Annotated in this window: 214 protein-coding genes, 2 pseudogenes and 2 riboswitches (2 of these 218 only partly in view); of the genes and pseudogenes, 118 read left to right on the plus strand and 98 right to left on the minus strand. The window is 62.2% G+C overall.

Annotated elements, in window-relative coordinates:
- A protein-coding gene (locus P3G66_RS09215; RefSeq protein WP_065351873.1) for a PucR family transcriptional regulator crosses the window boundary here: on the minus strand, positions 1-841 show its 5' portion. It extends 677 nt beyond the left edge of the window; the window shows 841 of its 1,518 coding nt (coding positions 1-841); the start codon lies at positions 839-841; the stop codon falls past the left edge of the window.
- Between the two features lie 128 nt (positions 842-969).
- Between P3G66_RS09215 and gabT the strand changes: the two genes are divergently transcribed.
- Positions 970-2,334 (plus strand): 4-aminobutyrate--2-oxoglutarate transaminase, encoded by a 1,365-nt coding sequence (gene gabT, locus P3G66_RS09220; protein WP_007727077.1) that lies wholly within the window; start codon positions 970-972, stop codon positions 2,332-2,334.
- A 1-nt stretch (position 2,335) separates the two neighbouring features.
- Entirely contained in the window at positions 2,336-3,781 is a 1,446-nt protein-coding gene (locus P3G66_RS09225; protein ID WP_042922728.1) for an NAD-dependent succinate-semialdehyde dehydrogenase, read from the plus strand.
- Positions 3,782-3,833: 52 nt separating this feature from the next.
- Here the strand turns inward: P3G66_RS09225 and dszD are convergent, their stop codons facing one another.
- From dszD to P3G66_RS09240, 3 genes are all read right to left on the minus strand, one after another.
- The gene (gene dszD / locus P3G66_RS09230) at positions 3,834-4,412 is read right to left on the minus strand and encodes an NADH:FMN oxidoreductase DszD (RefSeq protein ID WP_003941189.1); all 579 of its coding nucleotides are present in this window, start codon (positions 4,410-4,412) and stop codon (positions 3,834-3,836) included.
- A gap of 208 nt (positions 4,413-4,620) precedes the next feature.
- Positions 4,621-5,094, minus strand: a complete 474-nt coding sequence (locus P3G66_RS09235; protein ID WP_065351875.1) for a YbaK/EbsC family protein — start codon at positions 5,092-5,094, stop codon at positions 4,621-4,623.
- A 15-nt stretch (positions 5,095-5,109) separates the two neighbouring features.
- A complete protein-coding gene (locus P3G66_RS09240) occupies positions 5,110-6,213 on the minus strand; it encodes a membrane protein (protein ID WP_003941129.1) in 1,104 nt (367 codons plus the stop codon).
- A 126-nt stretch (positions 6,214-6,339) separates the two neighbouring features.
- Here P3G66_RS09240 and P3G66_RS09245 point away from each other — a divergent pair, with 126 nt between their 5' ends.
- From P3G66_RS09245 to P3G66_RS09255, 3 genes are all read left to right on the plus strand, one after another.
- Positions 6,340-6,924, plus strand: a complete 585-nt coding sequence (locus P3G66_RS09245) for a TetR/AcrR family transcriptional regulator (RefSeq protein WP_037129354.1) — start codon at positions 6,340-6,342, stop codon at positions 6,922-6,924.
- Between the two features lie 45 nt (positions 6,925-6,969).
- Positions 6,970-7,143, plus strand: a riboswitch (M-box (ykoK) riboswitch).
- A 347-nt stretch (positions 7,144-7,490) separates the two neighbouring features.
- Complete coding sequence (gene mgtA / locus P3G66_RS09250; protein WP_276116421.1) at positions 7,491-10,184, plus strand: magnesium-translocating P-type ATPase; 2,694 nt, start codon at positions 7,491-7,493, stop codon at positions 10,182-10,184.
- A 9-nt stretch (positions 10,185-10,193) separates the two neighbouring features.
- Positions 10,194-10,898 carry an MgtC/SapB family protein gene (locus P3G66_RS09255; RefSeq protein ID WP_058039275.1) on the plus strand — a complete coding sequence of 235 codons (705 nt, stop codon included), beginning with the start codon at positions 10,194-10,196 and terminating at the stop codon, positions 10,896-10,898.
- A gap of 84 nt (positions 10,899-10,982) precedes the next feature.
- Here P3G66_RS09255 and P3G66_RS09260 read toward each other — a convergent pair whose 3' ends face one another.
- Positions 10,983-11,993, minus strand: coding sequence for an NADP-dependent oxidoreductase (locus P3G66_RS09260; RefSeq protein WP_276116422.1), 1,011 nt, complete (start codon positions 11,991-11,993; stop codon positions 10,983-10,985).
- 173 nt (positions 11,994-12,166) lie between these two features.
- Between P3G66_RS09260 and P3G66_RS09265 the strand changes: the two genes are divergently transcribed.
- Entirely contained in the window at positions 12,167-13,729 is a 1,563-nt protein-coding gene (locus P3G66_RS09265; RefSeq protein WP_276116423.1) for an MFS transporter, read from the plus strand.
- Between the two features lie 75 nt (positions 13,730-13,804).
- Here P3G66_RS09265 and P3G66_RS09270 read toward each other — a convergent pair whose 3' ends face one another.
- Together P3G66_RS09270 and P3G66_RS09275 are read right to left on the minus strand one after the other, a co-directional pair.
- Entirely contained in the window at positions 13,805-14,593 is a 789-nt protein-coding gene (locus P3G66_RS09270; RefSeq protein WP_276116424.1) for an SDR family NAD(P)-dependent oxidoreductase, read from the minus strand.
- An 88-nt stretch (positions 14,594-14,681) separates the two neighbouring features.
- Entirely contained in the window at positions 14,682-15,716 is a 1,035-nt protein-coding gene (locus P3G66_RS09275) for an extracellular solute-binding protein (RefSeq protein WP_276116425.1), read from the minus strand.
- 199 nt (positions 15,717-15,915) lie between these two features.
- On the opposite strand from P3G66_RS09275, the gene P3G66_RS09280 reads away from it, so the two are divergent.
- The 6 genes from P3G66_RS09280 (at position 15,916) to P3G66_RS09305 (ending at position 23,054) form a co-directional block, all read left to right on the plus strand.
- The gene (locus P3G66_RS09280) at positions 15,916-17,238 is read left to right on the plus strand and encodes an FAD-binding protein (RefSeq protein WP_276116426.1); all 1,323 of its coding nucleotides are present in this window, start codon (positions 15,916-15,918) and stop codon (positions 17,236-17,238) included.
- Between the two features lie 279 nt (positions 17,239-17,517).
- A complete protein-coding gene (locus P3G66_RS09285; protein WP_276116427.1) occupies positions 17,518-18,552 on the plus strand; it encodes a substrate-binding domain-containing protein in 1,035 nt (344 codons plus the stop codon).
- 77 nt (positions 18,553-18,629) lie between these two features.
- On the plus strand, positions 18,630-19,391 hold the full coding sequence (locus P3G66_RS09290) for an SDR family oxidoreductase (RefSeq protein WP_276116428.1): 762 nt from the start codon (positions 18,630-18,632) through the stop codon (positions 19,389-19,391).
- A gap of 2 nt (positions 19,392-19,393) precedes the next feature.
- Positions 19,394-20,557, plus strand: a complete 1,164-nt coding sequence (locus P3G66_RS09295) for an ABC transporter ATP-binding protein (RefSeq protein WP_276116429.1) — start codon at positions 19,394-19,396, stop codon at positions 20,555-20,557.
- A complete protein-coding gene (locus tag P3G66_RS09300) occupies positions 20,557-22,269 on the plus strand; it encodes an iron ABC transporter permease (RefSeq protein WP_276116430.1) in 1,713 nt (570 codons plus the stop codon). The genes P3G66_RS09295 and P3G66_RS09300 overlap by 1 nt, the downstream gene beginning before the upstream one ends.
- A 20-nt stretch (positions 22,270-22,289) precedes the next feature.
- Complete coding sequence (locus tag P3G66_RS09305; protein ID WP_276116431.1) at positions 22,290-23,054, plus strand: SDR family oxidoreductase; 765 nt, start codon at positions 22,290-22,292, stop codon at positions 23,052-23,054.
- 27 nt (positions 23,055-23,081) lie between these two features.
- Here the strand turns inward: P3G66_RS09305 and P3G66_RS09310 are convergent, their stop codons facing one another.
- The 14 genes from P3G66_RS09310 to P3G66_RS09375 all read right to left on the minus strand — a co-directional run bounded on the left by P3G66_RS09310 (position 23,082) and on the right by P3G66_RS09375 (position 36,404).
- Complete coding sequence (locus P3G66_RS09310) at positions 23,082-24,098, minus strand: MBL fold metallo-hydrolase (protein WP_276116432.1); 1,017 nt, start codon at positions 24,096-24,098, stop codon at positions 23,082-23,084.
- Positions 24,095-24,430, minus strand: a complete 336-nt coding sequence (locus tag P3G66_RS09315; protein ID WP_276116433.1) for an EthD family reductase — start codon at positions 24,428-24,430, stop codon at positions 24,095-24,097. Before P3G66_RS09315 ends, P3G66_RS09310 begins: the two co-directional genes overlap by 4 nt.
- 72 nt (positions 24,431-24,502) lie before the next feature.
- Positions 24,503-25,126: a TetR/AcrR family transcriptional regulator gene (locus P3G66_RS09320; protein WP_276116434.1), complete on the minus strand. Its 624-nt coding sequence runs from the start codon at positions 25,124-25,126 to the stop codon at positions 24,503-24,505.
- Between the two features lie 27 nt (positions 25,127-25,153).
- Complete coding sequence (locus P3G66_RS09325; protein WP_276116436.1) at positions 25,154-26,683, minus strand: class I adenylate-forming enzyme family protein; 1,530 nt, start codon at positions 26,681-26,683, stop codon at positions 25,154-25,156.
- 46 nt (positions 26,684-26,729) lie between these two features.
- Positions 26,730-27,791 carry an NAD(P)-dependent alcohol dehydrogenase gene (locus tag P3G66_RS09330; RefSeq protein WP_276116437.1) on the minus strand — a complete coding sequence of 354 codons (1,062 nt, stop codon included), beginning with the start codon at positions 27,789-27,791 and terminating at the stop codon, positions 26,730-26,732.
- Positions 27,791-28,579, minus strand: a complete 789-nt coding sequence (locus P3G66_RS09335) for an SDR family oxidoreductase (protein WP_276116438.1) — start codon at positions 28,577-28,579, stop codon at positions 27,791-27,793. Before P3G66_RS09335 ends, P3G66_RS09330 begins: the two co-directional genes overlap by 1 nt.
- Positions 28,580-28,611: 32 nt before the next feature.
- Entirely contained in the window at positions 28,612-29,370 is a 759-nt protein-coding gene (locus P3G66_RS09340; RefSeq protein WP_276116439.1) for a glucose 1-dehydrogenase, read from the minus strand.
- A complete protein-coding gene (locus tag P3G66_RS09345; protein WP_276116440.1) occupies positions 29,367-30,569 on the minus strand; it encodes an acyl-CoA dehydrogenase family protein in 1,203 nt (400 codons plus the stop codon). The genes P3G66_RS09340 and P3G66_RS09345 overlap by 4 nt, the downstream gene beginning before the upstream one ends.
- 55 nt (positions 30,570-30,624) lie before the next feature.
- Positions 30,625-31,587, minus strand: a complete 963-nt coding sequence (locus tag P3G66_RS09350) for a phosphotransferase family protein (RefSeq protein ID WP_276116600.1) — start codon at positions 31,585-31,587, stop codon at positions 30,625-30,627.
- Positions 31,581-32,789, minus strand: a complete 1,209-nt coding sequence (locus P3G66_RS09355; RefSeq protein ID WP_276116441.1) for an acyl-CoA dehydrogenase family protein — start codon at positions 32,787-32,789, stop codon at positions 31,581-31,583. Before P3G66_RS09355 ends, P3G66_RS09350 begins: the two co-directional genes overlap by 7 nt.
- Positions 32,790-32,817: 28 nt before the next feature.
- Positions 32,818-33,969 carry a thiolase family protein gene (locus P3G66_RS09360; protein ID WP_276116442.1) on the minus strand — a complete coding sequence of 384 codons (1,152 nt, stop codon included), beginning with the start codon at positions 33,967-33,969 and terminating at the stop codon, positions 32,818-32,820.
- Entirely contained in the window at positions 33,966-34,343 is a 378-nt protein-coding gene (locus P3G66_RS09365; protein ID WP_276116443.1) for an OB-fold domain-containing protein, read from the minus strand. Before P3G66_RS09365 ends, P3G66_RS09360 begins: the two co-directional genes overlap by 4 nt.
- Before the next feature lie 32 nt (positions 34,344-34,375).
- Positions 34,376-35,164 (minus strand): enoyl-CoA hydratase/isomerase family protein, encoded by a 789-nt coding sequence (locus P3G66_RS09370; protein ID WP_031331690.1) that lies wholly within the window; start codon positions 35,162-35,164, stop codon positions 34,376-34,378.
- 100 nt (positions 35,165-35,264) lie between these two features.
- Complete coding sequence (locus tag P3G66_RS09375) at positions 35,265-36,404, minus strand: acyl-CoA dehydrogenase family protein (RefSeq protein ID WP_276116444.1); 1,140 nt, start codon at positions 36,402-36,404, stop codon at positions 35,265-35,267.
- 95 nt (positions 36,405-36,499) lie between these two features.
- Between P3G66_RS09375 and P3G66_RS09380 the strand changes: the two genes are divergently transcribed.
- The 4 genes from P3G66_RS09380 to P3G66_RS09395 all read left to right on the plus strand — a co-directional run bounded on the left by P3G66_RS09380 (position 36,500) and on the right by P3G66_RS09395 (position 40,870).
- On the plus strand, positions 36,500-36,880 hold the full coding sequence (locus P3G66_RS09380; RefSeq protein ID WP_276116445.1) for a nuclear transport factor 2 family protein: 381 nt from the start codon (positions 36,500-36,502) through the stop codon (positions 36,878-36,880).
- Positions 36,880-37,254: a hypothetical protein gene (locus P3G66_RS09385; protein ID WP_276116446.1), complete on the plus strand. Its 375-nt coding sequence runs from the start codon at positions 36,880-36,882 to the stop codon at positions 37,252-37,254. The genes P3G66_RS09380 and P3G66_RS09385 overlap by 1 nt, the downstream gene beginning before the upstream one ends.
- A 171-nt stretch (positions 37,255-37,425) precedes the next feature.
- A complete protein-coding gene (locus P3G66_RS09390) occupies positions 37,426-38,637 on the plus strand; it encodes an acetyl-CoA C-acetyltransferase (RefSeq protein WP_276116447.1) in 1,212 nt (403 codons plus the stop codon).
- Positions 38,638-38,692: 55 nt separating this feature from the next.
- Positions 38,693-40,870 (plus strand): 3-hydroxyacyl-CoA dehydrogenase NAD-binding domain-containing protein, encoded by a 2,178-nt coding sequence (locus P3G66_RS09395; protein ID WP_276116448.1) that lies wholly within the window; start codon positions 38,693-38,695, stop codon positions 40,868-40,870.
- Positions 40,871-40,925: 55 nt separating this feature from the next.
- On the opposite strand, the gene P3G66_RS09400 is transcribed toward P3G66_RS09395, so the two are convergent.
- On the minus strand, positions 40,926-41,966 hold the full coding sequence (locus P3G66_RS09400) for an extracellular solute-binding protein (protein WP_276116449.1): 1,041 nt from the start codon (positions 41,964-41,966) through the stop codon (positions 40,926-40,928).
- Positions 41,967-42,243: 277 nt separating this feature from the next.
- Between P3G66_RS09400 and P3G66_RS09405 the strand changes: the two genes are divergently transcribed.
- Entirely contained in the window at positions 42,244-44,178 is a 1,935-nt protein-coding gene (locus tag P3G66_RS09405) for an FAD-dependent oxidoreductase (protein WP_276116450.1), read from the plus strand.
- Positions 44,179-44,272: 94 nt separating this feature from the next.
- Here the strand turns inward: P3G66_RS09405 and P3G66_RS09410 are convergent, their stop codons facing one another.
- The 5 genes from P3G66_RS09410 to P3G66_RS09430 all read right to left on the minus strand — a co-directional run bounded on the left by P3G66_RS09410 (position 44,273) and on the right by P3G66_RS09430 (position 48,655).
- A complete protein-coding gene (locus P3G66_RS09410) occupies positions 44,273-45,637 on the minus strand; it encodes a lipase family protein (RefSeq protein ID WP_276116451.1) in 1,365 nt (454 codons plus the stop codon).
- A 64-nt stretch (positions 45,638-45,701) separates the two neighbouring features.
- Positions 45,702-46,151 (minus strand): GNAT family N-acetyltransferase, encoded by a 450-nt coding sequence (locus P3G66_RS09415; RefSeq protein WP_083197624.1) that lies wholly within the window; start codon positions 46,149-46,151, stop codon positions 45,702-45,704.
- A gap of 18 nt (positions 46,152-46,169) precedes the next feature.
- Positions 46,170-46,646 (minus strand): GNAT family N-acetyltransferase, encoded by a 477-nt coding sequence (locus tag P3G66_RS09420; RefSeq protein ID WP_042922718.1) that lies wholly within the window; start codon positions 46,644-46,646, stop codon positions 46,170-46,172.
- A gap of 174 nt (positions 46,647-46,820) precedes the next feature.
- Entirely contained in the window at positions 46,821-47,942 is a 1,122-nt protein-coding gene (locus P3G66_RS09425) for a DUF475 domain-containing protein (protein WP_046377871.1), read from the minus strand.
- 137 nt (positions 47,943-48,079) lie between these two features.
- Positions 48,080-48,655, minus strand: a complete 576-nt coding sequence (locus P3G66_RS09430; RefSeq protein ID WP_003941199.1) for a TerD family protein — start codon at positions 48,653-48,655, stop codon at positions 48,080-48,082.
- Positions 48,656-48,898: 243 nt separating this feature from the next.
- On the opposite strand from P3G66_RS09430, the gene P3G66_RS09435 reads away from it, so the two are divergent.
- From P3G66_RS09435 to P3G66_RS09475, 9 genes are all read left to right on the plus strand, one after another.
- Positions 48,899-50,044: a hypothetical protein gene (locus P3G66_RS09435; RefSeq protein WP_007727045.1), complete on the plus strand. Its 1,146-nt coding sequence runs from the start codon at positions 48,899-48,901 to the stop codon at positions 50,042-50,044.
- Between the two features lie 92 nt (positions 50,045-50,136).
- The gene (locus P3G66_RS09440) at positions 50,137-51,294 is read left to right on the plus strand and encodes an HpcH/HpaI aldolase/citrate lyase family protein (protein ID WP_037129307.1); all 1,158 of its coding nucleotides are present in this window, start codon (positions 50,137-50,139) and stop codon (positions 51,292-51,294) included.
- Positions 51,291-52,580 carry a phosphoribosyltransferase family protein gene (locus tag P3G66_RS09445; protein ID WP_276116452.1) on the plus strand — a complete coding sequence of 430 codons (1,290 nt, stop codon included), beginning with the start codon at positions 51,291-51,293 and terminating at the stop codon, positions 52,578-52,580. Before P3G66_RS09440 ends, P3G66_RS09445 begins: the two co-directional genes overlap by 4 nt.
- Positions 52,577-53,686, plus strand: a complete 1,110-nt coding sequence (locus P3G66_RS09450; protein WP_276116453.1) for a cysteine protease StiP family protein — start codon at positions 52,577-52,579, stop codon at positions 53,684-53,686. Before P3G66_RS09445 ends, P3G66_RS09450 begins: the two co-directional genes overlap by 4 nt.
- Positions 53,683-54,540 carry a haloacid dehalogenase gene (locus P3G66_RS09455; RefSeq protein ID WP_042922713.1) on the plus strand — a complete coding sequence of 286 codons (858 nt, stop codon included), beginning with the start codon at positions 53,683-53,685 and terminating at the stop codon, positions 54,538-54,540. Before P3G66_RS09450 ends, P3G66_RS09455 begins: the two co-directional genes overlap by 4 nt.
- A 27-nt stretch (positions 54,541-54,567) precedes the next feature.
- On the plus strand, positions 54,568-55,977 hold the full coding sequence (locus P3G66_RS09460; RefSeq protein WP_054187881.1) for a TerD family protein: 1,410 nt from the start codon (positions 54,568-54,570) through the stop codon (positions 55,975-55,977).
- Positions 55,978-56,135: 158 nt separating this feature from the next.
- A complete protein-coding gene (locus tag P3G66_RS09465; protein WP_276116454.1) occupies positions 56,136-57,029 on the plus strand; it encodes an SGNH/GDSL hydrolase family protein in 894 nt (297 codons plus the stop codon).
- Positions 57,030-57,069: 40 nt separating this feature from the next.
- The gene (locus P3G66_RS09470; protein ID WP_054781900.1) at positions 57,070-58,626 is read left to right on the plus strand and encodes a TerD family protein; all 1,557 of its coding nucleotides are present in this window, start codon (positions 57,070-57,072) and stop codon (positions 58,624-58,626) included.
- Positions 58,627-58,710: 84 nt separating this feature from the next.
- On the plus strand, positions 58,711-59,166 hold the full coding sequence (locus tag P3G66_RS09475; RefSeq protein WP_003941110.1) for a TerB family tellurite resistance protein: 456 nt from the start codon (positions 58,711-58,713) through the stop codon (positions 59,164-59,166).
- A 56-nt stretch (positions 59,167-59,222) separates the two neighbouring features.
- Here P3G66_RS09475 and P3G66_RS09480 read toward each other — a convergent pair whose 3' ends face one another.
- Positions 59,223-59,744, minus strand: coding sequence for a 2-oxo-4-hydroxy-4-carboxy-5-ureidoimidazoline decarboxylase (locus tag P3G66_RS09480; protein ID WP_054781899.1), 522 nt, complete (start codon positions 59,742-59,744; stop codon positions 59,223-59,225).
- Between the two features lie 476 nt (positions 59,745-60,220).
- Here P3G66_RS09480 and P3G66_RS09485 point away from each other — a divergent pair, with 476 nt between their 5' ends.
- Positions 60,221-60,706 (plus strand): hypothetical protein, encoded by a 486-nt coding sequence (locus P3G66_RS09485; protein ID WP_231782895.1) that lies wholly within the window; start codon positions 60,221-60,223, stop codon positions 60,704-60,706.
- Positions 60,707-61,647: 941 nt separating this feature from the next.
- On the opposite strand, the gene P3G66_RS09490 is transcribed toward P3G66_RS09485, so the two are convergent.
- The 5 genes from P3G66_RS09490 to P3G66_RS09510 form a co-directional block, all read right to left on the minus strand.
- A complete protein-coding gene (locus P3G66_RS09490; RefSeq protein WP_276116455.1) occupies positions 61,648-63,441 on the minus strand; it encodes an alpha/beta fold hydrolase in 1,794 nt (597 codons plus the stop codon).
- Positions 63,438-64,037, minus strand: a complete 600-nt coding sequence (locus P3G66_RS09495) for a TetR/AcrR family transcriptional regulator (RefSeq protein ID WP_039972767.1) — start codon at positions 64,035-64,037, stop codon at positions 63,438-63,440. The genes P3G66_RS09490 and P3G66_RS09495 overlap by 4 nt, the downstream gene beginning before the upstream one ends.
- Before the next feature lie 142 nt (positions 64,038-64,179).
- Positions 64,180-64,602, minus strand: coding sequence for a hypothetical protein (locus P3G66_RS09500; protein ID WP_228232423.1), 423 nt, complete (start codon positions 64,600-64,602; stop codon positions 64,180-64,182).
- Between the two features lie 434 nt (positions 64,603-65,036).
- Complete coding sequence (locus P3G66_RS09505; protein ID WP_276116456.1) at positions 65,037-67,016, minus strand: amino acid permease; 1,980 nt, start codon at positions 67,014-67,016, stop codon at positions 65,037-65,039.
- Positions 67,017-67,020: 4 nt separating this feature from the next.
- Complete coding sequence (locus P3G66_RS09510; protein ID WP_276116457.1) at positions 67,021-67,839, minus strand: polysaccharide deacetylase family protein; 819 nt, start codon at positions 67,837-67,839, stop codon at positions 67,021-67,023.
- A 122-nt stretch (positions 67,840-67,961) separates the two neighbouring features.
- Between P3G66_RS09510 and P3G66_RS09515 the strand changes: the two genes are divergently transcribed.
- The 3 genes from P3G66_RS09515 to P3G66_RS09525 all read left to right on the plus strand — a co-directional run bounded on the left by P3G66_RS09515 (position 67,962) and on the right by P3G66_RS09525 (position 70,708).
- Positions 67,962-69,491 carry an LCP family protein gene (locus tag P3G66_RS09515; RefSeq protein ID WP_276116458.1) on the plus strand — a complete coding sequence of 510 codons (1,530 nt, stop codon included), beginning with the start codon at positions 67,962-67,964 and terminating at the stop codon, positions 69,489-69,491.
- Positions 69,492-69,624: 133 nt separating this feature from the next.
- Positions 69,625-69,831, plus strand: coding sequence for a hypothetical protein (locus P3G66_RS09520; protein ID WP_124568973.1), 207 nt, complete (start codon positions 69,625-69,627; stop codon positions 69,829-69,831).
- 46 nt (positions 69,832-69,877) lie between these two features.
- Positions 69,878-70,708, plus strand: coding sequence for a crotonase/enoyl-CoA hydratase family protein (locus P3G66_RS09525; protein ID WP_003941098.1), 831 nt, complete (start codon positions 69,878-69,880; stop codon positions 70,706-70,708).
- Between the two features lie 87 nt (positions 70,709-70,795).
- On the opposite strand, the gene P3G66_RS09530 is transcribed toward P3G66_RS09525, so the two are convergent.
- Complete coding sequence (locus tag P3G66_RS09530; protein ID WP_003941181.1) at positions 70,796-71,287, minus strand: inorganic diphosphatase; 492 nt, start codon at positions 71,285-71,287, stop codon at positions 70,796-70,798.
- Positions 71,288-71,390: 103 nt separating this feature from the next.
- Between P3G66_RS09530 and dacB the strand changes: the two genes are divergently transcribed.
- From dacB to P3G66_RS09570, 8 genes are all read left to right on the plus strand, one after another.
- Positions 71,391-72,800, plus strand: a complete 1,410-nt coding sequence (gene dacB / locus P3G66_RS09535; protein ID WP_064111396.1) for a D-alanyl-D-alanine carboxypeptidase/D-alanyl-D-alanine-endopeptidase — start codon at positions 71,391-71,393, stop codon at positions 72,798-72,800.
- Positions 72,800-73,873, plus strand: coding sequence for a zinc-dependent metalloprotease (locus P3G66_RS09540; protein WP_019746776.1), 1,074 nt, complete (start codon positions 72,800-72,802; stop codon positions 73,871-73,873). Before dacB ends, P3G66_RS09540 begins: the two co-directional genes overlap by 1 nt.
- Entirely contained in the window at positions 73,874-74,851 is a 978-nt protein-coding gene (gene tilS, locus P3G66_RS09545; protein WP_276116459.1) for a tRNA lysidine(34) synthetase TilS, read from the plus strand.
- 3 nt (positions 74,852-74,854) lie between these two features.
- Complete coding sequence (gene hpt, locus P3G66_RS09550) at positions 74,855-75,409, plus strand: hypoxanthine phosphoribosyltransferase (protein ID WP_003941159.1); 555 nt, start codon at positions 74,855-74,857, stop codon at positions 75,407-75,409.
- A 99-nt stretch (positions 75,410-75,508) separates the two neighbouring features.
- Positions 75,509-75,886: a PH domain-containing protein gene (locus tag P3G66_RS09555; RefSeq protein WP_030534814.1), complete on the plus strand. Its 378-nt coding sequence runs from the start codon at positions 75,509-75,511 to the stop codon at positions 75,884-75,886.
- Positions 75,887-75,975: 89 nt separating this feature from the next.
- A complete protein-coding gene (locus P3G66_RS09560) occupies positions 75,976-78,426 on the plus strand; it encodes an AAA family ATPase (RefSeq protein WP_276116460.1) in 2,451 nt (816 codons plus the stop codon).
- Positions 78,423-78,779: a hypothetical protein gene (locus P3G66_RS09565; protein ID WP_230587424.1), complete on the plus strand. Its 357-nt coding sequence runs from the start codon at positions 78,423-78,425 to the stop codon at positions 78,777-78,779. The genes P3G66_RS09560 and P3G66_RS09565 overlap by 4 nt, the downstream gene beginning before the upstream one ends.
- A 91-nt stretch (positions 78,780-78,870) precedes the next feature.
- Complete coding sequence (locus P3G66_RS09570; RefSeq protein ID WP_276116461.1) at positions 78,871-80,172, plus strand: hypothetical protein; 1,302 nt, start codon at positions 78,871-78,873, stop codon at positions 80,170-80,172.
- Between the two features lie 73 nt (positions 80,173-80,245).
- Here the strand turns inward: P3G66_RS09570 and P3G66_RS09575 are convergent.
- Positions 80,246-81,655 (minus strand): annotated as a pseudogene (locus P3G66_RS09575) (acyl-CoA synthetase).
- A 28-nt stretch (positions 81,656-81,683) separates the two neighbouring features.
- The gene (locus P3G66_RS09580; RefSeq protein WP_003945503.1) at positions 81,684-83,024 is read right to left on the minus strand and encodes an SLC13 family permease; all 1,341 of its coding nucleotides are present in this window, start codon (positions 83,022-83,024) and stop codon (positions 81,684-81,686) included.
- 99 nt (positions 83,025-83,123) lie between these two features.
- On the opposite strand from P3G66_RS09580, the gene P3G66_RS09585 reads away from it, so the two are divergent.
- From P3G66_RS09585 to P3G66_RS09650, 14 genes are all read left to right on the plus strand, one after another.
- Complete coding sequence (locus tag P3G66_RS09585) at positions 83,124-83,771, plus strand: GntR family transcriptional regulator (RefSeq protein ID WP_276116462.1); 648 nt, start codon at positions 83,124-83,126, stop codon at positions 83,769-83,771.
- A gap of 267 nt (positions 83,772-84,038) precedes the next feature.
- Positions 84,039-86,606: an ATP-dependent zinc metalloprotease FtsH gene (ftsH, locus tag P3G66_RS09590; RefSeq protein ID WP_007727005.1), complete on the plus strand. Its 2,568-nt coding sequence runs from the start codon at positions 84,039-84,041 to the stop codon at positions 86,604-86,606.
- 59 nt (positions 86,607-86,665) lie between these two features.
- Positions 86,666-87,283, plus strand: a complete 618-nt coding sequence (gene folE, locus P3G66_RS09595) for a GTP cyclohydrolase I FolE (RefSeq protein WP_019746783.1) — start codon at positions 86,666-86,668, stop codon at positions 87,281-87,283.
- Positions 87,284-87,288: 5 nt separating this feature from the next.
- Positions 87,289-88,149 carry a dihydropteroate synthase gene (folP, locus tag P3G66_RS09600; protein WP_020968349.1) on the plus strand — a complete coding sequence of 287 codons (861 nt, stop codon included), beginning with the start codon at positions 87,289-87,291 and terminating at the stop codon, positions 88,147-88,149.
- 1 nt (position 88,150) lies between these two features.
- On the plus strand, positions 88,151-88,516 hold the full coding sequence (gene folB / locus P3G66_RS09605) for a dihydroneopterin aldolase (RefSeq protein WP_003945780.1): 366 nt from the start codon (positions 88,151-88,153) through the stop codon (positions 88,514-88,516).
- A complete protein-coding gene (gene folK / locus P3G66_RS09610; RefSeq protein WP_007727001.1) occupies positions 88,513-89,016 on the plus strand; it encodes a 2-amino-4-hydroxy-6-hydroxymethyldihydropteridine diphosphokinase in 504 nt (167 codons plus the stop codon). The genes folB and folK overlap by 4 nt, the downstream gene beginning before the upstream one ends.
- A 17-nt stretch (positions 89,017-89,033) precedes the next feature.
- Positions 89,034-89,501 carry a DUF3180 domain-containing protein gene (locus P3G66_RS09615; RefSeq protein ID WP_153213529.1) on the plus strand — a complete coding sequence of 156 codons (468 nt, stop codon included), beginning with the start codon at positions 89,034-89,036 and terminating at the stop codon, positions 89,499-89,501.
- Between the two features lie 68 nt (positions 89,502-89,569).
- The gene (locus tag P3G66_RS09620; protein ID WP_193748391.1) at positions 89,570-90,691 is read left to right on the plus strand and encodes a DUF6779 domain-containing protein; all 1,122 of its coding nucleotides are present in this window, start codon (positions 89,570-89,572) and stop codon (positions 90,689-90,691) included.
- Between the two features lie 110 nt (positions 90,692-90,801).
- Positions 90,802-91,743 (plus strand): DUF2520 domain-containing protein, encoded by a 942-nt coding sequence (locus P3G66_RS09625; protein WP_161121419.1) that lies wholly within the window; start codon positions 90,802-90,804, stop codon positions 91,741-91,743.
- Positions 91,736-92,668 carry a pantoate--beta-alanine ligase gene (gene panC / locus P3G66_RS09630; RefSeq protein ID WP_261257228.1) on the plus strand — a complete coding sequence of 311 codons (933 nt, stop codon included), beginning with the start codon at positions 91,736-91,738 and terminating at the stop codon, positions 92,666-92,668. The genes P3G66_RS09625 and panC overlap by 8 nt, the downstream gene beginning before the upstream one ends.
- A gap of 27 nt (positions 92,669-92,695) precedes the next feature.
- Positions 92,696-93,142: an aspartate 1-decarboxylase gene (gene panD / locus P3G66_RS09635; protein WP_003945761.1), complete on the plus strand. Its 447-nt coding sequence runs from the start codon at positions 92,696-92,698 to the stop codon at positions 93,140-93,142.
- 3 nt (positions 93,143-93,145) lie between these two features.
- On the plus strand, positions 93,146-93,961 hold the full coding sequence (locus tag P3G66_RS09640) for a type III pantothenate kinase (RefSeq protein ID WP_007726991.1): 816 nt from the start codon (positions 93,146-93,148) through the stop codon (positions 93,959-93,961).
- 261 nt (positions 93,962-94,222) lie between these two features.
- Complete coding sequence (locus P3G66_RS09645) at positions 94,223-94,741, plus strand: cysteine dioxygenase family protein (RefSeq protein ID WP_058039264.1); 519 nt, start codon at positions 94,223-94,225, stop codon at positions 94,739-94,741.
- Positions 94,738-95,160, plus strand: coding sequence for a rhodanese-like domain-containing protein (locus tag P3G66_RS09650; protein ID WP_003945445.1), 423 nt, complete (start codon positions 94,738-94,740; stop codon positions 95,158-95,160). The genes P3G66_RS09645 and P3G66_RS09650 overlap by 4 nt, the downstream gene beginning before the upstream one ends.
- A gap of 21 nt (positions 95,161-95,181) precedes the next feature.
- On the opposite strand, the gene P3G66_RS09655 is transcribed toward P3G66_RS09650, so the two are convergent.
- Positions 95,182-96,141 (minus strand): AraC family transcriptional regulator, encoded by a 960-nt coding sequence (locus P3G66_RS09655; protein WP_276116463.1) that lies wholly within the window; start codon positions 96,139-96,141, stop codon positions 95,182-95,184.
- A gap of 80 nt (positions 96,142-96,221) precedes the next feature.
- Between P3G66_RS09655 and P3G66_RS09660 the strand changes: the two genes are divergently transcribed.
- Genes P3G66_RS09660 through lysS form a run of 3 tightly spaced genes read left to right on the plus strand, consistent with a single transcriptional unit; the run spans position 96,222 to position 99,078 of the window.
- Positions 96,222-97,055, plus strand: coding sequence for an NAD(P)H-binding protein (locus P3G66_RS09660; RefSeq protein ID WP_276116464.1), 834 nt, complete (start codon positions 96,222-96,224; stop codon positions 97,053-97,055).
- On the plus strand, positions 97,052-97,555 hold the full coding sequence (locus tag P3G66_RS09665) for an anthrone oxygenase family protein (RefSeq protein WP_276116465.1): 504 nt from the start codon (positions 97,052-97,054) through the stop codon (positions 97,553-97,555). The genes P3G66_RS09660 and P3G66_RS09665 overlap by 4 nt, the downstream gene beginning before the upstream one ends.
- A gap of 11 nt (positions 97,556-97,566) precedes the next feature.
- On the plus strand, positions 97,567-99,078 hold the full coding sequence (gene lysS, locus P3G66_RS09670; RefSeq protein WP_003945834.1) for a lysine--tRNA ligase: 1,512 nt from the start codon (positions 97,567-97,569) through the stop codon (positions 99,076-99,078).
- Between the two features lie 110 nt (positions 99,079-99,188).
- On the opposite strand, the gene P3G66_RS09675 is transcribed toward lysS, so the two are convergent.
- The gene (locus P3G66_RS09675) at positions 99,189-99,641 is read right to left on the minus strand and encodes a hypothetical protein (protein ID WP_276116466.1); all 453 of its coding nucleotides are present in this window, start codon (positions 99,639-99,641) and stop codon (positions 99,189-99,191) included.
- Between the two features lie 79 nt (positions 99,642-99,720).
- Here P3G66_RS09675 and P3G66_RS09680 point away from each other — a divergent pair, with 79 nt between their 5' ends.
- The 5 genes from P3G66_RS09680 (at position 99,721) to P3G66_RS09700 (ending at position 105,400) form a co-directional block, all read left to right on the plus strand.
- Positions 99,721-100,059, plus strand: a complete 339-nt coding sequence (locus tag P3G66_RS09680) for an Lsr2 family protein (RefSeq protein WP_042923743.1) — start codon at positions 99,721-99,723, stop codon at positions 100,057-100,059.
- Positions 100,060-100,209: 150 nt separating this feature from the next.
- Positions 100,210-101,106: an alpha/beta fold hydrolase gene (locus tag P3G66_RS09685; RefSeq protein WP_044480521.1), complete on the plus strand. Its 897-nt coding sequence runs from the start codon at positions 100,210-100,212 to the stop codon at positions 101,104-101,106.
- Between the two features lie 38 nt (positions 101,107-101,144).
- Positions 101,145-102,002 (plus strand): alpha/beta fold hydrolase, encoded by an 858-nt coding sequence (locus P3G66_RS09690; RefSeq protein ID WP_276116467.1) that lies wholly within the window; start codon positions 101,145-101,147, stop codon positions 102,000-102,002.
- Between the two features lie 297 nt (positions 102,003-102,299).
- Positions 102,300-104,843 (plus strand): ATP-dependent Clp protease ATP-binding subunit, encoded by a 2,544-nt coding sequence (locus P3G66_RS09695; RefSeq protein ID WP_003945604.1) that lies wholly within the window; start codon positions 102,300-102,302, stop codon positions 104,841-104,843.
- A 77-nt stretch (positions 104,844-104,920) separates the two neighbouring features.
- On the plus strand, positions 104,921-105,400 hold the full coding sequence (locus tag P3G66_RS09700) for a nucleoside deaminase (RefSeq protein ID WP_054825400.1): 480 nt from the start codon (positions 104,921-104,923) through the stop codon (positions 105,398-105,400).
- Positions 105,401-105,457: 57 nt separating this feature from the next.
- Here P3G66_RS09700 and fadD5 read toward each other — a convergent pair whose 3' ends face one another.
- The 3 genes from fadD5 to P3G66_RS09715 form a co-directional block, all read right to left on the minus strand.
- The gene (gene fadD5, locus P3G66_RS09705) at positions 105,458-107,047 is read right to left on the minus strand and encodes a fatty-acid--CoA ligase FadD5 (RefSeq protein ID WP_003945871.1); all 1,590 of its coding nucleotides are present in this window, start codon (positions 107,045-107,047) and stop codon (positions 105,458-105,460) included.
- Positions 107,048-107,142: 95 nt separating this feature from the next.
- The gene (locus P3G66_RS09710; RefSeq protein ID WP_003945899.1) at positions 107,143-107,922 is read right to left on the minus strand and encodes an enoyl-CoA hydratase; all 780 of its coding nucleotides are present in this window, start codon (positions 107,920-107,922) and stop codon (positions 107,143-107,145) included.
- Positions 107,919-108,908 (minus strand): nitronate monooxygenase family protein, encoded by a 990-nt coding sequence (locus P3G66_RS09715; RefSeq protein ID WP_276116468.1) that lies wholly within the window; start codon positions 108,906-108,908, stop codon positions 107,919-107,921. Before P3G66_RS09715 ends, P3G66_RS09710 begins: the two co-directional genes overlap by 4 nt.
- A gap of 339 nt (positions 108,909-109,247) precedes the next feature.
- Between P3G66_RS09715 and P3G66_RS09720 the strand changes: the two genes are divergently transcribed.
- The gene (locus tag P3G66_RS09720) at positions 109,248-110,471 is read left to right on the plus strand and encodes a TetR/AcrR family transcriptional regulator (protein ID WP_276116469.1); all 1,224 of its coding nucleotides are present in this window, start codon (positions 109,248-109,250) and stop codon (positions 110,469-110,471) included.
- 98 nt (positions 110,472-110,569) lie between these two features.
- Entirely contained in the window at positions 110,570-111,004 is a 435-nt protein-coding gene (locus tag P3G66_RS09725) for an OsmC family protein (protein ID WP_003945839.1), read from the plus strand.
- On the opposite strand, the gene P3G66_RS09730 is transcribed toward P3G66_RS09725, so the two are convergent.
- Positions 110,979-111,461, minus strand: coding sequence for a hypothetical protein (locus tag P3G66_RS09730; protein ID WP_276116470.1), 483 nt, complete (start codon positions 111,459-111,461; stop codon positions 110,979-110,981). The genes P3G66_RS09725 and P3G66_RS09730 overlap by 26 nt on opposite strands.
- Entirely contained in the window at positions 111,458-111,973 is a 516-nt protein-coding gene (locus tag P3G66_RS09735) for a DUF4352 domain-containing protein (protein ID WP_276116471.1), read from the minus strand. Before P3G66_RS09735 ends, P3G66_RS09730 begins: the two co-directional genes overlap by 4 nt.
- 24 nt (positions 111,974-111,997) lie before the next feature.
- Between P3G66_RS09735 and P3G66_RS09740 the strand changes: the two genes are divergently transcribed.
- The 3 genes from P3G66_RS09740 (at position 111,998) to P3G66_RS09750 (ending at position 114,776) form a co-directional block, all read left to right on the plus strand.
- A complete protein-coding gene (locus P3G66_RS09740) occupies positions 111,998-113,353 on the plus strand; it encodes a histidine kinase (RefSeq protein ID WP_054781748.1) in 1,356 nt (451 codons plus the stop codon).
- A 48-nt stretch (positions 113,354-113,401) separates the two neighbouring features.
- Entirely contained in the window at positions 113,402-114,055 is a 654-nt protein-coding gene (locus P3G66_RS09745; RefSeq protein WP_064443069.1) for a response regulator transcription factor, read from the plus strand.
- 91 nt (positions 114,056-114,146) lie between these two features.
- Positions 114,147-114,776 (plus strand): DsbA family oxidoreductase, encoded by a 630-nt coding sequence (locus tag P3G66_RS09750; RefSeq protein WP_228232432.1) that lies wholly within the window; start codon positions 114,147-114,149, stop codon positions 114,774-114,776.
- Here P3G66_RS09750 and P3G66_RS09755 read toward each other — a convergent pair.
- Both P3G66_RS09755 and P3G66_RS09760 read right to left on the minus strand, forming a co-directional pair.
- On the minus strand, positions 114,755-116,023 hold the full coding sequence (locus tag P3G66_RS09755; RefSeq protein WP_020968367.1) for a GAF domain-containing protein: 1,269 nt from the start codon (positions 116,021-116,023) through the stop codon (positions 114,755-114,757). The genes P3G66_RS09750 and P3G66_RS09755 overlap by 22 nt on opposite strands.
- A gap of 77 nt (positions 116,024-116,100) precedes the next feature.
- The gene (locus tag P3G66_RS09760; RefSeq protein WP_276116472.1) at positions 116,101-116,880 is read right to left on the minus strand and encodes an acetoin reductase; all 780 of its coding nucleotides are present in this window, start codon (positions 116,878-116,880) and stop codon (positions 116,101-116,103) included.
- A gap of 219 nt (positions 116,881-117,099) precedes the next feature.
- On the opposite strand from P3G66_RS09760, the gene P3G66_RS09765 reads away from it, so the two are divergent.
- On the plus strand, positions 117,100-118,245 hold the full coding sequence (locus P3G66_RS09765) for a hypothetical protein (RefSeq protein ID WP_204856130.1): 1,146 nt from the start codon (positions 117,100-117,102) through the stop codon (positions 118,243-118,245).
- A gap of 140 nt (positions 118,246-118,385) precedes the next feature.
- Positions 118,386-120,221, plus strand: a complete 1,836-nt coding sequence (locus P3G66_RS09770; protein WP_065456169.1) for an NAD(P)/FAD-dependent oxidoreductase — start codon at positions 118,386-118,388, stop codon at positions 120,219-120,221.
- Between the two features lie 58 nt (positions 120,222-120,279).
- Here P3G66_RS09770 and P3G66_RS09775 read toward each other — a convergent pair whose 3' ends face one another.
- The 3 genes from P3G66_RS09775 to mhuD all read right to left on the minus strand — a co-directional run bounded on the left by P3G66_RS09775 (position 120,280) and on the right by mhuD (position 121,801).
- Entirely contained in the window at positions 120,280-121,056 is a 777-nt protein-coding gene (locus P3G66_RS09775; RefSeq protein ID WP_276116473.1) for a CbtA family protein, read from the minus strand.
- Positions 121,047-121,241, minus strand: coding sequence for a CbtB domain-containing protein (locus P3G66_RS09780; RefSeq protein WP_003945915.1), 195 nt, complete (start codon positions 121,239-121,241; stop codon positions 121,047-121,049). Before P3G66_RS09780 ends, P3G66_RS09775 begins: the two co-directional genes overlap by 10 nt.
- A 24-nt stretch (positions 121,242-121,265) precedes the next feature.
- Positions 121,266-121,405, minus strand: a riboswitch (cobalamin riboswitch).
- Positions 121,406-121,492: 87 nt separating this feature from the next.
- Entirely contained in the window at positions 121,493-121,801 is a 309-nt protein-coding gene (gene mhuD, locus P3G66_RS09785) for a mycobilin-forming heme oxygenase MhuD (protein ID WP_003945868.1), read from the minus strand.
- 45 nt (positions 121,802-121,846) lie between these two features.
- Between mhuD and P3G66_RS09790 the strand changes: the two genes are divergently transcribed.
- Positions 121,847-122,584: an alpha/beta hydrolase gene (locus tag P3G66_RS09790; protein WP_276116474.1), complete on the plus strand. Its 738-nt coding sequence runs from the start codon at positions 121,847-121,849 to the stop codon at positions 122,582-122,584.
- Here the strand turns inward: P3G66_RS09790 and P3G66_RS09795 are convergent.
- Together P3G66_RS09795 and P3G66_RS09800 are read right to left on the minus strand one after the other, a co-directional pair.
- Positions 122,569-122,994 carry an HIT domain-containing protein gene (locus tag P3G66_RS09795; protein ID WP_003945905.1) on the minus strand — a complete coding sequence of 142 codons (426 nt, stop codon included), beginning with the start codon at positions 122,992-122,994 and terminating at the stop codon, positions 122,569-122,571. The genes P3G66_RS09790 and P3G66_RS09795 overlap by 16 nt on opposite strands.
- A 39-nt stretch (positions 122,995-123,033) precedes the next feature.
- Positions 123,034-125,721 carry a LuxR C-terminal-related transcriptional regulator gene (locus P3G66_RS09800; RefSeq protein ID WP_276116475.1) on the minus strand — a complete coding sequence of 896 codons (2,688 nt, stop codon included), beginning with the start codon at positions 125,719-125,721 and terminating at the stop codon, positions 123,034-123,036.
- Between the two features lie 227 nt (positions 125,722-125,948).
- Between P3G66_RS09800 and P3G66_RS09805 the strand changes: the two genes are divergently transcribed.
- Both P3G66_RS09805 and P3G66_RS09810 read left to right on the plus strand, forming a co-directional pair.
- Positions 125,949-126,860, plus strand: a complete 912-nt coding sequence (locus tag P3G66_RS09805) for a hypothetical protein (RefSeq protein ID WP_276116476.1) — start codon at positions 125,949-125,951, stop codon at positions 126,858-126,860.
- Between the two features lie 59 nt (positions 126,861-126,919).
- On the plus strand, positions 126,920-127,945 hold the full coding sequence (locus tag P3G66_RS09810) for a hypothetical protein (protein WP_276116477.1): 1,026 nt from the start codon (positions 126,920-126,922) through the stop codon (positions 127,943-127,945).
- Here the strand turns inward: P3G66_RS09810 and P3G66_RS09815 are convergent.
- The 3 genes from P3G66_RS09815 to P3G66_RS09825 form a co-directional block, all read right to left on the minus strand.
- Positions 127,942-128,823: an A/G-specific adenine glycosylase gene (locus tag P3G66_RS09815; protein ID WP_007726916.1), complete on the minus strand. Its 882-nt coding sequence runs from the start codon at positions 128,821-128,823 to the stop codon at positions 127,942-127,944. The two genes, P3G66_RS09810 and P3G66_RS09815, sit on opposite strands and share 4 nt — an antisense overlap.
- A gap of 149 nt (positions 128,824-128,972) precedes the next feature.
- Positions 128,973-130,337 (minus strand): MFS transporter, encoded by a 1,365-nt coding sequence (locus P3G66_RS09820; protein WP_042451923.1) that lies wholly within the window; start codon positions 130,335-130,337, stop codon positions 128,973-128,975.
- Positions 130,338-130,979: 642 nt separating this feature from the next.
- The gene (locus tag P3G66_RS09825) at positions 130,980-131,567 is read right to left on the minus strand and encodes a TetR/AcrR family transcriptional regulator (RefSeq protein ID WP_042451920.1); all 588 of its coding nucleotides are present in this window, start codon (positions 131,565-131,567) and stop codon (positions 130,980-130,982) included.
- A 160-nt stretch (positions 131,568-131,727) separates the two neighbouring features.
- On the opposite strand from P3G66_RS09825, the gene P3G66_RS09830 reads away from it, so the two are divergent.
- The gene (locus P3G66_RS09830; protein WP_064111586.1) at positions 131,728-132,615 is read left to right on the plus strand and encodes a crotonase/enoyl-CoA hydratase family protein; all 888 of its coding nucleotides are present in this window, start codon (positions 131,728-131,730) and stop codon (positions 132,613-132,615) included.
- 42 nt (positions 132,616-132,657) lie between these two features.
- Here the strand turns inward: P3G66_RS09830 and P3G66_RS09835 are convergent, their stop codons facing one another.
- Entirely contained in the window at positions 132,658-133,662 is a 1,005-nt protein-coding gene (locus P3G66_RS09835) for an AraC family transcriptional regulator (protein WP_276116478.1), read from the minus strand.
- Positions 133,663-133,777: 115 nt separating this feature from the next.
- Between P3G66_RS09835 and P3G66_RS09840 the strand changes: the two genes are divergently transcribed.
- The 7 genes and pseudogenes from P3G66_RS09840 to P3G66_RS09870 all read left to right on the plus strand — a co-directional run bounded on the left by P3G66_RS09840 (position 133,778) and on the right by P3G66_RS09870 (position 141,696).
- The gene (locus P3G66_RS09840) at positions 133,778-135,232 is read left to right on the plus strand and encodes an aldehyde dehydrogenase (RefSeq protein ID WP_073512052.1); all 1,455 of its coding nucleotides are present in this window, start codon (positions 133,778-133,780) and stop codon (positions 135,230-135,232) included.
- A 13-nt stretch (positions 135,233-135,245) separates the two neighbouring features.
- Positions 135,246-136,037 (plus strand): maleylpyruvate isomerase N-terminal domain-containing protein, encoded by a 792-nt coding sequence (locus tag P3G66_RS09845; protein ID WP_042451910.1) that lies wholly within the window; start codon positions 135,246-135,248, stop codon positions 136,035-136,037.
- A gap of 40 nt (positions 136,038-136,077) precedes the next feature.
- A complete protein-coding gene (locus tag P3G66_RS09850) occupies positions 136,078-136,914 on the plus strand; it encodes an SDR family oxidoreductase (RefSeq protein ID WP_019749697.1) in 837 nt (278 codons plus the stop codon).
- A gap of 199 nt (positions 136,915-137,113) precedes the next feature.
- Positions 137,114-138,082 (plus strand): NADPH:quinone oxidoreductase family protein, encoded by a 969-nt coding sequence (locus P3G66_RS09855; protein WP_276116479.1) that lies wholly within the window; start codon positions 137,114-137,116, stop codon positions 138,080-138,082.
- A 59-nt stretch (positions 138,083-138,141) separates the two neighbouring features.
- Entirely contained in the window at positions 138,142-139,689 is a 1,548-nt protein-coding gene (locus P3G66_RS09860) for an acyl-CoA synthetase (RefSeq protein WP_162113932.1), read from the plus strand.
- A pseudogene (locus P3G66_RS09865) lies at positions 139,686-140,781 on the plus strand (CaiB/BaiF CoA-transferase family protein). The gene P3G66_RS09860 and the pseudogene P3G66_RS09865 overlap by 4 nt, the downstream one beginning before the upstream one ends.
- A gap of 138 nt (positions 140,782-140,919) precedes the next feature.
- Entirely contained in the window at positions 140,920-141,696 is a 777-nt protein-coding gene (locus P3G66_RS09870) for an enoyl-CoA hydratase (RefSeq protein WP_042451896.1), read from the plus strand.
- Positions 141,697-141,774: 78 nt separating this feature from the next.
- On the opposite strand, the gene P3G66_RS09875 is transcribed toward P3G66_RS09870, so the two are convergent.
- The 5 genes from P3G66_RS09875 to P3G66_RS09895 form a co-directional block, all read right to left on the minus strand.
- Positions 141,775-142,926 (minus strand): acyl-CoA dehydrogenase family protein, encoded by a 1,152-nt coding sequence (locus tag P3G66_RS09875; protein ID WP_042451894.1) that lies wholly within the window; start codon positions 142,924-142,926, stop codon positions 141,775-141,777.
- A gap of 16 nt (positions 142,927-142,942) precedes the next feature.
- Positions 142,943-143,926: a nitronate monooxygenase family protein gene (locus P3G66_RS09880; protein ID WP_276116480.1), complete on the minus strand. Its 984-nt coding sequence runs from the start codon at positions 143,924-143,926 to the stop codon at positions 142,943-142,945.
- A 32-nt stretch (positions 143,927-143,958) separates the two neighbouring features.
- A complete protein-coding gene (locus tag P3G66_RS09885) occupies positions 143,959-145,359 on the minus strand; it encodes a 4-hydroxyphenylacetate 3-hydroxylase N-terminal domain-containing protein (protein ID WP_269616055.1) in 1,401 nt (466 codons plus the stop codon).
- A 127-nt stretch (positions 145,360-145,486) separates the two neighbouring features.
- Entirely contained in the window at positions 145,487-146,926 is a 1,440-nt protein-coding gene (locus P3G66_RS09890; protein ID WP_064111555.1) for an aldehyde dehydrogenase, read from the minus strand.
- 113 nt (positions 146,927-147,039) lie between these two features.
- Entirely contained in the window at positions 147,040-147,975 is a 936-nt protein-coding gene (locus tag P3G66_RS09895; RefSeq protein ID WP_276116482.1) for a helix-turn-helix domain-containing protein, read from the minus strand.
- A 99-nt stretch (positions 147,976-148,074) separates the two neighbouring features.
- Between P3G66_RS09895 and P3G66_RS09900 the strand changes: the two genes are divergently transcribed.
- The 3 genes from P3G66_RS09900 (at position 148,075) to P3G66_RS09910 (ending at position 152,196) form a co-directional block, all read left to right on the plus strand.
- A complete protein-coding gene (locus P3G66_RS09900) occupies positions 148,075-149,787 on the plus strand; it encodes a thiamine pyrophosphate-binding protein (protein WP_276116483.1) in 1,713 nt (570 codons plus the stop codon).
- Positions 149,787-150,566 carry an SDR family oxidoreductase gene (locus P3G66_RS09905; RefSeq protein WP_064443083.1) on the plus strand — a complete coding sequence of 260 codons (780 nt, stop codon included), beginning with the start codon at positions 149,787-149,789 and terminating at the stop codon, positions 150,564-150,566. The genes P3G66_RS09900 and P3G66_RS09905 overlap by 1 nt, the downstream gene beginning before the upstream one ends.
- 91 nt (positions 150,567-150,657) lie before the next feature.
- On the plus strand, positions 150,658-152,196 hold the full coding sequence (locus tag P3G66_RS09910) for a long-chain-fatty-acid--CoA ligase (RefSeq protein ID WP_276116484.1): 1,539 nt from the start codon (positions 150,658-150,660) through the stop codon (positions 152,194-152,196).
- A gap of 3 nt (positions 152,197-152,199) precedes the next feature.
- On the opposite strand, the gene P3G66_RS09915 is transcribed toward P3G66_RS09910, so the two are convergent.
- Genes P3G66_RS09915 through P3G66_RS09960 form a run of 10 tightly spaced genes read right to left on the minus strand, consistent with a single transcriptional unit; the run spans position 152,200 to position 161,681 of the window.
- Positions 152,200-152,841, minus strand: a complete 642-nt coding sequence (locus tag P3G66_RS09915; RefSeq protein ID WP_042451878.1) for a TetR/AcrR family transcriptional regulator — start codon at positions 152,839-152,841, stop codon at positions 152,200-152,202.
- Between the two features lie 58 nt (positions 152,842-152,899).
- Entirely contained in the window at positions 152,900-153,424 is a 525-nt protein-coding gene (locus tag P3G66_RS09920; protein ID WP_158171008.1) for a hypothetical protein, read from the minus strand.
- The gene (locus P3G66_RS09925; protein WP_042923604.1) at positions 153,421-154,659 is read right to left on the minus strand and encodes an MlaD family protein; all 1,239 of its coding nucleotides are present in this window, start codon (positions 154,657-154,659) and stop codon (positions 153,421-153,423) included. Before P3G66_RS09925 ends, P3G66_RS09920 begins: the two co-directional genes overlap by 4 nt.
- The gene (locus tag P3G66_RS09930; protein WP_276116486.1) at positions 154,656-155,729 is read right to left on the minus strand and encodes an MCE family protein; all 1,074 of its coding nucleotides are present in this window, start codon (positions 155,727-155,729) and stop codon (positions 154,656-154,658) included. Before P3G66_RS09930 ends, P3G66_RS09925 begins: the two co-directional genes overlap by 4 nt.
- A complete protein-coding gene (locus tag P3G66_RS09935; RefSeq protein ID WP_276116487.1) occupies positions 155,729-156,808 on the minus strand; it encodes an MCE family protein in 1,080 nt (359 codons plus the stop codon). Before P3G66_RS09935 ends, P3G66_RS09930 begins: the two co-directional genes overlap by 1 nt.
- A complete protein-coding gene (locus P3G66_RS09940; RefSeq protein ID WP_276116488.1) occupies positions 156,805-157,797 on the minus strand; it encodes an MCE family protein in 993 nt (330 codons plus the stop codon). Before P3G66_RS09940 ends, P3G66_RS09935 begins: the two co-directional genes overlap by 4 nt.
- A complete protein-coding gene (locus P3G66_RS09945; protein WP_050656749.1) occupies positions 157,794-158,804 on the minus strand; it encodes an MlaD family protein in 1,011 nt (336 codons plus the stop codon). Before P3G66_RS09945 ends, P3G66_RS09940 begins: the two co-directional genes overlap by 4 nt.
- A complete protein-coding gene (locus tag P3G66_RS09950; RefSeq protein WP_003945917.1) occupies positions 158,801-159,985 on the minus strand; it encodes an MCE family protein in 1,185 nt (394 codons plus the stop codon). The genes P3G66_RS09945 and P3G66_RS09950 overlap by 4 nt, the downstream gene beginning before the upstream one ends.
- Positions 159,982-160,827: an ABC transporter permease gene (locus tag P3G66_RS09955; protein ID WP_003945610.1), complete on the minus strand. Its 846-nt coding sequence runs from the start codon at positions 160,825-160,827 to the stop codon at positions 159,982-159,984. Before P3G66_RS09955 ends, P3G66_RS09950 begins: the two co-directional genes overlap by 4 nt.
- Positions 160,827-161,681, minus strand: a complete 855-nt coding sequence (locus tag P3G66_RS09960) for an ABC transporter permease (RefSeq protein WP_276116489.1) — start codon at positions 161,679-161,681, stop codon at positions 160,827-160,829. Before P3G66_RS09960 ends, P3G66_RS09955 begins: the two co-directional genes overlap by 1 nt.
- Positions 161,682-161,909: 228 nt before the next feature.
- Between P3G66_RS09960 and P3G66_RS09965 the strand changes: the two genes are divergently transcribed.
- Positions 161,910-162,548 carry a carbonic anhydrase gene (locus tag P3G66_RS09965; RefSeq protein ID WP_007726896.1) on the plus strand — a complete coding sequence of 213 codons (639 nt, stop codon included), beginning with the start codon at positions 161,910-161,912 and terminating at the stop codon, positions 162,546-162,548.
- A 97-nt stretch (positions 162,549-162,645) separates the two neighbouring features.
- Positions 162,646-163,389 (plus strand): DUF4232 domain-containing protein, encoded by a 744-nt coding sequence (locus tag P3G66_RS09970; protein WP_003945615.1) that lies wholly within the window; start codon positions 162,646-162,648, stop codon positions 163,387-163,389.
- Positions 163,390-163,414: 25 nt separating this feature from the next.
- On the opposite strand, the gene disA is transcribed toward P3G66_RS09970, so the two are convergent.
- Positions 163,415-164,500, minus strand: coding sequence for a DNA integrity scanning diadenylate cyclase DisA (gene disA / locus P3G66_RS09975; RefSeq protein ID WP_024487741.1), 1,086 nt, complete (start codon positions 164,498-164,500; stop codon positions 163,415-163,417).
- A 96-nt stretch (positions 164,501-164,596) separates the two neighbouring features.
- On the opposite strand from disA, the gene P3G66_RS09980 reads away from it, so the two are divergent.
- Positions 164,597-165,157 (plus strand): PaaI family thioesterase, encoded by a 561-nt coding sequence (locus tag P3G66_RS09980; RefSeq protein WP_003945494.1) that lies wholly within the window; start codon positions 164,597-164,599, stop codon positions 165,155-165,157.
- A gap of 23 nt (positions 165,158-165,180) precedes the next feature.
- Here the strand turns inward: P3G66_RS09980 and radA are convergent, their stop codons facing one another.
- Positions 165,181-166,614 carry a DNA repair protein RadA gene (gene radA, locus P3G66_RS09985; protein WP_276116490.1) on the minus strand — a complete coding sequence of 478 codons (1,434 nt, stop codon included), beginning with the start codon at positions 166,612-166,614 and terminating at the stop codon, positions 165,181-165,183.
- Positions 166,615-166,712: 98 nt separating this feature from the next.
- Positions 166,713-167,348 (minus strand): copper chaperone PCu(A)C, encoded by a 636-nt coding sequence (locus P3G66_RS09990; protein ID WP_003945942.1) that lies wholly within the window; start codon positions 167,346-167,348, stop codon positions 166,713-166,715.
- A 265-nt stretch (positions 167,349-167,613) separates the two neighbouring features.
- Between P3G66_RS09990 and carD the strand changes: the two genes are divergently transcribed.
- From carD to rlmB, 5 genes are read left to right on the plus strand one after another with little or no spacing between them, the layout of a single operon-like run.
- Entirely contained in the window at positions 167,614-168,102 is a 489-nt protein-coding gene (gene carD, locus P3G66_RS09995) for an RNA polymerase-binding transcription factor CarD (RefSeq protein WP_003945666.1), read from the plus strand.
- Positions 168,103-168,124: 22 nt separating this feature from the next.
- Positions 168,125-168,823, plus strand: coding sequence for a 2-C-methyl-D-erythritol 4-phosphate cytidylyltransferase (ispD, locus tag P3G66_RS10000; RefSeq protein WP_003945606.1), 699 nt, complete (start codon positions 168,125-168,127; stop codon positions 168,821-168,823).
- Positions 168,824-169,300, plus strand: coding sequence for a 2-C-methyl-D-erythritol 2,4-cyclodiphosphate synthase (gene ispF / locus P3G66_RS10005; protein ID WP_047269647.1), 477 nt, complete (start codon positions 168,824-168,826; stop codon positions 169,298-169,300).
- 11 nt (positions 169,301-169,311) lie between these two features.
- Positions 169,312-170,706 (plus strand): cysteine--tRNA ligase, encoded by a 1,395-nt coding sequence (gene cysS, locus P3G66_RS10010; protein ID WP_003945830.1) that lies wholly within the window; start codon positions 169,312-169,314, stop codon positions 170,704-170,706.
- Between the two features lie 2 nt (positions 170,707-170,708).
- Complete coding sequence (gene rlmB / locus P3G66_RS10015; RefSeq protein ID WP_003945749.1) at positions 170,709-171,680, plus strand: 23S rRNA (guanosine(2251)-2'-O)-methyltransferase RlmB; 972 nt, start codon at positions 170,709-170,711, stop codon at positions 171,678-171,680.
- A 34-nt stretch (positions 171,681-171,714) separates the two neighbouring features.
- Here the strand turns inward: rlmB and P3G66_RS10020 are convergent, their stop codons facing one another.
- On the minus strand, positions 171,715-173,496 hold the full coding sequence (locus tag P3G66_RS10020) for an ABC transporter ATP-binding protein (RefSeq protein WP_276116491.1): 1,782 nt from the start codon (positions 173,494-173,496) through the stop codon (positions 171,715-171,717).
- Entirely contained in the window at positions 173,493-175,121 is a 1,629-nt protein-coding gene (locus P3G66_RS10025) for an ABC transporter ATP-binding protein (protein WP_276116492.1), read from the minus strand. The genes P3G66_RS10020 and P3G66_RS10025 overlap by 4 nt, the downstream gene beginning before the upstream one ends.
- Positions 175,122-175,321: 200 nt before the next feature.
- Between P3G66_RS10025 and P3G66_RS10030 the strand changes: the two genes are divergently transcribed.
- Positions 175,322-176,311 (plus strand): iron-siderophore ABC transporter substrate-binding protein, encoded by a 990-nt coding sequence (locus P3G66_RS10030; RefSeq protein WP_047269643.1) that lies wholly within the window; start codon positions 175,322-175,324, stop codon positions 176,309-176,311.
- Positions 176,312-176,332: 21 nt separating this feature from the next.
- On the opposite strand, the gene P3G66_RS10035 is transcribed toward P3G66_RS10030, so the two are convergent.
- The gene (locus P3G66_RS10035) at positions 176,333-177,130 is read right to left on the minus strand and encodes an AraC family transcriptional regulator (protein ID WP_031332820.1); all 798 of its coding nucleotides are present in this window, start codon (positions 177,128-177,130) and stop codon (positions 176,333-176,335) included.
- 180 nt (positions 177,131-177,310) lie between these two features.
- Positions 177,311-178,030 (minus strand): hypothetical protein, encoded by a 720-nt coding sequence (locus tag P3G66_RS10040; protein WP_003945935.1) that lies wholly within the window; start codon positions 178,028-178,030, stop codon positions 177,311-177,313.
- A 365-nt stretch (positions 178,031-178,395) separates the two neighbouring features.
- Between P3G66_RS10040 and P3G66_RS10045 the strand changes: the two genes are divergently transcribed.
- Positions 178,396-179,037 carry a hypothetical protein gene (locus P3G66_RS10045; RefSeq protein WP_047269642.1) on the plus strand — a complete coding sequence of 214 codons (642 nt, stop codon included), beginning with the start codon at positions 178,396-178,398 and terminating at the stop codon, positions 179,035-179,037.
- Positions 179,038-179,125: 88 nt separating this feature from the next.
- On the opposite strand, the gene P3G66_RS10050 is transcribed toward P3G66_RS10045, so the two are convergent.
- The 7 genes from P3G66_RS10050 to P3G66_RS10080 form a co-directional block, all read right to left on the minus strand.
- Positions 179,126-179,818 (minus strand): LpqN/LpqT family lipoprotein, encoded by a 693-nt coding sequence (locus P3G66_RS10050; protein ID WP_276116493.1) that lies wholly within the window; start codon positions 179,816-179,818, stop codon positions 179,126-179,128.
- A 77-nt stretch (positions 179,819-179,895) separates the two neighbouring features.
- Positions 179,896-180,768 carry a biotin-dependent carboxyltransferase family protein gene (locus P3G66_RS10055; RefSeq protein ID WP_065456158.1) on the minus strand — a complete coding sequence of 291 codons (873 nt, stop codon included), beginning with the start codon at positions 180,766-180,768 and terminating at the stop codon, positions 179,896-179,898.
- Between the two features lie 57 nt (positions 180,769-180,825).
- Positions 180,826-181,440 carry a 5-oxoprolinase subunit PxpB gene (gene pxpB / locus P3G66_RS10060; protein WP_083197630.1) on the minus strand — a complete coding sequence of 205 codons (615 nt, stop codon included), beginning with the start codon at positions 181,438-181,440 and terminating at the stop codon, positions 180,826-180,828.
- A complete protein-coding gene (locus tag P3G66_RS10065) occupies positions 181,437-182,198 on the minus strand; it encodes a 5-oxoprolinase subunit PxpA (RefSeq protein WP_214924146.1) in 762 nt (253 codons plus the stop codon). The genes pxpB and P3G66_RS10065 overlap by 4 nt, the downstream gene beginning before the upstream one ends.
- A 34-nt stretch (positions 182,199-182,232) precedes the next feature.
- Entirely contained in the window at positions 182,233-183,114 is an 882-nt protein-coding gene (locus P3G66_RS10070; RefSeq protein WP_003945811.1) for a metal ABC transporter permease, read from the minus strand.
- Positions 183,111-183,989 carry a metal ABC transporter ATP-binding protein gene (locus tag P3G66_RS10075; protein ID WP_276116494.1) on the minus strand — a complete coding sequence of 293 codons (879 nt, stop codon included), beginning with the start codon at positions 183,987-183,989 and terminating at the stop codon, positions 183,111-183,113. Before P3G66_RS10075 ends, P3G66_RS10070 begins: the two co-directional genes overlap by 4 nt.
- An 84-nt stretch (positions 183,990-184,073) precedes the next feature.
- Complete coding sequence (locus P3G66_RS10080) at positions 184,074-185,024, minus strand: zinc ABC transporter substrate-binding protein (RefSeq protein WP_276116495.1); 951 nt, start codon at positions 185,022-185,024, stop codon at positions 184,074-184,076.
- A 139-nt stretch (positions 185,025-185,163) separates the two neighbouring features.
- Between P3G66_RS10080 and P3G66_RS10085 the strand changes: the two genes are divergently transcribed.
- Entirely contained in the window at positions 185,164-186,252 is a 1,089-nt protein-coding gene (locus P3G66_RS10085; protein ID WP_007733995.1) for a LacI family DNA-binding transcriptional regulator, read from the plus strand.
- A gap of 3 nt (positions 186,253-186,255) precedes the next feature.
- On the opposite strand, the gene otsB is transcribed toward P3G66_RS10085, so the two are convergent.
- Together otsB and kstR are read right to left on the minus strand one after the other, a co-directional pair.
- Positions 186,256-188,796: a trehalose-phosphatase gene (gene otsB, locus P3G66_RS10090; RefSeq protein ID WP_003945932.1), complete on the minus strand. Its 2,541-nt coding sequence runs from the start codon at positions 188,794-188,796 to the stop codon at positions 186,256-186,258.
- A gap of 87 nt (positions 188,797-188,883) precedes the next feature.
- Positions 188,884-189,522 carry a cholesterol catabolism transcriptional regulator KstR gene (gene kstR, locus P3G66_RS10095; RefSeq protein ID WP_003945752.1) on the minus strand — a complete coding sequence of 213 codons (639 nt, stop codon included), beginning with the start codon at positions 189,520-189,522 and terminating at the stop codon, positions 188,884-188,886.
- Positions 189,523-189,616: 94 nt separating this feature from the next.
- Between kstR and P3G66_RS10100 the strand changes: the two genes are divergently transcribed.
- The 6 genes from P3G66_RS10100 to P3G66_RS10125 all read left to right on the plus strand — a co-directional run bounded on the left by P3G66_RS10100 (position 189,617) and on the right by P3G66_RS10125 (position 196,648).
- Positions 189,617-191,779 carry an acyl-CoA dehydrogenase gene (locus P3G66_RS10100; protein WP_211921429.1) on the plus strand — a complete coding sequence of 721 codons (2,163 nt, stop codon included), beginning with the start codon at positions 189,617-189,619 and terminating at the stop codon, positions 191,777-191,779.
- Positions 191,780-191,862: 83 nt separating this feature from the next.
- Positions 191,863-192,903, plus strand: a complete 1,041-nt coding sequence (locus P3G66_RS10105; RefSeq protein ID WP_050657065.1) for an acyl-CoA dehydrogenase family protein — start codon at positions 191,863-191,865, stop codon at positions 192,901-192,903.
- Positions 192,888-194,039, plus strand: a complete 1,152-nt coding sequence (locus tag P3G66_RS10110; RefSeq protein WP_058227266.1) for an acyl-CoA dehydrogenase family protein — start codon at positions 192,888-192,890, stop codon at positions 194,037-194,039. Before P3G66_RS10105 ends, P3G66_RS10110 begins: the two co-directional genes overlap by 16 nt.
- 7 nt (positions 194,040-194,046) lie before the next feature.
- The gene (locus P3G66_RS10115) at positions 194,047-195,039 is read left to right on the plus strand and encodes a bifunctional MaoC family dehydratase N-terminal/OB-fold nucleic acid binding domain-containing protein (protein ID WP_276116601.1); all 993 of its coding nucleotides are present in this window, start codon (positions 194,047-194,049) and stop codon (positions 195,037-195,039) included.
- 2 nt (positions 195,040-195,041) lie between these two features.
- Positions 195,042-195,482: a MaoC family dehydratase gene (locus tag P3G66_RS10120; RefSeq protein WP_276116496.1), complete on the plus strand. Its 441-nt coding sequence runs from the start codon at positions 195,042-195,044 to the stop codon at positions 195,480-195,482.
- Positions 195,479-196,648 (plus strand): lipid-transfer protein, encoded by a 1,170-nt coding sequence (locus tag P3G66_RS10125; protein WP_003945661.1) that lies wholly within the window; start codon positions 195,479-195,481, stop codon positions 196,646-196,648. Before P3G66_RS10120 ends, P3G66_RS10125 begins: the two co-directional genes overlap by 4 nt.
- Positions 196,649-196,755: 107 nt before the next feature.
- On the opposite strand, the gene P3G66_RS10130 is transcribed toward P3G66_RS10125, so the two are convergent.
- Positions 196,756-198,066, minus strand: a complete 1,311-nt coding sequence (locus tag P3G66_RS10130) for an HNH endonuclease signature motif containing protein (RefSeq protein WP_276116497.1) — start codon at positions 198,064-198,066, stop codon at positions 196,756-196,758.
- An 85-nt stretch (positions 198,067-198,151) separates the two neighbouring features.
- Between P3G66_RS10130 and P3G66_RS10135 the strand changes: the two genes are divergently transcribed.
- From P3G66_RS10135 to P3G66_RS10160, 6 genes are all read left to right on the plus strand, one after another.
- Entirely contained in the window at positions 198,152-198,718 is a 567-nt protein-coding gene (locus P3G66_RS10135) for a GNAT family protein (protein ID WP_276116498.1), read from the plus strand.
- Between the two features lie 31 nt (positions 198,719-198,749).
- Positions 198,750-199,751 carry a helix-turn-helix domain-containing protein gene (locus tag P3G66_RS10140; RefSeq protein WP_276116499.1) on the plus strand — a complete coding sequence of 334 codons (1,002 nt, stop codon included), beginning with the start codon at positions 198,750-198,752 and terminating at the stop codon, positions 199,749-199,751.
- Between the two features lie 134 nt (positions 199,752-199,885).
- Positions 199,886-200,296 carry a VOC family protein gene (locus P3G66_RS10145; RefSeq protein WP_047269632.1) on the plus strand — a complete coding sequence of 137 codons (411 nt, stop codon included), beginning with the start codon at positions 199,886-199,888 and terminating at the stop codon, positions 200,294-200,296.
- Between the two features lie 180 nt (positions 200,297-200,476).
- The gene (locus P3G66_RS10150) at positions 200,477-201,616 is read left to right on the plus strand and encodes a serine hydrolase domain-containing protein (protein WP_276116603.1); all 1,140 of its coding nucleotides are present in this window, start codon (positions 200,477-200,479) and stop codon (positions 201,614-201,616) included.
- A 103-nt stretch (positions 201,617-201,719) separates the two neighbouring features.
- Positions 201,720-202,568, plus strand: coding sequence for a mycofactocin-coupled SDR family oxidoreductase (locus P3G66_RS10155; protein WP_003945658.1), 849 nt, complete (start codon positions 201,720-201,722; stop codon positions 202,566-202,568).
- Complete coding sequence (locus tag P3G66_RS10160; RefSeq protein WP_276116500.1) at positions 202,565-204,025, plus strand: MFS transporter; 1,461 nt, start codon at positions 202,565-202,567, stop codon at positions 204,023-204,025. Before P3G66_RS10155 ends, P3G66_RS10160 begins: the two co-directional genes overlap by 4 nt.
- A 30-nt stretch (positions 204,026-204,055) precedes the next feature.
- On the opposite strand, the gene P3G66_RS10165 is transcribed toward P3G66_RS10160, so the two are convergent.
- Complete coding sequence (locus P3G66_RS10165; RefSeq protein ID WP_276116501.1) at positions 204,056-206,014, minus strand: glycoside hydrolase family 71 protein; 1,959 nt, start codon at positions 206,012-206,014, stop codon at positions 204,056-204,058.
- A 44-nt stretch (positions 206,015-206,058) separates the two neighbouring features.
- Between P3G66_RS10165 and P3G66_RS10170 the strand changes: the two genes are divergently transcribed.
- The 3 genes from P3G66_RS10170 to P3G66_RS10180 are packed head-to-tail and all read left to right on the plus strand — an operon-like array spanning position 206,059 to position 208,472.
- The gene (locus P3G66_RS10170) at positions 206,059-207,015 is read left to right on the plus strand and encodes a daunorubicin resistance protein DrrA family ABC transporter ATP-binding protein (RefSeq protein ID WP_003945489.1); all 957 of its coding nucleotides are present in this window, start codon (positions 206,059-206,061) and stop codon (positions 207,013-207,015) included.
- On the plus strand, positions 207,012-207,812 hold the full coding sequence (locus P3G66_RS10175; RefSeq protein WP_003945537.1) for an ABC transporter permease: 801 nt from the start codon (positions 207,012-207,014) through the stop codon (positions 207,810-207,812). The genes P3G66_RS10170 and P3G66_RS10175 overlap by 4 nt, the downstream gene beginning before the upstream one ends.
- A 30-nt stretch (positions 207,813-207,842) precedes the next feature.
- Entirely contained in the window at positions 207,843-208,472 is a 630-nt protein-coding gene (locus P3G66_RS10180; RefSeq protein WP_276116502.1) for a TetR/AcrR family transcriptional regulator, read from the plus strand.
- Here P3G66_RS10180 and P3G66_RS10185 read toward each other — a convergent pair.
- The gene (locus P3G66_RS10185) at positions 208,463-209,257 is read right to left on the minus strand and encodes a putative protein N(5)-glutamine methyltransferase (RefSeq protein ID WP_276116503.1); all 795 of its coding nucleotides are present in this window, start codon (positions 209,255-209,257) and stop codon (positions 208,463-208,465) included. The two genes, P3G66_RS10180 and P3G66_RS10185, sit on opposite strands and share 10 nt — an antisense overlap.
- 209 nt (positions 209,258-209,466) lie before the next feature.
- Between P3G66_RS10185 and P3G66_RS10190 the strand changes: the two genes are divergently transcribed.
- The gene (locus P3G66_RS10190; RefSeq protein ID WP_047269627.1) at positions 209,467-210,627 is read left to right on the plus strand and encodes a lipase family protein; all 1,161 of its coding nucleotides are present in this window, start codon (positions 209,467-209,469) and stop codon (positions 210,625-210,627) included.
- 10 nt (positions 210,628-210,637) lie between these two features.
- Here the strand turns inward: P3G66_RS10190 and P3G66_RS10195 are convergent, their stop codons facing one another.
- Entirely contained in the window at positions 210,638-211,204 is a 567-nt protein-coding gene (locus P3G66_RS10195; RefSeq protein ID WP_007734055.1) for a TetR family transcriptional regulator, read from the minus strand.
- A 111-nt stretch (positions 211,205-211,315) separates the two neighbouring features.
- Between P3G66_RS10195 and zapE the strand changes: the two genes are divergently transcribed.
- On the plus strand, positions 211,316-212,263 hold the full coding sequence (gene zapE / locus P3G66_RS10200) for a cell division protein ZapE (protein ID WP_054781070.1): 948 nt from the start codon (positions 211,316-211,318) through the stop codon (positions 212,261-212,263).
- 9 nt (positions 212,264-212,272) lie between these two features.
- Here the strand turns inward: zapE and P3G66_RS10205 are convergent, their stop codons facing one another.
- Entirely contained in the window at positions 212,273-213,022 is a 750-nt protein-coding gene (locus P3G66_RS10205) for an AraC family transcriptional regulator (protein WP_276116504.1), read from the minus strand.
- On the opposite strand from P3G66_RS10205, the gene P3G66_RS10210 reads away from it, so the two are divergent.
- Positions 212,997-213,842 carry an ABC transporter ATP-binding protein gene (locus tag P3G66_RS10210; RefSeq protein WP_007734065.1) on the plus strand — a complete coding sequence of 282 codons (846 nt, stop codon included), beginning with the start codon at positions 212,997-212,999 and terminating at the stop codon, positions 213,840-213,842. The genes P3G66_RS10205 and P3G66_RS10210 overlap by 26 nt on opposite strands.
- On the plus strand, positions 213,839-215,146 hold the full coding sequence (locus P3G66_RS10215; RefSeq protein WP_020906135.1) for an FtsX-like permease family protein: 1,308 nt from the start codon (positions 213,839-213,841) through the stop codon (positions 215,144-215,146). The genes P3G66_RS10210 and P3G66_RS10215 overlap by 4 nt, the downstream gene beginning before the upstream one ends.
- Before the next feature lie 18 nt (positions 215,147-215,164).
- On the opposite strand, the gene P3G66_RS10220 is transcribed toward P3G66_RS10215, so the two are convergent.
- The 4 genes from P3G66_RS10220 to P3G66_RS10235 form a co-directional block, all read right to left on the minus strand.
- A complete protein-coding gene (locus P3G66_RS10220; protein ID WP_276116505.1) occupies positions 215,165-216,013 on the minus strand; it encodes a sterol desaturase family protein in 849 nt (282 codons plus the stop codon).
- An 82-nt stretch (positions 216,014-216,095) separates the two neighbouring features.
- On the minus strand, positions 216,096-216,905 hold the full coding sequence (locus P3G66_RS10225; protein ID WP_003945630.1) for a PE-PPE domain-containing protein: 810 nt from the start codon (positions 216,903-216,905) through the stop codon (positions 216,096-216,098).
- A gap of 188 nt (positions 216,906-217,093) precedes the next feature.
- On the minus strand, positions 217,094-218,281 hold the full coding sequence (locus P3G66_RS10230; protein WP_050794088.1) for a serine hydrolase domain-containing protein: 1,188 nt from the start codon (positions 218,279-218,281) through the stop codon (positions 217,094-217,096).
- 133 nt (positions 218,282-218,414) lie between these two features.
- On the minus strand, positions 218,415-218,702 hold the full coding sequence (locus tag P3G66_RS10235) for a MerR family transcriptional regulator (protein WP_003945791.1): 288 nt from the start codon (positions 218,700-218,702) through the stop codon (positions 218,415-218,417).
- Between the two features lie 484 nt (positions 218,703-219,186).
- Between P3G66_RS10235 and P3G66_RS10240 the strand changes: the two genes are divergently transcribed.
- Positions 219,187-219,423 carry a hypothetical protein gene (locus P3G66_RS10240; RefSeq protein WP_276116506.1) on the plus strand — a complete coding sequence of 79 codons (237 nt, stop codon included), beginning with the start codon at positions 219,187-219,189 and terminating at the stop codon, positions 219,421-219,423.
- A gap of 135 nt (positions 219,424-219,558) precedes the next feature.
- Here the strand turns inward: P3G66_RS10240 and P3G66_RS10245 are convergent, their stop codons facing one another.
- The 3 genes from P3G66_RS10245 to kstD all read right to left on the minus strand — a co-directional run bounded on the left by P3G66_RS10245 (position 219,559) and on the right by kstD (position 223,963).
- Complete coding sequence (locus P3G66_RS10245) at positions 219,559-221,322, minus strand: cholesterol oxidase substrate-binding domain-containing protein (RefSeq protein WP_007734073.1); 1,764 nt, start codon at positions 221,320-221,322, stop codon at positions 219,559-219,561.
- Between the two features lie 69 nt (positions 221,323-221,391).
- Positions 221,392-222,249 carry a MaoC/PaaZ C-terminal domain-containing protein gene (locus P3G66_RS10250; RefSeq protein ID WP_003945880.1) on the minus strand — a complete coding sequence of 286 codons (858 nt, stop codon included), beginning with the start codon at positions 222,247-222,249 and terminating at the stop codon, positions 221,392-221,394.
- Positions 222,239-223,963 (minus strand): 3-oxosteroid 1-dehydrogenase, encoded by a 1,725-nt coding sequence (gene kstD, locus P3G66_RS10255; protein ID WP_007734077.1) that lies wholly within the window; start codon positions 223,961-223,963, stop codon positions 222,239-222,241. Before kstD ends, P3G66_RS10250 begins: the two co-directional genes overlap by 11 nt.
- A gap of 115 nt (positions 223,964-224,078) precedes the next feature.
- Here kstD and P3G66_RS10260 point away from each other — a divergent pair, with 115 nt between their 5' ends.
- From P3G66_RS10260 to P3G66_RS10285, 6 genes are read left to right on the plus strand one after another with little or no spacing between them, the layout of a single operon-like run.
- Positions 224,079-225,677 (plus strand): FAD-binding protein, encoded by a 1,599-nt coding sequence (locus P3G66_RS10260; RefSeq protein ID WP_064443102.1) that lies wholly within the window; start codon positions 224,079-224,081, stop codon positions 225,675-225,677.
- A 3-nt stretch (positions 225,678-225,680) separates the two neighbouring features.
- Positions 225,681-226,466 (plus strand): 2-keto-4-pentenoate hydratase, encoded by a 786-nt coding sequence (locus tag P3G66_RS10265; RefSeq protein ID WP_276116507.1) that lies wholly within the window; start codon positions 225,681-225,683, stop codon positions 226,464-226,466.
- 8 nt (positions 226,467-226,474) lie between these two features.
- Complete coding sequence (locus P3G66_RS10270) at positions 226,475-227,377, plus strand: acetaldehyde dehydrogenase (acetylating) (protein WP_047269619.1); 903 nt, start codon at positions 226,475-226,477, stop codon at positions 227,375-227,377.
- Positions 227,374-228,417 (plus strand): 4-hydroxy-2-oxovalerate aldolase, encoded by a 1,044-nt coding sequence (gene dmpG, locus P3G66_RS10275; protein ID WP_007734084.1) that lies wholly within the window; start codon positions 227,374-227,376, stop codon positions 228,415-228,417. The genes P3G66_RS10270 and dmpG overlap by 4 nt, the downstream gene beginning before the upstream one ends.
- A 3-nt stretch (positions 228,418-228,420) precedes the next feature.
- The gene (locus P3G66_RS10280) at positions 228,421-229,173 is read left to right on the plus strand and encodes an SDR family oxidoreductase (RefSeq protein ID WP_276116508.1); all 753 of its coding nucleotides are present in this window, start codon (positions 228,421-228,423) and stop codon (positions 229,171-229,173) included.
- Complete coding sequence (locus P3G66_RS10285; protein WP_276116509.1) at positions 229,170-229,658, plus strand: VOC family protein; 489 nt, start codon at positions 229,170-229,172, stop codon at positions 229,656-229,658. Before P3G66_RS10280 ends, P3G66_RS10285 begins: the two co-directional genes overlap by 4 nt.
- On the opposite strand, the gene P3G66_RS10290 is transcribed toward P3G66_RS10285, so the two are convergent.
- Positions 229,645-230,686 carry the 3' portion of an FAD-dependent monooxygenase gene (locus tag P3G66_RS10290; RefSeq protein WP_276116604.1) on the minus strand. The gene runs 566 nt beyond the window's last position, so only the last 1,042 of its 1,608 coding nucleotides appear in the window; the start codon falls outside the window, past its right edge; its stop codon occupies positions 229,645-229,647. The genes P3G66_RS10285 and P3G66_RS10290 overlap by 14 nt on opposite strands.

Here is a 230,686-nt window from a genome sequence, read left to right on the forward strand (position 1 = left end):
CGTCGAGTAAGAGCCCGAAAGCCATGGCGTTGAGTCGAGTTCGCTCGGCCCGTAGTCGAACCGGTTTCTCGAGTTCGAGAGTGAGCAGCGAGACCGCATGCCCGAGCAACACTCTGTCGATATTGCTCAGGGGCCCGGCGCCCGCCATGGCGAGGTAGCCGTGCCAACTGTCGGTGACGCCGACGGGGGACAGTGTCAGCGTCCGTTCGGGTGTGCTCTGCGAGATCGACGCCGGAGCGTTGGGATCGCGGGTGGTGGCCGCGACCGCGCGAACCTCGGTGATCAACGACTTCTGGTTTGCCGGATGCACCGCGGTGATCCGATCACCGACAAACGCCACCGAAGTTTTTGTGGCCGTGGCTAGTTCACGCACGATCGCCGACACGCCACCGCGCAGTGCAACGCGGGTGATGCGCGTCTGTACTTCTGCCGCGCGGAGTACCGATTCGTATTCCTGCTGGCTCAGACGGGTCATCACCGCGCGCGTGACTGCCGCGAACGGGGTCGTGAACGGCACTTCCAGCAGGGGGAGTCCGCGGCTGCGGGCGGCGGCAATCAGGTCTGTGGGCACACTCTCGTGGGAAAGGCCGGTCCCGAAACCCAGAGCCGATACTTCTGCGGCGGCCAGACGGTCGATGTACTCGCTGTAGTCGGTGGCGTCCGCGCCCACCAGTGCCAGCCCGGTGGTGAGCACCAATTCGCCGCCGGAAAGCCACGGGGTGGGGTCCGTCAGCTCTGTGGCCTGCGCAAACGTGACGGGGTGGGTGGCAGCTGCTCGGTCGGTGAGCAGAGCCAGCGAGAGGTGTTTCTGTCGCAAGAGCCACGAGATCGGAACCGTCACCTGATCAAGGCTAGCTGTCGTTGCCGATATGGAGTAGCCCTGGAGCTCCGGGTATCCATTTCGGCAGTGCTTGCGATGCTTCGCGCGTCGCATACTCGAATGCAATACACAACCGAGAGGGTGGTCACATGAGTGCAATCGAATACCGGCTTCCGCAGGAGCGTCGCATCGTCACGGAGTTCCCGGGCCCGCGCTCGGCTGCGCTCGCCGAACGCCGTAAGAAGGTCGTCGGCGCCGGCGTCGCATCCACCCTCCCGGTCTACGTCGCCGACGCAGACGGCGGAGTCATCGTCGACGTCGACGGCAACTCGCTGATCGACCTCGGTGCCGGTATCGCGGTGACCAGCGTCGGCGCCTCCAACCCGGCCGTCGTGTCCGCAGTTCAGGATCAGGTCGCGCACTTCACCCACACCTGTTTCATGGTCGCTCCGTACGAGGGCTACGTCGAGGTCGCCGAGCGTCTCGCCGAACTCACCCCCGGTGACCACGAGAAGCGTTCCGTGCTGTTCAACTCCGGCGCAGAAGCTGTCGAGAACGCAGTCAAGATCGCCCGTCACGCGACCGGTCGCGACGCAGTCGTCGTCTTCGACCACGCGTACCACGGCCGCACCAACCTCACGATGGCACTGACGTCGAAGTCCATGCCGTACAAGAGCGGCTTCGGTCCGTTCGCCCCCGAGGTCTACCGCGTCCCGATGTCCTACCCGTACCGCGAGGGCCTCAATGTCGACGGCTCCAAGATCACCGGTGAGCAGGCCGCACAGCGCGCCATCACGATGATCGAGAAGCAGGTCGGCGCTGCCAACACGGCCGCCATCCTCATCGAGCCCATTCAGGGTGAGGGTGGATTCATCGTTCCCGCAGAAGGATTCCTCCCGACGCTCGTCGCGTGGGCCAAGGAGAACGGCGTCGTCTTCATCGCCGACGAGGTTCAGGCAGGCTTCGCTCGTACCGGCGCCTGGTTCGCCAGCGATCACGAGGGCATCGTGCCCGACCTGGTCACGCTCGCCAAGGGCATCGCAGGCGGCATGCCGCTCGCCGCTGTCACGGGCCGCGCCGAGCTCATCGACGCCGTCCACCCCGGCGGCCTCGGTGGCACCTACGGCGGTAACCCCGTCGCCTGCGCCGCTGCATTGGCGTCCATCGACCAGATGCGTGAGCTCGACCTCTGTGGCCGCGCACGCACCATCGAGTCGACCGTCGTCGGCCGAATGAACGCACTGGCAAAGGAACTCGACGTCATCGGTGACGTTCGCGGTCGCGGCGCGATGCTCGCCATCGAGCTGGTCAAGCCCGGTGGGCAGGAGCCGGACGCCGACATCACCAAGAAGATCGCCGCCGAATGCCTCGCTGCCGGCGTCGTGATCCTCACCTGCGGTACCTACGGCAACGTCATCCGTCTGCTCCCGCCGCTGGTCATCTCCGAAGAGCTGCTCGACGACGCGTTGACCGTCCTCGAGACCGCTATTCGCACTGCAGCACAGGGGAACTGACATGTCCAACGTCTCGGATCTTCTCGACTCGGTACCCAAGGGTCTCTGGCTCGGCGGCAAGCTCGTCCCGGCCGAGAAGACCTTTGCGGTCTACAACCCGGCAACGGGTGAGGAACTCGCCCAGGTAGCCGACGCCACCGCTGCCGACGGTATCCGTGCGCTCGACCTCGCCGCTGCGGCGCAGGAAGACTGGGCGGCCACTCCGGCACGTGTACGCGGCGAGATTCTGCGCACCGCCTTCGAATTGCTGCACGCCCGCGCCGAGGACTTCGCGCTGATGATGACCCTGGAAATGGGTAAGTCGTTGGCAGAGAGCCGCGGTGAGGTCAACTACGGCGGCGAATTCCTGCGCTGGTTCAGCGAGGAAGCAGTACGCATCGGTGGACGTTTCACGCAGGCTCCGGCCGGCAACGGTCGCATCCTGGTCACCAAGGAAGCCGTCGGACCGGTCCTCGCGATCACCCCGTGGAACTTCCCGCTCGCCATGGGCACACGCAAGATCGGACCGGCGCTGGCTGCCGGTTGCACCATCATCGTCAAGCCCGCCGAGGACACGCCGCTGACCATGCAGCTCCTCGGTCAGGTGTTCGCCGATGCCGGTCTGCCCGACGGTGTGCTCTCGATCCTCCCGACGTCCGACGCGGCCTCCATCAGTGGACCGCTGATGGAAGATGCGCGTCTGCGCAAGGTCACCTTCACCGGCTCCACTGGCGTCGGAAAGTTGTTGGTGCGCAATGCTGCTGACAAGCTGCTCCGCACGTCGATGGAACTCGGTGGCAATGCGCCGTTCATCGTCTTCGACGACGCCGACATCGACGCAGCTGTCGACGGCGCAATGCTCGCGAAGATGCGTAACGGCGGCGAGGCCTGCACCGCGGCCAACCGCATCTACGTCGCCAACTCGGTGCGCGAAGAGTTCACCGACAAGTTCACCGCCAAGGTTGCGGCCTTGAAGGTGGGCGCCGGTGACGCCGAGGGCACCAACATCGGACCGCTGATCAACACCAAGCAGCTCGCAACCGTCACCGGACTCGTCGACGACGCGGTGTCCAAGGGCGCTCGCGTTCGCACCGGTGGATCGGCACCCGAAGGCCCCGGCTTCTTCTTCACCCCGACCGTTCTGGATCAGGTGCCCGCCGACGCGCGCCTGCTGAAGGAAGAGATCTTCGGACCCGTTGCGGCAGTGGTCGGTTTCGACACCGAAGACGAAGCGATCGCGGCTGCGAACAACACCGAATACGGCCTCGTGGCGTACTTCTACACCCGCGACATCGACCGTGCGATGCGCGTCTCGGCCAAGCTGGACACCGGCATGGTGGGCGTCAACCGCGGCGCGATCTCCGATGCTGCCGCGCCGTTCGGTGGGGTGAAGGAATCGGGCTTCGGCCGTGAAGGCGGAACCGAGGGTATCGACGAGTATCTCGATACCAAGTACGTAGCGCTCTAACTTGCTGTGCGCCTTTATTAACCGCGGGCGGTTAATAAAGGCGCACAGTTGTCTATTGACCTAACGGAGTCGGGCGGTAGTACTTGCCCTCGTGGTAGAGCAGGGGCGCGGCAGCGGATTCGTCGTCTTCTTCGGCGTGAACCCGCGTGACGAGTCCGATGACCAGCGTGTGGTCGCCGACAGGGATCAGCTGGTCGACCTTGACGCGCATCCAGCTGGGGGTGCCGTGCAGCACCGGCTCCCCGGTGTCGAGCACTGCCCACAGTGACTCGTCTGCAAAGCGCTGATCGGCACTACGCGCAAAGCGCTGGGCCAGATGCTGCTGATGTTCGCCGAGAAGGTGGATCACCAAGGACTCGGCTGCCTTGAGTGCATTGATGCTCGACGACGTCTCCGCGATGTTGAACGAGACGAGCGGCGGCTCGAGGGAGACGGACGAGAACGAGGTGGCGGTGAAACCCACCGGGCCGGTACCCGAATCGAGGGTCACGACGGTGACACCGGCGGGGTGGCGGCGAAGCGCAGCGCGGTAGTCACCGGCGCAGATGCCGGTGGACAACTCGGGCGTCGCTGCTACTTCGGGGACGTCGGGGGTGGTGTGGCTGGAAACGGCATTCGGCTTGTCAGACAACGGGAACTCTCCGGCTGGAACTCGAGGTGTGCGGTGTGGTCGAGGTGACTGCGCTCGGCATACACAGACAGGCGTCGGTGCGGCACAGATCTACGTGCCGTCGACGCCAGTGGTTGCCGGCCGGGGTCCTGGTTGCAGTGCACATGGTGCGTCCAACTATAGGTGGACGCACGTCTGAGTGGTTTCGGACCGGGTTGGCTGAAGTGCTTCAGTCCATGTCGACGGCGAGGCCGGCGGTGATTCGGAGGAGTTCGGAGTACGTCGTGCGAAAGACGGTGTTGGGGTGCCCGGCGGCTGCCCACAACTCGGGGTACTGCTCGAGGGCGGTATCGACGTACGTCGGCAGGTTGGTGGGATGCCCGAGCGGAGCGACCCCACCGATCGGCTGGCCCGTTGCCGACTTCGCCATTTCCAGCGGCGCCCGCGTGAGCTTGCCTTCGAGGCGTTCGCCGGTGGCTTTCAGATTGACCTGATGTGCGCCGGAGACCAACAGTAGGACCGGATCGTCGTCGAGAAGGAACACGAGCGACTTGGTGATCGCGCCTACCTCCACCCCGACGGCCGCCGCTGCCTCGGCCGCGGTGTGCGTGGCTTCGGGCTGCGTGACGATGACGCCGTGGTGACCCCGTGAGATCAGTGTTTCGGCGACGTGCGAGGCGTTGGGGTGGAGGAGGCTCGTCATGAGTTCAGACTAGGACTAGTCGGCGTTCGCCACAGCTGGAGTCGGCGTCGTGTCGGTGGACTTTCGGTTGCGACGGATCGTAAAGCCGAACAGCATGACCGCACCGATCAGTGCGTACAGGAAAAGCGTCAGAGCAGGCTGGCCGACGCCGACGTTGTTGAAGTAGACGATGCTCCGCACGCCTTCGGTGCCGGCGCCAGGTGTGATCCATCGGCCGATGGCGGCATAGAACGAGGGAATCACGTTGGAGCCGAATGCGCCTCCCGCACTGGGATTGCCGAGAATCACGAAGACGGCGATAGCCAGCGGGACTGCCAGAACGCCGATGGCAGCGCGCAATCCGAGTGTGAACATGGCGGTGCCGAACACCACGGCTGTTCCCAGGATCCACAGCGGGAACCAGTGGCCCGCGAAAGTTCCGAGTACGTGTGAGGTAATGAGGGCGCCGAGAGCTCCCGAGATGATCGAGTAGATCGCGATCACGCCCGTGTGTGCGCTTGCCTGGCGGAGAGTCTTCGGCGCACCGATGAACAGTCCGATGGCTGCCGCGAGGAGATAGCCGCCGACGACCCAGCCGACCGAGAGGTAGAAGCCCGAGAGGCCGCGGTTGTCGTGGGCTCCGACGGGGATCTCGTCGCGGACGACGAACTGTCGGTCCTGTGTCGCCTCGACCTTCGTGAACACCGCTTCGAGTGACGTCGCGATGGAGCTGCCGCCTGCGCTCGCGGTGATCAGGGTGTCCGGCCCGGCCGGGTTGATGACAAACGCGCCCTGGATCTCTCGGTCGTTGATCATGCGGCGAGCGGTCGCCGTGCTGTCGACCACCTGAGCGTCGAGCGGGCTGCCGTCGATGGCGTTGAGTTTGTCGGCGATCTGCTGATCCATGCCGTCGGGTGTGCCCTGATCGGCGATGACCGCGATTTCGATGTCTCGCGGAGTCGGCTGATGGAAGGCGGCGACGTAGCTGAGGATGAAGCCCATCTGCAGCAGGAGCACGCCGACGAACAGCGCGGCCATCACCTTGGGTGCGCCGTATTTCACCAGCAGATTGTCGTGGTGGTGTTCGTCGTGGGTGGAGCTGTTGTCTGGTGCGGCGTGTGCCGGATGCGTAGTGGTCACGAAAGAGTCCTGATCTTGTCGAAAGTAAAGAGCTTGTCAATACCCGAGGTATTGAATACTCTAGGTATCGTGACTGAATCTCGTCAACCGGACTGGACGCCGGTAACCCGCCCCGGACGTGACGTGGTGCGGCAAAGACTGCTCGACGCTGCGGCGGAAGAGTTTGCGGAGCGCGGATTCAGTGCCGCACGTCTCACTGAAGTTGCTCGCCGAGCGGGCTTCACCAAGGGGGCTGTCTACTCCAACTTCGAGTCGAAACAAGATCTGTTCGCCGAACTGTTCGCGCAACGGTCTCTCGAACTGGCCGGCCGGGTGCTCGCCGAGATCGCCGGGATGAACCCGTCCGACGCGGCGGGCAAAGGTGGCGAGGCCATTGCCACGTGGATGGTCGACGACCCGGGGTGGTCGCTTCTCGTCCTCGAATTCGGAGTGCTCGCCGGGCGTGATCCGCAGATCGCTCAGGCGTACTTACGTGAGCGTCGCCACTTGCGCAGCCAACTCGTGGAGTTGATCGGCGAACGTGCCCGTGAATGGGGAGTGGACGATTCCTTTGACGTGCGGACAACCGCAATCTCGTTGATGGCGTTGATATCCGGGCTCGTTCTCGAACACTCCGTGGATCCGGAAGAGGTTGATCAGAGTGTCATGGGTGCCGCCGTGACGGCACTCTTCGCCGGCGCCGTCGCACGGGCAGGATTGTCCGCCGTCTGAGTTGCTCGGTTGACAGGCAACAGATTTGAGAACTACCCTCTGGGTGCAGTACCTCGTTAGGTGAGGCTTCTGCACGAACACAGGCCACTGATCTCACGACGTCGAGAGACGCCCAAGGTTAGGACAGATCTCCCCGGCTTAAGGGGTGATCCAAAGTGGCTTCCCGTTCTTGATCGGGACACGTCGTGCAGTGCCAAAACTCGGACGTGGAGGTGTTTTCGCAGCTTGATGCCGGTTTCTTCCGGCGAAGGCGAGAGTACGTCGATATTCGGTTCTCCTGGCGTGTGCTGTGCGCATGTACTTGTGTGGCGTCATCGGACGCCCCGAACTTTCAGGAGGTGACCATCGTGGACGACCCGCCGAGTCGATATTCGACCCATCCTTCTGGTCTTGCCGACGATGCTCACCCCGGTCTTTTGCTCTTCAGTCACTGACTCTTTGCATCCTCGGCTTCATCTGCGCGGCGTTGCCGCGACCGCTGACGACTTCCATTGTCGCTCAGCGCATTCTGCTGCCCTCATGCACTGGCATGGTCCGGCGTGTTCAGGCAGCCGAGGAGATTCGTCATGTCATTTTCCGTTCTCGCATTGCGGCCACGGCCCACGAGAAACATTGCACAACAAACACATTCAACAGTCCTGGCAAAGGAAAGCGCACAGGAATTGGTCGACTTCTCGGCCTCGGACACGCGCACCGTTCTCGCGGATCTGACCACGACGGCCAACGGCCTTCGTGACGATCAGATCGACGATCTTCGTCGGCAATACGGGCGCAACGATGTCCGCCACGACCGCCCGGCGCCGGCAATCGTGCAGTTCGCGGGAGCCTTCAAGAACCCGTTCATCCTGATCCTGGTATTCCTCGCCCTGATCATGGTCGGGACCGACGTGGTCTGGCCGGACCCCGAGGACGGTCCTTCCTACGAGGGCATCATCACTCTCGGGTTGATGATCTTTGTCAGTGTCTCACTGAGGTTCTGGCAGGAATACCGTTCGAGCCGCGCCGCCGAGGCGCTCAAGGCGATGGTTACGACGACCGTCGCGGCCACCCGCAAGATCAACAACACCGTGGTCACGGCTGAGATTCCGATCGAGCAGTTACTGCCGGGGGATGTAGTCCAGCTTGCCGCCGGCGACATGATCCCGGCCGATGTCCGCATCATCCGGGCCAAGGATCTACAGGTCAATCAGTCCATGCTCAGCGGTGAATCGATGCCGGCCGAGAAGTCGGCGGACCCGTCGTCGGGGATCGACGTCGATCGGCTGCTCGAAGCCGAGAACATCGGGTTCATGGGTACTTCCGTCGTGTCGGGCAGTGGCACCGCCGTCGCGGTACACACCGGCAAGCGGACCTACTTCGGTGCCATGACAGCACAATTGGCGTCCAAGCGGCCCGAAACCAGCTTCGACATCGGGGTGCGCAGCGTCAGCTATCTGCTGATCAAGTTCATGCTGATCATGGTTCCCGCGGTGTTCATCATCAACGGGCTGACCAAGGACTGGAGCCAAGCACTACTCTTCGGCGTCGCCACCGCCGTGGGGTTGACTCCGGAAATGTTGCCGCTCATCGTGACGGCGAACCTGGCCAAGGGTGCGCTCCACATGTCGCGCAAGAAGGTGATCGTCAAGCAGATCAACGCGATTCAGAACTTCGGTGCCATGGACGTTCTGTGCACGGACAAGACCGGAACTCTCACCGAGGACCGCATCGTTCTCGGTGAGCATCTCGATACTGCCGGACGTAAGTCCGAGGACGTATTGCGGCTAGCGGCGGTCAATTCCGTGAATCAGACCGGATTGCGCAGTCTTCTCGACGACGCGGTGATCGAGGCCGCCGGTCCCGAAGTGGTCGAGGAGATCTCGCGTCGGCACGGGTTGGTGGACGAGATTCCCTTCGACTTCAAGCGCCGTCGACTCTCCGTGGTGGTCGACCACGGAGACGCCGATCTGATCGTAACCAAAGGTGCAGTGGAAGAGCTCCTTTCGGTCTGTGAATCGGTGGAACTGGACGGGGTGACCCACCAATTGACACCGGGATGGCTGGCCCGAGTCGACCGTCTGGTCGCGGAGCTGAACGGTCAAGGCAAGCGAGTGCTTGCGGTGGCAACCAAGACAGTCGTCGAAGAGCAGCGCCGCGAGTACTCGACGGCCGACGAAGAGGGCATGACCCTGGTCGGTCTGCTGGCCTTCCTCGACCCGCCGAAGGAATCTGCGGCCGGGGCGATCGAAGCCCTCGCGAGCCACGGAGTCGCGGTCAAGGTAGTGACGGGTGACAACGAACTGGTCGCCGAAACCGTCTGCGGCAAAGTCGGTATCGACGTGGGGACCGTGGTCTCCGGCGCCGAGATCGAAGCGTTGAGCGACGACGCCCTCGACGAGTTGGTGCAGCGGACAACCGTATTCGCGAAGACGGATCCGATGCAGAAGGCACGCATTGTCGAATCGCTGCGCCGGGTCGGCCACACGGTTGGTTTCCTCGGTGACGGTGTCAACGACGCACCCGCACTGCGGGCTGCGGACGTCGGCATCTCCGTTGACACAGCGGCGGACATCGCCCGCGAATCCGCGGACATCATCTTGCTGGAGAAGGACCTCGGTGTACTCGAACAAGGAGTCATCGAAGGGCGTCGTACCTTCGGAAACATCCAGAAGTACATCAAGATGACTGCGTCGTCGAACTTCGGGAACGTCTTCTCGGTGCTCGTCGCCAGCGCCCTGCTGCCGTTCATCCCCATGATTCCCGTAGTTCTGTTGTTGCAGAACCTGATCTACGATCTCTCGATGCTCACGATCCCGTGGGACCGCGTCGACGACGACTTCCTCGCGAAGCCCCGCAAGTGGGAGACCAAGAGCCTGCGCCGGTTCATGGTGTTCATCGGCCCGATCAGTTCGATCTTCGACATCTCGACCTTCGCGCTGATGTGGTTCGTGTTCGCTGCCAACTCTCCCGAGCATGCAGCGCTGTTCCAATCGGGTTGGTTCATCGAGTCATTGATCTCGCAGACGCTGATCGTTCACATGATCCGCACCCGCAAGATCCCGTTCATCCAGTCGCGTGCTTCGCTTCCGGTACTGCTCAGCACGGGCGCCGCCTGCGTCTTCGCACTGGTGTTCCCGTTCACGTCCTGGGGTCATTCCCTCGGGTTGGTTTCACTGCCGTGGAACTACTTCCCTTGGCTGGTCCTCACTCTCGCGGCATACTGCGTCGTCACGCAGGTGGCCAAGGGAATGTTCATCCGTCGATTCGCGACCTGGCTCTAGGAGTTCACCGTGGAAATCCACGTCATCCTTGTGCGGATAGCGCTCGGGCTCGTCCTCGGCGCTGCCGTCGGGATCGAAAGGCAATGGCGCGCAAGGATGGCGGGTCTGCGAACTAACGCGTTGGTGAGCTTGGGTGCGACGCTCTTCGTCATCATGGGCGCGTACGGGTTTCAGGGCCCGGACGCTGATCCGACGCGCGTCGCAGCGCAGATCGTCTCGGGGATCGGTTTCCTCGGTGCTGGAGTGATCATGAAGCAGGGTGCGTCGGTCACCGGCCTGAACACTGCCGCCACTCTGTGGGCCACGGCCGCAGTCGGCGCACTGGCAGGAGGCGGAATGTACTGGGTCGCGGTGTTCGGGGCCGGCGCAATCATGTTGGCGAACACGCTGTTGAGGCCGTTGGGTCGGATGATGGATCACCAGCCTGCCCGAACCGGACGCGAAGAACCACCCGCGGACTACACCTTCGAGGTGACCTGTCACGGCGACGCCGAAGCTCACATCAGAGGTCTTACCGTGCAGTCCGTTTCGAGGCCGGAGTTCCAGCTCCGGTCAGTGCAGTCCTTCGACATCCCGGACAGCGACCGCGTACGAGTGGTCGCCGAACTGGCCGCCGCGGAGCGTGACGACGGACTCCTGGAATCCGCCGTCAGCCGGCTTAGCCTGGAACCGTTGGTGACTCACGTTCGCTGGGAGGTGGAACCGTCGAAGTAGTTTCGCAGGCCAGACTCTCAAATCCAGAATTGCGGAGGACTCGTACCGGCACGGCGTACTATGCCAACGTGGGAGCAGAGCTCCCTACAGTCGGCACAGAGTCTTTCCGGTGTTGTTGCCATTGAGCATTCCGACGAGCGCGGTGGGTGCTAGGTCGAGCCCCTCGAATACTGTCTCCTGGTACGTCATCATGCCTTTGGCGAGGTAACCGCCGACCTCCGAACGTACGTCCGCATACAACTCGTCATATGCCCCTGCGCGGAACCCTCTCATTTGCAGGCTCTTTGCGGTGATCTGGAAGAGATTCGTTGGCCCGGGCGTGGGGGAAGATGTGTCGTAGGTCGAGACGGCCCCACACATCGCGATGCGGCCGCCTGGCCGGAGCTGATCGAGGGCTGCGCCCAGATGATCGCCACCGACGTTGTCGAAGTAGGCGTCGATACCGCCGGGGACGGCTTCGGTCAGTTGCGTCTTCAAATCGCCGGCACGGTAGTCGATTGCATGGGGGGCGCCTAGTACGCTCCTGAGATATTCGACTTTCTCCGGGCCGCCTGCGGAAGCGACAACCGTGTTGCCTCGCAGCACTGCCAATTGCACCGCAATGCTTCCGACGGCGCCGGCTGCTGCCGAAACCCAAAGTACATCATCGTTTTTGAGCTCGATGATCTTGAACAGCCCTACGTAGGCGGTCAAGCCGGCACTGCCTAGTGGCCCAAGGTACCACTGCGGGGGAAAGTCGCCCGGAGTGATCTTCGTTAGCCCGCCTGCACCACCGAGCGTTTCGCCGTCTGCGGTAACCACCGCGTAACTGCGATATCCGAACATGTGGGAAACCATGTCGCCGGCAGTGAATCCCGGACTTCGAGATTCGACGACAGTGCCGATGGCCAGGCCGACCAGTGGATCTCCGGGATCCAGGGATCGTAGATATCCCGAAGGCGTTGTGGCGCTGAGCCGCAGTCGAATCGACGGATCTATCGAAAGCCAGGTGTTTCGGATCAGGACCTCACCCGGCGACAAGGTAGGCACGTCGGCATCGATGATCGTGAAATGTTCCGGCGCTAGAGGGCCGGACGGACGTGTGGTCAGGCACACAACTCGATTGTGAATGGCGATGATCCTTCCGGATGGCTGAATCTTGTACGGACAGGCAAGGGAACCCGGTGCAAGGCAAATATTGCGGAAACTTTCACGGCGGATTCTAAACTGAATTAAGTTCAGTGTAGCATTCATGGATCGAGAGGAACGCTATGGATAGCGATCGGCCAGTGAGTATCTTTGCGCCACTGCGCATCAGGCGACTCCGCATGATGCTTGGCTTCCAACTGTGCGCAAGCGTCGGAGTATGGATTCTGGTACTTGCAGTGCAGTGGACGTTCACCGAAACCGGGGAGTCTGCGACGACGGTGTCGATGGTTCAGTTCGCCGCCAGCTTGCCGTTCTTCCTGTTGGCGTTGCCGATCGGCGCGATGGCCGAGTTCGTCAGCCATCGCCTACTGCTCGTCGGTACCGCAATGGTGTTGACTGCATCGACGATCCTGCTGGCGGTACTGCAGCAGTTGGGCTTGGCGAAAACTCCGATTTTGATGCTCGCGGTCTTCGTCGCCGGGGCAGGTCTGGCGTCCGTCGCTATTGTCTGGCAGGCGTTGCTGCCCAACATGGTCAGCCGCGAAATGATGGCGGTGGTTCCCGCGATCGACGGCGCCGTCTTCAATGGCGCTCGCGCAGTCGGGCCGGTTATCGGCGGTGCCGTACTCGCCGGATGGGGCTCGACTTCGGCTTTCGCCTTGACTGCCGCTCTGTTCGCCGTCTGCGTCTTCGTCTCGGCACGGGCGGTACCCGCATCGACCGGGCGGGTCGAAGTGCACAATTCGATAGGCCAGGCGGTGGCAGGAAGCGTGCGCTTCATTCGCCATTCCCGCTGGACCAGGCGATTGCTGCTGCGACTGACCATGTTCGGGATCCCGGCGAGTTGTCTGTGGGGGCTTCTGCCGCTGGTCGCGCATGATCGGTTGCAGGTGAGCACGTTCGGGTTCGGAATCCTCTCCGGCGCAATCGGAATCGGCGCCGTGCTCGGTACGATCCTGCTGATGCCGCTGCGCGCGCGGATGAGTTGGAATCACTTCGTGGCGCTAGGCTCGGGTGCCTATGCGCTCGTTCTGGTCGGTTTGGTCGTGATCCCGTGGGTCAGCGCGATGTTTGCCGTTCTTGTAGTGGTTGGCGCGGCGTGGGTCGGGGTTCAGAGCACTTGGATGATCGCCGCCCATGCCGTGGTTCCCCGATGGATCAAGGCGCGAGTTATTGCCTTCGTCATGTTGATGTTTCAGGGTAGCCAGGCGATCGGCGCCCTGTTGTGGGGTGTCCTCGCCGACTCACTCGGCCTTGTTCCCGCCGTGCTTCTGGCCGCAATGTTGATGGTCGTTTCGGTGTTAGAGACACTTCGCCGCGGGATCATGCCTGGTGAGGCGATTGCCCCCGAACTGACCGGGGCGCCGTATCCCCTGGCCCCTGATGTCGAATACGCCGGTCTGCGCGTGATCGTCGAGACTACGTACCGCGTACTCCCGGGCGGTGCGGAAGGGTTCCTCGAGCGCGTGCACGAACTCAAACTCTCACGGCGCCGCCTTGGTGCCCTGCGCTGGAGTGTGTCGCGATCGGCAGACGAACCCGATATCTACGTTGAGCATTGCACGTTCCGTGATTGGTCTGAGTACCTCGCTCAGGAGACCGAGCGACTGACCGTTCCGGAGAACCGGGTGCGGACGAAATTGGCCGTATATCTTGCCCGAGTTCCGCAAACCCGAGTACTCATCGAGCCGAAGTTGTTCTGACAATGCCGTGATGCCCGGTTCTGCACGCCTTCGAAAGGCGTGCAAAATCGAGCATCACGATGGAACGCGTCCTGATCAGACGGTGAATCTACCACCGTTGCTCAGAAGCACGGCCCCGACGACGTTGGCGGCACCCGGCGACGCCAGGTACAGGATGTTATCTGCCAATTCCTCGGCGGTTGCGTAACCGCGAAATCCGTCCTGTGTCATCGCAGCACGAAGGTTGGCTGGAGTGCGGCTGGCCATCCCCGTGTCGACCGGTCCCGGAGCGATCGTATTTACCCGGATGCCAAAGGGTGCAACCTCTTTGGCTACAGCCTGGCTCACCGCATGAACTGCGGCCTTCGAAGCTGAGTAGTGTGGGTAGCCGACGAGCGTGTCGAACGCCGAGGACGAGCCGACCGTTACGATCGCGCCGCAGCGGGCCGGTTTCATCGCCCGGACTGCTTCACGAAGTATGAAGAACGTACCGTCGAGGTTGATCGACATGACGCGTCGCCAATCTTCGTCCTCGAGGTGCGTGAGAACGTCGACCGGTTCATTGCGCTCAGCTGCCTCCCAGATGCGCTGTTTGCTCTTCGGGTCGTCGACGCCGGCGGCATGGACGACGACGTCAACCCGCCCTTGCTCGGCGATCACTCTCGCGAACGCCTGAGCCACCTGCGCCGAATTGCCGACATCCAGACCGATGGGCTGGCCGCCGACCACAGACGCTGCCACCTCGGTTACCGCAACTTCGTCGATGTCGCACAGATACACCGCCACTGCGCCCCGGTCAGCGAGCAGGCGTGCTGTGGCAGCGCCGATTCCGGAACCTGCTCCGGTTACCACTGCGACCTGGCCCTCGAACTGCCGATCAGACATCGAATACACCTTTCAGTCCCGTCGATCCGCTTGGCGGCCACGGGTATCACGAGTAGAACGCGTGCATATGGAACGGTTGTCAAGCAGATCAGTTGAGCAGGGCTTCGAGCTCGTCGCGGTAACGAGCGGCGCCGTCACCCGTGGTCACCTCGGTGTTCTGATCGGGAACCTCTTGAGCATTCGCGATCGAACCTTCGATGTCGGGCAACACCGAGCTGTAACCGACCGACGTGGCCTCCTGGCCGGGTCGAGTGACCATGAAGTCGGCCAATACCTGCGCAGCATTCGGGTGCGGCGACGAGCCGAGAGTCAGACCGTACCAACGCGCACCCCAGATATGCTCTCCGGCAGACCATTCAACCGGTGCCCCGGACTCCTTGGATGCCAACATCGGATCGGCCATCAAGCCGGCGGCGATCTCACCGGAAGCGAGTGCCTGAGCGAGCGGCTGATTGCTCGGATAGATCCGCGGGTTCTGGTCGGCAAGCTTCTCTAAATACTCCCTGCCGCCGTAGTACTTCTCGATGTGTGAGTAGAAGTCCAGGTATGTCGGTGACGTTGACGGACTGACGATTCCCACCTTGCCCTTGAGTTCCGGAGCGAGAAGATTTGCCGGGGACGAGACACCGCCGGGCAGCTGGTCGGTGTTCCAGCCGAATCCCAGGATCACTGCCCCTTCGAGGAAGTACTTGTCCGAGACGATGCTTGTATCTCGGCGATAGTCCGGGTTGTCGAAACTCGGCCCGATCGGCTTGGTCGCCTTGTCTGTATCCTTACCAGCATTCATCCACGACACGTCGGTGATCACCGCGAGGTCTCCGATTCCCTTGCCGGACTTGCTTTCGGCATCGATCTTGGAAAGCAGATCCGAATCGACTCCGCGGACGACCTCGAGATCGATTGCGGGATAGGCTTTTTCGAATGCAGTTTCCAGGGCTGCGAGTCGAGGCGCCGCCTGGGTCGAGTAAATCGTGACCTTTCCCTCGTTGTTGGCCGCAGCGACGACGTCGTTCCACGAACCCGAGACCGGCTCTGACGGGGCTGCGGGAGCATTGCTGCACGAGGTCGATGCGAGCGCAACCGCGGCAAGAGTGACGGTTGTTCTGACAAGCTGACGGATCACGTGCGCCACTTCCGTTTCTCGAACCTGCTGAAACAAACTTAATTCACTTCACTTTAGAGTGGCGCAGCCCACAGTGCAAGCAGGATGCGGAGAACATCACTCATTGACTCGCCGCTCGACGCACTTCTACTGTAATCAAATTGAGGTCAGTTCAATTCGCACCAAGGGCGCTCACGGGCGCCGGACAATTGGAGTCACGTTGAGTAGCAATGAATACGATCTGCTGGTAATCGGGGCTGGAATGGCCGGATTGACTGCTGGGGCAAAAGCTTCCGCAGCAGGCAGGCGAGTGTGCTTGATCGAGATCAGCGCCGACGTCGGAGGGTCGGCGCGATTCGCTGGATACGCCTGGAGTGCACCGAATCACGACGTCATGGCCGAACAGAACCCGAGGGGCGACGAAGCTCTCAAGCGCCACCTCGTCGACAGCTTTGATGTCGGTGTCGAGTGGATCCGCTCGATTGGCATTGACGTCGACGCGGCGCAGCCCATTCTGAGCTTCGGCCGCGGGCACAGATTCGACACCAATCACTACGTCGACACTTGCAAGCGAATCGTCCTTGACGCCGGCGGATCGGTCGTGCTCGATACCGCGACCGAAGGGCTCCTGTTCGAGGACGGTGCCGTCCGCGGCGCCGTGGTACGTACGGGTGCCGAGCCCGCGCGCGAGATCCGGGCCGACCAGATCCTCTTGGCGACCGGTGGATTCCAAGGCAACAAGGAATTGCTTGCTGAACACGTACACCCGGACGCAGGCCGGATGGCCTTGCGCTCGAACCCACACAGTTGCGGCGAAGGTTACCGCCTCGCGATCGAGGTCGGCGCGTCGACCGGCGTCGAGGATGCCGGCTTCTACGGGCATCTGATTCCGAGCGGTGTTGAACTTGCCGATCCCGCAGACTTCGTCGACATGTCGCTGTACTACAGCGAGCATGCTCTTCTCTTCAGCCTAGGCAACGAACGGTTCGTCGACGAAACGCTCGGCGATCACCTCACCACGATGGCTCTTCTCGAACAACCGCAGGGCCGAGGCCTGCTGATTGCCGACGCGCGCGTGCACCGCGACTGGATGGTCACGTCGTATGTCGAAGGCGCTGTAGCCGTTGACAAATTCGAACTTGCCAGCAAGCGTGGTGGCAGGGTCGGCTTGGCTGAGGACCTCGAGGACCTCGAGTTTTTGCCTCAGGAATGGGGATACGACGGCGCCGCGATCGCTGCGCAGATCACGGCGTTCAACGAGGCTGCCACCCAAGGTGCGGAATTGGTGCCTGGTCGCGAATTCGATCGCACCCCTCTGTTGGAGGCGCCCTATTACGTGATCGAAACGGTCCCCGCAATTACCTTCCCGTTCCACGGAGTCCGGATCGACACACAAGCCCGGGTTCTGGATGCTGCCGGACTGCCCATCCCCGGATTGTTCGCGGCCGGCTCCGACACGGGCGGATTGTGGAACCGGGCGTACGCCGGCGGCCTCGCGTCGGCGCTGGTATTCGGTCTGTCGGCTGTCGGCGCATTCGCCTGAATCGTTCCGCCGGGTGTAGGAGCGAGCTGCGTTCCAGATATTTTCCGAGATTGACATTTCCGTGATTGACATCACAAGCGCTGAGTACTACCTTCGAACTGACATCAGTTCAGTTCGCGAGTGAGGGTTTCCGATTCGGTAGCCCTTCGCCCGAGACCAAGGCGCGACTACACACCGCACAGGGTCAGCGTCGGAACTCCCGACGCGAGAACATCTCTCACTGGACTGCCAACGACATGTCGATCCGTCGACGTCCGACGGCATGCCCGAAAGGAAGTCATGAAGTCATTCGTCCGCACCCTGGTGGCGCTGAGCGCCGCCGCAGCCATCGTCGGCATCTCGGGATGTAGCAGTAGTGAACCCGCGTCCGCTGCGGTCGACGGCAGCTGGGAAGATGTGGTCGCTGCAGCGAACCAAGAGGGCAAGGTGATGCTCTATTCGAGCCAGAAGCCGGCCAACCTCGATGCGCTCAAGGTCGCATTCCACGCTGAGTACCCGCAAATCGAATTGGAATACGTTCGCGGTACCGATCCGGATATCAATCCCCGGGTCGAGACCGAACACAAGATCGGCAAGGGTACCGCCGACGTCCACATGCTCACCGACTCGGCATGGATCCAGAACGCTGCCAAGTCTGGTACCTATTCCGCCGAATTGTTAGGGCCTGCACTCGAAGCCCCCGAATTCGATCCAGCGGCTAGCGTGCTCGACAATCGGTTCTTCCTCACCAGCGCGGCCGTCTTTGCGCTCGGCTGGAATACCGATGCGGTACCGAACGGCCTGAAGACACCGCAGGACATCCTCAACCCGGCGTATCGCGGGAAGATCGGCATCGTCAACCCGGTGGGGATCGCTTCGTACGTCGACATGTATCGGCACTTCGCGAACACATACGGGGAGGACTACTGGAACAAGCTTGCGGAGCTGCAACCCCGCATCTACCCGAGCGCGCTCGGCGTGGCCCAGGCCCTGACGTCCGGCGAGATCGTCGTCAGCCCCTCGGTGCAGCCGCTGGTGACCGAAGTGAACTCAGGCGCGCCTGTCAACTGGGTGCTGCCGCAACAGCCGTGGGGAACCCCTTGGTACTCCCACGTTTTGAACACGGCGCCGCATCCGAACGCCGCCCAGGTATTGGCCAACTTCCTGGTAACTGACGCAGGTCAGACCGCCCTCAACGACGGATACGCTGCCGCACTCCCGAATATCCCTGGGGCTGTCGCCCGGGCTCAGGACATCGCTTTGCCCAATCCCGAAGACTTGACACCGGAAAAGGTCGAGCAGTACTCCCAGCAGTGGCAAAGACTCTTCCAGTAACACCGAAACATGGCTCCGCAGAACGTAAGCGCCAATCAACAAGTGGAAGGCTGACCTTGAACCACCTCACGGATTCGATGCGGGGGACGAACATTCTCGTTACGGGAGCATCCGGCGGTATTGGCGGGGCCAGCGCCGAACTGTTCGCTGCGCACGGCGCAACCGTTTACCTTACCGATGTCAACGACGACGCCGGCCGCGCATTCACTGCAACATTGGGCGCGAACGCGTATTACCGCCATCTCGACGTGACGAGCGAGACTGACTGGGCCGACGCCACTGTGGCGATGGCGGCGGCCGGCCACGATATGACGGTGCTGGTCAACAGTGCCGGAGCTGCGATGAAGGCGACTCTGGCAAATACATCACTCGACCAGTTTCGTCGGATGCTCGACCTGAATCTTGTCGGCACATTCCTGGGGCTGAAGGCCGCAGCCGCGTCAATGGCAGATGGTGGGTGCGTCATCAATCTCGCATCATTGCGTGGAGTACTCGCGACCGCCGAGTTGGGTGCATACGGCGCAGCGAAATTCGGGGTTCGAGCCCTGACCAAAGTGGCCGCACTCGAGCTTGCTGACCGCGGTATCCGCGTCAATTCCGTCTGCCCCGGCAGCATCGAAACCGAAATTACGTCGGTATCGGACTTCGCCAACGACGACGTCGAAGCGTATGTGCGCAGCATTCCGATGCAACGCCGTGGCGCGCCGAGCGAGGTCGCGAGGGTCATTCGTTTCCTGGCCACTGACGACAGCAGCTACGTAACCGGAACCGACATCCTCGTGGACGGTGGCCAGGCCGCCGGTGTTCGTACCCCCAAAATCTCGAACGAGAAAGTATAGAAATGGCATCACAATTCGCAGTTTCAGGTCTCACGAAGACCTACGGATCGAACGTGGTGGTCGATCAACTCGATCTCGAAATCGAGCAGGGCGAGTTCCTTGTCCTGCTCGGTCCGAGTGGTTGCGGCAAGACCACAACGCTGCGGTGCCTGGCGGGATTGGAAACACCTCAGGGCGGCTCGATCTCGTTCGGCGGTAGGCAGGTATTCGACGCCTCCACCAAAACCGATGTCCCCGCACACAAGCGGAACATCGGCATGGTGTTCCAGTCATATGCGCTCTGGCCGCACATGACAGTCCGAGACAATATCCGATACCCGCTCAAGGTCCGCAAGCTCAAACAGGCCATCGCCGCGGGTGCAGTGGAGAAGGCCGCCGATATGGTCGATTGCGGCGCGCTGCTCGATCGGTACCCATCGCAGCTCAGTGGTGGGCAACAACAGCGAGTTGCCGTGGCCCGTGGCCTCGTTGCGCAACCGGATCTGGTCTTGTTCGACGAACCCTTGAGTAACTTGGACGCACGTCTTCGTGACCAGGTGCGCTCCCAGATCCATCAGCTGCATCAAAGCCTTGGTTTCACCGCGGTTTTCGTCACGCACGATCAGGCCGAGGCCTTCGCTCTTGCGGATCGGATCGCAATCATGAAGTCCGGCAAGATCGAACAGTACGACGCGCCGGAACACGTGTTCGAGAATCCGGTGTCAGAGTACGTCGCCGCCTTCATCGGCATGGGTAATCGACTGGAACTGCGCCGCGGCCACGACGGCTGGATCACCAGCGCCAACGACATCATCGATCTCAGCAACGCCAGCGTGCGCGATCGCGCTGACGAAGGAAACGTCGCGGTGGCGCGGTTCCGCCCGGACGACGTGCAGATGCATGCCTCGGCGGACGATGTTCCGACCGGAAACGTTGCACTGCACGCCGAACTGGTGACATACGAGTACGCCGGACGCCACTTCGACGTATTGGTCAAGACCGGTACCGAACAACTGGCATTACGTGCCAGTGCTGCCGAACACAGTGCCACACTGCGCGCCAGTGATCCAGGTACCTCGATGGTGATCAGCTTCTCTCCGTCCAGTCTGCGGGTATACGCCGATCCGGACGCCACTGCGGTGGCCGTTCCCGAGCTGGTCGCACCGGGTGTAGGAGACCGATCCTGATGGCCACCGCAACCGCAACCGCAACCGCAACCGGATCCGTCAAGTCGTTCTCTATTTCACGGCAGTGGCAAGCCCGCATCGGCTACGCGATTCTGATCGCCGTTCTTGCGTATCTCGTAGTGCTGCCGATGATTCGACTGCAGATGCTGGCGTTCGAGGACGGCGGCGCGGGTTACCGAACGCAGTACGGCCGCTACGATGTGGCCGAGGCGATCTGGACGACGATCGCCCTGGCACTCGGCTCACTGGTGATCGCGATGGTCCTCGGTACCGTCCTGGCATTCGCCGCCAGCCGACTCCCGGACAAACTGGGATGGCTTCGCATCGTCCCCATTCTTCCGATCGTCATGCCCGCCGTCGCGAACATCGTCGGCTGGGCATTCCTGCTCTCGCCCGGTCCCGGCTACCTCAACGTGCTCTTGCGCAAGCTCCCCTGGTGGAGCGGGACCGACACCGGACCCATCGACGTGTACACCATCCCGTGGATCGTGATCCTCACCGGTTTCGGCCTCACGTCGTTCGTCTACTTGTTCGTCAGCTCCGGCATGCAGAACATCAGCTCGGAACATCTCGAAGCCGCTCAGGTGAGCGGATCGTCAACGGTCGGAATCTTCTTCAAGATCGTGCTGCCGTTGCTGCGGCCTTCACTCATCTACGGCGGCGGAATCGCATTGCTGCTCGGTCTGGGACAATTCACCGGTCCGCTACTGCTCGGCCAGAATTCGGGCGTCAAGGTCCTGACCACGGAGATGTACCGCCGAGTGTCCGAGTCCCCTTCGGATTTCGCGGCCGCGGCAGCTGCCGGTTCACCACTGGTGATCTTCGGTTTGGTGCTCGTCCTGGTACAGAAGGTGCTGCTGGGCAACCAGACTCGGTTTGTCACGCATGGCGGCAAGGCATTTGCCTCGTCCACCGGCCGGGCTACCTGGGCGACGGCCACCGTGGTGATTTTCTCGATGTTCGCACTGGTCATTCCGCTGATCGGGCTGATCATCGTCTCGCTGACGCCGTACTGGTCCGGATCGCTGTCGTGGGGTCTACTGACCCTGGACAACTTCCGGGAGCTCTGGTCGACTAGTGCGATCACCGAATCCGTTGTCACCAGCGTACTTACCTCACTGGGAGCAGTGATCATCTGTATTCCGATCGGATACGCGCTGGCCAACCTCCTGGTCCGCGGGCGCCGCTTCAAGATCCTGGCCCTGCTGGCCGATCTGATGACCGCCTTGCCGCTCGGCATCCCCGCGGTGATCTTCGGCGTCGGCTTCCTACTGACGTACACCGAACCGCCGTTCATCCTGTACGGCACCCGCACGGTCATCATCCTGGTCTACATCGTTCTGATGTTGCCGTTCGCCACACGAATGCAGATGACAGCCATGCTTGCGCTCGGAAACACCTACAACGAGGCCTCGGCCACCAGCGGTGCGTCCCCCTTCGTCACGACGCTGCGAATCATGTTGCCGCTCATGCGTCCGACGATTCTCAGTGCTGTCGCGTTGATGTTCATTCTCCTCACGCACGAGTTCGCCGCGTCGCTCCTGGTGCGCGCTTCCACGACTCAGGTGATGGGAACGCTGCTGTTCGACATGTGGCAGAACGGTTCGTATCCGATGGTGGCCGCCATGGCGTTGCTGATGACCGCGGTGACCACGATCGGCGTTGCCATCGCCATGCTTGTCGGCGGGCGTAACGTCCTGAGCAAGCTGTGACAGAAAGAGAAGCTGAAACGATGTCGATAGACAATACGCGTTTGCGAGAGAAGGTAGTACTGGTAACCGGAGCCACAGGCGGTATCGGCGTCGATATCGTCGGCCGACTCGCGGCCGAAGGCGCTTCGGTGATCGTCACCGACGTCAGTGGTGACGCGTGCGCCGACCTGGTCGCGAAGCAGGATCAGCCCGACAGTCATCAGGCGCTCTCCCTCGACATCGCTCGCGAAGAGCAATGGCAGAGCGTCATAGAGGCTGTCGCCGAGCGGTATTCCCGACTCGACGCCGTGGTGAACAACGGCGCGATCGGTAGTCTGGCTTCCGTTGTCGACGAAGACCTCGATCGGTACAACAAAGTCATCGAGGTCAGTCAGACCGGAACCTGGCTCGGCATGAAACATGCCGGGGCCTACATGGAAAGCACCGGCGGCGGGTCGATCGTCAACATCTGTTCGATCCTCGGCACGGTCGGGGGATTGGGTAACAGCTTCGCCTACGCGGCCGCCAAGGGTGCGGTCCGCACGATGACAAAGAACGCCGCATTGCATTGGGCTGCAAAAGGTGTACGCGTGAATTCGGTGCATCCGGGATTTATCGAGACCCAGCAACTGCTGCAGCGTTACGAGGGTAGTGAGCGGCACCAGGCGATGATTGCGAATACGCCGATGGGGCGACTCGGCACGGCTACAGAAGTTGCTGCCGCTGTGGCTTTCCTGGCCGGCGATGACTCGACGTTCGTCACCGGTACCGAACTCTATGTCGACGGCGGTTGGACCTGCGCCTGAGGGGATCGGTAAACGGGGTGGATCTCTTCAGTTCGAAGTGAAGAGATCCACCCCATTCCTGTTTTGCACGGACAACTGCCCACGGTCGACGAGCACGTCGAGGTGGGCAAGCGTCTCGCAGGTGGCCACCATCTGATTGAACGTATCGAGAGAATCGAAGCTGCGTTCGCGCCGAGTCCAGGTCAACACCTCGGATACTTGCAGCCCGGTGACCTCGCCCAATTCGGCTACCGCAGAGGCAGTCTGACCTAGACGATGATCGTGGTGTGCCAACAACTCCCGGCATCGCGTGTGCAGACTCGCACCTGTGCCGCCGTGAGCGGGCATCATGATCCGGTCCCGGTCGTCGAGCATCATCTCCAGCGAGCGGAGGTACGCTCCGAGTGGCAGCTCCCAATCGCCGAGTTCGAATCCGATCGACGGTGTGATGGTCGGCAACACGTGGTCTCCGGTGAAAGATACGCCGCGTTCGAGGTCATGAAAAACCATGTGCCCCTTGGTGTGTCCGGGAGTGTGTACCGCGGACAAGCGATGGCCCGGAATGTCGAGAGCGCCGGGGGAGAGCCAGTGATCGGGAGCCTCCCAGTCCGAGGGCTCGAAGGGTTCATCGACCGAATCTCGATAGACCTGCTCGGCGATTGTCGCTGCGCCGGATCGGTGCAGCTGAAGAATTGAGCTCTCCGGAACATTGTTGCCCAGCTTGGAGATTGCGGCGATCCCGGGAGATTCGGCTGCGCCGAGGTGGATTTGAGAACCATGTCGTCGACGCAGCTCAACGGCAAACGTGTAGTGGTCACGGTGGACATGCGTGACATAGATGTCGTGAATCTCCGCCGGGTTACGACCGATCAGCGCCAGGGCGTCGGACAGTTCGGCGTGCGTGCTGTTGCGATGCCAACCGCCGTCGACCAGCGCCAGTCCTTCCGTGGTCTCGAGCGCGTAGACGTTGATTGCGCGTAGGCCGTCCTGCGGCATCTGCAATGGGATCCGGAAAACGCCGTCGGCGACGCGATAGCAACCGGGCCGATCCCAATAATCGGTCATTTTCCGCTGTCGGCTAGCGGCACCATAGTCTTTTCGTCGCCGTACCACATCATCCGGCGGCCACCCATGGTGCCGACGTGATCAACGGCGGCCTGCCACTGCGGACTCGCCAGCGCGGCTTCGAGTGCCTCCCGTGATTCGAAACTCAAGACGGACAAGCCATCCCACCCCTCCGACTTGCTGCCGAAAGCTTCGAGCAATTCGGTGTGCTGCCATCGCAGCAGGCCGGGAATGGGATAGGTGACCTCCGCGTGTTCGCCGCGCCACCAAGTGATGAACTGCTCATGGGTCCAGTCGGTGGGTCGGGACGCTACGAGAACGAGGTTGTACATTTCAACTCCTAATTGAATTCACTTTAGTTTCGATAGGCAGGCCGAACGTCTACTCGCCGCGCTCGGAGCGACCTAAGCGCGCACCATCCGTAGAGCCGCATCGGTCACTCGATCGGCTATCTCCGTCAGGCTGAGTTGGCCGTCCGGTCGGTACCAGCGCCAAACACTGATCACGAGGGCCAAGACGAGGCGGCCCATCAAGCGAGGATCGGAATCAGCGAAGACGCCTTCCTTGATTCCACTCGCGATCAGCGCGGTCCACTTTTCTTCGATCTCTTGCACGAGTTCACGAGACTTCAGCCGTTCGGACTCTTCTTTTTCCGACTGTCGTTCCGCGGCAAGAAGATCCATGTGACTCTGAAGAATGCGGCGCTGCAGAGCATCTCTAGGTGAAGCCTTGAGTGATACGACGATCGCCGCCCTGAGTGCCTTTGCTGGATCCGAGTCACCCTCGGTTGCAACAGTGACTCGCTCCAACGAATCGGCCAATTCCAGCCGCATGATTGTCAGCAGGCAATGTGCTTTCGATTCGAAATAGTGATAGAGCGCTGTCTGTCCGATACCGACCTCGTCGGCGATCGATGCCCATTTGGTGTGCTCGTAACCCAACTTGCCGAACTGGTCGATCGCTGTGGCAAGAATGAGAGTGCGCTTGGAGCGCGGACTCTCCCGGCGCAACGCGGTCCCTGCTGTCATATGGCTCCCCCGGAGGTGCGTGGATGATTAGTTCGACCTTACCCCTTTTTGAGATGAACTCGTGTCAATTTCAGATGCCAGGCCTGAGGCGAGCGCGACCGCATCGGTCCTGGAAAGCTTGCCGACTCGGTTCTGCGGAAGATCTTCGACGGAGAAGAGAAACTCCGGCCACTTGAACTTTGGAAAGCCCCTCGCGGCAAGCTGCGTGGTCGCCTCCGCCAGCGTCAGCGGTTGACCACCGGTGACGACGAGGGCCGCCGCCCGCTCGCCGAGGAGGTCGTCCGGCACCGGCACCACGCAAACCTGAACCACTGCGGGCAACGACGCGATCGCCGATTCCATTTCGTTGATGTCGATATTGCGGCCGCCGCGGATGATGATTTGTTTCTGGCGTCCCATGACGCAGATAGACCCGTCTTCGCCGACTTCGACCAGATCGCCCGTCGGCAGGAAGCCGTCCGCGGTGAGCTCGGGCAGTACCGGAGCACCGCCGCGCGCATAACCGACGAACAGCGACGGTCCCTTCACCTGAGCATCCCCGATCTCACCTGCAGTGAGCAATGCCCCGGCGGCGTCGACCGCGCGAACGACGGTGCCAGGGAACGGGCGGCCGTCCCGCCCCAGCCTGATTGCCGGCGGATCATCCAGACGCGGGGTCGTGTGGCCCAGGCATTCGGACATGCCGAATACTCGAAGGAAGGTGGTACCCAGGACGGTTTCGGCGTTCCTGAGTGTGCGCTCGTTCATCGGACCGCCACCAACCGTCAGGGCGCGCATCGCCGAGAGCTTGCCGTCCGCACCTTCGGTAACCGAGAGCTGTAGGGCCATGGTCGGCACCAACATCGTCCAGGCGACCCGATGCTGTGCCATCGCCTCCAGCGCTACAGCGGGCGACCACTTGGCGATCGAAACCATCTGTCCGCCAAGGAAAGCAGGTAGATACATCCCGAAACAGAAAGCTGCGACGGATGACAGCGGCACAAAAGCGCCGACCGCCTCACCCTGTTGCAATCCGACGGTATCGATGGTGCTCCGGCAGGCGTAGCGGATTGCTTCCTCGGACTGGACGACACATTTCGGGCGACCGGTCGAACCGGAGGTCATCGCGATCGCGGTACCGCCGCGCCAGCGCTGAACCGAGGCGAAAGCCCCTTGCCTAGACCTGAGCACTCGCGTTCCGAAAGCGGCTACGGAACCGGCAAACTGGTCGTGCTCGATGCCCCAGCGGGTCAGTGCGTCGGCATCGGCCACCACGAGATCCGGGTTGATGTCGTCGATCGCCATCTCGAACTCGGATTCGGTGGCGTGTGGACTGAAGACCGCCACTACGCCGCCGCGAAGTCCGATCGCGAGGGCGGTCGCCACCGTCTGCCACGTGTTATCTGCCTGAATGAGCGCAGTGGGTGCCCCGCCGTCGAGCGAAGCGATGGTATCGGCCAGCGAGCGAGCCGCCTCGACGATCGAACCGATTGTGTGAGAACCTAACTCGTCGATCACCGCAATCTCGGCCGGGTTTCCTTTCGCCCGGGCGAGCATCTCCTGTGCCAGCAACTTCACTGCGGCGTCTCTCTTCCGTCTTCGAGTTCGATTGTGTGTTGGATGGTTACAGCGATGAAGGGGTTGTGGGAACCAGAACGGCGCGGCCGGACAGATCGCCTGAACGCAGCCGATCGTATGCCTCCAGTGCGCTCTCGAACGGGAACATGGTCACCTCGGCATGCAGCTTTCCTGCACCGGCGAGTTCGACCACCTGACGCAGGTCCTCGATCGTGCCCCAGAACGGCGCCCGAACCTGCCAGCCGTTGGCCAAACCAAGGCTTTTGCCGACGGTCAGTTGCCCGCCTGCACTTCCCACGACGACGACCCGGCCACCGGGAGCGAGAAGCGCCGGAGCGGGTTCGACCGTCGCCTGAGCCCCGACAAAGTCGAAGACCACGTCGGCACCGCCGAGGCTCGCCACAGCCTCTGTCGCTTCCGCGAGCGTCGCAAAACACGCGTGTGCTCCCGATTCGAGCGCGAGAGCGTGTGTCTGGGTTCTTGTCTCGACGGCGATGATGTCTGTGACGCCGAAAGAGCGCAGGATCTGCACCGCCAGATGGCCGAGACCGCCGATTCCTATCACCAAAGCCACAGTGTCCGAGTCGATGAGGTCGCTGTTGGTCCGGATCGCATGATATGCGGTCAGGCCGGCGTCGGCGAGCGGAGCGGCCTGCTGGGGGCTCAGCGAACCGACGGGAACGAGAACAGCTTCCGAGGGCACCAGCAGGTATTCCGCCAGCCCGCCCGGATGGCCCAACCCGTTTCCGATCGGGCTGAGTCGGCCGTCCCCACGCGGGACTTTCTCCAAGCAATAGTTCTCGCGCTCGCGCCGGCAATTGCGGCACCGGCCACATGGCCAAACACCATGAATGACAACATTTTCACCGATCCACGCGTGATCGGCCAGCGGTCCCGCACCGACGACGGTACCGGCAACCTCATGGCCGAGTGTGAGCGGCAACGGGTAATCGAAACGTCCGGCGGGCGAATCCATGACGTGCAGATCCGAGCGGCACAGACCAGCGGCGCCGACTTTGATCAACAGTTGCCCCTCAGCGGGCTCGGGTACGGGGACCTCACGCACCTGCGGAGGCTGACCCCACGCCGTCAGCTGGACTGCCAACATCAGCGCGCCGTCCAACCACCGTCGACGACCAGTGCCTGGCCGGTCATGTACGAGGAGGCGTCCGAGGCCAGAAACAGCACTGCGCCGTTTATCTCACCTTCAACCCCGCCGCGGCCGAGCATGGTGTTCTTACGTACCCACCCCGCCGATCTATCGTTGCTGAACAGTCCGTCGGTCATCTCCGTATCGAACCACCCAGGCACGACGGAGTTCACGCGGATCCCCCTGCGTCCCCACTGGCCGGCCAATTCCCGGGTCAGCCCGAGTGCTCCGGCCTTGGAGGCGGCGTAGCTCGCGCCACCGATCGGGGCGGTGGACACAAGCCCGATCACCGAGGAGATGTTGATGTACGACGCGCGTTCGTTCTCCGGTAGTCGGGTCGCGGCGTAGGTAGCCAGGTGAAAGCCGGATACCAGATTGAGCTCGAGTACCGAATTGAATCCCGCGATGGTTTCGTCCTCGGCGTTCGGAGGTCCGGGAATGCCGGCATTGTTGACGAGTACGTCGAGCCGTCCGGATTGCTCGTAACACCCGTCGATCAGGGCGCGCCGATCGGCGTCGTCAGTGATGTCGCAACGAACCGGAACGATTCCCGGTACCTCGGCTGCCAAGTCCTGCAGGCGGTCGAGCCGGCGGGCCGCGGCGTAGACCGTGGCCCCGGCGCTGGCCAGTGTGCGCGCAAATCCCATCCCGAGACCAGACGACGCGCCCGTCACGATCGCTACCCGCCCGGCCAGTCCGAACATCTCGGTCAGCATCTGTTCACCTTCGAATCCGTTGTCTGTCATGGCTTCCCTGTCGAAATCAGGACATCGCGGCATCAGTACACGGCGGTTCGGCCACCGTCGACCGGGATGAGCGCGCCGGTCGTGTAACCCGCAGCATCGGAGGCCAGGTGCGTTACCAGACCGGCGATCTCCTCCGGCCGGCCCAGTCGCCCGGCAGGCAGACGGTCCACGATCTTTCCGATGAACTCGTCGTCCCAGTTCTCGGCCATGTCGGTAGCGAAACCACCCGGCATCACACAGTTGACTCGCACCGTCGGTGCGTACTCCTGAGCAAACGCCCGGGTGAGCGCATTGAGGCCGTTCTTGGCCGCGGCGTACATCGCTTCCGGTGGGCTCGGGCGCTCCGCACCGATACTGGAGATGTTGATGATCGAGCCGCCCCCGGCCGCCCGCATCCGGTCTCCCGCGACGGCCATCAGCCGGAAAGGTCCCTTGACGTTGACCTCGATGGTTTTGTCCCACAGTCCTTCCGAGGCGGCGAGCAAGTTGTCGGCCAGCGGTGCGATGCCGGCATTGTTGACAACGATGTCGAGGCTGCCGTATTCGGCAATGATCTTCTCGACCGCGGGCTCGATACTGTCCCAGTGCCCGACGTGCAGGGCGAACGGGTGAGCGGTTCCCGGACCGGTGTCACCGAGCGACGCCACCGCTTTGCGGCAGGACTCGAGCTTTCGGCTGGACACGATCACGGTCGCGCCCGCGTCCCGGAGTCCACGCGCGATGGCCAGTCCCAAACCGCGGCTCGCGCCGGTCACGAGCGCGACCTTACCGGTCAATTCTGGTGTACTCATTTGTGCTTCTTCACCTCGAGGCGGGCAATGGTACGCAGATGGACCTCACTGGGCCCGTCTGCAATCTGCAGGGCGCGGGTAATCGCATACAGCCGAGCCAGGATCGTGTCGTTGCTGACTCCGGCGGCGCCATAAGTCTGCACCGCGCGGTCGACAACCTTGTGCGCAACTTCCATCGCTGCCACCTTGATGGCGGCCACCTCCGAGCGCGCAGACGCGTTGCCCTGAGTATCCATCAACCAAGCCGATTTGAGTACGAGCAACCTGATTTGGTCGATCTCGATGCGACTGCGGGCAATCCATTCACGCACTACGCCGCGGTCGGCAAGGGGGCCTCCGAACGCTTCCCTTTCGAGCGCGCGCTTACACATCATGTCCAGTGCCCGTTCTGCCATACCGACTGCGCGCATCGCGTAGTGCATCCGGCCGGGGCCCAGGCGTCCCTGTGCGATGGCGAATCCGTCGCCCTCAGAGCCGAGCATGTTTGCAGCCGGTACTCGAACATCGGTGAATTGAACTTCGCCGTGGCCGAGTCGGTCTTGGAAGCCGAACATCGGCAGATCCCGAATGACCTCGACGCCGGGCGCGTCGGCCGGTACCAGGATCATGCTCTGCTGCCGGTAAGTCGGCCCTTCGGGATCCGACTTGCCCATGAAGATCATGAGCTTGCAGTCAGGATCGAGGATGCCGGAGGTGTACCACTTACGGCCGTTAAGCACGAATTCGTCACCGTCACGTTGGATAGTCGATCGAATGTTTGTCGCATCCGAACTTGCCACAGCCGGTTCGGTCATCGCAAAAGCTGAACGAATACTGCAGTCCAGCAACGGCTTCAACCACTGCGCCTTCTGTTCGTCGGTGCCGAACATGGCGAGGATCTCCATGTTTCCGGTATCGGGAGCCGAGCAGTTGATCGCCTCGTTGCCGATGATGGAGCGGCCGACGATCTCAGCCAGCGGAGCGTATTCGAGATTAGTCAGCCCTGCGCCGAGTCCGTCGTGCGTCATGAACAGATTCCACAGACCCAATTCGCGTGCCTTCGCCTGCAGATCGCGCATGATCTGGGGCTGTTCGTGCGGGTTGTCGTTGGCAGCGACCTGGGCGTCGTACACCGATTCCGCCGGATAGACGTAATCGGCCATGAAAGATTCGAGCTTGCCGAGCAGTTCCTCGGTCCGCGGGGAATAAGCGAAATCCACGGTAGGTCTCCTTAGGTGATTATCAGCGAAGCAAAAGACCAGCGGCCTGGAAGACCTAGGGACGCAGAAGAGCGGTACCGGTCTCGATCAACCGGCTGATGGTGTCGGGCAGCTTCTCCTGATCCGGATCATGGTGGCGTCCCTCGCGGTGCCGACGCAGGTTGTGGCCCATGATCGCCGCCATCTTCAACCGGCCGAGTGCGTCGAACCAGTTGAGTTCGGGGAGTGCGGGACCCGCTCCGATGTACAGCGCGACCAACTCTTCGGCGCTCGGCAGTCCGGTGACTTCCCGACCGACACCGGGGAAGTTCGAACCGTCGGCGAATACCAGGAACCAGCCCAATTCGACTCGTGGATCTCCGGCAGACCAGATTTCCCAGTCGATGAGTGCAACTGGCTCCAGTCCGTCGGAGATGATGTTGCCGAGACGGTAATCACCGTGCACCAGTGTGGGTTCGATAGGTTCGGGAATGTCGGAGCGCAACAGTTCCAACAGTTGATCGGCGCCGACAACCAATTCCGGTGGCACTGCGCCCAGCGTCTTAGCCCAGCGCTCGAGCTCGTCTGCTGGTGTCAGTGGATCTGCGAGCCCGGCAATGGTGGCCAGGTCCACCTCATGCAGTCGCGGTAGAACTGCAGCGGCACGACGCATCCGATTGGCGGCGAGCACCGGATCGACGGCCGGGTCGTCGAGCACGGGCTCGAGTGACTCGCCAGCAACAAATTCCATGGCAAACCACGCGGGCTCGATCTCGTCGACGACAACTACGCGCGGCACCGGAACTTCGGTGCCGGCCAGCGCCTGCAGAATATGCGCCTGTCGCAGCATGTCGTGCCTGCCGATGGATCGTTGGCCTTCGGGCACCGCTTTGATCACCACGTCACCGGTCGAGGTGGCGGCGCGGTACGTCAGTCCGGAGTGTCCACCGAGTAGCGGCTGGAAGTCGGTTAACGTCGCACCGCAGTCCGCGAGCAGTTTGGCGGCGACCCGTTCTTGCAGAGACGAACTGGTCACGATCGCGGCTCCCTTGGTAGACCGAGTACGCGCTCGGAGATGATGTTGTGCTGAATCTCGTCGGTGCCGCCGGCAATTCGGTATCCGGGGGCGCCGAGTGCGTGTTCGGACCAAGCGAATGTTCCCCATCGACCGGAATCGGCGGTAAGTTCACGGCCGAGCAGCAAACGGGCAACTTCGGAAGTCCTGGCCATGGTGTCGGTGGCCAACAACTTTCCGAGTGATGCTTCAGGACCCGGTTCGTTGCCGGCAAGCATCGCTCCGGCCACCCGCATAGTGCTCACGCGCTGTAGATAGCTCCTGGTGACCAGGTCGGCCACCTTGTCCTTCTCGACCTCGGTCAGTTCGCGTCCGAGGTTCTGCGCGAGTGCAATTGCTTGATCTGCGTTGGCCAGACCGAGATTTCCGCCATCTAGACGTTCGGCCGCCAGTACGGTGAGAGCAACCTGCCAACCCTTGCCGACCGGACCGAGTCGATACGTGTCTTCGAGTTCGACGCCGTCGAGGTACACCTCGTTGAACGAGCTGCCGCCGGTCATCTGCCGGATCGGGCGTATGGTCACGCCGGGAGCGTTCATCGGGACCAGGAACATGGTGAGCCCGGCGTGTTTCGCGACGGTGGCGTCGGTACGGCATACGGCAACTCCGTAGTCCGCCACCAGCGCGCCGGAGGTCCATACTTTGTGCCCGTCAAGGGTCCATGTGCCGGTTTCGCTGCGTACCGCCTTGGTGCGGACGGCAGCCAGGTCCGATCCGGCCTCCGTCTCGGAGAACAATTGGCAGGCAATGATGTCCGTGCGAAGCATTGCTCGTACGTAGCGTTCCTTCTGCTCGTCGGTGCCCCACTGCTCGATGGTCGGCGCGATCAATTGCTGTGTCACCGAGAACATCTCGGTTCGCCGAGGCACGTCGAACGATTCCTCGGCCCGGCGGAAAGCCAGCACGTATGACAGCGGCAGGCTGCGGCCGCCGCGTTCGGGTGGCCAACTCAATGCTCCCCAGCCGGCATCGAACTTCGCCTGCTCGTAGCGTGAGATTTCGTCGGTGTGCGCGCGCTCTTGCTCTGCGGTCCAATTCTCGAATACCGCCACCGAATCCGAACCAACGCCCCACACCGATTCGGTGCGAGGTGCGGCGACGCCACGCAACCAAGCGATGGCTTCCTCGGTGAACGCGTCGATACCTGGAATCGTTTGTGGTGTCACTGATCTGCCCTCAGTCGTCTTCGCAAACTCAAACGGACAATACGGTGCAGGCACTGATGCCCGGTGCGCCGTACACGTGGGTGAACCCGATTCGGGGAGTACCGGGAACCTGACGGGCACCCGCCTCACCACGAAGCTGGGTGACTATCTCGTGCACCTGGCGAAGGCCCGATGCGCCGATCGGCTCACCGTTGGCGATGCATCCACCGTCGGTGTTGATCGGAATACGGCCTCCGATCTCCGTCTCGCCGGTCGCAATCATCGATTCCTGTTCGCCGGGCTCACAGAAACCGCATTCGGCCATGTGCATGATTTCGGCGCCGCTCTCGGTGTCCTGCAATTGAGCCACGTCGACTTCGCCGGGGGAGATGCCTGCCTGCTCGAAAGCGGCCCGGGCGGCGTCCGCACTGACACTGGTCGGTTCACCGCTACCTTGCACGGCCGGGCTGAAAACCTCGAAGGAGCCGAATCTTCGGGTGCGATGGGTGATTGCACGAAGTGTGACCGCTCGCGCAGCGAGTGCTTTGGTTGCGCTCTCGCTGGCGACCACGATCGCGGCGGCACCTTCTCCGGGTGAGCAGAACATGTAGCGGGTGAGCGGGTCATTGACCATGTCGGCTGCTGCGATGGTCTCGGCGGACATTGCCTCCCGACGCCAGGCATTCGGATTGAGAACGCCGTTGCGATAAGCCTTCTCGGCCACCCGGGCCAGGGTGTCGGCCGAGATGTTGTGCTGGCGCATGTAGCGCGAGATCTTGGCTCCGAAGAATTGTGTGGTGACCATCAGACCGGCCTCGCCGTAACCCTCCGGCAGGCCCCATTCTTCCGGTCGGGGATCGAATGCCCCGCGCGGGTGCTTGTCGAAGCCGACCGCCAGTGCGATCTCGGCTGCACCCGACCGCACTGCGTTGACCGCCGAGAAGAGTGCGCTACCGCCGGTTGCACAACCGTTCTTGACGTTGGTGAAAGGTATTCCGGTGAAGCCGAGTTCGGCTACAAGGGTGTCAGCCAGCCCGGATCCGTCACTGCCGCCGAAGGCGACCTGGACGTCGGGCCATGAAAGTCCGGCATCATCGAGCGCGGCGCCGATCGCGGTGACGGCCATGGCACGCCCACTCACTCCCGGTTGCCGCCCGAACTTCGAAAGTCCGGCTCCGACGATCGAAACGGGCTGCGTCACTTGATTGCTCCCAGTTCGGTGTCGCGATCGACGGCGAACCGGGGCACCGGTGTGGTGGCGACCAACGTCACCGGTGCCTGATCCAGTCCGTCGAAGTCTTCGCTGTCGATGATTGCCTCGACCTTGATTCCTTCAGGGAGCTCGATGTAACCGACTGCGAAGGGAGTGAACCCTCCGGCGGGCGGTACATACGGCGGCGATTTCGGAGGGAAACGTTGAATCGTATACGCCCACAGCACACCTCGGGTACTCAACTCGAGAGGTGTCGCCGTCGGCGTTGCGCACTTGCTGCACATGACGCCAGCTGGAAAGGCCACCGTGGCGCACACCGTGCACCGGCTGCCTTCGAGCACGATTGCTGTCTTCTCTTCCATGCCTATCCCTTCAGGTCTCGGGGTGAATCAGATCAGCGGCCGACCCACACCGGATCACGCTTCTCGAGGAATGCGGTGACGCCTTCCTTGCCGTCTTCCGACTGCAGTGCGTTGCCGACGGCCAAGTGCTCCATGACCATGAGCGACTGGATGTCGGCGTCGAGGCCCTTGTCGATGCACATCTTGGTGAGCTTCATCATGAACGGGCTCTTGTCGGTCAGAGTCGCGGCGAAGTCTGCCACGGTCTGATCGAGCTGATCGGCCGGTGCCGAAGCATTGATCAGGTCGAATGCAGCGGCCTCGGTGCCCGAGAGCAGCTTGCCGGTGAGCATGAGCTCCTTGGTCTTGCGAACCCCGATCATGCGGGGAAGGCGGTAGATCGGGCCGGCGCCACCGAAGAGTGCGCGACGGATGTGGAAGTCGCCGATCTTGGCGTCATCCGATGCGATCGCGAAGTCGCAGGAGATCATCAGTTCGAAACCACCTGCGGTGACGTAGCCTTCGAGGACTGCGATCGAGGGTGTGTTCATCGAGTAGAGGCGGTCGCAGACCTTGGCCGAGAGCACGGCGACGTCCATCGCGGTGGTGCTGCCGATGAAGTCGGAGAGCAGTTCGTCCAGGTCGAAACCTGAGCAGAACGTGTTGTTGACGCCGCGTAGCACCAGAACCTTGAGGTTCGGATCGTTGTCGACCTCGACGATGATCTCGTCGAGGCGGTGCAACAGTTCAACGGTGACCGCGTTCTTCTTGTGCGGGCGGTTGAGCCAAACCCGTGCGATGTCTCCGTCTTTCTCCAACAGGATGTGGTCGGTCTCGATCATGATAAACCTTTCGTGGGAGCTTAAGTTGAACTGGATTCACTTCAGTATGCATTTCGGGTGACGCCGCGTCAATACGCGGCGTCGACGACTTTTCGAACAGTCAAACGCCGATCAGTTCGGCGATTAGTGCGCGATGAGTGCGCGAATCTCCCTGTATTGCTTCGTTTCCCAATGCGCGCCGGAAATAGGAGTGAGCCGGGTGTTCCCACGTGAAGCCGACGCCGCCATGCAATTGCACGGCCTCGGCCGCGGCGTCGATGGCCGCGTCGGTGCAGACGGCGCCGGCCACCGCGATCGCCAATCGGGCAGTGTCCGGGGCCTCGTCGTATACGGCTGCGGCATATTTGCTTGCCGATCGAGCGCGCTCGAGCAGCACGAGCACGTCGGCCAGTCGGTGCTTGACGGCTTGAAACGAGCCGATCGGGCGCCCGAATTGATGTCGGGTTTTCACGTATTCGACGGTCATCTCGAGCAGGGCGTCGACGATTCCGGTGTTCTCGAAAGCGATTGCGAGCGTCCGTAAATCATGAACCCGAGTACAGACCCGGGCATAATCGTCGGCACCGACCACGGGAACTGCCGGCACTTCCGCTACGGTCAGGTCGGCCTGTCTGCGGGTGGGGTCGACGACTTCGCGCTCGCGCCAGTGCGCCTGACCGGCTGTCTTAATTGCGAATATCTGCCGTCCGGCGGCGGTGTCGGCGGAGACGATGACGATGTCGGCAGCAGCACCACCTACGACGGCCGAGACCTCACCGCTGAGCAGCCAGGAGGATTCCCTTTCGACACCGCTGAGTCGATCGGTCGCGGCAGTCAGTGGACTGACGCTTGCCACCGAGAATCCCTCGAGGACGTTGACCAGTAGTTCGTCGACGGGATGCGTGGCCGCCAATAGTGCCTGGGCGCCCAGGACCGCCGAGGAAAACACGGGCTCACAGGCCAGGCTCCGACCGCACTCTTCGAGAATGATGCCGAGTTCGACCATGCCGTAACCCAGCCCGCCGCGATCTTCTGGCGCAGCGAGCGAAGTGACCGACATATTCTCGATCAATTGCTGCCAGAGGTCCGGCGAGTATCCCTCGGCCGTGTGCGAAGCCGACCGAGCCTGTTCTGCGCCGCCGTGTTTCCCGAGCAGCGCTCGAATCGCATCACGAAGCTCCGACTGTTCGGGGCCAGGATTGAGAGCAGCGGGCTCGGAGAGTGGCCAGGGGGGCTCTACCTGGGAAGTAGACGATTTCATATCACTCCACTTGACTTGAGTTCAGTTTGGTTATCGATCGAGACTAGCGCGTCAAGGCCTCGACAAGAAGGGGTGAACCGAACTAAGTTCATGTCATGAGTACAGTGATCGAAACTTATTACGCGACCGTGGACAGCGGTCGACTCGAAGATGCTGTGGCCTTGTTGGCCGAGAACGTGGAGTTCGCCATGGTCTTGCCCACCGGGGCTAACTACGGGAGTGGTCGTGCGTCAATGCTCGACTACCTGTCGGGTCGCCCTCCGGTGGATCGCAAACACAAGGTCCTGCGCGTTGCAGCCGAAGGAGATCTGCATTTCCTGCATGGGTCGGTGACTGAAAACGGGACCAAGACCACGGGCTATTTCGTCGGTGTCATGCACGTCGATTCCGCCGGTCTCGTCGATCGCTATCAGGTGACCTTCGACGCTGAGTTCAGTTTGATTCCCCCCGATTCGTCCGCCGAAGGAGTTCGCTGATGAGCGAGACCAACCAGACGCCAGTGCTCATCCAGTGGTTCGAGTACATGGATTCCGACGATCCGGACCGCGTGCTGACGATGATCAGCAAAGACTTCGTGATGTCCGTTCAGTTCTCGAAGGGTGATGGTCAGTCTGCCGAGTTCGTCGGCGATCGCGACGGTCTCGTTGCCTACCTGGCGCAACGCGAGAAAAGTGTTCTGGTCCACCACATCGACGCCGGGGCATTCGTCGACGGTGTCGAGTTGTCACTCGGGCGCACCACTCGAGGCGGCGAGTTCGAGGCTTCGTTCAACGCCACTGCGCAGCTCGACAGCGAGGGCAAGGTGCGGCGCCTACTGATCGCCCGCACCCCCGAACTGTCCTTCTCCTGATTCCAGCTCCATCCAAGCCGACCTCAGGTGCCGCACAGTCTTCCCGCGCTACCCGGGGACGCCGTATATCCTCCGCGATCTCTATCGCAGGCGCGCGCCGCCATTCTGGCAGGCGGTCCTCCCTCTCGTCCGGCCGAAATAGCTGAGCCATCATGACCAAAAGGAATCCCTGTGAGTGAACAAGCATTTATCTACGAGGCCATTCGCACGCCGAGAGGCAAACTGCGAAAAGGCTCGTTGAACAGTGTCAAGCCCGTCGACCTTGTAGTCGGGCTGATTCAGGAGCTCGGAACACGTTTTACCGCAATGGATCCCGCAGAAATCGACGACGTAGTGCTCGGCGTCGTCTCCCCGGTGGGCGAGCAGGGTGCCGTCATCGCGCGCACCGCGGCCCTGCTCGCGGGGTTGCCGGATTCGGTGCCAGGCACGCAGGTCAACCGTTTCTGTGCGTCCGGTCTCGAGGCCACAAACCTGGCGGCGCAGAAAGTTGCGTCCGGCTGGGACGACCTGGTGATAGCCGGCGGCGTCGAGTCGATGTCGCGCGTCCCGATGGGTAGCGACGGCGGCGCCATCTTCACCGACCCGGCGACCGCATATGATCTGTACATCGCCCCGCAGGGAATCGGCGCCGACCTCATCGCCACGGTCGAAGGATTCACCCGCGAGGACATCGACGGTTACGCCGCACAGTCACAGGGGCGTGCGGAAAATGCTTGGAATGCAGGCTATTTCTCCAGATCCGTGGTTCCGGTGCGGGACTTCAACGGGGTCGTCCTGCTCGATCACGACGAGCATCGCCGTCCGGGAAGCACCGTCGAGAGTCTGGGCAAGCTCACACCGGCGTTCGAAAAACTCGCGGCTACAACCGGTTTCGACGAGGTTGCGCTGCAGAAATACGTCAACATAGAAAAGATCAACCACATCCACACCGGCGGTAACTCTTCGGGCATCGTCGACGGTGCCGCACTGGTACTCGTCGGCAGCGAAGCCGCGGGTAAGCGCGGCGGCCTGACGCCGCGCGGCCGCGTCGTGGCCACCGCCCAAACCGGTAGTGAACCGACGATCATGCTGACCGGACCTACTTCCGCCACCGAACTCGCTCTGAAGCGGGCCGGACTGACCGTGGACGACATCGACGTCTTCGAACTCAACGAGGCCTTTGCCTCCGTGGTCATGAAGTGGATGAAGGATCTGAAGATCCCGCACGAGAAGACCAACGTCAACGGCGGGGCCATCGCGATGGGCCACCCACTCGGCGCTACCGGAGCCATGCTGGTCGGCACCGTGCTCGACGAACTCGAACGTACCGGCGGACGCTACGGCCTGATCACGCTGTGCATCGGCGGCGGCATGGGTATAGCCACCGTCATCGAACGCGTCTGAGTTTGCACCCCGGTCCGCTCCTCCCTCTGTTGAAGAGAAAGAACATACAGAATCAATGACTGACAACATGATCGGCTGGGCGCTCGATACCGATGGCGTCCTCGTGCTCACGATGGACGACCCGAATCAGGGCGCCAACACGATGAACGCCCTGTACACGTCGTCAATGGCCGCGACAGTCGACCGACTCGAAGCCGAGAAGGACAGTTTCGTCGGCGTCGTGCTCACCTCGGCAAAGCGAACATTCTTTGCCGGTGGTGACCTCAGGGACATGCAGGCTTGGGGACCGCAGGCGAAGAACCCGGTGTCTGCCACCGAGGTCACCACCCACCTCAACGAACTCAAGAAGGTGCTGCGGCGACTCGAGGTGCTGGGCAAGCCCGTAGTGTCCGCCATCAACGGCGCCGCGCTCGGTGGCGGGATGGAAATCGTGCTGCACACCCACCACCGCATCGCGGCCGACGTCAAGGGCAACCAACTCGGCTTACCCGAGGTCACCCTGGGTCTGTTGCCCGGCGGCGGCGGAATCTCCCGTGTCGTACGGCTGCTCGGCATCCAGGGGGCGCTGGCAAACGTGCTGCTGCAGGGCCCGCGTTTGAGCCCGACGCGCGCGCTGGAGTTGGGCCTGATCGACCAGGTCGTCGGTTCGGTGGCGGAATTGCTACCGGCGGCCAAGGCTTGGATTCACAACCACACTGATGCCGTACAGCCTTGGGACACCAAGGGATTCAAGATTCCCGGCGGCGGGCCGGCTGACGTGAAGATGGCCCAGGTCCTACCGGTTATCCCGAGTCTCCTCCGTAAGCAACTCAAGGGTGCACCGATGCCGGCGCCACGCGCGATCATGGCTGCCGCGATCGAAGGCGCGTACGTCGACATCGACACTGCCGACGAGATCGAGACCCGCTACTTCGTCTCGTTGGTGACCGGCCAAGTGGCCCAGAACATGATCAACGCCTTCTTCTTCGACCTGCAGGCGATCAACGGTGGAGCGTCAAGGCCTGACGGCTACGACAAGTTCACCGCAAAGAAGGTGGGCGTCATCGGAGCCGGAATGATGGGTGCAGCAATCGCGTACGTCTCCGCCAAAGCCGGAATCGACGTGGTACTCAAGGACATCTCGCTCGACGCTGCGGCGAAAGGCAAGCAGTACGCGGTAGCGCTGGAGGCCAAAGCGCTCGCCCGCGGCAACACTACGGCGGAGAAGTCCGAACAACTCCTCGCCCGAATCACACCGACCACCTACGCCGCCGATTTCGCGGGCGTCGACCTGGTAATCGAAGCCGCATTCGAATCGGTCGAAGTAAAACACCAGGTATTCCAAGAAATCGAGAACATCGTCGAACCCGACGCGGTGCTAGGGTCCAACACCTCCACCCTGCCGATCACCATCCTGGCCGAAGGAGTTGCGCGCTCGGAAGACTTCATCGGAATCCACTTCTTCTCCCCAGTGGACAAGATGCCCCTGGTCGAGATCATCAAGGGGGCCAAGACGTCGGATGCGGTGTTGGCCAAGGTCATCGACTACACCCAGCAGATCCGCAAGACGCCCATCGTGGTCAATGACAGTCGTGGTTTCTTCACCTCCCGCGTCATCGGCAAGTTCCTCGACGAGGCGATGGCTGCCGTCGGCGAGGGTGTGAACCCCACGTTCATCGAGCAAGCAGGCGCACAGGCCGGATACCCGGCACCGCCACTGCAGCTCATGGACGAACTGACACTCACACTGCCTCAGAAGATCCGCAAGGAAACCGAGCGGGCACTGCTCGCTGCGGGCGAGACTGTTCCATTCCACGGTTCCAACGCCGTCATGGATCGGATGGTCGGTGAACTCGAGCGCACCGGGCGATCCGGCGGCGGCGGTTTCTACTCGTACGACGAGAGCGGCAAGCGGGTCGGCATCTGGCCAGGTCTGCGTGAAGCGTTCAAGTCCGGGTCCACGGAAATTCCGTTCGAGGACATGAAGGAACGAATGCTGTTCGCTGAAGCGCTCGAGACCGTGCGCTGCTTCGACGAGGGCGTGCTGGAGTCGGTCGCGGACGCTAACATCGGCTCGATCTACGGTATCGGCTTTCCAGCCTGGACCGGCGGCGTGATCCAGTACATCAACCAGTACGACGGCGGGCTGCCAGGTTTCGTCGACCGCGCCCGAGATCTGGCGTCGAAGTACGGCAGTCATTTCGAACCACCGCAGTCGTTGGTCGAGAAGGCTGATGTGGGTGAAAAGTACTGAAGTAGTAAAGCACTGAGGTGGCCCGCCTCGATCCGAGGCGGGCCAGATCGCAGCACTAACGTTGAAAGCTCCGCTCCCATTCTTCTTGGAACTTGCCGGTCAGCTCGGGAGTGAGCGCAGCGGTGTCCGGTAGAGGGATATCCTGCGCACGTCCGACCGAACCCGAGATGTCCGGCAGAGCACTACCGTATCCGTACGAGAGTGCCTTCTGCCCTGCTTCTGTGACCATGAAGTTGGCCAGTACCTGCGCGGCATTCGGATGCGGCGCGGACGCGAGTACCAAGGAATACCACGGCGTTCCCCAAGCCGGCTCCGGCAGTACCCAATCCACCGGGGCACCTGTCGCCATCTCCCTCACCAGCGGTTGCACCATCGGGGTTGCGGCAATCTCACCAGAGCTCAATGCTTGCGCGATACCCAGCGAACTCGGGTATATCCGAGGATTCAGGGCCGCCAGCCGTTCATTGAAATCGCCGTTGCCCCAATTTTTTTCGAAGAACTGGTACTCGTCGACCACGGCCGCGAATCCGCCGGGGTTCACGACCCCAATTTTCCCCTTCAGCGCTGGGTCCAGCAGGTCGTCCGGTGACCGAAGCCCCTGTGGGACAGCGTCGGTGTTCCAGCCGAGCGCGAATATCGCCGCGCTGGTCAGAAAGAACTGGTTGTCGATCACACTTCGGTCGCGCTCGTATGCCGGATCGTCGAAGGCTGGACCGACGATCGGGGTGGAGAAGGTGCCGGAGGCGGCAGCATTTTTGATCCAGGACGGATCCGACGACATGTGAACGTCGCCTACGCCCTTGCCTGTTCGATTCTCGGTTTCGATTCGAGGGTTCATCTCGACATCGGTGCCGCGCGTCACTTCCAAGGTGATCTGCGGGTACTGCGCCGTGAACGCAACCCGCAGTGCCTCCAGATTCGCGGGATGTTGGGTCGAGTAAAGGCGCACGGAACCTTCGGAATTGGCTGCAGCGACAATGTCGTCCCAGTTGCCGGAAACCGTGCTTGTCGGAGTCTCGTTGCTGCCGCACGCTGCAGTCATCATCAGCGTGGTGACCGCAGTCACCGCTATGAACGACCGGGGGAGAATCTTCATGGGCATGCCCTTCTGTCGCGCGTTTGTCGCCTGTGGTCCTCATCGAGTTTCAGGGGTGAATCTCGAAAAATGTTAGAGAGTAAGCGAATTCAGATTTCGCTGATAAATCACCTGAATTCGGTTTAGCTTGCGACGGCAGCATATAGTCATGTGGCTCGGGTCACAACAGGGATGATCGCAGGGCTGTTCCGTGCCGGTTCGATCAGCTAAACTGAATTCAATACAGGAAAGTTTGGAGTGCCATGTCAGTGGGCGCGACCAAGGAAAGAGAGCGTTGATGGGTAACGATTTTCCCCACCTATTTTCACCGTTCACGCTCGGCGGGATGACCCTGAAGAATCGATTGGTGGCATTGCCTGCCGGTACGAGCATGGCCGCAAACGGTGTGCCGACACGCGGGGACACCGAGCATTTCGAGCGGCTCGCGGCCGGTGGAGTGGGCCTGATCATCGGTGGCGCAACCGTGGTTCACCCGACCACGACGCTGCGCTCACGGAAGCTCGTCGAGGCATATATCGATGAATTCGTTCCGGCCACAGCCGCGAAAGTTGAAGTGATACATCGCCATGGTGCGAAGTTCATCGGTCAGTTGTGCCACCTCGGTCGCGAGTTCATCGGCGGCGAATCGGATGCGCCGCCGTCTGCCCCGTCCCCGATAAAGACACCGCGCGATGCGTACCCGCCTCACGAACTCACAATTGCCGAGATCGAGGATATCGTCGAAGGCTGGCGTATCTCGACCGCGAATTTGGTCAAGGCAGGCGTAGACGGCGCGGAAATCCATGCCGCGCACGGTTATCTGCCTGCTCAATTCATGTCCCCGTTGACCAACCAGCGAACCGACAGCTTCGGTGGATCGTTCGAGAACCGAATGCGGTTTCCTCGTTTGGTGATCGAAGCAATGCGCTCCGTCATGCCGACCGGATTCGTTCTTGGCGTGCGATTGAGCGGTGAAGAGGAAATCCCCGGCGGTATGCAGATCGACGACTGCGTGCGCATCGCGGAAAACATGTCCGAACTCGGGGTCGATTACTTCTCCATCACGCACGGCACCCGCGGGAAATATGTCAAGGACTCCACCAACGAGGACGCTGTCGCAATTCCGTCCGCGTCAAAGGTGCGAGCTGCCACCGGAATTCCCACTCTCGTTGGCCAGCGTATTCGCGACGCCGCCACCGCCGATCACGCGATCAAGTCCGGTTACGTCGACATGGTGGGGATGGCACGGGCGCTCATCGCCGATCCTGACTTGCCCATCAAGTCGCAGACCGGCCGCCTCGACGAGATCCGTGGCTGTCTCGGCATCAATCAGGATTGCCGTGCCTTCGACCCGCATCTCCATTGCGCGGTCAACGCCGAAGTCGGGCGCGGTCGGCATCCGGGTGTTGGTGTCGTCTCCCCGCGCACCAAGGAAGTATTTGTCATCGGCGGCGGGCCGGCCGGACTCGAGGCAGCGCGCGTCGCCGCAGGGCGCGGGCACCGTGTCACACTGTTCGAGCGGAACACCGTTCTCGGCGGCGCTGTCCGCGTGGCCGCGGCTGCGCCGCATCGCGCCACCTTGGTCGATATCATCGATTACCTTGGGCGAGAACTCAAACGGCTCAAAGTCGATGTCAACCTCGGTGCCGAAATCGACGCCGACGACCTTGCCGACATCCACTCGTCAGCTGACCACGTCATCGTGGCCACCGGATCGCGGCCGGCCGAACTACCGATCGAACTGTCGGGTCGAGCAGCAGCCACGGTCGACGACGTCTTGTCCGGTCGAGTACCGGAGGTGGCAAGTCGACGCGCAGTGGTATTCGACGAGGGTGACGGATTCTGGCCCGCATACAGCGCCGCCGAAGCGCTCGCCGGCCGGGGCTGGCACGTCACCTTTGCCACCCCGCTTTCTGCATTGGTCTCGCGGATTCCGGCCGAGAGTGCAGGCCCACTTCTCGGCCGGCTCGGTGACGGCGGCGTGGAGTTCAAGATTTGCCACACACTCGTGGTTCCGGAAGATTCCGCGTTGCCACTGATTCTGCGGCCCGTGTTCGGCGGTGGTGACATAACGATCTACGACGCGTTGGCCGTCTGGCACAAACCGCGGATTCCGATGTCGAATCTTGGTCTCGTTGCCGGAGAGTCCGTCAGCGTCATCGGTGATTGCGTCGCGCCCCGTCGGATCAGTCACGCTGTCGCAGAGGGATATCGTGTCGGCGCAGAACTCTAAGTGCGATTTACGGGCCCTGCGATAACGCGGTCCATGCAGTTGAGTTCAATAGCGCACCAGGACGACAAAGGTATCTGTTGGCGGGATCGCTTCGCTAGCGCGCCGCATGTTCCTGCGGCGCAAGTGAGTTCCCCGGTCCAATGTTCGCGCAGTTGGACGGTGCAGGCTTGCCGTTCAAGCGGTCGTCGACCCAGGCGAGCGCACCGGGGAGCCAGAGCATGGCGCCGAGGAAGTGGCTTATGGTGTCGTACTGGTCGTACTGAATCGCCAGGCCGGCGTCGCAGTACTTGCGTGCGAGGGTGCGGACGTCGCCCGTGATCATCACGCCGTCTCCCGCTCCGACACCGGGGCCGCCGGGTTGGGTGCCCTCGATGGTGCCGTTGGCCGCCTGCGCGATGAACATCGGAATGGTCGGTGTCGCCGCGGTGCCCATGTTGATCTTGTTCACGACATCGACGTACTCGGGGACCGTATTGGGATCGGCGTACTCGGGTTTGACCAGATCCTGCCAGGTCAGTCCGGGATACTGTGCCAGCACATTGCCGATGGACGCGTCTTCGAGTCGAGCCATGACGTCGCGTCCACGGTCGCTGAGATACTTCCCGAAATCGATGTCGTACGAACGCGCAACGCCGACGACTGCCATGCCGACAACGCCGCCCCACCCGATGCTTCCGCTTGCGTAGCGAAGGTTGTTGGCCGGATTGACCAGCACGCCGCCCTGCGCGGCGCCGATCAAGTTGTCGTTGATCTCCGGTGCATACGCGGGAGCGAGGATCGAAGCCCAGTTGGTGGCGATCGCTCCGCCGGAGTAACCCATCAGCGCGATCTCTGCGTCGTCGGTGATTCCGGTTTCCGGGACATCGCGGGCGGCACGCAGAGCGTCGAGCGTCATCATCCCGTATTCGGGTCCGGCAGCGAAGTTTGCATCCGGGCCCTCGGTGTCCGGGACGACGATCGTGTAGCCCAATGCGAAGAGCGGCCCGAACAAGGCTGCCTCGATGGACGTGAAGGTACCGCCGATGTTGAAGTTGCGTCCGCTGGGAGTCCAGTCGCCGATCGGGGTGTTACCCGCGATGGCTCGCGACGGGCTGTCGTCGGGGTTCAGCGAATCGTAAAAGGACTGGTACGAAACAACTTTGTTCGGTTGGGCGTTGGCCGGGCGCAGGATCGAGGTGACGTTGGCGGACGGCTGTCCCAGGGCGTCGGTTGATCGGTAGAGAACCTGGACTGCCTGTATCGGGGTCGGGATGTTGAGCACGGTGTACGGCACGGTGCGAGTCTCGAGTACCGCACCCGGGGCGTACGACGAGAGGGGTGCCGCGCCGTCGTAGCTGTAGAAACCGTCATCGGGGGACTTGGCAAGGGCTGGCTGCGCGAGTGCTGCCGGTGCACCGACGCCTGTCAGTGCAACCGCGAGTACTCCGACAACTGCGCGAGATAAGACCCTTGACGACATACTCGTCCTCCACATTGGTGTGCCACGCCCCACCCTGAGATCGTGGTGTGACGACCACCATATATTACTCGTGGGTAATGTGGGGATCGGTCAGATCGGGCGCAGGCTCGAGGTCTCGGCGTAGGAAGATTTCGGAGGGCTCGCCTGGGAGTAACAGAACTCCCGCGTCGGTATATCCCATTGCGCGATAGAAGTTCTGGGCTGATTCGTCGGCGAGTGTGGAGGTGAGGACCTGCGAGTGTCCCGCGCGGCTCATGCGTTTTTCCCAATCTGTGACCAAAGCGCGCCCGATGCCTTGGCCGCGGTTCGAAGACAGGACGGTCAGCATGTTCATGAACGGAATCTCGTCCCAGAACAAGCCCCAGCGCAGCCATCCGATTGGATTACCGTTGTCCTCGGCGATGAGTATCCGGCCGCGTTGGACCACTGACGCGAGTTCCTCGGCAGCGACGTGCGAGTCGTGCTCACGTAAGAACGGCAAGTCTGTCTGCGCTGCGACGCGAATGTTCACCACAGAAGTCAGTATCGCCGTTCAGTCGGAGTTGATGGCGTTCGGCTTGGACAGGTAGACGACTCCGGGGATGTGGCTGGGGTCCGGCGGCAATTGGGAGTAGCCCGCTCGGGTGTACAGGCGAATGTTCCGCAGGCTCCTGCTTCCGGTGAACAGCTCGAAACGTGTGATGTGCTCCGGAGCGTTCTGTTCCACGTGCTGCAAGAGGCGTCGGCCGAGGCCGTTGCCCGCCAAGTCCGGTGCCACCATGAGGCGACCGATCTGCCATGCGGTTCCGTCCGCGGTTCCTCGCACGGCCCCGACGAGCCGGCCGCCGCGTCGTGCGGTCCAGACAGTCGACTCCTGAACCCAGGCTCGGACCGTGGGTAGGTCCTCGTGGAGCGGGGGTATGTCCATGCTGTTGTTGGAGATTGCTTCCGAAACCCAGCAACAGCGTTGTAGAACAAGGATTTCCGCGGCGTCCTCGTCCGTTGCGCGCTCTATGACTATCTCGTTCATGGTTTCCCTTACGAATAGGTTCTTCGCACCCGCAGGGCAATTGTTCACCCGCAGGCTGAATTTGGCGCGCGGCTGAACAATTGGCGCGCGGCTGTGAATGCAGAAAGTTCCAATTGAGGCATAACAAACAAAACGCCCGCGACCAATTGGTCGCGGGCGTTTCGAAAAAGAACGTCAGACAGTTGCCGGAGTGTTCTCGTCCAACTTCGGATCTTCGTTCGCGATTCGCTTGTTGCGAATGAGGCTGCTGATGAAAGCAGCGCCGATCAAGAAGACACCGACCAGGCCGGTGATGATCTCGTTGATGTGAACGCCGATGGACACCATCAAGATGACGGCCAGAGCGCCGATGGCCCAGTGCGCACCGTGCTCGAGGTAGACGTAATCGGAGAGCGTGCCCTTGCGGACCAGGAAGACCGTGATGGAACGGACGAACATCGCGCCGACGAAGCCGAGGCCGAGGGCGATGATGATCGGGTCTGCCGTGATGGCGAACGCGCCGATGACGCCGTCGAAGGAGAAGGACGCGTCGAGGACCTCGAGGTAGAGGAACAGGAAGAAGCCGGCTTTGCCGGTTGCTTTCGCGAGCTGCGTGGGGCCGCCGGACTTGGCGGTTTCTTCCTCTTCGCCTTCTTCCGGCAGATTGAACAGTTCACCCAAGCCGTTGACCGCGATGTAGGTGATCATGCCCAGAACGCCCGAGATCATGACGGTGGAGACCTTGTCGTCAGCGGCGAGGAACGAACCACTCAGTACCAGGACGATGCCGGCCACGACGACGGAGAGCTGATCGAGCTTGCCGATGCGAGCGAGCGGCTTCTCCAGCCAGGACAGCCAGGTGATCTCACGCTCTTCGAAGATGAATCCGAGGAAGAGCATCAGCAGGAACATGCCACCGAAGGCAGCGATCTGCGGGTGAGCGTCGGTGAGGATGGTTTCGTAGCTCGGCTCGCCGTTGGCGAAGTACGCGGCGTCGTCCGCAGGCGGGTTCAGTGCGAGGTCGAGTGCAGCTACGGGTCCGAGACCGGATGCAGCCCAGACGATCACGAGCGGGAACACCAGACGCATACCGAAGACGGCGATGATGACGCCGATGGTGAGGAAGATCTTCTGCCAGAATTCACTCATTCTTTGCAGAACAGTGGCGTTGATGACGGCGTTGTCGAAGGAAAGCGAGATTTCCAGAATCGACAGGATGATGACGAGGAACAGTGCCTCGGGTCCGCCGTAGATGAACGCAACGATCATCGCGAGGATCGAAATTGCGATGGATAAACCGAATATTCGCAGTACCACGGAGCGTGGCCCTTTCTAGTTGGTCAATGCAGAGTGGTTACTGCAAGCGGTCTCTCACCGCATCCGAACGTGAAAACGGGGAGGGTTCCACAGACTACTGCGGAACCTTCCCCGAGTCAGCTCGTCGAGAGCGAAGATCAGACGTTGACGCCGTAATCGCGCGCGATGCCCGCGAGGCCGGACGCGTAGCCCTGGCCGATTGCGCGGAACTTCCACTCTGCACCGTTGCGGTACAGCTCACCGAAGACCATGGCGGTCTCGGTGGAAGCGTCCTCGGAGAGGTCGTAACGAGCGAGCTCGTTGCCGTTCGACTTGTCGACGACGCGGATGTACGCGTTGCGGACCTGGCCGAAGGACTGCGAGCGAGCTTCTGCGTCGTAGATCGAGACGGGGAAGACAACGCTCTCGACCTCGGCGGGAACCGCTGCGAGGTTCACGTCGATCTGCTCGTCGTCGCCTTCGCCTTCGCCGTCCGTGTTGTCACCCTTGTGCTCGATCGAGCCGTCGGGCGAACGGAGGTTGTTGAAGAAGATGAAGTGCTGGTCGGAGAGGACCTTCTTGTTCGAGCCTGCGCCGATTGCGCTGGCGTCGAGGTCGAAAGCAGCTCCGGTGGTGGAACGTGCGTCCCAGCCCAGGCCGACGACCACTGCAGTCAGGTTCGGGGCCTCCTTCGTGAGAGAGACATTGCCGCCTTTGGTCAAGCTGACGCCCATTCAGGGGTCCTTTCAAGAGGAGAGACAAGGCCCACTACGACGCGAAGTCGTCTTGGGAGTGTGTTTACCTCCACCACCCTAACCGCAGTTCCGGTGTGTTCGCCGTAACAGCAGAATTACGAACCGAGAAGCGAAGTGCTGGACCCGTAGGATTCAATCGTGGTGGGAAGATGGTCGGAGCGCTTCAATCGGGGGGCAAGAGTGGGGGAGTCGGTCAGTCGTGCGCGGGAGGCGCAGACGGCCATGGTTTCGGCGTTCCTCGACATGGACAAGCGGCAGACCATCGCGTCGGCAGCAGTCGACGCTTCCGCCGAGCTGTACCCCGAGCGAGGGCTGCGCGCTGCGTGGGAACCCGTTCGGGATCGGTGCTTCCAGGCTGCGTCGGATTACCTCGACACATCCGAGCGCTATGGCAACGATCAGGTACTCCACCAGAACCCGAACGGTGCTCGGGCGGCGTTCGAAAAGTCGGTAGCCGAACTCGTCGAGGCGGCAAAGGGCGTCGACGCCTTCTACAACGGGCATCGTGCGCACCTCGAGCAGGCGACGGTCACGATGTCCGCCATTCCCGTCCTCGGCCAGCAGGCCCGAACCCTGGCGAACGCCGTCCGGGAAAAACTGGCTGCCACCGATCAGCGCTATCGCGAGTACCCGTCGGTGGTGACGGCCTCCGAACACCTCGACGACGCGGTTGCAGCGCTCGACAATGCGCGCTCATCCGGTCGCGCCGACGCAGTCCGCACGCGGGCCGAGAGTGTCCGCGAAGCGGTATCGGCGCTCGAGGAAGCATTGGCAGAAGCCCCGTCGACCCAGCACCGTGCCGAGATGACGATTTCCTCGGTCTCGACCAGGTTGTCGGCAGTGCGCACTCGAGTGGACCGCCTGGATCCGGCGTACTCCGCATTGCTGCGCGAGTTCAACGCCGCGAGTTCTGCTGACCTCGTCGACAACAGCAGTCGCAGCCGAGCGCATATCGATCAGGCCGACATCGATCTCAAGGAAGCGAAGCAGTCGTTGGCTGCGGGAAACCCCGAACATGCACTGGCTTTGATGGCCGAAGCCCGCGTGCACCTCGCCGACGCCGAAGCGTGTGCCGACGCCGTGACGGACCGTCTCGCTACTCTGCGTGCAGTTCGGGCAGATCCGAGCCAAAAGGAACGTGAGGTTCGTTTCCGGCTGAAAGACGCCCAGATGTTCGCTGTTAACCAAGGGTTGGTGGCGGAGTGGGGCTCTGTACTCGATGCTCAACTAGCAAGGATCGAGCGAGCGAGTGCGTCACTGTCGGGAACTCATCCGGACTACTGGTCGTATGTATTACAGCTGGACTCGGTATCGACGTTCATCACCGAAGTTGTCGAGAAGATGCGGGCGCGAGCCGGCAAAAACTGAATGGTCGGGCCGATCGGGGGATCGGAGTTGCCCGACGCGTTGTCACAGGGGGTCGTTTCATGGACTTGATTGCGGTTACAGAGAGAAGAGAAATGCAGCACTTTCAACATCTCGAGGATGACGTGCGGGAGCAACTGTTCCTGCATGCGCCTCGATCGTTCGCGGATTCCGACGAGAGGGATCTGCTCGCGATTGCTCTGGGTGCAACTCTCTACGTTCCTGCCACCCGGGCCGGGTTGGCCGACATCGTGTCCAAGCGTGCGTCCGAGGGCGTCAGCTCGATGGTGCTCGATCTCGAGGATGCCGTCGCCGATCACGAGGTCGAATCGGCGCGAGCGAACGCGGTCGAAGCTCTCGACAAGATCGCGTCCACCGACGCCGTCGGCATGCTGCTGTTCGTGCGGGTTCGTGAAGTCGCGGACATCCACAAGGTCGCCGCGTCGTTGACCGAGGGGCGCGCCGCGCTCACCGGGTTCGTAATCCCCAAGTTCGGCAGCGAGTCCGGCCCCGTGTTTCTCGACGCCGTCGCGGACGCATCCGAGTTGCTGGGCAAGCATCTCTACGCGATGCCGGTACTCGAATCACCCGCGCTTGTGCACCGCGATACTCGCGATCTCGAATTGCGCACCATCAGTGGGATTCTCGCGCAACACCGCGATCGAATCCTTGCCGTCCGCATCGGCGCCACCGACATGTGCAGCACTTTCGGCATCCGTCGTGACCGCGATCTGACCATCTACGACGTGCGCGTGGTGGTCGACGTCATCGCCGACATCGTCAACTATCTCGGGCGCGCGGACGGTTCGGGTTTTGTCATCACCGGGCCCGTGTGGGAGTACTTCGCCGATCACGAACGCATGTTCCGGCCGATGCTGCGCGCCACCCCGTTCGAGGAACACGACGCCGTCCGGTTCCGTCAGCATCTCGTCAGCCGCGACCTCGACGGTCTGCTCCGTGAGATCGCGCTGGACCGAGCCAACGGAATCCAGGGCAAGACGGTCATCCACCCGTCGCACGTCGCAGCGGTCAATGCACTGTCCGCTGTCACGCACGAGGAATATCACGATGCCCTCGACATTCTCGGTGCCGACGCCGGGGGAGTTCAGGCGTCCGGCTACCGGAACAAGATGAACGAGATGAAGCCGCACCGCAATTGGGCCCATCAGACTGCGCTCCGAGCTCACGTGTTCGGTGTGACCAACAAGGGAATCACGTTCGTCGAGTTGCTGACGGCGTTGGTCGATCGATGACAGAGCTTGTCCAGTCCAAGGACGTTCCCTGGGCTACAGCAGAATTCGGCTTGGACCTCGTTCACGGTGATTCGTCACTCGGGCATTCGGTGCCCGATCTGGTGATCCCGGGTCTTCGACGGAATCCGCGCCGGGCGCACCTGCTGGTGTCCACCGTGCTGGGTAAGCACGTGCCCACCGAGCCGTCCGTGGTCATCGGTGCTGCCGACGACCTCGGGGACTTGGTGCGAACCACCCTCGGTGACGGTGTGGACGTCGTCGTTCTCGGGTTTGCCGAAACTGCAACAGGTTTGGGTCACTGCGTCGCAGCTCGCCTCCACGCTCACTGCTACCTGCACTCCACGCGCCGAGACGTACCCGGTGCTACGACGCTCGCCGGGTTCGAGGAGGGGCACTCGCACGCCACGAGCCATCTGATGCAGCCGACGTCCGCCGAACTGTTCGAGAACGACCTGCCACTGGTCCTCGTCGACGACGAGATCTCCACGGGCGCCACCGCGATCGATGCCATCCGGGCGCTGCACGGGCAATGCCCGCGAAGCCGCTACGTCGTGGCCTCGCTGGTGGACATGAGAACCGAGGAACACCGTGCCGCCAGTGAGGCGGCGGCCGCGGAGTTGGGCGTGCGGATCGATTACGTCTCTCTCGCTTCGGGTTCGACCGTCCTGCCCGTCGGCCTGACCGAGCGTGTCACGGCTCTGGATGCTCCGGATCTCAATCCGGTCGGTGACCGACGCGGCACGCTGTCACGCCTGGATCTGCCATGGCCCGCGCACGTCCCCGACGGTGGCCGGCACGGATTTCTCGACGGCGACACCGAGGCATTCGAGTCAGCCGTCGAGGCAGCGGTGTCGCTTCTCGGATCATCGATCGACGCGTCGCGTGCTGTGATCGTGATCGGTCACGAGGAGTTGATGTACCTGCCACTGCGCATCGCGGCGGGCTTGGAAAGCTCTGGGCGAGCGGTTCGGTACCAGACCACGACTCGCTCACCCGCCTATGTCGTCGACGTGCGGGGATACCCGCTGCGCCGCGGGTTCACCTTTCCGGCACCGGAACTGGGTGAAAACGAGCCTCGATACGTCTACAACGCGCAGTGGCCTGATGCGGCGGTCGACGCGGTTGCATTGCTCGTGGTGGACGAGCCGGCCGACACCGATCGGTTGACGGCGATGGACGGAGTGGTCGAAGTGCTGCGAAACTCCGGCACCGACGTCTTGGTCGCCACCGTTCGCGGGGCCGATCCGTCGGCGCTGCGAGATTCCAGAGCAGGAGAGTCGTCATGAACGAACCATTGGTCGGACCCGATTTCGGTTCGTACTCGCCGGGTGAAGTGAAGTGGCTGCTCAAGGATCTCTCGCATGTGGATCTCGAAGCGGATGTTTCCGTGCGCGAGAAGCGCATTCAGTCGGGTGAGGCGCACTACGCGGAGTCCCTTCCCATCGAGTACCAACCCGATCAGGCGTACCGGGATCTGTTCGAGACGGTGCTCGCCGAGAGCGCTCCTCGCCTGGCACGCGCTGTCGGGACCGTGATGGACCTGGTGCTGGCCGAGCGGGGGAGTGACATCACGCTGGTCTCACTCGCCCGGGCCGGAACACCGATCGGGATTCTGATGCGCCGCTGGGCCCAGCAGACCCGCGGATTGACGCTGCCGCACTACGCGGTGTCCATCGTCCGCGGCAAGGGAATCGATTCCGTCGCACTCGATTATCTTGCGCACCATCACGACGCGGAGAACGTCGTCTTCGTCGACGGCTGGACGGGCAAAGGCGCCATCGCCCGCGAACTCGACGCAGCGTTGACGGAATACCACGAGGCAGGCGGAGCGAAGTTCGACTCCGATCTGGCTGTTCTCGCCGACCCCGGACACTGCGTGCGAACGTACGGGACCCGTGACGACTTCCTGATCGCGTCGGCGTGCCTCAATTCGACGGTGTCCGGCTTGGTCTCACGAACTGTCCTCAACGACACCCTCATCGGGCCCGGCGATTTCCACGGCGCCAAGTTCTACGCCGACCTCGCCGACGTCGACGTTTCCAACAGGTTGCTCGACGTGGTCTCGGCCGAGTTCGATTCGGTTCGCGGCGACGCAGCGGATTCTCTTGCTGCAGTGCTCGATTCCGATCGGACGCCGACCTGGGCCGGTTGGGAGTCGGTGGAGAAGGTGCAGGCCGAGTACGGGATCACGACGGTCAACTTCGTCAAACCCGGTGTCGGAGAAACAACCAGGGTGCTGCTGCGCCGGCTTCCCTGGAAGGTTCTGGTGCGCGAACTCGAAGCCCCGGAGCACGCACACATCCGGTTGTTGGCACAGGCCCGTGGGGTCCCGGTCGAGGTCGTCCCGGATCTCGCCTACTCGTGTGTCGGCCTGATCAAGGACATCACGTGAGCCGTGTGGACACCGCTGCGTCCCAGGTCCTGATCGCCACGGATCTGGATCGCACGATGATCTATTCGCAGGCCGCGATCGGCGGCGATCCCAGTGGCTCCGACCTGGATTCGGCACCGAGCCCGCTGTGCGTCGAGTACTACAACGGCGGTCCGCTCTCGCACATGAGCGTCGAATCGATCGAACTGCTGACCGCGCTCAGCTCGCGGGTTCCGGTAATTCCGACGACGACCAGGACCATTGCGCAGTTCCAGCGGATCGATCTTCCCGGCGGACCGTGGAAGTACGCGATCACGAGCAACGGCGGAAACATCCTCGTAGACGGCGAAGCCGATCGCGACTGGCGAAACGAGATCGACCGTTCGACCCGTAAGTCCGGCGCCGAGTTGCCGCAGGTTCAGGCGGAACTGGAATCGCGGATCGACTCGAGCTGGGTCAGCTCCATTCGTGTTGCCGACGACCTGTTTCCATACCTGGTCGTCGATCTGGCCGTGATGCCGAGTGATTTCGAAATCGAATGGAATGGGTGGTGCGTGACGCGGGGCTGGAACGTCTCGCGTCAAGGCCGCAAGATCTACACGATGCCCGACGCGGTCTCGAAGTCACGAGCGCTGGCAGAGGTGCGCCGCAGACTGGTCGAGTCGGGTGATCTGGATCAGTCCGCCGTCGTGATCTCGGCTGGTGACGGCGCATTGGATGCGGACATGCTCGAATACTCCGATTTCGCGATCAGGCCCAGGCACGGTGAGCTGGAAGAACTGAATTGGCAACGGCCGACCGTTACTGTGACAGAAAGGTCCGGTATCGCAGCGAGCGCGGAGATCTTGCGGTGGTTCTCTTCCGCGCTCGGGTAATACACGCTCTCTATGAAGGGGATTTAGTTGTCTGTATCGCTTGCCAAAGGGCAGAACGGCCCGCTGGACGTCTCGGATGTAGTTGTCTCGGTTCAGCTGGCTGCGGCCGCTGACCTGTCTGCACTCCTCGTGACGAGCAACGGAAAAGTTCGTTCCGACGCCGACTTCGTCTTCTTCAACCAGCCGACCGGACCCGGCGTGCAATTGGTACCCAACCCGGGTGGCATTGCCTCACTCCGAGTCTCACTCGCCGGCGTACCCGCCGATATCGAGCAGGTTCGCGCCGTCATCACGCTCGACGACGCTTCGTCGAACTTCGGGCGCACTGCTGCACCGACCGCTCGGGTCTCCGATGCGGCCGGGAACGTGTTGTACGAGTACGTGATCGACGGCCTCACCACCGAGTCCATCGTCATCGCGCTCGAGGTGTACCGACGCCAGGGTGCATGGAAGGTGCGCGCCGTCGGCCAGGGGTACGCGGGTGGATTTGCCGCGCTGGTCACCGATCATGGTGTGTCCGTCGACGATGCACCACCGCCGCCTCCCACTCCGGTCGCGGCTCCGGCGCCGATCACCCCGCCCTCGTCCGTCGCTCCTACACCGCCGGCGTACAACCAGCCGCCGCAGCAGCAGCCTTCGTACAACGCGCCGCCGGTTCCGCCGGCCCCGCCCGCGTACAACCAGCCGCCGGCCTACAACCAGGGACCGACGCCGCCGGCCTACCCGCCGGCGCAGCAGCCTGCCTACAACCAACAGCCTGCGTACAACCAGCAGCCGACGTACAACCAGGCGCCCCCGGCGCCTCCCGTGCAGAACCAGCCGCCGGCCCAGCAGCCCGAGGTGAGCCTGGTCAAGGGACGCCCCGTCAGCCTGACCAAGGGACAGAAGGTCACACTCCGCAAGGAGGGCGGCGTCGCGCTCACCATGATCCAGATGGGTCTGGGTTGGGATCCGATCAAGAAGAGCGGCCTGTTCGGAAGCCGTACCGCCGACGTCGACCTCGACGCTTCGGCACTCCTGTACGCCGACGGCAACCTCGTCGACGTCTGCTACTACGGTCAGTTGACGTCCAAGGACGGCTCGGTCCGTCACATGGGTGACAACCTGACCGGCGACGGAGACGGCGACGACGAGGTCATGCTCGTCGATCTGCAGCGGGTCCCGGCTCACGTGACCACCGTGATCTTCACCGTGACCTCGTACCGCGGACACACGTTCGAGCAGGTCTCCAACGCTTTCTGCCGTCTCGTGGACAGCACCACCAACTCCGAGCTCGCTCGATACACGCTCCAGGGCGGCATGGCTTTCACCGGAATGGTGATGGCAAAGGTGTACCGCGTGAACGGTGAATGGAAGCTGCAGGCCATCGGTGAAGGTATCCAGGCCAAGCACGCAGGAGAAGCTGCGCCGCAGCTGGGCCGTTTCCTCACTGCTTGAGTCGAGACTGCATAGTCGAGATGAATCCGGTTCGGCGGTAGGTGATTTCGATCGCCGTCCGTCGAACCGGACATCGTTTCCCCCTCTGTGCGTTAACCTCATGCGGCATGTCGAGCCGTCAGTCGAGCGGCCGTGCGCGAGAGGACTTGGCACAGTAGATGATCATTCGAGGGAAACTTCTCGGTCGGGCGGCGGCCGTCGCAGGCGTTGTGCTGGCGCTCGTGAGCACCGGGATCGCGCAGGCTTCGGTGCCGCAGTCGGAAACGCTGTCAGGTGTATCCGGCACCGGGATCAAGTACGTCGCCCTCGGTGACTCCCGCGCCTCCGGCCCAAGGCTGGAACCGATTTACCCCGACGCCTGTTCGCGTTCGTACGAGAACTTCGCGGGCAAGATCTCTCGGGCACTCGAGGTCGCGGAGTTCGCCGACGTCTCTTGCAGCGCGGCACGCGCCGAGAACATCATCGACACTCCACAGCTGATTCCGAACTACTGGCCTGTCCAACTCGATGCCGTTCACCCGGACACCGACCTGATCACCATCTCGATCGGCGGCAACGACTCCAACAGCATCTTCCTCGGCCCCCTGTGCGTCGCTCCGGGGCCAGGAACCGATCGTGGATGCCGGTACGACCCGCTCGCGAATTCCGTCGCCCAGTCCGGAATCGACCGGGCTGCCGGAGAATTGGATCGCATCCTGACCGCGGTCACGCAGCGCGCGCCGAACGCTCGCATCTACCTGATCGGTGAGGGCGGCATGATCTCCTCTCGCGGATGCTGGCCGAACATTCCGTTCTCAGACGCCGACGCATCCTGGTTCATGGACTACTTCGCTCGCTACAACACGAAGTTCGACGAGGTCGCCCACGCCCACGGTGTGCGCACTGTCGACATTGCGGCGGCGAGCATCGCCGGCGGGCACGACGCATGTGCGAGTGCAGATCAGCGTTGGTTCGAAGGCCTGTTCTCGGAGTCGACGGCGCAGCGCTTGCACTTCACGGACGCCGGGATGACCGCGGTCGCCGATCTAGTGGTGGCGGACCTGCAAGGCTGACCGAGAGAGCCCGGTCATGGCATAGTTCGCTGCTGTGGGTATGACTTTTGTTCCCGGACAGAACGCGCCGCTGCAGGCGCCCGTGGTGACGTTTCGAGCCGAGAGCCAGACGCCGTTCGACGTGTCGGCGCTGGTAGCGGACGCGAACCTGCGGGCATTGACGTCCGCGGACTTCGTGTTCTACAACCAACCATCCACCGCTGGAGTGCAACTCGACCAGAGCGGCATCCGGGTGGAACTCGATCGACTTCACCCCGATGCCGCGGCCGTGTTGTGCATCGTCAGCGTGGATCCGGCAGCGACGGCCGCGGGCGCCTTTCGCACGGCCGGGCTCTCCGCCACCCTGAGCGATCAATCCGGTTCGGTCCTGGCCGAATTCGCGATCCCCACCGCAGGTACCGAGACAGCGGTCATCTGCTGGGAGCTGTACCGAAAGTCCAGTGCCTGGAAGATTCGGGCCGTAGGGCAGGGCTATGCGGGTGGTCTGGCGGAACTGATCTCGGTGCACGGCGTCGAGGTGGACGACGAGCCGGCACAACCAGGCCCGACAGCTGCGCCCGCGTGGGACTCCGCCGTGGAGCCGTTGGAGGTGGGCCGCGGCCTCGAGCGTGCGTGGATGATCTTCGAGGACGCCTCGCGTTCTGCCGCTTCCTTCGTCTCCAGCAGCGAGTACGCGCTTGCCCGTTTGGACGAGGATCTGACCGCAGCCGTCGCAGATCCGTCGTTGCGGAACTCGGCAGCGGGAGTGGCGGCGCGCGATGCCGCACAGAAGCGTCACGACGACCTCGTCTCACTCGCGCGGGACAATCACGCCCGCGACAGCGCTCAGCTTGCGCACGAACTCGGCGTGATCGACGGCGTGCTCCCACGGTCGATGGCGTCGTGGAAGTCGGTATCCTGGGCGGGTACAACCGATCCGGCCCAGATCACAGCCGTCAGCGACGGAATGCGTCTGGGTGAGCTGTCGGCTCCGGACCGCGGCACGCTCACCGTTCCCTACTGCGTCCCGCTCCCACTGCGTCGGCCCATCTGGGTGGACAGTACGTCGAGCAAAGCAGCGCTCGGTCTGATCAGTGCCGTCACCGTGCGCGTCATGGCAGCAGGCCCGATGCCGCTACTCGACGTCGTCGACCTGACCGGCTCGCTCACGCCACTGACCGACCGACTGGCACCGATGCTCGCGGGGCCGGTCATCACCGCTCACACCGAGATCTCGGCGCGCTTGCGGGCACTGGCCGAGGCCGTCGACATGGGCGAACTCGCGCGAATGAGTGGTGTCGCAGATGGCCCGAGTTCCCTGCGCCTGTTGATCCTCAGCGATTTCCCGCACGGATATTCCGCCGAAGACGCACAGACCATCATGTTCCTCGCCGAACGCGGACCGGCAATCGGTTTGTCGATACTGATTGTCGGAGAGGACGAGTCGAACTTCGCGGAAGAATCCGTCGCCGCGCTGTCCGAGGGGTGCCAACATCTTTCGGCAGCAGGGCAGACGGAGGTTCACGATCCGTGGACCCGCACGCAATGGCACTTCACCCCGGACGTGCTCGACCCGATCTCCGAGTCGCGAATTCTGGCAGTGTTCGACCGCACCTAGCGGCCGATGGCGGATTGCCGAGCACACAGGCAGAGTGGTGGTACGACCACGCGCGGTGTGTGGCGGCAATACTCGAGGAGACTCATGGCATTCTGGGATCAGTTGAAGGCTAAGGCTCAGGAGATGAACGGCCAGCTCAAGACAAAGACCAGCCAGTTCCAGAACAAGGAATTCAAGAACGCGAGCATGGCAATGTGCGCGTTGATCGCCGCCGCAGACGGTTCGATCGATCCGTCGGAGCGTCAGAAGACCGCCGCGCTGATCATGAGCAACGAGTCGCTCGCGGTCTTCCCGCCGGACGAGCTTCGTGAGCAGTTCGACTGGTACTGCAGCAAGCTGTCCTCGGACTACGAGTTCGGCAAGGTCGAGGCAACCGCGACCATCGCCAAGCTCAAGTCGAAGCAGGATCAGGCCCGCGCGGTCATCCAGATCGGCATCATCATCGGCGGCGCGGACGGCAACTTCGACGAGCACGAGCGCGGCGTCGTACGCGACATGTGTTTTGCAGTCGGAATTTCTCCGGCCGAGTTCGATCTCTGATCGATTCAGGGCATGAAAGCGGGTGCGGCGCGAAAGCGCTGCACCCGCTTTTCTTTTCAGTACTCGGGATAGCCGTCCTCGGGTCCCAGCATCCGCTCGATCCTCGTCCGCGTGATCTTGGCGAGCTCGTCGACGCAGACCTTGCGCTCGACGGACCGTTCGTTGGACATGCGCTGGCCGATGTTCTCGAGCAGGTCGTCGGCGTCGTGGCCGTGCGAACACCACAGATACCGGAAGCCGAAGTTCCGCTCGTAGTCCTCGCCGGCGCGATAGATGGTTGCCATGACGGCGTCGTCCGGAACCCAGATCGAGCATTGCTCGAGGTGGGACGGCACGCTGTTCTTGCGCACGCCTACGGGTGGATGGCATTGCAGGGCGCGTTCGACGTCCTCGTCCGAGAGGTTGAGAATCGCGTCCTCGGCGCGCGAGAGGATCTCCGCGTGATCGGCGAACGGACGTCCGTCGCTGACCCACCCGGCCCACGTCAGCGAGCAGCAGCACTCGAACAATGCGTGAACCGCCTTCTGCCGCGGTAGTTCGTTGAAGCGCTCCAACCCGATCGATTGATGTAGCAGCATGTGACCTCCCGGCCCGTTGTGCTTTCAGGCGCGCTCGACATGCCGCGCGGTAACCAGATGCGCGACCATATCGATAATTCACTGCTTCACCTGGGAAAGGAAGGTTTGCTCCCCGAGTTTTCAGGTTCTTAACGCGGCGTAACGAGCTGACCGACACGGTCTCCACCCGACAAGGTTCGCTGACGAAGCCGACTCAACCGGGCGCCGATGACCACAGGAGATGGCGAGCAATCTGTCCCGAAAAGAGGCCAATCAACGTTGCGTCTGATGCAACTTCACGGAGATCGGTTGGCGATCCCGCCGTCTCCGAAAGGCGACCAGCGGCTTGACAGGGTCGGCTCTCGTTTGAGGCTCTCGGCGTCGGCCCCTGCAATGGGCCGGGAGTGTGTCTCGTTCGCTGGCAGTCGTGGAGGCTCCGCGCGAGTTCGCGGTTGGCTCGATTTTGTATCGGGCCGTAGATGTCATATCAAGAATCTATGAGGTCGAGGGTGGATACGGTGGGCGAGCGGAGGGGGATGTGGATCGTCGCCGCATTGTCGATACTTGCTCTGGCAGCACTCATCTGCGCGGTGGTGACGTTCAGCATTGCTGTGCAGTCGATCTCCGGTGGTATGGGTCCTGCTGTCGAAGCGAGGGTGCTGGACGTGGAGGACGGTGCCACGCTGGGCCGTTGTGTGCATCCGCGCACCTATACGGTGGGATGGGCGCAGGACGAGGTGGACCACATCGAATCGTTCGTCGAGTGCTCCAGCGCGCACGAATACGCTGTGGGGCAGACGGTCAGGTTGTGGCGGGGTTCGAGTGGTCACTTGGTCGGATCGAGTCCGACGCTGATCGTGGCTTTGAGCAGTTCGCTGTCATTGGTGACGGGAGCGTTGGCGGTTTTCTCCGGGCGGAAGGCAGTTCGGGCGTGGCCGGCTCGACGGAAGGGGCGTAGTGATGTGGGGACGTTGAACATGTGAGTCCGAATGGCGGTGGCAGGGAAACCGGAATTTCACGTAACCGTCCTCGCGGCTACGCCATTCGAACGCAAGTAGCTCGGCGATTCTTTTTGTGGGGCGACGCAAGCGCTCGCGGCCTCGGAAGTAGCTCGTAGACGTCACGATCTTCCACGGTTTATCTGCGCCGTTGGTGTGTGAACGGCGAACTCTCCATGAGGTGCCGTGACTCACTCAGAGGTTTTCGTCCTGGACGACGGGTATTGATTGTTCGATGTAGTCGGCGTCGGGTGTCGCGTCGACGGCTGCGGGTACGCGGTCGTTTTCCATGGCGGTGGTCCTTACTGTGCGGTGTGTCCTTCTGGCTGTGCGGATTTCACTGTTGTTTGCGCGTTGTCGCGGCGTAGTGCTGCGGTGCTGTCCTCGAGTTCGAGGACCCGCCTGATGCCGACGAGGTTGATGCCGTCGGCGATGGGGTATTGCTCACCAGGCTCGCGGCGGGCACCCTCGAAGCAGCAGCGCCGGCCCCGCCGATCATGTTGCCTCGCTACTCGTATCGGGTTCCGGTGATGCGGCCTCGAGCCACTCAACGCTCCCCTCCGTTGCAATTGAAGTGAAGGAACACTGCGCGATTCGAATACTGCACGGCCCGTCGACCTCCCCGGTTGTCACTGATCCGGAGCAACAACGCATTCGAGGAGGCTTCAGATGATTGCTGGGGTGGGATTCGGTGGCTTCCATTGCCGTGGGAATGGCGGATAGCGCTCTCCTAGGTGACTCCATGCGAGCTCCAGCGGAACGCAGTTTTACTGACGCCCTGGTGAACACTTCGGCAGCCATGAAGCTCTTACGTCGACTGCTCAAAGGACTGGAGTTGTGCTGAGTGTGATGGTCACCGACAGACTGGCCAGCTACAGATTGGATGCCCGTATCTCTGTCAGCTGCTGAAACCGCAGGCGTCTATGTCACGCGAGCGATCCCTCGAGCAGATCGACGAGAGCATCGGTATGGGTTAGTTGCGGATGGTGCCCGGCACCCGGCAGCGAGATCAGTTTGATGTTCGGAAGTGACTCGAGCTGCGCAACCGCGGCCGGGTCGATTGGGTCTTTGCTTCCTGTGATGATGCGGACCGGGCCACTGAATCGCCTAAGCGCTTCGTGGAGTTCAGCACGCCACCGCTTCGATCCCGCACGGGCGAGATGCTCGGCCACGCTCTTGGAACTGCTTCGCTCGAGGTCACTGAGACTGGAAACGAGAGAATCCGCGCTCGCTTCTGATCCGGTCAGTTTGCGTGAGAGCCGTGCCGGGTCTGCGTGTCGCAAGTAGGCGCGTACGAGCGGCTTCAGTCTGGCCGAGGAACCCATCGGGGCCTGGAGGAAGAACGGTGCGATCAACGTGAGGGACTTCACCTGCGCCGGGAACCGGTCAGCCGCAACTACTGCAGCAGCCGCACCGATGGAGTGGCCGACGAGGTCAGCAGGTTCACCAGCTACTACCGCCGGCAGCCACTCATCCCAGTCCTGAACGCCGGCCCCGCTACTGAGGCCGAGGCCGGGCAAGTCGACGACCCGGCCCTCGATGCCGGCAGCTACCTCTGCCCACGTGTCCGCGTTCACGGGCATGCCGGGAAGAATCACCCGACTCGATCCTCGTACGCCGAGCTCAAATGTCCTCAGGCCGCCGACGTCGACGAATCGACGGTCGGCGGACATGACGGCACCAAACCGATGCGCTGCCAGGTAGTCGGCCCACCGTTCGAGGGACACCAGCACGTCGGGCATCAGGATCCCGTGTCTGTCGGCGAACTCGACGGCGGACTCTGTCGGATAGCGGTCGGCGGACATGAAGGTGAGGGTCTCGGGATCGGCCTTGGTGATCTGCTGCGGGAGCCGCTTGATGACGCCGATCGGAATCCTGACCCGCGGGACCTTCGCACCGAGATGCCGACCGACGTGTGTGAGCAGGTCCGCTAGCGGTGGGGTGTCGTCGTGGAGAACCCAGTAGGCCATGCCCTCAGCAGCGGGATCGACCGCAGCTGCCGTCATGAAGGCCGCCAGATAGTCGACCGTGACGATCGGGAGAAACGTCGATTCGTTTCCAGGCAACGCTGCTGCGGTGCCGTTCCAAATCTGCTCGACTGTGCTGGCCAGCCCGATGTGCTGGTCGGATTCCCCGGTGGCGCTGTCGCCGATCACGCTGGACGGATTGACAATGGTCCAGGGAACTCCGTGCTTGAGGGCTCGGGCCTGGAAGATTGCGTCGGATTCCACTTTTGACGCTTCGTAGGCGCCAAGGTCCTTGTAAACCGCGGTGCGGTGATCGTCGGGCCATGGAACCGTTGTGGGGTCTTGTCCGCCGACGCGGTAGCCCGACACGTGGATCACGCGCTGCAGGTTGGGGAGGTCCTTGGCGAAGTCGATCAGCTTCTCGACGATGCCGACGTTCGCGCTGCGTGCCTCCTGGGCGGTCATTCCGAATCGGTAGGACCCGGCGCAGTTGTGGATCTCTGTGATGAAAGGGAACGCCGATGGGCCACCCGCGACGATTTCAGGAGCGTCGAAGTCGACGATCGTCGTGCTGATGCTCCGCGTCAGGCCATGCTCTCTGACCCATCGCTCGACACGGGCCCCGGACTCGGCGGTCCGAACTGCCGCCGTGACGTTCGTACCAGCCTCGGCGAGGGTCAGGACGAGGTGCCGACCGACCAGACCTGAGGCCCCGAAGACCAGGGCGTGACGGGAGACGTCGCGTGGAGTCATCGCGTTCCGCCAACGGTCTGGCAGCGCTGGTTGATGAGCTCCGCAACGATGTCAGCGGCCGAAATCAGGGGTTGCGTGTTTTGCGTAGCGCGAGAGACGATGACCGCCCCCTCGATCGTCGACACAACAACGGTCGCCAGGGATCGGGCCTCGTCGGGGACAACGCCGCTGGCCTCGAGAAACGCGGTTGTCAGGGCGATCCACGACTCAAAGGCAGCGGCGCACGCCTGCCGCAGACGCTCGTTCTCCGCGCCCATCTCCAGGGTGACGACAGAGACCGGGCAACCCCGCCGGAAGTTGCTCTCGCTGACGATGGTCGTCAGGGCCTCGATCGCGGCGCGTGCTGCCTCGGCCGCATCGACCCGGGAAATCGCGGCCTCTGCAATCAGCGTCCCGAATGCCTTCGTGGCGAGCTCAATCGCTGCGACGCCCAGGCCTTCCTTCCCGTCGGGGAAGTGGAAGTAGATCGACCCTTTCGGAGCTGCGGCGTGTTCGATCACGGCGTTCAGGCCCGTGCCGCTGTAGCCGCTGGTCTGGATGAGCTCGAGCATGGATTCTGCGAGCCGTGCCCTTGTCAGGTCTCCTTTGGATGCCATGAGCCAACAATAGACCGGTCTACATATTATTTTCAACCGAGAGAATGCGTCTACCAACCAGTCTCGTCGTGATCGACATGCGTGTGACCGCCGACGCCATCATCGGAGTGCCGGCGACCTAGGATCCGGCCAAGGCTTCGGGTCAGGTCCGCTTGCGGGTCGCGATCTCGTCGGAGAGCTGCTGAACGTGGGCGGCGTCCGCGTCCCGGGCAAGGGCGACGTAGTGGTCCATGACGGCCGGCCGGTAGCGCACGGGCAACGTCTGTCCTGGGGCGAGTCGTGTCAGCTCGGTGATCGTGAGGTCTTCGTCTGCGATACCGCGGAACAAGATGCCGTCGGAGGTCTCCACGTCGAACATCAGGACCACGCGTGGATTGCTGTTGACCTCCCGCCAGTCGACGAGAACGCCGAGCGCAAGCACCCCCGTCCGCAGTTCCGCATTGCGCTTGCGTGCATCACTGCTCATGAGCGGGTTCGGGGCGACGCCCGGAAAGTCGGGTCCGACGCCGAGTGATTCCCGACTCAGGTCAGGCCTGAGCTTCGACATCACATCGTCGAGCGTCATCTTTGAATCGTTGCGCTTCTTTTTCCAACCGAACATCCTGACCCCTCCATCACAGCGGCGCCGGAATCTCGGCCTGGAGCTTCGCTCTGATCGCGATTGTATGTCGCGGTCATTCTCGATCTCCGTCGCATCGTCCCGTCCACCTGCGGGTCGAAAGGCCTTTCAATCTGCACTCGCGCGTGCGGACAGACTTTTCGCTCACCAGTTGCACGCCAGTCCCTCTTGCCGGTGCAATTTCCGTTGTCAGAAGGCGAAATCCATGAAGGGGACCGAGATTGGCCCCCAGACACGAATGGAAGGTCGCCATGACGAACGACGCCCCTCACCATCGCGCCCGCATTGGTCGCCCGCCACCTCGGCCACCACAGCCCTGGATGCAGCGATGTTCGACAGCAATCGCGAGCGGGCTTGTGAGCGGTTAGTGGGAGTGGGCGTCAACCGACGTGGACGTGTGGCCGGCGGGACTGGTCGGGTTCGGCGCGGCGGAGGACCTCACGGGTCACGGGAGCTGTTTCGCCTTCACCGATGAACAGGAAGCGGAGCAGGTACATGAGCGGGTTTCCCTCCGTCCACTCGAAGTAGACGTCGGGAATCACGCCGGTGATGTCTCTCGTCCGCAGGAGAACCGCCGCAATGGTGTTGGGGACGGCAGGGCTGTCGACCCAGAGGATCCGGTGCTCACCGCGCTGGCGTCCGTGGACGAGGAGGTCGGTGCTGAATTCGGAGGAGTCCGTGACGTTGACCTCGATGAAGATGATCGACTCCGCCTCCGGGATGTTGCTTTCGGCGCGCTGCTGCGATTCCTTCTGCCGATACTCGTCCTCGTCGAGACGGTCGACGTCGTGCGCCACCATCGCGAGGTAACCCTTCTCGGCTGCCTCGGCGATGAATTGCAGCGCGGTCTCGTCGAATTCGACGGAGGTTGCCCGTAGTTCGAAGGCTCGCGAGATCCGGGAAAGGAAGGACACCACCATGATCGCGGCGATGAAGAACGACGCCACTTTCACACCGTCTGGACGTTCGAAGATGTTCGCGATCGTCGTGTAGACGAACAAAACTGCGACAAAACTGAACCCCACGAACAGTTTTCGCTGACCGTGCTTACGAGCGGACAGTGCAACGGCGACGGTCGCCGACGAGATGAGCACGAGGACACCGGTTGCGTACGCGGAACTCTGAGCGTCGACACCGGCGTCGAAGTAGATCGTGACAGTGATGGCGATGACGCTGAACACGAGGACCAGCGGACGCACGGCGCGGGCCCACGACGGCGCCATGCCGTAGCGGGGGAGATACCTCGGAACAAGATTGAGCAACCCTGCCATTGCCGATGCACCGGCAAACCAGAGGATCAGAATCGTGCTGAGATCGTAGACGGTTCCGAAGATCTCACCCAGATAGTCGTGGGCGAGAAAGGCAAGCGCGCGACCGTTGGCAGCGCCTCCGGGTTGGAACTCGTTTTCTGGGATCAGGATGGTGGTGACCAGGCTCGACGTCAGCAGGAATCCGCTCATGATCAGCGCCGCCGTGGTGAGCAGGCGCCGCGCACCTTTGATGCGGCCACGTGGATTCTGTTCGGTGTCGTGCGGATCGCCCTTGATCTGCGGCATGACCGCGACGCCGGTTTCGAAGCCGGACAGACCGAGAGCCAACTTCGGGAAGACGATCAGCGCGATCAGGATCATCATCGCCGGGTTTCCGTGCTCGGTGGTCATGGCGCGCGTCCAGTCGGTGACCAACGACGGCGCGGTCGCGATGTGCCACAGACCTACGGAGATGACCACCACGTTCAAGGCGAGATAGACGGCGACCAATCCGACCGCGATACCGATCGCTTCGGTGAATCCGCGGAGGAAGACCGCAGCGAGGAGCGCGAGCAGAACCAGGGTGACGGCGACTGTGTGTCCGGAGAGAAATGTTGGTGCAAAAGGATTCTCGACGAGGTGCGCCGTGGCGTCGGCAGCCGAGAGTGTCATGGTGATGAGGAAATCGGTGGCCGCGAAGCCGAGAAGCACGAGAACGAAGATCTTGCCGCGCCACTTGGGCAGCAGCTTCTCGAGCATGGCGATCGAACCTTCGCCGTGCGGACTCTCGCGAGCCACTCGCCGGTAGACCGGCAGCGCACCGAACAGCGTCAGCAGGATCAGTACGACTGTCGCGATCGGAGCCAACGTGCCGGCCGCCAGTGCCGCGATACCGGGTTGGTAACCGAGAGTGGAGAAGTAATCGACACCCGTCAGGCACATCACCTTCCACCACGGGTGGCGCTTCTCCTTCTTCGGCGCCATGCGGTGTGGCCCAAGATGTCCGGCGGGCTCCTCGGTGATGTCCGCGAGCAGCCAGGCCTCGGTGCGTTGTTTCACCGACGGAGCCGTGTTGTCGGCCGGGACCTCGTCTTCGGCGGCGGTCACCACGGCGTCACGGCCTCAGATACACATCGTTGAGCGTGACAGTCCGCAGGTTTCGGCTCCGGATGATGTCCACCAATTGCGGATACACGTGGGTCACGGGCACATAGTTGAGGTGCCCGATCACTATCGCCCCCGGATTGAAGTACTGGTTCGCCATCTGGAGGATGTACTCCTCGGTGATCAACGAAGAATCCGACAGTGATCCGTACCAGAGGGTGGGCACGGTGTATCCGACGCTCGCTGCCACGGAATCGACTGTTGCGTTGTGCCTTCCGTACGGCGGTCGAAAGTACGGCGCGGCATCCACGCCGTAAGTGTTGCGCAGGAACGTGCCGTTCTTCGTCAACTCCTCGGCGATCTGCTGCTTCGACACGGACGTCAGATCCGGGTGCGAGAAGGTGTGATTGCCGAGCTGAATTTGTCCGCTCTCGACCAGCGGCCTCAGAAGTCCGGCATTTTCGGTCCACGAGTTGTATTGCCCGTTCGCGAAGTACGTCAAACGGATGCCGGTGTCTTTTGCGAACTGTGTGTAGAGACGCACGACTTCGGAACTGGCCCCGTCGTCAACCGTCAGGGCGAGCAGATCTCCACCACCGGGCAGTGCGGTCAGCGATCCGCCGGCGGGCAGCGGCACCCGGGCAGACGGCGGTGGAGGCGGCAACAACGCAGGCGGGAGATCCGCGCCGGGCACGGCATCTGCTGGTTCGTCGGCTGCGGCGACAGCAGTGCCGACCGAACGTGACGAACAAGCGGTTCCCATGGTCACCGCGGCGGTTCCGGTCAGAGTTGCTGCTGCGAGGGCACTGAGGAAGCGTCGGCGGTCCACAGGGCGGAGCCTAGAGCAGATTTGCCCAATTCGGACTTCATTCTCAGCGTTTTTTCAGCGAATGACCAGCCGTCTCCGGTATCGACAGGTTTTACTCAGGAACGGTGGATAGCGTGTCGGCCGTGGAACCGCGACCTCGACACTCGGCAACCAGGCACAGACGTAGGCGTCCACCGCAGCGGTCGACGCTCTCGGTGGGGCGCAAGCTGGCGGCCGCCTCCTTGTCGACGACGATTCTGGTCGGCGTCGGAATCGGGTGGTACGTGCAGTCGGATCTGACGTCGGGGCTGTACCGATCGGACGCGCTCTCCGCCCTCGGTGACGACGCCGGCAGTTCGCTCGACGGGGATACCAACATCTTGTTGATCGGGCTCGACAGTCGTAAAGCGATGGACGGCAGCGACCTGCCGGCTGAGTTCGTCACCGACAAGCTGCATGCGGGGGACAGTGATGTGGGTGGATACAACACGAACACGCTTATCCTGCTCCATGTTCCGGGCGATGGCGGCAAGGCCAGTGCAGTGGCGATCCCACGCGACGACTACGTCGCGGTACCCGGCTACGGAATGGCCAAGATCAAGGAAGCGTACGGAATGGCGAAGGCTGATGCGGACGCCAAACTCATAGCGGACGGTGTGACGGATCCTGCTGCACGAGAGCAACAAGCGCGTGAAGTCGGAAGACGGTCGACACTGACCACCGTGCAGAATCTGCTCAAGGTTCCGATCGATCACTTTGCCGAAGTGAACCTGATGGGCTTCTACGACGTCGTCTCGGCTATCGGCCCCGTTCAGGTGTGCCTCAACAATCCGGTGCAGGATGACTTCTCGGGCGCCAACTTCCCGGCCGGAGTTCAGACTCTCGATCCGTCACAGGCACTTTCGTTTGTCCGTCAACGCCACGGCCTGGACAACGGGGACTTGGATCGCACCCACCGGCAGCAGGCTTTCATCAGCGCGGTGATCGCCAACTTGAAGGGCTCCGGCGTCATCGGAAACATTCCGAAGATGACGGCACTGGCCGACGTGGTGAAGAAGGACGTGGTGATCGATTCTGCCATGGATCCCGTCCGATTCGCTTCTCAGGCAAGCGCTCTCGCAGGTGGGAACATCGACTTCTACACCCTGCCCATCGAGGGATACGAGACCGTCGACGGCCAGGACGTCAACATGGTCGATCCGGCGCGTCTGCGTAGTGAAGTGTCGCGGATCTTCGCGGGAGGTGACTCGGCATCTGCACCTGCGATGGACACTGCTGTCTCGACCGGGAACGAAGTTGTGGACATCCGCAACGGAACCGCGACGGACGGGTTGGGCGCCGCGTTGGCAGCGGCGACGAAAGCGTCGGGAGTCGAAGTCGGAGAGGTGAGCACCGCAGCTGCGACGGCAAAGTCGGTGGTCAGCTATGGAGTCGGCGCCAAAGCCGTCGCAGAGGCGCTGGCCGAGCAGTTGGGCGTGGCCGCAGTGCCTAACGAGCAGGCAGCGGCCGAATCAGTGTCTGTACTCATCGGTGAGGACAATGCGCAGACCGTGTTCTCGGCCGCTCCGGCGCAGTCGGACTCGTCGGTATCCGCCGGCACCGTTCCCGATACGGGAGCGCAGGGATCACCCATCCGGGCCGACGCGAATGGCGGCATTCCCTGTGTGGACTGACTCTCAGGTAATTCGCACCAAACTCACGCTGACTTCTTCGATCTGCGGGTCTACATTGGAGAAGTCGAACTCAGTCGGGTACTTCACCTTTGGGGTACCTGACTGAGATTGCGTAGTTGAAAGGATCACCGACATGGCTACAACAGCAGCGGTACAGAATCCGACACGCTCACGTGCCAGGACCATGTCCTTGTCCGAGTACGTGGCCGAGCATCCGGCGCAGCGCGTTTTCCCACCGACCAGTGAGCGGGCGGCCAGGATGGCGATGCTCATCATGTTCGCCCTGATGGCCGTCACCCTCGTCGTACTGGTACTTGACGAGGCAGGAATTTTCGGATGAAGGCAGCGGTCTTCGGCTGAGCCGGACCTTTAGTTACTCTTGAGTAATGACTGAACAGAAGAGCTGGAATGCGTTCACCGTCGAGCGCGAAGACAACATCGCCCAGGTGACGCTGATCGGGCCGAGCAAGGGCAACGCGATGGGGCCGGATTTCTGGAGTGAACTCCCCGAAATCTTCGCCGACCTCGACGCCGACCCCGAGGTGCGTGCAATCGTCATCGCCGGTTCCGGCAAGCACTTCTCGTTCGGACTGGACCTGCCGGCGATGAGCGGTGAATTCGGTGCCGTCCTCGCGGACAAGGCTCAGGCAGGCCCGCGCACCAAGTTCCACGACATGATCAAGCGCATGCAGTCGGGCATCAATGCCGTCGCAGACTGCCGCAAGCCCGTCGTTGCAGCTGTTCAGGGCTGGTGCATCGGCGGCGGCGTCGACCTCATCACGGCGGCGGACATCCGCTACGCAAGTGCCGATGCCAAGTTCAGCATCCGAGAGGTCAAGGTCGCGATCGTCGCAGACATGGGCAGTCTCGCACGTCTGCCCGCGATCATCGGCGACGGACACCTGCGTGAGTTGGCTCTGACCGGCAAGGACATCGACGCAGCGCGCGCCGAGAAGATCGGTCTCGTCAACGACGTGTTCGACGATGCCGACGCAGTGCTGGCCGCGGCGCGCGCGACCGCCAAGGAGATTGCGCTCAACCCGCCGCTCGTCGTCCACGGGATCAAGGACGTGCTCGATCACACCCGCAGTGCGAGCGTGAACGACAGCCTTCGCTACGTCGCAGCCTGGAACGCGGCGTTCCTGCCTTCGCAGGATCTGACCGAGGCCATCACCGCCGTCTTCCAGAAGCGCCCGCCGGTCTTCCAGGGTGAGTAGAAACTGCAAGGGCGAGTAAAAACAGCACAAAAATCCCCGCACATCTTCCGATGTGCGGGGATTTTCGTAAGGCCTGAGAACTCGAGCTCAGTGACCGCCGTTGGCGGCGAGACGCTTGATCGAAGCCTCGATCTCGGCCTCTGCCTCGGCGCGGCCGACCCAGTTGGCAGCCTCGACGTGCTTGTTCGGCTCGAGGTCCTTGTAGTGGACGAAGAAGTGCTTGATCGCATCGAGCTCGAACTGTGAGATGTCACCCAGATCCTGGATGTGATCCCAGCGGGGGTCGCCGGCCGGAACGCAGAGGACCTTGTCGTCTCCGCCGGCCTCGTCGACCATCTTGAACATCGCGACTGCGCGAGCCTCGACGATGACGCCGGGGAAGACCGACTCGGGGAGCAGGACCATGGCGTCGAGCGGATCGCCGTCCTCACCCAGGGTGTTTTCGATGAAGCCGTAGTCGGCCGGGTAGCCGAAAGCTGTGTAGAGGTAGCGATCGAGTTTGACGCGACCGGTTACGTGGTCGACCTCGTACTTGTTGCGCTGACCCTTGGGGATCTCGATGGTGACGTCGAACTCCACGCCGATTCCTCGCTGTCGTGTCGGTAATGATTCGTCGGAAGGATATCGGGTCAAGGATAAGGTTGCCTGACCACCCAGTAGGCAGAGCACAGACGGAGGGGCGTTGGCGGGCCAAGGAAAGAAGAAGATCGGCTCGTTGGAAGAGAGTCGACGGCGTAACTTCCGCATCCTTCTGGCGGTCGGTGCAGTGGTTGTACTGGCCGTCGCCGGAGTTGTCGTCGTGAAACTCGGTACGTCGAACGACACCGCGGGCAGCGCGACCGTGACTACGTCGCCGCAGCCTGCGCTCGTGACGCCGTCACCCCAGGTGGTGCCCGTCCCGACGGACGCACCGATCCCGAGCGCGTCGGGAATCGCAGCGGCGATCGGCCCGGCCGTGGCCAACCCGGATCTGGGGAAGTTCACCGGAGTAGTCGCTGATGCGCTCACCGGAAACATTCTCTGGAGCACGGACCCGTCGACGCCGATGACGCCCGCGTCCACGACGAAGGTGCTGACCGCATCGGCGGCACTGCTGAAGTTGCCGCTCGACCACCGGCTGTCCACGACGGTGGTGCCCGGAACGAGCCCCGGGCAGGTCGTTCTGGTCGGCGGCGGTGACCCGACGCTGACGGCGACGCCGAAGGGGCAGAGCGGGTACTACGCCAACGCAGCGCACATCGCGGATCTCGTCGACCAGATCAACGCTGCCGGTACGCCGGTGAACAGCGTCGTGGTGGACTCGAGCTTGTTCAAGGGCGACAACATGGCCTCCGGCTGGTTCCCCGCGGACATCGCGGCCGGTTACATCACCCCGATCGAATCGGTGATGATCGAAGGTGGTCGGTACGACGGCACTCAAGACGAGTCGCCGCGTTCGGAAACTCCCGCGTTGGACGCGGGCAAGGTGCTCGCTCAGGCGCTCGGTGTCGATCCCGCCAACGTGAGTCTCGGCGCGGCGCCTGCCGGTGCCAAGCCGATCGCCACCGTGCAGTCGGCGCCGCTGAGCGACCGGCTGCTGCAGATGATGGAACATTCCGACAACGTGCTCGCCGAGACCATCGGGCGTGAGGTCGCGATTGCCTCCGGAATCGAAGCCTCGTTCACCGGAGCCGTCGACGCGACCGGAAAGACCCTGCAGGCGGCCGGGTTCGACTACACCGGTGTATCGCTGCACGATTCCAGCGGACTGTCCGTCGACGATCTCATTCCCGCTCAGGTACTCGATCGCGTCATGACGGCTGCGGCCGGTGACGGTGATCCGAAACTGCGCCCCCTGCTGGACTACCTTCCGGTGGCCGGCGGAACAGGAAGTTTGTCCGACCGCTACGCGTCCGGAAACCGAACCGGTGCGGGTTGGGTGCGGGCCAAGACGGGAACTCTCTCGACGGCCAGCGCGTTGTCAGGGTTCGTGGTCGATCAGAACGGGCGAGTGCTCACCTTCGCACTGATGTCCAATGACCGGCCGCCAGAAGTGAGCCGTCCTGCCCTGGACGCGATTGCCGGAGCATTGAGGAATTGCGGGTGCCAATAGTGGCCGAAAAGACTCCACAAGATGATGAAGCCTCGGCTCCGCTCGGTGGTGCCGTCGACTGGAGTCTTGCCGCCAAAGCCGGGATAAAACTGGCGCGCGGCGGCCCCGCGATGTCTCGCTACACGGCCGAGACGGCAACCGCAGAACTCGCCGAAGCGTCCAAGCGCGCAGAACTGCCGGTTCGTGAAGTGACCGGGCTGGCCGACGGTCTACCGGTCCCGGCTGCTGACGTGCTTGACCGGGCCGGGTGGATCACGGCGGCCTCGCGGTCGATGGCACATCTCACCGGCGCCGACCCTGACGGCAGTGGCAATCTCATCGTCGGAAAGCCGGCGGGCCTGCAGGCCGGTGCAATGCTGGCGTACCTGTCTTCGGCGATCCTCGGGCAGTACGACCCGTTCACCGGCGAGCACGGCACCCTGCTTCTGGTCACACCGAACATCGTCTCCGTCGAACGGTCCCTTCGGCTGAACCCGAGTGACTTCCGGTTGTGGGTCTGCCTGCACGAGGTCACGCACCGGGTTCAGTTCTCGTCCTCGCCGTGGCTAGCGGAGTACATGAAGGAATCCGTCGAAACGCTTGGTGCGACGGTGGACGAGTCGATGACCGACGTTGTCGGGCGCCTTGCTGCAGAGCTGCGCTCGCGGAAGGAACCCGACTCCAGTGACGGTGCGACGGCGGGCGGCATCATCGGCCTGCTGCGCGCCTCGCAGGCGGAACCTCAGCGTGACGCGCTGGATCGGATGCTTGTACTCGGCACCCTCCTCGAAGGGCATGCAGACCACGTGATGGACGCCGTCGGCCCCGCCGTGGTGCCGTCGGTGGCAACGATCCGCGCGGCCTTCGACAAGCGGCGGCAGCGCAAGTCCAACCCCGTGCAGCGAATCATCAAGATGCTGCTCGGCATGGACGCCAAGATGGCGCAGTACGTACGCGGCAAGGCCTTCGTCGACGCGGTGGTTCTCAAGGTCGGCATGGAGCAGTTCAACACCATCTGGACCGGGCCCGAGACCTTGCCGTTGCTCGACGAGATCGACAATCCCGACGCGTGGGTAAAGCGCGTTCTCGGCTAGATGCTGCTGCCTGAGACGCCTGCCCTCCTGGCACTGCGACAGGCCGTGCGGGCGTGGACGCTCGCATTCGAGCCACGACGCCGTGTGGTCGTCGCCCTGTCCGGGGGCGCCGATTCATTGGCGTTGACCGCAGCAGCGGTGGCGGAAGCCGATTCGGTCGACGCGTTGATCGTGGACCATCGGCTGCAGCCTGGTTCGGATGCCGTCGCACGCTCTGCCGCGGATCAGGCGCTGGCGCTGGGTTGCCGGACCGCGACGGTGCTGACCGTCGACGTAGCCGAAGGTGGGAGTCTCGAAGCCGCCGCGCGTGAGGCTCGGTACAGCGCTCTGCGCGACGCCAGGACTGACCTCCCGGTTCTGCTCGGACACACGCTCGACGATCAAGCAGAGACCGTCCTTCTCGGGCTGTCCCGAGGGTCCGGTGGGCGATCGATTCAGGGTATGGCTGCAATCGACGCCCCCTGGGGACGGCCGCTACTCGGCATCCGTCGATCGGTGACCAGGGCGGCCTGCGTCGACCTGGGCATCACGCCGTGGGAGGACCCCCACAACAACAATCCCGAGTTCACTCGCGTGCGTCTGCGGCACGAGGCGTTGCCGCTGCTCGAAGAAATTCTCGGCGGGGGAGTTCCCGAAGCGTTGGCCCGAACCGCGACGCAGTTGCGTGAGGACGGCGAGGCGCTCGACAAGTACGCCGAGGCCCTACTCCTACGTGTTGTCGTCGACGGGGAAGTGGAAGTGGACACACTTGCCGAAGCGCCCACCGCAATCCGTCGACGTGCTCTGCGGGCCTGGCTGCTGCAGGGCGCCGCAAAAGCATTGACGGACAAACAGTTACGGGCGGTCGACGCCCTGGTGACCGACTGGCGGGGGCAAGGCGGCGTCGCGATCGGGGGCGGAACACCGGAGGCGAGGTTGGTGGCGGCCCGGCGACGTGGCAGGCTGATCCTCGGATTCGAAGACCGACGAAGGGTTTGACGCGTGTACGAGGGCGACATCGCATCGGTACTGATCTCCGAAGAACAGATCCGTGCACGAACGGCGGAACTGGCTGAGGACATCGCCAAGCGTTACCCGGCAGGCGCCCCCGAAGGGGATCTCCTGCTGATCGGCGTCCTCAAGGGAGCGGTCTTCTTCATGACCGACTTCGCCCGCGCCCTGCCGATCCCGTCGCAGATGGAATTCATGGCCGTGAGCTCCTACGGATCCTCGACCTCGTCTTCGGGTGTCGTCCGCATCCTCAAGGACCTCGACAAGGACATCGCCGGTCGCCACGTGCTGATCGTCGAGGACATCATCGACTCCGGTCTCACGCTGTCGTGGCTGATGCGCAACCTCAAGACACGTAATCCCGCTTCGCTCGAGGTCGTCACCCTGCTCCGCAAGCCGGATGCGGTCAAGATCGACGTCGACGTCCGCGACGTGGGCTTCGACATCCCCAACGAGTTCGTCGTAGGTTACGGCCTCGACTACGCCGAGCGGTACCGCGATCTGCCGTACATCGGCACCCTGGACCCCGAGGTCTACGGCGGCTGAGCCTGCTCGCCGGTAACACCACTGACTCGTCCACCGATAGCGTCGCTGTCGCCTTCGACCGTGGAGGCAACTTGGACGAGCACGGAGGTATCGGGCCTGATGGGTCTCATGGACGGGTTGATCGGTAACGCTGGAAAGATCGATCCCGCTGCGGCGCACCACGAATACGCGCGTCTGCTCGGACACGGGGAGCAGGTTCATGCGGCGTATCAGTTGGTTCGCGACGCATTTCTGTTCACGAATCGGCGACTCTTGATGGTCGACAAGCAGGGGCTGACGGGTCGCAAGATCGAGTACCACAGTGTGCCGTACCGGTCGATCACCCACTTCGCGGTCGAGACAGCCGGAACCTTCGATCTCGACGCCGAGCTGAAGATATGGATCTCGGGGAACGCGACACCGATCCAGAAACAGTTCACCAAGCAGGTCGACATCTACGAAGTCCAGGCGATCCTGTCGCATTTTGTCGTGTCCTGATGTGCAGCTGAGCTCCCTCGCCAAGACGTACTGTCGGTCCCATATGAAACCGTTGGGTCGGTTGGGATCGACGAGGCGAGGGAGTTTTGGTGACAACTGCCAACAGAGATGCAGAAAGATCGCTCGACGAGGTTGTCTGGGACGCGATCGACGAAGACACGAATCTGCCTGATGCGGCGAAGTATCTCGTTCTTGCAGCACTCGAGGGTGATGATGCGCTCAGCAAGCAGATTGGCGGTACGGAGCAGCTGAGAACCCGACCCGAAACCGCCAGCGGCCCAGCAGAAGAACCAGTTGGAGCATTCCTTACATCTATCTCGGTCGCCGGCTTCCGCGGCATCGGACCGAAAGCCGTTCTCGATCTGCATCCTGCGCCTGGCATCACGATCGTCAGTGGACGCAACGGGTCGGGTAAGTCGAGTTTTGCGGAAGCTCTTGAATTTGCAGTTACCAGCTCGAGCTACCGGTGGAAAAACAAGGCGAAATTATGGGCTGACAGCTGGCGAAACCTGCACAGCCCGGATCCATGCGAGGTGCGCGTTGGGCTGACCGTCGAGGGTTCCGAACCGACCGTCGTCGCCGTCAACTGGCCGATCGGTGCCACGTTGCACGACAACGAAGCGTGGACCCAGACGGGCAAACAGAGGCGCACTGTCGGTACCGACGAACTCGGATGGAAGTCCGCCGTCGAGCTGCATCGGCCGATCTTGTCTTACGACGAGATCGGAGGGCTGGTCGAGGACAGCCCGTCCACGCTGTACGACGCACTTGCAAAGCTATTGGGACTGGACGAGATCGCGGACGCCGAGAAACGGCTTACCGCCGCGCTGAAGTCTGCCAAGACTGCGCGTCAGTGCGCGAATGAGGAGCTGCGTCAACTCAAGGAAATTGTCGCCGAATCAGCAGACGAGCGTGCACAAACCGCCGTCACTCAGTTGAAGAAGCGGACTCACGATCTCGACGAGGTGCTTGCGCTCGCCACAGGCTCTGGTTCGGCTGTCGCGTCCACCCTGTCTGGTCTGCGCAGGTGCGCGAATCTGGCGGTCCCACAGAAGCCGGCGATCGACATGGTTGTCGCCGATCTTCGGGTTGCGGTCGCCGACACCGTCGAGCACGCTGGCGATGCTTTGTCGGTAGTGGAACAGCGCAGCGATATCCTCGATAGAGCCATTCAATTGCACCGTGAGACAGGCACAATCGAGTGCCCGGTATGTGCGGCGGGGGTACTCGACGACGCCTGGGCTACGCAATCCCGAACGCGCCTCGCGGAACAGAACAGCAAGCTGGGGAAGTATCGGCAGTCTCGACGCGATCTTGACAACGCATGTCGGGCAGCAAAGGAATTGCTGAACGAGCTGGTGCGTCTGGAAACGGTCGAGGGTCCCGAATTGGGGTCGTTGATCCGGTACCGAGACTCAGTGGCCGCTGCCCAAGGTGCGCCGACCGGGGTAACCGAGCTCGCCGAGCACATCGAGAAGACCTTGCCTGCCGTGATCGACGCTGCGAACGCCGTGCGCGAAGAGGCGGCGGTCGCAATCGCCGAGCAGGAAGACACATGGGCTCCGATCGCGGGTCGTTTGATGACGTGGGTCAACCTCGAGCGTGACGCACGATTGAGTGATGACACCGTCAAAGCCCTGGATGCGGCGAAGAGGTGGGTAGCCGCCCATGCCGCAGAACTGCGGAATCAGAGACTCGAGCCGATCGCGGAGCAGGCGCGCGAGATTTGGTCGGAGCTCAGGCAGGAAAGCAACGTCGACATCGGGTCGATCAGCCTGGAAGGCAGCAATACTCGACGCAGGGCGGTGCTGAAAGGGTCGGTGGACGGAGTGCCGACCGAAGCATTGGCGGTGATGAGTCAGGGGGAGTTGCACGCTCTGGCGCTTGCACTGTTCATTCCGCGTGCGACCACACCGAACAGTCCGTTCCGCTTCATCGTTCTCGATGATCCGATTCAGGCGATGGACCCGGCCAAGATCGACGGGTTCATCCGAGTTTTGTCGAAGCTGTCGGAGACACGGCAGGTCATCGTGTTCTCCCACGACGACCGATTGGCCACTGCGATACGGCAACTTGCGGTGAATGCGCGACTGGTCGAGGTTGCACGTGAGACCGGATCGCAGGTCTGTGTCGCAGAGACACTGAACCAGGCGACTCGCTATGTGGACGACGTCCGCGCGCTGGTGCTCGACGAGAACGTTCCCGACGAGGTCAAACGCCGAGTGGCACCAGGTTTGTTCCGGTTGGCCTTGGAATCCGCGGCGCAGCAGGTGTATTACGCGAAGCAGCACAAGGCGGGCGAGAGTCGGGTCGATACCGAGAACCGGTGGACGTCGGTGAAAAAGACGCGGGCCAAGATCGCGCTCGCGGTGTACGGCGATGCCGAGAAGCCTTTGTCGCAATGGCAAATTCTGCGAGAAGGGCGCAAAGCGACGCTCAACATTGCCAACGCCGGCTCGCATGTCGGGGCCGACATGTCGATCACGAGGAGCGAAGTGAATGACCTCAGGAAGACGGTCGACGGGATCCTCGCGGAATGACAACACAGATGCCGCCGGCTGTCGTGCTGCGAAATGCGGAGCTACTGCTCGATGGAAGTGTCGGTGCTGCTGGAAGTTCGGCACGGTTGGCTGCTTTTCTGGCCAGGCAGGCATTGGAGGAACTGGTAGCCGAACGGTGTATCGCGCTGAATGCCGAAGCGCCGCAAGCAAGCATGCGCTCGCGATTGGTGATACTGCGTTCCCTCGACACACCGGCACGTGCCGACGCCGCAGCAGTGGCATGGAACAGATTGAGCAATGTCTGTCATCACCATGCGTATGAACTTGCGCCGACCGTCGCCGAGGTGCGGCATTTGTGTGGAGTTGTTGCCGTCCTGTTGGAGAGCGGCTGACTCGAAGCTGATGACGGGAACCGAGACAGGGGCAAACATATTTGTGCGTGCTCGGATAGCGTGAGCGCGACGTAACCGAGGAAGGCTCGATGTGGTCGACAATGACAATGTAATTCCGGTGTGGACGCTTGCTACAAAGCAGGCGGAGGTGCCCGCTATTCCGGAAGAGGGAACCATGATGCCCGACCGACTGGCGGAGTTGCGGACAGTCCTGGCGGTGTTGGCCGAGACCCCGATCGCAACACTCGAGGCGCATCCGCTTCCGAAGTCGATCGACCTCGATCGAGGGATCTCCCTGGATAGTGCGAGTCCACTGGCTACCCATCTGTCGCAGCTGATCAGCCAGACATCCAAAGCTTCGTCGAGTTCAGCGGTCGCGAGTGGCGAGACGTTGTACCGCATGGTTGTCCCGGCAAAAGTCGCCGCGCAAGTTGGCAGTGGGCTGGTGAAACCGATGACGTCCAAGGCGGCGGCGGGTGGCGTGCACAGTGCGCTTATCGGATCTTCGGGGATTGCTGCGCAGGCCTCGTTCGTGCCTGTTGCAGGACAGGCAGCCGCGGTTGGTGCCGCTGGCGGGTCCGCCGCGACGGCAGGTCTTGCAGCAGCCAGTGCGGGTGCACTGACAGTCGCGGCTCCCCTGGTGTTGATGGCAGTCGCGGTTGGTGTCAGCGCCCACGCCGACCACAAGCGTGAACTCGCAATCGAGAACATCACCAAGTTACTCGAGAAGCTCCACGATGACGCGTTGCAAAAGGAACGTAACTCCCTGAACGGATGTCGGGGCGCGATCGACACTGCGACTGCGATTCTGCTCGATCAGGGACGCATCGGCGCGTCAGTTGGACTGGACTCCGCCGTACACGCGATCAGTGTCGGTATGGCGGATGCCGAAGGGCGACTGAAGAAATGGCAGCAGGGACTCGACGCATTGAAGACCGGTCGCGTCGAGCTCGATACTCTGCGAAAAGCGTTCACCGGAATCGACGAGGACGGTGGCGAGTTCCGCGCCCACCTCGAGCTTGCCGCACTCGCTATCGCGCTCAAGAAGCGTGTGATCGTCCTTCAAGCTGTGGAGCACGCTCAGATGGACGAAGCCAACCCTTTCGAGAGCTTCACTCGCGCGTTGAAGAGCGATCAGCAGCGTGTCGCGAAGTTGGAGTCGGGCATCGCGTCACTGCTCATGGGACTTTCCGAGCTGAGGCTTGACCGATCCCACGGTGTTCGTGATTTTGTGTTCAAGTCGAGTGAAGTCGACAAGATGCTGCGGACCGCATACCTGTTGCGGGAGCTGGGAGATGGGGTCGCAATGTCGGACAACGAATCCGACGTGGCGATCGAGATCGCAAGACGGCGTGATGGATCGGTTGTCGTCTTTCCCGCCCTGGCCGCTTAGTCCGAGCTGACTCGCACCGCAAATGAGCACGTAGCAGCCACTGGGTTCGTCGGTGGCTGCTACAGGTCCAGCCTCAGAGCGTCAGCAGCTTCTTCTGGACTTTGCCCATAGCGTTGCGGGGCAAGCTGTCCACCAGACAAACCTGGCGTGGGCGCTTGTGGATCGACAGTGATTCGGCGACGAAGTCCGAAACCACAGCGCAGTCGGCTACGTCGCCGACGATGAACGCGACTATGCGCTGTCCGAGATCGTCGTCCGGCACACCGACGACGGCGGCCTCGCGAACGCCGGGGTATGCCAGAAGTACCTGTTCCACCTCGCCTGCACCGATGCGGTATCCACCGGACTTGATCATGTCGACCGACTCGCGACCTACGATGCGGTGGAATCCGCTGTCGTCGATCACCGCGATGTCGCCGGTGCGGAACCAGCCGTCTTCGGTCATGGATTCCGCTGTCTTCGAGGGGTTCCCGAGGTACTCGTCGAAGAGAACGGCGCCCGCAACTTCCAGTTGCCCAAGCTGCTCTCCGTCGTGCGCCGACAATTGGCCGTTCTCGCCGCGCAACCTCGTCCTGACTCCCGGAACGGCGTGCCCGACTTAACCCGGGCGACGTTCGCCGTCGTGCGTCGTGCTGACGGTGATGAGGGTTTCACTCATTCCGTAGCGCTCGACGGGAGCCAACCCGGTCAGCGATTTCATCCGCTCGAACAATGGAACCGGAAGTGGTGCACTTCCGGACACGAGCAAGCGCGCGGATCGCAATGCTGCTGCCGCCGAGGGCTCACCGCACACGCGTGACCAGACGGTCGGAACACCGAAGTACAACGAGCCACCCGCTGCGGCATACGAATCCGGAGTTGGTCTGAAGGTATGAATCAGCGGCGAACCCACGCGCAAGGCGCCCAACACGCCGAGAATCAACCCGTGGACGTGGAAGAGGGGCAGTCCGTGGACGAGTGTGTCCTCTGGCGTCCAATTCCACACATGAGCGAGCGCGTCGAGATCCGCTGCGATCGATGCTCGCGAGAGGACAACGCCTTTCGGAGCTCCGGTGGTTCCCGAGGTGTACATGATCAGTGCGGTAGCTGCCGCGCTCGGTTCGGGATAGGACGTCGCAGATCGCGCGTGAATATCGATGGGAATCAACGGGATACTCGAATCCGACGGTCCGTCTCCGAGTATCAGTTCGGCCTGGGAATCGGCGATGATGTGCTGACGTTCGAGCGGGCCGGAGTCCGGCGGGACCGGGACCACGGCAACACCGGCGATCAGTGCGCCGGCGACGGCGACCACTGTCTCGAGGCCGGCGGCGGCTAGTACTGCCACTCGCTGTGCACCGTGGATTCGATCGGCGACCGCGGTGGCGGCGGCCGACAGGTCGGCGCGAGAGAGGGTCGCGCCTTCGCCGAAACTGACCGCCGCCTCGTGGTCGTCGAATGTGCGAGGGTCGAGGGAGCGCAGAAGTGTGGATTCGCTGTTCATCGCGAGTTCCCTTTCTTTGAGAGAAGATTCAGACGGACCAGGGAACAACGAACAGCAACCAGGCGAGGATCGGCGTCACCACCATGATGGTCATGCCCCACCGCATCGTCAGCCCGAACACCACGTCGCGTTCTTCCGGAGCGGCGTTCGCCACCACCAGTGCGCCATTGGTCGAGAACGGACTGCAATCGACCAGAGACGAGGAGATTGCCAGCGCGATGACCAGACCGGTTGCATTGACCTGACCGGTCATGAGGAATGGAATTGCCAAAGGGATGAGTGCGCCGAGGATTCCCGTGGTGGATGCAAACGCCGACACGATCGCGCCGATCAGACAGATCAAGAACGCCGCGAGAAGTGGAATCCCCACGTGTGCAACAGAATCCCCGAGCCACTGGACGGTGTTCTGGTTCTGCAGAAGAGCGACGTACGTGACGATTCCGCCGATGAGGAGCACGGTGCCCCAGCTGATCTTGTCGACGGCGCCGCGGGCGGAGGCAGGGAAGATCAGGGTGAGAAGTACCGCGACAGTCAGTGCGGTGAAGCCGACGTCAAGGTCGAAGACCAAGGCGCCGAGTGCAAGCGACGCCAGTCCGAGCAGGGTGAGTCGCCGCTCGAGGTTGAGTGCTCCCTCGTGCGGAGCGGTCCCACCCGAGGACTTGCCGCCACCCTTCGAGCTGTCGCCGGAACCCGAACCGGTGATGGTGTCGCCACCGCCAGACGCGTTGCCGACTGCGCTGACGAGCACGCGCTCCGAGGCGCCGCGTGCAATCAATGCGCGACCGCCGAACGAGACGTACGCGATTGCGGCAACAACGGCCGCGGCTGCGAAGGTCGAGACGAACAGCAAGGCCGGGCTCGACGGGAGGCCGTTCTGACGCATGACGTCGTTGGTGATCACACCGAAGATTCCGATAGGGGAGAAGCTGCCCGCCGTTGCGCCCTGGACGACCATGAAGCCCATCAGCATGGGGTGGATCCGGTAGCGGGTGGCGAAGCCCATTGCCACAGGCGCGATGATGGCGACGGCAGCGGGACTGACCGCGCCCATGGCGGTGACGGCCGCGCACACCGCGAACATCGCCCACGGCACGAGGGCCACTCGTCCTCTGACCGCGCGGACTGCCGCGTGAATGATCCAGTCGACCGTGCCGTTGTTTCTGGCCAGCGCGAACAGGTAGGTGACGCCGACCAGGATGACGAAGAGACTGGCCGGGAAGCCGTCGAGGATCTCGCTGGTATCGACGGTGAAGACCAGTGTTCCGACGACGAAGGCAGCCACCAGGGCGAGCGCACCCATGTTCACCGACCTCACGGTGGATATGACGAACACCAGGACAAGTACTGACAGGGCTATGACATTTGCCATCGAACTCTCAATCCGTTCGCGACCAGCTTGTGGTCTGCATCACTTGGAATTGGCCTAGCCTCTCTGCCACTGCTCCATTTGTCAAGTACACTCCGAGGCATGAATTCGACGTCATCGCCCGGCTCGCGCTCGGGCCTGCCCGGACGATTGAAGCGTCCGCGCCTGTATGAGCAGTTGGCCGAGCACATTTCGAATTTCATCGAGGCTCAAGGTCTTTCGCCCGGTGATCGGCTTCCTCCCGAACGCAGCCTGGCTGCCGAACTCGGCGTGAGTCGCGCGTCGCTGGCTCAAGCGCTCGTGGCCCTCGAGATTCGGGGCAGAGTCGAAGTTCAGCACGGTAACGGCGCAGTGATTCGTGAAGCTCCGACGCCCGACGCGGGCCGCTCTGCGGACTCGGGAGTGCGGCTACAGGACCGAACCGTCGACGAACTGACTGCCGCCAGGGAGGCGATCATGGCCGGCCTGGCTCGGGCGGCGGCGTCGAATCCCAACGCTGCGCTTCGGGTCGCGATGTTGACCGACGACGGGACCGCGAGAAACTTCGCCGAGACATGGCGCTGCGTCAGGCACCTGGCCGGTGGCGGCTTATTGGCTGATCTCGACGACACCATCGCCAAGCAGGCGGACGTGCCCGAGTCCTCGGCGCGACTGTCTGCGCGACTCGATCAGCTCGCCCACCGGATCATCGACGGTGACCAATCGGGCGCCGCTGACGCTGTTGCGGGAATCCTCTCCGAAACGGCCTGACGAATAACGACGGACGAGCGTCGGAAAAGCGCACGATAACCACTATGAGCATGTTCGCTCACAGGAAACTGTGCTGCGACGTAGCCCGGGAACCTGATCGGCAATGCGCACGTTGAACACAGTGACGACCGTTCCAACCAAGCGGCACGGCCGCTGGCGGGCATCGATGGGGCCGATCGCGGTAACCTGCAGGTGTCCGGTTGGCAGCCGGAAGGCGACCTGGCAGACCCGCACTCTCGAAAGGACCGGCCACATCGGCCGACCTGTATGAACCGTAAGACTGTGTTCCGTAACGTGCTACTCGTAGCCGTCGTGCTGTTGGTGATCTATGCCTTCAGCTACTTCAGCAACGACACCCGCGACTTCAAGACCGTCGACACCTCGGTCGCGATCTCCCAACTCGACGCCAAGAACGTTGAGTCGGCGCAGATCGACGATCGTGAGCAGCAGGTTCGTCTGTGGCTCAAGAACGGCAACGACGCCACCGACGGTAAGACGCAGATCCTGGCGAAGTACCCCGCGAGTGCGTCGGAGCAGATCTTCGACAAGGTCGAAGGCGCCGGTGCGGACAAGTTCAACACGACGGTCACTCAGGAGAGCTGGCTGACGTCGATCCTTCTGTTCGTGCTGCCGATGATCATTCTGTTCGGCATCTTCTTCTTCGTCATGAACCGGATGCAGGGCGGCGGTGGTCGCGGCGGAGTCATGGGATTCGGTAAGTCGAAGGCCAAGCAGCTCACCAAGGACATGCCGAAAACCACGTTCGCCGACGTCGCCGGTGCGGACGAGGCTGTCGAAGAGCTGTACGAGATCAAGGACTTCCTGCAGAACCCGGCCCGCTACCAGGCGCTCGGCGCCAAGATTCCGCGCGGTGTCCTGCTGTACGGCCCTCCCGGAACCGGTAAGACGCTGCTCGCACGCGCTGTCGCAGGCGAAGCCGGCGTCCCGTTCTTCACCATCTCCGGTTCTGACTTCGTCGAGATGTTCGTCGGTGTCGGTGCTTCGCGTGTTCGCGACATGTTCGAGCAGGCCAAGCAGAACAGCCCCTGCATCATCTTCGTCGACGAGATCGACGCCGTCGGTCGTCAGCGCGGCGCAGGCCTGGGCGGCGGACACGACGAGCGCGAGCAGACACTCAACCAGTTGCTCGTCGAGATGGACGGCTTCGGTGATCGCACCGGCATCATCTTGATCGCCGCAACCAACCGCCCCGACATCCTCGACCCCGCACTGCTGCGTCCGGGACGCTTCGATCGCCAGATTCCGGTCGGCGCCCCCGACCTCGCAGGTCGCCGCGCGATCCTGCGCGTGCACTCGCAGGGCAAGCCGATCGATCCCAACGCCGACCTCGAAGGTCTCGCCAAGCGGACCGTCGGAATGTCGGGTGCTGATCTCGCCAACGTCATCAACGAGGCTGCGCTGCTCACCGCACGCGAAAACGGAACCGTCATCACCGAAGCCTCGCTCGAGGAATCGGTGGACCGTGTTGTCGGTGGACCGCGGCGTAAGAGTCGCATCATCAGCGAGCACGAGAAGAAGATCACGGCGTACCACGAGGGCGGTCACACGCTGGCTGCTTGGGCAATGCCTGACATCGAGCCGGTCTACAAGGTCACGATCCTCGCTCGCGGACGCACCGGCGGCCACGCGATGACCGTGCCCGAGGACGACAAGGGTTTGATGACGCGTTCGGAGATGATCGCTCGTCTCGTCATGGCAATGGGTGGACGCGCCGCCGAGGAGTTGGTGTTCCACGAGCCCACCACCGGAGCGTCGTCCGATATCGACATGGCGACCAAGATCGCCCGCGCGATGGTCACCGAATACGGCATGAGTGCCAAGCTCGGCGCGGTTCGCTACGGACAGGAGGGCGGGGATCCGTTCCTCGGCCGTTCGATGGGCGTTCAGTCCGACTACTCACACGAGATCGCCCGTGAAATCGACGAAGAGGTGCGCAACCTCATCGAGGCAGCGCACACCGAAGCGTGGGCAATCCTCAACGAGTACCGCGATGCGCTCGACCTCATCGCTACCGAACTGCTCGAGCGTGAGACGTTGACTCGCAAGGACCTCGAGAAGATCCTTGCCGGCGTCGAAAAGCGTCCGCGCATCACGGCTTTCAACGATTTCGGTGGGCGCACGCCTTCGGATCGTCCGCCGGTGAAGACTCCTCGCGAACTCGCGATCGAGCGCGGCGAAACCTGGCCGGAGCCCGCTGCCGCACCTGTTCTCGTCAAGGCAGGTGCACCCAACAGCGGTGCACCCAACGGTGGTCTCCCCAACAACGGTGGTCTCCCCAACAACGGCAACCAGGGACCCTCGAACGGCTACGCACAGCCTTCGTACCCGCAGCCGAGTGCTCCGCAGCAGACTCCGCAACCGGGGACACCCGACTACGGAGCGCCCGCCGGATGGTCGGCACCGGGTTGGCCTCCGCGTGAGAACCCGTCGCCGACGTACCCCGGACAGCAGTCGGGTGGGTACACCGGTGGACAGAATCCGACCCCGCCGAACCAGTCGCAGGGCCAGTACGGTCAGCCCCAACACGGTCAGCCCCAGCAGCCCGATCAGGGGCAGTACGGCCAGCCGCACCCGGGGCAGCAGGCGTACCCGGAGCAGCCGCATCCCGGCCGCCGTTACCCCGCGCAGCCCGATTACCCGGTGCAGTACCCGGACAGTGGACCCTTCGCCGATCCGAACCGGGGAAACCCGTCGGGTGAAAACCAGTGGCAGAGCCCCGCACCGGAACAGCCGCAAACTCCTCCGCCGCATCATTCGGCTGAGGACGAGGGACCGAGCACCGTTCGCTGGGACGGACCGGACGGATCTCGCTGACCTTGCGCCACTAGGCTCTGCGGCGGGGGACCTGTGAACAATTCTCGAGGAGAGTTCGGTTGTCGGTGAATGATGTGGCCAGTGAACTGGTGTCGCTCGGAACGGGCCGCCCGTTCGATCAGGCGCGAGCAGAGGCTGCCGTACGGGAATTGTTGATCGCGGTCGGGGAAGATCCGGAGCGCCCAGGCCTGCTCGATACGCCGGCCCGGGTTGCGCGCTCGTACAAGGAGATCTTCGCGGGTCTGTACTCCGAACCTGACGACGCGTTGAACACAACTTTCGACGAGGGTCACCAGGAGTTGGTGCTTGTGCGAGACATTCCGATGTTCTCGACGTGCGAGCACCACCTGGTGTCCTTCCACGGTGTTGCTCACGTTGGCTACATCCCGGGAAAGTCGGGCAAGGTCACCGGTTTGTCGAAGCTCGCGCGCGTCGTCGACCTGTACGCCAAGCGTCCGCAGGTTCAAGAACGCCTGACCAGTCAGATCGCGGATGCTTTGATGCGCAAGCTCGACCCGCGTGGAGCCATCGTCGTCATCGAAGCCGAGCATCTGTGCATGGCGATGCGCGGTATCCGCAAGCCCGGAGCCAGCACGACCACGTCTGCGGTTCGTGGGCTCCTGCAATCCAGCGCGGCCTCGCGGTCCGAAGCGCTGGACCTCATCCTGCGTAAGTGAGCAAGATGTCCGCGGCTCCCGTTGCAGGCAGCGATCCGGCCCGGATGGTCGTGATGGGGATTCTGAACGTCACCGCCGATTCGTTTTCCGACGGTGGTCAATTTCTCGATCGTGACGCGGCGATCGCTCGCGGACTCGAACTGCAACGCATCGGCGTCGACATCGTCGACGTCGGCGGCGAGTCGACGCGCCCCGGAGCCACCCGTGTCGATCCGAAACTCGAGGCGGACCGAATTGCCCCGGTGATCGAAGAACTCGTGGCAGCCGGAATTCGCGTCAGCGTCGACACGATGCGTGCTTCCGTTGCCGCCGCCGCGATCGAAGCGGGCGCAGGCATCGTCAACGACGTATCGGGTGGTCGCGCAGACCCCGACATGGCCTCCGTTGTGGCCGACGCCGGAGTGCCCTGGATCCTCATGCATTGGCGCTCGGCCGGTGACTACGTCCATCGTGGCAGCGCCGATCACTACGACGACGTGGTCCGCGACGTCCGTGACGAACTGCTGTCGCAGGTCGATCTGGCGTTGAAGGCAGGGGTCGATTCGTCGTCGATCATCCTCGACCCCGGCCTCGGGTTCGCTAAGAACGCCGACCACAACTGGGCACTGTTGCGCGCACTACCCGAGTTCAACGCGACCGGATTCCCGGTACTGGTCGGCGCTTCCCGAAAGCGGTTCCTGGGGTCTCTGCTCAGCGATCCCGACGGCAATCCGCGTCCACCTGGTGGCCGCGAGACTGCGACGGCCGTGGTCTCCGCCCTTGCAGCGCGCGAAGGCGCCTGGGGAGTTCGGGTGCACGACGCACAAGCTTCGCTCGACGCCATTGCCGTGGTCGACGCCTGGAACCGTGGACGAGAAAGGGCCTGACATGGGGGACCGAATCGAATTGCGCGGACTGAAGGTTCGCGGCAATCACGGAGTGTTCGACCACGAGAAGCGTGACGGTCAGGACTTCTTCATCGACATCACCGTATGGATGGACTTGGCTCCCGCCGCGGCGTCGGACGACCTGACGCAGACCCTGCACTACGGCGAGTTGGCGGAAGCCGCCGCAGCGATAGTCGCCGGCCCGTCGCGCGATCTCATCGAGACCGTCGCCGCGGAGATCGCCGACGACGTCATGAAAGATTCGCGAGTCGAGAGCGTCGAGGTTGTTGTCCACAAACCGTCGGCACCGATTCCGCTGGTTTTTGCGGACGTCGCCGTCGTCGCACATCGGACCCGATCGGCATGACGCGCGCTGTTCTGTCGATCGGTTCCAACATCGGCGACAGCGTGGCTCACCTGCAGTCCGTTGTCGACGGGTTGGGCAGCGCCGTCGTTGCTGTCTCACCGGTCTACTCGACCGCGCCGTGGGGTGGCGTCGAGCAGCAGGATTTCTACAACGCGGTGGTGGTGGTCGACGATCCCGAAGCCGATGCCGCTGAATGGCTTCGCCGCTCGCAAGCTCTCGAGGAAGCCGCAGACCGGGTGCGCGAACAGCGGTGGGGGCCACGGAGCCTGGACGTGGACGTAGTCGACTGCGAAGGCGTCGTCAGTTCCGATCCCGTGCTCACACTTCCGCATCCGCGCGCGCATCTTCGGGCATTCGTTCTCGTTCCTTGGCTGGACGTCGAGCCTGACGCGACGCTGATCGTCGACGGCCAGAAGTTGCCGGTGGCACAAATTCTCGACGGCCTCGATCGCACTGAGCGCGAAGGTGTCCGCATTACCGATGTGGTGCTTGCGCGGTGACCGAAAACGACAAGGGTTTGAAGCCGACCCGGATCAGTGAACTCGCGGTACTCGCCGCAGTGGCGGCCGTGGCCACCTGGATTCTGATTCGCGTGTTCTACGGTTCGATGCCGCCCATCCCTGTTTATGCGGGAGCGTCGCTGTACTTCGTGGCCGTTGCCGAGGCCGTCTTCGCTTTTGTCATTCGTTCACGCGTCAAGAACCGGCAGGTCGGCGACGGGCTCAGACAGCTTCATCCGATCACCGCCGCCCGAGCGCTGGCATTGGCCAAAGCATCCGCTTTGGTCGGTTCAGCTACCGTCGGTGTCTGGGTCGGAGTGCTGGTGTATCTCATCCCACAGCGCTCGGTTCTGCAGGCTGCAGCCTCCGACACGCCGGGCGCGTGGGTGGGGTTGGGCGCCGCAATTGCGCTGGTAGCGGCAGCTCTGTGGCTCGAACATTGTTGCAAGACGCCGGAAGATACACCTGACGAGCCTGCGCACTGACAGCCTGGTCGGCAAATCACCCACCGAGGTACGTGGCGACCCCGGTCTCGGCAAGTACCCTGGCAACCATGACAAATTCTGGTCGATCGAAGTCTGCGCGCCGAAGCAAGCGCAGCGCGAGCCAGATGATCATTGCTGCTCTTCTGGCACTTGCTGTCATTGCTTCGCTGTTTCTGATTTTCAGTAACAGCGTTCAGCTTCTTCGGGTGGGTCTGGTCGTCGCTCTGTGGGCAGCCACCCTCGGCGCTATCGCCATGACCAAGTATCGGCGTGAGTCGGCACTGGACAAAGCCAAGGTTGCCGATCTGCAGACCGTGTACGAACTGCAGCTCGAACGTGAAATTTCTGCTCGACGCGAGTACGAACTGAGCGTCGAAGGTCGCGTGCGACGTGAGGTGACCGCGGACGCGGAGGAGCTGGCCGGGTTGCGCGCCGAATTGGTGGCGCTGCGCCGAAACCTCGAAGCACTGTTCGAAGGTGGGCTGCTGCCCGAACAGACCGCGCTCAAGACCGATTCGACGCGAGTGCCGGAACTTGGCGGTAGTTCGTACGGCGCGTACCAGCCGGCACCGTCGGGGTTGTACGTTCCCGGCGCCGGCCAGAGCGGGCCCAGCCAACCGGCACCGAACGTCGGCGGCTTGGCTTCGCCCAACGACGATCCGGTGACTGCTGAGACAACCGTCGTGTTCGCGGAGACGTCGTGGCGTGACAGCAGCTTCGTGGCGCCGCGCGTCATCCCGACCCAGAAGTCTCGAGAGACGCAGAAGTCACAAGAGACGCAGAAGCCCCAGAGCGGGAACCAAGCACCGAGTTCTCCGGTGAGTTCCTCGCCGACACGAACGGTGAAAGACGTTCCGGTGAAGAAGGATTCGGAGCCGGTCGCGCCGGTCGAGCCTGAAGTCAAGGCTCCCGCCCAGGCCCCGAACATCGAAGATGCCGTCATCGAAGACGCTGTCGTCGAAGAGGTGCCCGAGGTTGTTCCCGCGGTTGTTCCCGAAGCTGTCGCGGAAGCTGAACCCGAATCCGCTGCGGAGCCTGACGCGGAGCCGCGACGTCGTCGCCGTGCTGCCCCGGAAGATGCCGCCAGTGGTGCTCATTCCAACGGATTGACCGTCGCCGAAATCATGGCAAACCTGAGTTCGAACAACCCGTCCGAAGGCTCCGGTCGACGCCGTCGCCGAGAGGACTGAGTCGCAGATCACTCGCCCGGCCATGGCATGACGGTTCGGGCGAAGGATATCCTCGGACGCAGAACGTCTGGTACCCGCCGAGCGGGACTGGAACGAACGAGAGGAATCCGGTGACTTCCTTCGGGATCACTAATGGACCTGCACCTGCGCGATTGACGGTAGGAATTGTCTCAGCAGGCCGGGTCGGAACAGCTGTCGGTGCCGCATTGGAGCGAGCCGGTCATGTTGTCAGCGCTTGCTCCGCCGTCTCCAGCGCCTCGGTTGCCCGCGCTGTGAAGCGGCTTCCCGATACCGAAATTCTTCCGGCTGCCGACGTCGCAGCTCGTTCCGAGTTGCTGATTCTCGCCGTTCCTGACGATCAACTTGCGGATCTTGTTCGAGGTCTGGCGGCCACCCATGCCGTCAAGCCCGGCACGCTCGTCGCCCATACGTCCGGTGCCAACGGGATCGCGATCCTGACTCCACTCACCGAACTGGGCGCACTGCCCCTGGCTATCCATCCGGCGATGACGTTCACCGGTCACGACGAGGACACCGCACGGCTGTCGTCGGCATGCTTCGGAATCACCGCTGCCGACGACATCGGTTACGCGATCGCGCAGTCACTGGTCCTCGAGATCGGCGGCGAGCCCGTCCGAGTGCGCGAGGAGAACCGCGCGCTCTACCACGCCGCACTGGCTCACGGCAGTAATCACCTGGTCACGCTCGTGGTCGACGCCGTCGAGGCCCTGCGAGCGTCGTTGCAAGGTGACGAGCTGCTCGGTCAGCAGTTGGTCGACGGCGATCCGGGTGGAGTGGCCGAGCGAGTCCTGCAGCCGCTGCTGTCGGCGGCCTTGGACAACGCGCTACGACGCGGTCCCTCGGCGTTGACCGGTCCGGTGGCACGCGGCGACGCTGCTGCCGTCGACACACATTTGCGCGTACTGACAGACCTGGATCCGGAGCTTGCTGGCGGCTATCGGGCGATGTCCTTGCGATCGGCCCAGCGGGTGGGCGCCCCCACCGAATTGTTCGACATCTTGACTGAAACGGGAGGTGACCGTCGTGAGTGATCTGCAGGGCGGATACAAGCGCGGCGAACTGACGGTGCACGACGATCCGGACAAGCTTCGGCGCGTCTCGCGGGCACTGCGAGGTGTCGGGCGTCAGGTGGCGCTCGTTCCGACGATGGGTGCGTTGCATGCGGGCCACATCGAATTGGTTCGTCAGGCCAAGGTCACCGGCGCCGTCGTGATCGTTTCCATCTTCGTGAACCCGCTCCAGTTCGGTGCGGGCGAAGACCTGGACGCGTACCCGCGCACTCTCGATGCGGATCTCGACCTGCTTCGCGCCGAGGGCGTCGAATTGGTGTTCGCGCCGAGCGCCAAGACGATGTACCCGCGTGGTCAGCGCACCACCATCGTGCCGGGCCCGTTGGGTAGCGAACTCGAAGGCGGAGCGCGCCCCACTCACTTCGCGGGAATGCTGACGGTAGTGGCGAAGCTGCTGCAGATCGCGGCACCCAATCACGCGTACTTCGGTGAGAAGGACTACCAGCAGCTGACGCTCATCCGTCAGATGGTGTGGGATCTCAATTTCGATGTACAGATCATCGGAGTTCCGACGGTTCGCGAGTTCGACGGCCTCGCGTTGTCCTCTCGCAATCGCTACCTCGACGAGAACCAGCGCGCGGCAGCGGTCGCGCTGTCCGCCGCTCTGATCGCCGGTGCACACGCGGCGGCTGGGGGAGCGGAAGCAATCCTGGAAACCGCACGCGCTGTTCTGGCAGCTGTTCCGGAAATCGAGGTCGACTACCTCGAGGTTCGGGGCGTCGATCTGGGCCCCGCGCCCGAGCGAGGTGACGGTCGACTGTTGGTGGCCGCCAAGCTCGGAACCACCCGTTTGATCGACAACGTCGGTGTCGCGGTGGGAACCGGCTTCCTCGAGCGTGACACCGACCCATCCGCCGACGCCATCGACGACCTGCTGTCTCACTGAGCACTTTTCACGAGTAAGGACCTGGATATGTTTCGCACGATGATGAAGTCGAAGATCCACCGCGCCACCGTGACTCACGCCGACCTGCATTACGTCGGCTCCGTCACCGTCGACCAGGATCTGATGGACGCCGCAGACCTCCTCGAAGGCGAACAGGTGTGCATCGTCGACATCGACAACGGTGCGCGTCTCGAGACGTACGTCATTGCCGGCGAGCGCGGAACTGGTGTCATCGGAATCAACGGTGCGGCAGCGCATCTGGTCAAGCCAGGCGACCTGGTCATCCTCATCGCCTACGGCGTGATGAACGAGCAGGAAGTCAAGGAGTACTCCCCGCGCGTAGTCTTCGTCGATGCCGACAACAAGCAGATCGAACTCGGTTCCGACCCGGCTCACGCGCCGGAGGGTTCGGGTCTGATCACCCCACGCATGCTGTCGACGCTCGAGGCCTCGCGCGAATCCAGCCTGGTGTAATCCATGCTGCTCACGGTCGACGTCCGGAACACCAACATCGTTCTCGGTCTGTTCTCCGGGACTGGTGAGTATTCGAAGCTGTTGCAGGACTGGCGAATGCGAACCGATCCTCGGATGACTGCCGACGAGTTGGCGTTGACCTTCCGTGGGCTGTTGGGTTCTCATGTCGATCAGATCACCGGCGTTGCGGCGCTGTCGACAGTGCCGTCCGTTTTGCGTGAAATCCGTGTGATGCTCGAGCGGTACTGGGGTCACGTTCCCCATGTGGTGGTCGAACCGGGTATTCGCACCGGCGTGCCACTGCTGGTGGACAACCCCAAAGAGGTGGGAGCCGACCGGATCGTCAACAGCCTTGCCGCTCACCATCTTTACGAGGGGCCGTGCATTGTCGTGGACTTCGGTACGTCGACCTGTGTCGACGTCGTTTCCGCCAAGGGTGAGTTTCTGGGCGGCTGCATCGCGCCCGGACTCGAGATCTCGACCGATGCCTTGGCGTCGCAGTCCGCTGCGCTGCGCAAGGTCGAATTGGTGCGCCCGCGTTCGGTGGTCGGCAAGAATACCGTCGAATGCATGCAGTCCGGTGCGGTATTCGGCTTTGCGGGCCTCGTCGACGGATTGGTCAACCGCGTCCGCGACGAACTACCGGAGTTCGGTGGTGACGACGTCTCCGTGATCGCCACCGGGGACAGCGCACCGCTGATCATTCCCGAGTCCGACACCATCGATCACCTCGAACGGGACCTCACCCTCGAGGGGCTGAGGTTGGTCTTCGAGCGCAATCAGGCGCGTCGTGGATCCGGTCGACGACCCGTCGCCTGATCGATGGTTTCGTTCCAGCGGTTTCGCGATTGCAAAAGTTATGCCACAATGGTGCTCGTGAATCGCTGCATGGGTGCTCAGGAGTGTTGTCGAGGCTGACCGCTGCCTTGACCAATTCACATTCCTTGGAGCTAGCTCGTGCTATCCACATATTCTGCAGATCTCTCTGTTTTGGCCCCGACTCTTACTGCTGACCGTGCTGTTTCCGCAGGTCGTAGCGCTAACCGTGGGGCGTCCGGACGTCGCCCGAGTGGTGCGTCGTTGCCTACCCGCCTTCGCCCGGCCGATCTGCTGCGTCTGACCGACGAGGGAGCAAACGGCGTGCTCGACGGCCGTTTCGATCACCTCATCCCCGACACCTTCCCGACGCTCGACCGTTGGTCCACCCGCTTGCACGCGGACGACGACGTCGATGTGTGGCTCATCAGTTGGGTGCCCGAACGCAACACCGAATTGCACGACCACGCAGGCTCGTTCGGCGCCTTGACCGTCCTCAGTGGTTCGCTCACCGAATTCCGTTGGGCCGGTGACTCCCTGGTGGAACGCCAGCTCGACGCCGGCGATCAGGCTTCGTTCCCGCTCGGATGGGTTCACGATGTCGTGCGTTCGACGGATGCTCCCGGTGCTCCGATCGAAATCAGCTCTGATGCACCGACTCTGAGTGTTCACGCCTACTCGCCGCCGCTGACGGCAATGTCCTTCTACGAAGTGACGGATCACCGGACACTTCGCCGCACCCGTACCGAGCTGACCGACCTGCCCGAGGGGGGCACCAAATGACCATCGACCAAATGCTCGACGACGCTCGCGCACAGATCGATCGTATGTACGTCTTCCAGCTCACCGAAGCCTTCCACCGCGGCGCGATCTTCGTCGACATTCGCCCGCAGGCGCAGCGCGCCATCGAGGGAACTCTTCCCGGTGCACTCGCGATCGAGCGGAACGTGCTCGAATGGCGCCTCGACCCCACCAGCAGCGCACACCTCGCGTTGGCCACCGACCACGACGTCGAGTGGGTGATCGTCTGCTCCGAGGGCTACACCTCGAGCCTGGCCGCAGCGTCGTTGCAGCAGTTGGGTCTGCACAAGGCCACCGATCTCGTGGGCGGGTACCAGGCGATCAAGGCCGCCGGCCTGCTCGGTGCGCTCAGCGGAGTTCGTCATTGCTCCCGCGAGTTGGCGGCGGTTTCGGCTCATTGAGGTATTTGCTGTGCGCCTTTATTAACCGCGGGCGGTTAATAAAGGCGCACAGCGGGTCTGGCGGTACATCTTCGGGCTCATTCCGTGATGACGGGTGAACGCGGTTGTGAGGGCGAAGGGGCTCGAGTAGCCCACTTCTCGCGCGATCGACGACACCGTTCGTGCCGGGTCTGCGAGTAGATCCGCCGCCACCGACAAGCGCCACTCGGTCAGATAGCCGACGGGTCCGATCCCCATGAGGCTGGTGAACCGGCGCGCGAAGGCTGCTCGTGAACTGCCGGACTCCTGGGCCAGGCTCGCGACCGTCCAGGGGTGTTCCGGCCGATTGTGTATGAGCCGCAAGGCATGCCCGATGACGGGATCCTCGTAGGCCTTGATCCATCGCGGTGATCGATTCGGGTTCTCGGCGAACCAGGTCCGGGCCGCTGAGATCAGGACCAGGTCCAGGAGCCTGTCCAACAACACTTCCTGTCCGGGCCCGTCGGCGGCGATCTGTTGTTCCAGAAGGTTTGTCATCGGCGCGGTTTCGATGCTGCGTCGTACTACCGCGACGGGTGTCAGGCTGTCGAGGATCTGACGGCTGACATAGGAGTCCAAACGGTATGTGCCCGTGAGCATGACGGTCTGACCACTGGTCGAGTTGCCCCAGGTGCGAACGCCGAGAACCGACATGTCCTCGAGTGGTGTGCCGTCGACCGCAGCGCAATTCTGTGCTTCGTCGATCAGTACGTGGACTGGTGTGTCCGGGTGATCGGCGACCGTATACGGATCGGGGCCGCGCAACAGTGCAACGTCGCCGGCCTCGAGATCTTCTGTCTGTCCGGTGTCGGAGACGACGACCGCGCTGCCTCGAACCAGAACCAGCACGGTGATCGGTGCGTGGTCCTCGATACGTAATGACCACGGTGGATCGAGCAGCGAGCGCAGTAGAAAAGCGCCCTCCGCCCGCGATCCGGCCAGCATCATCGACAATGCATCCATGCTTCGACGGTAGACGCTGGCGTATGTTTTTGCGACCTTCGGCTATGGATCGTATTGACGCTCCGCGGTCGAATGAGTGCATGACGACAACAAGCGACATTCAATCGGCAGTAGTGATCGGTGGTACCGGCAAGACCGGTGCGCGCGTTGCGCAGAGGCTGACGGCGGTGGGAATCCGTACCCGAATCGCATCGAGAACATCCGGGGCGCGTTTCGACTGGAACGATCAGACGATGTGGCAGCCAGCAGTGTCCGGCGTCGACGTGGCATATGTGACGTATGCGCCAGATCTGGCTGTTCCGGAATCGAGCGCCCACATCGAGGAGTTCGCGGAGCTTGCGTACCGCGAAGGGGTTCGTCGCATGGTGCTCCTGTCCGGGCGCGGTGAACCGGCGGCGCAGAAAGCCGAGCAGGTTCTCGCCGACAGCGGTCTGGAATGGGCTGTGGTGCGGGCCAGTTGGTTTGCCCAGAACTTCAGTGAGGGGTACCTACTCGATCCGATTCGGGAAGGCCACCTGGCACTTCCGGTCGGCGAGGTGGGGGAGCCGTTCATCGACGTCGACGATCTCGCCGACGTGGCGGTGGCCGCATTGACTCGAACCGACCTCCTCGGCCGAGTTCTCGAGGTGACAGGTCCGGAGTTGCTCACCTTCGCGGCGGCGGTGGATGCGATTTCGACGGCGTCGGGTCATCTCGTGACATTCGAAAGAATTGGACTCAAACAGTTTTCCGACGGCATGGCGGAGGTCGGCGTCGCGAGTGACGTCGTGGAGTTACTCATGTACCTGTTTGCCGAGGTTCTCGACGGACGAAATCAAAGTGTGACCGGCGTCGTCGAAGCGGTCCTGGAACGACCCGCTCGAGATTTCACCACTTTTGCCGGCGAGGCTGCCCGAACGGGGGTCTGGTCGTGAAGAAGTCCGAGATCTTCTTGGAGCTGTTGCTCGGGGTGACTGCGCTCGGCGCGCTCGTTGCCGGTGGTGCGTTGTTTGCCTTCTCTTCCTTCGTGATGCCCGCCCTGCGGTCGGTGGATGCACATACCGCGATCACGTCGATGCAGGCGATCAACGTCGAAGCGCCGCGTAGTGCGTTGATGCTTCCGCTGGTCGGATCGGCGCTCACCGCGATCGCCGCTGGAATCTGGGCATCGATCTCCAGACCGGACGGCTGGGTCCTTGCTGTCGTCGGTTGCGTCGGGGTGCTCGCGTCCTTCGCGGTGACCGCGATCTACCACGTCCCTCGCAACGACGCGTTTGCCTCGGTCAGCACTACCGACGCGGCCGCATGGGTGTCGTACGAGGCGGGTTGGACTATGTGGAATCACGTTCGGGTCGGGCTGTACCTGCTGTCGGGAATCGTGCTCGCGGTGGCCGCGGTGCTACCAGCAACAAACGCGGTGGACACGGCCCAGTAGTCTTGTACCCCGTGAGTGATGTAGAAGCCCAGCCAGTCGACGACACCCCCGAGCAGCTCCGTATCCGGCGCGAGAAGCGTGAACGGATCCTCGCGCAGGGGCAGGAGGCGTACCCGGTTTCGGTCGATCGCACCCACACGCTCGCGCAGATCCGCGCGGAGTACCCGGAACTCGAGCCGGACACGGCGACTGGTGTGCTGGTCGGCGTCGTCGGCCGCGTCATCTTCATGCGCAACACCGGCAAGTTGTGCTTCGCGACTCTGCAGGAAGGCGACGGTACCCAGCTGCAGGCCATGATCAGCCTCGCCGGCGTCGGCGAAGAGGCACTGGCTGCCTGGAAGTCCGACGTCGACCTCGGCGACTTCGTCTTCATCCACGGTGAGGTCATCAGCTCCCGTCGCGGCGAGCTCAGCGTCATGGCCGACGCGTGGCAGATCGCGTCCAAGTCGCTGCGCCCCCTGCCGGTTGCTCACAAGGAAATGAGCGAAGAGTCCCGGGTGCGTCAGCGCTACGCGGATCTGATCGTTCGCCCCGAGGCTCGGGACAACGCCCGCAAGCGCGTCGCAGTTGTCCGTGCGCTGCGCAATGCACTCGAGAGCCGCGGCTTCCTCGAGGTCGAGACGCCGATGCTGCAGACGCTGCACGGCGGCGCGGCAGCTCGCCCGTTCGTCACGCACTCGAACGCCCTCGACATCGACCTGTACCTGCGTATCGCGCCGGAACTGTTCCTCAAGCGTTGCGTCGTCGGCGGTATCGAGAAGGTCTTCGAGATCAACCGCAACTTCCGCAACGAGGGCGTCGACTCCACTCACTCGCCCGAGTTCGCGATGCTCGAGACGTACGAGGCCTACGGCACGTACGACGATTCCGCGAAGATGATTCGTGAACTCGTCCAGGAAGTTGCGCAGGAAGCATTCGGCACGCAGGTCCTCACCCTCGCCGACGGTTCCGAGTACGACGTCAGTGGCGAGTGGCAGGTTCTCGAGATGTACCCGTCGCTGTCGGCTGCCATCGGCACCGAGGTCACGCCGGATACGACGGTCGACGAGCTTCTCGCTCTGGCGGAGAAGGTCGGCCTCGAGGTTCCCAAGGACAAGGGTTACGGCCACGGCAAGCTCGTCGAGGAGCTGTGGGAACACCAGTGCGGCGATCAGCTGTACGTGCCGACGTTCGTCCGTGACTTCCCGGTCGAGACGTCGCCCCTGACCCGTGATCACCGCAGCAAGAAGGGTGTCACCGAGAAGTGGGACCTGTACATCCGCGGATTCGAGTTGGCGACAGGCTACTCCGAACTTGTCGACCCGGTCATCCAGCGTGAGCGCTTTGTCGACCAGGCGCGCCTCGCGTCGGCAGGCGACGACGAAGCGATGGTGCTGGACGAGGAGTTCCTCGCCGCGATGGAACAGGGCATGCCGCCGACCACCGGCACCGGCATGGGAATCGATCGACTGCTGATGGCTTTGACGGGTCTCGGTATTCGCGAGACGATTCTCTTCCCGATCGTTCGTCCGTCCGCTCGCTAGCTTTACTTCGATCAAGGTTCGGCCGCACATGTTGCGGCCGAACCTTTTTCAGTTGGGGCACTCCCAAGGTATTCGATAGTTCCCAACGATATTCGCCTGCGGCAAAGGATTCAGCCATGCGCGGTCGCCTGAGTTTCGGACTTTCGAATTGTTGCGATGATTTGGTCGATCGTGCCCTGGTTGAGTGCGTCAGGTAGCCCCTGATCCGACTGGACAAGGAAGACCATGACCTCGGCTGTGGAGTATCCGGGTGTGGTGACGACATCGAATTGTGCTGAGGGCGGATCGCATTCGTTGTCCGCCGGGATATTTGTGACGGTTGCGGTGTACCGGATCGCAGGGCGTCCGGAGATGGTGAAATTCGTGGGTCCGCTGTAAGCGGTGATGGCGAGAGTGCCGTTCTTGGAGGCGAAGATTGCGCTCGGTAGAGGTCTTTTCTCGAGCCGTCGTCTGTCATGATTCCCCCGTCTGGATGCATCCCCCGATGCGTCGCGAGGAGTGTATCGGCACTGTGCTTGTCGCAAGACAAGTCGACCGGCATACCCGGCGGCGAGAAGTCCCAATCATCCTGACGAGCCGAGACAGGACGTTTGTCCAGGTGCTATTGTCGCTGCTTATCGAAGGATCTGGGGAGGAATGGTCGTGGTGAAAAAGGTTGTTGTCACGATGGTTGACGATCTGGACAAGAAATCGCCCGCCGACGAAACTGTGGAGTTTTCCGTCGACGGAGTTGCTTACGAAATCGATCTCACCGCCGCCCACGCCGCGGAACTGCGCGATGCACTGAAAAAGTGGATTCCCCATGCGAGGAAGTCGAATTCCGCAAAATCGGCCAACGGATCGGTGGCCAAGTCTCGCCCAGTTGCCGACCGCGATCAGAGTGCCGCCATCCGCGAATGGGCCAAGGGTGCCGGCTTCGAGATTTCGGCCCGCGGTCGTATTTCCACCGAGGTGCGCCGAGCCTACGAAAAGGCCGTCTGAAATGGATCGCGAATGGATTCGGGCGCATTTTGCCGAAACGGATTGATAACGCGTTCTAGTTTGTTAGCGTCTGCACGGTTCGCATCTCTCGTAGAGGAGTCGGTCGTGCACAGAAACAGGTTGTTCGGGGGCGTGGTTCTTGCCGCTCTGATGCTCGTCGGGTTCACCTCCGTGGCTTCGGCTCAGGCCCCGTTGCCCGTGCCCAATGCCTTCCTTGCCGGTGTTCCCCAGGAGTTGGGAAATCCTGGCGGTTCAGCTCCTGGATCCAATGACTTTTCGTGTAAACCGACTGCCGAACATCCCAATCCGGTTGTGCTCGTTCACGGAACGGGTGGAAACAGGCAGACCAACTGGGCCACCTATGCGCCGTTGCTCGCCAACGAGGGCTACTGCGTCTTCGCGCTGACATACGGCAACTTCCCCGAGCAGCCGTGGCCGTTGTCGGCCATCGGTGGAATGCAGGAAATTCCTTCCAGCGCAGCACAATTGTCGAATTTCGTCGATCAAGTTCTGGGCGCTACGGGCGCAACGTCGGTGGATCTCGTCGGGCATTCGCAAGGCACGATCATCAACGGGTACTACGCGAAGTTCCTCGGCGGTGCCGACAAAGTGGACAACATCGTCTCGGTGGCATCGCTGTGGAAGGGAACCCTCGGAAACGAGCAGGCAAGTATCGGCCGCAGCCTTCGCGAACTCGGGGTATCCGAGGCGGCACAGGCAGGATTCCCGATCTGCAAGGCGTGCCTGAACATGGGGGCCGGTTCGGAGTTCATCGAAAATCTCCGTGCGGGAGGCGTTTACGCGCCGGGCGTTCACTACACGAACATCACGACCCGCTACGACGAACTGGTGCTGCCGTATACAAATGGGCTGGAGCCTGGGCCGAACGCCACCAACATCGTCGTCCAGGACGGTTGTGAGCAAGACATCTCCGATCACCTCGCCATCGCGGCATCGCTGCGCGCCGCGACTTTTGCTCTCAATGCACTCGACCCCGCGCATCAGCGGCCGGTACCGTGCAACTCGGTATTGCCCGTCGTGGGTTGATCACTATGCGGAGGCCTTCGGTGGGGATTCGAACATGCGTGGGCGCTCTCGCTGTGGCGGGAGCCGTGGCCGTGTCCGCGCCGTCTCTTGCGTCGGCGAATGAACCTCTTCCCGTCCCGTCCGGTTTCCTCAGTGGAATCGCCCTCGAAGCGACCAACCCGGGCGGATCGGCCCCTGGCACCAACGACTTCTCGTGCACGCCTTCCGCTGCTCATCCTGATCCAGTCGTCCTGGTGCACGGGACGGCGGCCAACCGTCAGACCAATTGGGGCGTACTCGCACCCGTACTGGCCAACGAGGGATACTGCGTTTTTGCGCTCACCTTCGGGAATCGAACGGACCAGCCGTGGCCGATTTCCGCGGCCGGCGGTCTCGCACCACTCGGGGACAGCGCAGGGCAGCTGTCGGACTTCGTCGACGACGTCCTCTCTGCGACGGGTGCCTCGAAGGTCGACCTGATCGGACACTCTCAGGGGACGACGGTCAGTGCGTACTACGTCAAGTTTCTCGGCGGCGACGCGAAGGTTTCCAAGATCGTCTCCATCGCTCCGTTGTGGGACGGCTCGGAGGTCGGGCCGCCGGAAGGCGTCGGGGGACCGGATTTCGACAACGCCACCTTCGTCACCGAACTGCGCGACGCGGGCGTCTACTCCGATGACGTCGAGTACACCAACATCGTGACTCGGTTCGATCAAGTGGTCGTTCCGTACAGCAGTGGAATACTGGCCGCGTCGAACGCGTCGAACATAGTTGTTCAGGACGGTTGCGAACAGGACCTGTCGGATCACATCGCGCTGGTGGCGTCGCAGCGAACGGCGACTCTGACGCTCAACGCGCTGGATCCGTCGAATCCGCGTGAGGTGCCGTGCGCTCGGGTACTCCCGATATTCGGCTGATCAGGCGTCGAAAATCGCTGTTCGCTTCAGGCGTACAGGAACCGGGAAACGATTCCCTCAGCTGCGACGTTGTGAACGGTAAGCAGTCCGGCTTCCGCCGCCAATCGGGTGGAGGAGCAGCAGGTGGACTTCGCGCCCTCTAGAGTAATAAGTGGGGTCGTGCAACCTTTGTCGATTCGTGGACGTCAGTCCGCTGACCGGCGAGGCGATCAGTCTGTAGTGCCGGAGCGAAACGCGGCGACCAGGGACGAGACATCCGGTCTCGAACCTGCCCGCCGGAGAGTGTGAGGGAGAGCGATGTTCGAGAGGTTCACCGATCGCGCGCGGCGCGTTGTTGTCCTGGCTCAAGAAGAAGCCAGGATGCTCAACCACAACTACATCGGTACGGAGCACATCCTTCTCGGCCTCATTCACGAGGGCGAAGGTGTCGCAGCCAAGTCGTTGGAGTCGTTGGGTATCTCCCTCGAGGGAGTCCGCAGCCAGGTCGAGGAGATCATCGGCCAGGGCCAGCAGGCTCCGTCCGGTCACATCCCCTTCACACCGCGCGCCAAGAAAGTCCTCGAGCTGAGTCTGCGCGAAGCGCTGCAGCTCGGACACAACTACATCGGTACGGAGCACATCCTGCTCGGTCTCATCCGTGAGGGTGAGGGCGTAGCAGCCCAGGTTCTGGTCAAGCTCGGTGCCGATCTCAACCGTGTCCGCCAGCAGGTCATCCAGCTGCTGTCGGGCTACCAGGGCAAAGAGCCCACCGAAACCGGTGGCACTCGCGGAGAGGCCGGCACGCCGTCCACCTCGCTCGTGCTCGACCAGTTCGGTCGCAACCTGACGCAAGCTGCCCTCGAAGGCAAGCTGGACCCGGTCATCGGCCGCTCGAAGGAAATCGAGCGCGTCATGCAGGTTCTCTCGCGTCGTACCAAGAACAACCCGGTTCTCATCGGTGAACCCGGTGTCGGTAAGACCGCTGTGGTCGAGGGCCTGGCTCAGGCAATCGTCAACGGTGAGGTCCCCGAGACCCTCAAGGACAAGCAGCTGTACACGCTCGACCTCGGGTCGCTCGTGGCCGGCAGCCGTTACCGCGGTGACTTCGAAGAGCGCCTGAAGAAGGTTCTCAAGGAGATCAACACCCGCGGCGACATCATCCTGTTCATCGACGAGCTGCACACCCTCGTGGGTGCGGGCGCGGCCGAGGGCGCTATCGACGCGGCCTCCATCCTCAAGCCCAAGCTTGCTCGCGGTGAGCTGCAGACCATCGGTGCCACCACGCTCGACGAGTACCGCAAGTACATCGAGAAGGATGCTGCTCTCGAGCGCCGTTTCCAGCCCGTTCAGGTGGGCGAGCCGACCGTCGAGCACACCATCGAGATCCTCAAGGGTCTTCGTGACCGCTACGAGGCTCACCACCGTGTCTCCATCACGGACGGTGCTCTCGTGGCAGCGGCGACGCTGGCCGACCGCTACATCAACGACCGCTTCTTGCCGGACAAGGCGATCGACCTCATCGACGAGGCGGGCGCGCGAATGCGCATCCGTCGGATGACTGCACCGCCGGACCTGCGCGAATTCGACGATCGCATCGCCGACGCGCGTCGCGAGAAGGAGTCCGCGATCGACGCGCAGGACTTCGAGAAGGCTGCGAACCTGCGTGACAAGGAGAAGACCCTCGTTGCTCAGCGCGCTGAGCGTGAGAAGCAGTGGCGTGCGGGCGACCTGGACGTCATTGCCGAGGTCGACGACGAGCAGATCGCCGAGGTTCTGGGCAACTGGACCGGTATCCCCGTCTTCAAGCTCACCGAGGAGGAGACCACTCGTCTGCTCCGCATGGAAGAGGAACTGCACAAGCGGATCATCGGCCAGGAAGAGGCGGTCAAGTCCGTCTCGAAGGCGATCCGTCGTACGCGTGCAGGTCTGAAGGATCCCAAGCGTCCCTCGGGCTCGTTCATCTTCGCCGGCCCGTCCGGTGTCGGTAAGACGGAGCTCGCGAAGTCGCTCGCCAACTTCCTGTTCGGCGACGACGACGCCTTGATCCAGATCGACATGGGCGAGTTCCACGACCGCTTCACCGCTTCACGTCTGTTCGGTGCCCCTCCCGGGTACGTCGGATACGAAGAGGGTGGCCAGCTCACCGAGAAGGTGCGCCGCAAGCCGTTCAGCGTCGTGCTGTTCGACGAGATAGAGAAGGCACACCAGGAGATCTACAACACTCTCCTGCAGGTGCTCGAGGACGGCCGCCTCACCGACGGTCAGGGACGTACCGTCGACTTCAAGAACACGGTGCTGATCTTCACGTCCAACCTCGGTACGTCTGACATCTCCAAGGCAGTCGGCCTGGGCTTCAGCTCGGGAACGGGCACGGAGTCGAACTACGAGCGCATGAAGCTCAAGGTTCACGACGAGCTGAAGAAGCACTTCCGTCCAGAGTTCTTGAACCGTATCGACGACATCGTCGTCTTCCATCAGCTCACGAACGAGCAGATCGTTCAGATGGTCGACCTGATGCTCGCTCGCGTCGAGGCGGCACTCAAGAACAAGGACATGGCCATGGAGGTCACCGACAAGGCCAAGTCGCTTCTGGCCAAGCGCGGATTCGATCCGGTACTGGGTGCACGACCGCTGCGTCGCACCATCCAGCGCGAGATCGAGGACCAGATGTCCGAGAAGATCCTCTTCGGAGAGATCGGACCCGGCCACATCGTGCTCGTCGACGTCGAGAACTGGGACGGCGAAGGCTCGGGCGAGGACGCGAAGTTCACGTTCACGCCTACCAAGAAGCCGATCGACGTGCCGGACGCACCGCCGATCGAGCTGACCAAGGCCGGCGAAAGCGAAAGCGCAGCAGAGTAGTACAGCAGAGTAGGTAACGAACGGGCGGCACCTCACCGGTGCCGCCCGTTTCGTGTATCACGGGAGAGGGCGTACACATGAACGACATCGAACTGGGTCACCTGCGCCGTTGCGTCGAATTGGCAACGGAAGCATTGGATGCGGGCGACGAACCTTTCGGTTCCGTCCTGGCAGCGGCTGACGGAACATTTCTGGCGGAGGATCGAAACCGGATCGCGGGCGGCGACAACACTCGCCACCCCGAGTTCGAGCTGGCTCGGTGGGCGGCTCAGTATCTGACGCCGGAAGAGCGTTCGACGGCAACGGTGTTCACTTCGGGAGAGCACTGCGCGATGTGTTCGGCCGCGCACGCGTGGGTGGGCCTCGGACGTATCGTCTACATCTGCTCTTCGGCTCAACTCGGCGACTGGCTCGCGGAGTGGGGTGTGTCCCCGGCGCCGGTGAAGTCTCTGTCCGTCAACGAGGTTGCGCCGAACGTCCCGGTCGAAGGCCCGGTGCCGGAGTTGGTTCCGCTGGTGCGAGAACTGCATCGGAAGTTGCATTCGCCGAGTGCTTGACGGGCACACACAAACGGGCGGCACCTCGCTGGAGGTGCCGCCCGTTTGCGTGTGAAGTCAGGAAACTGCGTCGACCGCTCGAACCTTCTCTCGCAGTTCACCCTTGACGACCTTGCCGCTTGCATTGCGCGGCAGTGCTTCCACGACGACGATGTCCTTCGGGTGCTTGTAGCGCGCGAGACGATCGTTGAGGAAGCTGCTCAGCTCCTCGATGGTCAGGTCCACGGCTGAACCTGGCGCCATCGCGACGATCGCTACGGGCACCTCGCCCCACTTGGCGTCGGGGCGGCCGACGACGGCCGCTTCGACGATCAATTCGTGTTCGTAGAGGACGTTTTCCACCTCCGCGCAGTAGATGTTCTCTCCGCCGGAGATGATCATGTCCTTCTTGCGATCCACGACGTAGACGAAGCCTTCGTCGTCGACTCGAACGAGATCGCCGGAGTGGAACCATCCACCGTGGAAGGCGTCAGCGGTGGCGGTGGGGTTGTTCCAGTATTCGCTCATCATCGTGGGCCCGCGGTAGACGATTTCACCGATTTCACCGGGCGCCACGTCGTCCATGTTCTCGTCGACGACCCTGGCCGAGATGGTCGGGATGACCCGACCGACGGATCCGAGCTTACGAATCGCATCCTCGCCGTCGAGAACGCAAGTGATGGGCGACATCTCGGTCTGACCGAAGACCGCGACATTGAATGCGTCTGGGAAGGTCTCGGCCATTGCCCGCAGGATCGTGTCGGACGACGGTGCGGCGCCCCACGAGATGTTCTTCAGCGACAGTGCTCGCGGTTGCGCCTTCTGTACGGCGCACACGGCCTGCCATTGCACGGGCACGAGGAACAAGCTGGTGACCTTCTCGGCTTCCAGAATGTCGAGTAGTTGACCCGGGTCGAATGCGCCGACCGGATGGATCACCGTGGTCGTGCCGAGTTGCAGGCTCGGCGCTATGGAACCGAGGGCTGCGATGTGGAACATGGGCGACGCGCAGAAGCCGATGGAATCGGCATTGAACAGGTGGAAGGCCCTGATACAGGTCAATGCTTGCGAAGACAGGTTGGAGTGGGAGAGCACCGAGCCCTTGGGGCGACCGGTGGTTCCCGAGGTGTACATGATGAGTGCGGGAGTGTCGTCCGGGATGTCGACGAACGCGTGCGACTCGCCCTCTTCGCTGATCAAGTCCTCGTAATTCAGGCTGTCACCCTCGGCGGGGGCGCCTACGGTGATGGAGATGTCGATACCCTCGGACGCGGCTCGCGCAGCTCCGGCCAACGGAGCCAACGGTCCTTCGGCGACAATGACTTTGGAGCCGGAGTCGTTTACCAGATAAGCGACCTCGGGTGGTGTCAGACGGAAGTTCACCGGAACAGCGATGGCGCCCAGTGCGTTGGTCGCGAGCACGACCTCGAGGTATTCGGGGCGGTTGAGCATCAGGATGAGCACGCGGTCGCCGAAGCTGACGCCGCGTCGGGCAAGAGCGTCCGCCAGCTTCTCGACGCGTGCGTCGAGGGTGCTCCAGGTGATGGAATCGCCCAGGAATCGCAGTGCGGTGCGATCGGGAATCATCTGCGCATGCCTGGCGATCTGATTGTTCCAGTTGGTGCGGCGTGAACGCTGCGCCTCGGAGACTGCATCGGTGGAGGCCATCGATGGGTTCCTCTCATGCGTGGGTGATTGTGTGACTCAGGCTACAGTGAGCCGTCGATTCGTACAGTGGTTTTGTTAACGAAAATTCGCAGTGATTACTTGAAGTGGGGCGCGCGTTTCTGCAGCATCGCCATTGCGCCTTCTTTGAAGTCCTCGCCAGTGAGAAGTTCTGCCTGACCGGTATTTTCGAGCTCCAGCGCAGCATCGAGGCGGTCCAGTGTCGCCGCATTGAGTGCGCGCTTGGTGAGTTCGAGGGCGCGTCGGGGAGCCTTCGACGTGCGATCGACGACGGAGTCGACGAGTGCGTCGAACGCGTCGTCGGCGACGGTGCGGGACACGAGCCCGAACCGCTCTGCGTCCTCGGCGGAAACTCGCTCGCCCAGCAATGCCATCTCGGCCGCTCGGGCGCGTCCGATCGCTGCCGGTACCAACGCACTGGCGCCGCCGTCGGGCATCAGGCCGATGTTGACGAAGGAGAGGAGGAAATAGGCGCTCGATGCGGCGTACGTCAGGTCCGCGGCTAGAGCGATGGACACTCCGACGCCGGCGGCCGGTCCGTTGACCGCGGCGATCACCGGGACCGGGGCGCTGGTGATGGCGCGAATCAGCGACGTCGCCGCATCCATGACGACTTTCGGGTCTGCGGGGTTGACGGCCGCTGCGGCGAGGTCGGCTCCGGTGCAGAACGCTCGACCGGATCCGGTGATGACGATGGTGCGAACGGCCGGGTCTGCGCCGCCGTCGTGGACGGCAGCTGCGAAAGCAGTCATCGTGGGCAGATCGATCGCGTTCATCCGCTTCGGGCGGTCGAAGGTCAATCGCAGTACACCGTCGGTGATTTCGGAGCGAAAGCCCGTCTCGGCGGTGGCGGTCATGCCGCGCTCACAGCGGTGACGAATCCGGAAAGCCGTGAGGTGATGAGGTGTTCGGCCTCCGAGACCATGCGGTCGATCATGTCGGCGACGGTCGGGATGTCGTTGATCAATCCTTGGCTCTGTCCGGCGGACCAGATGCCTGCATCGAGGTCGCCGTCCTCGAAGACCTTGCGTCCGCGGGCTCCGGCTACCAGATGCTGAATGTCGCTGAACTGCGCGTCGCCACGTGCTTCGATGTCGACGACCTCGGCACTGATCGCATTCGCGGCTACGCGCGCGGTGTTGTGAAGCGTCCGGAAGATCAGCTTGGTGTCGCGTTCGGTGTTTGCGACAATCTTCTCTTTAACCGATTGTGCCACAGGGGATTCCACGGTACACATGAAGCGAGTTCCCATGTTGACGCCGTCTGCTCCGAGCGCAAGCGCCGCGACGAGTCCACGTGAATCTGCGATTCCGCCTGAAGCGATCACCGGAATCGTGAGTTGCTGCGTGGCCGCCGGAATCAGAATGAGCCCTGGTATGTCGTCCTCGCCTGGGTGCCCGGCGCATTCGAAGCCGTCGATGCTGACGGCGTCGACGCCCAGTCTCTCGGCTTTGACCGCATGTCGAACTGCAGTGCACTTGTGGATAACCTTCACGCCCGCGTCCTTGAAATGCGGAAGATGATCGATCGGATTGGAACCGGCGGTTTCGACGATCTTGATCCCGGATTCGATGATCGCCTGGCGGTATTCGGCGTACGGCGGCGGCGTGATCGACGGCAGAATAGTGAGATTGACGCCGAAAGGCTTGTCGGTGAGATCGCGGGTTCGAGCAATTTCCTTGACGAGGTCTTCCGGTGTGGGTTGGGTGAGGCCCGTCAAGAATCCGAGGGCGCCGGAATTTGCCGTGGCCGCAACAAGTTCTGCTCGTCCCACCCACATCATGCCCCCTTGCACGATGGGATGGTCAACGCCGAACATTTCGGTGAAGCGAGTGCGAATCATCTGCTCACAACTACTTTCTTACGGTCGGTCATTCGGCATCGAACCCTCTTGCGGGCGAAGAAAACTTCACGCCGCAGGGAACGAGCCCGCCAGCGGACTACGTGCGAGGTTATGCGAATCGTCACTAACATAACACCGCTGAGAGAGCGGGTGTCAAGACTCTTTTTCCGGAATCCGTCCGCCGCTACAACTGCGTTGTAGGGTTTCGGGTGAAGCAGTACCGGGCGCGAATTGCGACCTTCGCGACGGTTAACATGATCCGTTCGGACTCGCGCCCGTGGAAGTGCGGTGCAGCGGACGAAGGCAGTGCAAGAGAAAGCAACGGAAGTGGAGGGTCAGGTGCCCGGACAGACACGCGTCTCCGTGCGTGGCAGCGACCCTGCACCACGGACGCGTCCGAAGAATCGGAAGGCACAAATCGCGGCCGCTGCTGCGGAAGCATTCAGCGAACGTGGCTACCACGCGGTGGGCATCGACCAGATCGCAGCGAAGGTCGGAATTTCCGGTCCGGCCCTCTATCGTCATTTCCCCACGAAATACGCCCTGTTCGTCTACACCGTGAACAACCTGACGCAGGCGTTGTTGGATGCCAGCGATCCAGCTGTGCACGGAAACGAAAATCCACGCGAGCAGTTGAACTCCACGATGGTGGGTGTCATCCGCGCGACGATCGAGAATCGGCGCCGGGGAGGGCTCTACCGATGGGAGGGCAGGTACCTGGTCGACGAGGATCGTGAGCAATTGCGGGTGGGAATGCGCACGCTCAATCTTCGGATTGCCGAGCCGCTGGCTGCGGTTCGTCCGGAACTCGACCCGGCGGATGTAGAACTCATCGCGCCCGCCGTGCTCAGTGTGATCGCCAGTATCACCGGTCATCGATCTGCGTTGTCCGCCAAGCAGATCGAAGCGCTGATTCTTGCGGCATGCTGGTCCGTCATCGGCGTCGAATTGCCCGCTGCCGAGGAGGACGGCGCGAGGGCAGAGGCGTCCGAACGCAAAACCGGCCTCGTACGGACGTCGAAACGTGAAGTGCTGCTTCAGGAAGCGGTGTTGCTGTTCTATCAGCGCGGCTACCACGACGTGAGCATCGAGGAGATCGGTGCCGCGGCGGGTATCAACGCGTCGAGTGTGTATCGGCACTTCGCGAGCAAGGCCGACCTTCTTGCTGCGGCCTTCCACCGGGCGTCCGATCGTCTGACTATGACGTTGGGCTCGGCGTTGGCTGAGTCGGAGACTCCTCTCGCGGCCGTCGAGACGTTGGCGAAGATGTACGTCGAGGTTTCGTTCGGAACCAGCGAACTGTTGGCCGTGTACTTTGCCGAGATCGGTAGCTTGCCGGATCGATCACGGACCGAGTTGCGCAACATTCAGCGTTTGAACGTCGAGGAGTGGGCGCACTTGTGTGTCGAGGCGCGTCCGGAGTTGACGATCGTCCAAGCACGGTTCCTCGTCCACGCGGCGCTCGGACTGGTCTTCGACATCGGCCGAATCGTGCACTTTTCCTCGGAGAACTCCGCGCAGGCCCGCGTCGAGAAACTGCTGTCCGCGGCGCTCCTCGGGTAGTCCCGTCCGAAACAGTAGGTGTGACTTCACGTATCGCGGGTAGGTTCGTGATCGCAAGGCGTTCACCGAATCATGTGAAGACGGAAGTAGGGACAGCAATGCCAACTCGTACCGCACGCACCGCCTGGAACGGCACCCTCGAGGCCGGATCGGGACAGGTGGAACTCACCAGCTCGGGCGTCGCCACCTTCGACGTGTCGTTCCCCAAGCGCGCAGCTGAGGAGGCCGGCGGAACTACCAGCCCCGAGGAACTCATCGCCGCGGCGCATTCGTCCTGCTACGCGATGCAGTTGTCGGCCCTGATCGCCGAGGCCGGCGGGACCCCCCAGAGCCTCGACATCACCGCGGACGTGTCACTCGGCCCCGACACGGTCGGATTCAAGCTCACCGGAATCAAGCTCACCGTTCGCGCCGAGGTCGACGGCCTCGACGCCGACGGTTTTGCCAAGGTTGCCCAGGCGGCCAAGGAAACCTGCCCGATCAGCAAGGCACTGACCGGCGTCGACATCACGTTGGATGCGGCCCTGGACTGATCATCTCGCGCTCGGGCGCCCCCTCCGGCGCCCGAGTGCGGTTGTGTGTGACGACCAGGTAGCTCGCGAACAGGATCGGGAGCACCAAAAGGTCCGAGGGATCGCGATAGACCAGGATCGGCAAGAGATCTCCGCGGAATCCTCCTGCGGTCAGGCGGAGAAACCCGATCACCCACTCGTATGCGTCGCCGATCGGCGGTATCACCTTCACGGCGGCGAAGCCGATCCCCGTGACTGCGATGGACCAGGCGATCGCTGCTCGCCCCACCAGACTTCGCCTGAGCACCTCGAGAACCGAGAGCAGAAGCAGGGGAAGCAGGAACACGCCGGCGACGTCGGACAGCTTGCCCGTCATCGTGTTCCCGAATGCCCCTTTGAGTACGTGGTCGTTGATCAAGATGACGGCCACCGAGACCAGTGCCCACGGATTCAGCAGCAGATCGCCCGGACGGTTCACGACAGGTTGATGGTTGCCGAGCCGGACGAGAACAGATCGCACTTGAACTGAAGGCGCAGATCGGTGGCGGCTTCGGGGACCTCGTACGCCAATTCGCCTCGTTTGGCAGCGCCCGGCGCGAGCTCTCCGTCGACACTCGACGTGCTGCTGTCGGTGAACGTGATGTTGTACGACTTGTTTGCCGAGTCCTGCAGTTCGAAGCACATCATCGACGAGACCGTCGACGGCTTGTCACTGTTGTTGGTGACCTCGGTGTCGACCACGACGTAGCGGTTTCCGGGATCAGCGGTGATGAACTGATTGGTCGAGACGTAGGGATCGACGACGCCGTGTACCTGGACGCGCCAGTCGCCCAGTTCGACGACGTCACCGATTCCGAAGGCGGCCGCAGGTGCGGCGGAAGAACCGTTGTCGTCGACCTTCTTCGCTTCGTCGGTCTCGCCCGAGGCGATGGTTGCGAACATGGCTGCGCCGACGGCGAGGAGGGCGAGGGGAGTGCGGAGTGATCGCATGATGTGCGCCTTTCGAGAGTTGGTATGGCACAAGTCAACGATGTGAGGACTGCTCACCGCTTCGGTCGAAAGATCGGTCCGCCTCATCCTTTCGGTCGGAGCCTGGCGGTTCGTCCACCCGTTCGGCTGATTCGAGGCGTCGGTGGCGGTGGATACGCTTGCTCGGTGATCACCACCAAAGGAACCGTTGTGCGACGACGCGTATGGACTACCGCCGCTGTCGCGTTCAGCCTTTTCTGTTCCTTCATGACGGTGGGCATCGCAGGCGCGTCGGGAAATATGCCACCGGTATTGGTCGGTATCGGGTTCGTCCTGGGCGTGGCCGGTGGGATATCGCTTGTGTGGCGCCATCAGTATCCCTGGGTGGTTCTGGCGATCACGCTGGTCGGCCCGTTGTTCTTCCCCACCGATGCGACGGCGGCGCTCATCGCATTGTTCGCCGTTGCTCGGATCGCGCGTGGGCCTCGGCTTGCTGCCGCTGCGGCAGCTGTCTTCGTCGCGTGCGGAATTTCGTTGACCTACGACGCTTTTCGCAATCGTGAGTACTCCGTTCTCACGATGGGAACGATGAAACCCAAGGACGGTTCGGCGGTTGTTCAATACGACGTCGCCATCTGGATCCCGTGGCTCGTCGCAGCCGTCATGGTCGGCATCGTCGTGGCGCTCTCGCTCCTGATTCGGACCAGAACCGAACTCGTCGAGGCCGAACACGTTCGGGATCTTGCCACCGAGAAAACAGACGTGATGCGCGACGAGATGATTCGCACCGAGGAACGAACGCGGATCGCGCGCGACATGCACGACACGATCGCGGCCAGTCTGAGCCGGATTTCGTTGTTCGCCGGTGGGTTACAGGTCAGCGCGGCAGACAATCCCGAGAAGGTCGTCAACACCGCTGCGATGATCAGAACCACCGCGCACGAGGCTTTGGACGAATTGAAGGGAATCGTCGGAGTGCTCAGGGGAAGCGGTGATCGCCGCGAACACGGCGGGCACCAGGGGATCGACGCGATCGGCGATCTGGTCAACGGTGCACGCGCCGCGGGCATTCACTGCCGTCTCGAATCGGAGCTGCTCCCGGGTGATGTCGGAATGTTGGCGGGGCACGTCTGTTATCGCGTCGTTCAGGAATCGTTGACCAACGTCCAGAAGTACGCGAGCGACCAGATGCTCGTCATTTCGGTGACCGGGTCGCCGCACGACGGAATTCGTATCCTCGCACGCAACAAGCTGAGCGAGCTTGCACCCATGACGTCGATCGGTTCGCGGTCCGGCTTACGCGGGTTGGCCGAACAGGCAAGAGAAATCGGCGGCAAGGTGGAGGCAGGCGCGCTGGGGGACGATTTCCTCGTCAGTTGCTGGGTGCCCTGGTCGTCGTAACCCTCCCACCCTCCGACTGTCGGGGGCTCTGGGTAATCTGAGCGCACTATGGACGCTGACTCGCGCATCACAGTTTTGATCGTCGACAACGACGCCTGGGTTCGGCGCGGAATGAAGGACATCCTGGAAGCAGCGCCGGACATCGTGGTGGTTGCCGAGGCCGAGGACGGCGATCAGGTCGCAGCCAAGGTCACTCGGTTTCGTCCGCACGTGGTGCTGATGGATCTGAAGATGGCACGGGTCGGTGGCTTGGAGGCCACCCGAGAGTTGATGACCATGAGCAATCCGCCGAAGGTCATTGCGATGACCGCCTTCGACGTCGACGACATGGTCGTGCAGGCGGTCGAGGCGGGCGCGCACAGTTTTCTGAGCAAGGACGCGGCCCCACAGGCGTTCCAGCAGGCAGTACGGGTGGTGGCGTCGGACCACTCGTTGTTCAGCTCCGATTCTCTACGTGCCATCGTGGCCTCGGCACCGCGTCGGCAAACACCCGACCTGACTCCCCTCGCTTCGCTCACCGAGCGTGAGCGCGAAGTGTTGACAATCCTGGCGACAGGCGCGGCCAACAGCGTCATCGCGGAGCGGCTGTACCTCGGTGAGACCACCGTCAAGACGCATATCTCTTCGCTGTTCGGCAAGCTGGGTGTGCCCAATCGGGTGAGTGCGTCGTTGATCGCGTTCCGGTGTGGTCTGGTCACGTGATTCTGTGACCTCGTGACGCGAGCCGGGACTAATCCCGGCCCTGTTCGTTGTTGCACCTTCGGTGACTGATCAAATCGTGATTGACCAAGACGTGACCATCGAAGTGTGGTCTGACGTCGCTTGTCCGTGGTGCTACATCGGAAAGACCAGGTTCCTTTCGGCTCTGGATCGTTTCGAGAACAAGGACCGCGTCAACGTCATCTGGCGCTCGTACCAGCTCGCTCCGGAGACCCCGGTGGGAGAGGGACGAACCGAACTCGACGCCTTGGTCGAGATGAAGGGGATGGCGCCTGAACAGGTACGTCAGATGTTTGCCCACGTCAGCGCGACGGCAGCCGAGGTCGGGTTGACCTTGGACTTCGACACCGTGATCGCCGCCAACACCTTTGATGCGCACAGGTTGCTGCATCTCGCGGGTGAGCGGCAGAACGAACTCCTCGAAGCGCTGTTCAAAGCGCACTTCAGCGACGGCAAGGTGATCGACGACCGTGAGGTGCTGGTCGAGCTGGCCGTGAGCGTCGGCCTCGACGCCGACGTCGTGCGCGAGCAACTGGGCTCCGATGCCGCAGCCGAGGCTGTTCGCGAAGATCTGTCCATGGCCCGCCAACTGCAGGTCAGCGGCGTTCCGTTCTTCGTCGCCAACCGTGCGGTCGCAGTATCCGGCGCTCAACCCGAAGAGGTGTTTCTGCAGTTGCTTACTCAGGCCTCCGAACCGGCCTGAGTAAGGCGAGCGGCACGAACTGCCGGGGCGTTCGAGAACGGCAACAGATGTGCACCGTCGTCGGGGCAGGAAAGCGTGACGTGCGCTGCATCGACGAACCGGTACGGCTGCGCTGCAACAACTCCGGCAAGGTTCTTGCGCAGACGCGACATCTCGGCCCGCGCGGTCACCGTGCGGGCCGGGTCACCGAAAAGATCCTGCGCCAACCGCGATGCGGTCAGTCCACGCCTCTCGGATCCGAGGAGAAACAGAATCTCCGCATGCCGCTGGGTCGGGGAGTAGGCCCATTCGCCCAACCCCGACGTGACGGTCACCGACATGTTCTCGGAATCGCGCAGATCGATATGCACCGTGGGCGCACTGATTTTCTCGCCGGTGGCGATCGGCCGGACCACCCACCCGCCGGGAAGTGGATCCAGTTCGCACAGACCCAAAGCGGGGAACCACGTCCTGCCGGGAGCCAAAGCCGCGGGGAGCAGCACGCGCGAGCGATGAGGTAGCGCATCGACCGCCGCTACCCAGCCATGAGTATCGATCACCAATGCCGGTGATCCGCTACGTGCAAGCATCGGCCCTGCAACAGAACGCAATTGATCGAGATTGTCCCGATGCTTGTCGCGTAGGTGTGATTGCGCGAGGCGTGCGACGGCGTCGACCAGAGCGAGTGTGGTGGGGTGGACGGTCTTGGCGGGACCACTGATGTCGACGACGCCGATGACACGGTCGTCCCGCGGATCGCGGATGGGTGCCCCCGCGCAGGTCCACGGATGATGGCTGCGCGCATAGTGTTCCGCCGAGAAGATCTGAACCGCCTGTCGTGACACCAATGCCGTTCCGATGGCGTTGGTGCCGACGCTGTCCTCGGCCCAGTTCGCACCCTCGACAAATCCCAGACGCGCAGCTTGGTCCAGTACACGATGGGACCCGCTGCGCCACAGAACAGTTCCGCGAAGATCTGCGACGACCATGATGTTCTCACCGCTCGCGGTAACCGATTCGAGTCCACGCGTCACGTCGTCGAGCACGTCGTACAGTCCGGACTCACGACGACGGAGATCGAGTTCGGCGACGTCCATGGACGGTTCGACCCGGTTGTGTTCGGGGTCGATACCTAACTCGCGCAGGCGTTGCCACGATTGGCGGACCACGTCCCTGGGGCGGGCCGGTGCGCGGTCTCCGGCCATCGTCGCGTCGTACACCGCGGCGAGGGTCCTCGCGTAGTCGCGAGGATCCTCACCGGGCGGCATCGCGGGCTCGGGCAACCGCTTTTTCAGCGAAGACACCGCTTTCAGTGAAGACACCGCTTTCAGTGAAGACACCGCGGTCAGCGGTAGACGAGGCCGCCGTCGATGAGACCGGCCTGACCGGTCATGTAGTCGGAATCGGGCCCGGCAAGGTACGAGACGAAACCGGCTACGTCGTCGGGGGTTTCAGCTCGACCCAGCGCAATTCCGCCGACGAACTTCTCGTAGGTGGCGCCCTCTGGCGCACCGGTCAACTCGGCGAACCTCTTGTCGATCGTCACCCACATGTCGGTGCCCACGACGCCGGGGCAGTACGCGTTGACGGTGATTCCGTCGGACGCGTATTCCTTGGCCGCAGCCTGAGTGAGGGCCCTGACCGCGAATTTTGTTGCGCTGTAAACACCTAACATGGCGAACCCGTCGTGACCGGCAATGGACGACGCGTTGATGATCTTTCCGCGCTGACCGAGCGCCTGGAACTTTGCCGCTGCAGCTTGAATTCCCCACAGGACACCGTCGACGTTGACGCTCCAGATCTTGGAGACCTCTTCCGGCGTCGCATCGGAGATCGGGCCGACGAGAGCGATTCCCGCGTTGTTGACGATGACGTCGAATCCGCTCAACTCACTGTGCGCGTGTTCGACTGCGGCGTGAACCTGCGTGCGATCGCTGACATCGGCGATAAACGTCGTCGCACGACGACCGATCTGTCTGATCTCGTCGGCAACCGCATCCAGCTTGGTCTGGTCGAGGTCGACCAACGCGATGTCGGCGCCGTCGTGGGCGAGGCGGAGAGCGATTCCGCGTCCGATTCCTTGGCCGGCGCCGGTGACCAGTACTACCTTGCCCGTGATGCTCATGCAGATCTCCTCGTAAGCAGTGAACCAGTCGGTTGTGAACCGGTGAGTGATTTGTATGTGACGGCGACCACAATGCGGAAGGGTTGCACCGTGTTGCAATTCCGGAAAATCGGACAGCAGTTGCAACCCTCGGCAACCCTCCCGGTACCCCGCGCGGCGGTTCCATAGTTGCGCCACCACTTCGCGAATCATCTTGCGAGACAATCTGGGAGAGGGCACATGACCGCTACAGTCGACACACCCACGGAACCGGCCACGCCGAGCCGACAACCGTCACGCCGCTGGATCGGGTTCGGGATCGCGAACCTCGTGATCGTTCTCGTGCTGGCCGTGGCGAGTTGGTACCTTCTGGCCGATCCGACCACCAGTCCCTGGAGTTTCTATCCTCTGCCGTTCAACGCGGCGCTTTTCTGGGCAATCCTTTTTGTGGTGTTCATCGGCTTCAATTGCGAGTTCGCCGGCTTCGACCGACTCCCGCAGCCGGCGAAAGGCCTGGCGATCATGGTCGCGACCGCGGTCTTCGCCGTCGTGGTGACGTGGCTCCTGGCAAACGGCTTGGGGAGTTTGTACCCGGATTTCGCGGCCGATCGTGAGGGCGGCCTCGGATATTTCGCGGGTGCGCTGTTCGTACTCTTCGGCTTCGGGACCTGGGTGATGGTGGTCCTGAACTGGCAGCATTGGCCGTGGACTTCACTGGGGATGAAGCAGCCGTTGGTGGGTTTGTGTGAGATCGCGTTTGTCGCCGTCCCGACGCTGGCGCTGTACTTCGTGTTCGGTTTGCCGTCCGTGTCGCTGTCCGCCACGGATCCGTTGATGACCGTCGACACCGTGCTCGGGTGGTTCTACTGCGTCGTGGTGGTTGTGATCCTGACTGGCCAGACGCTCGACAACTGGCCGTGGCGACTGTTCGGCGGCGGGGGTAAGACGGCGCTCGCAGCCACGATCGGTAACTTCGCCGTCGGAACCGGCTTGTACTTCGTGGCGCTTCCAGTGGTGAAGGCACTTTTGGGAAGCGATGCCGTTGCCGAGTTGGGCGGTGTGGTCCATCAGTTCCCGGCGCAGCTCGGTGTGTGCTGGGCATTCTGGATGATCTTCTGGGCCAACGCCTTCGGTAACAAACCCACGGGCTTTGCGGACGGGGTCAACCTGGCGATCCGCGCGCTGCTCACGTTTGTGCTCGCGGTGGTCACATTCTTGTTCTATTACCGCTTTGCAGCAGAGCACATTCTTCACGAGCCGGCAGTTGTCGACGGATTGCACGGCAATGCACTGGGTTTCGTGGACTGGGCCGTGTTGTGGACGCTGTTCTACGTCGTGGGATTTCAGTCGCTGGGACTCGGCAAATTCAAGCCTGCTGAGGGGTGAGTCGGTTGCCCGCACATCGGTGCGGGTAACCGGTATCGGGCGGCGGCACCGCGCCCGCTGATTGCAACAGACTGCAACGCTTGTGACCGGGGCCACTTATGGGATGTGCTGTGTGTCACATTCACAAACAAGGAGAAGTGATGACGCAAACCATCGATTCCGCAGTCACCCCCGAGGTGAAGTTGACGGCGGTGACACCTCAGGAACGCGTCGACGCCTGGCTGGCGGATTTCGAGTCGGCCCTCGCGGCTCGTGACATCGAGCGTGTGGCAGGCAAATTTGCACTCGACAGCTTCTGGCGCGACTTGGTGTCGTTCACCTGGAACATCAAGACCGTCGAAGGTCGCGAGCAGATTGCCGACATGCTCTCCGAGCGTCTCGACGACACCGATCCTTCGGGATTCCGGACCACCGAGACACCCGACGAAGCCGACGGCGTCACGTCGGCCTGGATCGAATTCGAGACTGCAACCGGTCGCGCGCACGGGCACCTTCGTTTGAAAGGAGATGAAGGTTGGACCCTGCTGACGTCGTTGCAGGAATTGAAGGGACACGAAGAAGGTAAGGGCACTCGCCGGCCTCGTGGAGCGAAGCACGGAGCAGACCCGAACCGCATCACGTGGGCCGAGCAGAAGGAGATCGAAGACCGCGAACTCGGTTACACCACACAGCCTTACGTCGTGATCGTCGGCGGCGGCCAGGGCGGCATCGCGCTCGGCGCCCGGATGCGTCAGCTCGGAGTACCGGCCATCGTGATCGACAGCCACGAGCGACCCGGCGATCAGTGGCGCGGACGCTACAAGTCCCTGTGCCTGCACGATCCGGTTTGGTACGACCACCTGCCATACATGCCGTTCCCCGACAACTGGCCGGTGTTCGCGCCCAAGGACAAGATCGGCGACTGGCTCGAGATGTACACCAAGGTCATGGAGGTTCCGTACTGGAGTTCCACGACCTGCACCTCGGCGTCGTTCGACGAGAAGGCCCAGGAATGGACCGTCGAGGTCAACCGTAACGGCGAGAAGCTGACGTTGCGTCCCAAGCAGTTGGTGATGGCGACGGGTATGTCCGGCAAGGCCAACGTTCCGACGTTCCCCGGGCAGGACAAGTTCCTCGGCGATCAGCACCACTCGAGCAAGCACCCCGGCCCGGATCAGTACGTGGGCAAGAAGGTCGTCGTGATCGGGGCCAACAACTCCTCGCACGACATCTGCGGCGCACTGTGGGAGAACGGTATCGACGTCACGATGGTGCAGCGCAGCTCGACGCACATCGTGAAGTCGGATTCGCTGATGGATTTGGGCTTGGGCGATCTGTACTCGGAGCGAGCACTGGCCGCCGGCATGACGACACACAAGGCGGACCTCACGTTCGGTTCGCTGCCGTACCGGATCATGCACGAGTTCCAGATCCCGGTGTACGACGCAATCCGTGAGCGCGACAAGGATTTCTACGATCGCCTCGAGAAGGCGGGCTTCGAGCACGACTGGGGCGACGACGGTTCAGGTCTGTTCATGAAGTACCTACGCCGTGGCTCGGGCTACTACATCGATGTCGGCGCTGCCGAACTGGTTGCCAATGGAGACATCAAGCTCGCGCACGGCAATGTTCGTGAGCTGACCGAGAACAGCGTGATTCTCGAAGACGGTACGGAATTGCCTGCCGACGTGGTGGTCTACGCGACCGGCTACGGCTCGATGAACGGCTGGGTGGCGGATCTGATCGGTCAGGACACCGCCGACAAGGTCGGCAAGGTGTGGGGCCTGGGGTCGAACACCACCAAGGATCCGGGACCGTGGGAAGGCGAGCAGCGCAACATGTGGAAGCCGACGCAGCAGGAAGCGCTGTGGTTCCACGGAGGCAATCTGCATCAGTCGCGCCACTACTCGCTGTACTTGGCGTTGCAGTTGAAGGCGCGCTACGAGGGCATCCCGACACCGGTGTACGGACTGCAGGAAGTGCATCATCTGAGCTGAAAAAGAACTGCTGTGCGCCTTTATTAACCGCGGGAGGTTAATAAAGGCGCACAGCAGTTCAGCGAAGGGCGTACTTCTTTGCTACTTCGCTGTTCTTGGTCGCGCGCTCGGTAAGGAAGGCGAATGCCAACCCGAGTACGAGCCAGAGCGTCGCCTGCGTAGCGAGCGAGGAAAGTCGGAACTCCCACAGCAGCGTTGCCGGGAAGTCCTCGCCCACCTCGTTGATGCCGGGAAGCGAGACGTAACCGATCGCGACGATCACCAGGAACGCAGCCACCGGAGCAGCGATGCGCACGCTGAGGAACTCGTGCCCGGAAACTGCCTTTGCCGCCGCTGCTGCCGCGGTGACGGACAGCAGCCCGAGAATCACGGCGGCCAGCCACAGCAGTGTGCGCTGGTTGATGGTGTCGGGATCTCCGACGGCCGGCGGATTGGCCGGGTACTTGAAAAAGGGGACGGCCTCGATCGCCAGCCAACCACCGACGGCGATGGTGATCGCCAACAACGGCCCGGACATTCCGGTGAGTCGTCGAGCGTAATTGGCAACGACCGAGAAGATCGCCCCGAGTGCCAGTCCGGCAAGCGCCGTGGCCAGGAACAGCCCGGCGCGCTGCCCGTCGCGGCTCACCAGTGGTTCTTCTTCGTCACCGTGCGAATGCCCAGCGGCTTCGCCGGAAACCTCACCGGTGGCGCTGTTGGCTTCTTCGATCGCAATGGCAGCGTTGACGTGCGGTTCACCCAGCACGAATGCAACTCCGCCGGCAAGGATGCCTGCGATCAAACCAGCCAACAAACCACGAATGAGAAGCTTCGTGAAATTGTCGACTAGTGGCACGGCAGGCCCATCAAGTGTCGACCGTCGTGCATCAATTCATGCATGTACATGCCGGTGCGAGAGATAGCGCCCTGGTCGAATCCGACCAGGTAGAGAGCCAGCATCGCGAACAGAACTACTGCAGCGGCGAGGAAAGCAAGACGAGTCGAATCGATCGACGTATCGGGAGAATAGGCGAGAGCCATCGAAGCCTCCTGGGATTTTCGCGTCCCCTAGGTCCATGCGATGGCCGAAGTGTCTGGCTGTCGAAATAGTCGTGCCGAAAAAGGCACTTCACCTCGAATTACAGTGGCGCGACCGCTCCGGGCTTTCACCGGATTCCTGTCGGACCATCGCGTTTACATGCGAACTTTTGCACTACAGCCCGCACCGTGTCAACGCGTAAGCCGAGATGACCGTCGATTGTGCCCGCCAAGGCGGGCACAATCGCTCGAGATCAGCTCTTTGCGACGACGTCCAGGACAACTTCGAATTCGAGCAACGACGCACCCGAAGCGACGGGCTTCGCGCGCTCGCCGGAATGGGCTTCACGGGCGGGGCCGTCACGCCAATCGGCGAACGCCTGCTCGGACTCCCATTGGGTCACCACGAAGTAGCGGCTCTCACCGGCGGTGGGGCGGAGGAGTTGGAATCCGAGAAAGCCCGGGGAGTTCTCGACTGCATGAGCGCGTGCTGCGAAGCGCTTCTCCAGTTCGGGGCCGGCGCCCTCGGGGACCTCGATTGCATTGATCTTCACGACTGCCATGCAAGCGACATTACCCGCGCACCTTCACCGCGTACCGTGACACTCGTGTTGCATGACGAAGGTGGAACGGGACAACCGATTCTGTTGTTGCACGGCCTCATGGGCAACTCCCGAACGTGGCGTCGCCATGTGCCGTGGATCCGCGAGTTCGGCCACGTCTACACCTTCGACGCTGCCGGTCATGGCAGGCCGGCGCCAGCGGCACTGACTACCGAGGCATTCGTCGAGGACCTGACATCGGCCGTTGCGTCCATCGAGGAGCCGATGATCGTGATCGGTCATTCGATGGGGGCTCTACATGCGTGGTGCTTCGCCGCCGCGCATCCCGAAAAGGTTTGTGCGCTGGTCCTCGAAGACATGGCCCCGGACTTTCGTGGACGCACCGCTGCGGACTGGGCGCAGATGATCTCGGCGTGGCCGCAGCCGTTTGCTTCCGAGGAGGCGATGAAGGAATTCTTCGGCCCCGTCGCCGGCCAGTACTTTCTCGACTCTTTCGACCGCCGCGACGACGGGTGGTACCTGCACGGCGACGTGTCGACCTTCCGCGACATCTCGGAGGAGTGGGGCACGAGACATTTCTGGGATCAGTGGAAGGCGATCGAGGTGCCGACCTTGCTGATCGAGGGAGAGTTCACCATCACCCCCGAGGGACAGATGCGAGAGATGGCCGAGAGGCCGGGAACTCGGTACGTACGTATTGCCGATGCAGGCCACCTGGTCCACGACGATCAACCGCAGCGCTATCGCGAAGTGGTGACGGAATTCCTTCAGACCGTGAGCTGACTTCGGATCGACGCGCCCACCTGCTCCAGCTCGACGGCTCGCCTGGCGAGGAGTCCAGCAGCGAACTTCGCCTTGTCGCCGCGATGGCGGGGGACGACGTGCAGGTGCGAGTGGAACACGGTTTGGCCCGCGGCACGCCCGTCGTTGACGAGAAAGTTGACTCCGTCAGCGGCGATGTCGCAGCGGCGTAGAGCTCCGGCGATGAGCGTGCCGACGCGGAACATCTCTGCGCCTTCGTGACTTTCGAGAGCATCGAGGTTCTCTGCATGACGCTTGGGGACCACCAGGGTGTGTCCGCGACTCACCGGCCGTGCATCGAGGAATGCGAGAGTTGTCTCGCTCTCGTGAACGAGAATCGCCGGCTCGGTCAGCGCGACGATCTTGCAGAAGACGCAGGAATCGGTGCTCATGCCTACAGAATGTAGTCCGAAATCAGATCCGACCCCGGACTACAGCAAGCGCAGTTGGCGTGCCCTCGTGATCGCTTCGTTTCGATTGTGTACGTCGAGCTTCTTGTAGAGAGTGCGCAGTTGAGTCTTGACGGTGTTGACGGACACGTACAGTTTGTCGGCCATCGCAGCCGACCCCATGCCGAGCGCCAGGAGTGAGAGGACTTTCTGTTCGCGTTCGGTCAGCTCCACGATATGTACGAATTCCGGAAAAGATTCCGCAGGAGCCCTTTTCGAGAATTCGGCGAGTGCACGCGATTTCGTTTCGGCCATCGATTCGAGTTTCTCGACGTCCGACGATGCGATGGTCGCGAACGAACGTAGAAGTCCGGTCTGATCCGCGATGCTGCACGCTCTGGACCACTCCTGAGAGGCGAGGCGTGGCTCACCCAGCTCGGAGTGTGCAACCGCTTGCACCAGAAGCGATTCCATCTGTGCCCGCGGATAGGATACGCCAGACCAGTCGAACTGGTGACACAGCGCCACCGCGGCCTCGTTCTGGCCGATCCGCTGACGCAAACGTGCGACCGACGCGAGCGTCCACGGGTTGGCTGCAGGATCAGCAATTTCCTTGGCCAGAGCCGTCGCCTTGTTTCCCTCGCCGAGTGCGAGCAAGAGATCGATCTCGGCGGATTGCAACAGAGGAAGCGCGAAAGATGTTGCCGTGTACTGCTTGGAATGTGCTTCGATCGCATTGTGGAGCAACAGTAGTGCCGCAGTGTGGTCGCCGGAGGTCAAGGCGAATTGGCAATGCGCATAGACGACGAATGCCCACAGTTCCTCGGTGTCGGACGGAAGACCGAGTTCGGTCAATGCGAGACGTGCGTCGTCGAAGTCGAGTGTGTCGAGAGCAGTGAGCGCCCGCGCTGTCAGGCCGGCGATCTTGACCACAGGTTCGAGCCAACCGCCGGGGTCCGGATGCTTCTGTTCGAGTTCGGACCAGTGTGTGGCCTGCCGCGGCTCACCAGCCAGCGCCCAATTCAGGGCGGCACTTCCCGCAGAGTTACGAGCGATGAAGTCGACTCCATGAGACAGGGCGCCGTGGTACGCCATTCGAGCCTTGATCGTGGATTCTGTGAACCTGCCGCTCAATTGAAAATTGATCGCCCATTGAAGTCGCATGAGAGGGAGCTGTGCGCTGACCGCTTCCGGGTTGTTCTCCAGCGCACTGCGACTGAGATGAGACAGGCGCCTGGTGGTTTCTGCTGCGAGCCCGTACTCGCCTGCCATCCTGAGCATGATCGATTGAACGCAGGCAATGCTCAAGGCGTCCTTCGCGCCGGATTCAGCGCCGAGAGCCCACAGTTCTGCCGGCGATTCGGGTAGCAAGTCGACTACCGTCGAGCGCTCGCTCGGATGCATCGTGAACAGTGCGCGCCCCGCCTCCACGGCAGAGTGTTTGTCCGCAGCTTCCGCCGGAATCCGTTGGAGAGCAGATCGAACCGAGTCCAGATTGTGGACGATCATCGTCACCCAGTGTTGCTCGACGATGTCTACTGCCAGGGTCCAGTTCTGTGCCTCGACCGCGTAGTCCAGCGCCGACGCGTGATGACCGTGGTCGAGTCGGTTGTGTGTGAGGAACGAAAGACGTTGCGCCGGATCGACTCCAGCGCGCTTTTGGTGCGCGAGTATCGATCGACGAATGGCGGGAGGCAGCTCCCAGGTTTCTTCGGCTTCGGTCTCGACCCGTGACAACAACCCGGCTGTCTCCAGTATCGCCAGGCGCACGCGAATCTGATGAACGGTCTCGCCATCCTCAGGGTGTTGGGACTCGAACAGCATGGCGGCGATGTCGACGGTGATCGATCGTGCAAAGGCCGTCGCGAGCAGGAACTCGAGTTGTTCCACATGATCAGCGGTCATGAGAACGGATTTGTTCACGTAGTCGTCGATCGCCTGCGCGATGTTCTTCCTGATCATCTGCTCGCGGTTGCGGCTACCCGATGTCTGGACGGCGGGAACGGCGACACGAACCAGCGCTGGCAGCCCACCTGTCAGGGATGTGATTTGTTCGGCATCACCGTCAGTCGTGTGTACGTCAGCTTGTGCGAGCAAATGGGCGGTATCGGCTCTCGTGAACAACAGCTCACTCGCGCTTATCACCTCGTGGTCCGTGTCGAGCAGGTACGGCTCGGAGAACATGCCGAAGCCCGAGAGCGTGACCACGAGGTCCAGGTTGTGGCAGAGGGCGAGGAGTTCGATCAACTGATCGTCCAACTCTGGTTCCGATATCAGATCCGGCCTGATCAGCACGAGCAGCACGGGGCGGCTGAGGGCGTTCAGGGATTTGGCGACAGCGGTGAAAGGATCGGCGAGATCGTCGACGTCGGGCAGTGCGATTCCGGCAGCGTGGATTCGATCGAGGACAACGGCCCAGAAATCTTCGAGTGTCGACGAGGGCCGTGGGGCCGAGACCCAGACGAGTATTCGTTCGGATGCCAAATGGGCGCGCAGCCACGATGCGATCAACGACGATTTCCCGTGGCCGTTCGGTGCACGGACGATGGTCAGCGCGGCACGTCGGTCAAGTTTGTCGAAGAGCGCTTGCCGGGGAATCGACGTCGCGAGGGTGCGCCTTTCGGGAATAGCTGCCCAGTCGTGGCCGTCCATCCCGAACATCAACGCGGACCCTTTCTGCTTTCGCGCCCCGCAATGATTGAAGAGTTTGGGCGGATTGTCTCGATCCATCTATCTACAGGGAGGAGCGTAGCTGGTGCGAATCCAGAGCGTGTCATCCCGGGCAATTCACCCGGGAATTCACCCCGGCTGAGAGAAGTTCACCCACACAATCACGCCGTCACCATTGGCTTTCGAGTCCCTCGAGCGACTTCTATTGAACGTAGCTCGGGATTCGCCAAATGTGGCCGCGAGCGCCTGTCGGAGGCCCGAGAGAGTCAGACATCGAAAGGAGCGTCGTGAGAACTCGTCTGTCAGAGGTGCGGTCGAAGGCCGTTGTCGTCGGACTCCGGCCGAGAGCGTGGCGCCGAGGAGTGCGAGGTATCGGCATAGTTGTCGTGACCGGAGCTCTGGTGGTCGGCGCTGCTGCGCTCGGCTTGCTGCCGATGCAGTCGGATGTTCGATTGGCGGCCGAGGGAGAGTTCGTGCCTCCCTTCACCGTCGAGCTGACGGCGATTGACGGTGCACCGCCCTTCGATCCCGCTGACGGTCCAGGGCTCGATTCGGGCCCGTCCAACGGCATTGTCCGAGAGGGTGATCCGGTGACGTATGTCATCGACATCGGTGTCCGGGGCAACCCGCTCTCCGACGTGGTCGTGCAACTTCCGGTGCCTCGAGGTTTCGTTCTGCCGTCCGTGCCTGATTACTGCGGAGACGGCTCGGGTATCGACGAGGTCGGATTACATTGCCTGATAGGCAATCTGGAAGCGGACCGGTACTTCACCCGAACGGCGACGATGACTGCGGGAAAGCGGGAAGACGCCGACGGTCTACCGATCGCTGCACTGGTCACCGCAGATCGGGGGGCGGTTCGCGTGCGGTCGGGCGATGTCACGGTGCGGGTGGCGACCACCCCGGGTGTGTGTGATCCGTACGGGATTTCTGTTGGTGGTCAGAGAAGCCAGTGGGCTGCTGTCTCGGCAGATGGACGAATCTCAGGTCTGGTGACATCGGGCATCTCGGAGGTGGTGGTGATCGACGGCGTCGATCAATGCGGGCACGCGACAGCGCGGACGGTGAAACCGTTCGAGGGTCACTTCTCGTTTGTCGGACTGCTACCGGGGACGTATCGCGTCACGGTCGACGGCCGAGCGCCGGTGGAAGTGGTGCTGGAACCAGGTGCAATGGCGGTCGGTGGCCTGACGTTCTGATACAGCTTCGCAGGAATGGCAACACTCGTAACAGTCAGTAGCAGTCAATGGAGGATCCAGTGCGTGAAAGCCTGGGCGTTGTATTCGAAAATCAGTCAATTTCAACAGCTCTCGTAGATGCAGACACACCCCTTCTGGGCTCGATCGACGAGTTCCGTCACCCCTGGGGTGCAGACGGGACTGTTCCCTCTCCGCAAGCGTCGGCGCGCGCACTCGCCTCCGCGGCCGAGGTCGCCACCGGTCGAGCCCTGCGCTCGAATCTGTGCCCCACCGTCGTCGGAGTGATGTGCGAGCGTGCGGACGTGCGCGAACATGTCTCGGATTCGTTGTCCTCCAGTCCTTTCGAGAACATCGAGTTGGTCAACGGTCTCGACGCACGGCTTGCCTACCTGCGGACGGTCGACGCTCTCATTGGTGTTTCGCCGATTCTCGCGTTCTGGCCGGACGGCAGTGAGACCGTGATCGCGGCCGTCGACCCGAGAGCAGGCGTCGTGGACTCGGCGCATCGTTACGACACGGCCGAGTTGCTTGCGGACAGCTCGACATTTGCTGCGACATTGGACCTCCTCGTCGCCGAACGAGACCCTGTGCCCAAGATGCTCGTCGCGATGCTCGTGAAGGAAGACTCTCGGCAGCCGTCCGCGGAAGCCGCTGAACTGGCAGGTCTCGGCTTCCTGTTTCTCGGCGAGCGGACCCAACTGGCGATAGGGGCTGCGCTGGTAGCGGCCGATCGCGGAAGCGAAGTTCGGTCCGGTGACGGCATGGCTGTCCGGCCCGTCAACAGGGTCCGGTGGGCGGCGGCAATAGTACTGCCGCTTCTACTCATGTTGACGGGGTTGCTGATCGCGCTGTCCCCAGACGGGTCGCGCGCGGTGTCCACGGATAGCCCGAACATCGGCGCCGAGTCGGCGACCTCCACCAGCGGGCCCCCGCCCGGCGCTGCCCGACAGATTCCGACACTTGCGCCTTGCGATCCAGTGGTGCCTGCCGTTCCTGCTGTACTTCGGCGTTCTGATCCGGAAGTCGCACCGCTCCAGACCGACGAACCCACAGCCGAAGAATGCACCCCGCTGCGAGTCGGCTAAGCCGTACCCTCTCCGGCCAGCGCAAACAGGCCGTCGTCGGTCTGCTCGACCAGTCCGTCGACCAGCAGTGAATGCAACGCACGGTCACGCTGACCCGGATCGGCCGGCCAGACGATGTCGAGTTGCGCGCGCTCGACCGGACGGTGACTCTCGCGAAGAACGGCCATCAATTTTCCACGAACCTGGCGATCTGTGCCCGCGAACTTCTGCACCTTCTTGGGTGGTCCGGTGTGTGCCGGTTTGCCCGAAGCGACCCACGCGCAGTTCGGCAAAGGGCAGTTCTCGCAGTTCGGGTTCCGCGCCGTGCAGATCAGTGCACCGAGTTCCATGAGAGCTGCGCTGTAGGTGGCGGCGCGCGCACGCGTCCTCGGCAGCAGCGCCGCGACGTCGGCGAGGTCTCGCGTGTTGGACGGGTTCCCGGGTTCCGCATTGCCGTGGACGGCTCGCGCAACTACGCGTCGTACGTTGGTGTCCACCACAGGCACTCGCTGTCCGTAGGCGAAACACGCGACGGCGCGGGCGGTGTACGAACCGATTCCCGGTAGCGAGAGCAGGGTATCGACGTCTTCCGGGACCACGTCACCGTGCTCGGCAGCCAGGACGCCCGCGCATTCGTGTAACCGCAGCGCGCGTCGTGGATAACCGAGTTTGCCCCACGCGCGAAGCACCTCTGCCTGGCTCGACGCTGCCATCGCCGACGGCACCGGCCAGCGCTCGACCCACTCTTCCCAGATTGGCGCAACGCGCACCACCGGCGTCTGCTGGAGCATGATCTCGCTCATCAGGATCTGCCAGGCACTGACGCCCTCGCGTCGCCACGGCAGGTCGCGAGCCGTCTCGGAGTACCACTTCAGCAGCACCGAAGATTCCACTGCCACTGCTACCGACACACTCCTCGAACCTGCGCTCCCGGTCGACGAAGGAGACGTCGACTTGTGGGGGCCACTTTATCGGCAGTCGCCGACAGTGATTCCTCGTACCCGAAAACCTGGGGTGAGTGGCATCGAGACCACTCACCCCAGGTTGATCATGATGCGTACTGAGCGTTCGCGGTCTCCACACGGGTGCTTGCGACGGTCGGCGAGGTTCCGGAGTATCGGCGAATGATCACGTAGAGGCAGATCAATCCGATAGCACCGGCAGCGGCGAGGAAGGAACCGACCTTCCATGCGTTGTCCGGATTTCCGTTGATCAGCATCACCATGATCATCGGCGCGAAACCTCCGATGATTGCGGAGATCTGATAACCGAGTGAAGCGCCGGAGAATCGAATCTCCGGTGGGAACAGTTCAGCGAATAGTGTTCCCTGCGTGCCAGTTTGGAGGGACATTGCTACTACGCCGACGATAACCGCGACGGCAAACGGCCAGATCGTGTCCGGGCTGGATCCACCGATCATCAGCCACATCGGGATACCCCAGAGCATCATGGCTGCGGTGCCGAGGCCGAAGACCAGTTTGCGACCGTAGAGGTCGGACAGATATCCCGCCAGCGGAACCAGGGGAATCTGTATTGCACATGCGATCAGGATGTAGGTGAGGACCGTCGACCGCGGTATTTCCAGGTAGGTGGTCGCGAACTGAACCGAACCGGTGATCATCGTGTAGAAGAAGATCACGCCGATGGCATTGGCGCCTGCTGCAGCGAGGACTGTGCCTGGATTCTTCTTGAGCACTTCGAGAATGGGGGACTTCCGAACGACCGGAGATTCGGCGAGTTTTTCTGCGAGTGCCTTGAACTCGGGGGTTTCTTCGAGATAGCGATGGATGAGGAATGCCACTGGAAGCATGACCAAGCTGATCCAGAACGGGATCCTCCATCCCCAGGAGAGGAACGAATCAGCCGCAAGAGTTGCTGTCAGGACCAGGAACACGATATTGCCCAGCACCACACCGATCGGAACACCGAGTTGGGCGAAGCTGCCGAAGAGCCCGCGGCGGTCCGCCGGTGCGTTCTCGGTGGCCAGCAATACGGCCCCGCCCCACTGTGCTCCCACGGCCAAGCCCTGGCAGATTCGCAGCGTCACGAGGATGGCCGGGGCAAGCCACACGACATTGGTGTTGGGGACGAAACCAACCAAGGAGGTTGCCACCGCCATGAGGACCACGGCGGCAACGAGCACCGGCTTTCGGCCGTACCGGTCACCGAAATGACCGGCGAGCACACCACCGATAGGACGGGCGATGAATCCGACTGCGACGGTGGCAAACGAACTCATTGCAGCGACCACCTCGCTGTCGGTGGCGAAGAACGTCGAGTTGAACACGAGCGCGGCGGCAGTCGCGTAGATGAAGAAGTCGTACCACTCCAGGGAAGTGGAGATAGCGGCTGCAAAGGACGCGCGCCGAGATCTGCCCGGGCGCTCCACCGCAGATTCGGTGTTGTTGGTCATCGCGATTCGCTCTCTGTGGGGTCGTTCAGTTGAGTTCGGTCAGGACGTGAGTTGCGGCAAGTTGGGTGTGCGGCCGACGACGAGCTTGTCCCGAGCTCCGGCACCAGACGGAATCGTGCTCGCCGGGTATTGGGTCGAAAGGTGGTGACGCAATATCCAAGTGCGAGTGGGTTCTTCGATACGAGAAGTCATATCTCGCCGCCATTGCCGTACCGGAGGCGCTCGCAAAGTCGGGTGGCGAAGGTGACCACGTCGAGGCCGCCGGCGACGTGTGCAGCGTCATCTCGTGGCAATGCGGAGGTGGTCATGTGGCCCGCACTCCTTCGTTCCGAATTTGCCAAACGATCGTTCGGCTGCGAGTCATCATTGACCTAGCGATCGTTAAATGTCAATAGTCGGGAAAAGTGCGTTTTTGCAGCGACTTTCTCCGCAAGGAGGGTGCGATTCGAAATCTGTTGCCAAACGATCGTTCGCCTGAGATGATGATTAGTCAGTGATGCAGGTCTCAGGAATGGAGATACCGATTCGAGCGGCGGGGGTGCGGACGAAAGTCGAGGCACGCTGGTCTCGCACATCGACGGCGTTGAGTGGCTTCAGCCAATGCGACCCTTCAGATCTTCTTTGGCGGAGGTGTCGCCCAGCTCAGCTTGATTCGATCATCGCGGTCGCCAATGCGCAGTACCGAGACGCGATATCTTCCGCATTCATCGGTCCGTCGACGCGCCACCACACACAGACTTGCTGCCCCATGTTGATGATGGCGCGCACGGCATCTCGGGGAAAGGGAGTGTGGAAAGCACCTTCTTCAATGCCGCGTTCGACGACGTCGCGAAACATGCTTTCCTGCTCGTCACGCAGGGTTACGACCAGACGGTGACCCGATTCGTCCAAGCTGCGCAATTCTGTCGCTCCTACGAGGGCGTCTTCGCGCCTGGTCGTATGGAACATGACCCAAGCGCGGACGATTGCTTGCAGTTGGTCTTTCGGGTCGCCGCCGGAGCGCAGCAGTGCACTGCGGGTCATGCTGATGGCGTCGTGGAGCGCCCGAATCATGATTTCCTGAAGGATTTCCTGCTTGGATTTGAAGTGGTGGTAGATGGACGCGACAGTGAGATCGGCGCCGGCGGAGATGTCACGCATGGACGTCCCGTGATAGCCGCGCTCGTTCATGTTTCGGACAGCGGAATCGAGTATGAGTTGCCGGACAACGACTGTCTTCGCCCCACTCATTGTTCGGTTTCCTTCTCATTTCCTCGGTGCCTGCGTCTTGCCCAGCTTAGAGCCGAACAGTCGCGGGACACACCTGATGGAAAGGAACCGTCTTGAACTGCCGATATGGGCAGAATACCGATTATCGTTCGCTGATCGCCACCCGGAGAAAGAGGTACCTGTGGAACACATATCGATGAGTATCGAAGACGGTATCGCCGTGATCACCCTCGATCGACCGGACAAGCTGAACGCATTCACCACGACGATGGAAAACGAGCTCATCGAAGCGTTCGACTCCACCGACGCGAACGACGCTGTGCGCGCGGTGATCCTGACGGGAGCGGGCCGCGCGTTTTGCGCGGGGGCAGATCTGTCCTCGGGGGCAGAGACATTCTCCGAATGGAGCGCCGAGTCGAACGGAACTGACGCGGACGGTGACGATCTACGTCGGGACGGTGACGATCTACGTCGGGACGGCGGCGGACGCGTCGTCCTGCGAATGTTCGATTCATTGAAGCCGATCATTGCGGCCATCAACGGACCGGCGGTCGGCGTGGGTATCACCATGACTCTTGCGGCCGACTTTCGCTTGGCCGCCGACGACGCCAGGATGGGTTTCGTCTTCAATCGGCGAGGACTCGTGCCCGAGTCGTGTTCGTCGTGGTTGCTGCCGAAACTGGTTCCGCTCCAGCGAGCCCTCGACTGGATCTACTCCGGACGGATCTTCACTGCTGCGGAAGCATTTTCGGCCGGGTTGGTCTACCGACTGCATTCGCGCGAAGATCTTCCAGGGGAGGCGACGGCGCTCGCGCATAGCCTGACCCGTGACAGCGCGCCGGTATCGGTTGCCCTGTCGCGTCAGATGATCTGGCGCATGCTGGGAGTCGAACATCCCATGGTCGCGCATCGCGTCGAGAGCATCGGAATTAATGCTCGCGGTGCTCAGGCTGACGTTCGTGAAGGTGTTGCGGCGTTTCTGGAAAAGCGAGAGGCGGTGTTTCCCGACCGTTGCAGTGACGCAATGCCAGATCTGTTCTCATCCCATCTCCCACGCCCCCGGTGGTGAGCCGCTACGACCTTCGAACCGTCGGCGTTGTAGCTCATGCGGTCAACCAGTGCGGCGGGTAAGTGCCCTCCGCTTCTCCAGGGGCGTTGTGGAGAACCAACGCCTACAGCTTCGAGTGAGGGTGCTCGGTTCGGAATAGCCGAGTTGGCGTGACACTTCGGAGAGGGACACGTCTCTGTTCGAGAGAAGACCGAGAGCAAGTTCGCGTCGTGAATCGTCGACGAGCGATTCGAACGCCTTGCCTTCCAACGCCAATCGTCTCTGCAATGTTCGCGGGTGCAGCATCATCAATGTCGCGACTTGCTTCAGTGTGGCTGCACCCGCAGGCAGGGAACGCACGATCAAAGCCGACACCGCGTCGTGGAACGCGACATCCGGATCTCGACCCGCCATGAAACGCACGGCGAAGTCGTAGGCCAACGGATCCACCCGGGGCAGGTGGCGCTGCATGACTCCGCGCGGAAAGGTCAACAGATTCCGATCCGAGCTGAACTCGACGGAACAACCGAAATGCTCTACGTACCTGCGTATTTCGGAGATCCGTGGATGTTGAAACGAGATGTGCGTCGGATGGAAATCCGGGCCGGCCATCATCCGGAACGTCTGAAGCGTTACGCCCATCGCCAGTTCCACGACGTGGGACCGATACGGAAGTCGATGCAGCACGGTATCGAGTCCGTAGGACACCTCGGTGTCGCCGACTGTCAGATCGACCGCCAACGCCGGACTGTACACGTGCGCGTATCGGGCGACGTCATGCAACGCATCTCCGATTGTCTCGGCACTGCGGGCCGCGATGGCAACCGGACCGAGAATGTCCGGGTCCTGTCTGCCTGCGAGCCTGAGTGCGAAGTCGGGCGACTCCAATTCATCCGCGCAGAGTCTGAGCAGCGTGGACAAGGCACTGAACGGCAAGAAGTGGTCGTACGCGCCGATGATGGCCGGATCGATGCCCACACGGTCGAGGAATTCGTACGGATCTCCACCGAGTTCGGAGATCAACTCGGGCAGTCGCGTCAGCGACGAGGCACTGATCAGATCTGCCATGTGTCGAAATGTAAATAAATTGGCGCATGATGTCAATTTTCTTGTCGCCTGAGCAGTGATGATCAACACAGGTTGGCTGGTTCAACGTCGAGCGCCATCCCTGGAGGAGCCAGAAATGACAACACTCACCGACCGCACTGCACTGTTCATCGATGGACTGTGGAGAGCACCGGATACTTCCGAAATCATCCGAGCCGTATCACCTTTCACAGAGCAGCAGATAGGCTCGTTCCCCGCCTCCGTATCGACGGATGTCGACGCAGCTGTATCAGCGGCTCGAAAAGCGTTGCGACGGAATGACTGGGCCGATCTTTCCGCCGCAGAACGTGCGCGTGTCATCCGCAGGTTCGCCGACGAACTCGAGAAACGATCCGAAGACCGCGCGTCGGCGGTCACTCACCAGAACGGCATGCCTATCGAGCTCGCCCGTTTCGCCGAGGGGGCCGCACCCGTCCAGCTTTTGCGCTATTACGCAGGCCTCGCCGAGTCGATGCCTACCGAAGAGCGACGGGCCAGCCAACCGATGCCGGGTACGACAATCGTGCGACGCGAGCCGATCGGTGTCGTTGCTGCCATCGCGCCCTGGAACTTCCCGGCTGTGCTTTCGATGTTCAAGATCGCCCCGGCTCTTGCTGCGGGATGCACCGTCGTGCTGAAACCCTCTCCCGAAACCACCTTGGACTCTTATATATTGGCCGAGGCCGCCATTGCGGCAGAACTTCCCGCGGGTGTCATCAACATCGTGACTGGCGGACCGGAGATCGGTCAGTATCTCGTGGCGCATCCCGGGATCGACAAGGTAGCCTTCACCGGATCCACTGCGGCCGGTCGACACATCGGCACGGTGTGTGGCGGTATGCTTCGCCCCGTTACCTTGGAGTTGGGTGGCAAGTCGGCGGCCCTGGTCCTCGACGACGCGGATGTCGAGGAGACGGTAACCGGTCTGGCAACTGCATCCCTGCTCAACAGTGGGCAGACGTGCTATATGTCGACTCGAATCTTGGTTCCCCGCAGCCATAGTCGGACGTACGTCGACGCCATTACCGCGATGGCCGAGGGTCTACAGGTCGGCGACCCGATGGAACCGTCGACGTTCGTCGGCCCGATGGTGAGCGCAAGGCAACAGGAACGTGTGCTGTCCTTGATCGACCAGGGACGCTCGGAGGGCGGAACTGTCACCACGGGTGGCGGACGCCCCGCCGACCTCGACACCGGATTCTTCGTGCAGCCCACGGTGTTCGCCGATGTCGACAACGACAGCACCATCGCACGGCAGGAAGTATTCGGGCCGGTGCTGTCAGTCATTTCATACGACGACGTCGATGAGGCTGTCGCGCTTGCCAACAACTCCGAGTACGGCCTCGGTGGGACTGTATGGACCTCCGACGAGGAACGCGGTATCGCAATTGCTCGACGTGTCGAGACCGGCTCGTTCGGTGTCAACACCTTCAACCTCGACTGGGGTTCACCGTTCGGTGGAGTCAAAGCCAGCGGCCTGGGTCGTGAACTCGGTCCCGAAGGGCTCGCGGCGTACCAGCAGCTCAAATCCATTTTCCTCGCATCCTCGTAAGAATCGAGCCACCATGTCCGACGCAGGACTCGCCGGCGCTCGTGCGCTGGCAGAAAACACAGTGAAAATCGCCGAGCAGTTCGGCACGACCGAGTGGGAAGCAGACAGTGCGTGCCACGGTTGGCGCGTCCACGATCTCATCGGTCACATGGCGTTCTTCTTCAACTTCATCGCCGATCCGGATCTGGTGTTCCCGCCGAACCCCAGTGGAAAGTCCGAGCGGCTCAACGATGCTGCCGTCCGCGAGCGTGCCGATCTACCGCACGAGCAGATCCTGGACTACTACCGGGAACAATCCGAAGCGGGACTCGCGACGTTGGCCGCGCTGCAGACAGAGGAGCTTCGCAACAACACACTCGAGATGCTCGACCTCGGGACTTATCGCCTTCATCAGCTCAGTGACGCAGTGTCGTTCGACCATCTCGTCCATTTGACGTCGGATCTTCTGTCGCCGTTCGGACCGTTTCCTCACGGTGAGATCGACGTGGCGGCCGCTGTCGATCCGGCGATCGACTGGATGGTTGCGGGGCTCCCGCAGATGTGCGGCGAAGCTGTCGCCGCCGCCTTGACATCGCCTGTGGCACTGCGCCTCAACGGCGCCACCGAGCGCACTTTCGTCATCTCTCATGGCGATGGGGGAGTGACCGTCACCGAAGCTGACGACGTGCCGGAGAACGTCGCGACCACCCAGGCCACCGAATTCCTGCGGTGGGGGACCACACGATCTGCATGGCGGTCTGCCGTCGAGGTTTCCGGCGACCGCAAGACCGTCGCCGCAGTCCTCGATGCCATCGACATCGTCTGACCCACAACGAACCCGAGATCCAGAACAAGAGGAAACAGCTATGTCTCAGTACTTGCAGGACAAGGTCATTCTCATCACCGGTGCAGGCGGTGGGTTCGGTCAACTCATCGCCGAGAAGGTGGCAGCGCAGGGCGCCAAAGTCGTCGGCGTGGACATCAACGAGGCGGGCCTGAAGACTGTATTCGACGGTATCGCGGCCGCGGGATTCACCGGTACCTACAAGATTGCCGACGTCACCGACATGGATCAGGTCATCGCTGCGGCGCAGCACGGCATTTCGGAGTACGGAGCGCTCGACGTACTCGTCAACAACGCAGGCGTCATGCCTCTCGCGTATTTCGCCGATCACGAACGTGCGTGGCAGAAGTGGCACAAGGCAATCGACATCAACATCAAGGGCGTCGTGAACGGAATCTCCGCCGTATACGACCAGATGATCGAGCAGGGACGCGGTCAAGTCGTCAACATCTCGTCGATCTTCGGAAACGCAGGCATCGACGGTTCCGGCGTCTACAGCGCGACCAAGGCTGCAGTCACCACGATCTCGGATTCACTGCGAATCGAAGCCAAGGGCAAGATCAAGGTGACGACGGTCAAGCCCACAGGCGTGACAGGAACAAACTTGGCGAGCTGGATCGTCAATGAGAACGCGATCCTGGGTCTCACCGGTCAACGTGCGGGGACCTACATGGAGAACGTCGGGCATCTAACCGACGGCACCCTCAGCCCCGGGCAGAAGGACGTCGACTCCATCGAATACTGGCTGATCAAGCCCGACGATCTGGCCGACGCTGTTGTTCACATCATTGATCAACCATGGGGTATCAGCATCAGTGACATAACCGTGCGCGCCAGCGGCGAGGATTACCTGTACTGACGACCTGATCGAAAACCGCTCCCTGCCAGTGTGGCTTCGCGAACATCGTCGAGGACGACGGCCCGGGGGCGTCCCGCGGGCAGACGCCATTGCCATGGTCTGCCTGTCGCCGTAGAGTCCTACTTAACGATCGTTAAACTGTTGCTACGGCGGATTCCGTTTGTCAACGAAGTCGCCGGGACCAGTCCGAGGAGTTTGAATGAAAGCAGTCCACTTGGTGGAGGCGACGGGGCCCGGAGGTCTGTCGTTGGTCGATGTCGACGAACCTGTCGATCCAGCACTGGTGGTAATTGATCTGCACACCGCCGGAGTGAGTTTCCCCGATCTTCTCCAGACCACGGGCAGCTACCAAACGGTGCGCGAATTACCCTGCGCGCTAGGGGTTGAGGGCGCCGGTACCGTTCGGAGCGCGCCACCCGGGTCCGGCTTCACACCCGGGCGGCGCGTGGCCGTGCTTACGGCCGGGGAAGGTGCGTGGCAGCAGACCGTTGCGGTCGCGCCGTCCAATGTCTTTGCTCTGCCTGATGCGGTCTCGCTCTCGGCCGGCTCGGGATTTCTCCTGAATTATCTGACTGCGCATTTCGCGCTCGACGAACGCGCGCGATACCGTGCCGGCGAGACCGTCCTGATTCACGGCGCGGCCGGTGGATTGGGTACGGCCGCGTTGCATGTCGCGTCAGCGCTCGGTCTGGAGACCGTCGCTGTCGTGAGTACAGGCGAGAAGGAGAAAATCGCCGCGGAGTCCGGGGCAACGCACGTCGTGTCGGTCGACGGGTGGAAGGAACGCGTCCAAGGGATTACGAATGGGCGCGGTGTCGACATCATTCTCGATCCGGTCGGTGGTGACCGCTTCACCGACAGTCTGCGCAGCCTTGCGCCGAACGGGCGCCTGGTCGTTTTGGGATTCACCGGCGGTGATATTCCCACGGTCAAAGTCAATCGACTTCTCCTGAAGAATATTTCGGTTACCGGTGCAGGATGGGGTGAATATCTGAAAACTGATCCCAAGTATCTGGCGCGTCAATGGCAGGAGCTCTACCCCCTGCTCGAGTCGGGAGCTCTGAGGGTGCCCGAGCCCACCCTCAACCCCTTGGCGCGTGCCGCCGATGCATTGAAGTCGTTGCGTGAGCGTACGGCGGTAGGAAAAGTCGCGCTGTCTCTCGAATGATCTCTACACGAACAACTTTGTGAACAAACGACCTTAGCGAACGAACCTTGGAGTAAACCATGTATCCCGGAGCGTATGTTGCGACAAACCCGGATAAGGCCGCGGTAATCGTTGCCGAGACCGGTGAAGCGGTGACGTTCGCGCAATTGGAATCGAATTCGATTCGGATTGCGCGAGTGCTCCACGGACTCGGGTTGCGGCGAGGCGACAACCTGGCCGTGCTCGCCACCAATAACGTTCAGGTCTTCGACATCTACTGGGCGGCTATGCGATCCGGTGTCTACCTGACGATGGTCAACTGGCACCTGACCGCTCCGGAAGGTGCATACATCGTTGAGGACTGCGAGGCAAAGGTAGTCATCGTCGATGCTGCTCTGGGCGAGCTGGCAGAGACGCTGTCCGAACTCGTTCCCCGGCAGGTGACCAGGCTTTCCTTCGGCGGTCAACTAGACGGATACGACTCCCTCGACAAGGCGGCTGACATGGAGTCGGACATACCGCTCCCGGATCAACCGCGCGGCGCCGACATGTTGTACTCGTCGGGAACAACCGGCCGTCCCAAGGGCATCAAACCGGCTCTACCGAATCGCCGGATACAGGATCCCGGCGATCAGATGACGACAATGAACCAAAGTGTTTGGGGTGTAACCGAAGACGACATCTATCTGTCCCCGGCGCCGCTCTATCATGCCGCTCCGCTCCGGACGTGCGCGTCGGTCCAGGCGCTGGGTGGCACCGTAGTGATGATGAATCGGTTCGATCCGGAAAAGGCCCTGGAATACATCGAGCGTTATCGCGTCACGTACAGCCAGTGGGTGCCGACAATGTTCGTGCGCATGCTCAAACTGCCACAGGAAACCCGAGACCGTTACGACATATCGTCTCTGCGACTTGCCGTCCACGCAGCCGCACCGTGCCCTGTCGATGTGAAGCGAAAGATGATCGATTGGTGGGGAACGATTCTGGACGAATATTACTCCTCGACGGAACTCAACGGCATGACCATTGTTCACTCGGACGAGTGGCTGCGAAAGCCGGGCACAGTGGGGCGAGCCGCACTGGGAGTGCTCCACGTATGTGGGGAGAACGGCGAAGATCTACCCTCCGGCGAGGTGGGTACGCTGTACTTCGAACGTGACGAATTGCCCTTCAATTATCACAATGCGCCCGAAAAGACCAAGGAAGCACAGCATCCCGCCCACCCGACCTGGACGACTACGGGTGATGTCGGCTTCATGGATGAGGAGGGTTATCTGTTTCTGACCGACCGTAAGTCCTTCATGATCATCTCGGGTGGTGTGAACATATACCCGCAGGAGATCGAGAACGTGCTGATCGAGCATTCCTCGGTATTGGACGCGGCGGTGATCGGGTTGCCCGACGACGAGATGGGGGAGATAGTGATGGCTGTCGTCGAGCCAGTCCCCGAAGCCGAAGCCGGCGATGCGCTTCGCGACGAACTGCTTTCTCATTTGCGCGGACAGATCGCCAAGTACAAGTTGCCGAGGCGACTCGTGTTCAGTGCGGATCTACCTCGAACTCCGACCGGAAAACTGGTCAAAGGGAAACTGCGCGAACACTATTCAGGGGAGGTATCCGTCGGATGAGCGGCCCGATGCACGGTGTTCGAGTGCTGGAACTCGCCGGGTTGGGGCCGGGGCCACACGCTGCGATGATGCTTGCAGATCTCGGAGCGGACGTAGTTCGAGTCGAGCGTCCGTCTGGTGGACTCGAGATCTCGCCACGGGAGCAGGACCAACTTTTGCGGGGGAGACGGTCGGTGGAAGCCGACCTCAAGACCGAGTCAGGCCGAGACCTGGTGAGAGCCCTCGTCTCGAAAGCCGATGTGCTCCTGGAAGGTTTTCGGCCCGGTGTGACCGAGCGGCTGGGTTTCGGTCCCGACGTGTGCACCGAAACTCAACAACCGGCTGATCTACGCACGTATGACCGGATGGGGCCAAGACGGCCCACTCGCGCAGCGGGCGGGGCATGACATTACTTACCTGGCGCTGACCGGAGTCCTGCACGCCATCGGTCCGGCCGAGAAACCCACGGTTCCGCTGAACCTCGTCGGGGACTTCGGCGGTGGCTCCATGTTCTTGATCCTCGGAATCGTCTCTGCCTTGTACGAGCGAGAGAGTTCGGGCAAAGGACAAGTGGTCGATGCCGCAATTGTCGACGGAACTTCGGTGTTGGCGCAGATGATGTGGTCGTTGCGAGGGAGCGGACAGTGGAGTGACTCACGTGCAACCAACCTCCTGGACGGTTCCACGCCGTTCTACGACACCTACGAATGTTCGGACGGCAAGTTCGTAGCAGTCGGTGCCCTCGAACCGCAGTTCTACGCGGCGCTCCTCCAAGGCCTGGATATCGCGCCGGAATCGTTGCCTGAACAGATGGATCGAAGGGGTTGGCCCACAATCCGAGAACGGTTCACGGAGGCGTTTTCGTCGCGCACGCGAGACGCCTGGGCAGCGTTGTTCGAATCGACGGACGCTTGTGTTGCTCCTGTCCTGAGTCCCGCCGAAGCCGCGCTGCACCCGCATCTTGCCCAGCGGGGAACTCTTGTCGAGGCCGACGGAATAGTGCAGGCGGCACCCGCGCCGCGGTTCTCCCGTTCCAGGACTGCGCAGCCGTCAGGTGCTCGGCCACCCGGGGCCGACACCACCGTCGTGACGAAGGATTGGCTGGGCGGCTGAGGGAAGAAGTACAGGTGAGGAATGTCGCGACAGCCTCTCTCGATCGTTCTTACGTTGCCCCCCTACTCATCGTCGATGGATCGCGAAGATCAACTTTTGTAGCACAACTCGATCGAGTCTGACTGACAAGGAATTTCAATGACCGAAACGCGACCGGATGTCTACGCGAGCCAAGACGGCGGGGTGCTCCGCATAGTTGTCAACAGGCCAGCGCGAATGAACGCGTTGACTACCGAAACCCTGGAGAGACTTGCCACGATCTTCGTCGAGCACGCACAATCCTCGGACGTGCGGGTGGCGGTTCTCGAAGGAGAGGGCAAGGCCTTTTGCACGGGCGCGGACCTCGCGGACGTGACGTTGTCCGGTCCGCCGTCGGCGGACACGATCGATGCCGCCAATGCCTTGGTGCAGACCATTCGAGAGTTTCCGTTTCCGGTGGTCGCTGCGGTACGAGGCCCTGCCGCAGGTGTGGGTGTTTCGCTGGCTTTGGCGTGCGACCTCGTGCTCGCGGCGGAGTCGAGTTACTTTCTGCTCGCGTTCACCAAGGTGGGATTGATGCCGGACGGTGGAGCTACCGCACTGGTGGCAGCGTCGATCGGTCGCGCGCGCGCGATGCGCATGGCGCTGCTGGCCGAAAGATTATCCGCTCGAGATGCTTTCGACTGCGGCCTGGTCTCACACGTGTGCGAGGACGACGCCTTCGCGGTGGAATTGGCAGACCTGACCCACCGATTGGTCGCCGGGTCGTCCCCTGCTTTTCGGTTTACCAAGAAGGCGATCAACGACGCTACGCTCACCGAACTCGGTGATGCGTTCACACGCGAGCGCGTAGGCCAGATCGACCTGTTGGGTAGTGGTGATTTTGCCGAAGGTGTTGCGGCGTTTCAGGAAAAGCGCGCAGCAGTCTTCGGATAGACGAAGCGAGAACGGCGCTTACAACGACCGTGGTCCCGAACACAGGATGTTCGGGACCACGGTCGTTCTCGGTGCTGATCAACTCTTTGCGATGTCGCGACCGATTATCTCCTTCATGATTTCGGTGGTTCCGCCGTAGATGGTCTGGATTCGGCTGTCTACGTAGGCCCGGGCGATCGGGTACTCCATCATGTAGCCGTATCCACCGTGTAGTTGTACGCAACGATCCACGACGCGCTTCTGAAGTTCGCTGGCCCACCACTTCGCCTGTGCCGCTTCGACTGCTGACAGTTGGTCGTCGTTGATGGCCAGGACGGCGTTGTCGACGTATGCCTGTGTCACGTCGATCTCGGTCAGCATCTCGGCGAGGGCGAATCGAGTGTTCTGGAAGTCGCCGATCGGCTTGCCGAAGGCGGTGCGGTCGAACGCGTAGTCTTTGGTCCATTCGTAGGCCGCACGCGCGGAACTGATTGCGCCCGCGGCGATCGACAGACGCTCACGGGGAAGACGCTCCATGAGATGAATGAGGCCTCCGCCCTCCTCGCCCAGGAGGTTGCTTGCCGGGACTCTTACGTTGTCGAACGACAACTCGGCTGTGTCTTGACCCGCCAACCCCACCTTGTGGAGTTTGCGACCGCGGGTGAATCCGTCCATCCCACGTTCGACCACGAGGAGGCTGAATCCCCGCGACCCCGCTTTGCGATCGGTGCGGGCCGCAACGATGACGATGTCGGCGTGAATTCCGCTGGTGATGAACGTCTTCTGTCCGTTCAAGATCCAGTCGTCGCCATCTCGAACAGCGGAGGTCTTGATGCCTTGCAGATCACTGCCGGTACCCGGTTCGGTCATCGCGATGGCGCAGATGAGTTCACCGGCAGCCATACCAGGTAGCCAACGTGCTTTCTGCTCGTCTGTGCCGAGGTCGGCGATGTACGGAATGACGATGTCGTCCTGAAGGCCTAGTCCGGCGCCGAACGAGGTGGTGCCGGTACGGGCGATCTCTTCGGCGACCACGTACCGGTACCGGTAGTCGAGTTCACCCGAGCCTCCGTATTGTTCGGGGACGGCCAGGCCGACAATACCCATCTTGCCGGCCGCGAGCCACGCTGATCGGTCGACGAGCCTGGCTTCTTCCCAGCTGTCGTAGTGAGGCGTGATCTCGCGGGCAATGAACTCGCGCACAGTCTCTCGGTAGGCCTCGTGGTCGGCTGTGAACAGTGTTCGACGCATGGGTTGCTCTCCTGTCCTAGACGGAAACGCGTTCGGTCAACGAACGCAAGCGTGCCCCGATGATGGCCTCTGCTTCGGACACCATGCGCTGGACCAACTCGTCGACGGTGGGGATGTCGTGGATCAGCCCCTGTGATGTGCCGACCGTCCAGATACCGGCGTCGGGATTGCCGGTTTCGTATACGCTTCGCCCACGCGCTCCTGCTACCAGGTCGCGCACATCCTCGAATTGTCCGCCGCGGGAGAGTATGTCGACAACCTCTCGGCTGACGATGTTGCTTGCCACGCGTGCAGTATTGCGGAGTGGTCGGAAGATCAGTTCGGTCTGTGTTTCGTCTGCAGCGACGATGGCTTCTTTGATGTTCTGGTGGATCGGAGACTCGGTGGTGCACATGAATCGCGTACCCATGTTGATGCCGTCTGCTCCGAGCGCCAGCGCGGCGACCAGACCACGTGCATCGGCGAAGCCGCCGGAAGCGATCATGGGTATCGAAATCTTTTCTGCGGCAGCTGGAATCAAGACCAAGCCTGCGACATCGTCTTCCCCTGGATGGCCGGCGCACTCGAATCCGTCGATACTGATTCCATCGACACCGAGATCCTGTGCTTTGACCGCATGCCGGACTGTTGTGCACTTGTGGAGCACTTTGATTCCGGCGTCATGGAAGATCGGCAGGTGAGGACCGGGATTGGAACCTGCGGTCTCGACGATCTTCACGCCTGAGTCGACGATCACCTGGCGGTACTCGTCGTACGGCGGTGACGTGATCGACGGCAGAATTGTGAGGTTGACGCCGAACGGTTGGTCGGTCAGGTCGCGGCATCGGGCGATTTCGTTCGCCAGGTCGGCCGGCGTCGGCTGCGTGAGTGCAGTGATGAATCCCAATGCGCCGGCATTGGCAACGGCTGCGACGAGTTCTGCTCTGCCGACCCACTGCATTCCACCTTGGACGATGGGGTGGCGAACGCCGAACGTTTCCGTGAATGCTGTCGAGATCATGAAAATCCTTGTTGTTCTCTCGGGACGAATGGTCAGAGGTGGGATATTCCGGCGAGGTCACTGACGTATTCGCGTGCCCTCGTCGGATCGAAGGAGCGTGAGATCTGCAGTTTCTCGGCCTCGAGTGATCCTTCTGCGTGCGTGGCCAGGACTGACTGATATCCGCCGTAGTCGCGGGCGGTCAGATCCGCAATGAAGTTGAGTAGACGGAGACGCTTTTCGGCAGGAACTGCTGCAGCGTAGTATTTTTCGAGAACTACACGAATTTCGGGATTCTCCCAGTCTTCACCGCCGGGGCCGGTGGCGAGGAGGCCACCTGAGAGATCGGTGAGGATGGCGACCGCGTTGTGGAATCCATGTGCGAAGTGGTATTTGGCCATGTTGACGGCAAGCGGATCTGGTTGCCTGACACCGTGTGCTCCTGGCTTTGATCGAACGGCGGCGAGTTGAGCCAGTCCGCGCACGGTCTCGCTCCAGGTGATCAGTTCGGTGATCTTGCCCTTCACATGGCCTGCCTTGTTGATGCCGTTGGCCTCGGCGATCAGTGAAGCTGCTCCGACCATGATGTCGAGTAGGGGCAACTTGTAGTTGATGGCGGTGAAACGGTGGTAATCGACAAACGCCAACGCGAGTGGTCCGGCAAGTTCGGGTTGACGGTTGAGGAAGACTCGATTTTTCGGTACTCGGACATCGTTGAAGACGGTGAGCGATTCGAGGAGTTTGTGTTTCGTGGAGATCGGAAATTCGAAGGAGTTGCGTTCTCCGGCTGCGTAGGGAGAGACGTACAGCTCGAGACCTGGTGTGTCGATCGGGATGGCGAAGGACACTGCGTAGTCGGCGTCTTCGGGGCCCATTGCGCGGGTGGGCAGCACGATCAACTCGTCGGCGTTCGCCGAGAACGAAGTGTGGCACTTCGCGCCGCGCACGGTGATGGAGTCGGCGTCCTCGTCGACGATGTGCAGGTAGAGGTCTGGGTCTGCCTGTTGGCGCGGTCCAAGTGACCGGTCACCCTTGACGTCGGTTTGCGCGACGGCGAGTGCGAGATCGCCGTCGCAGACCCGCTTGTAGAAAGCGCGCGCATTCTCGAGACCTTCACCGCTGGTTGCACGAAGAAGGGCGAACAGCGCATCGCTGCCCACCTCTTTGAGGACGATGGTTCCGCCGCCGCGCCGCGATACTTCCTCGATCAGGGCGCCGCGACGAATCAGATCGTCCGCAGATGTCGGCGCCACGTAGAACGCGCTGACTGGGTCGCCGTCGACATCGGTGACCGCGAGGTCGGGTCGATCGTCGGCGATGTCGTAGCACAGTGCTGAATGATCTACTGCGAGAGTCAGTTCGGGTTCGGCGTAGACATCGGAAATCTTCTTGCCTCGGTAGAAGACTCGGCGATCGTCGCTGAGCCCTTTTCGGTACTGGTCACTGGATCGCACGGCCACTGGATACTTCCTTGATCTTCTGTCGCGGTTATTGCATTCAACTTAGCTTAACGATCGTTAAGTAAGTGTGCAATCATCATGTGCTCGACGATTTCCGGCCATTGATGGCGCAGGTGACGAATCAGGCCGTGGTGAAGATCGATTTGGTCTGGAAGTATGCGGCCAGGCCTTCCGGTCCAAGCTCGCGACCGATGCCGCTGGCCTTGGTGCCTCCGAACGGTGCCCCGAAATCGAGTGTGTAGCCGTTGATCCCGAACGAACCGGTATCGACTGAGCGGGCTATTTCCATCCCGCGGTCGAAGTCGGCAGTCCACACGGTTCCACCGAGGCCGTACTCGGAATCGTTGGCGATTGCGATGGCCTGTGCCTCGTCGGTGTATGGAATGACAGAGAGTACGGGGCCGAAGATCTCTTCGGTTGCAATCGTGTGGTTTGCGGAGACGTTACCGAAAACGGTTGGCTCCAGGAACCATCCGCGTTCGAGTGTGCGCGGTCGTGATCCGCCGGTCGTGATCCGTGCGCCTTCCGCAGTGCCTGCGGCGATGAAGGACTCGACACGTTCGCGCTGCCCGGCGCTCACGAGAGGGCCGATAAAGGTGGTGGGATCCAACGGGTCGCCCACCGGCAGCGACTCGACCATTGCGGTGACGGCATCGAGCACTTCCTCGTAGCGTCCGACGGGAGCGAGAATTCTTGTCGAGGCGTAGCAGGTTTGCCCGGTGTTGATCAACGATGCCGTCGCCAAACCTGCCATCGTCGCGTCGAGGTCCGCATCGTCGAGAATGACTGCGGCGGACTTGCCGCCGAGTTCGAGCGATACCGGACGCAGAAGTTGTCCGCAGGTTGCTCCGATGTGTCGGCCTGCCGGTGTAGAGCCAGTGAACGCGACCTTGTGTACACCCGGATGAGCGACGAGGTATTTGCCGATTTCGGGTCCGCCGGTGATGATGTTGAGAACACCGGCAGGAAGACCGGCCTCCATTGCGGCCTCCGCCAGGACGAACGCGTCGAGCAAGGTCTCGGGTGACGGCTTCAGTACGACAGTGCATCCCGATGCGAGCGCGGGGGCGATTTTCATCATTGCGAGAAGAGATGGGAAGTTCCACGGTGCAATCGCGGCAACAACACCGATCGGTTCTTTCCGAACGATGGTGGTTCCCGTTCCGGCCAGCGCGTGACGGGGTTCTTCGAGCTCGGTCGTGCGGGCAAGCGCGGCGTAATAGCTCAAAAGCCCTGAAGGTCCCTGTCCTTCAGCGACAGTGGAGATCGATACGGGCATTCCGTTCTGCTGGCTGACCAATCGGGCTGTGAGGTCGGCGCGACGCCCCAAGGCTGCGGCAAATTGATCCAAGGCGTCGGCTCGGTCGGCAGGCTCGAGTCGCGACCACGTCCGGAAGGCCCGGCCCGCCGCCGCGACGGCAGAATCGACGTCGTTTGGTGCGCTGCCCGGCACGCTGCCGATCTTCTCTTCTGTGCTGGCCGAGTGTACCGAGATGGCGTCCGAAGTCGTCGGTGATTGCCAGGTTCCGTCTATGTAAAGGGCGGAGTGAGTGAGAATCATGCAGGCTCCTTGCGGTGGGTGGGTGTGCGGGGATCGGGGCGCTCACGTGGACGTAGGCAAACCGCCACACTCATTGACTTAGCGATCGTTATATAAGTCATTTGACTCACAAGCTATGTTGCTCCGCCTGTGGATGTCAATGGTCGAGGTGTCCGGCCGTGCATGAGAGTGGTGACCTGATCGGCGGCTTCACGCACAAGTTTGCCCAGTGCGGCGATCCGCTCCCCGGTCAGTGAGGACGGGGCATCGACCAAGCAGAGGATCAGCGCCGGTGTCGAGTCCTGGGCGAAGGCGACGGCATTGGCGGACAGCAATTGATAATTGGCGTCGAGGTCGAGTGTTCCGACCGCGACATCCGCGGACAGAAGACGTCGCGCTTCTCTCAGTGCGAGTGCTGCCCTCTGGCCGCCGACTCCCGGGCCGCGCATCTCGGCGACGGCGTCGGAAATTGAACGTTCTTGTTGGCGAAGGCATTCCACGGCGAACCCGCGCTCTCGAATGGCCGTGAGGATTGGCTCGTACTCCGACCGTAGAAGTGCGGCCTCCGTGTCCAATGCCTCCTTGCCGAGGAGAAACCATTCGTGGAGGTCGTTCTCGTCGAACCATGCGGCAAGGCCTGCACCCAGTGGAGGTGCCATCAGCACATTGTCGCCGATGCGCAAGCCGAGAGTTCCGCTGCGCTTGGAGATCGGTTGAATTGCCTCGGCGACAACGAGGTCGGCGCCGGATCGGATGAATCCGAGACAGGCCAGTTCGGATGTGTCGGCCAGTTCTTGCATGACGGTGCGTGAAAGATCGACGACATCGATTGCGCGGGAAGCGGCTTGGCCGATGGGGACTAGCGCCGGGCCGAGTTGGTAGGTCTTGCGGATCGGGTGACGGACGAGCCAGCCGGCCTCGGCGAGAGCGACGACCATGGGGTAGCAGGTCGCCTTTGCGACGCCGAGGTGTCGTGCGATATCGGCGAGGCTCCGCCCCGCCGTGGGGTCGGATGCCAGCAGTTCGGTCAGCATGACGATTCGATCGGTTTGAGGGGAATTTCGTGCCATGTGTTCGCATAATGCCACTCTGGCGTCGCACTGTGACCCACGATACAGTGGAATGACTTAGCGATCGTTAATCAAGCGGCAAACTCCGGAAGGAAATACATGATTGTCAACGGTGGCGAATTACTTGCCAGAGCACTAGCTGAAGCGGGCACAACCGAGGTCTTCACCCTGCACGGAGGGCACTTGGATGCTTTCCTCGTAGCCTGTCGACGTCACGGCATCCGGCTCACCGACACCCGACACGAAGCCACTGCGGGACACGCTGCGGATGCGTACGCGCGAGTGACGGGCAATTACGGCGTTTGTGTAGTCACCTCCGGCCCGGGCTTCACGAATGTCTACACCGCGCTGACCAATGCACTCCTCGATCGCACGCCGACTATCTTCGTCGTCGGTGCTCCGCCGATGCGTGAGACCGAGACGAATCCGCTTCAGGGTGGTTTCGATCAGATTGCCGCAGCTGTTCCGGTGACCAAGTGGGCATACCGCATCACCGATCCGGCACGCGTCCCCGAGATAGTTGCTCTGGCAATTCGTAAGGCGACGACCGGAATTCCGGGGCCGGTGCTGCTCGAAGTGCCGATCGACGTGATGTTCGGTGAAGCCGACGAAGACATCGTGAGATTTCCGGTGAACTACACCGTGAGTGCGAGGTCGGGTCCGACTGCTGCAGCGGTCGAGGCCGCTCTCGATCTGCTCGGTGAAGCGACGAACCCCGCCATTGTGATCGGAGGTGGCGTCACTTTCTCCCATGCGAGCGCGGCGCTGGTGGCGTTCGCGGAAACGGTGGACGTGCCGGTGTTCTACCCCGGGAAGTCCGATGGAGCGGTACCCGCAAGCCATCGACTGGCCGGCGGCGGACTGTTGGCGATCGGCTCGTTACCTGCCCTTGGGTATCCGACCCCCGACGTGGTATTCGTTGTCGGTGCCCGAGCCGGGATGTTCACCGGCGGACGCACCAGCTTGTTCCCCGGTGCGCGGTTGGTCCAGATCGACGTCGACGCGTCCGAAATCGGGCGTATGCAGGACGTGGACGTTCCGATACTTGCCGACTGTCGAGAAGCGCTCGTCGCTTTGAAAACTGCTGCTGATCAACGTCAATGGCCCGATTGGAGTGCCTGGGTCGATGCCGCCACCAGTGCGAAACATGCGCACCGGCATGGTTTCGATGACGATGCGACGGAAAGCGGTAAGGCGCATCCGTACTTTGCAGCGCGCGCGATCGTCGAAGCCTGCCCGCCCGGTACTACTTTCGTGATGGACGGTGCCGAGGCGCCGTCGTGGGGCGAGTTCTTCACTACCACCGAAGAGGTTGGTGGTGTCTTGAGGCTCGGCTACCTCGGATGCCTGGGTGTGGGGCCCGGTTTCGCAATCGGCGCACATCGGGCACGACCGGAATCACCCGTTGTGCTCATTACCGGTGACGGCGCGGCAGGATTCCACATCCAGGAATTCGACACAATGGCCCGTCATGGAATACCTGTTGTGACAGTGATATTCAACAATGCAGTGTGGGGAATGTCGATCCACGGCCAGGAAGCGGTGTACGGGGACGAAGGAATTATCGTATCCGAACTCGCAGACAGCGCATACGAGAAGGTCGCCGAGGCCTTTGGTGGATACGGTGAGCGTGTTAAGGATGTCGCCTCCATCGCCGACGCTATGAAACGCGCATTCGACGCGGGAGTTCCCGCATGTATCAACGTCGAGGTGGACCCGCACGTAGTCCACCCCATCACGACGATGATGCTCGGTGACGTCACAAGTACTGACGAAATCGTTGTCCCGTACTACGAGAACATTCCTCGCTGATGCCGGGGCGAATGGAAGGTGCAGTAGCCGTCGTGATCGGCGGAGCATCCGGTATCGGTTGGGCAACAGCGCAATTGCTGGCTGCCGAAGGTGTGAGCGTCGTGATAGGCGACATCGACATCGAAGGCGGGCGGAAACGCGCCGTAGAACTCGGTGGGCGAGCTGAAGCAGTCCGGGTCGACGTCGTCGACGAAGAATCGGTCAAGGTGATATTCGAGGGGGCCCAGGCGCAGCATGGTCGGCTGGATATCGCGGTCAATTGTGCCGGGGTGAATCTGCCGGGCTACATAACGGATTTGGAGGCGCAAAGTTGGCGGCGAACCGTTGACATCTGTCTCACCGGAGGTTTCTTCGTGATCAAGCATGCGGCGCGTGCCATGACTGCCGGTGGATCGATCGTCTCCATTACCTCATTGAACGCACGCCAGGCGGCTGCAGGTTTTGCAGGATACTGCTCCGCCAAAGCTGGCCTCGCCATGCTCACCGAGGTTGCGGCACTCGAACTCGGAGACCGGGGGATACGCGTCAACGCGGTTTCGCCAGGTCTTGTCGAAACGCCACTTGTCGAGGGTCTCACCGGTGTGCCGGCTATTCAGGCGGACTTCACCGAGAACACTCCGCTCGGACGTAATGGGTTGCCACGCGACGTTGCCGAAGCGGTGTTCTTCCTCGCTTCTGATGCTTCTTCGTGGATCACGGGCGAGGTTCTCGATGTCAACGGCGGTGCCCACTTACGTCGGTACCCGGACGTGATGAAACACATCGAGGCGATGCAATAGCTCGTCGAGAGTTCGTCGGTTCTGATAGCGCCCGGTGTCGTCCACGCGCCCGGGCCGGAAGTTACGTCCAATCCAGAAAGGGCTTTTCACGATGTGCTCGCAATATCGCCTTGCCGATGAGTCTCGACGCCACGCTGCTGCACGACCAGACGCCCTCGCGTTGACAGGTCGAGACGGGTCGATGACGTTTGCCGAGCTCGACCTCCGCACCAGTCGGCTGGCCAACGTTCTTCTCGACCTGGGTTGTAGATCTGGAACCAGGGTGGCCGTGGTGGACAGAGGCTCGACTCAAGTCGTCGAGATCGTACTTGCGGCAGCGAAGATCGGGGCAGTGGCAATCCCGATCAATTGGAGGTTGTCCGGCGCCGAGGTTGCCGAGGTGCTCGCCGACGCGGACGCTCGTGTGTTGTTCTTCCACAGTGAATTCGAGGGTGTGGTCTCGGCGGTGCAGGCATCGGAAGGGGCGAAGCTGCGTGTCGTGAAGATCGACGGTTCCGAGGAGTTCGACTACGAAGCGCGATCGGCAGGCGCAAGTTCGGTCGATCCGGGATGGCGCGGAAGCCTGGACGACGTTGTACTGCAACTGTATACATCCGGAACGACGGCAAAACCCAAAGGTGTTCTCACATCCAACAGGAACCTGGAGGCATGCACGCGAAGCGGCGGGCCATGGGGATTCGACGAATCCTCGGTCAGCTTGTGTGCGATGCCCCTGTTCCACATCGGTGGATTGGGTTGGGCGCTCGTGGGACTTGCGAATGGCGCCCATAACGTCGTTCTCCCAGAATTCACACCTGCCGGTCTGTTGGAAGTACTGGAAGGGATGAGTATCACCAATACCTTTCTCGTGCCTTCCGTCATCGGGATGCTGGTCGACGTACCAGGCGCGCGAGAGCGCAATTTCGCAACTCTCCGATCCATCGCTTACGGTTCCTCCCCGATCACACCATGGGTCTTGAAGCGAGCTCTCGAGACGTTCCGCAAGCCCCTGTTCCAGGTCTACGGGCTGACCGAAACGCATGGAGCAGTAACACAACTCGATTCTTGTGACCATGCGGTGGACGGCGAGAAGGTCGGACTGCTGCGCTCGGTCGGAAAACCCTACCCCTGGGTGGACTTGAAGGTGATGTCACCGGAAGGCGAGGAAGTTGCGGTCGGCGAGGCCGGCGAGATCTATGTCAGGTCTCCGCAAACGACCGAAGGTTACTACCGACGGCCGGAAGAGACTGCCGCTGCGATAGATACCGACGGGTGGTTCCATACCGGCGACGTGGGACGGGTCGACAGCGAGGGCTACGTCTACATCACCGATCGGATGAAGGACATGATCATCACGGGTGGAGAGAACGTCTATCCCATCGAAGTCGAATCGGTCATCGCCGACTATCCGGGAGTATCCCAAGTTGCCGTCATTGGAGTGGAGGATCCACTGTGGGGCGAGGCGGTCAAAGCCGTCGTAGTTGCTGCTGCAGGGCATCAACTCGATACCGACTCGATTTCAGGTTTCGTTCGAAGCCGACTTGCCGGCTACAAGTGCCCCAAGTCCATCGAGATAGTCACGGAACTTCCGTTGGGTGCTACGGGCAAGATCCTCAAGCGCGAACTTCGGGCGCGATATTCGACAGTATGAGAATCAACGTGCACGCTTGCGGCCGGGCTTGCATCCAACCGTATTCAGTGCGATGACGGCGTACTTCTGAGCTACCTCTTCCGGGGTGAGTTCTCCCTCGGCGTGATACCAGCGCGGAATCGACTGGCACATCGCGAGAAGTGCGCGGGTGGTCTCGGGCACGTCTGCTACTGAGAAGAGACCTCGTTCCGAACCCTCGGTGACTATGCCGAGCACCAATTCTTCGACGCCCTTGCGTACGACACGATATCGCTGTCGGTGTTCGGGGCTGAGGTAGCGCACTTCCCCCTCGAGGGCTGCCAACCGAGAGCGGGTCGTCATACGAAGCACGATCGCTTCGACGACGTTGGTGAGCTGTTGTCGAGGGTCGTCTCCGCCGTCGGCGTACGCGCTGTGGGCACGAGCGAGGACGTCACTGGTCGAAATCTCCAGCAGAGCAAGGAGGATCCCTTCTTTGCTCTGGTGGTGGTAGTAGAGGGCGGGGATCGTCACGCCGACGCGGCGTGCGATCTCGCGTATCGAAGTACCGTGGAACCCGTTGTCGTAGAATCCTTCGAGGGCGGCTTCCAGGATAGGAGTCAGCTCGAGCGGCTCGATCCGTCGCCAACTGGCTGTGGCGTCCTTCGCCGAATCTTTCGTGGCCATACGTGGTCCCCTAGCTATCGCTCGATAATGCTCGGGGAGATACTACGCCGCGACGAAGTCACAACAACTGCACGTTACTCAGTTTCCACTCGCCGTCCTCGCGGACCAGCGAAAGTTGCATCCGGTTGCGGTCGATTCTCGGATCGGGGGAGTTGGTGTTCGTGATCGTCTGATCGAGGAACACGAGCACCTCGGCGTTGTCGCGATCACTGCTCGCCAACCCGGCTGAAATGATCTGAGCGGACGAGGTCGCCTGATACTGCACGATCATGTTCTGCAGGTTGGCTGCCACCTGGGCGTACTGACCGGCGAATTCGCCGACAGAATTGTCACGGACCACGGAAAGATTCTGATCGAGGTTCTGGAAGTTGTACGTCGCAAGATCAGTGGCGAATTGCCGTCCGCTGTCCAGGGCGCTGGTACGCGCGTTTTCGTCGACCGATTTCTGCCAGGTCGCGAATGCGCCCCATCCGAGCGCCGCGACCACGACCAGGGCGCCGGCAACGATCGCTACGGTCTGCTTGCGAAGCCGCTTGGGCTTGTCGACGATTGTGGGCGTCTGGGGTTCGGTTGTCTCGATCATTGCGTTCCTTGTACTAGTAGTGCGGCAAACGAGTTGTCACCGAGAACGGTGTTCTGACCACCGTTGAGGCCCAGACGAATCGACGTTCCGTCACCGGCTGCGACCGTTCCGAGGGCAGGATCGTATTCAGCAACCCCGTCGATCGTTCCAGTTCCGGTGGGGACGTTCTGCGATCCGCGATTCTGGATCCGGCCCGACTGGTCCGCGCAGTGTTGGTTCTTGTCGAGCGTGGTCGGTGAGGTGTCCTGTACCGATCGCCGGGGCGTGTCGTAGATACAGACCGGTCCGAGTGCTGTGATCAGATCAAGCTGTGCCCGTCCATCTTTGACGATACTTCCGAACTTCTCGAATCCTTTGGGCACCACCACCAACAAGGCATCGACGGCGGGCATCCGTGCAGTGACGATCTGAGTGGAGACGAGAGAATTGGCCAACAGCAGACTGAACGGCTCACGACTCTGTTCGATGAGAGGCAGTATCTGATTGTCGAGAACACTCGGGCTTCGATCGAGGAGTGTGCGCAGTTGCGGATCGGAGTTTCGTACCTGATCTGTCAATTGGCGAAGTGTGAGTGCAACTTCGGGAAGAGCGTCAACATTTTCCTCGTTCGCAGTGAACAGTGAGCGCGAGTTCTCGACGAGTGTGTTGACACGCGGTTGATCGGATTGGACAGTGCGCGCGAGCACGTCGAAGTTGTCGACGAGCGCCTGCAGATCCGGACCCAATCCGTTCAATCCCTCGCCGAGTTCGTGCGAGAGGGTTCGCAGGTCTGCCGGATCGACGGTGTCGGCAGCAGCGTTGAAATTCGCAATCACGGTTCCCAACGCGACCGGGATCGAAGTGCGCTCAGTCGGAACGACGGAACCTTCAACCAGATACGGGCCGCCGTCGGTCTGCGAGGACAACTGAACTTTCAATACCGGAACGGCGGTGTCCTGGCTGATGGCCACATGCGAATCGTTGGGGATCTGTTTGTCGGCGGCGATGCTCAACGTCATCACGACGAGGTCCTGGGCAGAGTCCACCTCCACCGACTCGACGTCGCCGACGGTGACTCCGCGATAGGCCACTTCCGAACCGGGAGCGATTCCGGCCGCGTTCTCCAATTCGACGATGACCGAGAAGGTTCCGGTGAACGGATCTCCGGCACCGACTTGCCGGAGTACGTACGTCGTGCTGACCACCGCGATGAGGAGAAAGGCGGCGATCTCGAAATAGACGGTTCGGTTCTTCATCGCGTTCCTCCTTGCAGGGGTGTCGTGATCGGCAGTTCCCGATCGGAGGCGGGCAGAGGTGGCAGTGGCGGTGCGGCGCCCGGGATTATCTCGTTGAGCACTCCGGTCACGGTGCCCTCGACATCGACGTCGAGGTCGATGTTCACGTAATCGCCTGGGCTGGCACGCTCGAGGAGCACTCTTGCGTTGTCCAGGTTGGCCATCGTCTCACCCAGTGTCGGCCCCATTGCCGAGAACTGGTCGAGGATGGGTGACAGTCGTCCGGTGATCTCGGAAATCTGGTCGGCCGACTGGTCGAGTACGGAATTGGTTGCGGTACTGAGCCGATCGGTTTCGTCGAGTAGATCGAGGAGCGGTTGTCGTTGGTCGGCGATCACGCCCAATGCGGGTGTGAGTGTGCGCAAGCCTTCGTCGATGGTGGCGCTCTCGTCTCCGATCAGAGCGCTGAGCCGGTTCAGTGAATCCAGTGCCGAATTGATCGATTCCTTTCGGTCGTCAAGTGTTCCGAGAAAAGTGTCAAGGCGTGCAAGCAGATCGCGGATCGTCTCCTCCCTGCCGTCGAGAATCTGATCAGCCTCACTGACGATGTTCTTGACCTGCGCCAACCCACTGCCGTTCAACAGAGTTCCGACGGCGCCGAGCAGTTGTGCGACATCGGGTCCGCGCACGGTCTCCGATCGCTCGATGGTGGAACCTGGTTCGAGAATGGGGCCCGCTGGATCGACCGGAACTTCGAGGTTGACGAACGCATCGCCGATCGGGGTCGACAGTTCGATCCGAGCGCGGGTGCCGACAGGTAGTTCGATGTCCGACGCGATTTCGGTATGTACCACGGCTGCAAAGGTTTGCGCGCTCATCGACGTGACTCTGCCGACCAATGCCTGGCCGATCCGCACCTCGCCGCCGACGGGAAGTAACGACGCGTCGACGAATTCCATGTTCAGCGGGTACGACTCTCCTGGCAGACCGCGTCCGAGGGGGAGGTGCTGGAAGTTGAGACTGCAGCCGGTCAATGGCGCGGCGATGACAAGTGCCACGACAACGCTCACCACGGACTTGTTCGACGCCATCAGTTACCCCCACCGAGGATGCGTGCCAGGTCGGAGCTGCCTGCCGAAGGAAATTCGATGGGATTGACGATTCCCGGCCCTGTGCACAGCGGTATCGGCATCTTCTCGCACAGTTCTCTCGTCGTGTCGAACTGTGCGAGATCGGTGGCGACGTTCAATCGTGCTCTGGCTCGGCCTTCTTCGGTGACGAGGTTGGCGACGTTCTCGAATCCCGTTGGTGCCGTTTCGATGATCTCGCGCAGTTGATCCTGTTTGGTCGCGACTGCACCGGCCAACTGTGCGAGCGTACCCAGATCGGCGGTGACCGCCTCGCCGTGTTCGGCGAGTAGCGCTGAGACCTGTCCGAGCAACGTGGTCAGGGAATCGAGCGCCCCGCTGATGTCTTCTCGCTGGGCGCTGAACGTGCGGGCGGTGACTGTCACCGAGTTCGACAGGGAGTCGACCTTGGTCTGGTTGTCCGCGATCAACTGCACGAGGGTGTTCAGGTTCTTCACCAGTTCGGAGATGTCGGGACTTGCACCCGCCAGTACCGAACTGGCCTGTGAGATGGACCGAACGGCATCGTTGAATGCTTGCCCGTTGCCGTCCAACGCGTGGGCGCCTTCTCCGATGAGGTCACCGATCCCGCCGCCGTCGGCGCCAGGGCCGAGCGCCACCGTCAATTCGTTCACCGATGCGGTGAGTTGGTCCCACGTCAGCGGGGAGTGAGTGCGTTCGAGAGGGATCACCGCGCCGTCGATGAGGAACTCACCGTCCTCGTAGCCGGGGCCGAGTTCGATCGTGCGGTCACTGATGACCGAGGGAGACAGGACCCAGGCCTGCGCGTCGGCGGGTATACGTGTTCCGGATGGCAGGCTCAGCGCCACTCGTACCCGGGACCCTTCCGGCGTGACGCTCTCGACCCTCCCGCTGGGAACTCCCAGAATCGTCACTGTGTTCCCGGTGAAGATAGCGTCGGTCGAGGTGAATTCGGCGGTGAGAGTGAGTCTGTGTTCGTCACGCGTGACGAACAGGACGGCACCGATCGCGCAGATCACAATCGCTGCCAGCACGGCGAGTTTCTTGACGGTCGTGGTCATCGACACCCCTGAACGAGCCCGACGACGCACAACCAATTGTCCGGGATGAGGGTGGAGGGCGAGTTGAGGTCGAGCCAGTTGCCGTTACCGGTCGCGTTGGTGACGTAGCGGACGCTGGGGGCGAAGTTGTCGAGCAGTGTGGTCAGTGATTGTTCGTTCTCGGACAGAACTCCCGTCACCACGTGGATGTCTCCCATGACCGAGTCGACCAAAGCCTGGTTGTCGCCCAGGAACTGGGCAAGTGTGGTGCTCAACTGATTGAGGTCTTGTACAAGCGCATTCAGCACATCTCGCCGGTCGGCGATCGTGGACATCACCAGATCCGCATTCCCCAGAAGGGTTTCCAGAGTGTCCTTCTGCTCGATCAGTGTTGCGGTCGTCTGCTGCGCTCCGGTGAGAAGGGAACGGAGCGCAACGTCGTTGTCGTTGACTACTCCGGAGAGTGCGTCGATTCCCTCGAGTGAGCGGCGAATGAGTTCGGGATCGTCCGGTGAGTTGTCGGACACCACGGTCAGCATGTTTCGCAGTTGTTGCAGATCAAGGTTTTCCGACGTGGATTGTGCTCCTCGACCGAGATCGTCGAGAGTGAAGGGAACGCTCGTGTTCTCGATGGGGATGGTCGAACCTGCGGGTAACGAGCGCGATCCGTTCGGAGTGACGTCGAGCGAGCGTCGGCCGAGCAGAGTCGAGATCTTGATGTCCGCACGGGAGTCTTCGCCGAGAGTGACGCCGTCGTCGAGTCGAAAGGTGACTTCAACCGAGTTGCCGCTGACCGCCAACGAGGTGACCACCCCGCTCGGGACTCCCACGACGTTGACCGGATCGTCCTGCGTCAACCCGGTGGCGTTGGCAAAGACGGCGTGGTACTCGTTGGTCTTGACCTTCAAGATCAGTTGAGGGACAACGAGTGCGGCCAGAACCACACCGACTCCGACGAGGATGCAGATGATTCCGTTGCGGACCGGGTTCTTGACGGTGAGCCAGTTCATCGGCACACCGCCGAACGCTCGGGGCCGCCGAGGGTCACCGATTGGTCCAGCGCGCTGAGCCGGAAGTTGCAGATGTAGATGTTCGCCCAGCTTCCGTAGCTCATCGCGATCCCCAACTGGGTGAACAGTTGATCGAAAGCGGTGATACCGGTCGCCAGCGACTCACGATTGTCGACGACGACGCGAGCCGACTGATCGATCGAAGTCAGCGCGCCAGCCAAGTCCGGTTCCACGCCCGTCACCAAGTCCTGAAGTGAAGAAGTCAGTGCGCCTGCGGAATCCACTGCGGCCGAGATCTGTTGGCGGTCCTGTGCCAAACCGCCGACCAGTGTGTCGAGCGTGTTGATCATCTCGACGAAGTTGGGTCGATTCGTCGTGGTCACGGTAAGGACCCGGTCGAGGTTGTTCAGTAGTTGGTCCAAGATCGCGTCCCGGGACGTCAAGTTCTCGGTGACGGCAACAGTGCGCTCCAGCAGGCTTTCGATGGTGGAACCTTGTCCTTGGAATACCTGGACGACCTGTGCGGCAAGCTCGTTGACTTCTGCGGGGTCAAGTGCGTCGAACAGGGGACGGAATCCGCCGAGGATGTCGGTGAGGTCGATCGCCGGCTGAGTCTGTTCCACGGGAATTGTGGCCCCGGGGGAGAGGTAGTTGCCTGTTGCGCGTTCGGCCTGTCCGGGTTCGATCGAAATTGTTCGCGCTCCCAACAGGTCTGCGTACCTCACCACAGCGCGACCGTCGGACGGAATACGTTGTGCAGATTCGAGTTCGAAGCCGACGACGGCTTGGTTGTTCACCAGCTCGACGCTGTCGACGCGCCCTACTCGCACCCCGGCGATCTGAACATCGCTGCCGGTGACCAGGCCGGAGGCATTGACGAAGACGGCCCGGTACTGCGAACTCGACCCGGAGACTGGGTTGATCAGGGTGCTCACCACAACCACGGTGGCGAGAATCGACAGTGCAGCAAACAGTCCGAACCTGATCAGAGATTTCTTCACGCTCATCCGCCCACCACCGTCGTGCCGCGAAATACCGGCCCCGCCACGAGAGTGTCCAAAGCTGTACCGCCCTGGGTGAGAGCCGAGATCAGGGACTGTTCGGCAGGGCTGCCGACCGGGCCGACGGTTCCGCCGAACGCGGTCGCGGCGGCAGGACAGTTGGGTCCGCGGGTTCCGTCGTACTGTGGGCAGTCGGTCTTTCCGTACGGATACAGATCTGTGACGGACAGCCGTAGATCGGTGCTGAGCCACGGACCATGCGCCAACGCGGGCGGGAGCTTGATCGTGAGATTGCGCAGGCCGTTGTAGAAGGTGGTGATGTGGTCCGGCCGCGAAGTGATTGCGCCGGTCAGGGAATCGGCGTCGTCGACCAAGGTGATCATGCGGTCGCGATTGTCACCGATCAGACTCGTGGCAGCAGCTCCCGTGCTGGTGCCGGCACGCAGAAGCCCCGCCAACCCGTCGGATTTCTCGACGACGGTCTTGGATGTGGTGATGGAGTTCTCGAATGCGGCGAGCATGTCCGGCGCACTCGTCGAGAGACTGTCGGCGAGGGTGGCTATGTCGTCGAGGTCGTCACCGAGTCCGTCGATGACGGGCTGCGCACCGACCAACGCTTGGTGGACTGAATCGAGCGATTCGCCGATCTGGTTTCCCTTGCCGCTCAACGCGTCCGAGACTGCCGTGAGTGCGACGTTGATGTCGGCGGGGTCGAGGGAAGAAACGAGCGAGTAGATCCGTGAGATCGATTGGTAGAGCTGGACCGCGACTTCGGACTGATCGGATACCAATTCGGTACCCGGCACGAGAGCAGGACCACGCGAGAGTCCGTCAGGTTGAATCAAGTCTACGAAGAAGTCACCGAAGATGTTGCGGGGCATCAGTCGCACCTGACTTGTCGACGGTATGTCCTCGAACGCTCCCTCGTCGATCGCGAGTGAGACAGTCGAAGCGGTGGTGCCCGGCTCGATCTCGGCCACAGCGCCGACGACGACGCCGCGGTACTGTACCGAGGATCCGACTCGCAGCGCACCGGCACTGGCGGGGACGACAGCACTGACCTGCGGTGTGGAACCGGTGGAGTCCGTACCTCTGCTGAACAAGAAGACGTAGGCGAGGATCAGGATGACCACGGCGAGTAAACCCCGCAGTGCCAGGGTGATTCGGCTGGAATTCGTGACGATCATCCGGTCAGCCCGGGTACGTGAGGTTTGAGTCCCCACAGCGCAATGGTCATCGCGACGTCGGTGAATGCAAGGAAGACGATGCTGGTGCGCAACGCTCGTCCGGCGGCTCGTCCGACGCCTTCGGGTCCACCCGTCGCGGTGTAACCGTAGTAGCAGTGCACGAGGGTCACGACGACCGCGAACACCATGACTTTTATCAAGGACAACCAGATGTCGTTGGGAGAGAGGAAAAGACTGAAGTAGTAGCCGTACGTTCCCTCCGACTGGCCTTTGACCCGGATCACCGCAAGCGCCGTTGCCATGTACGAAGCAAACAGGCCGACCAGGTACAGCGGGACCACCGCGATGAGCGCCGCGATCATTCGGGTGGTGACCAGGTACCGCAGCGAGGGAATCGCCATGACTTCGAGCGCGTCGATTTCCTCGGAGATCCGCATCGCTCCGAGCTGCGCGGTGAATCCGGTTCCGACCTTGGCTGCCAGGGTGATTGCGGCAACGAGTGGTGCCACCTCGCGAGTATTCGCGATGGCGGACATCACGCCGGACAGCGGTGCGAGGCCGACGAGGTTGAGTCCGCGGTAGCCCTCGAGTCCGATCTGGGAACCGGCGAAGAACGAGATCGCGAAGATCACGACGACGCTGCCGCCTCCGGCGAGCAGGGTGCCCGAACCGAATGCCACCTGGGCGACGAGACGGGCGACTTCACGCCAATAGCGCTTGAGGGTTGCGGGAATCGAGGTGATGACACGCGCGTGGAACGTGAACTGATCGCCGAGTCGACTCAGGCCGTCGACGGTCCGCGAACTGACCCGCTTGGCACGAATTGCGATGGGCAGGTGCATCAATAGGCACCTTTCACCGAGACGAACAGTGGGTAGAACTGAGTAATTGCGAGGTTGGCGACAAACACGAGGACAAACGAGAGCACGACGGTCTCGTTGACTGCGTCGCCGACGCCTTGAGCTCCGCGCTTGACGGTCAGGCCCTTGTAGCAGGCCACGATTCCCGAGATGAGAGCAAAGGCAACGGCTTTGATGCCGGAGACGACGAAGTCGCTGGGTTGACTGAATTGAACGAGATTGCGCAGGAAACTCTGTGCGTTGCCGTCGAGTATCAGGACGTGAACGAAGAGGCTTGCGCCCAAACCGATTACGAGAACTATCGAGTTCAGTAGGAGGCAGACGACGGCAATGGCGATCATCCGGGGTACGACCAGGCGTTCGAGCACGGGTAGACCGACCACTTCGAGTGCATCGATTTCCTCGCGTATCGTTCGCGCTCCCAAATCTGCGCAGATTGCGGAACCGCCGACACCGGCGATGATCAGGGCGCACACCAGGGGGCCGGCCTGTCCGATGATGAGGAACGCGACGACGGCACCGCTGTACGCACCCGCGCCGATTTGATCTGCGAGCGCACCGATCTGCAGTGCTACCCCGACACCGAGGGGAATCATCACCAGAGCGGACGCGACCGAGGTGACGTGGGCGAGAAACCACATCTGGTCGAGCGCCTCACGCCAGGCGAGGCGCTTGTGTCGAAGAGATGTGAACGCCGCAACGCACACGCGAACGGTGAAGGTGAAGAGCAGTCCGATCTCGGAGAGCAGGTTCGAGAACATGTTCGTCTTGGCGGGGGAGACAGCAGTTGTTTCCCCGGTTGTTCCATTCCCGGTCGTCGTAGCTTCGGTGCTCACGCCATCCCCCTCTCCGGCCGAATCGTTCTGGTCGGGTTTCTTCGATCACACTCGGGAGCTCGAAGTGCTCCAGGTCACGTTCGGAGACGGTATCAGGAAACTGACTCTGAAGTAAGTTCCATTTCGGCCACTTCATCACCGGGCGCGAATGTCGACGCGGAACTTTCGTTTGCGTCCACGCAACCTTCCCGGCGAGAGCCCGAAATGCGGCGGGTGCACAATGAGTGAATGCCACGATCAAGCCCCATTTCCGCTTGGAAGTCCCTTCGCGAAGGCAACGAGCGATTTGTCAACGACGCGTCCATTCACCCCAGCCAGGGAATCGCGGACCGCGCGAAACTCGTCGATGGGCAGCACCCCACAGCGGTGCTGTTCGGTTGCGGTGATTCGCGCGTAGCCGCCGAGATCATCTTCGACCAGGGTCTCGGCGACATGTTCGTCGTGCGCACTGCAGGTCACGTGCTCGACGATTCGGTGCTCGGTTCCATCGAGTACGCGGTTCACGTGCTCAACGTGCCGCTCATCGTCGTCCTCGGGCACGACGGTTGCGGTGCCGTGAAGGCAACGCTCGACGCCCTGGACAAGGGCGCAGTTCCCGACGGATTCATCCGCAGTGTGGTCGAGCGTGTTGCTCCGTCCATCCTGATGGGCCGCAACGAGGGCTTGTCCACCGTGGACGAACTCGAAGGCCGTCACGTCGTGGAGACCGGCTCGCTGATCATGCAGAGGTCCCGGATCATCGCCGACAAGGTGGACAAGGGTGCGTGCGCGATCGTCGGCGTCACGTACACGTTGTCCGACGGTCACATGCGAGTTCAGGGCGCGGTCGGCGACATCGGCGAGAGCGTCGAGACCGTCGAGGGTTAGATCTTCCGGGGCAGTGGTACCTGGCAGCAGACAATGGGTACCGACACGCCGCCTCAGCTGACGGTTAGTGGACCCTGCGCCAACTACCGTTGAGTCCGTGTTGGAACCTAATGGACCACTGCCCCCCGAGATCTACTGGCGTCGCCGGGCGCTGGCCATTGGTGCCGCCGTCATTGCACTGGCGTTGATCATCTGGGCGGCGTCCGCCCTCTTCGGCGGTGGAAGTGATACCCCGGAGGCCGATTCGGCCGCTGCGAGTTCCTCGCTGACGACGGACGTCTCCTTCACCCCCAACCCTTCCGGTTCCAACGCGCCGGAGGGTGGCGGTGGCTCGGGTGGCGGCGCTGCCGGTGGATCAGGTGGCTCGGGCACGCAGGCTTCGGGATCGTCTTCGTCTTCTTCCTCTTCGTCGACCACCGGGGCTCCGGTCCCGGCCGGTCAGTGCGCCGACTCGTCGCTGGCAGTCAAAGCCACCGCAGACAAGGCGACCTTCGCTCCCGGCGAAGAGCCGTCGTTCACGATCGTCATCACCAACATCGGTTCGGCACCCTGTGATCGAGATCTGGCGGGCGGCCTTCAGCAGGTGCTCGTCTACAGCATCGACGGCAAGACCCGGTTGTGGTCCAACGTCGACTGCTACCCACAGCCCGCAGCCGACGTACGCAATCTCGCGCCCGGCGAGCAAGCTGCGTTCAAGGTCGCCTGGTCGGCCACGACGTCGACCCCCGAGTGCGCGACCGCGCAGAACCCCGAGCGCAATCCGGTGGGCGCAGGCGCTTACACGGTTGTCGGGCAGCTCGGTGCACTGCGAAGCTCCCCGGAGCCGTTCAACATCGCATGAGAGCGGGCAAGCCCGAACAGGCCCGCTAGTTGAAGGATCCGGTGATCGACGTTTCCGCGAGCCGGGAAAGTCCCTCACGGATGTGACGCGCCCACAGCCCGCCGATGCCCTCGACCGACTGCAGATCAGCAGCCGTAGCGGCCAGCAGCGACTGGAGAGTGCCGAAGGATCCGACCAGCCGGTGGATCTGATGGAACTGCAATCGAGGTACACGCATCAGCACGCGATATCCGCGAGGAGTCATCGGAGTGTCGAGGGCTTCGATCGTGCCCGGATAACCGAGAACACGCGCAAGAGTCGTGAGATCGAGTAGATCGGCGTCGGTGACGCGATCGAGTGCGACGAGGACGTTGTCCATCGCCGCGGTGCCGATGGGTTCGGGACCGGCAAGATAGTCCCGAACGATGAGTTGACGTGCAATGTCGTTGTCGCCGACCAGTTCTTCGAGCTGCAGTGCCAACTGGCGACCGTCGGTGCCGAGTTCGAGGACATCCTGTTCGATTTCGATCGACACGCGGCGAACCATTTCGAGGCGCTGTACGACGGTCAACGCGTCGCGCAGAGTCACGAAATCCTCGATCTCGACGACCGACAGTTGCCGTGTCACTTCGTCGAGTCGCGCTTTGTATCGTTCGAGCGTCGCGACGGCCTGGTTGGCACGCGAAAGTATGGTGGCCGAGCCGTCGATGACGTGCCGGATGCCGCCGACGTACACACTGACGATCGACATCGACTGACTGACCGAGACCACGGGATAGCCGGTCTGAATTGCCGTGCGCTCGGCAGCGCGGTGCCTCGTGCCGGATTCGACGGTGGGAATCTTGTGATCGGGAACCAGTTGGACGTTGGCACGCACGATGCGTGTGCCGTCCGTCGAGAGGACAACCGCGCCGTCCATCTTCGACAGCTCGCGCAATCGGGTCGGTGCGAACTCCACGTCGAGGTTGAATCCGCCGTCACACAGCGCTTCCATTTCCTCGTCGTATCCGAGGACGATCAGCGCGCCGGTACGGCCGCGCAGAATTCGTTCGAGCCCGTCTCGCAAAGCGGTACCCGGCGCCAACCTGGCGATGGTCTCTCGCAATGCCGACGACGACTGTGTGTCCGCCATCGCACTGATCATTGAGAAACTCCCTGCTGAGGTCGATGTCACTTCGGTCGGGTCCGATGCCTGCGCCGGACGGATCCCCGTTTAGATTACCTATCCATGAGTAGTACCTGGACCCTGCCTGATGACCTGACTGTCCCGGAGCCGGTCGAATTCTTTCCGGCCGCCGGCGAGAAGCTGCCTCAGCACTGGTCGAAATGCTTCGGCTGCGGCGACGACCAGCCTGCGGGAATGGCGATGAGTTTCAGGGCTGGTAACGGACTGGAAGTGACCGGTCGTCTGGAGGTCGCCAAGAAGTATCAGGGCGGTCCAGGTGTCATTCACGGCGGCATTCTGTCGACGGCATTCGACGAGGCTCAAGGTATGGCATGTATGGCTCTCGGCTCGCCGGTGGTGACCGGGCACCTCGAGATCGACTTCGCCCGGCCGATCCCGTTGGGATCGGTGCTCGAATTCCGGGCTCGCATCGACGGCGTTGTACGCCGCAAGGTCTACACCAGTGCAGAAGCGGTGATCGTCGAAGGTCCGACAGCGGATCCGGACACGGTGGTGGGAACGTCCCGGGGACTGTTCCTGACCATCACCTCGGAACACTTCGCCAAGACCAAGGAGTTCGTGGACGGCGAACCGACGTCCCCGTTCGGCACCTCGTCGGTCTGACGAGGTAGTCGGCCGAACGACGATCACTTCACCGGCGTGAGCTTGGGGCGAGAGGGGGCTTGTTTGCCGCCCATCAATCCGGCGTAGGCCAGTGCCTCGGCCAGATTCGCTACTTCGTTGACGCGCATGCCGGGAATGTTCGGGCCGGAATCGACCGGCACGATGGCGCTGGTGAATCCCAGTCGGGCAGCTTCGATCAGCCGTCGGTTCACCCCGGCAACTCGTCGAACCTCTCCGGCGAGTCCGACCTCGCCGAGGATGACGAGCCCCTTGGGGACGGGTTTGGCTTTCACGGCGGAAGCGACTGCAATGGCGAGAGCCAGATCGGCACCCGGCTCGGTCATCCGCATACCGCCGACGGTCGCGGCGTAGACGTCGGCCTTCGAGATCGACACTCCGACGCGGCGCTCCAACACGGCCAGAACCATGGCCACACGAGCAGTGTCGAGCCCGCTGACGGCTCGGCGAGGTGTCGGCAGGGGTGTGGTGGCGACGAGGGCCTGAACTTCACCGAGCAGAGGACGCTTGCCGTCCATCATCACGGTGACGGCAGTGCCTTCCACGGCTTCTTCACGGTGATGCAGGAAAAGCCCGGACGGATCGCTGATCTCGTTGATGCCCTGCTCGCTCAGCTCGAAGCAGCCCACTTCGTCGGCTGCGCCGAACCTGTTCTTGACGCCACGGACCATGCGCAGGGTGGAGTGCTTGTCACCTTCGAAGTGCAGGACCACGTCCACGAGATGTTCGAGCGAGCGAGGGCCGGCGACGGCCCCGTCCTTGGTGACGTGGCCGATCAGAAGCACCGGGATGCCACTTGCCTTGGCCAAGGAGGTCAGGGCGCTGGTGACGGCCTTGACCTGGGTCACGCCGCCGACGACGCCGTCGACGTCGGCAGCAAGCATTGTCTGCACCGAGTCGACGATGACCAGGGTCGGCTTGACCTGCTCGACGTGGCCGAGGATTGTCGCGAGATCGGATTCTGCTGCCAGGTACATCCGCTCGTGGACCGAGTTGGTGCGATCTGCTCGTAGTCGAACCTGACCGGCAGACTCCTCGCCCGTGACGTACAACGCTCGATCTTCGGCACTGCGCATCGCCCAGCGGTAGACGACCTCGAGAAGTAGCGTCGATTTTCCGACACCGGGCTCTCCCGCGAGCAGAACTACGGAACCCGGAACGACACCACCGCCGAGGACGCGGTCCAGCTCGCCGATTCCGGTGGGCTTGGCCTGCGTCGAGGTGCTGTCGATCTGTGTCAACGGGGTGGCCGGCGTCGTGGGTAGTACGGCGCTTGACCCCGCTTTCGCGAGTGAAGCGCCGGCGCGACTGGCGACGGGTGCGACGACGGCGACCTCGGTCATCGAGCCCCACGAGTCGCAGTCCGGACATCTACCGACCCACTTGGGCACTACCGACTGGCATTCGGAGCATCGGTAGTTCGATTTCACTTTGGCCACCGGGACAGACTAGAGGCGGGGTCCGACATGGACCCCGCCTCTAGTGCGATGCTGAAATTGTTCTGCGAGGCGCAGTGTGCGCCTTGGTGATTCGGGGCTCAGTGCCCAGCTTCTGCAACGTCGGGCGACTTGTCCGACTCGTTGCGCTCGAGCTGCGGGCCGGCATCGACAGGCACGTCGACGGTGACCGAACCGGCCTTCTCGAACTTGAACGTGATCGGGACGGTCAAGCCCGGGCGAACGCCTGCCTTGATGTCCTGCAGAACGACGAGAGTGAGCGCAGCGGGTGCGTCGTCGTTCTCTTCGTTGTTCTTGATCTGGGTCTCGGCCTCGGTTGCGGCGCCCTCGCCGGCGGGCAACTGACCGGCCTGCAGCGACGTCTGCGGCTTGATCGTCAAGCCACCTACCTCTTCACCTGCGATGACGCGTGCTGCGTAATCGGTGGTGATGCTGACGAGCTTGTCCGTGGTCTCGGCGCTGTCGTTCACGACGGTGAACGCGAGCACGGCGTTGCCGCCCGGCTCGATGCTGTACTCCTCGGACGAGGGGTAAGCGATGTGCACGTTGCGCAGTGCGATCTCACCGAGGTCGGCGCTGTTGCCGTTCACGGCGGCCTGCTGGACGGCGGTCTGGCTCACCTGTCCGGAACCGCAAGCGGACAGCGCGATGGCTGCGCCTGCAGCCAGTGCAATGGCGGTAGCGACTCGACGAGTCGGCTTACGGATAGCAGTCACGATTTGTCCTCCACGGCGTCAGGTTCGCACTCCACTAGGCAGAGTAGTAGATAAGGTCCCGCGGGCTGGCCGTCGGGTCGCCACAACGGTTGTCTGCGTGGGCTTTCAGTCCGTTACGCAGGGGTGCTCCAGACCAGTTGAATGCACGTACAACAAGCCCTGTCAACCCCTACGCTCGAGCAAGGATGCCCCTGACCTGCACAGTTGATGAGTGGTCGGTTCTTTCACGTGTTAAACTAGTGGAATCGAAAGGGGCACGGGACACATGATTTTCAAGGTCGGAGACACCGTCGTATACCCCCATCACGGTGCGGCGCTGATCGAAGCTATCGAAACCCGCACCATCAAGGGTGAGCAGAAGGAGTACCTGGTTCTGAAGGTCGCTCAAGGCGATCTCACAGTACGGGTTCCTGCAGACAACGCAGAGTACGTCGGAGTTCGTGACGTGGTCGGCCAAGAAGGCCTCGACAAGGTTTTCCAGGTTCTGCGAGCACCGCACACCGAAGAGCCCACCAACTGGTCTCGTCGATACAAGGCAAATCTCGAGAAGCTTGCCTCAGGTGACGTGAACAAGGTTGCAGAAGTTGTTCGTGACCTGTGGCGTCGTGAGCAGGACCGCGGACTTTCCGCTGGTGAGAAGCGCATGCTCGCCAAGGCTCGTCAGATTCTCGTCGGAGAGCTCGCGCTCGCCGAGGGCACTGACACCGAGAAGGCAGAGACCATTCTCGACGAGGTCCTCGCGGCCGCGTCCTGACTGCAACACAACAAAGCTGACAGTGGCAGTAGTAGCCCTGGTACCTGCCGCAGGTCGGGGAGTGCGATTGGGCGAGAAATTGCCCAAGGCATTTGTCGAACTCGGTGGGTGCACCATGCTTGCACGCGCGGTCGATGGACTCCGGAAATCCGGAGCGATCGACCGCGTTGTTGTCATTGTGCCGCCTGAACTGGTCGAATCCGTCGTAGCCGACCTCGGTCGTGCAGCGGACGTCGACGTCGTCGGCGGTGGTGCCGAAAGAACCGATTCGGTTCGAGCCGGCCTCAGCGCTGCCGGCGACGCAGATTTTGTACTCGTGCACGATGCCGCACGGGCATTGACACCGCCGGCGTTGATCGCGCGCGTCGTCGACACTCTCCGAGCCGGCAGCTCCGCTGTCATCCCGGTACTTCCGGTTACCGACACGATCAAGTCGGTCGACGTACTCGGCGCAGTCACCGGTACGCCTCTGCGTTCGGAGTTGCGTGCGGTTCAAACTCCCCAAGGATTCTCCACCGACGTCCTGCGCAGTGCGTACGACGCCGGTGACGTCGCCGCGACCGACGACGCCGCTCTGGTCGAGCGTCTCGGTGTTTCGGTGCAGACGATTCCCGGCGACGCCCTCGCCTTCAAGATCACCACTCCGCTCGACCTGGTCCTTGCACGGGCGCTCCTGAGCTCGGAGACAGCGTTGAGTGCGGATTCACAGGACGGAAATTAGATGCGCGTCGGTCTCGGCACGGATGTTCATCCCATCGAGGTCGGTCGTCCTTGCTGGATGGCCGGGTTGCTGTTCGAGGAAGCAGACGGGTGCTCGGGCCATTCGGACGGCGACGTCGCCGTCCACGCGCTGTGTGACGCGTTGCTCTCTGCGGCGGGCCTCGGTGACCTCGGTTCGGTTTTCGGCACCGGCAGGCCCGAATGGGACGGCGTGAGCGGCGCTCGAATGCTTGCCGAGGTTCGCCGACTGCTCGAAGAGAACCAGTTCGCCGTCGGCAACGCCGCGGTGCAGGTCATCGGCAACCGTCCGAAGATCGGGCCACGTCGCGACGAGGCACAGAAGGTGCTCTCGGACATTCTCGGCGCGCCTGTTTCGGTGTCCGCGACCACCACGGACGGCCTCGGCTTGACCGGTCGCGGCGAGGGGATCGCCGCCATGGCCACCGCGTTGGTCATGACAACCGAACACGACAGGTAAGATCGCTGGTCGTGACCCTGCGCCTATACGACACCGGTACGCGGGCCCTTCGGGATTTTGTTCCGTTGGCCCCCGGACATGCATCGGTGTACCTGTGTGGGGCGACAGTTCAGGGCGATCCTCACATCGGACACGTTCGTAGCGGCGTCGCTTTCGACGTGCTGCGACGCTGGCTGTTGGCGCACGGCAACGACGTTGCCTTCGTGCGCAACGTGACGGACATCGACGACAAGATTCTCAACAAGGCCGCCGGCGCCGGTCGACCTTGGTGGGAGTGGGCGGCGACGTTCGAGCGGTCGTTCACGTGGGCCTACGACCAACTGGGTGTGCTGCCACCGTCCATCGAGCCACGGGCCACCGGCCACGTGACGCAGATGGTCGAGATGATGGAACGTCTGATCGAGAACGGCCACGCGTACGCGGCGGGCGGCGACGTCTACTTCGACGTGCAGAGCTACCCCGAGTACGGCGCACTGTCCGGCCACAAACTCGACGACGTTCATCAGGGCGAGAGTGCGGCCGAGGGCAAGCGCGATCCTCGCGACTTCACCCTCTGGAAGGCCGTCAAGCCCGGTGAGCCCTCGTGGCCGACACCGTGGGGACCCGGCCGTCCGGGCTGGCACCTCGAGTGCTCGGCCATGGCGGAGTTCTATCTCGGGGCGGCATTCGACATCCATTGTGGTGGACGCGATCTCGTCTTCCCGCACCACGAGAACGAAATTGCGCAGGCCAAGTGCGCCGGCGACGATTTCGCTCAGTACTGGTTGCACAACGGCTGGGTCACGATGAGTGGCGAGAAGATGTCCAAGTCGTTGGGCAACGTTCTCTCGGTGCCGAACGTGCTCAAGAAGGTTCGTCCGCAAGAACTTCGGTACTACCTCGGTAGTGCGCACTACCGTTCCAATCTCGAGTACTCGGACGAGGCGTTGGACGAAAGTGCGAAGTCCTACCAGGGGCTCGAGTCGTTCGTCCTGCGCACACACAAGCGTGCGGGCGGCGTCGAACTCGGTACGTGGACCGAAGGTTTCGCGGCGGCTCTCGACAACGACTTGTCGGTGCCGATCGCGTTGGCCGAGATTCACGGCAAGGCGAGCGAGGGTAATTCCGCGCTCGCTGCCGGTGATCTCGACGCGGCTCGGGTGGCTGCCGGCCAGGTGCGGGCCATGCTCGCGATCCTGGGCGTCGACCCACTCGACGAGCATTGGACGCAGTCCGGTGGCGACACCGAGACGGCAATGGAAGCTTTGGACGTGTTGGTGCGGGCCGATCTCGATCGTCGGCAGCAGGCACGTACGGAAAAGAACTGGGCGGTGGCGGACGAGGTCCGCGATCGCCTCATCAAGGCGGGTATCGAAGTAACCGATACTCCCGACGGACCCGAATGGTCCCTTAAGGCAGGGCAGTAACAATGGCTGGAAACTCGAGCAGGCGCGGCGCAGTCCGTAAGGGCGGCACCAAGAAGGGCCAGGTTGCCGGTTCCGGCGGTAAGCACCGTCGCGGTCTCGAAGGGCGTGGCGCTACGCCGCCCGCCGAGGCACGCACCAAGCATCCCGCGGCAAAGCGTGCAGCGCGCGCCGCACGTGCCGACGAGAAGCAGGGCCGCGGTGGCCGTCCGGGTCCGGGCCGCAAGGTTCTCGACGGTCCCGAGACAGTGCTCGGACGCAACCCGGTGGTCGAGTGCCTACGCGCCGGCGTTCCGGCGACTGCACTGTGGGTCGCCGTCGGCACCGAGAGCGACGATCGACTGAAGGAATCCGTTCAGCTCGCTGCGGATGCCGGCATCTCGATCCTCGAGGTCCCCCGCACCGATCTGGATCGCCTCAGCGCCAACGGTCTTCACCAGGGCATCGCCCTGCAGGTTCCGCCGTACCGCTACGCGCACCCGGACGATCTTCTGTCGGAGGCACGCAAGCATGCCGAGCCGCCGCTGCTCGTCGCGCTGGACAACATCACCGATCCCCGCAACCTGGGTGCCGTCGTGCGCTCGGTCGCAGCTTTCGGTGGACACGGCGTCGTGATTCCGGAGCGTCGTAGCGCGAGCGTGAGTGCTGTCGCTTGGCGTACCAGCGCCGGCGCTGCCGCTCGTTTGCCGATTGCTCGGGCAACCAACCTCACCCGCACGCTCAAGGACTGGGCATCGAAGGGTGTTCAGGTCGTCGGTCTCGACGCCGAGGGCGACACCACTCTCGACGATTTCGACGGCAGCGGTCCCGTTGTGATCGTGGTCGGTTCCGAGGGCAAGGGCCTTTCGCGCCTCGTCCGCGAGAACTGCGACGCGATCCTGTCGATTCCGATGGCCGGTCCGGTCGAGTCGCTCAACGCCTCGGTTGCCGCCGGAGTCGTCCTGGCGGACATCGCCCGCAGGCGTCGTAGCAGCTGAGTTGTAACGGCTTTCGGGTGAGTCTGGCGGGGTTCTAGCTCCGTACCGACCAGGCTTCCCACAGTGCAGCGTAGGAACCGTCCGCGCCGATCAGTTCGTCATGTGTCCCGCTCTCGACTACGCGGCCACCGCTCATGACGAGTATGCGATCGGCGCGGACTGCTTGGCTCAGCCGGTGTGCGATCACCACGGCGGTCCGGCCGGTGACTGCTAGCTCGGCTGCCTGATCGAGTAGACCGGCTGCGGTGGTTCCGGCTTCGGCAGTCGCCTCGTCGAGGATGACGACGGGAGGATCGAGCAGAGCCAGTCGGACGAGGGCTATGTGCTGTGCCTGCGCCGCCGTCAACTGGTACCCACCGGCCCCGACCCTGGTCTCGAGTCCGTCCGGAAGCTCATGAATCCATTGAGCTTTCATCGTGTCGACGGCTTCGGCGATCTTCGCATCGTCCGAATCTGGTGCACACAACCGGAGATCGTCGGCGATCGTCCCGACGAACACGTGAACTTCCTGGCTGACGAGGACGACTTCGTGCCGAAGTTCGGCATCACTCAGGTCGTCAATCAGTGTGCCGTCGACGGTGATTCGCCCGTCCCCGACGGGAATGATGCCGGCAATCAGTTTGGCGAGCGTGGTCTTTCCGGCGCCGCTGCTTCCGACGACGGCGATTCGTTCCCCCGGTGCGATCGAGATCGAGATCGAATCGATCACCGGGGTGGAGTTGTCGTACGAGTAGGAAACCCGGTCCACCTCGACGCCGATGGGTTCGGACCGAGCCGAGGCAGGAATGCTCGTGGGCCGCCCGGGCATCGCGGTGACTCCGATCAGGCGAGCCAGGCTGGCACCCGCATCCTGCAATTCGTCGATGTTCGAGAGAAATACCGCGATGGGGCTGAACAGACTGTGGAAGTAGAGGGCGGCGGCGGTAGCGGCCCCGATGGACACCGAGCCTGTGGTCACGAGCCAGTAGCCGACGCTCAGGACGGCGGCCAGTCCGAGCAGTTCGGCGCCGTTGAGTTGGGCGAAGAAGTTGGTGCGCAGGCGAACTGCCTGCATGTCGAAGCTGATGGCGTGCTCGGAGGTCTCGGCGATTCGGCCGATGTGCTCGTCTGTTCGCCGCAGGGCAGTGACAGTGCCTGCGCCTCCGAGAGTTTCGATGAGCTGTTGTCCCCGCCTGGCCTGCGCAGCGCGAGAGCGTCGGTAGACGGGTCCGGAGCGTCGGAGGAAATGACGAAGAGCGAAATAGTGAATCGGCGCAACGGCAACGATTGCCACGGTGAAGCGCCAATCGATCACTCCCACACCGACAAGCGTCAGTGAAATCATGAACAGGGCAGACACGGTGGCGGGTAGTACTCGCGCGATGACGGTGTTTACCGCTTCGACGTCGCCCGAGACCCGGGAAATCAGATCACCGGTTCCGGCATCCTCGACCAGTGACGACGGCTGCGCGAGGGTGGCGGCGAACACGTCCTCGCGAAGATCGGCCAGCACGTTCTGCGCGACGTTCGCCAGAAGCTGTGTGCTCCAACAGGTCAGCGCAACTCCTGCTGCCGCTGCGCCGAGCATGAACGCGGTGATACGCAGGAGTGAGGCAAACGGTTTGCCCTCCGTGACCGCATCGACCATGAGTCCGAGCAGTGCCGGGGTGGACAGGCCGCAGGCCGTAGCAGAGAGAAGCACGACGGTCGTGAGTGCGAGCGCTCGCTTGCGTGGCCGAAGCAGTGCGATCAATGCGCGGACGGTCTGCTTGGTCGACGCGATCGGCAGGGCAGATACAACCGGAACAGCAGATGCATCCGGAAGGGTATCGGTCACAGCGACTCTCCCTCCCGAACGCCGTGGTCGATCGTGACGACACGGTCACACGAATGGAGCAGGGTCGGGCTCGAGGTGATCACCAGAATGGCCTTGTCGGGGAAGTTTCTCAGGGAGTGTGCAATTCGATGCTCGGTGACAGAGTCCACGGAAGTGGTGGGTTCGTGGAGGACCAGGATCGGCTGGGGTTGATGGAGAGCGCGGGCGAGGAGAAGGCGTTGGCGTTGACCTCCGGAGAGTTTCTTTCCTTGCTCGCCTACCTCGGAGAGGTGGCCGTCAGGCAGATGCGTCAACACGTCGTCGAGCGCAGATGACGTCATTGCCGACGAGTCGACGTTCGGTGCAGCCAGATTGTCGAAGACGGTGCCGGTGAACACGGTTCCTTCATGGGCGGAGACGAACACCTGATCACGAACTCCGTCCGGGCCGAGGTCGGTTGCATCGGTGCCGAATACGAAGTAAGAGTCGGGGGCGAGCGGGGTCTGATAGGCGAGTTGTCGTGCCAGTCGGTCGGCGGAATCGTCAGCGCGCACACCCACCACTTCTCCGCGGCGAGCTGAGACGACGGTTCCGTTGTCCGTCGAAATCAATAGGGCGTCTTCAGTTCTGGCAGGTTCGGTCGCGGCCGTGGGGGCCAGCGATTCGATCAGGTGTGGCTCGGCCAACAGTTCGGACAGTCTGCGCGCGGAACCTCGCTTGGCAGCGAGTTCGGCACCGAAGAACCCCAGCGTTTCCATCGGACCGGCAATCACTCTGCTCAAGCCGACAACGGTGACGAAGTTGCCCACGGTGATCGTGCCTTGATGCGCCATCCACGCGGCTCCAAGCGCAACCGAAGCCAGCACCAACGCGGAGACCCCGGAATTGAGCGCGGTCAGGCTGGACATTGCTCTGACCGTCCGGATCGCTGCCTTCATCGACTCCCGGCTCGCGTTGACGTATCGCGACAGGGCGGTGGGTTCAGCCCCGAAACCCTTCAGTACCCGCAGTCCCAGCGTGAAATCCGTTGCAAGCATGCCTGCCTCGGCTGCCTTCTTCTGCTCTGCATACACGCGCTCGTCCAACGGACCGCTGATCTTGTGGATGAATATGAGCTGCGCAGCGGTGATGAGTACGACGATCAGTGCGAGCGGCCACGAGACGAAGGCAAGCGAAATCACTGCCGCGGCGAGCCCCGCAAATGCCGAGCCCTGTTCGGCGACAACCCAGGAGAAGCCCGAGATGTGTGAGGCATCCGAGGTAGAGATGGTGAGAACTTCACCGGTCGAACGCTGAGCTTTCATCCCCCTGGCATCGAGTATTCGTCTGGCAGCATTCAGTCGTAGGTCGTGTTCGCCGTAGACGAAGACCTGCGTGTTCAGGCGAACTGCGATGCGCCACGACAGAGCGAGTCCCACGAACAGAGCACACAGCACCGCAAGCCACACGAGAAGTGCTGTGCTGTCGGACTTTCCGATTGCCCGGTCGACGACGGTGCCGATCAGCACCGGGATGAGGGCTTGAGCTACCTGATACGACGCCTGCCCGGTGACGGCTGCAACCAGTCGCGGGCCGCGTCCGGAGGAGAATGATCCGACTCGGATCATCTCCATCGGACCGGAACGAGTTTCGGGCAGCGCTGACACTCGTGAAACTCCTCGCCCAGATCTGAACACTCGTTGTGCAGTTCTACGGTAGAGCCGGTGCGAGTGCGGAAAGTGCTCGCAGATGCCAAGGGCTACGCGGCAGCGGACAGATGGAGTATCGACACCCCATTACCGGGATCGGGTCTCGATATACCTGGCTGGTCGAAACAAAGTACGTTTGCGAAGAGAGCTGACAGAAGATGAAGAGCACTACCCGAATAGTGGCTGCGTTGGCCGCGATTGCCCTGCTCGCAGGCTGCCAGAGCAGCACCGAGTCAACAGCGTCGGAGGGCACGACGCAGTTGGCTGAGGCCGGCGCGCTGCCGGTCACCGTTGATCACGCGTACGGGTCGACCACCATCGAGACCGAACCTCAGCGGATCGTGACGATCGGCTGGAACAGCCAGGATTCGGTCCTCGCACTGGGCAAGACACCCGTCGCCATGGAGTCGTTCAGTGGGGCAGGCTTGGAGAACGGCATCCTGCCGTGGGACGAAGAATTGTTGGGCGATGTCGAACCCACGTTGCTCGACAGCACGTCCGGTGTGCCGTTCGAGCAGATCCTGGCGTTGGAGCCGGACGTGATCATCGCAGTGGTCTCGGGAATCACCGAAGACGACTATGCACGTCTTTCCCAGATCGCACCCACCATTCCGTTCAAGGAGACCGCATGGGCGACCACGTGGCAGGAACAGTTGTCGACCATCGGATCAGTACTCGGCCAACCGAAGCGGGCTGCCGAGCTGATCGAGGAAACTGACGATTCCATAGCCGACCTGGCTGCCGGATCCCCCAATCTGAACGGGAAAACCTTGACCTTCCTCTCGGGAAACATCGACGGCCTCACCAATTACTGCGCTGACGACGGCCGAGTCATCCTGATGTCCCAGCTCGGACTTGAGCAGTCGGCCGGAAGCGCAGAGCTGTGCGGCGACACCCAGGGGTCGGTGACTGCATCGCGCGAACAGTACAACGAACTGGACGCGGACGTGATCGTGCTCAACGACGCGAGTGGTCAGGGGCTACCCGGATTGATGGGGGACAAGTTGTTTGCCGACCTGCCGGCAGTCAAGGACGGCAGGCTGATTCAGCAGCTCGGTCTGGCGCGAGTCATGGCCTTGGCGTCACCCACGTCGCTGAGCGTCAAATATGCTTTCGCGGAACTGGTCTCGAAGATGAACGGGTTCTGACCCGCTGATGAAACTGACCAGCTAGGCTGACAACTCGCACGCGTCCGAGTAGTAGTTCTTCGGTGTGCGTCCGGTGACCTTGCGGAACACGCTGGTGAAGGCGCTGGGGGTTTCGTATCCGACGCGACGGCTTACCGTCGAAACAGGAACGCCCGCAGCGAGATAGGACATCGCAGCGCGGACGCGAACTTGAATTCGCCACTCGGTGAAGGACATCCCCGTGCCTTGAGAGAACACGCGGCTCAGGGTGCGGGGGCTTCCGCCGACCACGTAGGCCCAATCGGCAAGCCCGCGTTGATCGGCGGGGTCGGCGATCAGGCGGCGTGCGACGGCGAGGGCCCGGGGATCGGCGGGCATCGGTACTGCGACATCAGCCGCCTCGATGGGCGCGAGCGTGTCGAAGACTACGGATTCGGCGCGCAAGCGAGCCTCGGTAGGCATATTTCGCTGGTGCAGATGGATGAGCATCGTCTTGACGACGTCGTCGATGCCGATGATCGCGGGTTTTGTCCACGGGTGGGGGAACGACTCGGGCCGGAAATAGGTGAAACGAGCCTCGGTGGATGCGCCGAGCGTGATGCGCCGTGGAGTTCCAGCCGGAATCCACATGCCGACCGTCGGTGGTATCTGCCAACGAACGTCGTCGATGTACGCGCTCATCTCGCCGGAAGCGCCCCAGAGGAGTTCGTGTTCGGGATGGCGGATCTCACGCCACGCGCGCTTCTGATCACGCCCGATGGTGGACGTCGTCATCGAGAAGGGGAGCGGAACGTACCGGCCTGCCGGCACAGCCCAGTACGGAAATCCTGTGGAACTCATCGGTGGATCATACCGCGAATGACTTAGGTAATGCTTTCCTATTTGATTCTTTGATGCAGGCGCGACGGAGTGTGATCGCCACAAAAGATCGAGGGTGGCACCGAGTCCGAAGACTCGATGCCACCCTCGAACACATTCCCCGACGGAGTGTTTACAGGTGGAGCAGGCGGAGCGAGTGAATCAGCTGCCGTTGGCCAGGACACCGCTGATGATGTCGGAGATGAAGCCGGCCGGGTTGTCGAGGATGGAGGATCCGGCCGAACCGGTTCCGCCCTCGCCGTCAGAAGAGCCGAAGCCCAGATCTGCCGAGCCCGATGCGGCCGCCTCGCCGGGGTTCTTGGCGCGGATCTTGGCGTAGACGCCGCTGATGTTCTGTTCGGTATTGAACGTCGAGATACCGATCGAGCTCGACATTTCCTGGTACGAGCCGATCGGTGCATCGTCGGCGACGAGGTACTGCGCCTCGATCGTCACGGTCTTGCTTCCGGTGGGTGAGATCAGCCAGCCGGTGCTGGGCACATTCACGGTTCGGGCGGCAGTGTCAACCGAAGGCGTGACGGATTCGGTCTTCTGACCGCCGATCAAGTGCCACGCGTTGACCGTTGCCGTGCCCTGGATGTACTTGAACGTGGCGGGGTAGCGGTCGACGAACTGGTCGACGTAACGCTCGGGGTGGCCTGTTGTGGAGATGACCGTGCGCACGGTGACTTTGCCGCCGGGTGCAACTTCGCCGTCGCCCACGATGCTCTTGGTGATTCGGACGTTGGAGGAGTTGACCGTTGCCGCGGACGGGTGGGTGGCATCGGCGCTCGCGGTGCCTGCGGTCATCACGAGTCCGCTGGTGGCAAGTGCAGCGATTGCGATTCCGGTGAGTGTTTTGCGCATTGAAAAACGTGACATGAAATTCTCCGTTCGAGGGGTTCACGCTGACGGCGATGGGATGACTCTTCAAAGGTTGCGCCGCGGTAACCATTGAAACCTATCGGACGCTTGCCTATGTATCAGTTCGGCAGAATTTGCGGAAAAGTCCGAATTAAGAGGACTTTTTCGGTGTCGATTGCCTGCCGTTAACTGATTGTCGACTATTTCGACGAAAAGCTGGGCGAATGTCCAGGTCGACTGTATCGTACTTCGAGAGTCGGGTTGCAACAAGTTCCAGTGATCAATGAATTCGGTTGTCCTGGAACCACACAGAGTGGAGATTGTTCGTGGCAAAGTTTGGATCCAGGAATCGTAGTCTGTCCACCGTTGGAGCTGGTTTGGGGGTGATTGCTCTTGCTGTGGGCGCAAGCGCGCTGGGTGCGGGAGTCGCGACTGCCGAGACAGCAACTTCCGGTGCCTACACATTTACTCGCACCGTGGACAATGCGTCGCCGAAGATCGGTGACACGATCACCTACACGACAGTGTCGAAGAAGAGCGGAATCGACGGGTATATCAGCAGGTTCACCGAGACGCATGCCGCATGCTTGACCTTTGTCCCGGGCTCGGCGAAGGTCACGAAGTTTCACGTTGGCGGGACGATGACCGAAACCACTGAAACGCCGGAACTGACAGCCACGACGCTCGAGGTGACCAGTGCCGGCTGGATCAACAACGGCAGCAAACCGGTGACCATGAAGACCAGCTACACGGTTACTGCTTCGTGTGCGCCGGGAACCGTGTACGGAAGTGGATTGGCGGTAGGTGCCACGGTGATGGGCAACGGATTCCAGTCGAGTGCGAATTTCGCCAACTTGGGCCCGTCCATCACTGTCCGCGCCGCGGATGTGGTCGATCCGGTTGACCCGGTCGATCCCGTTGATCCGGTTGATCCCACTGGCCCCGGAACCGGTGGCGGAATCGGATCGCTCGGCTCGTTGAGTGGTGGCCTCGGTTCCCTCAGCGGCCTGTTCGGTTCGAGCTAGGCGAGAGTTGTGAAACGGCGGGCCGAGACTGTCGTGGTCTCGGCCCGCCGCGGTTGTTCGGTGATCGGGTATTCAAACCATCAGGTGCTCAGCCGAATTCGATCGAGGTGTTGATTTCTTCCACCTGGTTGGAGGTCTGCATGTTCGTCGTGTCGGTGAACTGGTTTGCAAAGCTGACCAGGTAGACCGGCGAGTTGTCGTCGGCTTGGTAAGCGACGACCGTCATGACGGCGTAGAGCGGAACGTCCAGGTTTGGGGCGGTCCAGGTTCCGGAGAGGCGGAAACCCTGCTGTCCGTCGACGTCGATCTCGGTGTACTTCACCTCGGTCCACCCGTCGAGAGTGGCGATCGTTTCACGCGCAGCGGCAAGAACCTCGTCTTTTGTTGCGGTGCCCTGGTTTTCGACCGTCACCGTGGTGTTCGGCATGAAACCGCTGGGTTCCTGGCTGTTGCTGGACAACGCGTCCGTAACGCCGGCAGGGATGTTCTCGCCGTGAGTCCAGCTCGGCGGGAGGCTGACGCTGATGCTCGGCGCTTCGGGGTCGTCGCCGGTTTCGATCGTCGTCCGCTCACCGATGTACGGTGTTCCGTCCCGTAAAGTCGGCGTCGCGGCAGCGGCAGACGACGAGGATGCAGAACTTTCGGAAGCAGTGGTCTCACTGGTGTTGGTATCACTGGAGACGGCGTCGCCGCTTTCCGAACTGCTGCATCCGGACAAGACGAGTGCAGCAGTGATCAGTGACGCTATTCCGAGAGCAAGTGTGCTGCTCTTAGGGCTCATAGTGTGACAGTCCTTCAGGTTCTGGCGACGGCCGAGCGCCGCCGGCAGCATTGCTGGCGCGGCTGAGACTATCAGCGCTACGACGGCCGAGTAGTGGCCTTGAAGGTAATGGTGCTGCCGGGCCGCAGCTGTGCCAGCGACGCAATCCCGGCGTCGGAAACGACGGCGATGACCGGGTATCCGCCGGTCACGGGATGGTCGGCGAGGAACACGACGGGCTGGCCGCCTGGTGGCACCTGGATGGATCCCGTCACGACGCCTTCGCTCGGCAATTCCTCGGTGCGTGAGCGATGCAAAGGCCCTTGGCCCTGTAACCGGACCCCGACTCGGTTGGTGTGTTCGGTGACTTTCCACGTGGTGTGAAGGAGCGCGTGAACGGATGCGGCGGTGAACCAGGAATTTCGGGGGCCGAGCGTGATCTCGATCGGAACTGCGCCGAGTGCAGATGCCGGCGGTGGAATCAACTCTTCGGTGGGCCACGTCCCTTCCTCGGCCCCGAGGAGGACTAGATCGCCGGCGGCGAGCGGCGGCGGTCCGAGTCCGGAGAGCGTGTCGGTGGATCTGCTTCCGAGTACCTGCGGGACGTCGACGCCACCGCGTGCAGAGATATACGTTCTCAACCCGGTTGTGCTGTAACCCAATTCGAGAATGCTGCCACCACCCAGATGGATGCTCGCGTAGTCAGGTGCCGGCCGTCCGTCGACGGCCAGCGGCACCCGCGCGCCTGTCGCTGCCACCGTCATCGAACCGACGGCCCGCATAGCGAAACCGCCAGCGGTGACTTCGATGGTTGCTGCTCGAAAAGTGTTGCCTACGAGTCTGTTGGCGCTGTCGTGCGAGATCATGTCGACGGCGCCGGATCTTCCGACCCCGAGGGCGCCGTAGCCTCTCCGCCCGCGGTCCTGAACTGTGGCGAGCGGGCCGGTACGCACAACCTCGAGCCAGGCCATGAATCCATTGTCCCGCAACAGCGCGGTGAAGACACCAAAATCATGCTTGCACCAAAATCATGCACGAACAAAGGTGACTGTGGTGCCGGGTAGAAGCAGCGCCGGCGGGCGGCGCTCGGCATCCCACACCGACAGTTCAGTCGTTCCGATCAACTGCCACCCGCCTGGGGAACTACGCGGGTAGACGCCCGAGAACGGTCCGGCCAACCCGACTGCACCGGCCGGGACCTGCCTGCGCGGGTCCGATCGACGTGGAACTTCGAGCTTTCTCTCGTTGCTGGTCAGATACGCGAAGCCGGGGGCGAAACCGATGAACGCGACGGTCCACGACGCAGACGTGTGAGCATCGATCACACCGTCGACCCCGAGGCCGGTCAGCTTGCCCACCTCTACGAGATCGGGGCCGTCGTAGCGGACCGGAATCTCGACAGCAGACCCGCTCTCGTCTGCTGTGAGTTCGATCGGTACGGCCCCACGTACCCATTTCTCCACCAGTTGGTGCGCGGTGATCGTGTTGTCGTACTCGATCAAGATGGTTCGCGCCGCGGGAATCAGGTCGATCACTCCGGGGATCCGACTGGCGTCGAGAGCCCTGAAGTTGCCCAGCACACTCGGCAGTTCGTCGTACTCGACGAGGACTGCGGATTCACCGGCGGGCAGGATCGTGATCATGTGAACGGCGTGATCTCGACGTCGGAAGATTCGAGGAGAGCACGGATTGCCACGGCCATGTCGACGGCTGCCGGACTGTCACCGTGCACGCACACCGATGCGGCAGCGACTTTCAACGTGCTCCCGTCGACTGCGTCCAACTCGCCGTCGACGACCATTCGCCGAACCCGTTCTGCAACAAGCGTCGGGTCGTGCAGAACGGCGCCCGACTCGGTGCGGGGGACCAGGGTGCCTTCCGCCGTGTACGCACGATCGGCAAAAGCCTCGGCGACGATCTCGAGGCCGGCCTCGCGCGCCTCTTCCAGAAACACCGAACCCGGTAGTCCGAGAACAGGTAGCGAACTGTCATAGGCAACGACGGCGGCGACCACGGCCCGCGCCTGCCGTCGGTGATGGACTATTGCGTTGTAGAGCGCGCCGTGGGGTTTGACGTACGTGACCCGCGATCCGGCGACGCGAGCCAAACCGTCGAGTGCCCCTATTTGATAAATGACGTCGGCGGTGAGGTCCTTCGGGGAGACGTCGATGAAGCGTCGGCCGAAACCGGCGAGGTCTCGGTACCCCACCTGCGCGCCGATCCGGACGCCGCGGGCGGCGGCGGATTCGCAAGTCGCCAACAGCGTTGTCGGGTCGCCGGCATGGAATCCGCAGGCGATGTTCGCGCTGGTGACAAGTTCGAGCATGGCGTCGTCGTCGCCCAGGGTCCAGGCTCCGAAGCCCTCGCCGAGGTCGCTGTTCAGATCAACGCTGTAGCCCATACCTCGATTCTAGGTAGGTATGGGCTCTCGGTGTTCAGGCGTGCGCCGGAATCCGTCCGGCATTCTTGCGACGTGCGGATCCGAAGAGTCGGCATATCAGGTAGATCACGAACGAGACCGAGGTGACGAAACTCGAGACGGGAACGCCGGGGGCCAGCGAGAGAAGGATGCCGCCGACGGCTGCCAGTTCGGCGAACACGACGGAGAGGATCGTGGCCTTGAGTGGGCTTGCCGTGACGTACGCGGCGGCCGCTGCGGGGGTGATCAGCAGCGACATCACCAGCAGAGCACCGACGATCTGTACGCCGAGTGCTGCGGTGATGCCGACCAACACTGCGAACACGATCGACAGTGCCCGGACCGGAACACCGCGAGCTGCAGCAACTTCGGGGTCGGTGCTTGCGAACAGCAAAGGGCGGTAGATGAATCCGAGTGTGCCGATCACGATGACCGCGCACAGCAGCAGAAGTTCGAGACCGCTGTTTCCCGGCGCCACGATCTGTCCGACCAACAACGAGAAGCTGGTTCCCGTGCGACCGTCGTACGCCCAGAGGAACAACACCGACAGGCCGAGGCCGAAAGCCATGATCACGCCGATCACCGAATCTCGGTCGCGCGCTTTGGCTCCGAGCAGTCCGAACAGCACTGCCGCGACCACGGATCCGACGATGGCACCGAAGCCGACGCCCACACCGACGAGAAGTGCGGCGGATGCGCCCGTCAGTGACAGCTCACTCGTTCCGTGCACCGAGAACGACATCTGACGGCTCACGATCAGCGGCCCGATGATGCCGGCCAACAATCCGAGGATGGCACCGGCAATCAACGCCTGTTGGACGAAGTCGTACTGCAGTAGGTCGACGGTGGCGGACACGTCGAACATCCGCGACATCGCGTCGGTGAACTTGTTACTCACTGGTGGTGATCCTCATCAGAATGGTGAACGCCTTCTCCCGGGCGTAGTCCGCCTGCGCTGCCGAGCGCGTCGATGGCGTCGCCGGTGCCGATCACGACGAGGCGGCCACGAACCTGCAACACTTCGACGTCGGTGTTGTACAGATCCGAGAGAACCTCGGACGTCATCACTTCGGCCGGCGTCCCGATCCGGAATTTACCGTCCACCAGATAGAGCACTCGATCCACCAACGGCAGGATCGGATTGATCTCGTGCGTCACGAACAGCACCGCGGTGTCATGGCTGCGCCGCCGCTTGTCGATCAGCGTCGAGACCAGGTGCTGGTTGGCGAGGTCGAGGCTGAGCAGCGGCTCGTCGCACAACAGTATCCGCGGGTCGCCGACCAAAGCCTGTGCGATCCGCAGTCGCTGCTGCTCACCGCCGGACATGGAACCGATGGGAGCGTCGGCGAACGACTGGGCGCTGACCTGTGCGATGGCGTCGTCGACGATCTTGCGGCGACGACCCCGACGCAGTAGGCCCGTACCCCACTGGTGACCGTCGACGCCGAGGCCGACCAGGTCGCGGCCGCGGAGCGGGAGGCCGTCGTCGATCGATTTCTGCTGCGGGATGTACCCGACGTGTGAGTTCCCGGCCCGTGCCGGCGTGCCGACGATCTGTGCACTACCGCCGCTGAGTTGTAGTTGGCCCAGCAGAATCTTCAGGAGCGAGGTCTTGCCCGACCCGTTCGGCCCGAGTACGGCGATGAACTCACCTGGCTGTACCTCGAGATCGAGCCCGTCCCACAATGTGCGGGCGCCGAAGGACAATCGAGCGTCCTTCAGCGTCACAGCGGGCACGGAGGCCGCTGAAGTCGCGGTGTTACCAGAAGGCACGGTGTTACCAGGGGGCACAGGAGTATTCGCGGAAGTTTCTGTCACAAGCCGATCGGTTCTTCTCGGAAATGGTGGGGCAAATAATTACTGGGCAGAGAGGGCGTTTGCGAGCGACTCCGCGGTCTGCGTCTGCCACTGAATGTAGTCCAGGCCCTCGGGGAGAGTCTCCGTAACCTCGACGACGGGCACTCCGGCGGTTTCGGCTGTGGTGCGCATGTCCTGGGTCACTTTGTCCTGCGTCTGGATGTTGTAGACCAGTGCGCGGGCCTGCTTCTCCGAGAGGAGTTGGCGGGTTGCGGCGATTGCGGCCGGTGACGGATCGTTGCCGTCTTCGATGGCGCTGGTGAACTCCTCGGGAGTTGCGTCCTTCAGTTCAGCTGCGACCAGGAGGTAGTGCGCGATCGGCTCGGTCTGAGCCACCGGTGCGCCCGCGTGGGCAGCGGCGATGGAATCGGTGATCGCTGTGACGCCGGCGAGCTTCTGGCTGTATGCCTTCGCGTTGTCCTCGTAGGTCGCCGCGTTGTCCGGATCGAGAGCGCTCAGCTGATCGGCCACCGAATGTGCGACGGCGTCGACGGTCGGGATGTCGAACCAGACGTGTTCGTTGACTGCGCCGTGGGTGTGACCGTCATGCGATTCGCCCGCGGTTTCGCCGGCGTGGATGCCGCCGTCGAGCAGGTTGTAGGCGTTGACCGTCTTCTGCTCGCCCTTGCCTGCGTCGAGGACGTCGGTGATGAACTGGTCGTAGCCGCCACCGTTGTAGACGACGAGCGATGCGTCGGTGATCTTGGCGGCATCGGCGGGAGTCGCTTCGAACGAGTGCGGGTCCGCGGACGGCTCGTTGATGATCGACGTCACGGTCAGCTTGTCGCCGGCGACGGCCTGCGCGACGTCGCCCCACACGTTCGTCGATGCGACGACGGTGATGCCGTCGTCCTTCGAGGAGGTTGAGTTGCACGCGGTGAGCGCGAATGCTGCGGCGACCGAGACGGCCGCGAGGGCGGTGGCGGTGCGGAATTTCGACGACGAACGCACGTGCTTTTCTCCTGAACAAAGGCTGGGCTAAATGCTATTGGAAACCGTTACCGTTACACATTAGCGCATAGTCGCTGGTAGTTCACCTTCGGTTCAGCCCCAACGCGCCGTCTGCGGGCACTACGGCTAACGTCCGTTTATGCCCCGGTCCCGTCAGCCACGCCGCCAAGCCACTTTGGCGTCGCTTGCCGCCGAGCTCAATGTGTCGAGAACTACAGTCTCGAACGCGTACAACCGACCCGATCAGCTCTCCGTCGAGCTGCGGGATCGAGTGCTCCAAGCGGCCAAGCGACGCGGATACCCCGGACCTGATCCGGTCGCCCGCTCCTTGCGAACTCGCAAAGCCGGTGCCGTCGGTCTTCTGCTCACCGAAGCACTCAGTTATTCGTTCCGTGACCCGGCCGCCATGAGCTTCCTTGCCGGTCTCTCGGAATCGTGTGAGGACGCCGGCCAGGGCTTGCTGCTCATCCCGGCCGGGCCCGGCCGCGACGAGGTGGATGCTGCAGCCGTGGTCCAGCAGGCGGGCGTCGACGGCTTTGTCGTCTACTCCGTGGCCGACGACGATCCGTATCTTGCTGCCGTGCTCGAGCGTCACATTCCGATCGTCGTCTGCGACCAGCCGCGCGAGATTCCCGGTGCATCCCTCGTGGGCATCGACGACCGCGCTGCCATGCGCAAGGTCGCCGATTACCTCATCGGGCTCGGCCACCGCGACATCGGCGTGCTCTGCATGAGGCTGGGGCGCGACCGGATGGACGGCGTGGTCAGCCAGGAACGACTCAAGTCCCCGCACTTCCACGTCCAGCGCGAGCGGATCGAAGGAGTGCGCGACGCGATGGTGGCGTCCGACATGGACCCACTCTCACTCACGGTGATCGAGCGGTACGTCCACACATCGCAGTCCGGGCACTCGGCGGCGGCGGAAGCTCTCGCGACCAACCCCGAGATCACCGCACTGGTCTGCACCACCGATGTGCTGGCTCTCGGCGCCTTGGACTGGGCGCGCTGGCAGGGCATAGATGTACCTGGCCAACTGTCGATCACCGGATTCGACGGCGTCGACGAGGCGCTGCGCGAATCACTGACAACGGTGCGCCAGCCCCAGGAAGAGAAGGGCCGGCGCGCCGGTGCGCTCCTGATGTCGCCGTCCGGATCCGGCGTTCCGATAGTCGAGATGCTCGACACCGAACTACTGGCCGGGCGAACATCAGGTCGGATCAAGGGGTAGCGCTCACGCCAGGAGTTGGGCGCAGCGCAACAATCCCAGATGGCTGTACGCCTGGGGGTGGTTGCCCAGTGAGCGTTCCGCGATGGGGTCGTACTCCTCCGCGAGCAGTCCGGTGGGACCCGCTGCCGCGACCAACTGGTCGAACAGCGCCTCTGCTTGCAGGCGTTGCCCGATCAGTAGGTATGCCTCGACGAGCCAGGCGGCACAGAGATGGAATCCACCTTCTATGCCGGGCAGGCCGTCGTCGTGATGGTAGCGGTATACCGTTGAGCCGCTGCGTAGTTCGGCCTCGGTGGCTACGACGGTTGCAGCAAAGCGCGGATCCGTCGGATCGATCAGCCCCGACAGTCCGATGTGCAGAGTCGCCGCGTCGAGATCGGTACCGTCGTAGGCTGCGGTGTACGACTGGACGTCGTCCTTCCAGCCTTTGTGTCGTACTTCGTCGGCGATCTGGTCACGCAGTTCCGCCCACTCGGGCAGGGCCTCGCGAGAAAAGCGGGTCGCAAGATCGACGGCGCGGTCGACGGTGACCCAGCCCATAACCTTGGAATAGACGTGGTGGCGCGGGTTGTCGCGAATTTCCCAGATGCCGTGATCGGGTTCGAACCAGCGCCGCTGCACTGCTTCGACCATGGCGCACACCAGTTCCCAGTCGCGGTCGCTCAAAGGATCGGGATCACCGGCCTTTTCGCGTGCATTCGCCAGTTCGACGATGAGCTCGACGATCGGGCCGAACACGTCCAGTTGAACCTGCTGATTCGCGGCGTTTCCGACGCGGACCGGCCGGGAGCCGGCGTATCCGGGGAGTGAATCGATGACGGCCTCTGGCGGTAGCGAAGTCCCGTAGAGCGTGTAGAGGGGGTGCAGGCGCTCGGGTCCCGGCAGTGTTTCGAGCACGCGGTGGACCCAGTCCAGGTAGTTCTCGGCCTCGTCGGTGGATCCGACGCTCACGAGAGCTGTTGCGGTGAGGGCGGCGTCGCGCAACCAGCAATAGCGGTAGTCCCAGTTGCGGACTCCGCCGATCTCTTCCGGCAGGGATGTTGTGGCGGCGGCCATGATGGAACCGGAATCGGCATGAACCAGCCCGCGCAAGGTCAGTGCAGAGCGTTTCATCAAGTCCGGCTTCAGCTTCGGGAGTTCGAGCGTCTTGGCCCAATCGGACCAGTAGGCCTCCGAGGTCGCTCGACGCTCGAGTTCCGGAACGTCGGACGGGCCGATTTCTTCTGTTCCGCAGCGCAATTCGAGGACGACGTCACCCTTGGACGGCTCGACGATGGCGTGGGCGGTCTGCTGGTTTCCGTCGGTGGCGATGTTCCACAGCACACCGGGGGAGCGGAGTACGTACGGCTCGTTGGTGCCGAGGACCCGAATGCCCTCGTCGACGACCTCGAGCGTGACCTGACCCTGGCCGAACTCGGGACGGGGTGCAAACGAGACGATCGCGTCGGCCTGACCGGAAATGATGCGGGTCAGGTCGGTTCGTCCCTGTGGGACGTCGTGGGGGAGGTAGTCGGTGACGGACAGGCTCGCCCAGCGGGTCTGAACTGTCATCGTGCTGTCGATGTACTTCTGGCTCAGCGGCAAGGCTGTGCGTCGAGGCCCGACCGAGAAGTGGCCGGCCCCGGTTCCGCCGAGAAGGTGTGCGAAGACGGCCGCTGAATCCGGTTCCGGGTGACACAACCAGGTCAGCGTCGCATCCGGGGTCACCAAAGCGACGGTGCGCGGACTGGCGAGCATCGAGAGTCGCTCGATGGGCGGAGCGTCGGCGCCGGAAAGCCACGTACGACGCTCGTCGAGCAGGAACGCCAGAGCGGCAGCGACGTCCTCGGTGCTGTCGACGCGATAGTCGGCGACGGTGTCCCCGCTGCCGACCTTGATTCCGATGTCCGGCCCCTGAAGCCTGCTGAACGCCTTTTCGTCGGTCACGTCGTCCCCGATGAAGACGGCAGCGGTTGCGCCGTCCTGATGGCGAATCAAGTCGAGTGCGTGGCCCTTGTCGGTGGCGATGACAGCCAACTCGACCACCGATTTGCCCTCGGTGACCTGAACGCCTGGCCAGAGTGCCGATTCGGTGCGGACGGCGATGAGCGCCTTCTCGGCGTCGTCGGCACTGGTGTTGCGTACGTGCAGTGCAACGCTGGCGGGCTTCTTCTCCACCGTTGCCCCAGGGGTGTCGGCGGCGATTCGGCCCAACTCGGTGACGATCTCGTCGAGCAGTTTCCTGGCGTCGGCGTCGATCGCGTGAACGAATCCGATGTCGAACTCGGAGCCGTGGCTGCCGACCAATTGCACTTCGGCGGGAAGTCGGGACAGCGCAGCCAGATCCTTGAGGGCGCGGCCCGAGATCACGGCAGCCGTCGTCGACGCGAGGCTGGCGAGAGAGCGAAGCGCACGCACCGTTTCCGCCCGGGGATACGCCTTGTCCGGGTTGGCGACGATGGGTGCCATCGTCCCGTCGTAGTCGGAGGCTACGAGCAGACGCGGCGTGCGTGCCACGCCTGACAGCGCTCGGCGGAGTTCGATGGACAGATCTTGTGCGCTCACCTCTTCAAATCTAGGTGATGCAGCGACTCCTGGCTCGATACGTTTCCGGCCGATCAGTGCAAAAATGACAGATGCGACAAAGGATGTCTATTCGGGTTTCCGAGTTCCGTCACCGAGCAGCAGTTCAACCGTCAATTCCAGTCGATTGGCGACATCGGTAGCCGAAGAGCGTCGCGTGAGCCATGCCACCAAATTGGACAGCCACACATCGGAGATCACGCGCGCGATCGCCAACTGCTCTTCGGTTGGCTCCTCTTCGGTCATCGCTCGTGCGAAGAGGCGGTCCATCAACTGGCCCACCTGATCGACCTCGGCCGCTGCGGAGGCGTCGGCGAACATGAACGCGCGAGTCATCGCTTCGGTGAGGAGCGGATCGCGCTGCATCGCGCGGGTGATGAGGCTGAGGATCAGCTGCATCCGCTCGAGCGGGCTGGTTCCAGGTGGGATCTTGCCCTTGGAATCGATCTTCTCGAATTCGCGTGCCAGGGCGGACACCAGTAGGTGAACCTTGGACGGGAAGTAGCGATAGAGCGTTCCGACTGCGACGTCGGCACGCTCGGCCACGGCGCGCATCTGAACAGCCTCGTAGCCCCCCTTGGACGCCAAGGCGAGTGTTGCGTCGAGAATCCGCTTGCGGCGTTCACGTTGCGCGTTGGAGCTGAGATCGTCGTCCCCGAGCGTTGCAGAAGCAACCGCGTTGGAGCGGGATCGGGATGTTGTGGTCATCGACAAATTCCTTCGCGCCTTGACTCTTGGCCAGGTGTCATATTAGAACACGTTCTAAACAATTGTGTCACTTATCGAGAGGCGGGAACCAGTTGTGACAATCGCCACGACCGATGAACAGCGGGCGGTCCAGGAATCGATAGAGGCCTGGGCTCGCTCGGCCACGCCGATGGACATGGTACGCCGTGGACCAGCAGTTTCGTGGCGGGAGAAATGGTCCGAGTTCGCGTCTCTCGGGATATTTTCGGTCGCCGTTCCCGAAGCGGTAGGCGGAGCCGGGGCCGAAATCGTCGATCTCGCAGCAATGCTCGAGCAGGCGGCAATCGAACTCGTGCCGGGTCCTGTTCTCACGACTGCACTCGCAGCTCTGGTGGTGGGGCGTAGTTCGTCGCCCGCTGCCAAGCGATGGTCCGAAACGCTCGCCGACGGTGCGCTGCCGTGTGCCGTCGTATTGGACGAAAGTCCAGTTGCGGCAACGGTGAATGCGTCCGGCGGCATCGAGCTTCATGGCGAAGGAGGTTACGCCTGGGGCGGCGATTCGGGCGTATCGGTACTCGTGTCGGCGGGCGTCGTGTCCGAAGACGAAGGCTCGCGTGTCGTCTGGGCTCTCGTCGACGGAGACGGCGAAGGCGTGACCTACGAAGCGGTCGACACGATCGACAAGTCGCGACCACTGGCGCGAGTCTCCTTCGATCGAGTGACGGTCGATGCCGACCGAATCCTCGATGACATTGCGCCAGGATCGGTTTCCGACCTAGCGGCGGTACTTGGGGCTGCCGAAGCTGCCGGAATTGCGGCGTGGAGCCTGCGTACTGCGGTGGAGTACGCGAAGATTCGCGAACAATTCGGAAAGCCCATCGGCTCGTTCCAGGCGATCAAACACATCTGCGCCGAAATGCTGTGTCGCGTAGAGAATGCCGGAGCCGTCGCCTGGGATGGTGCGGTCGCTGCCGAGTCGGGCGACGAACTTCCGATCGCCGCAGCAGTGGCCGCCGCGGTGTCGCTGGATGCCGCTGTCGACACGGCAAAGGACTGCATTCAAGTGCTCGGCGGCATCGGATTCACCTGGGAGCACGAGGCGCACTTCTACCTTCGTCGAGCACTGTCGCTCCGGCAGATTCTGGGCGGATCGTCTCATTGGCGCGCACGCGTCGCGGAATTGACGATCGGCGGCGCACGGCGTCACCTTCAGATCGACTTGAGTGAGCTCGAATCCGACCGGTCCGAAATTCGCGAAGAGGTAGCGCAATTGGTGGCGCTGCCCGAATCCGAGCAGCGCAACGCGTTGGCCGAATCGGGCTACCTTGCGCCGCACTGGCCCAAGCCGTACGGCCGGGGCGCCAAGGCCGCGCAACAGATTCTGATCGAAGAGGAATTGGCGGCCGTCGGTATCGGCCGACCCGATCTGGTGATCGGCTGGTGGGCAGTGCCGACCATCCTCGAGCACGGCAGTGCGGAGCAGATCGAAAGATTTGCGACTCCGACGCTCAAGGGCGAGATCACCTGGTGCCAGCTCTTCAGTGAACCCGGCGCAGGTTCGGATCTTGCGGCACTGCGGACGACCGCGGAAAAGGTCGACGGCGGTTGGAAGCTGAACGGCCAGAAAGTCTGGACTTCGCTTGCGCGTGAAGCTGACTGGGCCATCTGCCTCGCCAGGACCGATCGCGAGGTTCCCAAACACAAGGGCATCACGTACTTCCTTCTCGACATGAAGACGGCTGGGATTCGGATCTCGCCGCTGCGCGAGATCACCGGAGATGCCCTGTTCAACGAAGTCTTCCTCGACGACGTCTTCGTCCCGGACGAGTGCGTCGTCGGCCAGCTCGGTGGAGGCTGGAAACTGGCCCGAACGACCCTCGCCAACGAGCGGGTCGCAATGAGCGGTGGCTCTTCGCTCGGCGGTGCGATGGAGGAATTGCTCGAGCTGGCCGGCGACCCCGATCCTGTGGTGGCAGACAAGCTCGGTGGGCTGATCGGAACCGCCATGGTGGGCTCACTGCTGGAATTGCGCACGACACTGCGGCAATTGGACGGTCAGGATCCGGGTCCGGCGTCGAGCGTCCGCAAGCTGGTGGGCGTGCGCCAGCGTCAGAATGTCGCGGAGTTCGCCATGGAATTGGGTGGTACTGCCGGGTGGGTGGAGGGCCCGCTTTCGCGTGAGTTCCTCAACACGCGATGCCTGTCGATTGCCGGCGGAACCACGCAGATTCTGTTGACCGTCGCCGCGGAGAGAATTCTGGGCCTGCCCCGTGATTAGACGGCGTGAGTAGAGGCCTTTAGAAATGTCCACGTTGGTGATACAACTAGAACACGTTCTACATCAGAGACAGGATTGCCAGCGTGGACTTCACTCCCGATGAAACCCAGGAAGCGGTAGCCGAGGTGGCTACCGCGCTCCTTGCCCGCGAACTGGAGCCGGACGCGCTCTGGGCGGCATTCGCCGATGCCGACCTGCTCACGCTGGCCCTGCCCGAGCGTCTGGGCGGCGAGGGACTCTCCGTCGCCGACGTCGGTTCCCTCCTCGTCGAGGTCGGCCGGGCCGCCGCTCCAATTCCGGCTCTCGCAACCCTCGGCTTCGGTGTACTCCCCATAGTCGCACTGGGGACCGACGCTCAACAGGACGAATTGCTCACCGGAGTCGGCGCCGGACGGGTGTTCACCGCGGCGCTCGGTGAGCCGGGTCAGCAGTTCCCGGCACAGCCGTCGACCACCGCCCATCAGTCGGGCGACTGGTATCGCGTCAGCGGGACGGTGCTTGCCGTTCCCTTCGCGGCGAGCGCACACAGAATTCTTGTGCCCACCGACGCCGGAGTCGTTCTCGTCGATCCGACCGCCGCCGGCGTCGCATTGACGCCGACTCCCAGTGCGTCCGGCAGTCCGGAGTTCGCAGTCACCATGGACGAGGCAGTCGGTGAACTTCTCGGTGCCGGCGAGGAAGCCGTCCAGACGCTGTACCGGATCGCCACGGCAAGCATCGGAGCCGTTGCAGACGGTTTGGTGTCCGGCGCCGTCGATCTCACTGCGGCACATGTCGGCTCGCGTGAGCAATTCGGTAAGCCGCTCGCCACGTTCCAGGCAGTCTCACAACAGATAGCCGACGCGTACGTCACCTCCCGGACCCTTCATGTCGCGGCGTTGTCGGCGTCCTGGCGCGTGTCGGAGGGCCTGGACGCCCAGTCGGACCTCGACGTCATGGCGTACTGGATCGCCCAAGAAGTGCCTGCCACGATGCAGGTGCTTCACCACCTGCACGGCGGTCTGGGCGTCGACGTCACGTATCCACTTCATCGTTACTACTCGACTGCAAAAGACCTGGCACGCCTGCTCGGCGGTGCTTCGCAGCGACTCGACCTCGTGGGGGCCCGGTGTTCATCGATCTGACCGACAGTCAGCGCGCATTGCAAGCTGAACTTCGACGCTACTTCTCGACGCTGATCTCGCCCGAAGAGGCCAAGATCATGCGCGTGGAGCGGCATGGCCCTACCTATCGCGAGGTCATCCGTCGTATGGGCAAGGACGGCTGGCTCGGCGTCGGCTGGCCGGTGGAGTTCGGCGGACGTGGGTTCGGTGAAGTCGAGCAGCAGATTTTTGTCAACGAGGCTGTGCGGGCGGATGTCCCACTGCCTTCGGTGACGTTGCAGACCGTCGGCCCGACTCTGCAGAAGTACGGCAGCGAGGAGCAGAAGCAGAAATTCCTGCCCGCGATCCTCGCCGGTGAAGTGCACTTCGCGATCGGCTACACCGAACCGGAAGCCGGCACCGACCTTGCAGCACTGCGCACTTCGGCGGCACGAAATGGTGACGAGTACGTCGTCAACGGCCAGAAGATTTTCACCACCGGCGGGCATGACGCCGATTACGTGTGGCTCGCCGTGCGGACAGGGTCTGCCGATTCAAGGCACCGCGGCATCTCCATCCTGATCATGGACACCAAAGATCCCGGCTACACCTGGACCCCGATCATCACCTGCGACGGTGCGCATCACGTCAACGCCACCTACTACGAGGACGTTCGCGTTCCGGCGAACATGCTTGTGGGTGAGGAGAATCAGGGCTGGCGCTTGATCACGACGCAGCTCAACCACGAACGCGTCATGCTCGGTCCGGCAGGTCGTGTCGCAGGGATTTACGACCACGTCTTCGATTGGGCCAAGCGTGAAAACCTGCTTGATCACGTTGACGTACGACGCGCGCTCGGTGAGATTCACGCGACGTATCGCCTCAACGAACTGCTCAACTGGCAAGTGGCGTCGAGTGATTCGGAGTCGGTGGATATCGCCGACGCTTCGGCAACCAAAGTGTTTGCGACCGAGCGTATCCAGCGGGTCGGTCGACTGGCGGAAGAGATCGTCGGGCGGTACGGAAATCCGATCGATCCCGAAACTGCTGATCTCATGGAGTGGCTGGACATGCAGATCAAGCGCAACCTGGTGATCACCTTCGGCGGTGGAGTCAACGAGGTGATGCGCGAATTGATCGCCACCGCCGGCCTGAAGCTTCCTCGCGTTCCGAGATAGGAAACAAATCGTGTCAGATCCCATTCTCACTGCTGCCGAGCGGGTTCGAGAGGACGGGCCAAGCGCTCCTCGCGCCGGCCGGGACCCCGTGAACCTGCCGATGATCCGCAACTGGGTCGAGGCGATCGGTGACGAGAACCCGATCTACGTCGACGAATCGGCTGCCCGCGCCGCCGGACACGACGGAATAGTCGCGCCGCCGGCGATGGCGCAGGTATGGACGATGCGCGGTCTGGGGGCAATTCGAGAAGCCGACGATCCGTTGGGACGGATGACGGACATTCTCGACGAGGCCGGATTCACGTCCGTCGTCGCGACCAACTGCGATCAGATCTACCACCGCTACTTGAAGCCGGGTGAAGAAGTCACCATCTCCTCGGTGTTGGAAGACGTTGTGGGACCCAAGAAGACAGGTCTTGGTGAAGGATGGTTCTTCACTACTCGCAGCTTCTGGCGGGTCGGCGAAGAACTGGTCTCGGAGATGATGTTCCGGATCTTGAAGTTCGCGCCGCCAGTCAGCGAGAGTTCCTCCACTGACGTGCCTGCGGACCTGGACGCATCTCGAATGCTGCGTCCGACAGCAGCCCTCGACACGCAGTTCTTCTGGGACGGTGTCGCCGCACACGAGTTGCGTATTCAACTGCGTGCGGACGGTTCGGTACAGCACCCGCCGGTGCCCGCGATCTGGAAAGACAAGTCGGAGCAGACCGACTACGTGGTGGCGTCAGGTCGGGGAACGGTCTTCAGCTTTGTCGTTCACCACGCCCCCAAGGTTCCTGGTCGGTCGTTGCCGTTCGTCGTTGCCCTGGTCGAACTGCCTGAGGGTGTGCGGATGCTCGGCGAATTGCGCGGCGTCGATCCGTCGAGTGTGTCGATCGGAATGGAGGTGGAGGCGATCTACCTCGACTTCCCCGGAGACGACGAGACCGGGGGAACTCCCTGGACTTTGTACGCCTGGCAGCCGGTTGGGGCTTCTGCGGTTTCTGCGGGGAAGGAGTGACGATGACTTCGACGACGGATATCACTGTGGGAGAGGTTCTTCCGCAGCTTTCGATTTACGGCGACCCGACGTTTGTGGTCTCGGCGGCGCTCGCTACCCGCGATTTTCAAGATGTTCACCACGACCGCGATCTCGCACAGAAACGCGGCTCGAAAGACATTTTCGTCAACATCCTCACCGACACCGGCTTGGTGCAGCGATTCGTGACCGATTGGGCCGGACCGCGGGCTGTACTCACGTCGATCAAACTCCGCCTCGGAGTCCCCTGGTACGCCTACGACACCTTGACGCTCTCCGGAACGGTGACCTCCTACGACGAGGATCTCGTGTCGCTCGCGGTGGTCGGCAAGAACAGCCTGGGAGATCACATCACCGCACAGGTCACACTGGCATTTCCGGCGTCGGGCTCGAATGGAGACAGTGAAAACGGAGACATTGAATGAGCGCATTGTCCGGCAAGGCAGCGATCGTCGGAATCGGAGCCACGGATTTCTCGAAGGACTCCGGTCGCAGTGAACTGCGACTGGCCGCCGAGGCTGTTCAAGCCGCGTTGGACGACGCCGGTCTGACACCCGCCGACGTCGACGGTCTTACCTCGTTCACCATGGACACCAACACCGAAGTGGCAGTAGCTCGTTCGGTGGGGATTCCGAACCTCAAGTTCTTCAGCCGCATTCACTACGGAGGCGGTGCCGCTGCGGCGACGATTCAGCAGGCCGCCATGGCTGTTGCCACCGGCGTCGCAGACGTCGTCGTCGCTTACCGCGCGTTCAACGAGCGATCGGGTGCCCGTTTCGGGCAGGTGAACTCCGGCCTTGTGGCGCAGGTCAATTCGTCGGGCACGGATAACGCTTTTTCCTATCCTCACGGATTGGGTACTCCTGCATCGTTTGTCGCGATGGTCGCGCAGCGATACATGCACGTATACGGAGCGTCCAGCGAGGACTTCGGTCGAATCGCCGTCGCGGACCGTAAGCATGCAGCCACCAATCCGAAGGCGTTCTTCTACGGAAAACCGATTACCCTCGAGGACCATCAGAATTCGCGGTTCATCGCCGAACCTTTGCATCTTCTCGATTGCTGCCAGGAGTCCGACGGCGGCATCGCGATCGTCGTCACCTCGGCAGAACGAGCCAAAGATCTGAAGAACACCCCCGCCGTTATCGCAGCGGCCGCACAGGGCAGCGGGGCAGATCAATACATCATGACCAGCTATTACCGCGACGGTTTGACCGGCTTACCGGAGATGGGCCTTGTCGGCGATCAGCTCTGGTCACAAAGTGGGCTGCGCCCGTCGGACATGCAGACGGCGATCTTCTACGACCACTTCACGCCCTATGTTCTGATGCAACTCGAGGAACTCGGTTTCTGTGGCAGGGGAGAGGCAAAGGACTTCATCGCCGGTGGCGCAATCGAACTCGGCGGCAAGCTTCCGATCAACACCCATGGTGGACAGCTCGGCGAGGCATACATTCACGGGATGAACGGTATCGCCGAGGGTGTTCGGCAGATCCGCGGTACTTCGGTCAACCAGGTCGACTCCGTCGAGAATGTACTGGTGACTGCGGGAACGGGCGTTCCGACATCGGGGCTTGTGCTGACTCGCTGATTATCGTGGGCACAGCTTCATCAAGCGTCACGGCCGGTTGGCACCGCATCGAGGTCTCCTTCGATGCGGTGCTCGGCCGTGTTCTGTTGTGCCCGAGGAGTACTACCTCAGGTTTTGAAGGTGGTGTTCGCCGGCCTGGGTTGCTGCCCGGGGTCGATCGAGGGCGGCGGGATGAACCACGGTTTGTTGTCGGCGCCGATTCGGATTTCCCATTTGCCGACGAACCCGGATTTCCGGTGCATCAACCGATGATGTGAACGGCACAGCAGGACCAGGTTGTTCATCACCGTCGGCCCACCGTTCGCCCAGTGCCGGATATGGTGCGCATCGGTCCAGGCGGGTACGCACGTGCAGCCGGGGAACGCGCAGCCCTTGTCTCGGGCGATCAACGCCACTCGTTGTTCGGCGGTGACCAACCTCTTTCCTGGTTGCGCATCCAAGGGCGCGCCGTGATCGTCGAGCAGAACAGTGGACAGGAAACAATCGCACCCGAGGAGTCGGGTCTGCGAGACCGAGAGTGGCCCGAGCCAGGGCATGTGCCCGACATCAAGATCGGACAGCTCCAGTGAGCCGTCATCACCCGAATCCGAAGACTGTGCGGCACAATCCCGATGCTCCGCCAAATCACGAGCATTGATGTGCACGTTCACATGCGGACGCTGACCACCATCGGTACCGGTCTTGGCGCAGTCCAGATAGCGGCGGATCAGTTCGGTGAACCCGTCCGCCGTGCGTTTCGCCGCCGACCGAGCATCCGGCGTCCCATCCGGTGCCGGGGTCGGCATCGTCAGATTCGACAACGCCGACAACAGCATTTCACCGGTCAGGGCATCGAAATCGCCGCGCACCACCACCCGACCATTGAGCGTCGAGGCGATCCGCAACTCATTGAGATCGACATCCTCGGCGGGCGGGATCTCATCCGATTCGAACAACCGCTCCAAGGTCGCGATCACGTTCCGCACTTTTGTCGTCGTCGCCTCAACTCCGGAAGCAGCCGCAAGCAGTAGGTCGATACAGCGAGGGAGCGCTTCGTCTGGCATGCCTTTCGGTGGTGATTCACAGAACGCCACGATCAACACGGCATGCTCGAACGAGCAGTCCCCGCCATCGAACCGAGCAGCCACCGCCGGAAACGGCCGCAAAGCTGCACCTAACGCGGCGATCTTTTTCCCGTCCCGAACCTGCAGCATCGTGTTGCCCGCCAACCAGGACCCCACTCCGCGGCTGGCGATCACCTGATCATCCGGGCGCATCGACATCTCGTCGACCACCGCCACCCGCACAGCCTCGAGACGCAGAATCTCCGCACTCGCCTCGATAGCAGCGGTACGCAACTCAGAAGCAGACAACTGCCACAGACGTCCACGTAACCCCACCGCAGAACCCGAAACCACGTCCGACAACAAGACACTCATTGAATCCCCCGATCCCCTCCCCAAATCATGCTCGAACATGCGTTCGAGTCAAGAGGTGCTTTTGGGCTCGCTCTAGGATCGCTGGATGTTCACGTTGACTACGGAACGCCTTGTTCTTCGAGATTTCACTGCCGCGGATGAAGGTGCCGTCCATCAGTACGCGTCCGACCCTGCCGTCTGTAGATATGTTGATTGGGGGCCGAACACCCCCGCGGTGACCAGGGCATTCCTGGCGGACGCGGCACTCGAAGCTGCGCTCGTCGAACGTCGCACGTTCACCCTGGCCATCACGTCGAAGGCCGATGGAGCGGTCATCGGCTCGATAGCTGTGTGGGAAGTATCCGCCGCGCACCGGCGGGCGGAACTCGGTTTTGTCGTGAACCCGAAGTTCCAAGGGCGGGGCTATGCGTCGGAGGCGGGGCGCGCGGTTCTGGAATTCGCCTTTGCTCGCTTCGGAGCGCAGCGAGTGCAGGCAACGTGTCGTCCGGAGAATTCGGCGTCGGCGTCGGTGCTCACCAAAATCGGAATGGAGGAGGACGGGCGAATGAGGGCACACATGGTGATCCGGGGGACCGCGGTGGATTCGCTGCTTTTTGCTGCAACACGACCCGCCGCCGTACAGCCAGAGATCACGTCATCTCACTTCGCGTGACCTTCCCGGGCCCTGGTGCGATACTCGAACCATGTTCGAGGATGCCTTGCTCATCGACGCGGCCGGCCGGCCCACTATGCAGCATCACCAGGCCTTTTCTCGGGACTGGGACCGCATCAAGGAGTGGTCCGACAACATCTACATGCCGTATACGGTCACGCCGATCGGAAGTCGGTTGAAGCCGGCTTCGGACATGTACTCCGCGGCAGTCGGCAAGATCGACGTCACCAGATTCTGTTACGGGATTCCGGTCTCCGTCGGTGAATGTTCGCCTGAGGCCGGAAACATTCTGGTTCTGACGACTATCAGAGGCAACGGTCGACATGCCCTCGGCGGAGGAACTGCGGTGAATACTGCAGTGGGGGAGACCTTTGTCACCGACTGTAGCCGGACCGACTACTTCGTCGAATTCGACGAAGATCATCTGCAGCTGAATCTCACTGTGCCGCATCAGCTTGTCGCCGATCACGCCATGCAATGGTTCGGGTCGGTTCCCGACGACCGTCTGTGGCGGCACAAGTGCACCATTGGCGGGCGGGGCTCGAGTTGGCTGGCATTGATGGACTACGTCGTTCGCGCAATTGCAGAGTCGCCTGAGGCGGTGTCGAGCGAAAGGCTGGGTGCCAGGGTTCAAGAACTCATCGCGGCTCAGCTTCTCGACGAGTGGGCGACGCAGGCCGGGCTGCAACTCGGCGTCGACGTCGCCTCCGCCGAACCTGCCTACGTGCGATCTGCAGAGGAGTTTATCGATACGTTTGCTCGCTCGGTGCCGACGGCATCGGAGATCGCGGCTGCGGTGGGTGTCAGTGTCCGGGCGCTCACTGCGGGATTTCGACGGTACCGAGACACCACGCCGGGGCAACGATTGCGCGCGCGTCGGTTGGAGGGAGTACGCGGCGAACTGTTGCGTTCCGACGGGAGAACCGTCTCCGAAATCGCCAACGCCTGGGGCTACGTCAATCTGGGCATGTTTGCGGCCACATACCGGAAACGGTTCGGAGAGTTGCCTTCCGAGACCCGGAATCGACTCTGAGGACAGTTGTTTGAACGGTCATGACGATCGTTTTACGCACTCGATGAACTGCCGTGATCCGTTGTTTCGTATCGGAGCGTTCTGCAAGGATTGAAATCGAACGTGACAGCAATCCCACGAGCTAGGAGTACGTCATGGCAACTCGACTCAATCCGTACATCAGCTTCAACGGCAATGCCCGTGAGGCGTTGGAGTTCTACAAAGAAATCTTTGGTGGCACGCTGGCGCTGAGCACGTTCGGTGAGTTCGGCAATCCCGGTGAAGGCGGCGACAAGATCATGCACGGAATGCTCGAAACCGATCAGGGATACACCCTGATGGGTGCCGACACTCCGCCCGGCATGCCGTACAACCCCGGCGACAACATCACGGTCAGCCTCAGCGGCGACGACGGCGACGTGCTGCGCGGGTACTGGGAGCAACTGTCGGGAACAGGTACGGTCAGCGTTCCGCTTGAGAAGCAGATGTGGGGCGACGAATTCGGCGCCTGTACAGACAAATTCGGCATTTCCTGGCTGGTGAATATCGGAGCGCCCCAGAGCTGACTCCAAGCTCTGCCCGGTTCTGCCGAAACGAGACAGTTTTCCTGCCGTTTCGAGGCAGAACCGGGTATGTGATCGCCGTTACATTCTGTTCGACAAGACAAGTTACAAGTCGGATGGAGAAATGCAGTGACGATCGAAGATATTGCGCGGAAGCCCCTTTCGAAGCAGCACCTCGACGACGTGCTGGCGCGAGCAACTCAGCGGGCTGACCGAGTCCCGGGTGTCGTCGCGATGATCACGGATCGAGAAGGCAACATCTACGAGGGTGCAGCCGGTGAGCGGGCTCTCGGTCACGGCGAACCGATGACCCTCGATACAACCTTTGCGCTCTTCTCCACCACCAAGGCGATTACCGGTACCGCTGTCCTGCAATGTGTGGAGGAGGGGTTGCTCGATCTCGATGCACCTGCAGCGACCTATGTTCCCGACATCGGTGAGCTGAAGGTCCTGGACGGTTTCGATGCCGGCGGAAACCCCGTTCTTCGGGAACCCAAGCGTGACATCACCACTCGCATGCTGCTCCTTCACACTGCAGGGTTCGGCTACGACTTCTTCAACGAGTCGTACAACCGGCTCTCGCAGGAACATGGGCAGCCCAGCGTGATCACGTGTAGCAAAGCGGCGCTCACGACACCGCTGCTCTTCGACCCGGGTGAGAAGTGGGAGTACGGCACCAACATCGACTGGGCCGGACAGGTCGTCGAGTCGATTCGAGGTCAGCGACTCGGCGATGTCATGCGTCAGCGCATCTTCGAACCTCTCGAGATGGCCGATACGGCATTCACGATGAGCCCGTCGATGAAGGATCGACCTGCGCCGATCCATCAGCGTGAGAGCGACGGAAGCCTCACTCCGCTCATCGGATTCGAGCTTCCGGCCGAACCCGAGGTGCACATGGGTGGTCACGGTTTGCACGGCACTGTCGGCGACTACATGAAGTTCATCCGTATGTGGCTCAACGACGGCGCGGGCACTTCGGGTCGCGTGTTGTCGTCGGAGACGGTAGCTGCAGCCGTTCAGAACGGGCTCGAAGGCCAGCACGTGGGGTTGTTGCCCGGAGTTCTCCCGACGCTGTCCAACGATGCGGAATTCTTCCCCGGTGTACCCAAAGGATGGGCATACTCCTTCATGACAAATGAAGAGGTGGCACCCACCGGTAGGCCGGCCGGATCGCTGGCTTGGGCGGGTCTTGCCAACCTCTATTACTGGATCGACCGGCAGACCGGCGTCGGCGGGTTCTGGGCAACGCAGATTCTGCCGTTCGCGGACGCTGGATCCATCAACGGATACCTGGAATTCGAGACCGCCGTTTACCAGTGATCGGCTGGATTCCCGCTGTCCGGGATCGACTGTTTCTTTCGGGCGGGTTCGGAGTACGCATGCAGTACAGCGCACGCTTGCATACGACGAACTAGGAGACGGCATGAACAGCCTCGAAGGCAGCTTCGAAGGAAAAGTTGCACTGATCACCGGCGCCGCACGCGGTCAGGGGCGCGCCCACGCTGTCGCATTCGCGGAGCGTGGCGCGGACATCGTGATCTGCGACCGGTGCGAGAACAGTGATGTCGTCGCCTACCCCCTCGCAAACGAGGAGGATCTGAAGGAAACCGTTCGTTTGGTGGAAGCCACCGGTCGTCGGTGCATTGCCGTCAAGGCAGACACTGCTGATCGCGACGCAATGGACGCGCTCGTTGCCCGCGCTGAAGCCGAGTTCGGCCGTGTCGACATCGCCGTCGCGAATGCCGGTGTGTCCGTGCCCGCTCCGATCACGTCGATGACGTCGGCGCAGTGGAACGAAGTCATCTCGTCGAACCTGACCGGTGTGTTCAACACCGTTGCGGCCGTGTCAGGTGGAATGGCGGAACGTGGTTACGGTCGCATCATCACGATTTCCTCGATGATGGGTCGCTCCGGTGGCACCCAGATGGCTGCGTACGGCGCCTCCAAGTGGGGCGTCATCGGTTTGACGAAGAGTGTGTCGCTCGAACTGGCAAACTCGGGTGTGACCGTGAATGCTATTGCACCGGGGAACATCTCGACGCCGATGATTCACAACGACATGATGTACGCGATGATGCGGCCTGACCTCGAATCGCCGACGGCAGACGACGTCGAACCCGTGTACGCGACTCTGCATGCGCAGCCGGTCGGTTGGCTGGATCCCTTCGAGATCACGCGAGTAGTCCTGTTCCTCGCCGCCGACGCGAGTGCCCACATGAGTGGCATCGTGGTTCCTGTCGACGCCGGAGTCGCCGCTCGCTCGAACGCTTGACGGACAAGACCGTTCGCGCGAAAGCGCGGACCGGGTGGGTCGTCGGCGTCCTGAGTCTGAGCGGCGTGGTGGTCGCGCTGCAACAGACCTTGGTGGTGCCGGTGCTGCCCGAGTTCGCGACGGCATCGGGAGTATCGTCGGCCACCGCTTCGTGGCTGGTGACCTCGACATTGCTGACCGGTGCCGTCGCGACCCCTCTCATCGGCAGACTCGCCGACATGTTCGGAAAGCGCGCGATGATGCTCGTCTGTCTTGCCGTGATGATCGTCGGCTGCATGGTTGCGGCGCTCAGCCAGAGTTTCTGGTTACTGATCCTCGGACGCTCGTTGCAGGGGTTCGCGACGGCACTTCTGCCCGTCGGAATCAGCATCATGCGCGATGTCCTTCCTCCGGAAAAGCTCAGTGGTGCAGTAGCTCTCATGAGTGCGACGTTGGGGATCGGCGGCATGTTCGGTATGCCGATGGCGGGGGTGATCTCGGCGCACTGGGGGCTACCCGCGCTTTTCTGGGTCACCGGTGGATTCGGGGTCGTACTGATAGTCGTCTTGCCTCTGGTGGTGCCGGAATCGGCTGTGAAGAGTCGCGGACGCTTCGACTTTCTGGGAGCCACAGTCCTCACGCTCGCTATGACTGCACTGCTGCTGGCCGTTTCGAAAGGAACAGAATGGGGCTGGGCAAGCCCCGAGGTTCTGGTTCTGATCGCGTCCGGCGTGGTCTTGCTCTGTGGATGGATTCCGTGGGAACTGCACACGCCGGCACCGCTGGTCGATCTGCGGACTTCCCTTCGCGCTCCGATTCTGGTTTCGAACGTCTGCGCAGTATTACTCGGTTTTGCCATGTTCATCAGCGCGTTGGCGGCAACGCAGGAACTTCAGTTGCCCCTGGCGTCGGCGGACGGTCTCGGACTCTCGGCTGCCGAAGCCGGACTGGCGATGATGCCGGGCGGAGTCCTGATGATCGGATTGGCGCCGGTGTCGTCGAAGGTGACGAGGCGATGGGGAGCGAAGGCCACGTTGGCCTCAGGAGCGATCGTCATCGCAATCGGATACGTCTTGCGTGTGATGTTGACGCCGACGCTGGTCAATATCGTGATCGGCGCTGCCGTGGTATCGGCCGGTGTGGCATTTTCCCTGGCAGCCATGCCGACTCTGATCACCGAATCTGCGCCGATCCATCAGACTGCCTCGGCCAACGGATTCAACAGCCTGCTCCGTTCGGTCGGTACCTCCACCGGAAGCGCCGTTGCGGCAGCGGTATTGGCCGGTTCGACGGTGGTGATCGGTGCGAGCACTGTGCCGACCCTGCATTCGTTCGCGGTTTTGTACTGGATCGGAGCGGGCGTATCGGCACTGGCGGCCGCGGTGACCTTGGCAGTGAGGGTGGAGCGGACGGGGGCGGTATCGCGGCCCGAGTTACCAATTGCAGCCGAAACCGATGGCGCAACGAAGATCGGGTGAGTCGACGGACTCACCCGATCTTCGTCACCGTTATCTCCGACTGGAATCGACCAGGTACTCGAGATTCTGGTTGTACGGTGTGGCCGTCACCGCCGCGTGCGAACTCACCCGAGATACCTCGGTAGTGCCGCGAACGACAGAGGCCTTGATGGAACCTACTTTCAACGGGGCGATGCAGCTGCTCATCCCGGCCGGGGCATTGCAGGTGGTAATCGTGGTTCCCACCGTCACTTTGACGACTGCGGGAGCGGTCAAGAAGGTGAGAACCTCGACGGTATCGCGAGCGGGGGATGACCATTGGCGCAGTGTCATAGGGGCAGCAGAGCGATTGACGGGGACCGCGGAGACCGACTGATTGCGATAGACGAGATACGCGGTGTCGCGAACAATCGCGGGTGAGGCGCCGGAGCGGAAGCTGTACAGCCCGTAGGAACTCATGTCGAGTAACGCGCGCCCATGACCGGCGCTGGGTGCGAACGACGTTCCCTCGCTGTAGTCGTTCCAGGTGACGAGCTGTACCCATTCACTGTTGGACGCAATCGCAATCTGCCACATGTTCTGCAGATTCTGTGAATTCTGTGCCTCGTCGTAGATCGACTGACTCGGACGAACATCTTGGAAGGCGACTGGCTGCATCCATATCTTTCCCAAGGAGTGAGCGGCAGCAGCAAGCCCCATCGGAGAGTTCGGGTTCGATCCCGAGAGCGGATTTCCTGCCGGATTTCGGTTACCCCAATTCGACATCCCGTAGCTGATCGATGCAAAAGAATTCCGGTTGGCTGCTGCGTCGAGGAAAACCGGAACAAATGCCACATTTATTCCGTAAGAATTTTTCATAATAGTGATGAACTCCGACCACCAGCCCGCAGTCTTGTTTTCGGCAAGAAATGGCGAGATCACTAGTCGTCCGTCGCTCAATTTGAACGATGATGCCATGGTCGAATACGGTTTCATCTCTGCTGCCATTTGAGCTGCGGTCATGTTTTTGAACGCGCCGTTCATATCAGGCATGAGCATGATCTTGAAATTCGGATCGACTGCTGCGGCCGCTTTGATCAGGGCTGTGGGCACGGTGGAACCCCACCAACTGGTGTCGGTTGCCTTGGCGATGATGTCGACGGAGAATCCGTCGATGCCCGTGGCGATTGCCGAACGAACTTCGTTTTCGAGGTCGCGTTGGCGCCACTGCGTATCGGCGATGGGTTGCCGCGGTGTCGGCCGATCGCGGAGGAATCCTCCGTAGCGAACGTGTTTGTTGTTCTCGCCGTTGACCGTAAGATATTGTGTCGCATAGTAATCGCCAGACGGATTCGCATTGTCGATCGAAACCGGATAGGGCGGGAAGTAGTGAGCGAAAACCAACTTTCCGTTCAGTGCTGACTTGGGTGGAATGTCGAAGGGCAGCGCTGCAGATTCAGGATTCGCCGAGAACGAGGCCGGCGTGTACGTCGGCGCGGAGCGCGGTTGTGTGTTGTACGCGGCGATCAGTGCGGCCGCGACAATCACGGCCAGGGTGAAGCAGATGGTCTCGAAGGAATATTTCGCCGTTTTTCGGATCCACGGAGTTCGGATGTATCGAGTTCTGATACTCATGGCACAGTCAGCCTTTCTCGATCCCCCGAAGTGTGAGTCTTCCCCGCGTGCACTGAATCGGTGATTCAATTCTTTTCGGCCTCTGCCTGATTTGTAATTCGAGATTCGACACCATAAGTCAACCGTCACCGGCCCGAGTGTCACTTGCTGAACGAGTGTAACGCTGCCGCGTTCATCATGAATACCTGAAAGCGGTCTTTGTTCAAGAATTTCGGGTTTTTCTTTCCGGTATATATCCGTCGAAAGGTCGGTGAAATTTATCGGCTGTATTGGACAGGACTGGGACGTGTGGTCTGTTCCGTACCTCGTGGCCGAAAGGCACCGGCGAAACCAGGGAGGTGATTGCAGCCGGGCAACTGACGAAATTTCCTGGAATGTGTCGGCCTCCTGGGTCACACTGGGGAACGGACTACCGACGGATTACCGACGCGGGAGGGCTCATGACCGAAGCGATTGTGGCCGAGGGGCTGGTCAAGAAGTACGGCGACGTCACGGCATTGGACGGCATCGACCTGGAAGTGCGCGAGGGTTCGGTGATGGCTCTGTTGGGCCCCAACGGCGCCGGAAAAACCACTGCGGTAAGGATATTCACGACGCTGCTCATTCCCGACGGTGGACGCGCCAAGGTTGCCGGGCTGGACGTGGTCGAGGATGCGCGGGCGTTGCGATCCAAGATCGGTGCTTCGGGTCAGTACGCCGCGGTCGACGAGTACCTGACGGGCTACGAGAATCTGGACATGGTCGGGCGGCTGTATCATCTCGGCGCCCGAAGCAGTAAGGCCCGAGCGCGTGAATTGCTCGAGCAGTTCGATCTCGTCGAGGCTGGAGATCGGCCGGTCAAGGGCTATTCCGGTGGAATGCGGCGACGTCTCGATCTCGCCGGCGCATTGGTTGCTCGGCCACAGGTGTTGTTTCTCGACGAGCCGACCACGGGCCTCGATCCTCGGGCGCGACTCGGTCTCTGGGACGTCATCGAAGGGTTGGTGGCTCAGGGGACCACGCTGTTGCTCACGACGCAATACATGGAGGAAGCCGAGAGGTTGGCCGACCAGATCGCCGTCATCGACCGCGGCTCGGTCATCGCGCGCGGTACTGCAGACCAGTTGAAGGCGCGGGTCGGGGGTGAGCGCATCGAATTGAGCGTGCACGAGGTCGAACATCTCGACATCGTCCGCGAGGAATTGCGCTCGCTTGCCGTGGGGGACATTCAGGTTCAAGAGAATGTCCGTCGCGTCACTGTTCCTGTCGACGACGGCACCGACGCGTTGGTCGCGGCGCTGAATCTTCTGTCGGCACGAGGTATCCGCGTATTCGACGTCGGCCTGCGCAGACCCACTCTCGACGATGTCTTCCTCACACTGACCGGGCACCAGGCTGAACTGGAGGATCAGAAATGACCGTGCAGATGGCGCTCGAAGACGGTTTGACCATCGCCAGGCGAAACTTGATCAAGATCAAGCGCGTTCCGGATCTGCTGGTGTTCACCACTTTGTCGCCGATCATGTTCGTGCTCTTGTTCGCGTATGTGTTCGGCAGTGCGATCTCCGTCCCGGGCACGTCGTATCGAGAATTCCTGATCGCCGGAATCTTCACGCAGACGGTCATATTCGGTGCTACCTGGACTGGTTTGGGGATGGTCGAAGACATTCAGAAAGGAATCATCGACAGATTTCGATCGCTGCCCATGGCTCCGTCTGCCGTGCTGACAGGCCGAACATCGAGTGACGTGTTGATCAACGTCATCAGTTTGGTGGTCATGTCGTTGACCGGTCTTCTGGTCGGGTGGCGGATTCACTCCAGTTTCCTCGAAGCGGTGGCGGGTTATGCGCTGCTTCTGTTCTTCGCGTACGCGTTGTCGTGGGTCATGGCTGTTGTCGGGCTTTGGATCCGGACACCGGAGGTATTCAACAACGCGAGCTTCATCGTCATCTTTCCGCTGTCGTTCATCGCGAACACTTTTGTCGAGACCACCAATCTTCCCGGCCCGCTCAAAGTGATCGCCGAATGGAATCCGGTGTCGGCGGTTACTCAGGCGGTGCGTGAATTGTTCGGCAATACCAATCCTGCGATGACGGTTCCGGATGCGTGGCCGCTGCAGAATCCGGTCATCGCGTCGTTGTTGTGGACTTTCGGTTTGCTGATCGTCTTCGTGCCGTTCGCTATTCGTCGGTATCAGAAGGCAGTCAGCCGCTGACCTGGTGATTCCGGCCGGTAGGGTGGATGTGTGCCGGAGCCCGAACGCATCGACAAACGCAGCCTGAGATACGCCGGGCGACGTGAGGAGTTGCTCGACGCGCTGACCCGCTACGTCATCGACAACGGTGTCGGGGAGTTGACGGTGAGGCAGCTCGCCAAGGCCGTGGGTGTGTCGCATGCGTCGTTGCTCAACCATTTCGAGAGCAAGGAGAATCTGCTCTCCGAGGTCATCGAGAACATGCGTGGTGAGTCCATTCCGATTGCGGTGCCGATGAAACCGGGGGTCGATCCGGCGACAGTGCTGACTGCGTGGTGGACCGAACGTACGACGCCGGAGGTCCTGCCGCGGTTCCGGGTGATGGTCGAGATCTACGCCCTCGCGCTCGGCGACCGCGACCGCTACGGACGGTTCCTGGACCGTTTTGTGGGCGATTGGATCGAGGCACTGGAAGCCGGTCTACGACAAGCGGGTTGCCCCGAGGACGATGTTGCCTCTGTCGCTACTCTGTTGCTCTCGCAAATGCGGGGTCTGTCGATGGATCTTCTGGCCACCGGGGACCGGGCCCGCGTCGATCGCGCGTTCGGGCTTTTTGTCGACGGCTTTGCCGCCCGCGCTCGGGAGTGGTCCACGCCAAGATCCGATCGCCTTCAACACTGACCGATCACCACGGTCGACGCGGTCTCGCTGTAGGTTGCCACCCGAGTGAGAAACCCTCCCCGAGTGAATGTTTCAACAGTCATTTCGACCTGCTCCGTACTCGTCTCGACGAGAAGACAGCCACCCGGTCGTAGCCACGGCGCGGCGTCCGCGATGATGCGACGCTGCAGGTCCAGTCCGTCGGTACCGCCGTCCAACGAGACCAGCGGTTCGTGAAGACGGGCTTCGGGCGGCATCAGCCTGATCGATTCGGTGGGGACGTAAGGCGCATTGGCGACGACGACATCCACGCGACCGAGTAATTTCGTCGGCAGTGGTTCGAATAAATCGCCTTCGAGTACACGCTCGGGCGGTGTGATGTTTCGGCGAGCGCACCGCACTGCGGCCGGTTCCACGTCTACCGCGTACAAATCGACGGCGTCGAGCGTCGACTGCAGGACAGCACCGACAGCTCCTGAGCCGCAACACATGTCGACGACGACGCTTCCTGGGGTGACAAGTGAGCAGGCCTGCCGGGCGAGGAACTCGGTGCGCCGGCGTGGGACGAAGACTCCGGAGTCGATGTGAATGCGCAAGCCGCAGAACTCGGCCCATCCGAGGACGGGCTCGAGTGGTTCGCCGGCAACTCGTCGGTCGACCATCGCGTCGAGTTCATCGCGAGAGCGTGCGGTGTGAAGAAGTAGGCGAGCCTCGTCTTCGGCGAAGACGCAACCTCCTGCTCGGAGGATCGCGGCCACCGACTTCTGCTGCGAAGCAGGGAAGGTCGGGAGATCAGGTGCTGACATGAGAGAGCCTTTCGGCCTCCTGATCTCGCGGGGGACCTGCACGTATCGAACACCGCCACCCTACCCGAGCAGGCGTGTCACGACGGTAGATGCGGAGCGGAAATTTAGGTTGACCAAATGGTAAGGCTGTTCTATGGTCTGAACTCGATCAGCTGATGTGGGGCCGATCACCACATATGCACCGTCACCGCAATCGGTAGGAGAAGTACGTGAGTAAGCGACTGTGTAGGACGCTCGTCGGACTGAGTGCGAGTGCGTTGGTGGCGTTGACAGTTGCGGCGCCGGCCGGAGCGGAACCGAACGATGCTCCGGGTGCTGTCGTGAGTCAGGAGTTGCTCGGTCCCGACCGGGTGATCCCGGGTGCCGTGAGCGCAACGAAGGTGACGTACTGGTCGACGGGCCCGAAGGATGCGCCGATGACGAGTACCGGTGTGGTGTATCGCCCAGAGGGAGCTCCCCCCGAGGGTGGTTGGCCGGTCATCTCCTACGCGCACGGGACGGTGGGTGTCGCGGATCAGTGTGCGCCGAGCAGCAGTGTTCCACTCGAACGGACCGCGACGCATCTGGGTCACTGGCTGGAGCAGGGATACGCGGTCGTGACCACCGACTACGTGGGGCTCGGAACACCCGGTGTTCACCCGTATCTCGACGGTCGTTCCGCTGCACACAGCGTTGTGGACATGGTGCGTGCCGCTCGTGCGGTCGACGACGACCTGTCGAGCGCATGGGTTGCGATGGGGCAGTCGCAGGGCGGGCAGGCGACTATGTTCACCGCTTCGCTTGCCACTGCTTACGCGCCGGAGTTGGACTACCGCGGCGCTGTCGCCACTGGTGTCCCCTCGAACATCGAGAATCTTCTACCGCTCGGTGGTCCGGCTTTCCCGGCGCTTCCGCTCAAGGGTACGACGGTCTACATCGCGAACGTTCTTGACGGACTGCGTGCTTCGCGGCCGGATATCGACATCGACTCGTATCTGACCCCGCTCGGCAAGACCATCCTCGACGACGTCGAGAACAACATGTGCTACACCGAGGCGCGCACGAAGTACGGAACCGTCACACTCGGGCAGGTGCTGACGAAGTCGCTGGACAATCCAGTATTCATGGAGGCTGCGCGTGACTTGCTCACTGTGCCGACCGCAGGATACGACCGCCCGTTCTTCATCGGTCAGGGGTTGTCGGACATCGATGTTCCGGCACCGCTGACACTGAAGTTCGCGGCCGACCTTACTGCCAACGGTGTCGACTTTGCATTCCATACCTATCCCACTGATCATCTGGGAACCGTTCCGGCTTCGGTTCCAGACAGCACCCCGTTTGTCGCGGCACTGTTCTCTGGTCAACGGCCCTGCACCGGAAGCCTCTGCTGACCAACATCTTTCAGGCGGCACCAACTCCGCGCAGATAGATGTCGATCGGGATCCGAAGTTGCCGAACGGTTTCGGAGGAGCGGGGATCTCGGCTACGCGCTCCGAGGCAGTAGTCGAAGATCAAGCCCTCCAGAAGGCTCAGAAAATTTTCGGCGGCGACGTCAGGATCGTCAACGCCAATGATGTCGAAGACAGGCCTTGCCTTCTCCCGTGAAAACAGGCTGTCTTCGAGGAGTTGGTGCAATGCCGAATCTCGGGGAGTTTCCAAGAGCAGTGCATATCTCGCGATCAATTCGTGTCTGCGGTGCGAAAGAAGATCATCGAGATACTCGGCCGTCAGGGCAGCAGGATCGCTGGGCCTCTCGCGGAGTTCGTCGAATATCGAACGTGACCGGTGCACGATGTGCAATGCGGTTGCTTCGAGTAGTGCCTCGCGAGTGCGGAAATAGTACGACGTCGAACCGGCAGGAAGTTCCAGGGACTGATCAACCGCCCGATGGGTGAGTGCACGCGGGCCCTGCTCGGCGATGATCGTGACGGCGGATGCCGCGATGAGGGCTCTGCGATCAGGCTTCATGTCGTTCCTTGTTGTCGATGTTGCATGCTGCAGATGGTGCGTCGTGAGGGTCACATTGACTCGATTTGCCTTCGATCACTAGCCTCGACTCTACAGACGTAGAGGAGTCTTATGCTACTGGACGAAGAGCAGTTGGCGGCACGCGAAGCCCTCGACGCACTGCAGGCCCGGATCTCGGGCGGTGAGGTCGGGGGTGGGATCTATCTCTGGGGTAGCGTCGGCCGCGGGAAGACGATGCTCATGGACGAGTTCTACGACGGGCTCCCGGTCGGCAAGCGGCGCATTCACTTTCATCGGTTCTTTGCAGATCTGCACTCTCGGGCGCATGAACTCGGCTCGATGGGCGTGGCACTGGATCACGTCGTCGATGGAATCCGTGTGCTCTGTTTCGACGAGTTCCACCTCGACGACGTCGCCGACGCCATGTTCATGGCAAGGGTTCTCGACACAATCGTCGCGAAAGGCGTGACTGTTGTCGTCACGTCCAATGTTCCGCCGACCGATCTTCTTCCCAATCCGCTTTTTCACGAGCAGTTCGTTCCGTCGATCGAGTTGATGGAGCGGACTCTCGAGGTGATCGAGTTGGGTGGCTCCGTCGACTATCGGACGGCAGGACAGCCAGGTGCCGGGGACTACCGATTTGCGACAGGGGAATTCCTCGTCGGCTCGGGAATTACGCGGCCTTCGGGCGAAAGTGTCGAATTGACGATAGGCACACGCACATTGGAGTGCTCGGCGATTCGAGACGGTGTCGTTTGGTTCGATTTCGAGGTGCTGTGCGCTGGTTCGACCGCGGCTGCCGATTATCTCGCGCTCGCCGCACGCTTCGACGACTGGGTGATCTTCGGAGTGCCGGTGCTCGCCCAGGCGTCGGAATTTGCCCTTCGCCGTTTCGCGAATGTCGTCGATGTTCTCTATGACGTCGATGCGCGGCTGACGATCTACGCCGACGCCTACGTCGAAGAAGTGGCAGGCAGCCTCCGGGACGTGCCGGGGTTGGCGCGCCTCTACAGTCGTCTGTCGCTACTGGCGAGGTCGGCGGCGGGCAGCATCAGTTGAGGAGTAGCGTCAATTCCAGGTGAGGCCGCCGGTCGCGGCGCTGGGCGTGAGCCCGAACATACTGTGGCAGATACGGTTGAGATGGGCGCTGTCGGTGAAGCCGGCCTCGTGGGCACTGGTTGTCAGGCTTGCGCCACCGCTCATCACTTCCATGGCGCGTCGTAGCCGCAACCAACGAATGTAGGTCGAAAAACTCATCTGCAGTTGATCGTTGAAGATTCTTCCCAATCGGCCGGGCGAGATGGAGACCAGCGCGGCGGTGTCCGTCACCGTTATCGGCCCCGAAAGTCGCTCGGGCAGTATCGTCAGAGCATGCTCGAGTGCAGGGTGAAGAGCGCCTAAGTTCGACGGCTGTCTACTTTCGGACAGTGAATCGATCAGCCTCGCTGCGTATTCCAGATCCGAATCAGCGCCACGGTCCGTCATCGCTACTGCGGTCCGCCCACGGTCCGACCAGTCGGCCACACCACCGTGCTCGGATACAGGCGGCCTGATGCGCCGGCCCATCCCCGTGGTGGAGTCAATGTAAATCGCTCGTCCCCGCGCACCCTCGGAGGCGGACAACGCGTGGACCGCCCCGGATGGAATGACCACGGACCGCACGACTTCACTGTGGCCGTCCCCGTCCGTGACCGTGACGTCCCCGTCGTCGACGATCATGATCTGAACGGCGGCATGCGAATGCATGTGCGCGGATCCCACTGCGCCGGTGAACATGAGAATTCCGGGCTCCATGTGGACGGCGCCGGACCAGGTCATGTCGGAAATCATAGTGACGACCCTGACAGAGCTCGGGGTCCGGTCATCCTCCGGTAGGACCGCACTCGGTTCGAAGATCGTGCGCTGGGCCGATGTGCTGGCGAGGGGTTCACGAGAAGGTGGAATCATGAACAACGCACAAGCACCCGCAGTCCTGTCGGTCCACGCGCTGGGCAAGTCGTACGGCGACGTTCCAGTGCTCCGAGGTGTATCGCTGGAAGTGCGCGCCGGTACTGCTACGGCCATCATGGGTCCTTCAGGGTCGGGCAAGTCGACTCTGCTGCATTGCATGTCAGGAATCGTCAAGCCCGACTCGGGAGCAATCCTGCTGAGCGGCAGGCATATCGAGAACCTCGGTGAGAACGACCGCAGCCGCCTCCGACGCGAGTCGTACGGATTCGTTTTTCAATCGGGCCAACTGTTGCCGGAGCTTCCGGCGATCGAGAACGTCGCTTTGCCCTTGGTGCTCAACGGGTTGTCCATCGCCGAAGCCAAGCGGACGGCGCACGGCTTCTTCGCGCCATTGGGACTGGACGGGCTGCAGGACCGTCGCCCGGGTCAGATGTCGGGTGGGCAGTCGCAACGTGTGGCGATTGCGCGAGCGTTGGTGACCAAACCCGCCGTTCTCTTCGCAGACGAGCCGACCGGTGCCCTCGACGCGCAGACGAGTTGGGAAGTGATGAGGGTGTTGCGTGATTCGGCTCAACAGATCGGTTCTGCGTTGGTCGTCGTCACTCACGATGCCGAAGTCGCTCGGTGGTGTGATCGCACGATGATGATGCAGGCCGGTTCGCTCGTCGGGACACAGGTGGCGGCATGAAGGCCACAGCGCGCGTTGCATTGATGACGGTGCGAGGTGAAGGCCGAAAGGCCTTGAGTACCTTCGCGCTCCCAGTGTCCGCATTTGCCGCCTCGACGACGTTGTTGCTGACGGTGCTCGGCGGCTACGGTGCATTTGCGGGCAGATCGAGCGAACCCGAAGCCGAGGCGTACCTAGCGCTCGCAGGGGTTGCTTCGGTGTTGATGATCGTTCCAGCCGTCACTCTCGGTCTGGCGGCGGCCCGCTTGGGCGCGCGCCGTCGCGACGAACGACTTGCCTCGCTGCGACTCATCGGATCCACCCCTCGCCAGATCGTTGCGCTGTGCGCTGCGGAATCGGGTATCCAGGGCTTGGCCGGTGCGTTGATCGGTGTGGTGGGATACCTCCTCGCGTTGCCGCTCGTAGCTCTCTTGAGATTTCAAGGTCGGACATTCGAGTGGAGTGAGCTTTGGGTAGGCGCACTTCCGCTGGTGGGCATCGTATTCGGAATGACCATCCTGGCTGCTTTGACGTCGATGCTCGGGATGCGCCAGGTGTTCGTGAGCCCGTTGGGCGTCACGGCGGGCAATCCCAGCGCCGCACCGAAGATGATCTTCGCGGTGGCTGGGGTGGGGGTTCTTGTGGGGTGGAGTGCATTCGGGGGCTCCGCGGCAAGCATCGCGGCAATCCTGGTGGGCCTTGGTCTCTGCTTCGGCGTTGTTGCGTTGGTCGGTCCGTTCGTCATTTCGCTGCTTGGACGGATCATGCTCAAATGCGCCAAAGACGGTGCTTCGCTGATTGCGGCGCGTCGGGTCTTGGATAATCCGAAGGCTGTGTGGCGCACGGTCAGCGGTGTGACGATGGCCAGCTTTGTTGCCGCAGGCACATCTCTCCTCGCCGCGATCGGCAACGGGGAAGGGCAGGATTTGCAGCCAGGGCAGGAGTTCCTGTTCGCGGACATGAGAACCGGGGTGTTGTTCACTCTCGGAGCAACATTCACTTTGGCGGCAATCTCGTCTGCGCTCACCCAGGTATCCGGGATCCTCGACAACCGTGAGCTGTATCGGAGTCTGACTCTGGCCGGTACACCTGTCGAGGTGATGGACAGCGCCCGCATGCGGCACGTTCGCACTCCCGTGGTGGTGATGGCACTGGCCGGCGCCGGCGCTGCACTGCTGTTCCTCTTCCCGCTGGCAGGGGCAGCCGTATTGACCACTCCGATGGCGCTGGTTCAGTTGGGCGTCACCCTGGCTGTGGGGATCGCGTTGGTGTTGGCCAGTGCGTTTGCAGCCAAGCCCGTCATGCGACGGGTACTCGCGGGCTGAATCTCCACCGATCGTCCGTCAGTTCTGTCTCCGGAACGGTTCGGCCAACTGGCCGAGGTAGTCGTCCGGGTAGTCGGGCTTGGCCGCCATTCCGAGATCGTCACTGCTGAATCGCTTTTCCGGATCGAAAGAATAAGTGCGGAACAGGTGATCCCAGATCAGAGTGAACAAACCGAAATTGACGTCACCGATTCCCGCCCACTTGAGGTGATGGAATCGGTGGCCGGCGTTGAGGGCGAGTATCGGGCGCAGGGGGCCGATGCGGTAGTCGGAATTCGAATGCTGAAGCAGGAGTTGGACAGCGACACAAACCGCGAGCGCCGAGGCAACTGGAACGGGCATCCCGAGGAGGATCAGTGGCAGGACGCCACCGGCGGTTTCGAAAGTCTGATGTACGGGGTGCTTCATCAGTCCGTTCATACCGTAGAACCGTTCGAGGCTGTGATGAACCGCGTGGAAACGCCACAACCATCCAACCTTGTGGCTGATCAAATGCACCACGGTGATGCCGAAATCGGCAACCAACACTGCGAAGACGACCTGAAGGACAAACGGAAGACCGTTCGGCCACAGCCCGTCGAACGGAATCACCGCTGCCATCAACGGAATTACCGCGACGCTGACCAAGATGAGGGATTCGTTGACAAACGCATGGACAGCGTCGCGAAACCTGTCCGGTCCCGGGGCATTCCACGAAGATTCGTAGGGAAGCGCCCGTTCGGCCGCGAAAGAGCAGACCACTGCGAAGAGAATCAATGCCACCAGTGACCATTTCGGCGCACCGGATGCCGCCAGCGCGATTGCAGCTCCGTTGATTCCCAAGAGCATGAACGGGACGTACCCGTATCTGACGATGAGGGTGAGCATGTATTCGATGGTGCACGGCGCGGGTGGTCCTCGACTTGTACGAATCGGTCGACTTTCAGTCAGCCGAACAAGCGGTGTCGCGTTACTTCGTCAGCACGGTGGCGAGTGCAGCGCTCAGATACGGAGTGATGTTCTCGACGACCCGTGTCACGATCGCAGTGGCGACGTCAGCCGGTTGCAGTGGCACCGACGGTGTCTGCGGCAGCGCCGGGGGAGCAGGCGGAGCGGGCTCGGACATCATCGGCGTGTAGGTGTTGTGCTTCGTGAAGTAGCCGAAGACCGAATCCACGAACACCTCGGGCGCATCACGCGGCTTGGGCATGTTGCAGATGCCGTCACCCTCGATGCAGACTTCCTGCACTGCGATGTCTCCGAATCCGCCGCGTGCTCCGGACATCGTCGCTCCCGGAACGACATTGGGCACTACGGTTTCGATGCCCCCGGCCGAGTTGCGAGGGTCGGCGTAGAGGACGCCTTCGACTTGCGATTGGGGAATGGATCCGTCACGTGCGATGTCACCGAGAACGTCGCCGGCAATCCGTGCTCCCTGTGAGTATCCGGTGACGACGATCTCGCTGCCCGGGCACTGAGCGTGGAAAGCGTTGACTTCGGTGCGAAGCGTCTGGGCGCCGGCGGCAACGCTCTGGTCGTACGTCTGTTCGCCGAGCGGCCAGAAGCTGGCGGGGTAGGTCACCGGCTTGGAGGCGTAACCCTGGGCGACGTAGCGGTCGGTGACGGGTTGCGTCGTTTGTCCCGTCGGATCCCACGTTCCGCCGACCGCGAATACCGCACCGGCCGGGCACGACCCACCGTCATTCGGGTCCGCTCCGGCAGGTACCGACATCACAAGAGTCACCCCCGCTGTGACTGCAACCGTGCATGCCACTGACATCGCGTATTTCCTCATCGGGCCTGTCCCCATCTATCTACGTTCTCGTTCACTGGCGAGACAACCCGCGGTCCGACGCGTTTCGTTCGGTACTGAAGAGAATGGTGATGGGGCGATAAGTCCTGGAGGTAATCCGTGCGTAAACAGGAAGTTGCCGACCGGCGCTGTTTACTACCAGCGTGTGTGGGGCGTCACGGCGTCGGTACCTGCGGCGGGTGATCCGGCTCGAGGAGGGTTCCGATCTCCTTCCCCATCGACACGGCGTTGTTGAGGTCCGCGTTGGTTGTCGGCCCGAGTGTGGCGTAGACGACGATCGTCGTCTTCGAATCGGGGTAGTAGAGCGCGAGACCGTTGTAACCGCCGTACGACGGGTTCATCACCAGCCAGCCGTCGAGGTGCCCGGTCCCGAAGGAAAAGAACTTGTCCGCCGTCATACTTCCCAAGCCCGCAGTCGTCGGCGCCATCTGCTGCTCGAAAGCCTTGTCGGAGAGTAACTCTCCCGTTCCCAGCGCGCGCACCCACTTTCCGACGTCGGCGACAGGCGCGTTCATGTTTCCGCTGTGCAGGAACGCCGTCGGATTCCAGAAAGTGGAGTCTTCGAATACTCCACGTTCATTGGTGTAACCGTGCAGGATCGGTTCGTCCATCTGCGACGTGAGTACAACGCTGCTGTGATCCATCCCGAGTGGATCGAAGACGCGCTGCTGAAGTAGTTCGCCCAGCGGTTTTCCAGTCGCTTTCTCCATGACGTCGCCGAGCAGCGTCAGGTCGCTGTGCGCGTACGCCCAACTGGTGCCGGGTTCGAACAACGGCGGGCGGGAGTTGGCAAGATCCAGGATCTCTCGAGAAGTCCAGCCCTTCATCGGGTTGTCCGTGAAGAGTTTGAGGAACTGTGGATCGGTCACGTAGTCGGAGATGCCCGACGTGCTGTTGGCCAGCATTCGCGGAGTGATGGTGTCTGCGCGTGGAAAGTTCGGTTCCCACTTCGCGATCGGTTGATCGAGGGGAAGCGTTCCCTCTTCGTCGAGTTGCAGCAGGACTGTCGAGAGCATCGGTTCCATCGGTTGGCCGACGCGCAACTGCATGTCGGTTGTCGCCGGAACTCCGACAGGGGACTCTCCGACGGCGCCGAGAGCAACTTCGTCGTCGCCTCGCCACACCCCGAACACAGCGGCACTGAGGCCCAAGTCGGCCACTTGGCGGCGGACGATGTCCGTGATCTCGGTGGATTCCCGACTGCTCGAGGTGCTGGGAGAGGCGCTGCCCGTGTTTGTTGCGGAGTCATCGTCGGAACTGCACGCAGCGGTTGCAATGGCAACGGTCAAGGCGATCGACAGAGCAGACAGCCGCACCCGAGCGCGGTGGTGGGAGGAAGTCATGCCTGCGATCCCTTCGATGTGGAAATCGAGCAACCGACGCCGAGCAATGTCCCAATTGGCCGAATTTACCGCAGTTGGAAGGAGGAGGGGTCAGATCGACCGTATAGGCGCAACTGCTGTTCCAGTGCAGTCCTCATTCGGGTGCCGCGTCCGGTTCCTCTCGCAGGTCCTGCGCTTGCTGAAGCTCGGCGTTGATGCGACGGGCTTCGGTGAGTTGGTCTTCGAGGATGATGATGCGGCAAGCCGCGTCGAGCGCCGTGCCGTTGGCTACGAGTTCGTGCGCGCGGGCTGCGATGCGCAGCTGGTAGCGGGAGTAGCGGCGATGTCCGCCCTCAGAGCGTTGCGGGGTAAGTAGTTTCGCGGCATCGAGGCTACGAAGGAAAGCTTGCCTGACACCGAGGATCTCGGCCGCATGTCCCATGCTGTACGCAGGATAGTTCTCGTCGTCGAATCTGCCGGAGGGGTCCCCCGGTGGTGTATCTGCCGGAATGGCTCGCTTCTTTCGCTGAACGGACGGGGCCCCCGGCGCGAGGAGCGCCGGGGGCCGGATGGGGTTGAACTTACTTACATAACTGCATTCTTTCGAACTTCCGGACTCGCACAAGACATCCGGTAGCCGCTTTGAAGGGGGGTGCCGGGTCCGACTACACACTCACACACGAATTCGGCCCCGGCACGTCCCTGCCCTGCGGTACTGCTTGCGGGTAGTTCATCTCTCCCGCATCTCTTGACTCGTTCCTTGCTACGAGAAAAAAGATACAACAGCCTCGCGAGAATGTCTACCCTGACCGCTGTAGATATTTTGTTGCGAACATTCTAGGTGTTGATATTCAGGAACGGCCTGGTCGCCGGGGGTGAGAGCGCTCAATGTGAGTCATAGGAGATGGATCTGGGACAATGCTCCGATGCGAAATACCCCGAAGTCCGAGTCGTTGTTGCGCGCCCGCGCGGAGAGGGAAGAGCGCACCGGCTCCTCCGAGCATCCAGCTGGTGGCGCGCCGAACCCCGGAGAGGACTCGTCGTCGTCCGAGCCGGGGGCACGCAGCGACAGCGCCACGACTCGGTCGGCTCGGTCCGAGCTCTCAACTCACGCCAGGGCAGTGGAAAGTATGCACGAGGCGATCCATCCTGATCGCGATTGAGGCAGCTGCCTCGTCGGGATGCGGGGGACTCCTTCATCCCGCTCACTGCAACGCACGACGGCCGCCGCACTCCCGAAAGTAAGGGGAGTGGCGACGACCGTCGAGTTGTCAGAGTGTGCGCTCAGTACTTGAACCTCAAGGCAGCAACTGGTCCAGGAAGGTGTTGCTGAAGACCTTGTGCGGATCCAACGCGTTGAATGCGGCGTTGGCGGTGTCCCAGTTGTCGCTCGATGGGACGCCGTCGCGGTAGGTCTGGGGGAGGCCCTGGGTGATGATCGGGGTGTCGGTGTACGGCTTGTCGGGGCCGAACGCCCAGCCCTTGGACCACTCGGGGCGGAAGGTGGCGTCGTTGTTGTTGTAGTGATTACGCATCCACTGTTCCATTTCGCGGTAGAACGCGAACATGCCGGGGGTTCCGGGGACGCCGAGGACGTTGAGCCAGATGGCGGTGTCCCATTCCGGATGGTCGGGGCGAGGGCGCATGGCCGAGATGGTGGGGGCGCCTGCCGAGTCGACCTCGACATCCGACGGTTGATCGAGGCCGCAGCAACGGATTTCGACGGGCCCGTTGAGGGGGAACTGTCCGATGGAGCGGTAGTACTCCATGCGGCCGTTGAACCACTGGGTGAAGTCGTGGATGACCTGGCCGATGTTGGCGCGAGAGGTGATGACGGCTCCGCCGCCCTCGGTCAGGCGCAGGGTGGTGGCCCGGATGTAGAACTGGACGTCCTTGGACCATCCCCACAGGTCGTTGGAGAACGTCGCGGCGAGTCCGGCAACGGTGGTGGCGTACATGATCTGCCCGAATGCCGGTGCGATGCCCGGGTTTCCGGAGTTGATCTGGCCGATCATGTCGGTGACCGGCTCCGGGAGGTTGTCGGAGAAGATGTAGTTGTACGGTCCGGTCACCTCACGCGAGAACGGCGGCTTGGTGGGGGCAAGTGACCACACCTTCATCCACGGGCGTTCGGTGAAGGGGTACCAGATTGCTTCTGCGCGACCGTTTTCGCGGACGAACTTCTCGAAGGTGCGTCCGGACGCTCCGCGGGCGCCGAAGAGTTCCTGCCAACCGATGTCGGTGTGGCTGACGCAGCGCATGCGGTAGTTGGGGGCGGCCTGCAAGGTGACGGAGGTGAGGAAGGTGCGTCCGAGGTGAGTCAGCAGCGGCTTGATCGCCGCGTCGCTACGCGCGTACGTCTTCAGTGCGTACTCGCTGCCGTTCCAGACCACTGCGGTCAGGGAGGTGACGAGGTTGGAGAGTGAGCCGAAAGTCTGTCCGGGAACGTGTGCTTCGCCTTCGGCGGGGAGAGCTGCGCCGTGAGCGTCGACGGCGAGGCAGCCGGCAATGGTCAACACACCCGGCGCCGGCAGGTTCGCGAACCCGAGGCCCTGTGCCTGCAGTGCGGTCGTGATGGCGTCGAGGGTCGCGCCGGGTCCTGCGGTGACGGTGGCTGGGCTGCCACCGGCGTTGACGGAGACTCCGGTGAGGTGGACCGTGGTGTCGGCGAGGATGACCTTGTCGACCGGCGCACCGTTGACGATGGTCAGCGGCGTCCAGCCGTGCATGGCGCCGCGGGGACGAATGGTGTAGCCGTTGGCATGACCCCAGTTAGCGAGGCGGACTACGTCTTCGGGCGTCTTGGGCGAACAGGTCCAGATCGCGTCGAGCATGATCTCCTTGGACCAGTTCTGATATGCCTGCTGGTACAGCGCGATGCCTTCGGGGAAGGCAGGCGGCGGCGTGAGGGTGGACACGGGACCACCCGCGGAGCCGGAAGAGCCGGCGGGGACGGCGTAGGCCGGCGTCCAGCCGGCGAATGCGGTCGCTGCCACGGCGCCGGCTCCAGCGGCCATGAAACCTCGTCGGGACAGTCGGAACTTTTCGTCTTGTGCCGTCATCTTCGGGCTACTCCATCGGGTTCGAGAACTACGGTGAGTTCTAACAGGTGGGTATCAGACAGGTTGGTATCAGACAAGAGTGAGAACTACGTCAGCCAGGGCAGGAGCTTCGCGCTCCAGTACAGAAGCTGAGATCAGGAGTCGCCCATTGTCTTTCCAGATCTGGATACTCAAGTTCTCGCCGGGAAATACGACCCCGGCAAAGCGGGCCCGAAATCCGGCTACCCGACTGCTGTCGCCGTCGAGCATGGTATCCACTGCGGTCTTGCAGACCATTCCGTAAGTACACAGTCCATGCAGGATAGGCGCTGGAAAGCCTGCCGCGGAGGCGAATTGCGGATCCGAGTGCAACGGATTCCGATCACCACACATCCGGTACAGCAAAGCCTGCTGGGGAAGCACAGGCGTCACCACTGTCTCATCTGCTTCGCGATCCGGAAGCGTAATCGACTCCGACGGACCACGTTCACCCCCGAAACCACCCTCGCCGCGGGCGAAAATGGACGAGCGAGCTGTCCACAGCGGGTTGCCCTCGGCGTCAACCGTGACGGATTCCTGCACGATCACCGCGGCCTTGCCCTTGTCCCAGACCTCGGCGATTCGAGTTGTAGTGCGGCCACTTCCACTTGCCGGGATCGGCTGATGGACAGTGACTTCCTGGCTCCCGTGGACTACCTTCGCCAGATCGATTTCGACGCCGGGGAACGACACCTTCGGTGCTTCGGTGGCGTGGAAGTTGGCGGCGACGGTGGCAAAGGTGGGTAGTACCTGAGGCTTTTCGTCGTCGAGGTATCGAAGCTCGTTCGGATCAAGCGGACGAGCACCTGCCCCCAGGGCCAAGTGGTAGTGCTGTACGTCCGACGGGGTCCACGAGAACTCTTGTGGCGCAAGCTCGGCGCCGAGTGCGATCTTCGGATCAATTGGCATGGTCGACCGCCGTCTTTTCAGCTGCAGGTGCTTCGGTTGTCTCGGCCTTCTTCGCACGCTCGACGATGTCGAGTACGGCCAAGTAACCGAAAGTCATTGCGGGACCGATGGTCGCGCCTGGTCCGGCGTAGGTGTGGCCCATGACCGGAGCGCTCGCGTTGCCAGCCGCGTAGAGGCCGTCGATGACGCTTCCGTCTTCGCGTAGTGCTCGGCCGTTGACGTCGGTGCAGATACCACCCTTGGTGCCGAGGTCACCCGGAACCATCTTGATGGCGTAGAACGGAGCCTTGCTGATTTCGGCGAGGCTGGGGTTCTTCAGTCGGGGATCGCCGTAGTACGCGTCGTAACCACTGTCACCGCGTCCGAAGTCCTCGTCCTTGCCGTTGCGCGCGAAGCCGTTGAACCGATCGACGGTTTCGGTCAGCGATGCGACGGGAAGCCCTGTCTTCTCTGCCAATTCGGCGATGGTTCCCGCCTTGACCACGATGCCGGCCTTGAGCCAGCGGCCGGGGAAGGGGGAGCGGGGAGTGATACCGGCAAACGTGTAGCGGTTGCGGTAGCGCTGATCGAGAATCATCCACGTCGGGATGTTCTCGCCGGGGCCCTCGCCCTGACCGTACTCACCGCCGTACATCGCATGGGTCGCCTCGACGTACGGAGCAGCCTCGTTGCCGAAGCGCTTGCCCGACATGTTGACCATCATGCAGCCCGGGAGGGTGCGCTCGGAGAGAGCGAACCACGGTCCGCCGGTCAGCGGAATGGACGGGCCCCACCAGGCGTCGTCCATGAAATCGACTGCAGCGCCCACTTCTTGGCCTGCGCGGATACCGTCGCCGGTGTTTGCCTTCGCGCCGACGGTCCATTCGGTGCCGATAGGTGCGCGCTGGTACTTCTCACGCATTTCCTTGTTGTGCTCGAATCCGCCGGATCCCAACACGACTCCGTGGCGAGCGCGGATGACCTGCTCCTCGCCGTCGACGATGACGTTGACGCCGCGAACAGCGCCGTCTTCGGTGTACAGGGAGGTCAGCGGGGTGTTCAGCAGGATGGGTACTCCGGCGGACTGAAGTCCGAGTCGAATACCGGCGACCAGTGCCTGGCCGCGAACCAGTAGATCCTTCTTGGTGGCCTTCGCTGCGAGGAATCGCATGCCGACCTTCATGGCGCGCAGGGGTCCGCGAGGATTGCGCATCAGCAGGTTGAGCCACTTGTAGTCGGCCTGGGTGATGACGAAGTTCTTGGGGGCCTTGACGTAGTCGGGCTCGAGGTTCTTGCGGTCGGCGCCCAACTTGTTGCCGTCGAACGGGGTGGGCTCGACACTGCGGCCACCGAGGCGTCCGCCGGGTGCTTCCGGGTAGTAGTCGGAGTAGCCGGGAACCCACTGCAGCTCGAGCGGGCTGTTCTTCAACACGAACGAGAGCATCTCGGGACCGCGCTCGAGATAGGTGTCGATGCGTTCGGGAGCGACAACGTCGCCGATGATGCTGTGCAGGTAGGAACGTGCGGCCTCCGGTGTATCGGTGACACCGTCCGCTTGAAGTGCCTCGTTGTTGGGGATCCAGACCCCACCACCGGAACGGGCGGTCGATCCGCCGTAGTGGGCGGCTTTCTCCACGATGACCACACTCAAGCCCTGGTGGGCTGCGGTCAAGGCCGCTGTCATACCTGCGGCACCACTGCCGACGACGACGATGTCGTATTCCTGCTTGCTCATGTAGAACACGTTATAGAATGATGGGGGTGTCAGTCCATGCTTTCTGCCAGGAAGTATTTCCGGACGTTGTCATTGATAACGAAACACGTTGCAGTGAGATTGAGGATGGTGCGGTGTGACCTGGGATACTTCGGTTGACGTCCTTGTGGTCGGGTTCGGTGTGGCGGGCGCCAGTGCGGCGCTCGAAGCTGTAGCGGCCGGTTCGTCGGTTTTGGCAATCGACCGAGCACTCGGTGGTGGTGCCAGCACGATTTCCGGAGGAATCTACTACGCCGGCGGCGGCACCGTGATTCAAAAGGAAGCCGGTGTCGAGGACAGTCCCGAAGCCATGCTCGCCTACCTGAACCGCGAGGTCGGTGACGCGGTGACGCCGCAGACTCTGCGCCGGTTCGTCGACGAGAGCCCGGCGTCGATCGACTGGCTGCGCAGTCACGGCGTGCCGTTCGAGGCCTCACTCTGTCCGTACAAGACGTCGTACCCGAGCAACAAGCACTACCTCTACTTCTCGGGTAGCGAATCGGCCGGCGGGTTCCGTGACATCGCAAAACCTGCTCCGCGTGGTCATCGCGCCAAGGGGCGTGGCACGTCGGGAAAGATGCTGTACGGCCCGCTCGCGAAGTCCGCGGAGGCGAAGGGCGTCCAGTTGCTCGGCCAGACGCGAGCGGACCGGCTGATCATCGAGGACGGCCGGGTGATCGGCGTCGAAGCACTGACGCTGCGTGACGCACCCGCCGGAGTTCGTCGCCGTCACGCGACGCTCGGGTCCTTGTCCTCCAAGCCCGGCGTCTACGCACCGCAGTTGCGCACGATTCTCGACGCACTGATCGCGAAGATCGAGAAGAAGCACGCCAAGCGGATTCGTATCCAGGCACGCGGCGGCGTGATCCTCAGCGCCGGCGGCTTCGTGTCCAATCGCGAGATGATGCGTACCCATGCTCCCGCCTACAAGGGCGGTATCCCGCTCGGCACCTCCGGGGACGATGGCAAAGGCATCAACCTCGGTGTCGAAGCCGGGGGAGCCACCGACAAGCTCGGCAATGTGTCCGCCTGGCGATTCATCGTCCCGCCGAGTGCTTTTCTCGGTTCCATTTTGGTGGGTGAATCCGGTGCGCGAATCGTCGACGAGTCCCGTTACGGTGCCGCTCTCGGTCAGGCGATGGCGGAGAAGAGCAGCGGAATCGGTTGGCTGCTGGCAGATTCCGAACTCGTTCGCGAAGCGAAATCGCAGATAAGTGACCAGTCGATGTGGTTCCAGCGGGTACAGACCACCGGAATGATGCGTACTGCATTGCGTGGCAACACCATTGCCGAGGTCGCCCGCAAAGCGGGGATAGACGTCGCCGGCCTTCAAGCCACCGTCGACGCGCACAACTCCGCTGCCGCTGCCGGACAACCTGATCCGATGGGTAAACCGTCGGACTTCGTCAGGCCGATACTGTCTGCGCCGTTCACGATGTACGACGTCTCGATCAAGCCCAACATGATGAATCCGTGCCCGATGCTCACGCTCGGTGGATTGGTGGTCGACGAATCGTCCGGCATGGTGAAAAACGAGGCCGGGGAGGGTATCCCTGGTCTGTACGCCGCCGGCCGTACCGCGGTCGGTATCTGTTCCAACTCGTATGTGAGCGGCTTGTCGCTCGCCGACTGCGTATTCTCCGGACGACGAGCCGGTCAGCACGCAGCCGCATTCTCCACAGTCGGAAAGGCCTGAACGATGCTCTCGACGCAGATCCGCGGCGAACTTGCCGACCATCTTGATTCGGCGGAACGGGATCGCGCTCCGATCAGCCCGCTGATCGCCACGTATCCGGACATCGACGTCGTCGACGCCTACGAGATCCAGCTCATCAACATCCGGCGTCGTGTTGCCGGTGGCGCAAAGGTGGTCGGACACAAGGTCGGACTCTCGTCACTGGCGATGCAGCAGATGATGAGCGTAGACGAGCCAGATTACGGTCACCTGCTCGCCGAGATGGAAGAGTTCGAGAACCGTCCGGTCGACACGTCGCGCTTCTGCTTCCCGCGCGTCGAGGTGGAGGTCGCCTTCATTCTGGGAGCAGATCTGCCGGGCGCCGGGTGCACCGAACAAGACGTCATCGACGCTACTGTCGCCTATGCGCCGTCCATCGAGTTGATCGACAGCCGGATCAAGGACTGGAAGATCGGCCTCTCGGACACCATCGCGGACAACGCGTCCTCCGCCGGGTTCATCCTCGGCAAGGAACGAGTTCGCCCGTCGGACATCGACATCAAGGCCATCGACGCGGTGCTGACCTGCAACGGGGAGCGGATTGCGGAGGGGCGCAGCGATGCGGTTCTCGGTAACCCGGTCACCGCTGTCGCGTGGTTGGCGCAGAAGGTCGACACGTTCGGAGTTCGGCTCAAGGCCGGCGACATCGTTCTGCCGGGTTCGTGCACGCGAGCGATCGACGCTCATCCAGGCGACAACTTCCGAGCCGAGTTCAGCGGCCTCGGTTCCGTCTCTCTTCAGTTCACGTAGGAGTAGTCATGACCAAGGCAAGTGTGGCGATCGTCGGATCGGGAAACATCAGTACCGATCTGTTGTACAAACTGCAGCGTTCCGAGTGGCTCGAACCGCGATGGATGATCGGAATCGATCCCGAGAGTGAAGGATTGGCGCGCGCCCGCAAGATGGGACTCGAGACCTCCGCCGAGGGCGTCGACTGGTTGCTCAGCCAGGCGGAGAAACCGGACCTGGTCTTCGAGGCGACGTCGGCATACGTGCACCGCGAGGCAGCACCACGCTACGAGGCCGCCGGTATCCGTGCCGTCGACCTGACTCCGGCCGCGGTCGGCCCGGCTGTGGTTCCGCCCGCGAACCTGCGTGAGCACCTGGACGCACCCAACGTCAACATGATCACTTGCGGTGGGCAGGCAACCATTCCGATCGTCTACGCGGTGTCGCGTGTCGTCGACGTGGCGTACGCCGAGATCGTCGCCTCCGTTGCATCATTGTCCGCCGGCCCGGGAACTCGCGCGAACATCGATGAGTTCACCAAGACCACCAGCCGCGGTATCGAGACCATCGGCGGCGCACAGCGCGGCAAGGCGATCATCATCCTCAACCCCGCAGACCCGCCGATGATCATGCGCGACACAATCTTCTGCGCTATCCCCGAAGACGCCGACCAGGCCGCGATCACCGACTCCATTCACCGCGTCGTCAAGGACATCCAGCAGTACGTGCCCGGCTACCGGTTGCTCAACGAACCGCAGTTCGACAAACCGAGCGTCGTTTCCGGTGGCTATGCAACGGTCACCACGTTCGTCGAGGTCGAAGGCGCAGGCGATTTCCTACCGCCGTACGCCGGCAACCTCGACATCATGACGGCAGCAGCCACCAAGGTGGGCGAGGAAATCGCCCAGAAGCTTCTGAGTGTGAAGGCATGAGCGACATGATTCATTTCGATTCGAGCTGGGACATCCGCGTCACCGACACGTCGCTGCGCGACGGCTCCCACCACAAGCGTCATCAGTTCACCGTCGACGAAGTACGAGCCATCGTCGGTGCCCTCGACGGAGCCGGAGTGCCGGTCATCGAGGTCACTCACGGCGACGGTCTCGGCGGATCCTCCTTCAACTACGGCTTCTCGAAGACTCCCGAGCAGGAACTGATCAAAGCTGCAGTCGAGACGGCGACCAACGCGAAGATCGCCTTCCTGATGCTGCCCGGGTTGGGCATCAAGGACGACATCGTCATCGCACAGGACAACGGTGCGTCCATCTGCCGCATTGCAACTCACTGCACCGAGGCAGACGTATCCATCCAGCACTTCGGCCTCGCGCGTGAGCGTGGACTCGAAACAGTCGGATTCCTCATGATGGCTCACTCGATTCCGCCGGAGAAGCTGGCCAAGCAGGCTCGCATCATGGCCGACGCGGGTTGCCAGTGTGTGTACGTGGTCGACTCGGCCGGCGCGCTGGTACTCGAGCAGGTATCCGATCGCGTCGAGGCGCTGGTTCAGGAACTCGGCAACGACGCTCAGGTCGGCTTCCATGGCCACGAGAACCTGGGCCTGGGCGTCGCCAATTCCATTGCGGCAGTTCGTGCGGGAGCCAAGCAGATCGACGGTAGTACCCGTCGGTTCGGTGCCGGCGCCGGCAACGCCCCGGTCGAGGCCTTCGTCGGTGTTTGCGACAAGATCGGCGTCAAGACCGGTATCGACTTCTTCGCCATCGCCGATGCAGCCGAAGATGTTGTGCGCCCGGCAATGCCGCAGGAATGCCTGCTCGATCGTCAAGCACTGATGATGGGCTACGCCGGCGTGTACTCGAGCTTCCTCAAGCATGCCGAGCGTCAGGCCGAGCGGTACGGAGTGTCGTCCGCGGAGCTGTTGGTGCGCGCAGGTAAGCGCAAGTTGGTCGGCGGACAGGAAGATCAGTTGATCGACATCGCGCTGGAACTCCAGCGCGAAGCAGCGGCTTCCTAGGTCATGGCAGACGTACTGGCCGGAAAAGTGGCCTTGGTGACCGGCGCGTCCTCAGGGTTGGGGCGCGCGGTGGCCGAGATACTCCACCGCAGGGGCGCACAGGTTTTCGGTATCGCCCGCGAAAGGGAAAAGCTGCGACAGTCGATGGTCGAGGTGGTCGGCGCGGATGGAGAGCGTCGTTTCGCGGCGACGGACGTCTCGGATTCCGCTCAGTGTGATGCGGCCGTGCAGGCGTGCGTCGACGAACTCGGTGGTATCGACATCCTCGTCAACGTGGCGGGATCGCACTCGCTTCGTCATACGGCGGATATTGCGGATTCCGAATGGGCACATGACCTTGCGGTCAATCTGAACGGACCGTTCTTCCTTTCCCGAGCAGCACTGCCGCACTTGCTGGAACGGGGCGGCAACATCGTCAACGTCTCCTCGATCGCGGGACTGGAAGGGCAGGCGTACTCGGCTGGATACTGTGCTGCCAAGCACGGACTCATCGGACTGACCCGAGCGATGGCGATGGAGTTCACCGGAAAGTCTCTGCGTGTCAACGCAATCTGCCCCGGCGGCATGATGACTCCTCAAGTCACCGGATTCACCTTCCCCGACGGAGTCGACTTCGACCTCGTCATGAAGGTTGCCTCGCCGCGTGGCTTGATGGAAGCCGAGGACGTTGCGAAGATGGTGGCTTTCGTCGCCTCCGACGACGCCTCGGCGATACACGGGGCCGTCTACTCGGTGGACAACGGAAAAATGGCATGACCCCGTTGGTCTCGGGACCGATCTTCCAGATCTGCTGGGTGGTCGAGGAGATCGAGGCCGCCGAACAGGAGTTCACTCGGCAGTGGGGAGTGGAGCGATGGCTACGTATGCCAGACATCGCCTTTGGTCCCGAGACCACAACGTATCGAGGTGAGCCCGCGGACTATGTCGTTCACGTGTCGATCGGATATGCGGGCAGCCAACAGCTCGAGTTGATCCAATCAGTGTCCGGACGCAACCTGTACACGGAGTTCCTGGAGACTCACGGCGTCGGAGTTCATCACATGGCTTGGGTTCCCGACGATTACGAGGCGACGTTGCTCGAGGCCGAGCGTCGCGGAATGTCGGTGGTGCAACAAGGTCGGGTAGAGGGCGTCGGCATGGAGTTCTCCTACCTCGATGCCGGGCCGTTGGGTGGATACGTCGAGTTGATGAAGCTCTCGCCCGAGATTCGGTTGATGTTCGCTTCGCTCATTCCTGATTGACGGCAAACACTTTCGTGAAGTAATCGGAAACGTTCTCCGGGTGACCACGGAATCCGAGGTAGCCGTCGGGGCGAATGACCAGCGCCGCCGTACCTTCGACCTCATACGCGGCGCACAGTTGCGAGGCGTTGTCCTCGATGATCGGCACCAGCGAGTCGACGGTCACGGTTCCCGGTGGCACTATCGCGTAGACGTCCAGCAAGCCGTGCGCTGATCGAATTGCGGCGTCGGCGACCTTCTCCAAGCTGTTGATGCTCTCCGCGGATCCGTCCGAAGTCAGCAGTAACGTGTGGTCGACTCCGGACAGCAGGTCGAACAACCGAATTGGATACTGCACACCGTCTCGGCGCATTCCGCGTGCATCGGGTGCACGCTCGCCCGGTTGAACGTGTGGACTCGAAGAATTACGCCCGGTGTTCAGCGGACTCTCCGAGTAGTCGATCAACAATTGAGCCTGGCGCCGCATTGCCGTGTCGATGGAGGACTCTCCCGAACCGATTCCTTCTCGAGCATTTCGGACCGTCATCCCGACGACTTCTTCACCGACCGGCCGCCTTTCGGCGTCGTAGGTCTCGAGAAGATCTGCTGTTGCAACGCCTTTGACGGCGAGCGCTATCTTCCACGCAAGATTGTGGGCGTCCTGGATCCCGGTGTTCATGCCCTGCGCGCCAGTCGGGGGATGGATGTGCGCGGCGTCGCCGGCGACAAAAACCCGTCCGCGACCGTAAGCGTCGACGATGCGGTGGCTGATGCGGAAGACCGAGGACCATCGCAGCATCGAGGCGGTTGTCGGTTCTGGGGACAGTCTGTCGAGCACGGCCTGGATGTGATGGAGTTCAGGTGTCTTGCCGGTTGAAAAACCGTGTTGTACAGCGGCTTTGTTCGACGATTCGTCCGGCATCAACTCGTCCGGAACGAGCATCGACATGCGGTACCGCTTGTGTCCGGGAAGTGGGATGCAGACGAGTAGGTCGTCGGTGGTTCCGTCGTCGGCGGTGTGGTTGGCGCGGACGGAGTAGCCGCTGGGT

It is taken from the genome of Rhodococcus sp. C3V, from assembly GCF_029269915.1.
GTDB lineage: Bacteria > Actinomycetota > Actinomycetes > Mycobacteriales > Mycobacteriaceae > Rhodococcus_F > Rhodococcus_F qingshengii.

Bases quoted from the DNA above. Each gene is read 5' to 3' on its own strand.
- gabT (WP_007727077.1), top strand. From the start codon at position 970: ATGAGTGCAATCGAATACCGGCTTCCGCAGGAGCGTCGCATCGTCACG.
- P3G66_RS09715 (WP_276116468.1), bottom strand. From the start codon at position 108,908: ATGATTCGCACTCGCTTCACCGAAATGTTCGGCGTTGACCATCCCATC.
- P3G66_RS10120 (WP_276116496.1), top strand. From the start codon at position 195,042: ATGACTTCGACGACGGATATCACTGTGGGAGAGGTTCTTCCGCAGCTT.
- P3G66_RS09855 (WP_276116479.1), top strand. From the start codon at position 137,114: ATGAAAGCAGTCCACTTGGTGGAGGCGACGGGGCCCGGAGGTCTGTCG.
- P3G66_RS09755 (WP_020968367.1), bottom strand. From the start codon at position 116,023: ATGCCGCCCGGTGAGGATCCTCGCGACTACGCGAGGACCCTCGCCGCG.
- P3G66_RS09725 (WP_003945839.1), top strand. From the start codon at position 110,570: ATGCCAACTCGTACCGCACGCACCGCCTGGAACGGCACCCTCGAGGCC.
- ftsH (WP_007727005.1), top strand. From the start codon at position 84,039: ATGAACCGTAAGACTGTGTTCCGTAACGTGCTACTCGTAGCCGTCGTG.
- P3G66_RS10270 (WP_047269619.1), top strand. From the start codon at position 226,475: ATGACCAAGGCAAGTGTGGCGATCGTCGGATCGGGAAACATCAGTACC.
- dmpG (WP_007734084.1), top strand. From the start codon at position 227,374: ATGAGCGACATGATTCATTTCGATTCGAGCTGGGACATCCGCGTCACC.
- P3G66_RS09370 (WP_031331690.1), bottom strand. From the start codon at position 35,164: ATGATCGAGACCGACCACATCCTGTTGGAGAAAGACGGAGACATCGCA.
- P3G66_RS09820 (WP_042451923.1), bottom strand. From the start codon at position 130,337: ATGACCAACAACACCGAATCTGCGGTGGAGCGCCCGGGCAGATCTCGG.
- P3G66_RS09945 (WP_050656749.1), bottom strand. From the start codon at position 158,804: ATGAGCGTGAAGAAATCTCTGATCAGGTTCGGACTGTTTGCTGCACTG.
- P3G66_RS09710 (WP_003945899.1), bottom strand. From the start codon at position 107,922: ATGACCGCCACCGCCGAGACGGGCTTTCGCTCCGAAATCACCGACGGT.
- P3G66_RS10140 (WP_276116499.1), top strand. From the start codon at position 198,750: ATGTTCGAGGATGCCTTGCTCATCGACGCGGCCGGCCGGCCCACTATG.
- P3G66_RS09685 (WP_044480521.1), top strand. From the start codon at position 100,210: ATGCTCGTCGGGTTCACCTCCGTGGCTTCGGCTCAGGCCCCGTTGCCC.
- P3G66_RS09385 (WP_276116446.1), top strand. From the start codon at position 36,880: ATGAGCGAGACCAACCAGACGCCAGTGCTCATCCAGTGGTTCGAGTAC.
- P3G66_RS09695 (WP_003945604.1), top strand. From the start codon at position 102,300: ATGTTCGAGAGGTTCACCGATCGCGCGCGGCGCGTTGTTGTCCTGGCT.
- P3G66_RS09795 (WP_003945905.1), bottom strand. From the start codon at position 122,994: ATGAGCACCGATTCCTGCGTCTTCTGCAAGATCGTCGCGCTGACCGAG.
- folB (WP_003945780.1), top strand. From the start codon at position 88,151: ATGGGGGACCGAATCGAATTGCGCGGACTGAAGGTTCGCGGCAATCAC.
- P3G66_RS09465 (WP_276116454.1), top strand. From the start codon at position 56,136: ATGATCATTCGAGGGAAACTTCTCGGTCGGGCGGCGGCCGTCGCAGGC.
- P3G66_RS09800 (WP_276116475.1), bottom strand. From the start codon at position 125,721: ATGGATCGAGACAATCCGCCCAAACTCTTCAATCATTGCGGGGCGCGA.
- P3G66_RS09290 (WP_276116428.1), top strand. From the start codon at position 18,630: ATGCGGGGGACGAACATTCTCGTTACGGGAGCATCCGGCGGTATTGGC.
- P3G66_RS10220 (WP_276116505.1), bottom strand. From the start codon at position 216,013: ATGCTCACCCTCATCGTCAGATACGGGTACGTCCCGTTCATGCTCTTG.
- P3G66_RS09955 (WP_003945610.1), bottom strand. From the start codon at position 160,827: ATGCACCTGCCCATCGCAATTCGTGCCAAGCGGGTCAGTTCGCGGACC.
- P3G66_RS09310 (WP_276116432.1), bottom strand. From the start codon at position 24,098: ATGACCGATTATTGGGATCGGCCCGGTTGCTATCGCGTCGCCGACGGC.
- carD (WP_003945666.1), top strand. From the start codon at position 167,614: ATGATTTTCAAGGTCGGAGACACCGTCGTATACCCCCATCACGGTGCG.
- P3G66_RS09965 (WP_007726896.1), top strand. From the start codon at position 161,910: ATGCCACGATCAAGCCCCATTTCCGCTTGGAAGTCCCTTCGCGAAGGC.
- P3G66_RS10185 (WP_276116503.1), bottom strand. From the start codon at position 209,257: ATGTCAGCACCTGATCTCCCGACCTTCCCTGCTTCGCAGCAGAAGTCG.
- P3G66_RS10085 (WP_007733995.1), top strand. From the start codon at position 185,164: ATGCCCCGGTCCCGTCAGCCACGCCGCCAAGCCACTTTGGCGTCGCTT.
- P3G66_RS09735 (WP_276116471.1), bottom strand. From the start codon at position 111,973: ATGCGATCACTCCGCACTCCCCTCGCCCTCCTCGCCGTCGGCGCAGCC.
- P3G66_RS10130 (WP_276116497.1), bottom strand. From the start codon at position 198,066: ATGAGTGTCTTGTTGTCGGACGTGGTTTCGGGTTCTGCGGTGGGGTTA.
- P3G66_RS10205 (WP_276116504.1), bottom strand. From the start codon at position 213,022: ATGACCTGGTCCGGCGCCGTCCACATGGAGCCCGGAATTCTCATGTTC.
- P3G66_RS09395 (WP_276116448.1), top strand. From the start codon at position 38,693: ATGACTGACAACATGATCGGCTGGGCGCTCGATACCGATGGCGTCCTC.
- P3G66_RS09495 (WP_039972767.1), bottom strand. From the start codon at position 64,037: ATGGCATCCAAAGGAGACCTGACAAGGGCACGGCTCGCAGAATCCATG.
- P3G66_RS09920 (WP_158171008.1), bottom strand. From the start codon at position 153,424: ATGATCGAGACAACCGAACCCCAGACGCCCACAATCGTCGACAAGCCC.
- zapE (WP_054781070.1), top strand. From the start codon at position 211,316: ATGCTACTGGACGAAGAGCAGTTGGCGGCACGCGAAGCCCTCGACGCA.
- P3G66_RS09915 (WP_042451878.1), bottom strand. From the start codon at position 152,841: ATGGCCACGAAAGATTCGGCGAAGGACGCCACAGCCAGTTGGCGACGG.
- tilS (WP_276116459.1), top strand. From the start codon at position 73,874: ATGCTGCTGCCTGAGACGCCTGCCCTCCTGGCACTGCGACAGGCCGTG.
- P3G66_RS09500 (WP_228232423.1), bottom strand. From the start codon at position 64,602: ATGACGCTCGACGATGTGATGTCGAAGCTCAGGCCTGACCTGAGTCGG.
- P3G66_RS10155 (WP_003945658.1), top strand. From the start codon at position 201,720: ATGAACAGCCTCGAAGGCAGCTTCGAAGGAAAAGTTGCACTGATCACC.
- P3G66_RS09660 (WP_276116464.1), top strand. From the start codon at position 96,222: ATGACGACAACAAGCGACATTCAATCGGCAGTAGTGATCGGTGGTACC.
- P3G66_RS09910 (WP_276116484.1), top strand. From the start codon at position 150,658: ATGTGCTCGCAATATCGCCTTGCCGATGAGTCTCGACGCCACGCTGCT.
- mhuD (WP_003945868.1), bottom strand. From the start codon at position 121,801: ATGGCAGTCGTGAAGATCAATGCAATCGAGGTCCCCGAGGGCGCCGGC.
- P3G66_RS09380 (WP_276116445.1), top strand. From the start codon at position 36,500: ATGAGTACAGTGATCGAAACTTATTACGCGACCGTGGACAGCGGTCGA.
- P3G66_RS10225 (WP_003945630.1), bottom strand. From the start codon at position 216,905: ATGTCAGTGGCATGCACGGTTGCAGTCACAGCGGGGGTGACTCTTGTG.
- P3G66_RS09850 (WP_019749697.1), top strand. From the start codon at position 136,078: ATGTCTCAGTACTTGCAGGACAAGGTCATTCTCATCACCGGTGCAGGC.
- rlmB (WP_003945749.1), top strand. From the start codon at position 170,709: ATGGCTGGAAACTCGAGCAGGCGCGGCGCAGTCCGTAAGGGCGGCACC.
- ispF (WP_047269647.1), top strand. From the start codon at position 168,824: ATGCGCGTCGGTCTCGGCACGGATGTTCATCCCATCGAGGTCGGTCGT.
- P3G66_RS09585 (WP_276116462.1), top strand. From the start codon at position 83,124: ATGAATTCGACGTCATCGCCCGGCTCGCGCTCGGGCCTGCCCGGACGA.
- P3G66_RS09285 (WP_276116427.1), top strand. From the start codon at position 17,518: ATGAAGTCATTCGTCCGCACCCTGGTGGCGCTGAGCGCCGCCGCAGCC.
- P3G66_RS09410 (WP_276116451.1), bottom strand. From the start codon at position 45,637: ATGTCGTCAAGGGTCTTATCTCGCGCAGTTGTCGGAGTACTCGCGGTT.
- P3G66_RS10210 (WP_007734065.1), top strand. From the start codon at position 212,997: ATGTGGACGGCGCCGGACCAGGTCATGTCGGAAATCATAGTGACGACC.
- P3G66_RS09435 (WP_007727045.1), top strand. From the start codon at position 48,899: ATGGTTTCGGCGTTCCTCGACATGGACAAGCGGCAGACCATCGCGTCG.
- P3G66_RS09330 (WP_276116437.1), bottom strand. From the start codon at position 27,791: ATGTTGGCAGTCCAGCTGACGGCGTGGGGTCAGCCTCCGCAGGTGCGT.
- P3G66_RS09365 (WP_276116443.1), bottom strand. From the start codon at position 34,343: ATGGAAGAGAAGACAGCAATCGTGCTCGAAGGCAGCCGGTGCACGGTG.
- P3G66_RS09295 (WP_276116429.1), top strand. From the start codon at position 19,394: ATGGCATCACAATTCGCAGTTTCAGGTCTCACGAAGACCTACGGATCG.
- P3G66_RS10050 (WP_276116493.1), bottom strand. From the start codon at position 179,818: ATGAGCCCTAAGAGCAGCACACTTGCTCTCGGAATAGCGTCACTGATC.
- P3G66_RS10065 (WP_214924146.1), bottom strand. From the start codon at position 182,198: ATGGGCTACAGCGTTGATCTGAACAGCGACCTCGGCGAGGGCTTCGGA.
- P3G66_RS09445 (WP_276116452.1), top strand. From the start codon at position 51,291: ATGACAGAGCTTGTCCAGTCCAAGGACGTTCCCTGGGCTACAGCAGAA.
- P3G66_RS09315 (WP_276116433.1), bottom strand. From the start codon at position 24,430: ATGTACAACCTCGTTCTCGTAGCGTCCCGACCCACCGACTGGACCCAT.
- P3G66_RS10280 (WP_276116508.1), top strand. From the start codon at position 228,421: ATGGCAGACGTACTGGCCGGAAAAGTGGCCTTGGTGACCGGCGCGTCC.
- P3G66_RS09880 (WP_276116480.1), bottom strand. From the start codon at position 143,926: ATGATCTCGACAGCATTCACGGAAACGTTCGGCGTTCGCCACCCCATC.
- P3G66_RS09305 (WP_276116431.1), top strand. From the start codon at position 22,290: ATGTCGATAGACAATACGCGTTTGCGAGAGAAGGTAGTACTGGTAACC.
- P3G66_RS10215 (WP_020906135.1), top strand. From the start codon at position 213,839: ATGAAGGCCACAGCGCGCGTTGCATTGATGACGGTGCGAGGTGAAGGC.
- disA (WP_024487741.1), bottom strand. From the start codon at position 164,500: ATGGCGGACACACAGTCGTCGTCGGCATTGCGAGAGACCATCGCCAGG.
- P3G66_RS09890 (WP_064111555.1), bottom strand. From the start codon at position 146,926: ATGATTCTCACTCACTCCGCCCTTTACATAGACGGAACCTGGCAATCA.
- P3G66_RS10145 (WP_047269632.1), top strand. From the start codon at position 199,886: ATGGCAACTCGACTCAATCCGTACATCAGCTTCAACGGCAATGCCCGT.
- P3G66_RS09825 (WP_042451920.1), bottom strand. From the start codon at position 131,567: ATGAGTGGGGCGAAGACAGTCGTTGTCCGGCAACTCATACTCGATTCC.
- P3G66_RS10265 (WP_276116507.1), top strand. From the start codon at position 225,681: ATGCTCTCGACGCAGATCCGCGGCGAACTTGCCGACCATCTTGATTCG.
- P3G66_RS10250 (WP_003945880.1), bottom strand. From the start codon at position 222,249: ATGCCAATTGATCCGAAGATCGCACTCGGCGCCGAGCTTGCGCCACAA.
- P3G66_RS09335 (WP_276116438.1), bottom strand. From the start codon at position 28,579: ATGACAGACAACGGATTCGAAGGTGAACAGATGCTGACCGAGATGTTC.
- P3G66_RS10035 (WP_031332820.1), bottom strand. From the start codon at position 177,130: ATGAGTTCCACAGGATTTCCGTACTGGGCTGTGCCGGCAGGCCGGTAC.
- P3G66_RS10195 (WP_007734055.1), bottom strand. From the start codon at position 211,204: ATGAAGCCTGATCGCAGAGCCCTCATCGCGGCATCCGCCGTCACGATC.
- P3G66_RS09860 (WP_162113932.1), top strand. From the start codon at position 138,142: ATGTATCCCGGAGCGTATGTTGCGACAAACCCGGATAAGGCCGCGGTA.
- P3G66_RS09485 (WP_231782895.1), top strand. From the start codon at position 60,221: ATGAGGTCGAGGGTGGATACGGTGGGCGAGCGGAGGGGGATGTGGATC.
- P3G66_RS09930 (WP_276116486.1), bottom strand. From the start codon at position 155,729: ATGGCGTCGAACAAGTCCGTGGTGAGCGTTGTCGTGGCACTTGTCATC.
- P3G66_RS09900 (WP_276116483.1), top strand. From the start codon at position 148,075: ATGATTGTCAACGGTGGCGAATTACTTGCCAGAGCACTAGCTGAAGCG.
- mgtA (WP_276116421.1), top strand. From the start codon at position 7,491: ATGTCATTTTCCGTTCTCGCATTGCGGCCACGGCCCACGAGAAACATT.
- P3G66_RS09580 (WP_003945503.1), bottom strand. From the start codon at position 83,024: ATGGCAAATGTCATAGCCCTGTCAGTACTTGTCCTGGTGTTCGTCATA.
- P3G66_RS09620 (WP_193748391.1), top strand. From the start codon at position 89,570: ATGACAAATTCTGGTCGATCGAAGTCTGCGCGCCGAAGCAAGCGCAGC.
- P3G66_RS09235 (WP_065351875.1), bottom strand. From the start codon at position 5,094: ATGACGAGCCTCCTCCACCCCAACGCCTCGCACGTCGCCGAAACACTG.
- P3G66_RS09905 (WP_064443083.1), top strand. From the start codon at position 149,787: ATGCCGGGGCGAATGGAAGGTGCAGTAGCCGTCGTGATCGGCGGAGCA.
- P3G66_RS09475 (WP_003941110.1), top strand. From the start codon at position 58,711: ATGGCATTCTGGGATCAGTTGAAGGCTAAGGCTCAGGAGATGAACGGC.
- P3G66_RS09340 (WP_276116439.1), bottom strand. From the start codon at position 29,370: ATGAGTACACCAGAATTGACCGGTAAGGTCGCGCTCGTGACCGGCGCG.
- P3G66_RS09740 (WP_054781748.1), top strand. From the start codon at position 111,998: ATGGCACAAGTCAACGATGTGAGGACTGCTCACCGCTTCGGTCGAAAG.
- P3G66_RS10125 (WP_003945661.1), top strand. From the start codon at position 195,479: ATGAGCGCATTGTCCGGCAAGGCAGCGATCGTCGGAATCGGAGCCACG.
- folK (WP_007727001.1), top strand. From the start codon at position 88,513: ATGACGCGCGCTGTTCTGTCGATCGGTTCCAACATCGGCGACAGCGTG.
- P3G66_RS09980 (WP_003945494.1), top strand. From the start codon at position 164,597: ATGAGTAGTACCTGGACCCTGCCTGATGACCTGACTGTCCCGGAGCCG.
- P3G66_RS10285 (WP_276116509.1), top strand. From the start codon at position 229,170: ATGACCCCGTTGGTCTCGGGACCGATCTTCCAGATCTGCTGGGTGGTC.
- P3G66_RS10030 (WP_047269643.1), top strand. From the start codon at position 175,322: ATGAAGAGCACTACCCGAATAGTGGCTGCGTTGGCCGCGATTGCCCTG.
- fadD5 (WP_003945871.1), bottom strand. From the start codon at position 107,047: ATGGCCTCCACCGATGCAGTCTCCGAGGCGCAGCGTTCACGCCGCACC.
- P3G66_RS09520 (WP_124568973.1), top strand. From the start codon at position 69,625: ATGGCTACAACAGCAGCGGTACAGAATCCGACACGCTCACGTGCCAGG.
- P3G66_RS09745 (WP_064443069.1), top strand. From the start codon at position 113,402: ATGGACGCTGACTCGCGCATCACAGTTTTGATCGTCGACAACGACGCC.
- P3G66_RS09270 (WP_276116424.1), bottom strand. From the start codon at position 14,593: ATGTCTGATCGGCAGTTCGAGGGCCAGGTCGCAGTGGTAACCGGAGCA.
- P3G66_RS09225 (WP_042922728.1), top strand. From the start codon at position 2,336: ATGTCCAACGTCTCGGATCTTCTCGACTCGGTACCCAAGGGTCTCTGG.
- pxpB (WP_083197630.1), bottom strand. From the start codon at position 181,440: ATGATCACGATCCTGCCCGCCGGTGAATCCGCAGTCCTCGTCGAGTAC.
- P3G66_RS09840 (WP_073512052.1), top strand. From the start codon at position 133,778: ATGACAACACTCACCGACCGCACTGCACTGTTCATCGATGGACTGTGG.
- P3G66_RS09450 (WP_276116453.1), top strand. From the start codon at position 52,577: ATGAACGAACCATTGGTCGGACCCGATTTCGGTTCGTACTCGCCGGGT.
- P3G66_RS10175 (WP_003945537.1), top strand. From the start codon at position 207,012: ATGACCGTGCAGATGGCGCTCGAAGACGGTTTGACCATCGCCAGGCGA.
- P3G66_RS10055 (WP_065456158.1), bottom strand. From the start codon at position 180,768: ATGGCCTGGCTCGAGGTTGTGCGTACCGGCCCGCTCGCCACAGTTCAG.
- panD (WP_003945761.1), top strand. From the start codon at position 92,696: ATGTTTCGCACGATGATGAAGTCGAAGATCCACCGCGCCACCGTGACT.
- P3G66_RS09925 (WP_042923604.1), bottom strand. From the start codon at position 154,659: ATGAAGAACCGAACCGTCTATTTCGAGATCGCCGCCTTTCTCCTCATC.
- P3G66_RS09525 (WP_003941098.1), top strand. From the start codon at position 69,878: ATGACTGAACAGAAGAGCTGGAATGCGTTCACCGTCGAGCGCGAAGAC.
- P3G66_RS09940 (WP_276116488.1), bottom strand. From the start codon at position 157,797: ATGAACTGGCTCACCGTCAAGAACCCGGTCCGCAACGGAATCATCTGC.
- P3G66_RS09555 (WP_030534814.1), top strand. From the start codon at position 75,509: ATGGGTCTCATGGACGGGTTGATCGGTAACGCTGGAAAGATCGATCCC.
- P3G66_RS09650 (WP_003945445.1), top strand. From the start codon at position 94,738: ATGACCATCGACCAAATGCTCGACGACGCTCGCGCACAGATCGATCGT.
- P3G66_RS09440 (WP_037129307.1), top strand. From the start codon at position 50,137: ATGCAGCACTTTCAACATCTCGAGGATGACGTGCGGGAGCAACTGTTC.
- P3G66_RS09845 (WP_042451910.1), top strand. From the start codon at position 135,246: ATGTCCGACGCAGGACTCGCCGGCGCTCGTGCGCTGGCAGAAAACACA.
- kstD (WP_007734077.1), bottom strand. From the start codon at position 223,963: ATGAGCAAGCAGGAATACGACATCGTCGTCGTCGGCAGTGGTGCCGCA.
- P3G66_RS09935 (WP_276116487.1), bottom strand. From the start codon at position 156,808: ATGACCACGACCGTCAAGAAACTCGCCGTGCTGGCAGCGATTGTGATC.
- P3G66_RS10235 (WP_003945791.1), bottom strand. From the start codon at position 218,702: ATGGGACATGCGGCCGAGATCCTCGGTGTCAGGCAAGCTTTCCTTCGT.
- P3G66_RS09565 (WP_230587424.1), top strand. From the start codon at position 78,423: ATGACAACACAGATGCCGCCGGCTGTCGTGCTGCGAAATGCGGAGCTA.
- P3G66_RS09770 (WP_065456169.1), top strand. From the start codon at position 118,386: ATGACGCAAACCATCGATTCCGCAGTCACCCCCGAGGTGAAGTTGACG.
- P3G66_RS09655 (WP_276116463.1), bottom strand. From the start codon at position 96,141: ATGGATGCATTGTCGATGATGCTGGCCGGATCGCGGGCGGAGGGCGCT.
- P3G66_RS09320 (WP_276116434.1), bottom strand. From the start codon at position 25,126: ATGACAGCAGGGACCGCGTTGCGCCGGGAGAGTCCGCGCTCCAAGCGC.
- P3G66_RS10245 (WP_007734073.1), bottom strand. From the start codon at position 221,322: ATGACGGCACAAGACGAAAAGTTCCGACTGTCCCGACGAGGTTTCATG.
- kstR (WP_003945752.1), bottom strand. From the start codon at position 189,522: ATGACCACAACATCCCGATCCCGCTCCAACGCGGTTGCTTCTGCAACG.
- P3G66_RS09765 (WP_204856130.1), top strand. From the start codon at position 117,100: ATGACCGCTACAGTCGACACACCCACGGAACCGGCCACGCCGAGCCGA.
- P3G66_RS09835 (WP_276116478.1), bottom strand. From the start codon at position 133,662: ATGGCAGATCTGATCAGTGCCTCGTCGCTGACGCGACTGCCCGAGTTG.
- folP (WP_020968349.1), top strand. From the start codon at position 87,289: ATGTCCGCGGCTCCCGTTGCAGGCAGCGATCCGGCCCGGATGGTCGTG.
- P3G66_RS10040 (WP_003945935.1), bottom strand. From the start codon at position 178,030: ATGTCACGTTTTTCAATGCGCAAAACACTCACCGGAATCGCAATCGCT.
- P3G66_RS09640 (WP_007726991.1), top strand. From the start codon at position 93,146: ATGCTGCTCACGGTCGACGTCCGGAACACCAACATCGTTCTCGGTCTG.
- P3G66_RS10230 (WP_050794088.1), bottom strand. From the start codon at position 218,281: ATGACTTCCTCCCACCACCGCGCTCGGGTGCGGCTGTCTGCTCTGTCG.
- P3G66_RS09780 (WP_003945915.1), bottom strand. From the start codon at position 121,241: ATGGCTCTCGCCTATTCTCCCGATACGTCGATCGATTCGACTCGTCTT.
- P3G66_RS09480 (WP_054781899.1), bottom strand. From the start codon at position 59,744: ATGCTGCTACATCAATCGATCGGGTTGGAGCGCTTCAACGAACTACCG.
- P3G66_RS09490 (WP_276116455.1), bottom strand. From the start codon at position 63,441: ATGACTCCACGCGACGTCTCCCGTCACGCCCTGGTCTTCGGGGCCTCA.
- P3G66_RS09895 (WP_276116482.1), bottom strand. From the start codon at position 147,975: ATGGCACGAAATTCCCCTCAAACCGATCGAATCGTCATGCTGACCGAA.
- P3G66_RS09400 (WP_276116449.1), bottom strand. From the start codon at position 41,966: ATGAAGATTCTCCCCCGGTCGTTCATAGCGGTGACTGCGGTCACCACG.
- P3G66_RS09950 (WP_003945917.1), bottom strand. From the start codon at position 159,985: ATGATCGTCACGAATTCCAGCCGAATCACCCTGGCACTGCGGGGTTTA.
- P3G66_RS09430 (WP_003941199.1), bottom strand. From the start codon at position 48,655: ATGGGCGTCAGCTTGACCAAAGGCGGCAATGTCTCTCTCACGAAGGAG.
- P3G66_RS10135 (WP_276116498.1), top strand. From the start codon at position 198,152: ATGTTCACGTTGACTACGGAACGCCTTGTTCTTCGAGATTTCACTGCC.
- P3G66_RS09875 (WP_042451894.1), bottom strand. From the start codon at position 142,926: ATGCGTCGAACACTGTTCACAGCCGACCACGAGGCCTACCGAGAGACT.
- P3G66_RS09700 (WP_054825400.1), top strand. From the start codon at position 104,921: ATGAACGACATCGAACTGGGTCACCTGCGCCGTTGCGTCGAATTGGCA.
- P3G66_RS09375 (WP_276116444.1), bottom strand. From the start codon at position 36,404: ATGAAATCGTCTACTTCCCAGGTAGAGCCCCCCTGGCCACTCTCCGAG.
- P3G66_RS09420 (WP_042922718.1), bottom strand. From the start codon at position 46,646: ATGAACGAGATAGTCATAGAGCGCGCAACGGACGAGGACGCCGCGGAA.
- P3G66_RS09300 (WP_276116430.1), top strand. From the start codon at position 20,557: ATGGCCACCGCAACCGCAACCGCAACCGCAACCGGATCCGTCAAGTCG.
- P3G66_RS10170 (WP_003945489.1), top strand. From the start codon at position 206,059: ATGACCGAAGCGATTGTGGCCGAGGGGCTGGTCAAGAAGTACGGCGAC.
- P3G66_RS09760 (WP_276116472.1), bottom strand. From the start codon at position 116,880: ATGAGCATCACGGGCAAGGTAGTACTGGTCACCGGCGCCGGCCAAGGA.
- P3G66_RS09470 (WP_054781900.1), top strand. From the start codon at position 57,070: ATGACTTTTGTTCCCGGACAGAACGCGCCGCTGCAGGCGCCCGTGGTG.
- P3G66_RS09405 (WP_276116450.1), top strand. From the start codon at position 42,244: ATGGGTAACGATTTTCCCCACCTATTTTCACCGTTCACGCTCGGCGGG.
- P3G66_RS09870 (WP_042451896.1), top strand. From the start codon at position 140,920: ATGACCGAAACGCGACCGGATGTCTACGCGAGCCAAGACGGCGGGGTG.
- P3G66_RS10240 (WP_276116506.1), top strand. From the start codon at position 219,187: ATGCGAAATACCCCGAAGTCCGAGTCGTTGTTGCGCGCCCGCGCGGAG.